The organism is Pseudomonas sp. S3_A09 (assembly GCF_054668065.1).
This window is the reverse complement of sequence record NZ_CP162752.1, coordinates 2,810,344-3,041,029: the sequence shown is the minus strand read 5'-3', so window position 1 is coordinate 3,041,029 and position 230,686 is coordinate 2,810,344. Positions and strand designations below refer to the sequence as shown.

The following is a 230,686-nucleotide window of genomic DNA, read 5'->3' as shown; positions in this document are numbered from 1 at the left end:
GCGTGCAACTGGTGGACCGCCTGGGTGACTTGAACCGGGTGTTCGCCGACACACAGATCAGCGCGGCAGAACTGAAGTTGATGTCCTGCGTGTTGATCGTACTGTTGCTGATCCTGCCGTTCGGCTTCGGCGGTGCCTTGCGCATCGTCGCGCTGCCGCTGCTTGCTGCGCTGTGCAGCCTGGCCAGCCTCGGTTGGCTGGGCCAGCCGCTGACGCTGTTCAGCCTGTTTGGCCTGCTGTTGGTCACGGCGATCAGCGTCGACTACGCGATCCTGATGCGCGAGCAGATTGGCGGCCCTGCGGTCAGTCTATTGGGAACATTGTTGGCAGCGCTGACAACCTGGTTGTCGTTTGGTCTGCTGGCCGTATCCAGTACACCGGCAGTGAGTAATTTCGGCTTATCGGTCAGCCTGGGACTGGCATTCAGCTTTATGCTGGCACCCTGGGCCGGGCAACAGAAACACGCCTTATGAATGTGATTATCGCCAATGTGGCAAGGAGCCCTCGTGCCCATAGTTGAAATGGAACGTCGCCAGGTGGTGGTGATCGGTGCCGGTCCGTCCGGGGCCATCGCCGCCGCGCTGTTAAAGCGCAAAGGGCATGATGTATTGATCATCGAGCGCCAGCATTTCCCGCGGTTCTCGATCGGCGAAAGCCTGCTGTCCCACTGCATCGACTTCATCGAAGAAGCGGGCATGCTCGAAGCGGTACAGGCCGCAGGGTTTCAGGTGAAAACGGGTGCAGCGTTCGCCTGGGGCGAGCGCTACAGCGCCTTTGATTTCAGTGACACCTTCAGCAACGGCAAGCCCACCACCTTCCAGGTGCAGCGCGGCGAGTTCGACAAGCTGCTGGCCGATCAAGCCGCGCTGCAAGGCGTGGAGATTCGCTACGGCGAGACCCTCGTCGGCGTGGACTTCAAGGGCGAATCCCGTTACCTGCATGTACGCCGTGAGAACGGTAGCGAGTACCACCTCAAGGCCAAGTTCGTGCTCGATGCCAGCGGCTATGGCCGCGTGCTGCCGCGTCTGCTGGACCTGGATCTGCCGTCCGACTTTCCTGTGCGCCAGGCCGTGTTCACCCACGTCGAAGACCGCATCGAACATCCTGGCTTCGACCGTAACAAGATTCTGGTGACCACACATCCGACCCAGCGTGACATCTGGTTCTGGACCATCCCGTTCAGCAACGGCCGCTGCTCGGTGGGCGTGGTCGCGGCCAAGGAAAATTTCGACGGCCGCGATGGTGACCTCGATGCCTGCCTGCGCGGCTTTATCGAAGAAACCCCAAGCCTGTCCGGCGTGCTGCAAAACGCCGTGTGGGATACGCCCGCGCGCACCATCGGCGGCTACGCGGCCAACGTCAAAACCCTGCACGGGCCGGGCTTTGCATTGCTGGGCAATGCGGCGGAATTCCTCGACCCGGTGTTTTCCTCCGGGGTGACCATCGCCATGCGCTCGGCGAGCATGGCCGCTGGCGTACTGCATCGTCAGCTCAAAGGCGAAACCGTGGACTGGGAGGGCGAATTTGCAGCGCCGTTGAAACGTGGCGTGGACACCTTCCGCTGCTACGTCGAGGGTTGGTACGCCGGGACCTTCCAGGATGTGATCTTCCATCCGGACAGTTCGCCGGAGATTCGCCGGATGATCTGTTCGATCCTCGCCGGTTACGCGTGGGATGAGCGCAACCCGTTTGTGAGCGAGCCCAAGCGCCGGTTGCGGATGTTATCGGAGATTTGTGCGAGTGAGCCGGTATGAGCAGTCAGTACCTGAGTAAAAACTACGTCGAAGAGACCAAGTTCGGCTTTTGGTTCCTGCGCAGCCACACCTGGCAGCACCATGTGCTGCGCGTGGCGATCAACGACCTGCGTAGCCTGTTTACCGACTCCTTGCCAGAAGCGCCGGTACTGCTGGACGCCGGTTGTGGCCAGGGCAAATCGTTCCAGTACTTGCAGCAGGTGTTCGCCCCCGCGCGCCTGATCGGCCTGGATGCCGACCCGCACAGCCTGGAACTGAGCCGTGAAGAAGCCAAGCGCCAAGGCTTGGCCATCGAGCTGATCGGCAGCGACTGCGCCACCTTGCAAGTGCCGGACGAAAGCGTCGATATCCTGTTCTGCCACCAGACCTTCCACCACCTGGTGGAACAGCACCGCGCACTCAAGGAGTTCTACCGCGTGCTCAAGCCGGGTGGTTATCTGCTGTTTGCCGAATCCACCGAAGCCTATATCGACACCTGGGTGATCCGCTGGCTGTTCCGCCACCCGATGCATGTGCAGAAAAGCGCCGAAGAGTACCTGGAGATGATCCGCGAGCAGGGTTTTGAATTCGGCCCGCAACACGTCTCGTATCCATACCTGTGGTGGAGCCGTTCCCGCGATTTCGGCCTGCTGGAACGCTGGGGCCTGCGCAAGGCGCCACCGGTAGGCCAGCGTGAGGAAACGTTGGTCAACTGTGTGGCACGCAAACCTCTGACGAGCGCTGCCCCATGATGCGCACTTGGTTGATCGCCTGCCTGTTGCTGCTGAGCGCCTGCGCCAGCCAACCGCCGCTGCCCGAGAAAACCCCAACCCTGGTCTTGCCGGTGCAACTGCATGTGCAGCGCCTGGCCGACGGCCAGAGCCAGGACTGGCTGCTGGTGATCCAGCGCGAAGGCGGCGGCATTCGGTGGTCGATGATGGACCCGCTGGGCATCCCCCAGGCCCGCCAAAAACTGATCGATGGCAAATGGCAGGCCGATGGCTTGCTGCCGCCCAACCCCCAGGCGCGTGAGCTGTTTGCCGCGTTGCTGTTTGCCTTGACCTCGGCGGATGACGTGCGCGCGCTCTACCCCAGCGCCCAGGCCATGGACCTGACGCGCACCCTGCCGGGGCATTGGCAGATTGTGTATCAATCGTCCGAGGTCTTCAGCGTGAACATCACCGGCCAGCCCTTGAGCTACCGCATCACGCCGCTCGGAGCCGCCCGATGAGCGCCTACCTCAACGCGCTGGGCGTGATCTGCGCCCTTGGCCGTGGCCAGGATGAAGTCAGCCGTAACCTGTTTGCCGGTGACTGCAGCGGGATGCGCGCCGAAAGCGGCTGGGTGCCGGAGCGCGTATTGCCGGTGGCCGGTGTACACGGCGAGCTGGCAACCATCCCCGCCGAGCTGGGCCAGCAAAGCAGCCGCAATAACCAGTTGCTACTGGAAGCCGCGTTGCAGATCGAGGGCGCGATCCGCCAGGCGATCCACACCTACGGCGCTTCGCGGGTCGGCATTGTGCTCGGCACCAGCACCTCGGGCATCGACGAGGCCAGTCGTGGCATCGCCCACTTCCTGCGGGAACAGCAATTCCCCGGCGACTACGACTACCAGCAACAGGAACTCAGCGCGCCGGCAAATTTCCTCGCCGACTGGCTGCAACTGAGCGGCCCGGCTTATGTGATTTCCACCGCCTGCACCTCCAGCGCCCGCGCCTTGATGAGTGCACATCGCTTGCTGGACCTGGGCGTGTGCGATGCGGTGATCTGCGGCGGCGTCGACAGCCTGTGCAAGCTGACTCTCAATGGCTTCAGCTCATTGGACGCGGTGTCGAACGAACGCTGCAATCCGTTCTCGGTGAACCGCAACGGCATCAACATCGGCGAAGCGGCCGTGCTGTTTCTGATGAGCAAGGAGCGCGCGCCCATCGCCCTGCTGGGCAGCGGCGCCAGTTGCGATGCACACCATATCTCGGCGCCCGAGCCCACCGGCAAAGGCGCATTGCAGTCGATGCGCAAGGCCTTGGCCAGCGCCCAACTGCAGCCCGAGCAGATTGGTTACCTGAACCTTCACGGCACGGCGACCCAACATAACGACGCCATGGAAAGCCTGGCCGTCGCCAGCCTGTTCCCGGACGGCGTGGCCTGTTCGTCGACCAAACCCATGAGCGGCCACACCCTGGGCGCAGCCGGGGCGCTGGAAGCTGCGTTCTGCTGGTTGAGCCTGGCTCACAACCGCGTCCCTCCCCATGTGTGGGACGGCCAGGCCGACCCGGCACTCCCCGCTTTACAATGGGCGCAAGCTGCAGAACCCCTGGGAAAGCGCTGCCTGATGAGCAATTCGTTTGCCTTCGGCGGTAACAATGTCAGCCTGATAATCGGAGAGGCCCCATGATCGATTGGCCACTCGCCGAACTGCTGCCCCACGCGGGCGACATGATCCTGATCGACCAGGTGCTGTCGTTCGATGAAGAGCAGATCCACACCCGCATGACCGTCAAACCCGGCGGCCTGTTCAACCGCCCGGACGGCAGCCTGCCGGCCTGGGTCGGCATCGAGTTGATGGCGCAAAGCGTCGCCGCCTACGCCGGTTGCCGCGCGCGTCAGAAAGGCGAAGCCGTGGAGCTGGGCTTCCTGCTCGGCACACGTAAATTCGAGTGCAACGTGGATTGCTTCCCGACAGGCGCTGAGCTGGCGATCCACGGCCTGCGCTCCCTGGAAGACGACAACGGCATGGGTGTGTTCGAATGCCACCTGACCGGTGATGGAATCCAGGCCAGCGCCCGCTTGAATGTATTTCGACCGCCCCAGGCGGCTAACTATTTAGATGAATCGAAGGACGTAACGCCATGACTGAATCCGTACTGGTCACCGGCTCCAGCCGTGGCATCGGCCGCGCTATCGCCCTGCGCCTGGCCCAGGCCGGGCATGACATCGTGCTGCATTGCCGCAGTGGTCGTGCGGAAGCCGATGCAGTGCTGGCCGAGGTTGAAGCCCTGGGCCGCAAGGCGCGGGTGCTGCAGTTCGATGTGGCGGACCGTGCTGTGTGCAAAGCCATCCTGGAAGCCGATGTCGAGCAACATGGCGCCTATTACGGCGTGGTGCTCAACGCCGGACTGACCCGTGACGGCGCCTTCCCGGCCTTGTCGGAAGACGACTGGGACGTGGTGATGCGCACCAACCTCGACGGTTTCTACAACGTGCTGCACCCGGTGATGATGCCGATGATTCGTCGTCGCGCGGCCGGGCGTATCGTCTGCATCACCTCGGTTTCCGGTCTGATCGGCAACCGCGGCCAGGTCAATTACAGCGCCTCCAAAGCCGGCTTGATCGGTGCGGCCAAGGCCCTGGCCATCGAGCTGGGCAAACGCAAGATCACCGTCAACTGCGTCGCCCCCGGCTTGATCGACACCGCCATGCTGGATGAGAACGTGCCGGTGGAAGAACTGATGAAGATGATCCCGGCGCAGCGCATGGGTACGCCGGAAGAAGTGGCCGGCGCGGTGAATTTCCTGATGTCGGCCGAGGCAGGCTACATCACGCGCCAGGTCCTGGCCGTGAATGGAGGCCTGTGCTGATGAAGCGCGTTGTCGTCACCGGCATGGCCGGCATGACCTCCCTGGGCAGCGATTGGGACACCATCGCCGCCAACTTCCGCGCCAACCGCAGCGGCATTCGGCGCATGGACGAGTGGGACCGCTTTACCGAATTGAACACGCGCCTGGCCGGGCCGATCGACGATTTTGTCGTGCCCGCTCACTGGACACGCAAGCAACTGCGCAGCATGGGCCGGGTGTCACGCCTGGCGGTGTGGGCGGCGGAACAGGCGTTGCAGGACGCCGGCTTGCTCGGCGACGAGTCGATCAAGGACGGGCGCATGGGTGTGGCCTGCGGCTCGTCCACCGGCAGCACCGACGAGATCAAGGCGTTCGGCAACATGCTGCTGAACTCGGTGGCCGAGGGGCTGAATGCCAACTCCTATGTGCGCATGATGCCGCACACCACGGCGGCGAATATCAGCATCTTTTTTGGCCTGACCGGGCGGCTGATCCCCACCTCCAGCGCCTGCACCAGCGGCAGCCAGGGCATCGGCTATGCCTATGAAGCGATCAAGTTCGGCCGCTTGCCATTGATGCTCGCCGGCGGCGCGGAAGAGCTGTGCCCCACCGAAGCCATGGTGTTCGACGCGCTCTACGCCACCAGCCTGAAAAATGATGCGCCGCAGACCAGCCCGCGCCCCTACGACAGCGGCCGCGACGGGCTGGTGATCGGCGAAGGCGGCGGCATGCTGGTGCTCGAAGAACTGGAACATGCGTTGGCCCGTGGTGCGCATATCCACGCCGAACTGGTGGGCTTCGGCAGCAACGCCGATGGCCAGCACACTACCCGCCCGGAACAGAAAACCATGCGTCGTGCGATGGAACTGGCCCTGGAAGATGCCGGGCTTGAGCCTTCCGCGATCGGCTACGTAAACGGTCACGGCACAGCGACCGACCAGGGCGATATCGCCGAGACGTTGGCCACCAGCAGTCTGTTCGGCAGTCGCATGCCCATCAGCTCGCAGAAGAGTTTCCTCGGCCACACCTTGGGTGCATGCGGCGCGCTGGAGTCATGGTTCAGCATCGAGATGATGAACCGCGACCAGTACGTGCACACCTTCAACCTGGAGTCGGTAGACCCGCAATGCGGAGAGCTGGATTACCTGCAAGGTGAGTTCCGCGAGATGCACCACGACTACGTGATGAACAACAACTTTGCCTTTGGCGGCGTCAATACGTCGCTGATCTTCCGCCGCTGGTCCTGACTTTTTAATCGATTGGAGAATACGGAATGTCTTCCTTGCTGCGCGTCACCCTGATCACCCTGACCCTGCTGGTCACCGCCGGCTGCACCAGCAAGCCGATCCTCAACACCCAGCACGACCTGCCGGCCAACGCCCAGGTCAGCGAAGAAAAAATGAAAGCGGTGATCGTCAACGCCCTGCAAAAACGTGAATGGACGGTTCAACGCCTGAGCCCACAACTGGTGCAGGCCGAGATCACGGTGCGCAACCAGTATTACGCGGCCATCGACATTCGCTACACCCGCAACAGCTACGCGATCACCTACCGTGACAGCCGCGACCTCGGTTACAAGGACGGCAAGATCCATCGCAACTACAACCGTTGGGTGAACAACCTGGACAGCGACATCATGGCGGGGTTGCGCAGCAATGGCGTGAGTGGTGAGGCAGGGTCGGCGGCGCAGTTGTTTGAGCAGACGGGCAGTACCAAGCAGAACTGAGGTAGTCGCGCCCTCAGAAACGACAAAGGGCGCCTTTCGGGAACTCGGGCATATGCCTGAAGCAACCACAGTTGGAAAACTGCGACGATCAAAGGTGGGAGCTGTCGAGCTTTAGCGAGGCTGCGATGCAGGCGCTGCGGTCTTGCAGACACGGCGCGGTGATCCTTTCGCAGCCTCGCTGAAGCTCGACAGCTCCCACCTCGATCTGCTTCGCGTTCAAGTACGCGTTCTTACTGAGCGGATTTACGCGTTAACAACTCCACAAATGCCGCAGCCATCGGCGTCTCACAAGCCCCTTTCGGGAACTCGGGCATATGCCTGAAGCAACCACAGCTGGAAAACTGCGACGATCAAAGGTGGGAGCTGTCGAGCTTTAGCGAGGCTGCGATGCAGGCGCTGCGGTCTTGCAGATACGGCGCGGTGATCCTTTCGCAGCCTCGCTAAAGCTCGACAGCTCCCACCTCGATCTGCTTCGCGTTGAAGTACGCGTTCTTACTGAGCGGATTTACGCGTTAACAACTCCACAAACGCCGCAGCCATCGGCGTCTCACAAGCCCCTTTCGGGAACTCGGGCATATGCCTGAAGCAACCACAGTTGGAAAATTGCGACGATCAAAGGTGGGAGCTGTCGAGCTTTAGCGAGGCTGCGATGCAGGCGCTGCGGTCTTGCAGACACGGCGCGGTGATCCTTTCGCAGCCTCGCTGAAGCTCGACAGCTCCCACCTCGATCTGCTTCGCGTTGAAGTACGCGTTCCTACTGAGCGGATTTACGCGTTAACAACTCCACAAATGCCGCAGCCATCGGCGTCTCACAAGCCCCTTTCGGGAACTCGGGCATATGCCTGAAGCAACCACAGCTGGAAAACTGCGACGATCAAAGGTGGGAGCTGTCGAGCTTTAGCGAGGCTGCGATGCAGGCGCTGCAGTCTTGCAGACACGGCGCGGTGATCCTTTCGCAGCCTCGCTGAAGCTCGACAGCTCCCACCTCGATCTGCTTCGCGTTGAAGTTCGCGTTCTTACTGAGCGGATTTACGCGTCAACAACTCCACAAACGCCGCAGCCATCGGCGTCTCACAAGCCCCTTTCGGGAACTCGGGCATATGCCTGAAGCAACCACAGTTGGAAAACTGCGACGATCAAAGGTGGGAGCTGTCGAGCTTTAGCGAGGCTGCGATGCAGGCTCTGCGGTCTTGCAGACACGGCGCGGTGATCCTTTCGCAGCCTCGCTGAAGCTCGACAGCTCCCACCTCGATCTGCTTCGCGTTGAAGTACGCGTTCCTACTGAGCGGATTTACGCGTCAACAACTCCACAAACGCCGCAGCCATCGGCGTCTCACAAGCCCCTTTCGGGAACTCGGGCATATGCCTGAAGCAACCACAGTTGGAAAACTGCGACGATCAAAGGTGGGAGCTGTCGAGCTTTAGCGAGGCTGCGATGCAGGCGCTGCGGTCTTGCAGATACGGCGCTTTCGCAGCCTCGCTGAAGCTCGACAGCTCCCACCTCGATCTGCTTCGCGTTGAAGTACGCGTTCTTACTGAGCGGATTTACGCGTTAACAACTCCACAAACGCCGCAGCCATCGGCGTCTGCGCGCCTTTTCGCTGCACCAGCCATACCGACGTCACCGCCTCCGGGTCCAGCAAGGTGCGATACACCACTCCGTCAATCCGTATGCGCTGGTAAGACGCGGGCAGCACCGACACGCCCAACCCCGCCGCGACCAGACCGATGATGGTCATCGCCTCCCCCGCTTCCTGGGCAAAATGCGGGCTGAAACCGGCGTCTCGGCACAGGCTGAGCAACTGCGCGTAGAGTCCACTGCCGTAGCTGCGCGGGAAAAACACGAATGGTTCTTCCGCCAACTGCGCCAGGTGCAGGCCACGCTCACTGCCTGCTACCAACGGGTGGCCAGCGTTCATGACGGCCACCAGCGGTTCGCGCATCAACTCGACCACACTCAGTGAGTCCGGCAACGGCAGGGGGCGCATCAAGCCCACCTGAATCGACTCGTCCACCAGCGACTCGGCCACCTCGGTGCTGCTCATCTCTTGCAGATTGAGATGCACCGCCGGGAACGCCTGGCGAAATGCAAAGATCGCCTGGGGAATGCTGGAGTTAAACGGTGCCGATGACGTGAAGCCGATCTTCAATTCACCCAGCTCACCCAACTGCGCCCGGCGCGCTACATCCGCCGCCTTGCCCACCTGCGCCAGCACCAACCGCGCCTCGTGCAGGAACAAACGCCCCGCCTCGCTCAGCTCGACCCGACGATTGGTACGCTCGAACAACCGCCCGCCCACCTCCTGCTCCAGCGCCTGTATCTGCTGACTCAGCGGCGGCTGCGAGATGCCTAGCACCTGCGCAGCCCGGCCAAAGTGCAGTTCTTCGGCGACGGCAATGAAGTACCGCAAGTGACGCAATTCCATGCAAACCTCATTAGGTCGTAAAAACTATCAAACAGGTCGAACAATATATTGGAAAGAATCATTAGCCAGCTATATTCTTTTTTGCATGGCCGGTCCTGGCACACTCTTCCTCCCCCGAGGTCCCCGTGAATTCTGCTGTCGCTCCACTTGCTCAAGAAGTCCCGCCCACTGCCCTCGATGAGGTAGTGGCCCAGCTCAATGACGCGTACATCGAAAAAGGCACGCCGATGTTCATGCGCACGGTGCTGGCGCTGTTCTCCGGGGGGTTCGCCACCTTTGCCCTGCTGTATTGCGTGCAGCCGATGATGCCGGCGCTGTCCCACGAGTTTTCCATCAATGCCGCGCAGAGTAGTCTGATCCTGTCCGTGTCCACCGCGATGCTCGCGCTGGGCCTGCTGATTACCGGGCCGATTTCCGACACCCTGGGACGTAAACCGGTGATGGTCGCCGCGTTGTTCTGCGCGGCGTTCGCGACGATTGCCAGTGGTTTGATGCCGTCCTGGGAAGGGATTCTATTCATGCGCGCACTGGTGGGCCTGTCGCTGAGCGGCCTGGCCGCCGTGGCCATGACCTACCTGAGCGAAGAGATCCACCCGCAGCACATCGGCCTGGCCATGGGCCTGTACATTGGTGGCAACGCGATTGGCGGCATGAGCGGGCGCCTGATCATCGGCGTGTTGATCGACTTCGTCAGCTGGCACACCGCAATGTTGATCATCGGCGCCCTGGCGCTGATCGCCGCCACGGTGTTCTGGAAAATCCTCCCCGAATCGCGCAACTTCCGCGCCAGCAGTCTCAAGCCGCGTAGCCTGGTGGACAGCTTTGTCATGCACTTCAAGGATGCGGGCCTGCCGTGGCTGTTCCTCGAAGCCTTCCTGCTGATGGGCGCGTTCGTGACGATGTTCAATTACATCGGCTATCGCCTGCTGGCCGATCCCTACGACCTGAGCCAAGCCGTGGTCGGCCTGCTGTCGCTGGTGTACCTCTCGGGTATCTACAGTTCGGCGAAAATCGGCTCCCTGGCCGACCGCCTCGGTCGCCGCCGCGTGCTGTGGGCCACCATTGTGCTGATGCTCGCCGGCATGCTCCTGACCCTGTTCAGCCCACTGTGGCTGGTGGTGCCGGGCATGCTGATCTTTACCTTCGGCTTCTTCGGCGCCCACTCGGTGGCCAGCAGCTGGATCGGCCGCCGCGCGGTCAAGGCGAAGGGGCAGGCATCGTCGCTGTACCTGTTCTGCTACTACGTGGGGTCGAGTATTGCCGGAACAGCGGGCGGGTTCTTCTGGCACTTTGCCGGGTGGAACGGCATCGGCGCGTTTATCGTGGCGCTGTTGATGGGTGCGTTGCTGGTGGCGTTGAAGTTGGCGAAGTTGCCGCCGTTGGGGAATGTGAAGGCCTGATACGGTGCTGCTTTAAATGTGGGAGCGGGCTTGCTCGCGAATGCAGTGTATCAGGCATGACTGTATCAACTGACACTCCGCATTCGCGAGCAAGCCCGCTCCTCCCACATTTGTTTTGCGTGTTATTCGTGGTATTGCGCGGACAGTTCATGCACCGCGCGCAGGAACGCGCCGGCATGCTCCGGATTCACTTCCGGCGTAATGCCATGGCCCAGGTTGAATACATGCCCGGTACCCTTGCCGTAGCTGGCGAGGATGCGGCCAACTTCGGTGCGGATCGCTTCCGGCTTGGCATACAGCACGGTCGGGTCCATGTTGCCTTGCAGCGCGACCTGACCGCCAACGCGACGGCGGGCTTCGCCAATGTCGCAGGTCCAGTCCAGGCCAAGGGCGTCAGCACCGGCGTCGGCAATGCTTTCCAGCCACAGGCCACCGCCTTTGGTGAACAGGATGACCGGCACTTTACGGCCTTCGTGTTCACGGATCAGGCCGCTGACGATCTTGCGCATGTAGGCCAGGGAGAACTCCTGGTAGGCCGCCGCCGACAGGTTGCCACCCCAGGTGTCGAAGATCTGCACCGCTTGCGCGCCGGCCATGATCTGTCCGTTGAGGTAGGAAGTGACCGACTGCGCCAGCTTGTCCAGCAGCAGGTGCATGGCTTGCGGGTTGTCGTAGAGCATGGCCTTGGTCTTGCGGAAGTCTTTCGACGAGCCGCCTTCGACCATGTAGGTGGCCAGGGTCCAAGGGCTGCCGGAGAAGCCGATCAGCGGCACGCGGCCGTTAAGCTCGCGGCGGATAGTGCTCACGGCGTCCATCACGTAACCGAGGTCTTTGTGCGGATCAGGGATCGGCAGCGCTTCGATATCGGCCAGGGTGCTGACGACTTTCTTGAAACGCGGACCTTCGCCGGTTTCAAAGTACAGGCCTTGGCCCATGGCGTCAGGGATGGTGAGGATGTCGGAAAAGAGGATGGCCGCGTCCAGTTGTGGGTAGCGGTCCAGCGGCTGCATCGTGACTTCGCAGGCGAACTCCGGGTTCATGCACAGGCTCATGAAGTCGCCGGCATGGGCGCGACTGGCGCGGTACTCCGGCAGGTAGCGACCGGCTTGGCGCATCATCCACACAGGGGTGACGTCCACAGGTTGCTTGAGCAGGGCACGAAGGAAACGGTCGTTCTTGAGGGCAGTCATGTCGGCATCCGCAAAAAAAGTACGGGCATTTTCTCAGAGCCGGACGCAAAAGGCACGGAGTGAGCCGTGCCTTTTGTCTATCGGGTCAATTTGTCGCAATGACTGGCGACGCAAACCCCACTGTGGAACGGGGTTTGTGTGGGAGCTGGCTTGCTCGCGAACGCGGTGGGTCAGTCGATACATCTGGTGACTGATAAACCGCATTCGCGAGCAAGTCGAACCGCCGCTCCCACATTTGATCCCATTTCAACCTGGAATCAGGGTCAGACTTGCAGGTAGTCCAGGATCCCTTCGGCGGCATTGCGGCCTTCGAAGATCGCCGTCACCACCAGGTCAGACCCGCGCACCATGTCGCCACCGGCGAAGATTTTCGGGTTGCTGGTCTGGTGCTTGTACTGGCCTTGTTCCGGGGCGACGACGCGGCCCTGGCTGTCGGTCTGGATCTGGAACTGCTCGAACCACGGCGCCGGGCTTGGGCGGAAACCGAAAGCGATGACCACGGCGTCGGCCGGGATGATCTCTTCGGAACCCGGGATCGGCTCGGGGCTGCGACGGCCACGGGCGTCCGGTTCGCCGAGACGGGTCTCGACCACCTTCACGCCTTCGACGCGGTCTTCACCGACAATCGCAATCGGCTGGCGGTTGTAAAGGAATTTCACGCCTTCTTCCTTGGCGTTCTTCACCTCTTTGCGCGAGCCCGGCATGTTCGCTTCGTCACGACGATACGCACAGGTCACCGACTTGGCGCCCTGGCGAATCGACGTCCGGTTGCAGTCCATCGCGGTGTCGCCACCGCCCAGCACCACAACCTTCTTGCCCTTCATGTCGACGAAGTCTTCCGGCGACTTTTCGAAGCCCAGGTTGCGATTCACGTTGGCGATCAGGAAGTCGAGCGCGTCATACACGCCTGGCAGGTCCTCACCGGCAAAGCCGCCCTTCATGTAGGTGTAGGTGCCCATGCCCATGAACACGGCATCGTATTCTTCGAGCAGTTGCTCCATGGTCACGTCTTTGCCGATCTCGGTGTTCAGGCGGAACTCGATGCCCATGCCGGTGAACACTTCTCGACGGTTGCTCAGTACGGTTTTTTCCAGCTTGAACTCGGGGATGCCGAAGGTCAGCAGGCCGCCGATTTCCGGGTTCTTGTCGAACACCACCGGGGTCACGCCACCCCGCACCAGCACGTCGGCACAGCCCAGGCCCGCCGGGCCCGCGCCAATGATCGCGACACGCTTGCCGGTCGGCTTGACCTTGGACATGTCCGGACGCCAGCCCATGGCGAACGCGGTATCGGTGATGTACTTCTCCACCGAACCGATGGTCACCGCGCCGAAGCCGTCGTTGAGGGTGCACGCACCCTCGCACAGACGGTCCTGCGGGCACACCCGGCCGCACACTTCCGGCAGGGTGTTGGTCTGGTGCGACAGCTCGGCGGCGGCGAGGATGTTGCCCTCGGCCACCAGCTTGAGCCAGTTGGGAATGAAGTTGTGCACCGGGCACTTCCATTCGCAATACGGGTTACCGCAACCCAGGCAGCGGTGGGCCTGGTCGGCCGAGTGCTGGGGTTTGAAGGGTTCGTAGATCTCCACGAACTCTTTCTTGCGTTGACGCAACAGTTTCTTCTTCGGATCTTTGCGCCCGACATCGATGAACTGGAAGTCGTTATTCAGACGTTCAGCCATGTTAAAACCTCATCAAACTCTTCAGGCGCATATCACTGCGGGTTGGCACGGATGCTGGAAAGCAACGATTTCAGGTTGGCAGCCTTGGGCTTGACCAGCCAGAAACGACGCAGGTAATCATCGAGGTTCTCGGCGAGGTTACGACCCCATTCGCTGCCGGTCTCCTCGACGTACTCGTCCAGCACGTGCTGCAAGTGGTTCCGGTAGGATTCCATGGCTTCGCCGCTGATCCGCTGGATCTCGACCAACTCGTGGTTGACCTTGTCGACGAAGGTGTTGTCCTGGTCGAGCACGTAGGCGAAACCGCCGGTCATGCCCGAACCGAAGTTGTAACCGGTCTTGCCCAGTACCGCGACGAAGCCCCCGGTCATGTACTCGCAGCAGTGATCGCCCGTGCCTTCCACCACGGTGTGGGCACCGGAGTTACGCACGGCGAAACGTTCACCAGCAGTGCCGGCGGCGAACAGCTTGCCACCGGTGGCGCCGTACAAGCAGGTGTTGCCGATGATGGCACTGTCCTGGGTCTTGTAGACGCTGCCTTGAGGCGGAACGATCACCAGCTTGCCACCGGTCATGCCCTTGCCCACGTAGTCGTTGGCATCGCCTTCCAGGTACATGTGCAGGCCGCCGGCGTTCCACACGCCGAAGCTCTGGCCCGCCGTGCCCTTGAAGCGGAAGGTGATCGGCGCTTTCGCCATACCCTGGTTGCCATGCTTGCGTGCGATTTCGCCGGAGATGCGTGCGCCGATGGAGCGGTCGCAGTTGCAGATATCCAGGGCGAATTCGCCACCGCTGGCGTCGTTGATCGAGGAAGAAGCCATCTCGACCATCTTCTCGGCCAACAGGCCTTTGTCGAACGGTGGGTTGCGGTCCACCTGGCAGAATTGTGGCTTGTCTGCCGGGATGTGGTCGCTGCCCAACAGCGGCGTCAGGTCCAGGTGATTCTGCTTGGCGGTCTGGCCTTCAAGGATGTCCAGCAGGTCGGTACGCCCGATCAGTTCTTCGAGGGAACGCACACCCAGCTTGGCCAGCCACTCACGGGTCTCTTCGGCGACGTAGGTGAAGAAATTCACCACCATGTCGACGGTGCCGATGTAGTGATCCTTGCGCAGCTTCTCGTTCTGAGTCGCAACGCCAGTGGCGCAGTTGTTCAGGTGGCAGATGCGCAGGTATTTGCAGCCCAGGGCGATCATCGGCGCAGTACCGAAGCCGAAGCTTTCGGCACCGAGGATCGCTGCCTTGATCACGTCGAGGCCGGTTTTCAGGCCACCGTCGGTCTGCACACGCACCTTGCCGCGCAGGTCGTTGCCGCGCAGGGTCTGGTGGGTCTCAGCCAGGCCGAGTTCCCACGGAGCGCCCGCGTACTTGATGGAGGTCAGCGGCGAAGCGCCGGTGCCGCCGTCGTAACCGGAGATGGTGATCAGGTCGGCATAGGCTTTGGCCACACCGGCGGCGATGGTGCCCACGCCGGCTTCTGCCACCAGTTTCACCGAGACCAAGGCCTGCGGGTTGACTTGTTTCAGGTCGAAAATCAGCTGCGACAAGTCTTCAATCGAGTAGATGTCGTGGTGCGGCGGAGGCGAGATCAGCGTCACGCCCGGTACCGCATAACGCAGCTTGGCGATCAGGCCGTTGACCTTGCCGCCTGGCAGCTGGCCGCCTTCACCGGGCTTGGCGCCCTGGGCCACCTTGATCTGCAGCACTTCAGCGTTGACCAGGTATTCCGGGGTTACGCCGAAACGGCCGGTCGCGACCTGCTTGATTTTCGAGCTCTTGATAGTGCCGTAGCGCGCCGGGTCTTCACCACCTTCGCCGGAGTTGGAACGCGCACCCAGGCGGTTCATGGCTTCGGCCAAGGCTTCGTGGGCCTCAGGCGACAAGGCGCCCAAGGAGATACCGGCGGAGTCGAAGCGCTTGAGGATCGATTCCAGCGGCTCGATTTCGCTGATGGCCAGCGGCGTGTCCAGGGTTTTTACCTTGAACAGGTCGCGGATCATCGACACCGGACGGTTGTCCACCAACGCGGTGTATTCCTTGAACTTGGCGTAGTCGCCCTGCTGCACGGCGGCTTGCAGGGTGCTGACCACGTCCGGGTTGTACGCGTGGTATTCACCACCGTGCACGAACTTGAGCAGACCGCCTTGCTGGATCGGCTTGCGCGCGCTCCAGGCTTCGGCCGCGAGGGCTTTCTGTTCGGCTTCGATGTCGACGAAACGCGCGCCTTTGATACGGCTTGGCACGCCACGGAAGCTCAGGTCGCAGACTTCTTCGGACAGGCCGATCGCTTCGAACAATTGAGCACCGCGGTAAGACGTGACGGTGGAAATGCCCATCTTCGACAGGATCTTCAGCAGGCCCTTGGTGATGCCTTTACGGTAGTTCTTGAACACCTCATAGAGGTCGCCCAGCACTTCACCGGTGCGGATCAGGTCACCCAGCACTTCGTACGCGAGGAACGGGTACACCGCCGAAGCGCCGAAGCCGATCAGCACCGCAAAATGATGCGGGTCGCGGGCAGTGGCGGTTTCCACGAGGATGTTGGAGTCGCAGCGCAGGCCTTTTTCGGTCAGGCGGTGGTGCACTGCGCCGGTGGCCAGGGACGCGTGGATCGGCAGTTTGCCCGGCGCGATGTGACGGTCAGTCAGCACGATCTGGGTACGACCGGCGCGCACGGCCTCTTCGGCCTGGTCGGCGACGTTGCGCACAGCGGCTTCAAGGCCGAGGCTCTCGTCGTAGTTCAGGTCGATGATCTGGCGGTCGAACCCTGGACGCTCCAGGGTCATCAGCGAGCGCCACTTGGCCGGCGAGACCACTGGCGAGCTGAGGATCACGCGGGAGGCGTGCTCAGGCGATTCCTGGAAGATGTTGCGCTCGGCACCGAGGCACACTTCCAGCGACATCACGATGGCTTCACGCAGCGGGTCGATCGGTGGGTTGGTCACCTGGGCGAACTGCTGACGGAAATAGTCGTACGGCGTGCGCACGCGCTGGGACAGCACAGCCATCGGCGTGTCGTCGCCCATGGAGCCGACCGCCTCGTAGCCTTGCTCGCCAAGCGGGCGCAGCACCTGGTCACGCTCTTCGAACGTGACTTGGTACATCTTCATGTACTGCTTGAGCTGATCGACGTCGTAGAACGCCGAACCGTGGTCATTGTCTTCCATGGTCGCCTGGATGCGCAGGGCGTTCTTGCGCAGCCATTGCTTGTACGGGTGACGGGACTTCAGGCGATTGTCGATAGCGTCGGTGTCGAGGATCTGACCGGTTTCGGTGTCCACGGCAAGGATCTGGCCAGGACCGACACGGCCTTTGGCGATGACGTCTTCCGGCTTGTAGTTCCACACGCCGATTTCCGACGCGAGGGTGATGAAGCCGTTGGTCGTGGTGACCCAACGCGCCGGGCGCAGACCGTTACGGTCGAGCAGGCACACCGCGTAGCGACCGTCGGTCATGACCACGCCGGCCGGGCCGTCCCACGGCTCCATGTGCATCGAGTTGTACTCGTAGAATGCACGCAGGTCCGGGTCCATGGTCTCGACGTTCTGCCACGCCGGCGGAATGATCATGCGCACGCCACGGAACAGGTCGATGCCACCGGTGACCATCAGTTCGAGCATGTTGTCCATGCTGGACGAGTCAGAACCCACACGGTTGACCAATGGGCCGAGCTCTTCCAGGTCCATCAGGTCGTTGGCGAACTTGGTGCGACGGGCCACGGCCCAGTTGCGGTTGCCGGTGATGGTGTTGATCTCGCCATTGTGGGCGAGGAAGCGGAATGGCTGGGCCAGCGGCCATTTCGGCAGGGTGTTGGTGGAGAAGCGCTGGTGGAACACGCAGATTGCGGTTTGCAGGCGCTCATCGCTCAGGTCTGGATAGAAGGCGGTGAGGTCCGCCGGCATCATCAGGCCTTTATAAATGATGGTCTTGTGGGAAAAGCTGCAGATGTAGTGGTCGGTGTCGGCCGCGTTGGCCACGGACGAGCGACGACGCGAGGTAAACAGCTTGATCGCCATGTCCTGGTCGCTCAGGCCTTCGCCCGCGATGAACACTTGTTCGATCTGCGGCAGGCGCTCATTGGCCAGGCGGCCGAGCACGCTGGTATCGATCGGCACTTTGCGCCAGCCGACGAGCTGCAGGCCGGCGGCCAGGATCTCGCGGTTCATGTTCTCGCGAGCGGCTTCGGCTTTGACCGGGTCCTGGTTGAAAAACACCATGCCCACGGCGTACTGCTTGGGCAGGTCGACCGCAAATTGCTCTTTTGCGACAGCACGCAGGAACTGGTCGGGCTTTTGAATCAGCAAGCCGCAACCGTCACCGGTCTTGCCGTCGGCGTTGATCCCACCGCGGTGGGTCATGCAGGTCAGGGCCTCGATGGCCGTTTGCAAAAGGGTATGACTGGGTTCGCCCTGCATATGGGCTATCAGGCCGAAACCACAGTTATCCTTGAATTCATCGGGTTGGTACAGACCTGCTTTCATAGACACTTTCTCACCAGGCTGCCTCTTATATCGAGGCAAATTTCTTTTCAATTCAACCGGTTACCTTCCACGCCGAACGTACGCCGGCTTAGCGGGGGCAAAAGGGAGGTCATTGTACACACCGACACAGACGCTCACAAATTTAGCGACGAAATGTCGCAAATCTATGTCGCATTTATGAAAGGTTTAAAGCGATATGCTGTGCTAGTCAAAACTTTTTTAATTCTGACCGCTACGACTCAAAAGCTACTGTGACGCAGACACCACAAAGCGCGCGGTCTCTAGAGACTGCACGCACTTGCGGTTATTTTTTGAGGTGCCGGGAGGGCGGCCTGGGTAAGGCCGCCGGATCTTCAGCGAGTTGTTGCGAGTTCTTGTTGAACGCTGGCAACAGTGCGAGGCCAAGGTTTACCAGCCTGAACCTTCGCTGGCAAGGCTTTGATCGCAGAATCGGCTGCTGCACGGCTGGAGAAGTTGCCGTAGGTGATCACGTAGAGAGGCTTGCCGTTGAGCACTTTCTTGAAATAACGGTACTCGCCGCCCTGCTCTTTCACGAACGCCTGGGCGTTGGCCTCGGAGCTGGTACCCAGGATCTGCACCACGAAGTTGCCGGAAGGCTGACTGGCGTACCAGCTGCTGCCAGCGGCACCCGCTTTGGCAACAGTGGCGGCCGGTTTTTCAGCCGGCTTGGCCGCTGGAGCCGGGGTAGGCTTGACGGTTGGCGCAGGCGCAACCGGCTTGGTCACAGGCGCAGGCTTGGCGGTGGCGACGGTCGGCGCAGGGGTAGGCGCGGGGGTCGGCTTGGCGGCCGGCTGACCCGCTGGCACGCCCGCAGGCGGTGCAGTGGTGGTCACGGTTGGCGGTGTCGCGCTGGAGCCTTCCACCGGCACGCCGTCGTCGCCTTCGGAGATGCCACCGGCTTCTTCTGCAAGGGGGCCACGCATCACAGGCTGGCCGACCATCGGCAGGTTGGTCGGTTGACCGGAGTTGGCGAATTCAACATTTGGTGTGGGCTTGCCCAGTGGCAACTGCGCCTGTTCGGTTGGCGCGCCGGCGGTGGTCGGTGCCTTGCTGCGACCCGGGATCAACCAGGCGGCGGCGACAGCGACCACAACAACGGCGGAAATAGCCAATACGTGTTTCTTAGGCATTGTGAACCCCATCTTTGGACGCTTGACCGCAGTGCGGCTGGCAATCATGGCTTCGATCATGGCATCGCGGGCAACCTGGTTGATGGTGCCAGGCCAGCCGTCGGAGCTTTCGTGAATATCAGAGATCTGCTGAGCGGAGAAAAGTTCGATACCCGCCCCTGCGCCTTCCAGGCGTTGAGCCAGGTATTCGCGGGTTTCTTCCTCTTCGTACGGCTGCAATTCGATGACGTGGAACAGCTCCTGATCACCGCTGATCTGCTCCAGATCGGCGATCAGCGACGACTCGCCAAACAGGAATACGTGCGGGCGACCTTCCGGCGTACCCGCCGCCAGCGCCAGCAGCGCTTCCAGGGCGGATTCGTCGAGCTGCTCGGCGTCATCCACCAGCAGGTAGACTTCCTGGCCCGTCAGGCCCAGTTGTACCACCTGCTTGAGGATCGCGTTTGGCTCGGCAGTGGCCACGTCCAGGGACTGGGCAACCTGACGCAGCACGCCCGCCGCATCCCCGGCACCACGGGCCGATACCACCACGCTCTGTACCGACTGCTTGTTGGTACTGGCCACCAGGGCCTGGCGCAGCAGGGTCTTGCCGCTGCCCAACGGGCCGGTCACGACCAGCAGCAGTTGGCTGTATCGCGCGAGGTGGTGCAGTTGGCCGAGCACTGGCTTGCGCTGGGCCGGGAAAAATTTGAAGCCAGGCACCCGTGGAGCAAAAGGGTCGTGGCTTAACTGGTAATGGCCGAGGAACGCCTCGTCGGCATGCAAACTAGTCATCGGGATCTTATTAACCTTTAAGCTGGGCCAGGGCGCGGTAATCCGCTCCCAGCGTGGCCTGTAAAATCTCTTTCGGATAATCGTCGGTCACCACTGCTTCGCCCATGTGGCGCAGCAGCACCAGTCGCAGTCGACCGTCGATCACTTTCTTGTCTATTGCCATATGTTCGAGGAAATCCGCCTCAGTCATCTCCTCCGGCGGAATGACCGGCAAACCGGCGCGCTGGAACAGGCGGATGCCACGATCACGCTCCTGGGCGCTGATCCAGCCCAGACGCTGCGACATCTCCAACGCCATCACCGTGCCAGCCGCTACAGCCTCTCCATGCAACCACACACCATAGCCCATGTGCGTTTCGATCGCATGGCCGAAGGTGTGACCCAGGTTCAAGGTGGCCCGCACACCGGACTCCCGTTCGTCGGCATTCACCACCAGCGCCTTGGCGGCGCAGGAGCGCGAAATCGCTTCAGTGAGTGCCGCCTGGTCCAGGTTGCGCAGGGCATCCACATGTTCTTCCAGCCAGGTCAGGAAGGGCTCGTCGCAGATCAACCCGTACTTGATGACTTCCGCCAAGCCCGCCGACAGCTCGCGCGGCGGCAAGGTGTTGAGGGTCGTGGTGTCGATCAGCACGGCTTGAGGCTGGTAGAACGCGCCCACCATGTTTTTGCCCAGCGGGTGGTTGATGCCGGTCTTGCCGCCCACCGACGAATCGACCTGGGACAGCAAGGTGGTCGGCACCTGGATAAAGTCCACGCCGCGCTGGTAGCAGGCCGCCGCAAAACCGGCCATATCGCCGATTACACCGCCGCCCAGGGCGATCACAGTAGTACGGCGATCATGGCGCGCAGTCAGCAGGCCATCAAAAATCAGTTGCAGGGTTTCCCAGTTCTTATGGGCTTCGCCGTCGGGCAGGATCACGGAGATCACCGAATACGCCGCCAGGCTGCGGCTCAGACGCTCAAGATACAGCGGCGCGACCGTTTCGTTGGAGATGATCGCCACTTGCCGCCCGGCAATATGCGGTGCGAGCAACTCGGGCTGGTCCAGCAGACCTTCGCCAATATGGATCGGGTAGCTGCGCTCGCCTAGATCGACCTTAAGTGTCTGCATGTGTCCCCGCGTTAGAGATGGAGTGACGACCGACGACGTCAAGATCTGACGTCACCTGATGGCTCTACGCCACACCCCACAGGGTGATAGCGCGCCGCCGAGAATAGCGCATTTCGAGCCGGGCTTTAACGGGGTGGCAGCCGTTGCAGGCGCTCAAGAATGTCGAGGACCACCATCCGGGGTGGCCGCTCATCGGTTTCCACCACCAGATCGGCGATTTCCCGATACAGCGGATCGCGCAGCGTGAGCAGGTCCCGCAGGGTTTTCTCCGGGTTGGCCGTGCGCAGCAACGGGCGATTGCGATCGCGGGCGGTGCGGCCCACCTGCTGCTCGACCGAGGCATGCAGATAGACCACCCGACCACCGGCATGCAACGCGCGGCGGTTTTCATCGCGCATCACCGCACCGCCGCCGGTCGCCAATACCACGCCATCGCAGCCGCACAGCTCGGCAATCATCGCCTGCTCGCGGTCACGAAAGCCCAGTTCGCCTTCCTTATCGAAGATCCATGGGATATTGGCACCCGTGCGCAATTCAATTTCCTTGTCGGAATCTTTGAACGGCAGGCGCAGCTCTTTGGCCAGCAAACGGCCGATGGTGCTTTTTCCAGCCCCCATCGGTCCTACAAGAATCAAATTTCGCACAGAATCAACGACTCACAGCAATCGCCTGGTTATTCATAATACGCGGAGTCAGGAATACCAGCAGCTCGGATTTTTTCTCCGCCAGCACATCGCGCCGGAAAAGGCGGCCAAGATACGGCACATCGCCCAAAAATGGCACTTTATCTACCACTTTGCTCTGGGTATTGGAGAAAACTCCGCCGATCACGATGGTCTCGCCATCCTTGACCAATACCTTGGCGTTGACCTCGTTCTTCTTGATCGGCGGCACGTCGTTGAGTTTGTTCAGGTAGTCGGGCTCATCCTTGGTGACCTTGACCTCCATGATCACGCGGTCATCGGGGGTGATCTGCGGGGTGACTTCCAACGACAGCGAGGCCTCCTTGAACGACACTGACGTAGCGCCGCTGGAGCTGGATTCCTGGTAGGGAATCTCGGTGCCCTTGAGGATGCGTGCGGTTTCTTTGTCGGAAGTGACCACCTTGGGTTGCGAGACGATTTCGCCGTTGCCGGTTTTCTCCATGGCGGTGAGCTCCAGGTCCAGCAACAGGTTGTCGGTGATATAGGCAATGCCCAGGCCCGAGGTGCCGGTGAGTGATCCCAAGTCCACAAAAGGTGATGGGGGTGGGTTTTCCGGCGGTGCGGCGCCCTCAGGCGGAGGTTTCGCAATGCCACCCGCGCCCCAGTTACCCCGATTGAGCCGCCCACCCCAGCGCGCGCCCAGGCTTTTGTCGTAATCGACATTGGCCTCGACAATCCGCGCCTCGATCATCACCTGGCGCACGGGAATATCCAGCTGCGCCACGATCCGTCGCAGTTCCTCCAGTCGCTCGACAGTCTGATAGGCGATGATGTTGTTGGTGCGATCATCCACCGCCACCGAACCACGCTCATCGGTCACGCCCTCAAGGCCGGTGACCGACTGGAACAACTTGGCCAGGTCTGCCGCCTTGGCGTAATTGACTTGCAGCAGCTCGCGGCGCAACGGCGCCAGCTCGGCCATCTGCTTTCGCGATTCCAGCGTGAGCAGCTCGCGCGCAGCCAGTTCCTCGGCCGGCGCCACCAACAACACGCCGGCCTTCACCCGCTTGTCCAGGCCCTTGGCTTGCAGCACCAGGTCCAGCGCCTGATCCCAGGACACATCCTTGAGGCGCAGGGTGATCGAACCCTGCACATCGTCACTGGCAACCAGATTGAGGCCCGCCACATCGGCAATTTGTTGCAACGCCGTGCGCAACTCGATGCTCTGGAAGTTGAGGCTGAGCTTGTCGCCTGTGTAGGCGCTCAGCGTGGTGCCGCCGGGAGGCGGCAACTGGATCAGATCTACACGATTGGGCACAGCAGCAGCCATCGGTGCCGTGAACGCTATCCATAGCGCCACACCGAAGGACGAGAAAGTCCTTTTCATTGTTTGATTCCGTTATGAGTTGATGTTTAGCACCAGGGTTCGCGGGCGTTCCAGCCATGCCCCCTGACCATCGGGAAACAGCTCGACCAGTTCTATGGAGCGCTCATGAATGGCTGTGACTCGGCCATGGTCCGGCCCCAGGTAGTCCCCGACCGTCAGGCGATGCACCTTGGACGAGGCACGTAGCAGAGCAAAAACCTGCCCCCCACGAGACAGCGTGCCAACCATTTCAAACTGGTCCACTGCAAGGTTTTCCAGCACGCCACGTGGCCGGGCAAAGTCCGGCGCACGGGCCGGTCGCCCCATCAAATGATCGACCCGCACCGCAAGCCGGTGAAATGGATCACGCAACGCGGACGAGTCGTAGGCAAAGGGCTGCCGCTGTACAAGCCGCCCACCGCCCTGCGCATGCCAGTAAGTCTTGGCCAGCACGTCAAGGCGCAACCGCTTGCCGTCACGCCGAAGCACCACATCGTGCACCGTGGCGATGCGCGACAGGCCACCCAGGCCCGCCAGGAACATCGCCAGGTCGTGATAAGCCCCCGCGACGCCGACCTGCACGGGTTGTTCGTGAAAGAACGACCTGGACAACGCATCCAAAGGCGTGACGCTCTCGACCACCAACCCGTTGGCCAGCGCCAGACGCGCGATGTCTTCCAGCAAACCAGGCATCTCGGACTCGCCAGGCAACGCCTGCAAACGTTCGTCGACCTTCGCTTGCATCAGTTGGAGCTGCTGCGTACGCGCTGCAAGGCTGGCGGCCAGCCCAGTCTTTTGTGCGACTTGCTGCTGCAGGGCCACTTCCCGCGCCTCGACCTGGTGCAACCGTTCCCGCGAAGGGCTCAGGTACACAAGGTCGCCCACCACAAACACCACGCCCGCCAGCGCACAACCCAACAGGGCCTTGCCAGGTAGGGACCATTTTGCAGCGTTGTAAGTGAGTGCAGAAAGATTGAGCCTTGGCAGGCTCAAGGTTGAGCCTCGGAGGACTCTCCCTGACGCACCATCAGCTGGAATTGATTGTTGCCGCGCGCGCCATCCGTTCGCACATGCTGCAACCGAGTGGAATGGGCGCCTTCCGCGGCTTCCAGGCGGCGCATCAATTGAGCGATGTCCTGGCTGGATTCAGCGCTGCCGCTGATACTGACCGTATCCCCCTTGGCCACCACCTCATGCAGGTGCACGCCGTCGGGGACCGCGCGCGCCAGTTGGTCCAACAGTTGAGCACCGGACGAGCGGGCATCATGCAGGTCTTGAACGACTTTCATGCGTTGCGCCAACTGCTGGCTTTGCTCCTGCAGATCGTCGATGGTCTTGATGCGTGAATCCAGGCCGACGATCTCCTTGCCCAGATGGTCATTGCGGGTCACTTGACGATCGATGGCCCGGTCGATCACCTGGTCCGCCAGCCAAACGGCCGCGAGCGCCGCACAGGCGAACGCCAGCAAGCACGCCAGTAGATACTTGCGTCGCCGCTCTGCCAGCGCCTGGCGCCAAGGCAGTAGGTTGATTCGTGTCTTCAAGCGAAACTCCTCAGGGCCAACCCGCAAGCAATTCCCATCCCCTGGGCATCCACGGCCCATTGTGCACCATCGACGCGATGACTCGGCGTGAAGCTGGCGAAATCCTGACTGCAAGCGCGCGCCAATGCAAACGCTTCGACATCGATCACCTTCGGCACCAGCCCCGCCAAGGCCAAAACCGCCTCGCGGGCTTCCACTTGTTCCTTCAAGCAGGCGGCCAGCAATACCTCGACCCGGTTCGGGTCCAGGGCCGTCGGCCCACGCACTTGAAAGTCGATAGCCACGTCATCCAGCGGATAAGGAATGTACTGGTCTGCCTCCATCTGGATCATCCAGGCCATCTCATCGTCGGTGAGGCCGGCTTCCAGATCAATCATCCGCGTGATCACCGAGGGCCCGGCCACGGCAGCGGCAGCGCCACGAACCGATGTCGACAACCGCGACCACGCGCTGCGCAAAGCGCGCCCTACGCCTTCAAGATCAAGGAGTGTGCCGTCGACCACCGTTTGCGCCGGCAACGCCTGCGTGACGTAGCCTTGAATGTTGAAACCTGAAGGTGAACGGCCCAGCTCGATCAAGCGGATGGCCGTGTCATTGATGTCGACACCCAGCAAGGTGCGAGCTTTTCCCGTGAAAAATCCTTTTCCCATAAAACTCCCTAAAGCTTTGTCTGTCATACCGCCTGATTGCCGCTGGGCGCCATGCATTCGGTCGACTTGTTGAACAGGTGCGAATGACGCCCCAAGTCGAAAAATGCTTTAATGCCCAGCGTTTTTTCCCGCTTTTTATCTGCAGCTCGGGTCGATCCATCGTTTGCCATGCATGCCCCGAGGCCTAACTCATTCTTTTCTCTGGAAATCCAAAAGCCTTGATTCGTCTGCTGAAGTTTTTCGGGTACTCCATTGTCGCCATCGTTTGCGGGCTGCTGCTCGTATTCAGCGGGGCCTACCTCTACCTTAGTCCGGGTTTGCCCTCGGTAGAGGCCCTCAGAAGTATCCAGTTGCAGATTCCTTTGCGGGTCTACAGCAGCGATGAAAAACTGATCGCGGAGTTCGGCGAAATGCGCCGCACACCGATCCGTTTTGCCGATATTCCGCCCAATTTCATCAGCGCCCTGCTGTCGGCCGAAGACGATAATTTTGCCAACCACTATGGCGTCGACCCCAGCAGCCTGGTGCGCGCGGCCACGCAATTGGTAAAAAGCGGACACATTCAGTCCGGCGGCAGCACCATCACCATGCAGGTGGCGAAGAACTTCTTCCTCACTAGCGAGCGCAGCTTTTCACGTAAAGCTACCGAGATCCTCCTGGCACTGCAGATCGAACGCCAGTTGACCAAGGACGAGATCCTCGAGCTGTACGTCAACAAGATCTACCTGGGCAACCGTGCCTACGGGATCGAGGCGGCTTCCCAGGTTTACTATGGCAAGTCCATCCGTGACGCCAGCCTGGCGCAGATGGCCATGATCGCCGGCCTGCCCAAGGCCCCGTCACGCTTCAACCCGCTGGCCAACCCGGCGCGAAGCAAAGAACGCCGCGACTGGATCCTGGGCCGCATGTACAAGCTGGGCAAGATCGACCAGGCCGCTTACGAAAGCGCCATCGCCGAACCGTTGAACGCCAGCTACCACGTGCCGACGCCGGAAGTGAACGCCCCGTATATCGCCGAAATGGCGCGCGCCGAGATGGTCGGCCGCTATGGCAGCGAGGCGTACACCGAAGGTTTCCGGGTGACCACCACGGTGCCGAGCAACCTGCAGGAAATCGCCAATGACTCGGTGCACTCAGGCCTGATCACCTACGACCAGCGCCACGGCTACCGGGGCCCTGAGTCGCGCCTGCCGGGCAAGACCCTGAGCGCCTGGACCACCGAACTGGGCAAACAACGCGCCATCAGCGGCCTGGAGCCGGCCATCGTCACCCAGGTGAAGAAAGATGGCCTGCAGGTGCTGACCCGCACTGGCGAAGCCCATGTGGCGTGGGACAGCATGAAATGGGCACGCCCATTCCTGAACACCAACAGCATGGGCGCGCTGCCCAAGCAGCCGTCTGACGTGGCCCAGGTGGGTGATTTGATCCGCGTGCAGCGCCAGAAGGACGACAGCCTCAAGTTCAGCCAAGTGCCGTTGGCCCAAGGCGCCCTGGTCTCCCTGGACCCGCAGAACGGTGCGATTCGCGCCCTGGTCGGCGGCTTCGCGTTCGAACAGAGCAACTACAACCGTGCGACCCAGGCCAAGCGCCAGCCGGGCTCGAGCTTCAAACCGTTTATCTACAGTGCCGCGCTGGACAACGGCTACACCGCCGCCAGCCTGGTCAATGATGCACCGATCGTGTTTGTCGACGAGTACCTGGACAAGGTCTGGCGTCCGAAGAACGATACCAACACCTTCCTCGGCCCGATCCGTATCCGCGAGGCGCTGTACAAGTCGCGCAACCTGGTGTCGATCCGCTTGCTGCAGGCGATGGGCGTCGGCAAGACCATCGATTACATGACGCGCTTTGGCTTCTCCAAGTCAGACCTGCCGCCGAACCTGTCCCTGGCCCTGGGCACTGCGACCCTGACGCCGATGGAAATCGCCACGGGCTGGAGCACCTTTGCCAACGGCGGCTACAAGATCGCGCCGTACCTGATCGACAAGATTGAAAGCCGCAACGGCGACACCCTGTTCACCGCCAACCCGCCACGCGTGCCGGGTGATGTGGTCAACGGTGTAGCGGCGACTGATGGCCTGGCGGCGCCGAGCAATGGCGGCATCACCATCGAGCCGGCCCCTGGCACCACGCCGGCCACCAACGCTGCTGCAACCGAACCGCAGACGCCCGCCGTGGCCGAGCGCATCGTGGATGGCCGTACCACCTACATCCTCAACAGCATCCTTGAAGACGTGATCAAGAAGGGCACCGGCCGCCGCGCCCTGGCCCTGGGGCGTCCGGACATTGCGGGCAAGACCGGTACCACCAACGAGTCCAAGGACGCCTGGTTCTCCGGTTATAACGCCGATTACGTGACCACCGTGTGGACCGGCTATGACCAACCGGAAAGCTTGGGTCGCCGCGAGTTCGGTGGCACCGTCGCGCTGCCGATCTGGATGAGTTATATGGGCGCAGCCTTGAAGGACAAGCCGCCCCACACCCAACCGGAGCCGGAGGGTATCCTCAGCCTGCGCATCGACCCGGTGAGTGGCCGCGCGGCCTCGCCAAGCACGCCGAATGCGTACTTCGAACTGTTCAAGAGCGAAGACACACCGCCGTCGGTCAACGAGCTGGGCAATGGCGTTGTACCGGGCAGCCCGTTGCCGGCGGATGAGGCGGCGCCGATCGATCTGTTCTAGTGAGATTTATGGCCTGAAACAGGCCGAATGTGGGAGCGGGCTTGCCCGCGATTGCGGTGTGTCAGGCACCACATGAGCGGATTGATCCACCGCTATCGCGGGCAAGCCTGCTCCCACCTTTAGATCTAATCGACCACAAAAAAGCCCCGACTCGCGAGAGCCGGGGCTTTTTGTTGGTGCGCTACAACGGCTTAGCCGTTGAACACATCATCCACGCTTTGCAGCGGGTAGTTTTTCGGATACGGCAGGGTGGCCACGCCGGTCTCGATAGCGGCTTTGGCCACAGCGTCGGAGATCAGGGTGATCAGGCGCTTGTCCATTGGTTTCGGGATGATGTACTCACGACCGAATTCCAGCTTGGCGCCGCCATAGGCATCGCACACATCCTGAGGCACCGGCAGCTTGGCCAGTTCACGCAGGGCGTTGGCGGCAGCCACTTTCATTTCTTCGTTGATGCGCTTGGCGCGAACGTCCAGGGCACCACGGAAGATGAACGGGAAGCCCAACACGTTGTTGACCTGGTTCGGGTAGTCCGAACGGCCGGTCGCCATGATCACGTCGTCGCGGGTGGCGTGTGCCAGTTCCGGCGCGATTTCCGGGTCCGGGTTGGAGCAGGCGAACACGATCGGGTTGGCCGCCATGGATTTGAGGCCTTCGGCGCTCAGCAGGTTCGGGCCGGACAGGCCGACGAACACGTCTGCACCGTCGAGGGCGTCAGCCAGGGTGCGCTTGGAAGACGGATGCGCAAACATCGCCTTGTACTGGTTCAGGTCGGTACGCTCGGACTGGATCACGCCCTTGCTGTCGACCATGTAGATGTTTTCCAGCTTGGCGCCCATGCTGACGATCAGCTTCATGCACGAGATAGCTGCAGCACCGGCGCCCAGGCAGACGATCTTGGCGTCAGCCAGGGTTTTGCCAGCGATTTCCAGGGCGTTGATCATGCCGGCGGCGGTAACGATCGCGGTGCCGTGCTGGTCATCGTGGAATACCGGAATGTCGCACTGTTCGATCAAGGCCTTTTCGATCTCGAAGCACTCAGGTGCCTTGATGTCTTCCAGGTTGATGCCACCGAAGGTGATGGAAATGCGCTTGACCGTGTCGATGAAAGCCTGCGGGCTTTCGGAATCGACTTCGATATCGAAAACGTCGATGCCGGCAAAGCGCTTGAACAACACGCCTTTACCTTCCATGACTGGCTTGGATGCCAATGGGCCGAGGTTGCCCAGGCCGAGGATCGCGGTGCCATCGGAAATCACTGCAACCAGGTTGCCTTTGCCGGTGTACTTGTACGCCAGTTCAGGGTCGCGGGCGATTTCACGTACGGGCTCGGCAACACCAGGGCTGTAGGCCAGCGACAGGTCGCGAGCAGTGGCAGTGGCTTTGGTGAGCTCTACACTCAGCTTTCCTGGACGAGGATGGGCATGATATTCGAGAGCGGCAGTTTTCAAATCAGACATATCGGCATTCCGCTTTTACTGTTGGTCGACGGACCGCCGAGGATACGCGTGTCGTAAAGTCCCCACAAGACTGGGCAGTCACAGGTGTCAAGGCCCTAAAGCGACGTACTTTGGTCTAAGGCCACGGGATACAAGGGCTCAACTGTTCACAATCGATTAAAAAAATGTCTACAATTTTTTCTTAATCGGTCGATTTGAGCATGCCAGGGTCGGTCAATGGCAACAACCAACGTACCTGGCCGTTTTTCAGGCCGCCGCGCTTGGCGCGATCCTGTACCCAGCCACGGGCCTCGACGAGCTTGCCTTGCAGACCACTGAGCCCTGCGGCGTCGAACTGACGGACGAAGTCGGGTGCAATGCGCAATACCAGTGCCCCCTGCAATTCGATCCAGATTCCGCCGCGATTGCGTTCGATCTTGCTCACTCGGCCACTGACCAGAGCGAAGCCGGACTGTTTGAGCTGCGCCACGCTTTGCACCGGCGATTGCCGCCAAAGGCCCAATCGCGCGTCACGGGCGCTGTTTTCGGCGGCCTGTTGACAGGTAACAAGATCAACGTTGGGCGCGACACCGACCTGAAACCCCAGGCCTTCGGCCAGCAGCCGCGCCTCAAGATTCTCACCATTCGCGCCGTAGAGGTGGGCGAGCGTGCGACCGTAGCGGTCCTTGCTCTCGCGCCCAGCCACCAAGCCGAGGCGGCCGTCGCTGGAGTCGACCAATGCCTGTAAACGCTGGCGGGCGGCAACCGCGTAAGGCTCGTCGGGGCGGCCCTTCTTGCCGGTTTCCGGGGCATTGAGGCCGATCATCCGCACACTGCGGCCGTCCTTGAGGCGCACCGTGTCGCCATCCACCACGCGCTGCACTTCCACCTGGGCCAGGGAAGTCGGTGCGCGGCAAAACACCTCGGCCTGGGCGACTGAGAGCCAAATCCCAGGCACAAAAAAGGCGCCCACAAGGGACGCCTTTTTCATCAGCATGGAAAAACCGTAACGGCTTCCCAAGTTGATCGGCCTTAGGCCTTTTTGGCACCGAAAGCACCGAAACGGTCAGCAAAGCGCTGTACACGGCCGCCGGTGTCCAGAGTTTTCTGCTTACCGGTGTAGAACGGGTGGCACTCGTTGCATACGTCAGTACCCAGTGGCTTGCACAGGTTCGAACGGGTTTCGAACTTGTTGCCGCAGCTGCAGGTGACTTCGATGGTTTCGTACGCTGGATGGATATCGGCTTTCATGGCACTTCCTCGGGCTAGCGTGCCGCCACTCGACACTATTGTCGAATACCGCACGTAATTAGGCCGCGGATTCTACCAGACCTTTTTAATCACGCAAGCCGCGTATTCGACTGAAAACCTCCTTTCATCAGAAAACCGTGGCATACCCAAGCCCTCCCCTGTCTGCTAGGCTCCCGCCCCTGCGCCACCGCCTGCCTTTTATAAGAGACCCCCCGCGTGCCCGACGCCATTTTGCGCCTAGCCCTGCCCTCGCCCCTGCGCCGCCTGTTCGATTATCGGGCCCCGGCCGGCGTGCTGCGGGCACAGCTGCAGCCGGGCATGCGTGTGCGTGTGCCGTTTGGCCGACGGGAAATGATCGGCATCCTGGTGGAAGTCGCGGACCACAGCGAAGTGCCTGCGGAAAAACTCAAGCCCGCGCTGGCCATGCTCGACGCCACCCCACCGCTGCCGCCCGCCCTGTTCAAGCTGTGCCTGTGGACCGCCCAGTATTACCAGCACAGCCTCGGCGATACCCTCAGTTGGGCGTTGCCGGTACTGCTGCGCCAGGGCGAATTGGCCGAAGCGCGCCAGGAACGCTTCTGGTCGATGGTGCCCGGTGCGCGCCTCGACGACCCGCGCATCGCCCGCGCCCCGCGCCAACGTGAAGCCCTGGCGACCCTGGCCCAACACCCACATGGCGTGGCCCATCAACTGTTAAGCAAATTGATGCTGAGCAAAGACAGCCTCGACCTGTTGCTCGCCAAGGGCCTGGTGCAGGTGGAAATCCGCAAGCACGCCCCCGACGCCCGCCACGAACACTGGCTGGCCCAACCGGAATTGCCGCTGAACCCGGAGCAACGTGCGGCCTACGAAGCGATTCGCGCAGGTTTTGACAGTTTCCACGCCTTCCTGCTGGCCGGCGTCACCGGCAGTGGCAAGACCGAAGTCTATTTGCAGTTGATTCGCGAAACCCTGCAAGCCGGCAAACAGGCCCTGGTGCTGATTCCCGAGATCAACCTGGGCCCGCAGACCCTGGCGCGCTTCGAACAGCGTTTCAACGCCCGCATCGCTCTGGTGCACTCGGCCGTCAACGACCGTGAGCGCCTCGAATCCTGGCTGGCCGCACGGGACGGCGAGGCCGACATTATTATCGGCACCCGGTCGGCGCTGTTCACCCCGATGAAAAACCCCGGGCTGATCATCATCGACGAGGAGCACGACGGCTCTTATAAACAACAGGAAGGCCTGCGCTACCACGCCCGCGACCTGGCGCTAGTGCGCGCACGCCAGGAAGACATCCCGATTGTGCTGGGCTCGGCCACGCCATCTTTAGAGAGTTTGCACAACGCCTACACCGGGCGGTACGGCCTCCTACGCCTTAATGAGCGTGCCGGCGGCGCCAAGCAGCCACGCTTCCTGCGCCTTGACGTCAAAAGCCGCCCACTCGACAGCGGCATTTCCGGACCGATGCAACAAGCCATCGGCCAGACCCTCGCCGCCGGCCAACAGGTCTTGGTGTTTCTCAACCGGCGCGGCTTTGCACCGACCTTGCTGTGCCACGACTGCGGCTGGATGTCCGAATGCGAACGCTGCGACGCGCGCATGACCGTGCACCAGCGCTACGGTGAACTGCGCTGCCATCACTGCGGCCATGTGGAACGCGTACCGCGCCACTGCCCGCAATGCGGCAAAGTCGACCTGCGACCCGTCGGTGCCGGCACAGAACGGGCCGAAGAACGCCTGGGCATTCTGTGCCCTGACTACCCGGTGCTGCGAGTCGACCGCGACAGCACCTCGCGCAAAGATGCAATGAACCAGCTGTTCGCCACCATCCAGAAAGGCCATCCGTGCATCCTGATCGGCACGCAGATGCTTGCCAAAGGGCACCATTTTCCACGGGTGACCCTGGTGTCGATCCTGGATGCCGACGGCGGGCTGTTCTCCGGGGATTTCCGCGCCAGCGAGCGCATGGCGCAGTTGATCGTGCAGGTCGCCGGCCGCGCGGGCCGCGCCGAAGAGCCAGGCCGGGTGATCATCCAGACCCACCTGGCCGACCATCCGCTGCTGATCCAACTGACCGAACAGGGCTACTTTGCCTTCGCCGAGCAGGCGCTGAGCGAGCGTCGCGCCGCGGGCCTGCCACCTTTTTCCCATTTGGCCCTGTTGCGCGCCGAAGCCCACAAACCCGGGCAAGCCGAAGGTTTCCTCGATGAAGCTTGCAGCGCCGCCGAACGTTTACTTGGCGAACTGGGCCTGAACGGCATCGAACTGCTCGGCCCGGTGCCCGCGCCCATGGAGCGCCGTGCCGGGCGTTATCGCGCTCAACTACTCTTGCAGGCAACCTCGCGCGCGCCCCTGCATCGACTATTAAGTAGCTGGTTGCTTGCCCTGGAGCAAATGCCCAGCGGTCGCCAAGTGCGATGGTCGTTGGACGTAGACCCGGTAGATTTGTATTAAGCCTGGCCATAGGTCCCGCGAAGGTTGGCAAGCCCGCCCTCGCCACGGATAATGCTCAGTTTTTCCACCTGCGCATCGCGCGCCGCCGCTTGCGGTCGAAAGAGAACACCATGAAAGACACCATTCGCCAGCTGATCCAACAAGCCCTCACCCAACTCGTCAACGAAGGTGTGTTGCCTGAAGGCCTGACGCCGGCGATCCAGGTGGAAAACACCCGCGACAAGACCCACGGTGACTTCGCCAGCAACATCGCGATGATGCTGTCCAAGCCCGCGGGCATGAAGCCGCGCGACCTGGCAGAGAAAATCATCGCTGCGCTGCCTGTCGACGAAAGCGTGAGCAAGGCTGAAATCGCCGGCCCTGGCTTCATCAACTTCTTCCAGAACACCCAGGCCCTGGCGTCGCGCCTGGATGCGGCCCTGGCCGACGCCAAGATCGGCGTGCACAAGGCCGGCCCGCTGCAACGCGTGGTAATTGACCTGTCGGCACCGAACCTGGCTAAAGAGATGCACGTGGGCCACCTGCGCTCCACCATCATCGGTGACGGCGTGGCACGCGTATTGGAATACCTCGGCGACAACGTGATCCGTCAGAACCATGTGGGCGACTGGGGCACCCAGTTCGGCATGTTGATGGCCTACCTGCAGGAAAACCCGATCACCAGCAACGAGTTGTCGGACCTGGAAAACTTCTACCGCGCCGCCAAGAAGCGCTTCGACGAATCCGAAGAGTTCGCCGAGCGCGCCCGTGGCCTGGTGGTCAAGCTGCAAGCCGGCGACAAGGAATGCCTGGCGCTGTGGAACCGCTTCCGTGAGATTTCACTGTCCCACTGCCAGGAAATCTACGAGCTGCTCAACGTCAAGCTGACCATGGCCGACGTGATGGGCGAAAGCGCCTACAACGACGACCTGATCAACGTGGTCAACGACCTCAAGGCCAAGGGCCTGCTGGTGGAAAGCAACGGCGCGCAGTGCGTGTTCCTGGAAGAATTCAAGACGGCGGACGGCGAGCCGCTGCCGGTGATCATCGTCAAGGCCGATGGCGGCTACCTCTACGCCACCACCGACCTGGCAGCCGTGCGCTACCGCAGCGGCGTACTCAAGGCCGATCGCGCGCTGTATTTCGTCGACCAGCGTCAGGCCCTGCACTTTCAGCAGGTGTTCGAAGTGGCGCGTCGCGCCGGTTTCGTCACCCACCCGATGCACATGGAACACATGGGGTTCGGCACCATGAACGGCGCCGACGGCCGTCCGTTCAAGACCCGCGACGGCGGCACCGTGAAGCTGATCGACCTGCTTACCGAAGCCCAGGAGCGTGCCTACAACCTGGTGAAAGAGAAAAACCCGGAGCTGGCCGAGGCCGACCTGCGCAACATTGCCCGCGTGGTGGGCATTGGCGCAGTGAAATACGCCGACCTGTCCAAGCACCGCACCAGCGACTACAGCTTCAACTTCGAGCTGATGCTCAACTTCGAAGGCAACACCGCGCCTTACCTGCTGTACGCCTACACCCGTGTGGCCGGCGTGTTCCGCAAGCTGGGCAAGGACTTCAGCGAAGTCGAAGGCCAGATCAACCTCGAGGCAACCCATGAACAGGAGCTGGCCGCCAAGCTGGCGCAATTCGGCGAAGTGCTGAACAGCGTCGGCGAGAAAGGCACGCCACACATCCTGTGCACCTACCTGTACGAAGTCGCCGGCCTGTTCTCCAGCTTCTACGAGAACTGCCCGATCCTGACCGCCGACGACGAAGCCCAGAAGCAGAGCCGCCTGCGCCTCGCCGCTCTGGCTGGACGGACCCTCAAGCAAGGCCTGGAACTGTTGGGCCTGGAAACTCTGGAGCGTATGTAAGTTGGCTGCCAAGAAAAAACCTGCACCCAAGCGCGGCGCCAGCCGCTACCAGGCCCCGGCGAAGAAGCCGATTCCGGGCTGGCTGTGGCTGGCGATCGGCCTCACCGTCGGCGCGTTTATCGTGTTCCTGATGAAACTGGATCCGGGCAAGGGCGATGACGTCAAACGGGTCAAGCAGGAACAACAGAAGGCCACGAAAATGGCCGAAGCCAACAAGACTGCGCCGAGCCCGACGGCACCGGTGAAGCCTAAGTACGATTTCTACACGTTGCTGCCGGAGTCGGAAGTGATCGTGCCGCCTGACGCCGTGCCGGAGAAAACCCTGCCGACGCCACAGGTGCCGACCACACCGGTCACGCCTGCTGAGGCGGCGAAAATCGACACGGCGCGTGCCCAGGCCGCACTGGCCGGGATCACCCCACCGCCAGCACCGCCGGTTGCCGAGACCAAGGCCGCGCCGGTGACCAAGTTCTTCCTGCAAGCGGGCTCGTTCCCGAAACAGGCGGATGCAGATCGCGTACGGGCGCAGATCATTCTGCTGGGCCAGTCGGTGACGGTAGAGTCCGGCACCGTGAAGGATGCGACTTGGTATCGCGTGCTGGTGGGGCCGTTCAGCAACCGTGAACAGCTGACCGTGGCACAGAAACAATTGGCCGGCGCGGGCTTTAGCAACCTGTTGTTACAACAACGCCAGAGCCGCTGATACACAGTCAACGCTAATCAAAATGTGGGAGCGGGCTTGCTCGCGAATACGGTGTATCAGTCACCCGGTGTATCGACTGATCTAGCGCATTCGCGAGCAAGCCCGCGCCCACAGTTGATTTAAAGCGGCCTCAGGACCGAGTCCGGCACATAAACACCACTCGTCCGCCCTCCCGTCCTACAGTTGAAATCCCCCTCACCACCCCCATATCAGTTTCCATCAGGGCATTTTCGCCCCGCTGCGTGGAGACTCTCCCCTTGACCACCATCGTTTCAGTACGTCGCCACGGCAAAGTCGTCATGGGCGGCGACGGCCAGGTTTCCCTGGGTAATACCGTAATGAAAGGCAACGCCAAGAAAGTGCGTCGCCTGTACCACGGCCAGGTTCTCGCAGGCTTTGCCGGCGCTACCGCCGACGCCTTCACCCTCTTCGAACGTTTCGAAGGCCAGCTGGAAAAACACCAGGGCCATCTCGTGCGCGCAGCCGTCGAACTCGCCAAAGAATGGCGTACCGACCGCTCCCTCAGCCGTCTGGAAGCCATGCTGGCCGTCGCCAACAAAGACGCTTCTCTGATCATCACCGGCAACGGCGATGTGGTTGAGCCTGAACATGGCTTGATCGCCATGGGTTCCGGCGGTGGCTACGCCCAGGCGGCAGCCAGCGCACTGCTGAAGAAGACCGACCTGTCGGCTCGCGAAATCGTCGAGACAGCCCTGGGCATTGCCGGCGATATCTGCGTGTTCACCAACCACAACCAGACCATTGAGGAGCAGGACCTCGCCGAGTAAGCCGTAGGCTTATTCCGCTTGAGGCCGCCAAACACTATGTCCATGACTCCCCGCGAAATCGTCCATGAACTCAACCGCCATATCATCGGCCAGGACGATGCCAAGCGCGCCGTTGCCATCGCGCTGCGTAACCGCTGGCGCCGGATGCAACTGCCCGAAGAACTGCGCGTTGAAGTAACGCCAAAGAACATCCTGATGATCGGTCCTACCGGCGTCGGTAAAACCGAAATCGCCCGTCGCCTGGCCAAGTTGGCCAACGCGCCGTTCATCAAGGTCGAAGCCACCAAGTTCACCGAAGTGGGCTACGTGGGCCGCGACGTCGAGTCGATCATCCGTGACCTGGCCGACGCCGCCCTGAAGCTGCTGCGCGAACAGGAAATGACCAAGGTCAGCCATCGCGCCGAAGACGCCGCCGAAGAACGCATCCTCGACGCCCTGCTGCCACCGGCACGCATGGGTTTCAACGAGGACGCCGCGCCGGCCTCGGACTCCAACACCCGCCAGCTGTTCCGCAAGCGACTGCGTGAAGGCCAGCTGGACGACAAGGAAATCGAGATCGAAGTCGCCGAAGTCTCCGGCGTCGACATCTCCGCCCCGCCTGGCATGGAAGAAATGACCAGCCAGTTGCAGAACCTGTTCGCCAACATGGGCAAGGGCAAGAAGAAAAGCCGCAAGCTCAAGGTGAAGGAAGCCCTGAAACTGGTGCGTGACGAAGAAGCCGGGCGCCTGGTCAATGAGGAAGAACTCAAGGCCAAGGCCCTGGAAGCGGTCGAGCAGCACGGCATCGTGTTTATCGACGAGATCGACAAGGTGGCCAAGCGCGGCAACTCCGGCGGCGTGGATGTGTCCCGTGAAGGCGTACAGCGCGACCTGCTGCCGCTGATCGAAGGCTGCACCGTGAACACCAAGCTGGGCATGGTCAAGACCGACCACATCCTGTTTATCGCCTCCGGTGCATTCCACCTGAGCAAGCCAAGCGACCTGGTGCCGGAGCTGCAAGGCCGCCTGCCGATCCGCGTGGAACTCAAGGCGCTGACCCCTGGCGACTTTGAGCGCATCCTCAGTGAGCCGCACGCGTCGCTCACCGAGCAATACCGTGAGCTGTTGAAAACCGAAGGCTTGGGTATCGAGTTCCAGGCGGACGGTATCAAGCGCCTGGCGGAGATTGCTTGGCAGGTCAACGAGAAGACCGAGAACATCGGTGCCCGTCGTTTGCACACGCTGCTGGAGCGTTTGCTGGAGGAAGTATCCTTCAGCGCCGGCGACCTGGCCGGTGCGCAGAATGGCGAAGTGATCAAGATTGATGCTGAGTACGTCAACAGCCACTTGGGCGAGTTGGCGCAGAACGAAGATCTGTCTCGTTATATCCTGTAAGCCTCACGCAGAGCCGCTTTGCTTTAAGGTGGGAGCGGGCTTGCTCGCGAATGCGGTGTATCAGTCACACCTGTACTGACTGACACTGCGCATTCGCGAGCATGCCCGCTCCCACATTTTCGAGCCGGTTCCTTCAGGATCATCTCCAATGTCCAAATTTCCTACAGCTGTAAACCTGCACAAAACCTCCAACACCCTCGGCCTTACCTACGGGCCCGACGAGGTGTACCAACTCCCTGCCGAACTGCTGCGCACCCACTCGCCTTCCGCCGAGGTCCAGGGTCACGGCAAACCCATCCTGCAATTCGGCAAGCTCAACGTCCGGTTGACCAAGGTCGAACCAGCCGGTCAGTACGCACTGAAATTGTCCTTCGACGACGGCCATGACAGCGGACTGTTCACCTGGGACTACCTCTACCAACTGGCCGTGCGTCAGGACGCGCTGTGGGCTGATTACCTCGCCGAACTCAAAGCAGCCGGCAAAACCCGCGATCCGGATCAGTCGGTCGTGCGGCTGATGCTCTAGCCCAGGGGTCTTGCTCTTTAGAGGGCATTTTCTAATTTCATCTGCTTGAATGCCCTGTCGCGTGACCAACGATTGGTCCGCTTGCGAAAAAAATTAAACTCGGGTAACCAATGGAACTGGCAAGTTCCCTGCATTTGACGATGCGGTATCAACGGTCACCCGAGTCGCAGTACCAGGCTTGTGTTGTGTATCGAAACTGGGTGCGCAGCGGTCCCCGGTACTCGTCTTTCGGACAATGGAGCGTCGTAGATGAGTAACAAGAACAACGATGACTTGAAACGCCAGGCCTCGGAAAACACCCTGGGGCTCAATCCGATCATCGCGTTACGTAAAAAGGATTTACTCGCATCAGCGAAGATGGTGCTGACCCAAGCCATCAAACAACCGTTACACAGCGTCAAGCACGTCGCGCATTTTGGCGTTGAGTTGAAGAACGTGATGTTCGGCAAGTCCGCGTTGGTGCCCGAGAACGACGACCGTCGCTTCCAGGACCCGGCCTGGAGCCAGAACCCGCTGTACAAACGCTATCTGCAAACCTACCTGGCGTGGCGCAAGGAACTGCACGACTGGATCGGCGACAGTAACCTGTCGGAACAGGACATCAGCCGCGGCCACTTCGTGATCAACCTGATGACCGAAGCCATGGCCCCCACCAACAGCGCGGCCAATCCGGCAGCGGTCAAACGCTTCTTTGAAACCGGCGGCAAGAGCCTGCTCGATGGCTTGTCCCACCTGGCCAAGGACATGGTGCACAACGGCGGCATGCCGAGCCAGGTGAACATGGGCGCCTTTGAAGTGGGCAAGACCCTGGGCACGACCGAAGGCTCGGTGGTGTTTCGCAACGACGTGCTGGAGCTGATCCAGTACAAGCCGATCACCGAACAGGTGCACGAACGCCCGCTGCTGGTGGTGCCGCCGCAGATCAACAAATTCTATGTATTCGACCTGAGCCCGGAAAAGAGCCTGGCGCGTTTCTGCCTGCGCAATAACCAGCAAACCTTCATTGTCAGCTGGCGCAACCCCACCAAGGCCCAGCGCGAGTGGGGGCTGTCGACCTATATCGATGCGCTCAAGGAAGCCGTGGATGTGGTCACCGCGATTACCGGCAGCAAGGACATCAACATGCTCGGCGCCTGTTCCGGCGGTATCACCTGCACCGCGTTGCTCGGCCACTATGCGGCGCTGGGGGAGAAAAAGGTCAATGCCCTGACACTGCTGGTGAGCGTGCTGGACACCACGCTGGACACCCAGGTGGCACTGTTCGTCGACGAGCAGACCCTGGAGGCGGCCAAGCGCCACTCCTACCAGGCCGGTGTGCTGGAAGGCCGCGACATGGCCAAGGTGTTTGCGTGGATGCGCCCCAACGACCTGATCTGGAACTACTGGGTCAACAACTACCTGCTGGGCAATGAGCCGCCGGTGTTCGACATCCTGTTCTGGAACAACGACACCACGCGTTTGCCGGCGGCATTCCACGGCGACCTGATCGAGCTGTTCAAGAACAACCCTTTGGTGCGGGCGAATGCCCTGGAAGTGTGCGGCACGCCTATCGACCTCAAGCAAGTCACTGCCGATATTTATTCACTGGCCGGCACCAATGACCACATCACGCCGTGGCAATCCTGCTACAAATCAGCACAGTTGTTCGGTGGCAAGGTGGAGTTTGTACTGTCCAGCAGCGGGCATATCCAGAGCATCCTCAACCCGCCAGGCAACCCCAAGGCGCGTTACCAGACCAACGACAGCCTGGCCGGCAAGCCGCTGGAGTGGCAGGAAAACGCGACCAAGCATACGGATTCCTGGTGGCTGCATTGGCAGGCCTGGCAGGCGGAACGGGCGGGCAAATTAAAGAAAGCACCGACGGTATTAGGTAATAAAACGTACGCCGCAGCCGAAGCTGCGCCGGGAACATATGTGCATGAACGCTAACCCGACCTTGTGGTTGAAATGAGACCGATGTGGGAGCTGGCTTGCCTGCGGAAGCGGTGTTGCATTCACCGCCGGCATCGCAGGCAAGCCAGCTGCCACAAGGTCCGCACCGCCCATTAGACCTATGCACCACCTCACAGGGCTTGAGCATGCCGCAACCGTTCATCTTTCGTACCATCGACCTGGATGGCCAGGCCCTCCGCACGGCGGTGCGCCCGGGCAAGCCTCACTTGACGCCGTTGCTGATCTTCAATGGCATCGGCGCCAACCTTGAGTTGGTGTTTCCATTTGTCCAGGCGCTGGACCCGGACCTGGAAGTGATCGCCTTCGATGTGCCTGGCGTGGGCGGCTCCTCGACGCCCAAACGACCCTATCGCTTTCCCGGCCTGGCCAAACTCACCGCGCGCATGCTCGATTACCTGGACTATGGCCAAGTGAACGCCGTGGGTGTGTCCTGGGGCGGTGCGCTGGCGCAACAGTTCGCCTATGACTATCCGGAACGCTGCAAAAAACTGATTCTCGCCGCCACCGCTGCCGGGGCCTTTATGGTGCCCGGCAAGCCCAAGGTGCTGTGGCTGATGGCCAGTCCCCGGCGCTACATCCAACCGTCCCACGTGGTGCGCATCGCACCGATGATTTATGGCGGCTCGTTCCGCCGCGATTCGAACCTGGCCGCCGAGCACGCGAGCAAAGTGCGCTCGGCCGGCAAGCTCGGTTACTACTGGCAGCTGTTCGCCGGACTGGGCTGGACCAGCATCCACTGGCTGCACAAGATCCGCCAACCCACCCTGGTGCTGGCGGGGGACGACGACCCGCTGATCCCGCTGATCAATATGCGCATGCTGGCCTGGCGCATTCCCAATGCACAGCTGCACATCATCGATGACGGCCACCTGTTCCTGATCACCCGAGCAGAAGCCGTGGCGCCGATCATCATGAAATTTCTTGAAGAGGAGCGTATGCGTGCGGTGATTCATCCGCGACCGGCCGTGTAAGGACACACCGCCGCGCAACTTGCCAGGAACCGACTATGGTTCTGAATTGGCGTGCCTGTTTGATGGCTTGACGAAGGAGTGTTGGCTCATGCGAGAAAGACCCGTGACGAACCCGGCGCCCACCCCGGCGGCGTTCATCAATGCGCAAAATGCGATCACCGGCCTGCGGGGTCGGGACCTGCTGTCGACCCTGCGCAGCGTGGCCGCCCACGGCTTGCGCAACCCGGTGCATACCGTTCGCCATGCCTGGGCGTTGAGCGGACAACTGGGGCGCGTATTGCTCGGTGAAACCGTGCACGAACCCAACCCCAACGACGGCCGCTTCACCGACCCCACCTGGACACTCAACCCACTGTACCGGCGTAGCCTGCAAGCTTATCTGAGCTGGCAGAAGCAGACCCGGCACTGGATCGATGACAGCACCCTGAGCGCCGATGACCGCACTCGCGCACACTTCGCCTTCTCGCTGATCAACGATGCGGTCTCCCCTTCCAACACCCTGCTCAACCCGCTGGCGATCAAGGAGCTGCTCAACTCCGGCGGCAACAGCGTGGTGCGCGGAGTGACCCATCTGTTCGAAGACCTGCTGCACAACAATGGCCTGCCGCGCCAGGTGAGCAAGCATGCCTTCGAAGTGGGCAAGACGGTCGCCACCACGCCCGGCTCGGTGGTGTTTCGCAATGAACTGCTGGAACTGATCCAGTACAAGCCGATGAGCGAAAAGCAGTACGCCAAGCCACTGCTGATCGTGCCGCCGCAAATCAACAAGTACTATATTTTCGACCTGAGCCCGGCCAACAGCTTTGTGCAGTACGCCCTGAAAAACGGCTTGCAGACCTTCATGGTCAGCTGGCGCAACCCGGATGTACGGCATCGCGAATGGGGCCTGTCCACCTACGTTGCGGCGCTGGAGGAAGCGCTCAACGTGTGCCGCGCGATCACTGGCGCCCGCGAGGTCAACCTGATGGGCGCCTGTGCCGGCGGGCTGACCATCGCCGCGCTGCAAGGCCACTTGCAAGCCAAACGCCAGCTGCGCCGCATCTCAAGCGCCAGCTACCTGGTAAGCCTGCTGGACAGCCAGATCGACAGCCCCGCCACGTTGTTCGCCGACGAGCAGACCCTGGAAGCCGCCAAGCGTCGGTCTTATCAACAAGGCGTGCTGGACGGCCGCGACATGGCCAAGGTGTTCGCCTGGATGCGTCCGAATGACCTGATCTGGAACTACTGGATCAACAACTACTTGCTGGGCAAGGAACCGCCGGCCTTCGACATTCTGTATTGGAACAACGACAACACGCGCCTGCCCGCCGCGCTGCACGGCGACCTGCTGGACTTCTTCAAGCACAACCCGCTGAGTCATCCCGGTGGCCTGGAGGTGTGCGGTACACCGATCGATTTGCAGAAGGTCACGGTGGACAGCTTCAGCGTGGCAGGCATCAACGACCACATCACGCCATGGGACGCGGTGTATCGCTCGACCCAATTGCTGGGCGGCGAGCGGCGCTTCGTGCTGTCCAACAGCGGGCATATCCAGAGCATTCTCAACCCGCCGGGCAATCCCAAGGCCAATTATGTCGAGAACCCCAAGCTGAGCAGTGACCCGCGCGCCTGGTACTACGACGCCAACCACGTCGAAGGCAGTTGGTGGCCGCAATGGCTGGAGTGGATCCAGCAGCGCTCCGGCGTGCAACGGGAAACCCTTACCGCCCTGGGCAACCAGAATTACCCACCGATGGAAGCAGCGCCCGGCACCTATGTGCGGGTGCGCTGAGCTCAGCGATCACATTAAGAAGACTGGATGAAGACCCGCGACCGTATCCTTGAATGTGCCCTGCAGTTATTCAACCAGAAGGGCGAGCCAAACGTGTCGACCATGGAGGTGGCTAATGAAATGGGGATCAGCCCCGGCAACCTCTACTACCACTTCCATGGCAAGGAGCCACTGGTACTCGGATTGTTCGAACGCTTCCAGAATGAGCTGGCGCCCCTGCTCGACCCACCGGCGGACGCACAACTGGAGGCCGAAGATTACTGGCTGTTCCTGCACCTGATTGTCGAGCGCATGGCGCATTACCGGTTCTTGTTCCAGGACTTGTCGAACCTGGCGGGGCGTTTGCCGAAGCTGGCCAAAGGCATTCGCAACCTGCTGACTGCGCTCAAGCGGACCCTGGCGTCATTGCTGGCGCGACTGAAGGCGGCAGGTCAGTTGGTCAGTAGCACCCAGGCCCTGGGGCAACTGGTGGAGCAGATCACGTTGACCCTGCTGTTCTCGTTGGATTACCAGCGGATTATTGATCGTGAAGGTGAGGTACGGGTGGTGGTGTACCAGGTCATGATGCTGGTAGCGCCGCATCTATTGCTGCCGGCACGCCTGGCAACCGAGAAGTTCGCGCTGAAATACCTGGATGACAGCGTCTAAACATGTCGGAGCAAGCCCACACACCTAAAAAAATGCCCGACCTTTGCAGGCCGGGCATTTTTTGTGTCCTGGGAAAAATCAGGACTGACTGGATGGCGTCGGGGTTGCCGGCGTTGCAGTCGGGGTCACAGCAGCAGGGGTCGGCGCGGACACCGAGTTGGCTGTGGAAGCGGTTGGCGCAGTAGCAGGCTTGGCCGCAACCGCAGGCTTCGGTGCTGCTGACTTTTTCGCTACCGCTGGCTTCTTCGCGGCGGCGGGTTTTGCCGCTGGCTTGGCTGCAGCAGGTTTGGCGGCGGGTTTCGCGGCGACCGGCTTGGCTGCAGGTTTCGCAGCGGCGGGTTTGGCAGCGGGTTTTGCGGCTGCGGTTTTAGCCGCAGGCTTGGCGGCAGGTTTTGCGGCTGCCTTGGCTGCTGGCTTAGCGGCAGGCTTGGCAGCAGCTTTCGCGGCTACCGGCTTAGCTGCCGACTTGGCGGCGGGCTTGGCAGCTGCCGTTTTTGCCGCCGGCTTGGCGGCGGGTTTAGCGGTTGCCTTGGCAGCGGGTTTGGCAGCCGGTTTCGCGGCAGCTTTCACCAGAGGCTTGGCGGCAGTTTTCGCAGCCGGTTTGGCCGCTGCGGTTTTCGCCGCTGGCTTGGCAGCCGGTTTGGCCGCCGCCGTTTTCACGGGAGCCACTTTAGCGCCGGTCAGTTTCTCGATTTGCTTGGTCAGGGTATCGACCTTGCTGTGCAGCGTCTTCAGCTCTGCCTTGCTCGGCACGCCCAGTCGCGAAATGGCACTGTTGAGGCGCTTGTCGAAAGTTTCTTCCAACTTGCCCCAAGTGTCCGAAAGGCTCGACTTGGCGGAACCGGCAGTTGCCTTGGCCGCTTCAACTTTTTTACCAACCGTGGTTTTGGTCAACTTCTCGGCCTTCTCGCCGTCCTTGACCAAAGTCTCGAAGTATTTGCCGCCGTCACTGCTAACCTTCGAGTACACGCCTAAACCAGCAAGCCAGATCTTACGGGAATATTTTTCAACTTCCCCGACCCACGAGCTGCCTTCTTTCTGAGTAGTCTTTTTAACAGCCATCCCGATGTCTCCTTAGTGTTTACGCGCGACACGTTCTAGCAATGTCGTCAGCTCTTCGAGCTTAGCAGAGAGTGTCTCAACGTCATGTTTAGACGCAATGCCGATTCGATTCAAGGCACTGGCAACACGAGTGTCAAAAGCTTTTTCAACTTTATCAAGCTGAACTTCTACCAGACCTTTGACGGAGGAGACATTACTCTTTACTTGGTCAATCTGACTGTTGGCGGCTTCAAGTTGTTCAACTGCAACTTTTTTACCTTTACTTTCAACATGTTGACCGGCTTTAACCAACTCTTTGAAGTAATCGCCGCCCTCGCTTCCGACCTTGGCATAAGCACCAAGTCCTGCCAGCCAGATCTTGCGGGCGTAGGATTTAACCTCGCTCAAGGTAGTGGTCTGGGCGTCGATTTTTTTCTTCAGGATAACTTTGGCCATGGTGCACCTCACGCAGAATAGGGTGGAGGAACGGCCCACAGGAGTTGAGGGCTTGGGCACAAAGTAGGCTGGAAAATTAGAATCGGCACCCTAAGAACAGGTTGATCACGCCAACGCTTTATCCAGGGCCTTTTCGATTTCGGACTTGATGGTGCCACTCATGGCCGACATCAACAGGCCCAGTTCCACATCAATGCGCAACGAATCATCGGCGACGACTACAGTGCCCTTAACCCCCGAACGCTTGAGGTTCAAGGTATCGCCGGACCACGACGGCTCCAGGCCATAGTGCTCCTTGAGTTTGTGCGCCAACTTGTCGGCCTTTGCACGTGCGCCTTCTTTACCCAGGGAATGTGCACGCTCAACGGTTATACGGGCCATTGCAATGACTCCTCTTTATGGGGAAGTGGATACCTTCGATGCGGCAAAAGGTCTCGGTGACCACCCATCTTACCTGCAGCCTTGCCAAGACAAAGTAGGCCTTGGGGATTATCATGTCCCGCATTCTCTTTTGGTGACAGCGATATGACTGATCAGCGCAAAGGCAGCGATGCCGAACCCACCACTCACTTCGGCTTCAAGAACGTCCCGGAAAGCCAGAAAGCGGAAAAAGTCGCTGAGGTGTTCCATTCCGTAGCGGCCAAGTATGACCTGATGAACGACGTGCTCTCCGGTGGCATGCACCGCCTGTGGAAGCGGTTCACCATCGAGCTGTCGGGTGTTCGCACCGGCAACCGCGTACTGGACATCGCCGGTGGTACGGGCGACCTGGCGGCCAAGTTCTCCAAGCTCGTTGGCCCGACCGGCCAGGTGGTCTTGGCGGACATCAACGGTTCGATGCTCAAGGTCGGCCGTGACCGCCTGCTCGACAAGGGCGTGGCGGGCAATATCGAGTTCGTCCAGGCCGACGCTGAAAAGTTGCCGTTCCCCGACAACCATTTCGACTGCGTGACCATCGCCTTCGGCCTGCGCAACGTGACCCACAAGGAAGACGCGATCCGCTCGATGCTGCGCGTCCTCAAGCCGGGCGGCCGCCTGTTGGTGCTGGAGTTCTCCAAGCCGACCAACGCGCTGATGTCCAAGGTCTATGACACCTACTCCTTCGCCTTCATGCCATTGATGGGCAAGCTGATCACCAATGACGCCGAAAGCTATCGCTACCTGGCCGAATCGATCCGCATGCACCCCGATCAGGAAACCCTGAAGTCAATGATGGTAGAAGCCGGTTTCGACCGCGTGACCTACCACAACATGACCTCGGGCATCGTCGCCCTGCATCGCGGCATCAAGCCCTGATGCTGTTCGCCGGCCTTCTCGCCAGCGTTGAACACGGCCTCAACCGTGTGCTGCGCCTGGACAGTACCGCCCTGGCGCGGCTTGCGCACCTCAGCGGCAAAGTCATTGCCGTCGACTGCCGCAGCCCCGCCTTGCAGCTGTTTATCCTGCCCTGCGATGAAGGCCTGATGCTCGCGAGCCAATGGGCCGCAGAAGCCGACTGTACCCTGCGTGCGCCGGCATCGAGCCTGCTGCACCTGGCCCTGAGCCGCAATAAGACGGCCATCCTGCACAGCGCCGAGGTGGAGCTGGAAGGCGACAGTTCGGTGCTGATGGACCTGGCCGCCGTGCTGCAGGACCTGGAACTGGACTGGGAATACGAGCTGTCGCGCTGGATCGGTCCAGTGGCCACCCAGTTGATCAGCGGGCACCTGCGCAGCCGCTCGCGCTGGTACCAGCAAGGGTTCGCCAGCCTTAACCAGAACCTCGCCGAATACCTGAGCGAAGAATCGCGCACCCTGGTCGGAGAACGGGAAGCGCAAGCGCGCTTTCGTGAACTCGACAAGGCCAAAATCGACCTGGAACGCCTTGAGGCGCGCTTCGAGCGCCTAAGCCGTTCCCTTGATCCAAGCGATAACGCATGAAGCTGCTCGCCGTCCGCCGTTTGTTTCGTATCCAGCGCGTCGTAATCCGCTACCGCCTCGATGACCTGCTGTTCGCCCTGCCTTTGCCGTGGTTCCTGCTGGCGGTGCGCTATGTGCTGCCGTGGCGCTGGTTCCCGCGCAAACAACTGGCACTGAGCCGTGGCGCACGCCTGCGCCTGGCACTGCAGGACCTGGGGCCGATCTTCATCAAGTTCGGGCAGATCCTCTCGACCCGCCGCGACTTGCTGCCCGAGGACATCGCCGACGAGTTGATGCTGCTGCAGGACCGCGTGCCGCCGTTCGACTCCCAACAGTCAATGGCGTTGATCGAAGAGCAACTGGGCAAGAAGATCAGCGAAGTCTTCAGCCGCTTCGACGTCGAGCCCCTCGCCTCGGCCTCCGTGGCCCAAGTGCACGCGGCACAGCTCAAGACCGGCGAAGAAGTGGTGGTAAAGGTAATCCGCCCTGGCCTCAAGCCGATCATCGGCCAGGATCTGGCATGGCTGTTCATCCTCGCCCGTGCCGCCGAGCGTTTCTCGGCCGATGCACGCCTGCTGCACCCGGTGGACGTGGTCGCCGACTACGAAAAAACCATCTACGACGAACTCGACCTGCTGCGCGAAGCCGCCAACGCCAGCCAGCTCAAGCGCAACTTCGAAGGCTCGCCACTGCTGTACGTGCCACAAGTGTATTGGGACTGGTGCCGCCCTAAAGTGCTGGTGATGGAGCGCATCTACGGCGTGCAGGTCACCGACCTCGCGACCCTGGCCGACCAGCGCACCGACATGAAGATGCTCGCCGAGCGCGGCGTGGAGATCTTCTTCACCCAAGTGTTCCGCGACAGCTTCTTCCACGCCGACATGCACCCCGGCAACATCTTTGTCAGCACCGTGAACCCGTGGAGCCCGCAGTACATCGCGATCGACTGCGGCATCGTCGGCAGCCTGACCCCGGAAGACCAGGACTACCTGGCCCGCAACCTGTTCGCCTTCTTCAAACGCGACTACCGGCGTGTGGCGCAGTTGCACATCGATTCGGGCTGGGTGCCGGCGGAAACCAAGCTCAACGAATTCGAAGCGGCGATCCGCACCGTGTGCGAGCCGATCTTCGAAAAACCATTAAAAGATATTTCCTTCGGCCAGGTGCTGATGCGCCTGTTCCAGACCGCGCGGCGCTTCAACATGGAAGTGCAGCCACAGTTGGTATTGCTGCAAAAAACCCTGCTGAACATCGAAGGCCTGGGCCGCCAGCTGTACCCGGACCTCGACCTGTGGAACACCGCCCAGCCGTTCCTGGAACGCTGGATGCGCGAGCGCATGAGCCCGAAAACCGTGCTGGGCAACCTGCACAGCCAGATGGAACAACTGCCGCACCTGGCCAACATGACCCGCGACCTGCTGGAGCGCATGTCCCAGCCCCACGCCAAGGACCCGGCGCCGCCTTGGAAGAAGCGCAAGGACGACTGGTTCCTGCGCCTGCTGGGCGCTGCTCACCTGGTCGGTGGGGTGATGCTGGCCATCGGTGGCCCGCTGAACCAACTGGGCCACTGGCCGGCTGGCATCATGGTCGCCGTGGGTATTTATCTGATCGTGCGTCGATAGCCAATCCGGTTATACACTGTCGCAAATTGCCGGAGCCGAACATGAAAGACTGGCTGGACGAGATCAAGTGGGACAGTGACGGCCTGGTGCCGGCCATTGCCCAGGACTACAAGACCGGGCGCGTGCTGATGATGGCCTGGATGAACCGTGAGGCCTTGAGCCTCACCGCCGCTGAGCAGCGTGCCATCTACTGGTCACGCTCGCGTGGCAAACTGTGGCGCAAGGGCGAAGAGTCCGGGCACGTGCAGACCCTGCACGAGATGCGTATCGACTGCGACGCCGACGTGGTGATCCTCATGGTCGAGCAGATTGGCGACATCGCCTGCCACACCGGCCGCCACAGCTGCTTCTATCGCGTTTTCGAAAATGGCGAATGGAAGACCGTCGAGCCGGTGCTCAAAGACCCCGACGCCATTTACTCGGCAGGACACTAAGACATGAGCGATACCCTGAACCGCGTGGCCCAGGTGCTGGAAGACCGCAAAGGCGCGGATGCCGACAGCTCCTACGTCGCCAGCCTGTACCACAAGGGCTTGAACAAGATTCTGGAAAAACTCGGCGAAGAATCCGTCGAAACCATCATCGCCGCCAAGGACGCGCAAATCAGCGGCGACTGCAGCGATGTCATCTACGAAACCGCCGACCTATGGTTCCATAGCCTGGTCATGCTCGCCCAACTGGGGCAGCATCCGCAGGCAGTGCTGGATGAACTGGACCGTCGCTTCGGCTTGTCCGGGCATGCCGAGAAGGCCTCGCGCCCGTCCGCCTGAATAACCAAGACTAGAGGATTTGCAGCATGGGCATTTTTGACTGGAAACACTGGATCGTCATCCTGGTGGTGGTGGTACTGGTGTTCGGCACCAAGAAACTGAAGAACCTGGGCACCGACGTGGGCGAGTCGATCAAGGGCTTTCGCAAAGCCATGAACGACGACGAAAAGCCGGCCGATCCCGCCGCCAACCCGGTCCCCCCGGCGCAGCCTGTGCACCCGCAGGCCACTCAGCCGATCACCGAGCGTCGCACCTTCGACGTACAGGCTGAGAAAGTCGAAGAGCCGACCCGCAAAGACTCGTGAGCACTGACTAATGTTTGGTATCAGCTTCTCTGAACTGCTGCTCGTCGGCCTCGTGGCCCTGCTGGTACTGGGGCCGGAACGCCTGCCCGGTGCAGCACGCACGGCCGGCCTGTGGATCGGGCGCCTGAAACGCAGTTTCAACGCCATCAAACAGGAAGTTGAACGGGAAATCGGCGCCGACGAGATCCGTCGGCAACTGCACAACGAGCATATTCTGTCGTTGGAACAGGAAGCCCGGAAGATTCTGTCGCCCGTGCATGAGCCCGCCAAGCCGGCGGAGCCCGCTGTCGAAAACAGCATCGCGCCTGCGGTTGAGGCCGCACCCGTGGCACCGACCGCGCCAACCGAGCCTGCGCCGACGCCCACCGCGTCGCCCGCGCCCCATGACCCTACATTGCCGCCGCGAGCCCCATGAGCGCTGATAAACCGGAAAACGACCAGCATATGCCGCTGGTCTCGCACCTCACCGAGCTGCGTACCCGCCTGCTGCGTTGCGTAGCGGCCATCTTCATCATCTTTGCCGGGTTGTTCGCCTTTACCCAGCAGATCTACACCTTCGTCTCCACACCACTGCGCCAGTACCTGCCGGCCGGTGCGACGATGATCGCCACCGATGTGTCGTCGCCGTTCCTCACGCCGTTGAAGCTGACCATGATGGTGTCGCTGTTCCTGGCGATCCCGGTGATCCTGCACCAGATCTGGGGCTTTATCGCACCGGGCCTGTACAAGCATGAGAAGCGCATCGCCGTGCCGTTGCTGGTGTCGAGCATCCTGCTGTTCTACACCGGCATGGCGTTCGCCTACTTCCTGGTGTTCCCGCTGATCTTCAAATTCTTCGCCGCCGCCACCCCGGCCGGCGTGGAAATGATGACGGACATCACCAGCTACCTCGACTTCGTGATGACGCTGTTCTTCGCTTTTGGCGTGGCCTTCGAAATTCCGGTGGCCGTGGTACTGCTGGTGTGGATCGGCGTGGTCAACGTGGCGTACCTGAAGAAAATCCGCCCGTACGTGATCATCGGCTGCTTCGTGGTCGGCATGATCCTCACGCCGCCGGACATCTTCTCCCAGACCTTGCTGGCCGTACCGATGTGGATGCTGTTCGAGATCGGCATCCTGTTCAGCGGCTTGATCAGCAAGCGCGGCGAACACCCGGATGATCAGCCCGACGACGACCAGCCGCCAGCGACCCAGCCGTGAACCTGCTGCTACTGGAAGAGGCCGACTTCATCGCGGCCGACCGCGTGGTACTGCGTGATCGGCGCCTGGTGCACATGCAGGAAGTCCATCGCGCCGTTGTCGGCGACAGCCTGCGCGTCGGCCGCATCGGCGGGCTGATGGGCAATGCGCAACTGCTGCGCCTGGAAGCCACCGAAGCCGAGCTGCAAGTGAGCGTCGACCAACCACCACCGGCCAAGCTGCCGCTGACCCTGCTGCTGGCCCTTCCCCGCCCAAAGATGCTGCGTCGGGTATTGCAAACCGTGGCGGCGATGGGCGTGCCCAAGGTGGTGCTGGTCAACAGCTACCGGGTCGAAAAGAGCTTCTGGCAAACCCCATTCCTGGAACCTGAGGCGATTCGCGAGCAATTGATCCTCGGCCTTGAACAGGCGCGGGACACGGTATTGCCCGAGATCATCATCGAAAAACGCTTCAAGCCCTTCGTCGAAGACCGCCTGCCGGCAATGGCCGCAGGCAGCCTGGGGCTGATTGGCCATCCCGGTGATTACCCGGCCTGCCCACGCGGACTGGACGAGCCGGTGACCCTGGCGATCGGCCCAGAAGGTGGCTGGATTCCCTACGAAGTGGACCTGCTCACCCAAGCTGGCTTGCAGCCCGTGCAGTTGGGCGCGCGCATCCTGCGCGTCGAAACCGCCGTCACCGCCCTGCTCGCCCGTCTCTTCTAATCTCACTCGCCGCCCTCCTACAGAAAAGTCTGTCACCGCCGATACCCTTTGAATAAGTCCAAGCCTTGTTCCAGGGGAGTTCGCAGCATGCATCGTTGGTTAGCCGAAAAGCTGGGGAATATCAGCGTCAAGACCAAACTCGGCGTGGGCTTCGGCCTGGTGTTACTGCTGACATTATTGATCATGTTCACTGGCTGGACCGGCCTGGGCGATGTCACCAGTCGCGGTGACAAGCTGGGCCATATCTCCAGCCTCAACGGGCTGACCAAGGACTTGCGCCTGGCGCGCCTGGACTTCGAAATGCGGCGCGGCGAACAAGGCACCGACGCGGTCAACAACCTGATCGCCAAGCTGGACAGTGGTCTGCAAACCGCCGCAGACTTGATCGAACAACCCGACGACAAGGCCCTTGTCGAACAGCAACAGGACGCCCTGAGCCAGTATAAAAAGGCCTTTGCCACCATGGTTCAGGCCGGGCTCAAGCGTGAAGGTGCCCGCAGTAAACTGGGCGATACCGCCGACAACGCCGTAGCGAAGGTCAGCGAGGTCGAAAAAAGCCTGCTGCAAGGCGACAGCGTCACGCAGTTCAACAGCGTGGTCGACCTGAGCAAACTGATCCAGCAGGCGCGCTTCCAGGTGCGCGGCTACACCTACAGCGCCAAGGTCGAGGCTGAACAACCGGCCCTCGACGCCATTGATAACGCGGTGAAAAAGATCACCGAGCTGCAGGGCCAACTGCCCGCGCAGTACCAGGCCAACCTGGAGGAAGCCAGCACCTCGCTGCAAGCCTACCGCGCAGCGGTCAGCCAGTACCGTGACTCTCAGACCGCCGCCGCCGCTGCGTTGAAGATCATGAGTGCCCAGGGTGACACGCTGTTGGGCCACAGCGACAAACTCACCCTCTCGCAAACCGTGGTGCGCGACGCCGACGCCGCGCACGCCAAACAACTCTTGCTGCTGGCTACCGTACTGGCGCTGATCTTCGGTCTGGTGGCCGCCTGGGCGATCACGCGTCAGATCGTGATTCCGCTGAACCAGACCCTCCAGGTTGCCCAGCGCGTGGCATCGGGCGACCTGAGCCACAACCTCACCTCCATGCGCCAGGATGAGCTGGGCCAGCTGCAACGTGCCATGCAAAGCATGACCGTCGGTTTGCGCGAACTGATCGGCGGCATCAGCGACGGCGTCACCCAGATCGCCAGCGCCGCCGAGCAACTGTCGGCCGTGACCGAACAGACCAGCGCCGGGGTCAACAGCCAGAAGGTCGAAACGGACCAGGTGGCCACCGCCATGAATGAAATGGCCGCTACCGTGCAAGAAGTCGCGCGAAACGCCGAGGAAGCCTCCGAAGCGGCCGTAGCGGCTGACCAGCAGGCCCGTGAAGGCGACAAGGTGGTCGGCGAAGCCATCGCCCAGATCGAGCGCCTGGCCACCGAAGTGGGCAACTCCACGGTTGCCATGGGCGACCTGAAGCGCGAAAGCGACAAGATCGGCAGCGTGCTCGACGTGATCAAGTCCGTGGCCCAGCAAACCAACCTGCTGGCCCTCAACGCTGCGATTGAAGCCGCGCGTGCCGGGGAAGCCGGTCGTGGCTTCGCTGTGGTAGCGGACGAGGTGCGCAGCCTGGCCCAACGCACTCAGAAGTCCACCGAAGAGATCGAAGAACTGATCGTCGGCCTGCAAAGCGGCACTCAGCAAGTGGCGACCATCATGGACAACAGCCGCGGCCTGACCGACAGCAGCGTCGAACTGACCCGCCGTGCCGGCAGTGCCCTGGCGAGCATCACTCGGACAGTCTCGACCATCCAGGCGATGAATTCGCAGATCGCCACCGCTGCCGAACAACAAAGCGCGGTGGCCGAGGAGATCAACCGCAGCGTGCTGAATGTGCGCGATGTGTCGGAGCAGACGGCTGCGGCCAGTGAAGAGACCGCAGCGTCGAGTACCGAACTGGCGCGCCTGGGCACCCATTTGCAAGCACTGGTCGGCCGCTTCAGGGTCTGACGCACCTCACCGCGTGGCGACCTGCCCAGGGTCGCCGCCTTCAGTCTGTGAAATTTCCTACACGTTTATCAGGCTCACCCGACCGCCAAGAGAGCTAGCGTTCAAGTCACGTCAATGTGTGCGCGCACCTGCGGTGCCCGACACGACGATAACGCCCGCTACTCACTTGTCGGAGGTTGATCATGCTTCGTCGAATGACTCACCTGTTGGGTGACGCCAGTGTCACCCTCAAACTGGCCTTGGGCTTTTCCCTGGTACTGGCCCTGAGCCTCATCATTGCCGTAACAGGCTGGCAAGCCCTGGCGGCCTCCCTCTACCGTTCGCAAACGCTGACCGTGCTCGCGCAACTGGCGGTGGCAGGTGAGGAATTACGCGCTGACAGAATCCTCTACCGCACCCTTGACGATGCCAATAGCCTCAATAGGTTGAGCGCGAGCATGGAGAAAATCGATGGGCACCTTAAGGCGCTTTCCAACCGACTGATAGCGCCAAAACCCATTGAGTATCTGCAAGAGATGGCGCGTATTGGCGCAACGTTCAACACCACACTCAAGGACGTGCCTTCGCTGGTTAAAACACGCGAAAACACCCGCGAAGAATTGAAACAAAGCTCCACGCGGACCGGCGACGTGCTGGCGCAACTGGCCAGTGACTTGCCTGATCAAGAAGACGAAAAAGCCCTCGACGCCGTCGAAAACCTGCGCCAGGCCATAGAGCAGGCGGAAGATCGAGCCCAAAGCCCCGCCTGGGCTGCCAGTTCCCTGGATGCTTATGCCCAGGCCGTGAACGACGCAGAGCGCAACCTCGAACTCGCCCAGGCGGCCGTCGCGAAGCTGCCGGTCGATAGCACCGCACTGAAAAATGCCGTACTCGAGATCCGCACCCGCCTGACACGCCTCAAGGAAGCCCAGCTTACGACCGAAAAATCGCAAAACCAGTTGGAGCAGCAGTTGGATCAGTTACTCGGGCAGAGTGATTTGTTGAGCCAGGATCAGACCCAGCGACGCGACCACGAAGCCGAGCAAGCCCGCACCCAAACCCTCGGCGTGACCGCTGCCGCATTGCTTTTGGGCATCCTGGCCGCCTGGGTGATTGCCGGACAAATAGTGACACCGCTGCGCAAAGCCCTGTCAGTGGCCAATCGCATTGCCGAAGGCGATCTGAGCCACGAAGTGCAGACCCGTCGCAAGGATGAGTTGGGCCAGCTGCAACACAGCATGACTCAGATGACGCTGAACCTGCGCGGGCTGATTGGCAATATCAGCGATAACGCGCAGCAAATCGCCAGCGCTGCCGAGGAGCTTTCCACCATCACCGAACAAACCCGTGCGGGGGTGAGTAATCAGCGAGAGGAAACCGAGCAGGTGGCAGCCGCCATGAATCAGATGCTGGCCACCGCCCAGGAGGTTGCGCGCCATGCCGAGCAGGCTTCGATTGCCGCCGGCCAGGCCAATCACCAGACTGACCTGGGCGATCAGGTCGTGACGGATGTCGTGGCGCAAATTGAGCACCTCGCCCATGAGATGGCACGCTCAAGCCAGGCCATGCTGGCGTTGCAACGGGAGAGCCAGAAGATCGGCAGCGTGCTGGATGTGATCAAGTCCGTGTCGCAGCAGACCAATCTGCTGGCGCTCAACGCCGCGATAGAAGCCGCACGGGCCGGCGAGGCTGGCCAAGGGTTTGCGGTAGTCGCCGATGAGGTACGCAGCCTCGCTCAAAGGACCCAGCAGTCCGCCGAGGAAATCGAAGAGTTGATTGGTGGCTTGCACAGTGGCACGCAGCAAGTCGCCGATATCCTGGACTACAGCCGCACGCTGACCGACAACAGCGTCGGCCTGGCACGCAATGCCGGGGACGCCCTGAGCGAAATCGCCCGTACAGTCCTGGTCATCCAGGAAATGAACCCACAGATTGCGGCAGCCGCCGAAGAGCAAAGCGCGGTCGCCGAAGAGATCAATCGCAGTGTATTGAAAGTTCGCGATGCCTCGGAGCAAACCGCCGCCGCCAGCGAACAGACGGCAGCGGCGAGCATCGAACTGGCGCGACTGGGAACGGATTTGCAGCAGTGCGTGGGGCAGTTCAAGGTCTGACCGCCCTGACCAAGTCCTACAGAACTTGACGCAGAAACGCCTGGGCCCGGGGGTCTTTCGGCGCATCGAAGAACTCGGCCGGGGCCGCATCTTCCAGCAATTTGCCGTGATCGAAGAACAGCACCCGGTCTGCCACTTCACGGGCAAAGCCCATTTCGTGGGTGACGCAGACCATGGTCATGCCTTCCAGGGCCAAGGTCTTCATCACATCCAGCACTTCGCCGACCATCTCCGGGTCCAGCGCCGAGGTGGGCTCGTCGAACAGCATGACCTTGGGATCCATCGCCAAGGCCCGGGCAATCGCGACCCGCTGCTGCTGGCCGCCGGACAAGCGTGATGGAAACTCGTTGGCCTTCTGCGCAATCCCGACCTTTTCCAGCAAGGCCAGGGCCTTGGCCTCACTCTCCTTCTTGCTGCGCTTGCGTACGACCTTCTGCGCCAGGCACAGGTTTTCCAGCACGGTCATATGCGGGAACAGGTTGAAGTGCTGGAACACCATGCCGACTTCGCGGCGATAGGCGTTCACGTCGGTCTTCGGGTCAGCCAGTTGCAGGCCGTCGATGCTCACCGATCCCGAGTCGAATTCTTCCAGGCCGTTGAGGCAACGCAGGAAGGTGGACTTGCCGGAGCCGGACGGGCCGATCACCACCAGCACTTCGCCCTTGGCCACCTGGGTGGTCACGTTGTCGACCGCGCGGACCACATGGCCACGGGTGTCGAAGACTTTTACCAGATCGCGGACTTCAATCACTTTGCGCGAGCCTCCGCTCTAGCCGGCTGGCCATTTTCGACAGCGGCAGGTTGATCAGCAGGTACAGGCCTGCGACGCAGAACAGGATTTCAAACGGCGAAAACGAGGTGGTGATCACTTCGCGGCCGCTCTTGAGCAGTTCGGTAATGGCAATCACCGAGACCAGTGATGTGTCCTTCACCAGGCTTATAAATTGCCCGGCCAACGGCGGCAGCACGCGTTTGAACGCTTGCGGCAACACCACATGACGCATCGACTGGCTGGCGCTCAGGCCCAAGGACCGCGCGGCTTCGTTCTGGCCACGGGTAATGGACTGCACGCCGGCGCGGACGATTTCCGCCACATACGCGCCGGTGAACAACGACAGCGCGGCGATCCCGGCGAATTCGCGGGACAGGTTGAGCACCGTACCGATAAAGAAATAGAAAATGAAGATCTGCACCAATAGTGGCGTACCACGCACCAGTTCGACGTAGATCGTCGACAGATCCCGCAGGGTCGGGTTGCTGGACAAACGGCACAGGCCGGTTGCCAGACCGATGATCAACCCAAGGATGCCGGACACCACCGACAGCCACAGCGTGGTCCACAACCCCCACATCAGCGGGCCCAATGCCCAATGGCGGGTCACGCCCACCACATCGCCTTCGGCAACGTCGTCGCCACGCGCGACTTGCAGGCTGTTGTCGGCAACGGTCAGCTTTTGCTCGGCGCCCGCGTCGTTGCGCAGGGTCACTTCGGCGACGTCGCCTTTGCGCACCAACTCAACGACGGTGGAGATGTCCTCGGCGCGCTGGGACACTTCGGCCTGATAGGCGAAGTATTGCGGCACGCGGTTCCAGCGCCACTCGTAGGACATCAGCGAGGTGGCGTAGTACAGGGCGCCAGCCAGGCCGACCAGCACGACCACGGTCAGCAGGTGCCAGGGCCATTGGGCTTTTTTCTGTTTCATTTCTGGTTCCAGGGTGTGTGTCGCCTGTGAGGCTGCCTTCGCGACTCGGTCTTAAGCCTTATTCCATGTCCTTGAGCCACTCGGAGCTCTTGAACCACTTGTCATGGATGCGATCGTAGGTGCCGTCGTTGCGGATCTGGTGCAGGAAGTTGTTGATGAAGTTGATGCTGTCGTAGTCGCCTTTTTTCAGGCCGAATGCCAGGGGTTCGAAGGTGAAGGGTTCTTCGAGGTACACCAGCTTGCCATTACCGACCTTTTTCTCCGCCACTACGTTGTACGGCGCGTCATACACAAAGGCGTCGGCCTTGCCGTTGACTACGTCCAGCACGCCTTCCTGCTCGTTGTCGTAGCCATGGTATTTGGCCTTGGAGATCAGCTTCTTGGCCACGATCTCACCGGTAGTGCCGAGCTTTGAGGTCAGGCGGTATTTCTCGTCATTCAGGTCTTTATAGGACTTGATGGTGCCTTCCAACTCCTTGCGGATCAGCAGGGTCTGGCCGACCACGATGAAGGGTTCGCTGAAGTTCAGGCGCAGGTTGCGTTCCTGGGTCAGCGTCATGCCGCTGCCGATCATGTCGAACTTGTCGGTCAGCAGGGCCGGGATGATACCGTCGTAGCCGGTGGAGATCGGCTCGAACTTGACGCCCATGGACTTGGCCATGGCCTTGAGGATGTCCACTTCGAAACCGATGATTTCGCCACGCTTGTTGGTCATCTGGAACGGCATGTAGGTCGGGTCCATGCCGACTTTCAGCGTACCGCGCTTGACCGCATCGTCGATGGCGCCGGCCTGGGCCGCATTGACCGCGACCAGCGCGGTGACGCCAAGCAGCAGCATCGAAAGATACTTTTTCATCATCAAGTCCCCTGAACGATTCTTATAAGGTCGGCGCGCGAAAGGGCTGCACCATTTCGGGGTGCGATCCTAACCCACTCCCCTGCTGTCACAAAGGTTTCACGGCTATTTGTTATCGGCGTATGTCGGAAAGGCCCCACAACAGGGCAGCAAAGAGCAGGCGTAGACACGTGCGTGAGCGATTGAGGCAACGACTTGATGTGTAAGCAGTTATGACTTTCACTCGATCTCCGCCAGCCAGGCAGTGTCGTTGAACCACTTGTCATGCAGACGATCGTAGGTCCCGTCCTGGGCAATCTGGTTGAGGAAATGATTGATCCAGTTAAGGCTGTCGACATCACCTTTTTTCACGCCAAACGCCAGCGGCTCGAACGTGAACGGCTGCTCAAGTGCCAGCAGCGTGGCGTTTTCCGGGCGGCTCAGGGCGATCAGGTTGTAGGGCGCGTCATGAATAAAAGCATCCGCCTTGCCCTGCACCACTTGGCGTACCCCTTCCTCCGGTGTCGAAAAACTGCTGATTCGGGCCGCCCCAAGGAACCGTCGCGCCGCCGCCTCGCCGGTAGTGCCTTCGGTGGTGGCGATCTGGTAGCTGGCGTCGTCCAGGTCCTCGACACTGGCGACCTTGCCCGCAAGGCGTGGATGCAACAACACGGACTGGCCGACCACAATGAACGAGTCGCTGAAGTTCAGCTTGAGGTTGCGCTCCTGAGTGACGGTCATGCCGCTGCCGATCAGGTCGAAACTCTTCGCCTGCAACCCCGTCACCAGCTCGGTATAAGGCATCGAGACCATTTCAAGCTCTACCCCCAGAGCCTGGCTCATCACGTTAAGCAGGTCGATTTCAAAACCGACGATACGGCCCTGTTTATCGGTCATTTCAAAGGGCACATAGGTGGGCGTTGTGCCGACTTTCAGCACGCCGCGTCGAACGGCGTCATCAATCGCGCCTGCCTGCGCCAACCCCATGTGAATCAACGCGACAGCACTTAGCAACAGCGCCGAACAATAGCTTTTGCTCATGGATTATCCCTGTGGCGAGTCAAATACGGGGGCGATGCTAACTCAGCGACGGGCACGGCAATACGCCTCAAACGAGGGTCTTTTGTTTCGAAAAAACAAGGGGTTGGCGCAGAAGGGGAAGAAGTGGAAGACGCTGTAGGAACAGCGCTTAAAACACCCCCGAGGTGAGCCCTCGGGGGCGTCTGAATCAGGCCGGCTGGGCCTGGGACAACAGCGGTTGCAACGGCAGCAACGGCGCGTGCGGGTCAGCCTTGATCGAATCCCGCCAGGCGGCGAGCCACTCGGCATGGCCTTCGCTCCAGACCTGCTCGTGCAGGCGGGCCAGGGCCACCGGGTCACTGAGCAAGGCCAGGCGTTCAGCGTTGTTGAGGCCGGCAGGGCCGACTTTCAACGCGTGACGCACACGCTCGGCACGCAGGTACTCGATCGGCTCGGCCTGGGCATGACGCGAGGTTGCCAGGGCACAGGCCAGGGCGTTCTGCTGCGGGTCGACCACCGAACGCACGAAGCCGTCGTTCAGCGCGTGCCAACGGTTTTCGTGGGTGTACTTGTCGGTGGACAACAGCGCTTGCGGCGGATTGTATTCCTCAGGGATCAGGAACAGGCTCTCGTCACGGGACTTGAGGCCCAAACCGACACGGCTGGAGATCACCGACACCGGGATCGACAGCATCAGCGAACCCACGATCGGTACCAACCACCACAGGAAACTCGGGTTCAACCACACCACCAGCAGCGCCCACAGGAAGCCCAGCAGGGTTTGCGGACCGTGGCGCTTGACCGCTTCGCTCCATGGGGTGGAGTCGTCGTCACGCTGCGGCGAGTTCCAGGTCGCAGCCCAGCCGAGAAACGCGGCAAGTACGAAGCGAGTGTGGAAAATCATCCGCACCGGCGCCAGCAGCATGGAGAACAACATCTCCAGCAGCATCGACAAGGTCACCTTGAACTTGCCACCGAACTCTTTCGCGCCCTTGGCCCAGATCAGGATGATGCTCAGCAGTTTCGGCAGGAACAGCAGCACGATAGTCGTGGAGAACAGCGCCACCGCCTTGTCCGGGTGCCATTGCGGCCACAGTGGGTACAACTGGCGTGGCGCCATGAAGTACTGCGGCTCCATCAGGGTGTTTACCGCCAGCAGCGCCGTGGACAGCACCAGGAACAGGAACCACAACGGCGCCGACAGGTAGGACATCACGCCGGTCAGGAACACCGCACGGTGCACCGGGTGCATGCCCTTGACGAGGAACAGGCGGAAGTTCATCAGGTTGCCGTGGCACCAGCGACGGTCACGCTTGAGCTCATCCAGCAGGTTCGGTGGCAGTTCTTCGTAGCTGCCTGGCAGGTCGTAGGCAATCCACACGCCCCAGCCAGCACGACGCATCAGCGCAGCTTCAACGAAGTCGTGGGACAGAATGGAACCGGCGAACGCGCCTTTGCCCGGCAACGGCGCCAGGGCGCAGTGCTCGATAAACGGTTTCATGCGGATGATCGCGTTGTGACCCCAGTAGTGGGATTCACCCAGCTGCCAGAAGTGCAAGCCGGCGGTGAACAGCGGGCCGTACACACGGGTAGCGAACTGCTGCATGCGCGCATACAGCGTGTCCATACCCGACGCACGCGGCGCAGTCTGGATAATCCCCGCGTCCGGCGTGGCTTCCATCAGGCGTACCAGGCTGGTCAGGCATTCGCCGCTCATCACGCTGTCCGCGTCGAGCACGACCATGTACTTGTAGTCACCGCCCCAACGACGGCAGAAGTCGTCGAGGTTGCCGCTCTTGCGCTTTACGCGACGGCGACGACGGCGATAGAAGATCTTGCCGAAACCACCGGCTTCACGGCACACGTCGAGCCAGGCTTGCTGCTCGGCGATGCAGATGTCGGCGTCATTACTGTCGCTGAGCACGAAGAAGTCGAAGCGATCCAGGTCACCGGTGGCGGCCACCGACTCAAACGTCGCGCGCAAACCGGCAAATACCCGAGGCACGTCTTCGTTGCAGATCGGCATCACCAGCGCGGTACGGGCGTCTTTGGGAATAGGCTCGTCACCGGCACTTTTACCGGAGATGCGGTATTTATCGTGGCCAGTCAGCAACTCCAGAAAGCCCATCAGCGCAGTCCAGAAACCGGCCGACACCCAGCAGAACAAGATCCCGAACATGATCAAGATGCTGGTTTGCAGGGCGTATGGCAGTACCTGGGTAGCGGTTTGCAGCAGGGTCTGGTTGCGGATTTCATCGAAGTCCACCAGCGACCAGCCTTGGTACGGCATGATGCCTTTCATGTACCAACCGGCGACGAGGGTCTGGCCGATCATCAGCACCAGCAGGATGTAGCGGCGGATGGATCCGACGGTACGCCAGCGCGCAGCCGGCAATACACGCTCATCCTTTGGCGGAGCAGGCGGGTTGCTGCGCCCGGTGATACGACGCCAACCGCGCACCAGGATATTGGTGCGCCATGGCTCCGGGACCACGCGGGTACGACGGATCGGCGGCGTGGCCTTCAGGCACACGCGGCCAGCGGCGTCGAGCGCCAGCATTTCGGCGTCTTGCAGCTCTTCGGCCGTGCTCAGGGTCAACCGCGTGCCGACCGACGCCTGTGCGGCATCGCCAGGCGCGTCAAAGGTCGACGACGACAAGCGTTCGTGCAACTCGGTGAAGGATGTGCAGCCCGCCAGTTCGGCGCGCTGCTCAGCGGTCATCGGTAGATGCGCAAGATACTCCTGCAGAGTTTCTGGCTGGACTTGAGAGTTACTCATCGGCAGGCAACTGATAGCTCCAGGTTTCGGTCAGGACTTGTTCGGTCTTGATCGGCTCCGGTGTGGCTGGGGCAGCTTCTAGCTGCTTGGCTTCCTTGTCTTTCGCGTCTTTCTTGGCCTGTTTTTCGTGCTGCTTGGCCAGGACCTTGTCGGCCTTGAGCACGTGGCTCGAGTCCTGCTCAGGGGCAGGTGGCGGAACGTCCTGCACCAGCGCTGCGCGCATTTCGGTCGGCTTGCCTGCGTCCTTGATCTTCATGCGCAGGGTCAGGCGCCAGCCTTTGGTGTGCTCGTTGTAGCGCACGCTGTTTTCAACCAGTTCGGCGTTGTCGCTGACACTGACTTGGCTACGCACCGCGGCATCCGACGGCAAAGCCTTGAGGGACGGGCCCTCGAAGTCCACCAGGTAGGCCACGCTGCCATCCGGCTGACGGATCAGGTTGGATTGCTTCACGTCACCGGTGGAGCGCAGGGTCTGCTTGACCCAGGCGCTGTCGCTCGGGTGCAGGGCCTTTTCGTCCATGGTCCAGTGCAGGCGATAGGAAACGTCCAGTGGCTTGCCGATTTCAGGCAGCTCTGCCGGGCTCCAGAACGCAACGATGTTGTCGTTGGTTTCATCGGCGGTCGGGATTTCCACCAGGTTGACGGTGCCTTTGCCCCAGTCGCCCTCAGGCTCGATCCAGGCGCTTGGGCGCTTGTCGTAGTTGTCGTCCAGGTCTTCGTAGTGGCTGAAGTCGCGACCGCGTTGCAGCAGGCCGAAACCTTTCGGGTTCTCTACGGTGAAGTTGCTGACCGACAGGTGTTTAGGGTTGTTCAGGGGGCGCCAGATCCACTCGCCGTTGCCGGCATGGATCGACAGACCGCTGGAGTCGTGCAGTTCACGGCGATAGTTCAGCACTTTGGAAGGCTGGTTCGCGCCGAACAGGTACATGCTGGTCAACGGGGCAACGCCCAGTTTGCTGACTTTGTCGCGCAGGAACATCTGGGATTTCACGTCGACAATGGTGTCGGTGCCCGGACGCAGGATCAGGCGATAAGCACCCGTAGCCCGTGGAGAGTCCAGCAGGGCAAAGATCACCAGTTGTTTCTCACCCGGCTTTGGACGCTCGATCCAGAACTCGGTGAAACGCGGGAATTCTTCGCCGGACGGCAATGCCGTGTCGATCGCCATGCCGCGGGCGGACAGGCCATACGCCTGGCCCTTGCCGACCACGCGGAAGTAGCTCGCGCCCAGCATGGTCATGATTTCGTCTTGCTTGTCGGCCTTGTTGATCGGGTACAGCACACGGAAGCCGGCATAACCCAGCTGTTCGGTGGCTTTGGGATCAAACTTCACGTCGCCGAAATCGAAGCGCGTCGGGTCGTATTTGATTTCCTGAACGCTGTCGGCGGTGACTTCGTTGATTTTCACCGGTGTATCAAAGTGCATACCCTGGTGATAGAAGGACAGCTTGAACGGGGTGTTCTGATCGGCCCACTCGGCTTTTTCGTTGCGGAAACGAATCTTCTGGTAGTCCGCGAACTTCATTTCGCGGAATTCGTTCGGCAGATTGCTGCGCGGAGCTTCGTATTTCTGCCCGGCCAGCTCTTTTGCCTTGGCCGACACATCATCCAGACTGAATGCCCACAGTTGACCCGCGCCGAACAGGCAAAACAGGGCGGAGCCCGTCACCAGTGCGTTTCGTAACCGTTTGGCAGACAATTTTGGTGCATTACAGGGACTAACAATCACGAGCAACCCTCGCCGAAAACAGATCAAAAAACCAACGGCCAGCTATCTATATGCCAGGTTGGCGAGCATTGTTCCGACTCCCGTGGGGCAAAATGATTCCCCAGTGGTTGTCGGACAAGTCTCTACCTAAGTCAAAATGGACCAAACAACGCTGATCCCCGTAGCGCGCGATTATCTAGTAGCCCGCGAAACAACGCATCAGGGATAACGAAGTATTTGTAGCGAAATCCTGCGTTTTTAGGCATTAAAAGTCGTTTTTAATACATTCACGTCTGCAAGAGAAAGGTCACAGGGCCATCATTGACCAAATGCACCTGCATATCGGCGCCAAAACGCCCTGACGCCACCTTGCCATGCAATTGTTGCGCTTGTATCAGCAAGTGATCAAAAAGCGCCGCTCCCAAGGCTGGCGGGGCCGCGGTGGAGAAGCTTGGCCGCAGCCCGCTCTTGGTATCCGCCGCCAGCGTGAACTGCGACACCAGCAGCAACCCCCCGTCGATATCCTTCAACGACAGGTTCATCTTGCCTTCGTCGTCGCTGAACACCCGATAGTTCAACAGCTTGTGTAACAGCTTATCGGCACTCTCCGGCGTATCCGCAGGCTCAACGGCCACCAGGACCAGCAAACCCTGGTCGATGGCGCCGACGATTTCGCCCGCGACCTCGACCCGGGCGCCTCGCACCCGTTGCAACAGGCCCTTCATGCTTCTTCAGGCGGCAAGTCGAGCAAGCGACGTGCCATCTGGCTGGTCGCACGCACCAGGGCATCCGTGATGCCGGGTTCGGAGGCGGCATGGCCGGCCTCGCGAATCACCTGCAGCTCACTGTTGGGCCACGCCTGGTGCAACTCCCAAGCGTTATCCAATGGGCAGATCATATCGTAGCGCCCGTGGATGATTACGCCAGGCAGATGGGCGATCTTGTGCATATCGCGGATCAGTTGGTTGGGCTCCAGGAAGGAGTTGTTAGTGAAGTAGTGGCACTCGATTCGCGCGATGGACAAGGCACGTTGCGGCTCGGAAAACCGCTCCACATGCTGCGGGCTCGGGCACAGGCCGAGCATGCGCCCTTCCCAGCCGGACCAGGCCTTGGCCGCGTGCATCTGGGCAATCTGATCGTTGCCGGTGAGGCGCTTGTGGTAGGCCGCGATCATGTCATGGCGCTCTTCCGGCGGAATCGGCGCGATGTAGTCCTGCCAGTAATCCGGGAACAGGCGGCTGGCCCCTTCCTGGTAGAACCAATGAATGTCCTGCGGACGTGCCAGGAAAATACCGCGCACGATCAGGCCGTGAACGCGCTCCGGATGGGTTTGCGCGTAGGCCAGGGCCAGCGTCGAACCCCAGGAACCACCGAACAGCACCCATTTGTCGATGCCCAGGTGCTCGCGGATGCGCTCAAGGTCAGCGACCAGGTCCCAGGTGGTGTTGTTTTCCAGGCTGGCGCGCGGGGTGGAGCGGCCGCAGCCACGCTGGTCGAAGGTGACAATGCGGTACAGGTTCGGGTCGAAATAGCAGCGGCTCTGGGCATCACAACCGGCACCAGGACCACCATGGATGAATACGACGGGCAAGCCTTCGGGGGAGCCACTTTCATCGACGTACAGCGTGTGGGTGTCATCGACGGCCAGATCGTGCCGGGCGTGGGGTTTGATCTGCGGGTACCAAGTCTGCATTGCGCGCTCCGTAGGGGGTCGGGTTCATCCCTGGGGGGACGTCTTTTATTTTGCCGTCTGGCACTATAAACCCGAATTGTGCAATGAGCATGTCCTAGAGCGCTTAGACCTGTGTCAGCCCTTCGCTGCCCAGGTAATCCAGCAGGTAATCGTAGAGCCGGTCCACTTCCGGCACCTGCCGCCGCGCGCGCAGGCAACCATGCACCAGGCCTTTGCCTGGATACAGCACGGCGGTCACACCCGCCGCTTGCAGGCGCTCGGCGTACAAAATGCCGTCGTCGCGCAAGGGGTCGAACTGGGCCACTGCGATGAACGCCTTGGGCAAACCGCTGAAGTCTGCAGCCAGCAGCGGCATGGCGTAGGGCGACGGTTTGCAACTGCCCTGCAGGTACAGCGCCAGGTAGCTGTCGGTGTCGGCGCTGCTGAGCAGGGGCGCGTCCCTGCAATCGCGGCGCGAGGGTAAATCCGCCGGGCCGCCCAGGCCTGGGTAAATCAGTACTTGGGCCCGAGGTTGCGGCTCGCCGTCGTCGCGCAGGCCCAGGCACAAGGCCGCAGCCAGATTGCCGCCAGCGCTGTCGCCCATCACCACCAGACGTTGCCGGTTGATCGCATGCGGCCCCTGCCCCGCCTGGATCGCCCGCCACACGGCACGACAATCTTCGTAAGCGGCAGGGAAAGGGTGCTCCGGCGCCAGGCGGTAATCGATGGCGATCACCAGCACTTGCAGAGCGCTGGCGAGTTCGACGCAGATGAAGTCGTGGGAATCCAGCCCGCCCACCACCCAACCGCCGCCGTGTATATAAAGAAGGCACGGCCAACCATCGGCAGGGCCGAGCATGGTCGGCAGGTAACTGCGCACACCTCTGCCTGCGAGGGAAAAGTCTGTGACCGCCAAGCCCTCAGGCGTGGGCGAGGTGAAGGCCCGGCACATGTGGTTGTAGGCCTGGCGCAACCCGGCGAGCGACGAGTCGTCGCCAGTGAAGGACGCGGTTTTGGCAACGAAAGCGGCCAACTCTGGAGAAATCGGATACATGCTCGAATATCCCTGACGCTGGAGATCAATGTGGGAGCTGGCTTGCCTGCGATAGCGGTGTACCTGCCAAGCATTCATTGCCTGATACACCGCTATCGCGGGCAAGCCTAGCTCCCACACTTGTTCGGTGCTGCCTGGTCTGGCAGGTTCGGCTCAGAGCTCCAGGCTGGCTTGTACGGCCGCCACTCCGTCCGTGCCATCAAACGCCGTGACCCCGGCCAGCCAGCGCTGCAAATCCTCAGGATGATCACGCAGCCATTGCCGGGCCACGTCCTGGGGCGACTCGCGCTCCATGATCGGCACCATCAACTGGCTTTCCTGGGCGGCGGTGAAAGTGAGGTTTTCCAACAAGCGATTGGCGTTGGGGCAGCGCTCGGCAAAATCCGGGGCGGTGACGGTGGAAACGGTAGCGCGGCCTTCGTCGGGGCCGAATACGTCTTCACTGCCGGTGAGGTAAGCCATCTTCATGTTGATGTTCATCGGGTGCGGGGTCCAACCGACGAACACCACGAATTCCTTGCGGTTCACCGCACGCTGCACCGCCGCCAGCATCCCCGCTTCACCGGAGGCGACCAACTTGAAGCCGCCAAGGCCGAAGCGGTTGGTGTCGATCATTTTCTGGATGTCGGTGTTGGCGCCGCTGCCTGGCTCGATGCCATAGATCTTGCCGCCGAGCTTGTCCTTGAAACGGGCGATATCGGCGAAGGTCTTCAAGCCGGCATCGGCCACGTATTGCGGCACGGCCAGGGTGGCCTGGGCATCGGCGAGGCTCGGGGTGTCGAACACCTTGACCTGCTTGGCCGCGAGGAAGGGCGCGATGTTGTTGTCCATCGCGGGCTTCCAGTAGCCGAGGAAGATATCCAGGCGCTTGTCGCGGATGCCGGCAAAGATGATCTGCTGCACGGCGCTGGTCTGTTTGCTGTCGTAGCCGAGGCCATTGAGCAGCACATCGGCCATCCCGGAGGTGGCGACCACGTCAGTCCAGCTGACCACGCCCATGCGGATGTTCTTGCAGGAAGCCGGTTCGGCGGCCATGGCATGGGCGCTGAGCAACGCGGCGGCGGTGAGGGTCAACAACAGTCGTTTCATGGAGGAGGTCTCACTCGGCAGCTTTATTGTAGGAGTGGCGTCTGACGCGCCGTATCCACAACCTTACTCAGCGAGACCTCGACAAAAGCGACCTGTGGCGACCGGGTTTTGCACCCAGGCGACAGACGGTCAGCCGTAGCGTTTCTGCCCCCACGCCAACAGCCCCTGCAACAACTGCTTCAACACCACCCGAGTCGGCTCGGCCAGATCCGGGCGATAACGGAACGGTTCGAACTCCTCCATATAGGCGCTCTGGCACAACTCCAACTGCACCGCGTGAATATCCTGCGCCGGGTCGCCGTAGTGACGGGTGATGTGGCCACCCTTGAAGCGCCCGTTAAGCACATGGGTGTACTGCGGATGCGCGGCACAAATGGCCTCTAACTGGTTGGCCAGCTCAGGATCACAGGCGGCTCCGTTGAACGTACCGAGGTTGAAGTCCGGCAGTTTGCCGTCGAACAGGTGCGGGATGACCGAGCGGATCGAATGCGCATCGAACAGCAAGGCGTAGCCGAATTCGGCCTTGAGCCGCGCCAGTTCCTCCTGCAACGTGCGGTGATACGGGCCCCAGACCTTTTGCAAGTAACTGGCGCGCTCGGCCTCGCTCGGTTCCAACCCTTCGCGGAACAATGGCACGCCATCAAACAATGTCGCCGGATACAGACCGGTGGTGGCGCCCGCGTACAGCGGCTTGTCGTCGGATGGACGGTTAAGGTCGATCACGAACCGCGAGTACTCGGCCGCCAGGGTGCTGGCGCCCAGTTCTTCGGCAAAGTCATAGAGCGTGGGGATGTGCCAGTCGGTGTCCGGCAAGCTTTGCGCTTCAGGGATCAACCCCGCCTCCACAGCAGGCGTCAGGCGCAGGCCGGCGTGGGGCATGCTGATCAACAGCGGCACACGGCCTTGTTTGAAATTCAGAACCTTATCCACAAGCAGCACTCCTCAAACAGTGACATCGACGCCGTGGCGTACGACGCGTTTATCCAGCTCGCCGCCCAGCCAATAGGCCAGGTCGGCGGGGCGATCAATCTGCCAGGCGACAAAGTCCGCGACCTTGCCCGCTTCCAGCGAGCCGTGGGTGTCGCCCATGCCCAATGCGGTGGCCGCATGTTGGGTGGCGCCCGCCAAGGCTTCTTCCGGGGTCATGCGGAACAGCGTGCAGGCCATGTTCAGCATCAGGCGCACCGACAGTGCCGGCGAGGTGCCGGGGTTGAGGTCGCTGGCAATGGCGATCTTCACGCCGTGCTTGCGCAGGGCATCCATCGGCGGTAGCTGGGTTTCGCGCAGGAAGTAGAAGGCGCCCGGCAGCAGCACCGCAACGGTGCCGGAGGCGGCCATGGCGATGGCATCGTCTTCGGTCATGAATTCCAGGTGATCCGCCGACAGCGCCTGGTAACGCGCAGCCAGGCTGGAGCCGTGCAGCGACGACAGTTGCTCGGCGTGCAGCTTCACCGGCAGGCCCAACTGCTGGGCGACTTTGAACACGCGCTCCACCTGCTCGGTGGAAAACGCCAGGTATTCGCAGAACGCATCCACCGCGTCCACCAGACCTTCTGCCGCCAGTGCCGGCAGCATCTCGACGCAGATGTGGTCGATGTAATCGTCGGCGCGGTCTTTGTATTCGGGTGGCAAGGCATGGGCCGCCAGGCACGTAGCACGCACACTGACCGGCAGTGCTTCACCGAGGCGACGGGCCACCCGCAGCATTTTGCGTTCGTTGACCAGATCCAGCCCGTAGCCGGACTTGATCTCTACTGTGGTGACGCCGTCGCGCAGCAAACTGCGCAGGCGCTTGTGGGCGCTGGCGAACAGTTCATCCTCGGTCGCGGCACGGGTGGCGCGCACGGTGCTGGCAATACCGCCGCCCTTGGCCGCGATCTCGGCGTAGCTCACGCCTTCGAGGCGCTGCTCGAATTCGCCGCTGCGGTTGCCGCCGAACACCGTGTGGGTGTGGCAGTCGATCAGCCCGGGGGTGACCCACGCGCCTTGCAGGTCATGCATCTGGGCGTAATCTGCCGTGGGTACCTGGCTGCGGGGGCCGATCCACTCAATGAGCGAACCGGCAGTCACCATGGCGGCATCCTCGATGATCGAGTAGTTGCCCTGTGCCATGGTTGCGACGTGGCAGTGTTGCCAAAGCGTTTTCATCAACGCCTCCCTAAGTTATCGATGAGACAAAGCCGCGTCGTAATGGACCTTGGCCGCTTGCCCTGCCGAAGGTTTGACCCACAGCAGGTACGCGACGACCAGCAACACGATCCACACGGCACCGACCAGCAAGGCGGCCTGGGTGTCCGGGAAATAACCCAGCACACCAAACACGAACAGCATGAAGACGATGGCGGCCGCTGGCGCGTAGGGCCAGAACGGCACGGGGAATTTCAGTTCGGCGACCTGTTCCTTGGTCATCGAGCGGCGCATGGCGACCTGGGTGAACAAGATCATCAGCCACACCCAAACAGTGGCGAAGGTCGCAATCGAGGCAATCACCAGAAACACGTTTTCCGGGATCAGGTAGTTGAGCACCACGCCGCCAAGCAGCGCCGCACCCATTACCACGACAGTCATCCAGGGCACGCCCTGTTTGGACAGTTGTGCAAAACCCTTGGGCGCCTGCCCTTGCTGGGCCAGGCCGTACATCATGCGACCCGCGCCGAAGATGTCACTGTTGATGGCCGAGACGGCCGCCGAGATCACGACGATATTGAGAATGGTCGCCGCCGAGCCGATGCCGAGGTTGCTGAAGATCTGCACGAACGGGCTGCCCTGGCTGCCGATCTGCGGCCACGGATAGATAGCCATCAGCACAAACAGGGTCAGCACGTAGAACAACAGAATGCGCAGCGGCACCGCGTTGATCGCCTTGGGGATCACCCGCTGTGGGTCCTTGGCTTCACCGGCGGTGATGCCGATGATTTCGATGCCGCCAAAAGCGAACATCACCACTGCAAAGGAGGCGATCAGGCCGCCGATGCCGTTGGGTATGAAGCCGCCGTGGGCCCACAGGTTGCTGAGGCCGCTGGCCTGGGTTTCACCGGCCGAATGAATGCCGAACAGCATGATGCCAAAACCGCCGAGGATCATCGCCACAATGGCGCCGACCTTGAGCAACGACAGCCAGAACTCCATTTCGCCAAACACTTTGACGTTGCACAGGTTCAGGCCGCCAATCAAAAGCACAATGCCGAGCACCCAGACCCAACGCGCGACGTCGGGAAACCAGAAGCCCATGTAGATACCGAAGGCCGTCACGTCGGCGAGGCAGACGATGATCATTTCAAAGGCGTAGGTCCAGCCAAGAATGAACCCTGCCATAGGGCCCAGGTAAGTGCTGGCGTACTGGCCGAAAGAACCGGCCACCGGGTTGTGCACAGCCATTTCGCCGAGGGCGCGCATCACCATGAATACGGCGGCGCCACCGATCAGGTAGGCCAGCAGCACGGCAGGGCCAGCCATCTGGATGGCGGAGGCGGAGCCATAGAACAGCCCGGTGCCGATCGCGGAACCGAGTGCCATGAAGCGAATATGTCGGGCGCTGAGCCCGCGTTTCAAACCCTTTTCTTGCTGTTGCATTTCTCTTCCCTAGTTATTGTTATCCCGAGAAAATCTGAATCTGCAAAAGATCAAATGTGGGAGCTGGCTTGCCTGCGATGGCGGTGTATCAATCACACATGCCTCAACTGACAGATAGCTATCGCAGGCAAGCCAGCGCCCTCAATGGTCCGCTGTCGCGCTTAAAGGCTCGGCAGGAGATTGGCCGGCACCAACTCGTTCAGGCAGCGGCTGGCCAACAGCTCGCTGGCGGCGTTGATGTCCGGCGCGAAGAAACGGTCCTTCTCATAGAACGCCACTTTGTCGCGCAGAATCCCGCGCGCCTTTTCAAGCGCAGGTGACGTTTTCAGGCCTTCACGCAGGTCCAGGCCCTGACACGCGGCAAGCCATTCCACGGCGAGAACGCCACGGGTGTTCTCGGCCATTTCCCACAGGCGCTTGCCCGCAGCTGGGGCCATGGACACGTGGTCTTCCTGGTTGGCCGAGGTCGGCAGGCTGTCGACGCTATGGGGGTGGGCCAGCGCCTTGTTTTCGCTGGCGAGCGCAGCGGCGGTCACCTGGGCGATCATGAAGCCGGAGTTCACGCCGCCATTGCCCACCAGAAACGGCGGCAGTTGCGACATGTGCTTGTCCATCATCAGCGAGATACGACGCTCGCTGAGGGAGCCGATTTCAGCGATGGCCAGCGCCATGTTATCGGCCGCCATGGCAACCGGTTCGGCGTGGAAGTTACCGCCGGAAATCACGTCGCCTTGTGCGGCAAATACCAGCGGGTTATCCGACACGGCATTGGCTTCTACCACCAGTACCTCGGCGGCCTGGCGGAACTGGGTCAGGCAGGCGCCCATGACTTGTGGTTGGCAGCGCAGGGAGTACGGGTCCTGCACTTTGTCGCAGTTCTGGTGCGACTGGGACACCTGGCTGCTTTCACCCAGCAGATGACGATAGGCCGCAGCCGAATCGATCTGCCCACGCTGGCCGCGCGCGGCGTGAATACGTGCGTCGAACGGCGAGCGCGAGCCCAGCACCGCTTCCACGGTGAGCGCGCCGCACGCCAGGGCACCGGCGAACAGGTCTTCGCCTTCAAACAGGCCACGCAACGCATAGGCGGTGGACACTTGGGTACCGTTAAGCAGCGCCAGGCCTTCTTTGGCGGCAAGGGTCAGCGGGGTCAAACCGGCGACTTTCAGCGCCTCGGTCGCGTCCAGCCACTCGCCCTTGTAGCGCGCCTTGCCTTCGCCCAGCAGCACCAGGGACATGTGCGCCAATGGCGCCAGGTCACCGGAGGCACCGACCGAACCTTTCAAAGGAATATGCGGGTACACCTCGGCGTTGATCAGCGCGATCAGCGCGTCGATCACCTGGCGGCGGATTCCGGAGAACCCACGGCTCAGACTGTTGACCTTGAGCACCATGACCAGCCGCACCAGTGCGTCGCTGATCGGCTCACCCACGCCGGCGGCATGGGACAACACCAGGGAACGCTGGAGGTTTTCCAGGTCTTCGCTGGCGATGCGGGTCGAAGCCAGCAGGCCGAAACCCGTGTTGATGCCATAGGCGGTGCGGTTCTCGGCGAGAATCTGCTCCACGCAGGCAACACTGGCTTCGATCTGCGCCGTGGCGCTGTCATCCAGGCTAAGGGTTACCGGCTGCTGGTAGATAGCTCGCAGTTGGGCAAGGCTCAGTTGTCCTGGAATCAGGTTTAGCGCAGTCACATTCATACTCCTTTTGAATTGTTCTTTTGAATTGGTTTTCAGTGGAAATTCGGTAAATCGGTGTCTTTGAGCAGCTTGGCGGCGGCCGCAATGTCTGGCGCCAGCCAGCGGTCCTGCTCATAGGCCGGCACCACTTCACGCAACAGGCGCCAGGCGCGGTCAGTGCCGGCGCCGAAGCGTTGCTCTTTGAGGAACTCAAACGCCTGGGCCGCCAGCAGGTACTCGATAGCGAGGATCTGCGTCACGTTGGCCAGCACCTGGTGCAGCTTGAGCGCGGCATTGGTGCCCATGCTCAGGTGGTCTTCCTGCAGGCCCGAGGTGACGAAGTTGTCGAGCACCGCCGGTTGTGCCAATTGGCGGTTTTGCCCACACAGCGAAGCGGCGACGTACTGCACGATCATCATCCCGGAGTTGACCCCTGGGTTGCTCACCAGGAACGCCGGCAAGCCGCTGACGTGCGGGTTGATCAGACGGTCCAGGCGACGTTCGGCCACCGCGCCGATTTCGGCCATGGCAATCGCCAGCATGTCCGCCGCCAGCGCCACAGACTGCCCATGCGGGTTGGCCTGGGACACCACGCGGTAGTGGTCCGGCGTGCCGAGCACCAACGGGTTGTCGGTGGCGCTGTTGAGTTCGGTCTCGATCTGGCGGGTGGCGTGCTCTACCTGATCGCGCGCCGCACCATGGATCTGCGGGATCGAGCGGATACTCAGGGCGTCCTGGGTGCGAATGCCTTGGCTGCTGGCGATCACTTCGCTGCCATCAAGCAAGGCGCGCAGGTTGATGCCCACTTGTTGCATGCCTGGGTGGGGTTTGAGGGCGATGATTTCTTCGTCAAACGCGTCGATCTGGCCGCGCTGGGCTTCGAAGCTCATGGCGCCGATCACGTCGGCCCATTGCAACAAGTGATGGGCGTCGGCCAGGGCCAGGCAGCTCAGGCCGGTCATGCACGGCGTGCCATTGACCAGGCACAGGCCGTCCTTGGCGCCCAGCACTACCGGGTGCAAACCTTCCGCGCTTAATGCTTCTTGAGCCGGGACGATCCGGCCTTGATAACTCACAGTGCCCACACCCAGCAGGGCCACTCCGACATGGGCCATATGGGTCAAATAACCCACCGACCCCTGGGACGGCACTTGCGGTGTGATGCCATGGTTGAGCAACGCCAGCAACGAGTGCACCACCTGCGGATGCAGGCCGGATTTGCCGTGGCTGTAGTTGATGATTGCCGCGCAGATGATCGCGCGGGTCTGCTCGTCACTCAGTACCGGGCCGACGCCGCAGGCATGGCTCAGCAAGGTGTTACGCGACAACTGGCTGAGTTGTTCACCCTTGAGCGACACATTGCACAACGCGCCCAGGCCGGTGTTCACGCCATAGGCGCGCTCGCCGCTGGTGACAATGCGCTGCACGATCGCCTGGGCATTGTCGATGCGCGCCCAGGCCTGGCCCGAGAGCTCCAGGACAGCGCCATGACGGGCGACGGCGGCTACGTCCTGCCAGCGCAATGGCGCATCGGCGATGGTGATTTTTGTTGCCTGGGACATCTTCATACCTTCTTTAATTCTTGTGCAGCTTTGCCGGCCTCTTCGCGAGCAAGCCCGGCTCCCACAGCTGAACTGTGTGAACCGATTAACTTGTGGGAGCTGGCTTGTCGAATCGTCGCACCGCTGCGATAGCGCCAGCCGGCTCACCACAAGGTCGAAATCAGACCACCGCGGCCCGCCGCTGGACAAACCGATCCACATACTCATCCGCCGGCGAATGCAGGATCTCCCGAGGCGTGCCGACCTGGATAAGCTTGCCGTCCTTGAGGATCGCAATGCGGTTGCCGATACGCACGGCCTCATCGAGGTCATGGGTGATGAACACGATGGTTTTGTGCAGGGTCTTTTGCAGCTCCAGTAATTGGTCCTGCATCTCGGCGCGGATCAGCGGGTCGAGGGCGCTGAAGGCCTCGTCCATCAGGATGATGTCGGTATCCGCCGCCAATGCACGGGCCAGGCCGACGCGCTGGCGCATGCCGCCAGAGAGCTGGTGCGGATATTTGTTTTCGTAGCCCTTGAGGCCGACGGTTCCGATCCAGTGCAGGGCGCGTTCAGCGCACACCTGTTTGGTTTCACCCCGTACCTTCAGGCCGTAGGCGACGTTGTCGAGCACGCTCTTGTGGGGCAGCAGGCCGAAGCTCTGGAACACCATGCTGATCTTGTGCCGACGGAATTGGCGCAGGGCTTCCATGTCCAGTTGCAGGATGTCTTCGCCGTCCACCAGGATCGCGCCGCTGGTGGGATCGATCAGGCGGTTGAAGTGGCGCACCAACGTGGACTTGCCGGAACCCGACAAGCCCATGATCACGAAGATCTCACCCGTGCCGATGCTCAGGGACAGATCGTTCACGCCGACCACGCAGCCGGTCTCGGCGAGCACCTGATCCTTGGTCTTGCCCTGGCCGATCAGCGACAGCGCATCCTTGGAGCGAGCGCCGAAGATCTTGAAGACGTTTTTAACTTCGATTTTGCTGACAGTAGTCATTTGCTCGCCTCATGCCGGGGACGACCATAGGCCTGGGTAATGCGGTCGATGACCACTGCGAGAATCACGATCGCCAAGCCGGCCTCAAGGCCACGCCCGACGTTGAGGGTCTGGATGCCGACAAGGACATCTTCACCCAAGCCTCGGGCGCCGATCATCGAGGCGATCACCACCATCGACAGCGCCATCATGGTGGTCTGGTTGATACCGGCCATGATGCTCGGCAACGCCAGCGGCAGCTGCACGCCGAACAGTTGCTGCCAACGGTTGGCACCGAAGGCGTTGATCGCTTCCATGACTTCGCCGTCGACTTGGCGAATCCCCAAATCTGTCAGGCGAATCAGCGGCGGTGCGGCGTAGATCACCGTGGCGAAAATCGCCGGGACCTTGCCCAGGCCGAACAGCATCAACACCGGGATCAGGTACACGAAGCTCGGCATGGTCTGCATGATGTCGAGCAGCGGCATCAGCACCGAGCGCAGGCGATTGCTGCGTGCGGACAGGATACCCAGCGGCACGCCGATCAACACCGAGATCACCGTGGCGACCATCATCAAGGCCAGGGTCTGCATCAGCTTGTCCCACAGGCCAACCGCACCTACGAGGAACAGCAAACCGACGATCACCGCCGTGGTCACCACCTTGCGGGTGGCGTGCCAGGCGACACCGCCGACGATAGCCAGCATCAGCCACCAGGGCGCTGCGCGCAGCAACCCTTCCAGGTTGACGATGGCCCACAGCAGGGTGTCGGAAATGTGCCGGAACACATCACCGTAGTTGGTGACCAATGAGTCCACCCAACCGTTGACCCAGTCGGCGATGGAAAACGTAAAACTCTCAGGAAACATATCGTGCTCTCGATCCAGTGGGTTGTGGCCAGGCGCCCGGCTGCCCCTCAGGGTAGCCGGGCACGCTTGACCTACAAGGCCGCGTCGATTTTCTTGGCTGCGTCGTCGCTCACCCAGGCGTGCCAGACTTCAGGATGTTCCTTGAGGAAAATTTTCGCCAGTTTTGGCGACTCAATGCGCTCCTTGGCCATGCGACCCAGGTTCTGGTTCAGCAGGTCGATAGGCAGGTTGACCTTTTCCAGCACAGCCACCAGTTCAGGCGCCTGCTCGTGGAAGGTCTTGGACAGGCCGACCTTGATGCTCACGCTTTTATCCACACCGGGCTTTTCTTCCAGCTTGACCAGGTCGACCTGGCCCATCAGCGGCGTTGGCGACCAGTAGTAGAACAGGATCGGCTCGCCACGCTTGTAGCTCGACAGCACGGCGGCATCCAGCGCCGGGCCGGTGCCTGGACGGAAGTTGGTATAGGTGCTTTCCAGGCCATAGCTTTTCAGCATCTCGCTGTTGTCCAGCTCGCAGGTCCACCCAGCCGGGCAGTTGTAGAAACGGCCCTTGGACGGCTCTTCCTGATCCTTGAACACCGAGGCGTACTTGGCCAGGTCGGCAATATTTTTCAGGTCCGGTGCCTTGGCTTCCAGCTTACGTTTGGCATCACCTTCGATCACATAACGCGGCACGTACCAGCCTTCGATAGCGCCGACAACCGGGGCGCCGACGCCGACGACTTTGCCGGCCTTCTCGGCCTTGTTCCAGACTTCACTGCGGCCCACCCATTCTTCGGCGAAGACCTGAATGTCGTTGCTGCTCAGGGCGTTTTCCATGGTGATGGAGTTGCCTGGCAGGCTGTCGGTTTTGCAGTCGTAGCCTTTTTCCAGCACGGTTTGCAGGATGTCGGTGAGCAACATGCCGCTTTCCCAGTTCAGGCCCGCGAACTTCACCGGCTTGCCGGATTCGCACCAACCTGCCGCCTGGGCGCCAGCGCTTGCCAACACACCTGCAGAGAGCAAGGTGGCCATCAGGGTCTTATGCATTTTCATTGTTGTGACGCTCCCAATCTTGAAATGGATTACGGCAGTCAGTAGGCGTCCTGCCCTGTCCACGTCCCATCAGGCTTGTGCAGCCAGCCCGTTTGTTCTTGGTATAGCGCCCTGCTCTGTTGGCAGGATCAGTTGATCGGGCACCGTGCCGTGCCATTTTTTCGCACACAGGTAATACAGCGCTGCCGGCAGCACCAGTCCGATGATCCAGGAAATATCCACATCACCCAGCGCGGCCACCAAAGGGCCGGTGTAGAACTTGGTGGAGATGAACGGCAACTGCACCAGCACGCCGAACACGTACACGCTGATACCCAGCAGGTTCCAGCGACCGTAGCGACCGTTTGGGTCGGCCAGCGCCGGCACGTCATAGCGTTCACGGGTGATGCAGTAGTAGTCCACCAGGTTGATCGCGCTCCAGGGCGTGAAGAACGCCAACAGGAACAGGATGAAAGACTTGAATGCCCCGAGGAACGAATGCTGGCCGAGCAACGCGATCAAGGTCGCCGTGCCGACAATCGCCAGCACGAACACCAGACGCTGCAAGCGCGTGACCTCCAGGCGACCGCGAAAGCCGCTGATGATGGTCGCGATGCACATGAAGCTGCCATAGGAGTTCAGCGTCGAGATGGTGACCTTGCCGAAGGCGATGCTGAAGTACAGCAGCGCAGCGGTGGCACCCGTACCACTCAAGCCCACGATGTAGGCGACTTCGTGACCGGCGAATTGCCCGTTGGACATCGCCGCGGCAAACACGCCGAGGATCATTGCCACCTGCGCGCCAATCACCGAACCCGCACCCGCGGCGAGAAAGGTTTTCAGCGAGGAGGTGTTGCTCGGCAAATAGCGTGAGTAGTCCGCCACGTAGGGGCCGAAGGCGATCTGCCAGGAGGCCGCGAGCGACACCGCCAGCAGGAAGCTGCTCCAGCTGAAATGGCGAATCTGCAAGAGTGCGCCAACGTCGGTCTGGCTCATCAGACGGCTGAACAGGTAGACAAAGGCAATCACGCCAATGACGCTGGCGACACGGCCGATGAAATGGATCACCCGATAACCGAGCACCGTGACCAGCACGATGACACTGGCGAAAATCAGGATACCGACGCTGTCGCTGACCCCGAATAACTGACCCAGCGCCTGACCGGAAAGTACCGTTCCGGTGGCGGTGAAGCCGAGGTACATCAGGCACACCAGCACAATCGGGATCGCCGCGCCATACACCCCAAACTGCACCCGGCTGGAGATCATCTGCGGCAGGCCGAGCTTGGGCCCTTGCGCCGCATGCAACGCCATGACGCCACCGCCGATCAATTGACCGACCAACAGGCCGATCAACGACCAGAACACATCACCGCCCAGCACCACGGCCAAGGCCCCGGTGACAATCGCGGTGATCTGCAGGTTGGCACCCATCCACAGGGTGAACTGGCTAAATAGACGACCGTGTCTTTCCGCTTCCGGGATGTAGTCGATCGAACGCCTTTCGATCAACGGGGTGGTGCTTGCACGTGCGTCATTTGCAGCCATGTGTGTTCAACCTCTGATGGATTGTTTCCTGGTTCACTGCAGATCAAATGTGGGAGCGGGCGTGCTCGCGAAAGCGGACGTCCAGTCAATCTTTCTGTAGCTGACCCACCGCATTCGCGAGCCAGCCCGCTTCCACATTAGCTATTTGATCATCGGGAGATTGAGGCCCTGCTCTTTGGCGCAATCGATGGCGATCTGGTAACCGGCGTCCGCGTGACGCATCACACCGGTGGCCGGGTCGTTGTGCAGTACACGGGCAATGCGCTCGGCCGCTTCATCGGTACCGTCGCAGACGATGACCATGCCGGAGTGCTGGGAGAAGCCCATGCCCACGCCGCCACCGTGGTGCAGCGACACCCATGTCGCGCCGCTGGCAGTGTTGAGCAAGGCGTTGAGCAGTGGCCAATCGGACACGGCGTCGGAGCCGTCCTGCATGGCTTCGGTTTCGCGGTTCGGGCTTGCGACCGAGCCGGAGTCCAGGTGATCACGGCCGATCACGACCGGTGCCGACAGCTCGCCGCTGCGTACCATTTCGTTGAACGCCAGGCCCAGCTTGGCGCGCTGGCCCAGGCCAACCCAGCAGATTCGCGCCGGCAGGCCCTGGAAGCTGATGCGCTCACGCGCCATGTCCAGCCAGTTGTGCAGGTGGGCGTCGTCTGGGATCAGCTCTTTGACCTTGGCGTCGGTCTTGTAGATGTCCTGCGGGTCACCGGACAGCGCCGCCCAACGGAACGGGCCGATGCCACGGCAGAACAGTGGGCGGATGTAGGCCGGGACGAAACCTGGGAAGTCGAATGCGTTTTCCACGCCTTCTTCTTGCGCCATCTGACGAATGTTGTTGCCGTAGTCGAAGGTCGGGATGCCTTGTTTCTGGAATTCCAGCATGGCTTTGACGTGTACGGCCATCGACTGCTTGGCGGCCTTGATCACGGCAGCAGGCTCGGTCTTGGCGCGGGCGCGGTATTCGTCCCAGGTCCAACCGGCCGGCAGGTAGCCGTTGAGGGGGTCGTGGGCGCTGGTCTGGTCGGTGACCATGTCCGGACGCACGCCGCGCTTGACCAGTTCCGGCAGGATTTCCGCCGCGTTGCCCAGCAGGGCGACAGAGATGGCCTTGCCTTCCTTGGTGTACTTGGCGATACGCGCCAGGGCGTCGTCGAGATCGGTGGCTTGCTCATCGACGTAGCGGCTGTTGAGACGGAAGTCGATGCTAACCTGCTGGCACTCAATGTTCAGCGAGCAGGCACCGGCCAGGGTTGCCGCCAAAGGCTGCGCGCCGCCCATGCCGCCGAGACCGGCGGTGAGTACCCAACGGCCGGTAAGGTCGCTGTTGTAGTGCTGGCGGCCGGCTTCAACGAAGGTTTCGTAAGTGCCCTGGACGATGCCTTGGCTGCCGATGTAGATCCAGCTGCCGGCGGTCATCTGGCCATACATGGCCAGGCCCTTGGCATCCAGTTCGTTGAAGTGTTCCCAGCTGGCCCAGTGTGGCACCAGGTTGGAGTTCGCGATCAGCACGCGCGGGGCATTGCTGTGGGTCTTGAATACGCCGACCGGCTTGCCGGATTGCACCAGCAGGGTTTCGTCGTCATTCAGATGAGTGAGGCTCTCGACGATCTGGTCGTAGCACTCCCAGTTACGCGCTGCACGGCCGATACCGCCGTACACCACCAATTCTTTCGGGTTCTCGGCCACTTGCGGGTCAAGGTTGTTCATCAGCATGCGCAGCGGCGCTTCAGTCAGCCAGCTTTTGGCGGTGAGCTTGTTACCGTGGGCGGCACGGATTTCGACGTCACGGTACTTTGTAGGCTTGGTCACAGCTAGGACTCCTCGGCGATCGATGCGCGAACATGGATGGTGCGAAGCAGAGTCTTACGCACACATCTTTACTTGTACATACAAGCATATGCAATCAAGCGGCCAACTTCCCGAGGGCGCCGTGCGGATCTTTTTCGAAGTCGAGCTCAAGCCTTGGAAAATAAGGCTTTGAGACTTTATGAAATTTCTTGCGGAGGCGTTTTGCTACGCGAAAGGTTTGTCACGACAGCGGGGTTTTGCGCCACGCTGGGGCATTTGGTAACAAATTGGTGCGAGGGGCAGGAAACAGAATTTGTGCTTACCACAAAACAAATGTGGGAGCGGGCTCGCTCGCAAATGCAGTGGGTCAGCCAGCCTATCTGGCGCTGATACACCGCATTCGCGAGCAAGCCCGCTCCCACAGTTTTAACCGCGCGGAGTCAGCTCGATGATGCAGCTGCGGCCACTGACGGAGATGTCCAACACGCCAGTGTTACCGTCCACTTGCAGGCAATCGTGATGACCCAGCTTCTGGTCCAACACCTTCACTTCATCAGCCACGCTGAACACCAGCACCGTCTGCGCGGTACTGAAAAAACGCTGCACACCGTCGATCCACTGTAGGCGGGCGTGGTAACGCTGTGGCGAATAGATCAGGTTGAAATCGCGGATCGGGCCAGTGATGAGCCGGCACGACACCTGGCTGTCACCTTTGAACGCGAACGGTTGCAGCGGTAACAACCCGCGCTGTTCCTCACCATCCACGGTCAACACCATGCCCGCGCCTTTGATCACAGTGATCACGCGCTGGTAGCCGGCGAATGTGGAGAACCCGCCCGACTCACCGATATCGGCAATCGACAGGCGCCAGCCAAAACCATCCAGGCCAGTACCGGCATCGCGGGTAATTTCTTCGGTGCTGCCGCCGCCGTTTTTCCACGGCATGCGTACGTAATCGGCGGCGCGCCAGACTTTTACCGAACTCATTTACTGAAACGTCCTTCCAGGCTGTGACGGGAACCGGGGTGGATCAAACGCGCGGCGGTCACCGGCTGGCGGCCCGACCAGGTGCGTCGGCGAATCAACAGGCACGGTTCGGTGGGTTCGATCTGCAGCAGCTTGCACTCGGCCGCGTCGGCGAGGATGGCTTCGACCACGTGCTCGCCTTCGGTCAGTGGCGCCACCTGGTTCAGGTAGGCGTAGGGCGTTTGCTGGGTGAAATCCTGCTGCAGGTATTCCGGCGCGACCAGGGCGTTGACGAAACGGTCTTCGATTTGCACGGGAATATCGTTTTCGAAGTGCACGATCAACGAGTGGAATACCCGTCCACCTTCGCGCATCTCCAGGGCGACGGCGCGCTCGGAACCGGCGGCCTCTTCGCCCAGGTGGATGACCTGGCAGGTATGCCGATGACCGCGGGAGGCGATCTCATCGGCAATGTTGTGCACTTCGAACAGGGCAGACTGGCTCTTGGGCTCAGCGACAAAGGTGCCGACACCCTGCATGCGCACCAACAACCCTTCGGCGGTGAGCTCGCGCAGGGCGCGGTTGATGGTCATGCGGCTGAAACCCAGCTGGCTGACCAGTTCGCTCTCCGACGGCACGCGGTAATGAGGCGGCCAGTTGCCGTTGAGAATCTGCTGACTGATCATCTGTTTGACGCGGGCATACAAGGGCGCCGGACTTTCGTCCATGTGGGCAGCCAGCGAAGACTTGGCAGGCGGAGTCGGCACAGGGAATCCTTGCAGGGGGAAAAGATGCATAGATTGCCGGAGTTTACCGAGCAGGCAAACGTCTGTATATGTATATACAAATAAACACACGACCGGGGTGCCTTGATCATGTCCGCTTTCTTTGCCGAACGCGCGCTGCTGCCTAATGGATGGGCCAATAATGTACGTCTTGAAGTCAGCGCCGATGGCCTGCTGATCAAAGTAGAGGCCAATGCCAGGGCAGACGGTGCAGAACGGCTGAGAGGCCCTGTGTTGGCGGGCATGCCGAACCTGCACTCCCATGCATTCCAGCGTGCCATGGCCGGTTTGGCGGAAGTTGCCGGTAACCCGAATGACAGTTTCTGGACCTGGCGCGACCTGATGTATCGCATGGTGGGCAAGATCAACCCGGATCAATTGCAGGTGATCGCACGCCAGCTGTACATCGAAATGCTCAAGGCCGGCTACACGTCGGTGGCCGAATTCCACTATGTGCACCATGACATCAGCGGCCAGCCGTATGCCGATCGTACGGAGCTGTCGCGGCAGATCAGCCAGGCGGCAGCCAGCAGCGGGATTGGCCTGACACTGGTGCCAGTGCTTTACACCCACTCCGGGTTTGGCGGCCAGGCGCCAAATGAAGGCCAGCGACGGTTTATCAACAGCACCGAACACTACCTGGACCTGCAGGCGCAGTTGAAACCCATCCTCGCCGCACAACCGGCGCAACAGTTGGGGTTGTGTTTCCACTCGTTGCGTGCGGTGACGCCCGAACAAATCAATGCAGTGCTGGCCGCCAGCGACAAAGCGTGCCCGGTGCATATCCACATCGCCGAACAGCAAAAAGAAGTCGATGACTGCCTGGCCTGGAGCGGCAAACGCCCGCTGCAATGGCTGTATGACAACGTAGAAGTGGATGAGCGCTGGTGCCTGGTGCATGCCACCCATGCCGATGCGGATGAAGTCGCGCGCATGGCCAAGAGCCGTGCGATTGCCGGCTTGTGCCTGACCACCGAGGCCAACCTGGGTGACGGGATTTTCCCGGCGGTGGATTTTCTCGCCCAGGGCGGACGCATGGGCATCGGGTCCGACAGCCATGTATCACTGAGCGTGGTGGAAGAGTTGCGTTGGCTGGAATACGGCCAGCGCTTGCGCGATCAGCGGCGTAACCGGCTGTATCGCAGTGATCAGCCGATGGTCGGCCGCACGCTGTTTGATGCCGCGCTGGACGGTGGTGCCCAAGCGCTGGGGCAGCCAATTGGTCGATTGGAAGTGGGTAAGCGAGCGGATTGGATTGTGCTGGACGGTAATGATCCGTACCTGGCGACGGCAACGGAGGACGGGATTCTCAATCGCTGGCTGTTCGCAGGCGGAGATCGGCAGGTGCGGGATGTGCTGGTCAATGGGAAGTGGGTGGTGCGCGATGGGCACCACGCCGGTGAAGAGGACAGCAATCGCGCCTTCACACAGGTATTAAAGGACTTACTCGATTAAAACTGTGGGAGCGGGGTTGCTGGCGAATGCGGTGTGCCAGTCATTGCATCTGTCGACTGACACGCCGCATTCGTGAGCAAGCCCGCTCCCACATTTTGATCCGCATTCATTCAGGGTTATTGCGAGGTTTTCGCCATCTGCTTGTCCGACGTGCGCCAGATCAAACGTGTGGTGTCATACCCCTGTTGCCGCGCCCTGCTCAGCAGGTCTTCGCGGGTGTCCGCATTGACCGTCGGCGTGCGCGACAAGATCCACATGTAGCGCCGGCTAGGACTGCCGACGATCGCAGTCTTGTAGTCATCGCTGACATACAGCACCCAGTAGTCGCCCTTGGCGACGCCGGGTAACAGCGCGGTAAACCAGTTATTGAATTCCACCCAGAGCTTGTCGGTCTTGCCTGGCACTTGCGGGGTGGCGGTGCCCTTGGCTTCTTCCCACTTCCATTCGGTCGTCAAGCAACGGTTGAACACCGACATATCGCCATCGGGCAACAGGGTGTAGCGAGCTTCGGACTGGGCGCAATTGCGCTGGAAATACATCGGCAATCGGGCCAACTCATACCAGGTGCCCTGGTAACGCTTGAGGTTGACGCTGCCGGCTGTCTTGGGTTGCAGATCATCGCCAGAATGGCTGGCGCAGCCCGCCAAAAACAGGCTGGCACAAAGGAACAAAACAAAACGCATCATTCTTCTTCTCCCGCAGGCTCTCGCCCCGGTTTACTTCAGGCCTTGCCCGGAAAACATCAGAACTTTGTCACCGGCATATTGAACGCTGATAAAGCTGGTTTTATCGCCCCAGGTGCAACTGGACATGCCCAGCGCGCCGGAACAATCGGTCGGCTTACCCAGCAACGACTCCACTTCAGCCTTGGCCATGCCAGCCGACAACTTCGCGTAGTTTTCTTGGTTGACCTTGCTGCAAGCGCCCAACAACACGCAAAAAGCCAGCAAAGCGAGACGGCGTAACGACATGGAAAAACTCCTGGAGGGACGAAGCAGCGTGGGTATCTGCCAGAAGCTTAGAAGGGAAAAGAGGTGTCTGGTTCCCGATGAACGAAAACAAAAAAACCCCGAAAACGCTGAAACGTTTCGGGGCTTCTTCAAGGGTGAACCGGCTCACAACAACGCCGGTCACTTATCGCATCAACTTACTTCTTGTGATAGGCCGTCACACGCTCAACTTCTTCCTTTGAACCCAGGAACACCGCCACACGCTGGTGCAGGCCTTCAGGCTGGATGTCGAGGATGCGCTGGTGGCCGTCGGTGGACGCGCCGCCCGCTTGCTCGACCAGGAAGGACATCGGGTTGGCTTCGTACATCAGGCGCAGCTTACCTGGCTTGGACGGCTCGCGGCTGTCGCGTGGGTACATGAACAAGCCACCACGGGTCAGGATGCGGTGCACGTCGGCGACCATCGCGGCGACCCAGCGCATGTTGAAGTTTTTCTTCAACGGGCCTTCTTCGCCTTCCATCAGTTCGTTGACGTAGCGCTTCACCGGCTCTTCCCAGTGACGCTGGTTGGACATGTTGATCGCGAATTCCTGGGTGGAAGCCGGGATGGAGATGTCTTCGTGGGTCAGTACGAAGCTGCCCATTTCGCGGTCCAGTGTGAAGCCTTTGACGCCGTCGCCCAGGGTCAGTACCAGCATGGTCTGCGGGCCGTAGATGGCGTAGCCGGCAGCGACCTGCTCGGTGCCTGGCTGCAGGAAGGCCTTTTCGTTCAGGGCTTCGTTCTGGCTCAGGTATTCGTTCGGGCAACGCAATACCGAGAAGATGGTGCCGACCGGGGCGTTGATGTCGATGTTGGACGAGCCGTCCAGTGGGTCGAACACCAGCAGGTAGGCGCCTTTCGGGTATTTGCCGGGGATCTGGTAGGCATTGTCCATTTCTTCGGACGCCATGCCGGCCAGGTGACCGCCCCACTCGTTGGCTTCGAGCAGAATCTCGTTGGAGAGCACGTCGAGCTTCTTCTGCACTTCGCCCTGCACGTTTTCGGTGCCCATGCTGCCCAGGACACCACCCAGTGCGCCTTTGGACACGGCGTGGCTGATTTCCTTGCAAGCACGCGCCACCACTTCGATAAGGAAGCGCAGATCGGCAGGCGTGTTGTTGCTGCGGGTCTGCTCAATCAAATAGCGACTCAAGGTAACGCGGGACATGTAAGGCTCCGGAAAATGGGGGGCTTGAAAACCCGCGCAGTTTAACGCGAGTCGGGGCGTATTTCCTCCTATCAGAGGATTTAAACCCAATAGAGTTCATGGACTTTATTTAACGTGCCACCGGCGGCTTGCGCAGCAAACTGTAGGCCATGGCGCCCAGTGCCGCCACGCCGAGCAGCAGCACGGCCCAGAGGCCGAGCTTCTTCAGGTCGGGGCCAGTGTCGGGTAACGCAGCAATCGCAGCCGGTTTGACCGCGATCTCCCCCGCCAACGTGGCCTGGCCCAAGGTTTTCAGGCGCTCGTCACGGTAATCGGGGATCAGCGTCGACAGCGGCAAGTTCGCCCCTTTCACGGACACATTCCCCAACGCCAGGGTGAACGGCGGCTCACCCCGTGCCAGGAACACCAACTGCGTGGCCCGTACGGCAACGCGCAACACGGGCGCTTCGACGCCCAGGCCGCCGCCCCGCTCGTCCACCTGCAATCTCAACTGAGCAACCGCCTGGCCCGGCAACTGCAATTCATCCTGCACCACCTCCTTGCCGTTCTGGCTCAGGCGGTACAGCAGGCCATTGCTCAACGGCTGCCACGCTTGCTTGACCTCACTTCGCCCCGACAACGTCACGGGCGCCAGCGTGTTGGGCTGCTTCAACTCGACCCGCAAGCGCTCCACATTCAGCCCCGTGGGCAATTGCCAGCTGTACTCGCCCGCCTTGAGGCGACCCCCGGCAACGCTTGCGACCACACCAACGGCATCGGCAGGTTACTGCGAGTGGAGCTCTCCAGGCGGGCCGACGTCAGCAACGGCGCCGCCTGGCCCTGCCACACCAACCGCAAGTAACGCGCCGATTGACCGGGCAGGCTCACGTCATGCTGCTCGACCCGCTCATCGGCAAATGACAAACGCGCCACTTGCCCATCACCCCAGGCTTGCCAGTGCTGCAAATCATCACTGGCTTCAATGCTGAAACGCTGGAAGCCCTCTTGCTCATGGCTCCAGTCCAGGCTCAATTGCTGCAACGGCGCCTTGATCGCACTGGCGTCCAACACCCAGCCACGCAGTACCTGCTTGCCGGGCTTAGCGGCAGTGGACGGTGTGATTTCCACCAGGGCGCCGGTGGTGGTGGCCTTCATCACCACGTCAGGCAAGGCTTGCTCGGTGTCGGCAGCGTACAGCGGGAACCACTTCACGTCGGTGACGTTGCGGCTCTCGGTGCGCTGCGCGGACGGGCGCGACAACGCATACGCCTGAGGCTCACCGGCAGCGTCGAAAACCCGAACATCGCTGAGATTTGCCTGGCGCGCGCTCATTTGAACCGCCAATGGCAGCTCCAGGCTATACCAGGGACCAGCGCCGCTTACGGCCAGCGGCGCCTGGGTGGCGAAATCAGCCGGACGTTCTTGAGCAAACGTCGCCGAACACAGCATCCATATCGTCAACCCACTCAGACTCAGCCTGCCCATCAAGAAGATGCTCCCTCAGGTTCAACGCGCTTAGGCGGCAGCGGCGCAAAGTAGCCAACCACCAGCAACAAACCGCCCACGCCGATAAACGACACGATCCGCGCCAAACCGCCACGGTTGCTCAGCTCGACAAAGAACAACTTGGCCACCACCACGGCAATCAGTGCCGCGCCGATCAGCCACACTTCGCGACGATGGCGCAAATGGCCGCCGATCATCAGTCCGAGGGCAATAAGGGTCCAGACGATCGACAGGCCGGCCTGCACCAGCATGGACTCCAGCAACGCATCCAGATGAAACGGCACGCCGCCCCAATGGTGGGCGGTACGCATCACCAGCGCTGTGAAGAATGCGAACAGCGAAATGCCGGCCACGCCCTGGGCGATCAACTCAACGCGCGGCCCACGTTCCGGCGCCGCACTGCGCGACCACAGGTAAATGCCCAGCAGCGCGAACAGCAGGCCCAGGTCCAATGGGTTGAGCAGTGGCACATAGGGCAGCGGCTTGGCCGTGCCGTCACTAAAGATGTTCGCCAGCCAGAACCAACCCAGCATCAGCACCGCCAGCGGTAATGCAGCGAGCACGCGGTATTCCCTGGGGTAGGCCGACACCGGCCATGGCCAATGGCGCGGTGCGGCAGCCAGCACGAGATAGAGACTTGGCAGAATCGCCCAGCCCAACCAGCGCCAGGCGTTGTATTCGCTCGACAGCACCAGCAGGCCATAGCGCAGTTCCAGCGCCAGCACACCGATCAGCATCCAACAGCCCAGTACGTGAGCCGCGCTCAGCACTTTGCCGGGCACCACCGCCGACAAATGCCGCAGCGAGATGAAATGCACCACGAACACCACCCACCAGGCCAGCCAGCCGAACTGCGCGGCCGGGTGGTAATACTCGGTCCACGCGCCCAACAACACGAGCCCCACCGCAGGCATCAACAACGTGCTGGCGATACCCAACGCCGCCCAGCGCAAACGCAGCGCCAGTGCCGTCCAGATCACCACGCTCAGCGCGGCCGCCAGCACCAACAGCGAAGCGTGCAAGGCCGCAGGTGCCAAGCGCCAGACTTCAATGATCACCGCCAACGCCCACCACGCCACGCCCCAGGCCAGCAGACCGGCGGACAAGCGCCCACAGGGCAAGCACCAGGCGCCGAGCATGGCCGCCAAGGCAATGATCAGCGGTGTCCAGGCATTGTTCACGGGGTCGAGCGCAAACAGCGCGCCCGCAAGCACTTGCACGGCAACGCCACAGCGCACGACCCCTGGCGAGCCGATACGCAGGCCCGCCCACACGGTCGCAAGGCCCGCAACCGACCAACTGACGATGCTGCCTTGGGTCGAAAACACCAGCGGCGCCAGCAGGTAAGCGCAGCCCAGGCCGAGGACGGCGAGCCCTGGAGCGCCGAGGCGCTCCCAACGCCGGGTCTGTTGCGGCGCGGCGTTGTGTATTTGATAAAAGCTGAACAGCAGTGCCGCACCCAGCAGCAACGCTCCCAATGGCGGCCCCTGCAGCAAGGTGTCCTGGCCATCGCGCAGTTCGCCGAGGAAGGCGAGCAGCGAACCCAGTTGCAGCAATAGGGCGAACGCCCGCGCGACGGGTCGATGCTGGCGTAGACCGAGCCAGAAGATCCCGGCGCCTTCGACGGCCCACGCCGCAGCAGTCCAGCGCGCATCAAGGCCCAAGGGAATGGCCAGGCTGGCGAAGATCACGCCAAGGGCCAGGCAGGTTTCCGTCAGGAGCAAGGCGCGCCCGCCACTGAGCACGCGGGCCAGGACAATGTAAATGATGCCCAGGCCCAGCGCACTGAACGCAGCAGCGAACTCAAGGTGTTGTACCAGCGCGAACTGCAGACCGAAGCCCACCAGCGGCGGGCCGAATAACAACGTGCCATCGACATAATCCCCCTTGGCCGCCGACCAGCGCAGTTGCGCGCCCCGGCTGGCATCTTCGGGGGCGTCCTGGGTTTCCAGCAATTTACGCCGCGCGAACAACAGGCCGATAGCCAGGTACATCAGGAAAAACAGGATCAGGAACGGCTCGGTGCTCCACAACAGCTCCGGCGTGTAGGCGCGCATGCCCCAGGCGAAACCAATACCAAAGGTGCCAACAAAACCGATCACGTTCAGCAGGCGCCAGGCTTTGAACCAGGCAATCGTGAGGATGCCGGCGTTGAGCAACGCAAAGTAGCTGAACAGCGCCACATGGCTTCCAGCGCCGGTCGACACCAGGATCGGTGCCGCAAAACCACCCAACGCCGCCGCACAGGCCAGGCCGATGGCATCCTGGGTGATTGCCAGGATCGCCGAACAGACCGTGACGGCTACCAGCAACCCCATTGCCGCGCCGGGATCGATCAGGGGATGCAAACGCATTGCCGCAAATACCGTGAGGTACAACACGGCAATCCCCGCGCCTTGCAGCATCAAGCCGTAGTTGCCGTTGCGCAGCCGCAGCCACCAGCCCAGGCCCAGCAGGCCCAACGCGGCAGCGGCAACGCCGGCGTAGCGCAGCTCGATCGGCACCACCATGCCTTCAGTGGCATAACGCAGCAGGAAAGCCAGGCCGAGGAACAACAGCACCACGCCGACCCGCAGCACGGTGTTGCCGCCAAACAGCCAATTGCGCGCACCTTCAATGGCGCGCTCGATCAGGTTGGGGCCGCGAGGGATTACAGGTTCTTTAGGCGTCGGCGCCGGAGCCCACACGTCATCCGGCAGCGGCTGGCTCGGTTCGGCGCCCCTGGTAACGGGGGCCAACTCGGCAGGCAGCTCCCACACCAGCTCGGGCGGTTTGGCGACAGGTGCCGATTCGGGAACAGAGGGCTCGACCTTCACGCTGCTTGCAGGCGCGGGCACTTCCAGTTGCCGCAAGCGCTCGCCCAGCGCGATCAGCGACTTCTGCGTGGTGTCCAACTGACGCGCCTGCTTGTCCGCCTGGGCCGACAGCTGCGCCAGGCGAATCGCCTGGCCAATGCCCAGCCCCAGCAGCGCACCGATACCCGCATCACTGAACGACTCGTCGAGCGTCCAGCCGAGCACCAGGCCAATCAGCATGAAAATCCATTGCATGGTCGATATCCCTAAGCAGCCCGAGGCAGGCAAACCGAGGCCTAGTATATCGACGCTGCACCCATGTGGAAGCAGGCGTGTGTGGGAGCCGGGCTTGCCCGCGACCCAGACACCTCGGTGTATCTGTCACACCGAGGTGATGCTATCGCAGGCAAGCCAGCTCCCACACAAGCCCGCGCACATATTCAGGTCAGCCGTGTTCAGTCGAGGGCTTTCCAGATCTCGGTCGCGTACTCCCTGATGGTCCGATCCGAGCTGAACCAACCCATCCGCGCCGTATTCAGCACCGCCGAACGCCACCACGCCTTGGAATCATGCCAATGCGCCTCAACCCGCGCCTGGGCGTCCCAGTACGAATCGAAGTCGGCACACACCAGGAAGCGGTCGTAGTCGATCAGCCCGTCGATCAGCCCCGCGTAGCGGCCCGGATCGTCCGGCGAGAACACCCCGCCACGGATTGCTTGCAGCACGTCATTCAACCGATGAGACGCCGCGATGTCAGCACCTGCATTGAATTCACCAGCGTGCTTGCGGGCTTCCACCTGCTGCGCGCTGAGGCCGAAGATAAACATGTGCTCGGCCCCCACACGCTCGTGCATTTCCACGTTGGCGCCGTCCATCGTGCCGATGGTCAGCGCACCGTTGAGACCGAACTTCATGTTGCTGGTGCCCGAGGCCTCGAAACCGGCGGTGGAAATCTGCTCCGACAAATCCGCCGCCGGAATGATGCTTTCCGCCAGGCTGACGTTGTAGTTGGGCAGGAACACCACCTTGAGCAAACCGCGTACGGTCGGGTCGTTATTGACCGTGCGGGCGATGTCGTTGGTCAACTTGATGATCAACTTGGCCTGGTGATAACTGGCCGCCGCCTTGCCCGAGAAGATTTTCACGCGCGGCACCCAGTCGGTGCCCGGCTCGGCACGGATGGCCTGGTACAGCGCCACGGTGTGCAGCAGGTTGAGCAACTGGCGCTTGTATTCGTGGATACGCTTGACCTGCACGTCGAACATCGCCGCCGGGTTGACCGCAATGCCCAGGCGCTCGTGAATGATGTCCGCCAGCGCGCGCTTACTGTGCAGGCGCTGCTCGGCAAATGCCTTGCGGAACGTCTGTTTTTCGGCAAATGGCTCAAGCTCCACCAACCGCTCTTCGGGCTTGTCGAGAATGTCCGGGCCGAGCGCTTCCACCAGCATGGACGTGAGCTTGGGGTTGGCCTGGTACAACCAGCGACGGAAGGTAATGCCGTTGGTTTTGTTGTTGATGCGTTCCGGGTACAGCTTGTGCAGCTCGGAGAACACCGTGCTGCGCATTAATTGGGTGTGCAGGCCGGACACGCCGTTGACGCTGTGGGAGCCCAGGAATGCCAGGTTGCCCATGCGCACGCGGCGGCCGTTGTCTTCTTCGATCAATGACACCGCGCGCAGTACGTCAAAGTCGTGGATGCCCTTGGCGCGCAGCGAGTCGATGTGCTGGGCGTTGATCAGGTAGATGATCTGCATGTGCCGGGGCAGCATGCGTTCCATCAGGCCGACCGGCCAGGTTTCCAGCGCTTCAGGCAGCAGCGTGTGGTTGGTGTACGACAGGGTTTCAACCGTCACATCCCACGCCGCTTCCCACGGAATGTGGTGCACGTCGACCAATTGACGCATCAGCTCGGCCACGGCGATGGACGGGTGGGTGTCGTTGAGCTGGATCGCGGCGTGTTCGCCCAGGCTCAGCACCGAGCCGTGCATGTTCTTGTGGCGGCGCAGCAGGTCTTGCAGGGAGGCGGCGACAAAGAAGTATTCCTGGCGCAGGCGCAGTTCCTGCCCTGCTTCGGTGCTGTCGGCCGGGTAAAGCACTCGGGAGATGCTTTCGGCGCGTGCCACTTCGGCGACCGCGCCAAGGTGGTCACCGGCGTTGAAGCGCTCCAGGTGCAGGTCTTCCACCGCCCGGGCACGCCACAGCCGCAGCGTGTTGACGCTGGCACCGCGCCAGCCGACAACCGGCGTGTCATAAGCAATGGCGCGCACGGTTTCGTTCGGCGTCCATCGCTGGATCATTTTCCCGGAGGCATCTTCCAGTGTTTCGACGCTGCCACCAAAGCCGATCGGGTACGCCACTTCAGGGCGTTCGAATTCCCATGGGTTGCCGAAGTCCAGCCAGCGCTCGGTCTGCTCCTGCTGCCAGCCATCGACAATCGCCTGGCGAAACAAGCCGTGCTCATAACGGATGCCATACCCATGGCCGGCAATGCCCAGGGTCGACATGCTTTCCATGAAGCACGCCGCCAAGCGACCCAGGCCGCCGTTGCCCAGTGCGGCATCGGGCTCCAGCAGGCGGATGCGCTCAAGGTCGACACCCAGCTCCGAGAGCGCTTCACGAGCGATTTCCAGCACGCCGAGGTTGCTCAGGCTGTCGTAGAGCAAGCGGCCGATGAGGAATTCCAGGGAAAGGTAGTAAACCCGCTTCTGGCCCTTGCGGTAGATGCGCCGGGTGTGGTCCATCCAGTGATCGACCATCTGGTCGCGCGCGGCCAGGGCAATGGCTTCGAACCAGTCGTGGTCGAAGGCGTGATCCGGGTCCTTGCCCACCGCGTAGGTAAGTTTGGTCAAGACGGCATCGCGGAATGCGGCTACCTCTGCTTCTCGTGCAAGTGGTTCCTGAGACATCAATTGCGACCTCGGGCGAGATAGAAGGAGTTGCTAGAGCCTAGACGGTCTGACAGACGGTAGACGCTCTGGTTCGGCACTTTTTTAACGCATTTACCTTTACAGGGTTTTGATGCATTGGCCGTGCCTGCTTTTGATACAAGCGCGCCTTCTGGCCGAAACCCATAAAAAATTGTTCAAAAAATCATCAATCCCGGTATGATCGCGCGCCCGGACACCGCCCCACCTTGGAACCCTGATGAAGCCTCAACTGATCGCCGCCGCGGAACTCGACCGTCTTGAAACGTGGCAGAAATATTCCGCGCATATGTGCGGTGGTTGCGTGTCCAGCTGCTGCACGCTGCCGGTCGAAGTGAAGATCAAGGACCTGATCCGCATTGGTATCGTCGATGAATTCGAGCGCGGCGACCCGCCGAAGAACATCGCCAAGCGCTTGCAGAAGGAAGGCATCGTCGAGCGCTTCAACGCCAAATCCGAGATTTTTACCCTGCAGCGCATGAGCAACAACGATTGCCTGTACCTGGATCGTAAGACGCGCTTCTGCACTATTTATGACAAGCGCCCGGATACCTGCCGCAACCACCCGAAGATCGGTCCACGCCCTGGGTATTGCGCGTACAAGCCGAAGGAAGTGGTGCGCGAGACCAAGTTTCGGACACTCGATAAGTTCTGATCCAAGTTCTTTATTGCCTGGGCTACCGCGTTCGCGAGCAAGCCCGCCCCCACACTTGACCTCATTCATCCTGAAAAAACGCGGTCAAATGTGGGAGCGGGCTTGCTCGCGAAGAGGCCGGCACAATCACTGCACATTTTGCAGGCATAAAAAAAAACGCCCCCGGCCTTTCGACCGGGGGCGTTTTTCATTCAGCCTGAGTTAACTCAGTTCTTGGCTTTCTTGGCAGCGCGGGTACGCTCGCCTTCGTCCAGGATCTTCTTACGCAGGCGGATCGACTTAGGCGTGACTTCGCACAGCTCGTCGTCCTGGATGAATTCCAGGGCCTGTTCCAGGGTGAAGCGAACAGGTGGAACCAGAGCGATGGTTTCGTCTTTACCCGAAGCACGCATGTTGTCGAGCTTCTTGCCTTTGGTTGGGTTGACGCCCATGTCGTTGTCACGGCTGTTCAGACCAACGATCTGACCGTTGTAGATCTCTTGACCGTGTTCAACGAACAGCTTGCCACGCGCCTGGAGGGTTTCCAGGGAGTAGGTCAGTGCCTTGCCGGTTTCTACCGATACCAGAACACCGTTCTGACGGCCGGACATGTCGCCGGACTTCATGGTGTCGTAGCGATCGAAGATCGAGGTCAGGATGCCAGCACCGTTGGTCAGGGTCAGGAACTGGTTACGGAAACCGATCAGACCACGAGCAGGGATGTTGTATTCCAGACGCACACGGCCTTTGCCATCCGGCACCATGTTGGTCAGGTCGCCTTTACGCAGACCCATCTCTTCCATCACCTTGCCCTGGGATTCTTCCGGGGTGTCGATGGTGACGTTTTCGAACGGTTCCTGCTTCACGCCGTCAACCTGACGGATGATCACTTCTGGACGACCAACGCCCATTTCGAAGCCTTCGCGACGCATGGTTTCGATCAGTACCGAGAGGTGCAGCTCACCACGGCCGGAAACCTTGAACTTGTCAGCCGAGTCGCCTTCTTCAACGCGCAGTGCAACGTTGTACAGCAGCTCTTTGTCCAGACGCTCCTTGATGTTACGGGAGGTCACGAACTTGCCTTCTTTACCGCAGAAAGGCGAGTCGTTTACCTGGAAGGTCATGGAAACGGTTGGCTCGTCAACGGTCAGAGGCTTCATCGCCTCGACGGTGTCCGGGTGGCACAGGGTGTCGGAGATGAACAGCGAGTCCATACCGCTGATGCACACGATGTCGCCAGCGGCCGCTTCTTCAACGTCGATGCGGTGCAGACCGTGGTGACCCATCAGCTTCAGGATACGACCGTTGCGCTTCTTGCCGTCGGCGCCGATAGCGACAACCGGGGTGTTCGGCTTGACGCGACCACGGGCGATACGGCCAACGCCGATAACACCCAGGAAGCTGTTGTAGTCCAGAGCGGAGATCTGCATCTGGAACGCGCCGTCACGGTCAACAGCCGGGGCTGGTACGTTGTCGACGATCGACTGGTACAGCGGGGTCATGTCTTCAGCCATGTCGGTGTGGTCCAGACCGGCAATACCGTTCAGGGCCGAGGCGTAGACGACTTTGAAGTCCAGCTGTTCTTCGGTGGCACCCAGGTTGTCGAACAGGTCGAAGATCTGGTCCAGAACCCAGTCCGGACGCGCGCCTGGACGGTCAACCTTGTTGATGCACACGATCGGACGCAGGCCGGCTTCGAACGCCTTCTTGGTCACGAAACGGGTTTGCGGCATAGGGCCGTCTTGAGCGTCAACCAGCAGCAGAACGGAGTCAACCATCGACATTACGCGTTCTACTTCGCCGCCGAAGTCGGCGTGGCCCGGGGTATCCACGATGTTGATGTGGTAGCCGTTCCAGTTGATAGCGGTGTTTTTAGCCAGGATGGTAATACCGCGCTCTTTTTCCTGGTCGTTGGAGTCCATCACGCGCTCGTCGTTGAGCTCGTTGCGCTCCAGGGTGCCGGATTGACGCAGGAGTTTGTCTACCAGGGTGGTTTTACCATGGTCAACGTGAGCAATGATGGCGATGTTACGTAGATTTTCGATCACTTGTGTATCTCGATCAGAGGATTCGGTGTGCTGACAGGTCGTGGCAGCGATTAACAGTAGAGTCAGGCCTTGCCGTTACAGCTTGACGGCAGAGTCGGGGGGCCGGTGACGCAGGCCACAGGCAAACAGCCCCGGGCTCTTAGCTCGGTCGATAAACGCGCACATTGGCATGTCCCTCACTGAGCAAATGGTGGGCATGCAGGCGACTCATCACGCCTTTGTCGCAATACAGCAGGTACTGACGGCTGTTATCCAGTTCCTTGAAACGCGCATTCAATGCATAGAACGGCAGCGTTTGTACGTCGATGCCGGCGATTTCCAGCGGCTCATCCTCAGCGGCATCCGGGTGACGGATGTCGATGACGATCTGGCCGGCCAGGGCTTCGCTGACTTCTTCGATCTTGATGTCCTGGCCCAATTCGTCGATCACGCGATCGATCGGGACCAGCTTGGCGTTCTCGAGCGCACGCTCCAGAATCGCCATGTCGAATTCTTTCTCCTCATGCTCCACGCGATGGCGCTTGGCGTGGGTCTTGGGGTTCACCGAAATGACCCCGCAGTACTCGGGCATGTGCTTGGCAAAGTCGGCGGTGCCGATCTGCTCTGCCAGGTCGATGATGTCCTGCTTGTGGCTGGCGATCAGCGGGCGCAAGACCAGCTTCTCGGTGACGCAATCGATGATCGACAGGTTCGGCAGCGTTTGGCTGGAGACCTGGGAGATCGCCTCACCGGTTACCAGTGCATCGATCTGCAACTTGTCGGCGATTCGCGAGGCCGCGCGCAACATCATACGCTTCAATACCACGCCCATATGACCGTTATCGACTTTACCGAGAATTTCGCCCAGCACTTCCTCGAACGGTACGCTCACAAATAGCACGCGTTGGGAGCTGCCGTACTTCTTCCAGATAAAATGCGCGACTTCCATCACGCCCAATTCGTGTGCACGTCCGCCCAGGTTAAAGAAGCAGAAGTGGCTCATCAGGCCGCGGCGCATGATCTGGTAGGCCGCCACCGTGGAATCGAAACCGCCGGACATCAGCACCAGGGTCTGTTCCAGGGCGCCCAGCGGGTAGCCGCCGATGCTGTTGTGCTGGCTGTGGATCACAAACAACCGTTGGTCGCGAATTTCCATGCGCACTTCAATTTGCGGCGCTTTCAGGGAAATTCCGGATGCGCCGCACTCGCGACGCAGCTTGCTGCCGACGTATTTCTCGACGTCCATGGAGCTGAAGGTGTGCTTGCCGGCACGCTTGCAGCGCACCGAAAAGATCTTGCCTTCAAGCTCACTGCCGTAGTGCTGTTTGCACTTCTCGGTGATGTCATCGAAGTCGCCCAGCGGGTACTCATCCACCTGCAGGAAATGCGCGATGCCCGGCATGCAGCTCAGGCGCTCGGTCATGTCCTTCAAGGCTTTGGGCTCGGTGACACGGGTTTCCAGCTCGAGGTTGTCCCACACGCCGTTCACCACCACAGCCGGGTCCAGATCGCGGAGCACGGCACGGATGTTCTTGGCCAACTGACGGATGAAACGCGTCCGTACCGGTCGGCTTTTGATGGTGATCTCGGGGAAGACTTTAACGATTAATTTCATGGAAACAGCGCGCGCCGGGCCTGCTGAAAAAGGGGGGCGCGGATTATAGCGGAAATCGCTCAAGGTTTAACCAGTTAATATGCATCGCACGTATCACGCACTAAATAGGTGCATTTGTGCGCCTTTGCGCTACATTGCGGTGCGCCATTTTTGGTCTTTTGTCGTAATGCACCTTTATAGGGTCGTTTTTTGAGCAGAAAACCCATGTTGGCGCACTGGCATGCAATTTGCTCTCTTGTGAGGCAGGTTGCCATGGCGGACTATCCGCGCCGGCATCACCCACATTCTAAGGGCTAACTCCACTACCCCAGCCCGAAGCCACCCGGAGGACACTATGTCGAAGTCGGTTCAACTCATCAAAGATCATGACGTTAAATGGATTGATCTGCGCTTCACGGACACCAAAGGCACTCAGCACCACGTGACCATGCCGGCTCGCGACGCGCTGGATGAAGCTTTCTTCGAAGAAGGCAAAATGTTCGACGGTTCCTCCATCGCTGGCTGGAAAGGCATCGAAGCCTCCGACATGATCCTGATGCCGGACGACAGCACTGCCGTACTCGACCCGTTCACCGAAGAGCCGACCCTGATCCTGGTCTGCGACGTGATCGAGCCTTCGACCATGCAAGGCTACGACCGCGACCCACGTGCGATCGCCAAGCGTGCCGAGGAATACCTGAAGTCGACCGGTATCGGTGACACTGTATTCGTAGGCCCAGAGCCAGAATTCTTCATCTTCGACCAAGTGAAGTTCAAGTCCGACATCTCCGGCTCCATGTTCAAGATCTACTCCGAACAAGGCTCCTGGATGTCCGATCAAGACGTGGAAGGCGGCAACCATGGCCACCGTCCAGGCATCAAAGGTGGCTACTTCCCAGTTCCGCCGTTCGACCACGACCACGAAATCCGTACCTCCATGTGCAACGCCATGGAAGACATGGGCCTGACCATCGAAGTGCACCACCACGAAGTGGCCACTGCCGGCCAGAACGAAATCGGTGTGAAGTTCAACACCCTGGTGGCCAAGGCTGACGAAGTACAGACCCTGAAGTACTGCGTACACAACACTGCCGTTGCCTACGGCCGTACCGCTACCTTCATGCCTAAGCCTCTGTACGGCGATAACGGTTCGGGTATGCACGTTCACCTGTCCATCGCCAAAGAGGGCAAGAACACCTTCGCTGGCGAAGGTTATGCCGGCCTGTCCGACACTGCCCTGTATTTCATCGGCGGTATCATCAAGCACGGTAAGGCCTTGAACGGCTTCACCAACCCGTCGACCAACTCCTACAAGCGTCTGGTCCCAGGTTTCGAAGCACCGGTAATGCTGGCCTACTCGGCGCGCAACCGTTCCGCTTCGATCCGTATTCCATACGTGTCCAGCCCTCGCGCTCGCCGTATCGAAGCACGCTTCCCGGATCCAGCAGCCAACCCGTACCTGGCCTTCGCTGCCCTGGTAATGGCTGGCCTGGACGGTATCCAGAACAAGATCCACCCTGGCGACGCCGCCGACAAAAACTTGTACGACCTGCCGCCTGAAGAGGCCAAAGAGATCCCACAAGTGTGCGGCAGCCTGAAAGAAGCCCTGGAAGAGCTGGACAAGGGCCGTGCGTTCCTGACCAAAGGCGGCGTGTTCAGCGACGACTTCATCGACGCTTACATCGGCCTGAAGAGCGAAGAAGAAATCAAGGTTCGCACCTTCGTACACCCACTGGAATACGAGCTGTACTACAGCTGCTGATCCGGTAGCGCTGCTTAATGTAGCGTGATGAAAAAAGACCTCCTTCGGGAGGTCTTTTTTTTGGCCCGCGATTGCGCCGCATCGAGCACCTGTTGTATTGACTGATACTCCGCCATCGCGGGCAAGCCCCGCTCCCACAGGAGATCATCCTTGAAACGTCGACTTGTGTTCGCTCTGTTGTTCGTCAGTGCCAGTGCGAGTGCTGCGCCGCCCACTCTGGAGCCGCTGCTCAACAGCATTGCCGAACGCCTGGAGATCGCCGACCAGGTAGCCCTGAGCAAATGGGACAGCAAAAAGCCCGTGGAAGATAAAAAGCGCGAACAAGAGGTGATCGCCAGCGTTAGCGCCCAGGCACCGACCTACAAGCTGGACGCGGCCGCCGCCGAGCAGTTTTTTTCGGCGCAGATCGAGGCCAACAAGCTGGTGCAATACACCCACCTTTCCGACTGGCAGTTCCAAGGCAAGGCGCCGGACGACCCACGCCCGGACCTGATCAAACAGATACGCCCGCAGCTGGATGAACTGCAAAAACGCCTGCTGCAGCAGCTGGCCGACTTTACCCCGCAGCGCACCGACCCGCAGTGCCCACAGTGGCTGGCCGAAGCCGTGCATGAGCCGCTGAACGATCCACTGCGGCAACTGGCGATGATCCGTGCCACGGCCGAGCTGTGCGTTCGACCTACTTGATTTGAGGAACCGTCCTGCATCTTCACCTGGGCCGACAGCCATAGCCTGAGCGTTCACTGACCGAATAGGATGGAACCATGGACACCCTCAAGTGCTTGACTGCAGCAGCGACAGTTTTGTCGTTGCTGGGCTGCGGCACGCAGGCAAAAGATGCGGCGCAGATCGAGAAAGAGGTCTTGCTTGAACGTAGCGAGTCTTGGGACGGCACGCCCTACAAAGCCTACCCGTCCGGCACGCCGCAGCTCACGCTGATACGCCTGAAGATCCCGGCACGCACGCAACTGCCTTGGCACACCCACCCGATGCCGAACGCTGCCTACATCGTTTCAGGGGAGTTGACCGTTGACACCCGCGCAAGCGGCGCCTCGCGGACCTTGAGGCAAGGGCAAACCCTGGCCGAGATGATGGGCACCGAACATCGCGGCATTACCGGAAGCACACCCGTTGAGCTTCTGGTCTTTTATGCGGGCACTCCAGGCATGCCACTGTCAGAGCAACGCTGACCGTCCCGAACCGTTTTCACCCCGCATTGAAAACGGTCCGCCCAGCACTTCCTGAACAACCTTCACAAAACCGCACTATATTGGTGCGATAGGCTGCACCCTACCCACCTGCCCAGCCCATTTTGGTTCGAAACTTCCCGAGCAAGCTGGCAGAACGCCACAGTTTCGCGCCTAAAACCCCCATTTCAGGGCTTGCACGCTTCTTTTCGGAGCCTTGGTTTGGTTTTTGCATTTTCCTTGTATCAGCGTGTGCCTCAAGCCCGCGCGTTGCTCCAAAAGAGGTCCTGATGACCATCAGCGATGCACTGCACCGTTTGCTACTCGACAACCTGACCACCGCGACCATCCTACTCAACGACGACTTGCGTCTTGAGTACATGAACCCGGCGGCGGAGATGCTCCTGGCCATCAGCGGCCAGCGCAGCCATGGGCAGTTCATCAGCGAATTGTTCACCGAGTCAGCCGAAGCCTTGAGCTCATTGCGCCAGGCCGTGGAGCAGGCACACCCCTTCACCAAGCGCGAAGCGATGCTCACGGCCCTGACCGGCCAGACCCTGACCGTCGACTACGCCGTGACCCCGATCCTCAGCAACGGCGCCACCCTGCTGCTGCTGGAAGTGCACCCGCGCGACCGCCTGCTGCGCATCACCAAGGAAGAAGCGCAGCTGTCCAAGCAGGAGACCAGCAAGATGCTGGTGCGCGGCCTGGCCCATGAGATCAAGAATCCGCTGGGCGGTATCCGTGGCGCAGCGCAACTGCTGGCCCGCGAGCTGCCGGACGATAACCTCAAGGACTACACCAACGTCATCATCGAAGAGGCCGACCGCCTGCGTAACCTGGTGGACCGCATGCTCGGCTCCAACAAGCTGCCGTCGCTGGCGATGACCAACGTGCACGAAGTGCTGGAGCGTGTCTGTCAGCTGGTTGAGGCCGAAAGCCAGGGCTGCATCACCTTGGTGCGCGACTATGACCCAAGCATTCCCGACGTTTTGATCGACCGCGAACAGATGATTCAGGCGGTGCTCAATATCGTACGTAACGCCATGCAGGCCATCAGCAGCCAGAACGAGCTGCGCCTGGGCCGCATCAGCCTGCGCACCCGCGCCCTGCGTCAGTTCACAATTGGCCATGTGCGCCATCGCCTGGTGACCAAGGTCGAGATCATCGACAACGGCCCGGGGATTCCTGCGGAACTGCAGGAAACCATTTTCTTTCCCATGGTCAGTGGCCGCCCGGACGGTACCGGGCTGGGCCTGGCCATTACCCAGAACATCATCAGCCAGCACCAGGGTCTGATCGAGTGTGAGAGCCATCCTGGCCACACCACGTTCTCGATCTTTCTGCCACTGGAACAAGGAGCCCCATCGACATGAGCCGTAGTGAAACTGTCTGGATCGTCGATGACGACCGTTCTATCCGCTGGGTCCTCGAGAAAGCCTTGCAACAGGAAGGCATGACCACCCAGAGCTTCGACAGCGCCGACGGTGTAATGAGCCGCCTGGCGCGCCAGCAGCCCGACGTGATCATCTCGGACATCCGCATGCCCGGCGCCAGTGGCCTGGACCTGCTGGCGCGGATTCGCGAGCAGCACCCGCGCTTGCCGGTGATCATCATGACGGCGCACTCGGACCTGGACAGCGCTGTCGCGTCCTATCAGGGCGGCGCCTTTGAATACCTGCCCAAGCCGTTCGACGTGGACGAAGCGGTGGCATTGGTCAAACGCGCCAACCAGCACGCCCAGGAACAACAGAACCAGGAAGCTCCACCCGCCCTGACCCGCACCCCGGAAATCATCGGCGAAGCGCCGGCGATGCAGGAAGTGTTTCGCGCCATCGGGCGCTTGAGCCATTCCAACATCACCGTGCTGATCAACGGCGAGTCGGGGACCGGTAAAGAGCTGGTCGCCCATGCCCTGCACCGTCACAGCCCACGCGCAGCCTCGCCGTTCATTGCGTTGAACATGGCGGCGATTCCAAAGGATTTGATGGAATCCGAGCTGTTCGGCCACGAAAAAGGCGCATTCACTGGCGCAGCCAACCTGCGTCGCGGGCGCTTTGAACAGGCTGACGGCGGCACGCTGTTCCTCGATGAAATCGGCGATATGCCGGCCGACACCCAGACCCGCCTGCTGCGCGTGCTGGCGGACGGTGAGTTCTATCGGGTGGGCGGACACACACCGGTCAAGGTCGACGTACGCATCATCGCGGCGACCCACCAGAACCTGGAAACCCTGGTGCACGCGGGCAAATTCCGTGAGGACTTGTTCCACCGCCTCAACGTGATCCGCATCCATATCCCGCGCATGTCGGACCGTCGCGAAGACATCCCGACCCTGGCCCGCCACTTCCTCAGCCGCGCCGCTCAGGAGCTGGCCGTCGAGCCGAAGCTGCTGAAAAGCGAGACCGAGGAATACCTGAAGAACCTGCCGTGGCCCGGCAACGTGCGTCAGTTGGAGAACACCTGCCGCTGGATCACGGTGATGGCCTCCGGACGCGAAGTGCACATCAGCGACCTGCCTCCGGAGCTGTTGAGCCTTCCGCAGGATTCCGCGCCGGTGACCAACTGGGAACAAGCGCTGCGCCAATGGGCCGACCAGGCCCTGGCGCGCGGCCAGTCGAACCTGCTGGACAGCGCCGTGCCGGCGTTCGAGCGCATCATGATCGAGACCGCCCTCAAGCACACCGCCGGTCGCCGCCGCGATGCCGCCGTGTTGCTGGGTTGGGGCCGCAATACCCTGACGCGCAAGATCAAGGAGTTGGGGATGAAGGTGGATGGTGGGGATGATGATGAGGGTGATGAGGGCTAACCCCCCTCTTAAATCCACCGGACATCTAATGTGGGAGCGGGCTTGCTCGCGAAGGCAGTGTGTCATTCGACATATTCGGTGACTGACACTCCGCCTTCGCGAGCAAGCCCGCTCCCACATTTGGATCTTCACACTGTTCCAGACCGTGCACCGCTTCAATGCACCATGAACCGGCATCGGGCATGAATCTAACGCATCAAGCCTCAGGCTCGTTGATGACAATCTGAATACCAAAAACACCAAAGCCCCGTATTCCGGGGCTTTGCGCTTTTTTTAGGATTTTTTTGGCACAACGTCGCCACTCTGGCACGCGCCCTGCAATAACCCTTGTACTACCCAGTTTCGGGGACCTTGGTACAGGCAGGCCGAGAATCCCCTCTTTACACCCGGGGTGCTTGACGCGAGCAGCGTCGCGCTCCACACCGCTTTGGGGAACCTCGGTACAGGCAGGCCGGGGATTCCCTCTTTAACACCGAAGCTTTGCAAGCTTCACCCTGTTTTGGGAGCCCTGGTACAGGCAGGCCGGGAACTCCCTCTTTTATTGCTCTTGGAGATGGATCTCCAGCCGCCAGCGGCCGTCAGCCTCCTCCCCTTTCCATTCCCCGCGCAACGGCCGAGCCGCCACCAGGTTCAGCAGCAGGCCGCCATCGGTCTTGCGCACGCGCCAGTTCACATCCTTGTCATTGACCTTGAGCTGCCCACCGGCGGCCTGGCCCTGTGCGTCGAACAGCAGCGCCACGGTGCCGTCGATATGCTCGCCGTGCAGCTTGGGTTCGCTGTTGAACCACACCACCACGCCGTCCGCCGCGGTCTCGACCTGCTGCAGTTCGACCGGGTCCGGTGTGGTCAGGCGACCGATCATCAGGCCCACCATCATGCCAACAATCGCCAATGAGCCCATGACCCGAGGCATAAGCTTCGGTCTTGGGTCCTCTTCAGGGGTAGAATGCAGCGCATCTTTGCCTTCGGAGCCGTGCATGTTTCACGTCATCCTTTTTCAACCAGAAATTCCGCCGAATACCGGCAACGTTATCAGGCTGTGCGCCAACAGTGGCTGCCACCTGCATTTGATCGAGCCCCTGGGCTTCGACATGGACGACAAGCGCCTGCGCCGTGCCGGGCTCGACTACCACGAGTACGCCACGCTCAAGCGCCACGCCGACCTGGCCAGTTGCCTGGAAAGCCTGGGGCATCCGCGACTGTTCGCGTTCACCACCAAGGGCTCGCAACCGTTCCACGATGTCAGCTTTGCCGAAGGTGACGCCTTCCTGTTCGGTCCGGAAAGCCGTGGCCTGCCGGCCGAGGTACTCGACGCCCTGCCCGATGGCCATCGCCTGCGCTTGCCGATGCGCGAGGGGTGCCGCAGCTTGAACCTGTCCAACACCGTGGCCGTCGCGGTTTACGAAGGCTGGCGCCAGCTCGGTTTCAAGTAACACCGTAAAACAAGTGTGGGAGGGGGCTTGCCCCCGATGACGGAGTGCCAGTCGACATCTATGTGACTGACACTCCGCTATCGGGGGCAAGCCCCCTCCCACATTTTTACCGCATCGACTTATTGAACGGTCGACGAACCTTCCTGTTGCATGCGCTGCAGCTCTTGAGCGTACAGGGCATCGAAGTTCACCGGAGCCAGCATCAGCGCAGGGAACGAGCCACGGGTGACCAGGCTGTCCAGGGTCTCACGGGCATACGGGAACAGGATGTTCGGGCAGAACGCGCCCAAGGTGTGGCTCATGGACGCTTCGTCCAGGCCCTGGATCAGGAAGATACCGGCCTGTTGCACTTCAGCGATGAAGGCCACTTCTTCGCCGTTCTTGACGGTCACGGACAGGGTCAGCACGACTTCGTGGAAGTCGCCTTCCAGGGCCTTCTGGCGAGTGTTCAGGTCCAGTGCAACGCTTGGGGTCCATTCCTGGCGGAAGATGGCCGGGCTTTTCGGCGCTTCGAACGACAGGTCACGCACGTAGATGCGCTGCAGCGAAAACTGTGGCGCTTGGGCTTCTGCAGCTTCGGTGTTCTGTTGGTCAGTCATCGCAGATCCTTGTGATCTTGGGGTCTTTTAGGGTTTAGGCATCAGACGAGCAGCAGCGCATCGAGTTTACCCGCGCGCTCCAGGGCGAACAGGTCATCGCAACCACCGATATGCTTGGCGCCGATCCAGATCTGCGGCACGGACGTGCGCCCCGCCTTCTGGGCCATTTCGGCGCGCACCTGGGGTTTGCCGTCGACCTTGATTTCTTCGAAGGCAACGCCCTTTTTCTCCAGCAGAGCCTTGGCCCGCATGCAGTAAGGGCACCAATCGCTGGAATACACGACAACCTGGCTCATATCACTTCACCAGCGGCAGGTTATCGGCGCGCCAGCTGCTGATGCCACCGGACAGCTTGGCGGCGGTGAAACCGGTCTTGAGCATTTCGCGGGCGTGGGTGCCGGCGTGCTGGCCTTGGGCGTCGACCAGGATGATGGTCTTGGCCTTGTGCTTTTCCAACTCGACCAGGCGCGCGATCAGCTTGTCCTGCGGAATGTTCAGGGCACCGACGATGTGGCCGGTGGCAAAATCCTTGGCCGGGCGGATGTCCACGACAACGGCCTCATCCTTGTTGACCAGTGCGGTCAGCTCCGCCGTGCTCAGGCTGCGGCCACCGCGGCTCAATTCGTGAGCGATCAGCAGCGCCAGCAGGATGACGAAGGCACCCACGAGCAGGTAGTGGGCAGTGGCAAATGCAATCAGGTGATCAACCATCAAGGAGGTTCCAGGGCGTTAAAATGGCGGTAAGTATACACAGCCGTCAGGGGGGGCCAACCCCCGTAAAGCGGTGACGTGGTCGGAACTTCGCTTTAAACTGCCACTCCCTTTTCAATTGTCTTCCTTTATTACCGCCGCGAGAGGATCTATGACTACTACGCCTAAACCTTTGGTCCTGATAATTCTCGATGGCTTCGGACACAGTGAAAGCCACCACGACAACGCGGTATACGCGGCCAAGAAGCCTGTACTCGACCGCCTGACCGCCAGCGTACCCAACGGCCTCATCTCTGGTTCAGGTATGGACGTAGGCTTGCCGGACGGTCAGATGGGCAACTCGGAAGTCGGCCACATGAACCTCGGCGCCGGACGAGTGGTATACCAGGACTTCACCCGTGTGACCAAAGCGATCCGCGATGGTGAGTTCTTCGAGAACCCGACCATCTGCGCCGCGGTAGATAAAGCAGTGGCTGCCGGCAAGGCCGTGCACTTCATGGGCCTGCTGTCCGATGGCGGCGTCCACAGCCACCAGGACCACCTGGTCGCCATGGCCGAACTGGCCTTTAAGCGCGGCGCCGACAAGATTTACCTGCACGCTTTCCTCGACGGCCGGGACACCCCGCCGAAAAGCGCGCAATCCTCCATCGAACTGCTCGACACCACCTTCGCCGCCCTCGGCAAAGGCCGTATCGCCAGTTTGGTCGGCCGTTACTTCGCCATGGACCGCGACAACCGTTGGGACCGCGTCTCCCAGGCCTACAACCTGATCGTCGACGGCCAGGCCGAATTCCACGCCGCCACCGCCCAGGAAGGCCTGGAGGCCGCCTACGCCCGTGGCGAGAGCGACGAATTCGTCAAGGCCACCACCATCGGCGAGCCGGTGAAGGTAGAAGACGGCGACGCGGTGGTGTTCATGAACTTCCGTGCCGACCGCGCCCGCGAGCTGAGCCGCGTGTTTGTCGAAGACGGTTTCAAGGAATTCGAGCGTGCCCGCCAGCCCAAAGTGCAGTACGTGGGCCTGACCCAATACGCCGCCAGCATCCCGGCCCCCGCGGCCTTTGCTCCGGGCAGCCTGGACAACGTGCTGGGCGACTACCTGGCAAAAAACGGCAAGACCCAGCTGCGCATTGCCGAAACCGAGAAATACGCCCACGTGACCTTCTTCTTCTCCGGCGGTCGTGAAGAGCCGTTCCCAGGCGAAGAACGCATTCTGATCCCATCGCCAAAGGTTGCGACCTACGACCTGCAGCCGGAAATGAGCGCGCCGGAAGTCACCGACAAGATCGTCGACGCCATCGAACACCAGCGTTACGACGTGATCGTGGTCAACTACGCCAACGGCGACATGGTCGGCCATAGCGGTAACCTGGAAGCCGCGACCAAGGCCGTGGAATGCCTGGACCTTTGCGTCGGTCGCATCGTCGATGCCCTGGAGAAAGTCGGCGGCGAAGCACTGATCACGGCCGACCACGGCAACTGCGAACAGATGTCCGATGAATCCACCGGCCAGGCCCACACAGCCCACACGACTGAGCCAGTGCCGTTTATCTATGTCGGCAAGCGTGATTTGAAAGTGCGCGAAGGCGGCGTGCTGGCAGATGTGGCGCCGACCATGCTGATGCTGATGGGGCTGGAGAAGCCGGTGGAGATGACCGGGACTTCGATTCTGGTCTGATCCCAGCCTCACCGAAAAATAATGTGGGAGGGGGCTTGCCCCCGATTACGGTAGATCGGCTGAAACATAGGTGGCTGATACACCGCTATCGGGGGCAAGCCCCCTCCCACATTGGATCTTCTGTGTTTGGTAGATATCTTTTCGCCATTCCAGCGCCACTCGGCACATAACTTGCCCCCAGCCCGAATTGGGCGTTTTTTTTGCCGCGCTTGGCGGGCATACTAGAGCGTCCCTTTCCCTGGTGTCGCCCGCCTCTATGCTTCGCGCCTTGATTACCCTCGCTCTTGTCTGCCTGCTCCAACCGGCGTTTGCCGATGAGCGCGCACAAACCCAACAACAGTTGGACGCTACGCGTCAGGACATTACCGAGCTGAAAAAACTGCTCGGCAAGCTCCAGGAAGAAAAATCCGGCGTGCAGAAAGATCTGCGCGGCACGGAAACCGAGATGGGCAAGCTGGAGAAGCAGGTCCAGGAGTTACAAAAAGAACTAAAGAAGAGCGAGTCGGAACTGGAGCGACTCGACGCTGAGAAAAAAAAACTCCAGAGCGCACGCGTTGAACAGCAACGCTTGATCGCGATCCAGGCTCGTGCCGCCTATCAGAATGGCCGCCAGGAATACCTCAAGCTGCTGCTCAACCAGCAGAACCCGGAAAAATTCGCGCGCACCCTGACCTACTACGACTACCTGAGCAAGGCTCGCCTGGAGCAATTGAAAAGCTTCAACGAGACCTTGCGCCAGTTGGTCAACGTCGAACAGGAAATCGCTAACCAGCAGTCGCAGCTTGAGGACCAGAAAAGCAGCCTCAACGCTCAGCGCGACGAGCTGGACAAGGTTCGCAAAGAGCGCCAGCTGGCCCTGGCCAAGCTGAATGACGACGTGAAGGCCCGCGACGCCAAGCTGCAAGCCCGCGAGCAGGACCAGGCCGACTTGGCCAAAGTCCTCAAAACGATTGAAGAAACCCTGGCCCGCCAGGCACGTGAGGCCGAAGAAGCGCGGCAAAAAGCGCTGATCGCCCAGCAGGAAGCCGAAAAAAAGCGCCAGCGTGAGGCCGAGCTGGCTGCCACCTCGGACGCCCCGGCACCGCGTAAACCGGCGCGTGCAGCGCCTGGCCCGCTGGTTTCCAGCGCCGGCGAATCCTTCGGCGGCCCTTTTGCTTCAGCGCGCGGCAAACTTCCATGGCCCGTTGATGGTCGATTACTGGCACGCTTCGGTGAAACCCGTGGCGATGACACCCGCGCGAAGTGGGATGGCGTGATGATCAGCGCCTCCGCTGGCAGCCAGGTGCACGCCGTCCACGGTGGGCGCGTGGTGTTTGCCGATTGGCTGCGGGGTGCCGGTTTGTTGGTGATTCTTGACCACGGTAATGGCTATTTGAGTCTTTACGGCCACAATCAGACTTTACTCAAGTCGGCAGGTGATGTTGTAAAAGCCGGTGAATCCATTTCCACTGTCGGTAACAGTGGTGGCCAGGACACCCCGGCGCTGTACTTCGCTATTCGTCAGCAGGGCCGCCCGAGCGACCCTGCACAATGGTGCCGTTCCCAAGGATAGGGCTGCATCTACATTAGGAGTTCGTTCGACATGCTGCATTTGTCCCGCCTCACTTCGCTGGCCCTGACGATCGCCCTGGTGATCGGCGCGCCCCTGGCTTTCGCCGACCAGGCCGCTCCGGCTGCACCCGCCGCCACGGCCGCGACCACCAAGGCGCCGTTGCCGCTGGATGAGCTGCGCACGTTCGCCGAGGTCATGGACCGCATCAAGGCAGCCTATGTCGAACCCGTAGACGACAAGACCCTGCTGGAAAATGCCATCAAGGGCATGCTCAGCAACCTCGATCCGCACTCCGCCTACCTGGGCCCGGAAGATTTCGCCGAGCTGCAGGAAAGCACCAGCGGTGAATTCGGCGGCCTGGGCATTGAAGTCGGCTCCGAAGACGGCAACATCAAGGTGGTCTCGCCGATCGATGACACCCCGGCGTCCAAGGCAGGCATCCAGGCTGGCGACTTTATCGTCAAGATCAATGGTCAGCCGACCCGTGGCCAGACCATGACCGAAGCCGTCGACAAGATGCGCGGCAAGATCGGCCAGAAAATCACCCTGACCCTGGTACGCGACGGCGGCAACCCGTTCGACGTGACGCTGACCCGCGCGACCATTGTGGTCAAGAGCGTGAAGAGTCAGCTGTTGGAGTCGGGCTACGGCTACATCCGCATCACCCAGTTCCAGGTCAAGACCGGCGACGAAGTGGCCAAGGCCCTGGCCAAGCTGCGCAAGGACAACGGCAAAAAACTCAACGGTATCGTGCTCGACCTGCGTAATAACCCAGGCGGCGTGCTGCAGTCGGCGGTGGAAGTGGTCGACCACTTCATCACCAAAGGCCTGATCGTCTACACCAAGGGCCGTATCGCCAACTCCGAGCTGCGCTTCTCGGCCACCGGCAACGATCTCAGCGAAAACGTGCCACTGGCCGTGCTGATCAACGGCGGCAGCGCCTCGGCCTCGGAGATCGTCGCCGGCGCGCTGCAAGACCAGAAGCGCGGCGTGCTGATGGGCACCACCAGCTTCGGCAAAGGCTCGGTGCAAACCGTATTGCCGCTGAACAACGAGCGGGCGCTGAAGATCACCACTGCGCTGTACTACACACCGAATGGCCGCTCGATCCAGGCCCAGGGCATCGTGCCGGACATCGAGGTGCGCAAGGCCAAGATCACCAACGAGATCGACAGCGAGTACTACAAAGAGGCTGACCTGCAAGGTCACTTGGGCAATGGCAACGGCGGCGCTGACCAGCCAACCGACAGCAGCAAGAAAGCCAAACCGATGCCGCAGGACGACGATTACCAGCTGGCCCAGGCGCTGAGCCTGCTCAAGGGCCTGAGCATCACCCGCAGCCGTTGATATGCGTTTTGCCCTGATCATTGCTGTGCTGTGCAGCCTGGCAGGCGTCGCCCACGCGACACCTGCCGGTGAGCCGCACAAAGCCTACCTGACCCTCATCATCGACGACCTCGGGCAAAACCTGCCCCGCGATCGTCGCGTGCTGGCCCTGCCTGGGCCGGTCACCACGGCGATCATGCCCGACACGCCCCACGCCGCCGAATTCGCCCGCGAAGCGCACAAGGCCGGCAAGATCGTGATCCTGCACATGCCCATGGACCCGGCTACCGGACCGTTTGCCTGGCACCCCGAGTTGTCCATCGAAGAACTCGGCAAGCGCCTGGACGCCGCGTTCCAGGCCGTGCCCTACACCGCCGGTATCAACAACCACATGGGCAGCCGCATGACTGCCCAGCCGGCCGCCATGGCCTGGTTGATGGCCGAGCTGCAACGGCGCAACAAGTTCTTTGTCGACAGCCGCACCAGTGCGCAAACCGTGGCGGCCGCCGAGGCGCAGAAGATTGGCCTGGCCCATGTGTCGCGGGATGTGTTTCTGGATGACGAGCGCACTGAAGCGGCGATCACCACGCAATTGCAGACGGCAATCAAGCTGGCGCACAAGCAGGGTTCAGTGGTGATGATCGGCCACCCTTACCCACAAACCCTGGCGGTGTTGGAGCGCGAATTGCCCAAGCTCAAGGCCCAGGGCGTCGACTGGATCAATATCAAGTTGATGATTAGCGTGCGCAGCAACCAGGCCATGGCCGGGCACGGCAAGGATGGCATTTACCGCTGACGATCCGTTGTAGGCGCCGACTTGCCAGCGCCTACAGGGAATTCGTCCGGTTACAGATAGTTCGCCATGATCTCGTCGACGACGCCATCTTTTCGCAGTTGGTCCAGCGCGGCCTGAAGCTTGGCTACCAGCTCATCCGGCACGTCCTTGTTCAGTGCAAGGTAGAGCTGGGCGCTGTTAAAGCGCAGGACCGTCTTGAGCCCCGTCACGCCGACTTGGCGCGCCAGGTAACGTCCGGCAGGATCGCCGGTGGCCCACAGATCGATCTGGCCATCCATCAGTTTCTGCGCGTTGTCCTGGTCCCGCAGCACGACTATCGGCTTTAAACCCTGTTTTTCCAGGGACTCGGCAATCGCATCACCCTTGTAGGCACCGATCCTGTAGGGGCGGGCGTGCTCAAGGTGGGCCAGTTGGATTTTGCTGTCAGCCTTGGCCAGCAGCACCCAATCGTCGGGGCCAATGGGGCCGACCCATTTGAACAGCGCTTCACGGTCCGGCAGCCGGGCCATCACGAACACACCATAACCAGGTTTTTCCAGGGCGAGCTTGTAGATGCGTTCCCAAGGAAATCGCAGGGTGAGGTTGTAGGCAATACCGGCGCGCTTGAAGGTCTCGCGCACGATGTCCACGGCAATGCCTTCGATGTTCTCTTCCTTGGCGAAGTTCTTGCCGTTTTTCGCCATGTTGTAGGGCGGGAAGTTTTCCGTCAGCAGCACCAGGGAGGCGTCGGACGGTTCTTCGGCGCGGGCCGAACCTGCCAACAGGAGGGACGTACTGGCGAAGGCGAGCAGCAGGTGCTTGAACATGTAAGTTACCGGAATCCATGGCAAGCGCAGAGAGTGCCGCGCACTTGCCATGGTGTCCAGCAGCATTCAGCGAACGACGATACCGCGCGCCGCCATGTAGGCCTTGGCCTCAGGAACGGTGTACTCGCCAAAGTGAAAAATACTCGCCGCCAGCACCGCGCTGGCGTGGCCTTCGGTCACACCGTCGGCCAGGTGCTGCAGGTTGCCGACGCCGCCGGAAGCAATCACCGGAATGCCCAGCGCATCGCTGATGGCGCGGGTCACGCCCAGGTCGAAGCCGTTTTTCATGCCGTCCTGGTCCATGCTGGTCAGCAGGATTTCACCGGCGCCCAGACCTTCCATCTTCATTGCCCACTCCACCGCGTCCAGGCCGGTGGGCTTGCGCCCGCCATGGGTGAAGATCTCCCAGCGCGGGGTTTCACCCGGGCCGGAGACTTTCTTGGCGTCGATGGCAACGACGATGCATTGCGAGCCGAAATGCTGCGCCGCTTCGCCGACAAACTCCGGGTTGAACACGGCTGCGGTGTTGATCGAAACCTTGTCCGCGCCGGCATTGAGCAGGTTGCGGATGTCTTGCACGGTACGCACGCCGCCGCCCACGGTCAGGGGGATGAAGACCTGGCTGGCCATGCGCTCGACGGTATGCAGCGTGGTGTCGCGGCCATCGACGCTGGCGGTGATGTCGAGAAAGGTAATCTCGTCGGCACCTTGCTCATCGTAGCGACGAGCGATTTCCACCGGGTCGCCGGCGTCGCGGATGTTCTCGAACTTGACGCCCTTGACCACGCGACCGTTGTCGACGTCCAGGCAAGGGATGATGCGTTTGGCCAGCGCCATGGTCAGTCCTCAGCCGTTGTAGGCGTCGCAGTAAGCCTGGGCTTCGGCGACGTCCAGGGTACCTTCGTAGATCGCACGGCCGGTGATGGCGCCGATGATGCCGGGCGCCTTGGCGTCCAACAGCGACTTGATGTCGCCCAGGTTGTGGATGCCGCCAGAAGCGATCACCGGGATCTTGGTCGCAGCCGCCAGCGCGGCGGTGAAGGGTACGTTGCAGCCCTGCATCATGCCGTCTTTGGCGATGTCGGTATAAACGATGGCGGACACGCCGTCGGCTTCGAACTGCTTGGCCAGGTCGATCACCTGCACGGTGCTGATTTCAGCCCAGCCGTCGGTGGCGACGAAGCCGTCTTTGGCATCCAGACCCACGATCACTTTGCCGGGGAACGCGCGGCAGGCTTCGGCGACGAACGCCGGGTCTTTCACGGCCTTGGTGCCGATGATCACGTAGCTCACGCCGGCTTTAACGTAATGCTCGATGGTTTCCAGGGAGCGGATACCGCCGCCGATCTGGATCGGCAGGTTCGGATAGCGCTTGGCAATGGCGGTAACCACTTCGCCGTTGACCGGCTGGCCCTCGAAGGCGCCGTTCAAGTCCACCAGATGCAGACGACGGCAGCCCCCTTCTACCCATTTGGCAGCCATGCTCACCGGGTCATCGGAGAACACAGTGGAATCTTCCATGCGGCCTTGGCGCAGACGTACGCAGGCGCCGTCCTTGAGATCGATAGCGGGGATAATCAGCATCTGGCAAACCTTATTCGATATTCAGCAATGCTTGGGAAATCAGGGTTTCTCAAGCGACCACAGGTCGCTTTCGATGCTTTCGAACCTTTCTTTAAGGAGCGTCTGCGTGTCGAAAATCGCCCTGTTGTAATAATGCGGAGCCACTTCAGTGGTGAACAGCTCAAGAATCTCGGCGACCTCGAACGAGCCCAATTTAAGCTCGAATCGGTCCTCCATGAAGCGCTTGATCTTGAGGGTAGCCTCACTCTCCTGTTCGGGCGTGAGGTTCAAGATCGGCTGCTTCGGCTTCCTGGCCATTTACCAGCGCCCGTCCCAGGCGGCGAAGTTCTGCAGCAATTGCAGGCCGTGGGTATGGCTCTTCTCCGGGTGGAACTGCACGGCAAAGCGCGAACCCTCGGCCAGCGCGGCGGCGAAATCGACGCCGTAGTGACCGCCACCCACCACCTGGCCCGGTTTACCGGCGGCGATGTAGTAGCTGTGCACGAAGTAGAAACGCGCCATGTCCGGCACGTCGTGCCAGAGCGGGTGATCCACGGGCTGGCGGACTTCGTTCCAGCCCATGTGCGGGACTTTCAGGTGTTCGCCGTCTTCGTGCAGGTCCTTGCCGAAGAACTTCACCTGGCCTGGGAACAGGCCGATGCAGTCGACGCCGTCGTTCTCCTCACTGCTGTCGAGCAAGGCTTGCATGCCCACGCAGATACCGAGAAACGGCCGATCCTGGCTGACTTCGCGCACCAGGCTGTCAAAGCCCAGGCGGCGGATTTCGGCCATGCAGTCGCGAATCGCACCGACGCCGGGAAACACCACCCGGTCGGCTTCGCGAATCACGTTGGCATCGCTGGTGATCAGCACCTTGCCGGCCCCTACGTGTTCGAGGGCCTTGGCCACCGAGTGCAGGTTACCCATGCCGTAATCGATAACCGCGACCGTCTGCATTACAAGACGCCCTTGGTCGATGGCATTTGCCCGGCCATGCGGTCATCCAGCTCGACGGCCATGCGCAGCGCGCGGCCGAAGGCCTTGAACACGGTTTCGATCTGGTGGTGGGTGTTGGTGCCGCGCAGGTTGTCGATGTGCAGGCTGACCAGTGCGTGGTTGACGAAACCCTGGAAGAATTCCTGGAACAGATCAACGTCAAAGCCGCCCACAGTGGCGCGGGTGTAGGGCACGTGCATCTGCAGGCCTGGGCGGCCAGAGAAGTCGATGACAACGCGCGACAGCGCTTCGTCGAGCGGGACGTAGGCGTGGCCGTAGCGACGGATGCCTTTTTTGTCGCCAATAGCCTTGGCAAACGCCTGGCCGAGGGTGATGCCAACGTCTTCCACCGTGTGGTGGTCATCGATATGCAGGTCGCCTTTGCTGACGATATCCAGGTCGATCAGCCCGTGACGGGCGATCTGGTCCAGCATGTGCTCAAGAAAAGGGACACCGATATCAAATCGGGCCTTTCCGGTGCCATCCAGGTTGATCGAGGCTTTGATCTGGGTTTCCAGAGTGTCGCGCTCGACGGACGCCTTACGTTCGGCCATCACCAACTCCGCAAAATCATTGGGCGAAAAAGGCAGCCATTATAGGGGCGCGGGCGCCAAACAGAAACATCGGAGGGGATAAGACTGATGGAGTGTCGGCGATAGACATGTGCATACAAGCAGGCGCTCCAGGATGGTGCGCCGACCCGATCGCTTCAGGCGGGTGAAGATAAAGTGCGGGAGCAGGCAAGCCCGGCTCCCATAGGAACCGGGCCCACCGTTATTGCGGTGTTAGTGGAACAGTACTGCGGTTTTCTGCAGGGTTACCCACACACCCCACGCCAACGGAATCCCCACTACCAGCCAGGCTGCAATCGCCAACGGCACAGTGCCAGGGGCGGCTTTCCACTCCAGCGAAGTGGTGGCATCGGCGCCTTTGTCGTGACCCAGCGCCTGTTCGGCGGCCAGTTCGGCGTCGGTCATGAAGTACTTGTCGGCCACCGGGCGTACCAGCAGGTTGCAGATGAAACCCAGCACCAGCAGGCCGGCCAGGATGTACAACGTGATGTCGTAGGCAGCGGCGCGTTCAACGCCGATGCTCAACTGATACTCACGCAGGTAGTTCACCAGCACCGGGCCCAGCACGCCAGCCGCCGCCCACGCAGTCAGCAGGCGACCGTGGATCGCACCGACCATTTGCGTACCGAACAGGTCGGCCAGGTAGGCCGGAACGGTCGCAAAACCACCGCCGTACATCGACAGGATGATGCAGAACGCGGCGACGAACAGCGCCACGTTGCCCAGGTGACCCAGGTTCGGGATCAACGCGTACAGGGCAAAGCCCAGGGCGAAGAACACGAAGTAGGTATTTTTACGGCCCAGATAGTCGGAGAACGACGCCCAGAAGAACCGGCCACCGATGTTGAACAGGCTCAACAGACCGGTGAAACCTGCCGCGATCGCCGCGATGGAAGCCAGTTGACCGGCATCCAGTTGGCCAAACGGCACATCCACACCCAGCAGCTTGCCGCCGAACACTTCCTGCAGCAGTGGCGAAGCCATGCCGAGGATGCCGATACCGGCAGAGACGTTCAGGCACAGTACCAGCCACACCAGGCGGAATTGCGGGGTTTTCCACGCCACGTTCACGTGCACGTGACGGTGAGTGATCATCGCGTTGCTGGCTTTTTTCGCCGGCGCGGTCCAGCCCTCAGGCTTCCAGCCGGTCGGCGGAACGCGGTAGGACAAGGCGCCGCCGATCATGAACACGAAGTAGATCGCGGCCATTACCAGGAAGCTCTGCCATACGCCCACACTGTCGGGCGTTGCGAAGTGGCCCATCAATGCTGCTGCCAGCGGAGCACCCACCATCGCACCGCCACCGAAGCCCATGATCGCCATGCCGGTCGCCATGCCGCGCTTGTCCGGGAACCACTTGATCAGGGTCGACACGGGCGAGATATAGCCCAGGCCCAGGCCAATACCACCAATGACCCCGGAGCCGATCCACATCAGCCAGATCTGGTGGGTGTAGATACCCAACGCCGAGATCAGCAGGCCACCGCACCAGCACAATGCCGATACAACACCGGCCTTACGTGGCCCGGCATGTTCCAGCCAGCCGCCCCAGATCGCTGCCGAGCAGCCCAGGAAGATGAAGAACAGGGTATAGATCCAGCCCAGCATCGAGATGGGCCAGTCGCATTGCGACGAGAAGACTTGGGCGATGAAACTCATGTCCGGCGCACAGGCGACCGGCTTGGTGATACCCAGCGCCTTGGACAGTGGCAGCCAGAACACCGAGAAGCCGTAGGCCATGCCGATGCACAGGTGGATGGCCAGGGCGGCCGGTGGAACCAGCCAGCGGTTGAAGCCGGGCTTGGCGATGATGCGTTCCTTGGACAGGAACGCAGGCTGTGCGGCAGTTGAACCTGCCGCAGTGCTTGTGCTCATTGGTGTTTCCCCCAGTTGTTAGTATGTGTTCGTCAGGCGCTCTCTCCCTCGGCCTTGCACGCAAAGCGTGGCCGTTTTGTTGAGTGAAGCTCCCTTTTAGGCGCGACGTTAAGCCGCAGAAGGCGGACGAACTCGCAGAGATTAGCATCTGTGGATGACAGAAAAACCAAACTGATATCACCTTTTTCAGGAAATCTGTTTTGTTTGACGCCAAAAACCCGTTTCCCCGGCCCTGGATACAATGTAACGATCGTGGCACTGACGCAGGCCGTCGGGCGTTATACTCTGCGGCTAAATTTTGAAATCGACATACAAGGACTCGCCCATGAAAGCGTTCGGCAAAATCCTGGGTCTGGTACTTCTCGGGCTGTTGCTGATCATTGTGGCTCTAGGCTTTGCCCTGACCCATCTCTTCGATCCCAACGACTATAAAGACGAGATTCGCCAGATTGCCCGCGACAAGGCCCACATCGAGCTGACGCTCAATGGCGATATCGGCTGGAGCCTATTCCCCTGGCTCGGGCTTGAACTGCACGAAGCCAGCGTGGCGACACTGACCGCGCCGACCCAGCCGTTCGCCGACCTGCAGATGCTTGGCCTGTCGGTGCGCGTGCTGCCGCTGCTGCGCCGCGAAGTGCAGATGAGCGATGTACGCGTCGAAGGCCTCAACCTGCGCCTCAACCGTGACAAACAAGGCCACGGCAACTGGGAAGACATCGGCAAGAACGTGACCGAGGCGACCGTCGGCAGCCCAGGCTCGGTTGAGCAGCCTGCCGAGACCGAACCGGAAAAGCCCTCGAAGCCCATCCGCCTGGACATCGACAGCCTGACGATCAACAACGCGCGCGTCGAATACAACGACGAGCAGACCGGCAAGCAGTTCAGCGCCGAAAGCATCCAACTGAGCGCCGGTGCCGTGCACGAAGGCGCCAGCATCCCGGTGAAACTCACTGCCTTCTTCGGCAGCAACCAGCCGGTGATGCGCGTCAAGACCGAGCTCAACGGCAACCTGCGTATCCAGCGTGCGCTCAAGCGCTATCAGTTTGAAGACATGAAGATCACCGGCGAAGCCACGGGCGAGCCGCTGCAAGGCAAGACCGTGACGTTCTCGACCCAGGGCCAATTGCTGGTGGATCAGGCGGCCAATATCGCCGAATGGACCAACGTGAAGCTCTCGGCCAACCAGTTACGCGCCTTGGGCGAGCTGAAGGTCAACGACCTGGACAAGACTCCGCAGTTGAGCGGCGCGCTGTCCATCGCCCAGTTTGACCTGGCCAAATTCCTCGACGGCGTCGGCCACCCGCTGCCGCCCATGGCCGAGGGCAGCCTGAGCAAAGTCGAACTGGTCAGCCGTCTCAAGGGCACGCCGACCAGCCTGGCCCTGGAAGACCTGAACCTGAAACTCGACGGCAGCACCTTCACCGGTCGCCTCGCCGTGGAAGACTTTGCCAAGCAATCCCTGCGCGTCCAACTCAAAAGCGATACCTTCAACGCCGACAATTACCTGCCGGCCAAGTCTGAATCCGCCAAAGGCGCAGCCGCAGCCCGCCAGGCCGAAGTGCAGAACAGCGAAGCCGGTGCCATGGCTGCCGGCGGCACCACGCCACTGCCCGACGCGCCGACCAAAGGTGCCTGGAGCACCGACAAACTGTTGCCGCTGACACGCCTGCGCACGCTGGATGTGAACGCCGACCTGGCCTTCGGCCAACTGACCCTGAGCAAGCTGCCCATCCAGAATGCGGTGCTCAAGGCGTCCGGCGTCGATGGCCAGCTCAAGCTCGACACCCTGAGCGGCGGTCTCTACAACGGCTCGTTCCAGGCCAATGGCACGCTCGACGTGCGCCAGGACATCCCGGTACTCGCGCTGCAAAGCCACATCAAGCAAGTGCCGGTCGAACGCATCCTGCAAGCTCAGGGGCAAAACCCGCCGGTGAAGGGCCAAGTCACCCTCGACAGCAACCTCACGGGCCGCGGCAATAGCCAGAAAGCCCTGATCGACAGCCTCAACGGCACCGCCAGCTTTGTGATCAACAACGGCGTATTGCTCAACGCCAACCTTGAACAGCAGCTGTGCACCGGTATCGCCTTGCTCAACCGCAAGACCTTGAGCAGCACACCACAAGGCAAGGACACGCCATTCCAGGAATTGAAGGGCAACCTGACCTTCCGTAACGGCGTGGCCAGCAACCCCGACCTGAAAGTGCGCATCCCGGGCCTGACCGTCAACGGCAATGGCGACGTCGACCTGCGCGTGCTGGGCATGGACTACCGCGTCGGTATCATCGTCGAAGGCGACCAGCGTGAAACGCCGGATCCCGCCTGCCAGGTGGGCTCGAACTTCCAGGGCATCGAAGTGCCGTTGCGCTGCCGTGGCCCGCTGGAACTCGGCGCCAAGGCCTGCCGCCTGGACAAGGACGGCCTGGGCCAGGTCGCCATCAAGGCCGCCGGCAACCGCCTGAACGAGAAGCTGGAAGAGAAGCTCGACAAGGTTAATCCGCAGCTCAAAGATGCTTTGAAAGGCCTGTTCAAACGATGAGAGACGAGCAGTTTTCAACGGCGGTGCTTGACTGGTACGACCGCCACGGTCGCCATGACCTGCCCTGGCAACAGGGCATCACGCCTTACCGGGTGTGGGTCTCGGAGATCATGCTGCAACAGACCCAGGTGAGCACCGTGCTCAATTACTTCGACCGTTTCATGGCTTCGCTGCCAACGGTCGAGGCCCTGGCCGCGGCACCGGAAGATGAAGTACTGCATTTGTGGACCGGCCTGGGTTACTACACCCGCGCGCGCAACCTGCAGAAGACCGCAAAGATTGTCGTGGCCGAGTACGGCGGCGAGTTTCCCAAGGATGTCGAGAAGCTCACCGAGCTGCCCGGCATCGGCTTGTCCACCGCTGGCGCGATCGCCAGCCTGAGCATGGGCCTGCGCGCGCCGATCCTCGACGGCAACGTCAAGCGCGTGCTGGCGCGCTTTACCGCGCAAGAGGGCTACCCAGGCGAGCCCAAGGTGGCCAAGCAGTTGTGGGCCACCGCAGAACGCTTCACGCCCCATGACCGTGTCAACGCCTACACCCAGGCGATGATGGACATGGGCGCCACGCTTTGCACCCGCAGTAAACCCAGCTGCCTGCTGTGCCCACTGGAAAAAGGCTGCGAAGCCCACATGCTCGGCCTGGAGACACGTTATCCAATCCCCAAGCCACGCAAGACCATCCCGCAAAAGCGCACGCTGATGCCGCTGCTGGCCAATGCCGAGGGCGCAATCCTGCTTTACCGCCGCCCTTCGACGGGCCTGTGGGGCGGTCTCTGGAGTCTGCCGGAGCTGGATGACCTGCAAGACCTGGAACACCTGGCCAACCAGCACGCGCTGGCGCTGGGCAAGCACCAGGAACTGCCGGGGCTGATCCACACCTTCAGCCACTTCCAGCTCGCCATCGAACCCTGGCTGGTCCAGGTCGAGGAATCCGCCCATCACGTGGCCGAGGCCGACTGGCTCTGGTATAACCTCGCCACCCCGCCGCGCCTGGGCCTTGCCGCCCCGGTAAAAAAACTGCTGAAACGCGCGGCCGACGTATTGAATGCAGGAGTTTCGTCATGACCCGCACCATCATGTGCCGCAAGTACAAAGAAGAACTGCCAGGCCTCGAACGCCCTCCTTACCCGGGCGCCAAAGGCCAGGACATTTTCGAGCACGTCTCGGCCAAGGCCTGGGGCGACTGGCTGAAACACCAGACCCTGCTGATCAACGAAAAGCGCCTGAACATGATGAACGCCGAAGACCGTAAATACCTGGCGGGCGAAATGGACAAGTTCTTTTCCGGCGAGGATTACGCCAAGGCCGACGGCTACGTGCCACCTGCTCAATAATTGATCAAAAACCGGGGTCTGCACGTAAGCGACGGTAATAATTAAATATTTTTTGAAAACTTGCTTGACGACCCCCTGAAAAACCCGTTTAATGCGCCCCGTTGCCCAGATAGCTCAGTCGGTAGAGCAGGGGATTGAAAATCCCCGTGTCGGCGGTTCGATTCCGTCTCTGGGCACCAAAATACCGAAACCCCTGATTCCGAAAGGTCTCAGGGGTTTTTTCGTTTACGGCCCTCGCCACCCTTCAAAATACAAATCTTATAGACGCTTTTCCGGCAAGCACCGCCGGCGAATCGATCGGTGCTGTGCGTTCAACGGCATTACGGCCGATACAGCGGGAACGCCTCTATCAGCGGCACTATTTCCCGGCCTGCTTCTATTGCGCTTTGCGAGGGCTCGTTCGGTCTTGGAATGTTCCTGGCAAAGTGAAAGATGATGGTCTGCCCGGTAGTGCCATCCCTGTAATACTTGAAATAACTGATTTCCGAGAATTGCCCGTCTTTACGCAATGAGGTGGGATAAAACATCATCGAATAATCGATTCCGGTTTTATTGTCGGTCAGCAGGATCGCAGGCATGTTCGGGTTTTCTTGCTGGTGAAGCTGGATGGCGCGCTTGGCGAGGTCGAGGGGTTTGAAGCGGTTCATCTCCCGAGGCACGACGGTGAAGTCCAGCATTTCATTCCAGGCATCGATGCTTTCCTCTGCCGGGAAATACTCCCACAAGCCCGGTTTCTGAAATTTGAGAACGAACGTTTTACCACCGAACACCACGGTTTTGGTGTCGGCAATCGACGGGCTAGACATGTCGGACGTGAGCGGCGTGGTGCAGCCGTACAGCAGGGCGACGGTGGATAACACAAGCAATAGGGCTTTCATTTCAATCCTTGAAAAAGTGCGTCAGTGTATTTTGCGCAGGTCACAGTAGCCGAACGCATCACTGAATACTGTCTTTATCGGGACCGAAGATGAAGTGACAGTACGCAACCCACCGCCTTTCAGTTGAGCAAAAACACCATCAATGGATTGTCATTCAACCGCCCACTGAATACCGCATGCTGATGCTCCAGCGCCGTCCCTTTGAGCAATGCCGTTTCCTTGCGCGCCACAATCACCCACGCAGGCCGGGGCACGCCCTCTAGCTGATCAAGCTCTGCCCTGCCGATAAATACCGGCTGCTCATCGTGATTCAGGTTCATCATGTAGCGCACCGCCCAAGTGTCCCGGCCCAGGTTGATAAACACCAGCGGCCCAGGCGCCGTGGCACGCATCGCTTCGACCTGACCCACAAACTTACGGGTATCGAATTGCAGGTCCTTGGCCGGCTCCACTACCGTCACCAATAGCAACCATTGCGCCATCAATGCGATCAGGCTGAGCCACACCAACCGCCCCACTCGCCGCCAGGCGATCAGCGCTGCGACTTGCAACACCGCCAACACGCCAATCAGCAACGGCAGCGAAACGTCGGGCCAGTAACCCTGCTTTTGCCACCCATGCCGACAGACAAAGACTACAACCACGCACAACGCCGGCAGCGCCACGATCAGCCCTTCGTAGCATCGGCGCACGCCCGAGAGCCAACCTGGCGCCTGAAGCAACCCATAGGCCGCGACAGCCGCAAACATCGGCACCATGGGCAGGACGTAATACGCACGCTTGAAGTGCGGCACCGACAGCCCGAGCAAGATCATCAAGCCGCAGGCGCCGAGTCGTGCCACCCATTGCAGGTCACCTTCGAACCGCTCGGACCAGCGATGACGCAGCGCAATCATTGTGGCCAGCGCCAATGGCACCACCGGGAAATAGCGGTACAGGCTCAATTGGAAGTAGAAATAGAACGGCTCGCCGGTTTCATCGAGACGGCCGCCTACCTGCATCCTGAAGACCTCGTCGGCAAAGGCGTCGCCCCCACTGATGCGCGCCAACTTCATCAGCAACCACCAACAGATTGCCAGCAGCACTAGGCCAAAAGCGCCGTGAATCAGCACCTGTTTCACACGCTCCCCAGGCTTGCCCAACGCCCAGTACACACAGACCACGCCACAGACTTCGATCAACCCCAGCGGCCCGCGTATCGCAAAGCCCAGGATGAACAACGGAAACACCGCAAGCCGCCTCCAACGCCCGCCACTGTGCAACAGATAAAAACTTCCTACACACAACAACGCCACCATCTGATCCAGGCAGACCGAGCGGGATTTTTCGAGCAGTTGAGTGGTAAGCAGGGTCAACAGCACAGTGAGCAGCGCCCACTGGCGATTCGCCGGGACCAGCAACCGATAAATCAAGGTAACCACGCCCGCGGAAGCCAGGGCGGTGGGCAGCACATTGGCCAGATGGTTGGGCGCGCCAAAGAGTCGGGCAACCACAAAGCTGAGGAAAGTCGCGGTGCCTGGGTAATCCGCGTAGGGCTGGCCGTAGGTGGTCGGGAAAAGGCTCGCGCCATGGCGAAACATTTCTTGCAGGAACAGCGCCCAGCGTCCGTCAAATCCCTGGGGCTGCTGATCCCAGATACCCAGGGTAAAAAGCAGCATTGCAAACAGGAAGATGCCTAGGGACTCCAGGCGAAAACGGTTGCGGTGATCCATCGGTTGACCTGTCAGGTAAGGGGCGCCGACTTATGGTGCCGACTGCCCTGCTGAATAGCGCCTGAACGGACCTGAACATTCCCGTTTTTACCGACCCGCGGGCCACACCCATTTCGGAATCAGTCGTACATAAATCAACTCGCCCACCAATTCGACCAAGGTTTGCAGGATCACGGCCGTCGCTGCCAACCCACGCACGTCCTCCGGCAGCGCCAGCGCCAAGGGCAACACCACCAGCGAATTGCGCGTCGACGCGCTGAACGTCACCGCCCTGGCCGTCACCGCAGGCAGCGCAAACAGCCTCGATGCCAGCGCACCCATCAATGGCGCCAGCAACAGGAAACCGATGTACACCGGGATCACCGGCAGCAGCAGGTTGATATCCCGCACCACCGAGATGATTTGCGAGCCGATCACTACAAACAGCACCAGCGCCATCGCCGGCACCGGCATCCACGCCCAGGCGACGTTCCAAGCACTGACGAGCGATGATTGCCGTGCCAGAGAAGTCGTGAGTACGGCCAGAACCATCGGCACCACGATCAGCAGGAAGAACGCCTCGATAAACGGACCCACCTCCACCACCACGGCGGACTGTGTCCCGAGCATCACGCTCAAATAGATCGGCAACAGCGCCAACTGAAGCAACAACAACACCGGCGTCGCCGCCAGCATCAGCCGTGAATCGCCCTTGCCGATATGGGTAAACACCACCACGTAGTCGATGCACGGGGTCAGTAATACCAGCAACGCCCCAACCAGCAGAGCCGGGCGTCCTGCCAGGCTTTGAGTCAATGCCCATACCAGTAACGGAATGAGGATGAAGTTGGCGAGCAGCAATGCCGACAAAAAGCGTTTGTTGCTCAGGCTTTGGCGCACGTCCAGAAAGGGGATTTGCAGGAACATTGCGTACATCAGCACCGCGATGGCAGGGGTGACAAACGCGTTGAGGCCCTGGGCGAATGAGGGTGCGAACAGACCGAAGCCGACCGCCAGCAGAACGGCTGCGAAGTAGACCGGAATTTGGTTGTGTTCGAGGACGTCGCGAGTCATGAGGCTGGCCCAGATAGATCGAAAGGCCGTCAGCCTAAGCATCTGGAGGGGGAAAGGTCGAGCACCCCGACAATCTTCGCAATCACAATGCCCGAAATTTGTTAAGTTCGGCGTCTTATAAAAAAGCGCGTGAGCCAGCATGCCCTTACCCAAGGCGCAAGGACCCGACAGTCCCATGAACCGCCCAACCCGCCCCACTCCGGAAGCTTTCCAGGAACCTGCCGCCGACGGCTACGTCCTGGGCGGCTTCACCTGGCACCACCCGCGCACCGACCTTGAGCGCCCGGTCGTCATCATCAACGCCGCCACCTCCGTCCGCTGCCGCCACTACGCGCGCTTTGCCGACTACCTGTTCGCCAACGGCGTTGACGTCATCACCTACGACTACCGTGGCATCGGCGAATCCCGCAATGGCTCATTGCGTGGCTTCAAGGCCTCATGGTCGGATTGGGGCGCGCTGGATTTCGAGGCAATGCTGAAGCGCGCGCAACGGGAGTTTCCGGGACAGCCGATTGATGTCGTCGGCCATAGCTTCGGTGGCTGCGCGGCAGGGCTCGGGGCATCGGGTGCGGTCATTCGGCGAATGGTGACCGTAGGCGCGCAGTTTGCGTACTGGCGCGATTACGCGGCGGACGTGCGCTGGCGAATGTTCGCCAAGTGGCATGTGGTGATGCCGTTATTGACCAAGCTGTGCGGGCACTTTCCCGGCAAGCGCCTGGGCTGGCTGGAAGACACTCCAGCGGGCGTGGTGCGGGACTGGAGCACCCCGACGCCCAGGTACGAAACACGCCCCAGCGGACGAGCCTTGGGTAAGTTGCCATTCAGTCGTGTGAAGGCGCAGATACTGGCTATCAGTATCACCGACGACCCCTTCGGAACAGTAGCTGCCATCGAGCGACTATTGGATTACTTCGACAGCAGTGCGCGCACTCATCTGCGGATCGCGCCTGAAGACATAGGCGAAAAGGAAGTCGGACATTTCGCATTTTTTCGCAGCGAGTATCAGGATCGGCTGTGGCCGATTGCATTGGCGTGGCTTCAAACCGGCCAATTGGCTGCAGATACCCTTGGGATTTCCCTCAACCTGCGCTTCAATACCCCATCCCGATCCGAAACCTAGGACGCTGAGCCCATGGCCTCGCCGAACAAGCAACAAAAACGTGCCCACCGGGCAAAGGCCAAGGCCAAGCAGAACCGTACCCAGCGTGCCGTAGCGACCAAGCCGGACGCATTTGCCGGCGACGACAGTCGCATTGACCTTGAGTCAGTGGATTTGACCGAGCTGTTCGTAGAGATGCGCACCGCTGGCGAAACCAGCCAACAGGCCTTGTGCGCCGTGTTCTTGGCCCACCCGTTGCTGGCACTGGTGCTGGAACAGGAAGGCGAAGAAGAAGCCACCGATTTTATCCTGGCGGCGCTGATCGAGTATCGGCAGTGGGCTACAGATACCGATGATGAAGCCGCGGCCCTGGCGTGGATCGAGTCGCCGCAGTTCCAGGCGGATTACGTCGCGGCGTCCCAAGCGCTGACCAACTCCCAGGACTGATACAAAACCAAATGTGGGAGCGGGCTTGCTCGCGAATTCGGTGTTTCAGTCGCCAGAAATAGTGACTGATCTACCACTTTCGCGAGCAAGCCCGCTCCCACATTTTTAATGCCGGCGCCCTCAAGCACCGGCTTATATCACATCAGTTAAGTGCCGCAGCACCTACCCTCTGTGTCTTGCGACGGCTCGACACAAACAGCCCCGCCGCCACCACCAGCAAGCTCAGCACCCCAGTCGCAATGATCTCGATACGGTGCGCTTCCTGGAACAGCATGATGGTCAGCGTACCCACGATGAACACCATCACCGCGTAGGTCAGGCCTGGGAACAGCCACATCTTGAAGACAATCTTCTCGCCCGCCGCCGTGCGTTTCTGGCGCATGCGCAGTTGCGACACGGCGATCACCAGGTACACCAGCAGCGCAATGGCGCCGGAGCTGGCCAGCAGGAATTCGAACACTGCCGCCGGGGCCACGTAGTTGGCGAATACCGCCAGGAATGCCGCGCCAGTCGACAACAGCACAGCCCAGTAAGGCGTGCCGCTCTTGTTGGTGCGCTTGGCCACCGCTGGCGCATCACCGCGACGACCCAGGGAGAACAGCATGCGCGAAGCGGTGTACAGCGCCGAGTTCAAGCAGCTGGTCACGGCAACCAATACCACCAGGTCGACGATCAGCTTGGCGTTCGGGATGCCCATGCGTTCCAGCACGGTCTGGTAGGAACCTACGGCTGCCAGGGTCGGATCGTTCCACGGCACCAGGGACACCACGATGAAGATCGACAACAGGTAGAACAAACCAATCCGCCAGATCACCGAGTTGGTTGCCTTGGTAATTTGCTGGCCTGGGTTCTTCGACTCAGCGGCGGCGATGGTGACAATCTCAGTGCCCATGAACGAAAACATGGTGGTCAGGATTGCAGCCAACACAGCGCCCATGCCGTTGGGCATGAAGCCTTGGGTGTCGAACAGGTGGGAAACACCGCTGACCTGGCTGGTCGGCAGGAACCCGAAAATAGCGGCCAGGCCGAGGATCACGAAGCCCACGATCGCCACGACCTTGATCAACGCAAACCAGAACTCGAACTCGCCGTAGTTCTTCACGCTGAACAGGTTGGTTGCTGTCAGCAGCAGAGTGATGACCAGGGTAAAGACCCAGATCGCAATATCAGGGAACCAGGCATGAAGGATGGTCGCGGCAGCGTTGGCTTCCAACGGAATCACCAACACCCAGAACCACCAGTACAACCAGCCAATGGTGAAACCGGCCCAGTGGCCGATCGCCCGGTCAGCGTAGGTGGAGAACGAACCGGTGTCCGGCGACGCCACGGCCATTTCGGCCAGCATTCGCATCACCAACACCACCAGCGTCCCCGCAGCGGCATACGCCAACAGTACGGCCGGGCCGGCGGCAGCAATCGCGTGGCCGGAGCCGACAAACAAACCGGCACCGATAACGCCGGCAATCGACAGCATGGTGACGTGACGCGGTTTGAGCCCCTGTTCGAGGTCATTGGAGCTTTGCGTACTACTCATTGACACACCTTTACGAGGAATTGCGAAAACGGTCGGCCCGGCTCGGAATCTTTGTCGTGAAAAGAAACCAACAGGGCGTTCTTTATTTTTTACGCAAGATTTGCGCCAAAATGTTACAGCGCCGCGATTGACGCGGGCTGTAGGAAGTTTCAACACGCCTCGCAAGTCATTGAGAACAATGGCATTCCGCTATAGCGTTACCGTGCGACTCACATTCAAGACGAATAAACGCACCATAAACACACACAAAAAGTACGTGACGCCCCACAAAAGGGCTGATATGCACCGTTTGCCCGGTTAACCCTTCCAACACCCGACCAAAGCTGGCACCATCGCGCCCTTTTTTACGCGAAGCCTGCAGTTTTTCAGGTTCAAACGGATGTTCGGTTGTTGATGGCGCGACACGCTGCTGTGCCGATGCGACACCCTGCCGCACACCACCTGTTTACCGCCGGCCACGCTGTTGGCTGCCATCAAGACGCTATGCTAGCTTGGCGCCTCGCCAGGAAGGCGGCCCAACAGCAGGATTGCAATGAACACAATGAGGACCCCACATGGCCGAGGCCACGCCCGCGCTTGAAATCCGCAACTTGCATAAACGCTATGGTGAGCTGGAGGTACTCAAAGGTATCTCGCTGACCGCTCGCGACGGCGATGTGATCTCGATCCTGGGTTCCTCCGGTTCCGGCAAGTCCACCTTCCTGCGCTGCATCAACCTGCTGGAAAACCCGCACCAGGGCCAGATCCTGGTGGCCGGTGAAGAACTCAAGCTCAAGGCCGCGAAAAACGGCGAATTGATGGCCGCCGACGGCAAGCAGATCAACCGCCTGCGCAGCGAAATCGGTTTTGTGTTTCAAAACTTTAACCTGTGGCCGCACATGAGCATCCTCGACAACATCATCGAGGCCCCTCGCCGTGTGCTCGGCCAAAGCAAAGCCGAAGCCATCGAAGTCGCCGAAGCCCTGCTGGCCAAGGTCGGCATTGCCGACAAACGCCACGCGTACCCCGCGCAACTGTCCGGCGGCCAGCAGCAACGGGCGGCCATTGCGCGCACTCTGGCGATGCAGCCTAAAGTCATCCTGTTCGATGAGCCCACTTCGGCGCTTGACCCGGAAATGGTTCAGGAAGTACTTAATGTGATCCGCGCACTGGCCGAAGAAGGCCGCACCATGCTGCTGGTCACCCATGAAATGGGCTTCGCCCGTCAGGTGTCCAGTGAAGTGGTGTTCCTGCACCAGGGCCTGGTCGAAGAGCAAGGATCGCCACAGCAGGTGTTTGAAAACCCGCTTTCGGCGCGCTGCAAACAATTCATGTCCAGCAACCGCTAACGGAGCAACATGCATGCAGAACTATAAAAAATTCCTTCTGGCTGCGGCCGTCTCGATGGCGTTCAGCGCCACGGCCATGGCAGAAACCTTGAAAATGGGGATCGAAGCGGCCTACCCGCCGTTTAATAATAAAGACGCCAGCGGCAACGTCGTGGGCTTCGACAAAGACATCGGCGACGCCCTGTGCGCCAAGATGAAAGTCGAGAAGTGCGAAGTGTATGTGTCAGATTGGGACGGCATCATCCCGGCCCTGAACGCCAAGAAGTTCGACTTCCTGGTGTCCTCGCTGTCGATCACCGAGGAGCGCAAGGCGGCCGTCGACTTCACCGACCCGTACTACTCCAACAAGCTGCAGTTCATCGCGCCTAAAGCCACCGCCGACTTCAAGACCGACGCCGCTTACCTCAAAGGCAAAGTGATCGGTGCACAACGCGCCACGTTGGCCGGTACTTACCTGGAAGACAAGCTGCCGGATACCGAAGCCAAGCTGTACGACACCCAGGAAAACGCCTACCTCGACCTGACCTCCGGTCGCCTGGACGGCATCCTGGCTGACAAGTACGTGCAGTACGAATGGCTCAAGAGCAAAGACGGTTCGGCCTACGAGTTCAAAGGCGACCCGGTGGTAGAAAGCGACAAGATCGGTATCGCCGTACGCAAGGGCGACCCACTGCGCGAGCGCCTGAACAAAGCCCTGGCAGAGATCAAGGCAGACGGCACCTACAAGAAGATCAACGACAAGTACTTCCCTTTCAGCATCGAATGATCTGAACGGTATGCCCGGCGCGCTCAGTTGAGCGCGTCGGCTTTTTGCAATGCCTGCCGCGATATGAAAACACCATGAATTTCGATCTCTACGGATTCGGCCCGGCGCTCGCCGCTGGCGCGCTGATGACCGTCAAACTGGCGCTCACGGCCTTGTGCCTGGGGCTGGTGCTAGGCCTTGCCGGCGCCTTGGCCAAGACTTCGCCGTACAAGCCGCTGCAATGGCTTGGCGGCGCTTACTCGACCATTGTTCGCGGTATTCCAGAGCTGTTGTGGGTGCTGCTGATTTACTTCGGCACGGTCAACCTGATGCGTGCCCTCGGGGAGTTCTTTGGCAACCCCGACCTTTCCCTCAGTGCCTTTGCCGCCGGGGTGATCGCCCTGGGCCTGTGCTTTGGTGCCTACGCAACGGAAGTGTTCCGTGGCGCGATCCTCGCCATTCCCAAAGGCCACCGTGAAGCCGGTATCGCCTTGGGGCTGTCGAAGTTCCGGATCTTCACTCGGCTGATCATGCCGCAGATGTGGCGCATCGCCCTACCGGGCCTTGGCAACCTGTTCATGATCCTGATGAAAGACACCGCGCTGGTATCGGTGATCGGCCTGGAAGAAATCATGCGCCATGCGCAGATCGGCGTGACCGTCACCAAGCAGCCATTCACCTTCTTCATGGTCGCCGCCTTCATGTACCTGGGCCTGACCGTGCTGGCCATGACCGGCATGCACTTCCTGGAAAAACGCGCCGCCCGCGGCTTTGCAAGGAGCACCCAATGAGCGGCGACTACAGCTGGCTGGCGCATTTCGACCTGGGCCTGAACTGGGCCGTGATCATCAAATGGCTGCCCAAGCTGGCCCAGGGTGCCATCCTCACCCTGGAGCTGGTGGCCATTGCGGTCATCGCCGGCCTGTTGCTGGCAATTCCGCTGGGTATCGCGCGCTCCTCGCGCCGCTGGTATGTCAGCGCCCTGCCCTATGCCTACATTTTCTTCTTCCGTGGCACGCCGTTGCTGGTGCAGTTGTTCCTGGTCTACTACGGCCTGGCGCAGTTCGACTCGGTGCGCGAGAGCTTCATGTGGCCCTACCTGCGCGATCCGTTCTGGTGCGCCACTGCCACCATGACCCTGCACACCGCCGCCTACATCGCCGAGATCCTGCGCGGCGCGATCCAGGCCATCCCGCCGGGCGAGATTGAAGCCGCGCGCGCCCTGGGCATGTCCAAGCCGAAGACACTGTTCTACATCATCCTGCCGCGCGCCTCGCGCATCGGCCTGCCGGCGTACAGCAACGAAGTGATCCTGATGCTCAAGGCCAGCGCCCTGGCCAGCACCGTCACCCTGCTGGAATTGACCGGCATGGCGCGGACCATCATTGCCCGTACGTACCTGCCGGTAGAGATCTTCTTCGCCGCCGGCCTGTTCTACCTGTTGATGGCGTACGTGCTGGTACGCGGCTTCAAGCTGCTGGAACGCTGGCTGCGCGTCGATGCTTGCCAAGGACGTTGAGGCCCGCTTCCACGCGCTGGATGCGTTCCTGATCGAGCACCAAGGGCTGTGGAAACCACGGCCCTTTACGCATCGCCAGTTACCTTGGGAAGCCGAGCATCCCGACCTCGCCCAGTGGCTTCGCCAACGCTCGTTGGCCGAAGCCGAAGCCCGTCACAACCATCCCCATGACCTCGCCGCGCCTGCACCTTTTCCACAGCTTGCTGCGCAAGCCCTGCAGCTCAGTGCTGTGGATAAGTTACCGATGCACCCGCTGCAAGCCGCTCGCCATCGCCTGAATGTGGATGTTCCGGGTCGCAAGTGGGAACAGATTGAAGCCTTTGGCGCGGCACTGCAGTTTGCACAGACACCCACACACTGGCTGGACTGGTGCGCGGGCAAGGGCCACCTCGGTCGTCGTCTGTTACAAACCGGGCAGGCACTGACCTGCCTGGAATACGACCCTGCGCTGATCGCTGCAGGCCAGGCCTTGAGCAACCATCATGGCTTGCCGGTGACCCATCGCCTGCAAGACGTGATGGCCGATGTGGCGATCACCCCCGAACACACGCCCGTCGCCCTGCATGCCTGTGGCGACCTGCATGTGCGCCTGCTGCACCTGGCCAGCGCGGCCGGCTGCAAACAGCTGGCGCTGGCGCCGTGCTGCTATAACCGCATCCATGCTGACGCCTACCAGCCACTGTCCAATGCAGGCCGGGCGTCACGCCTGCAACTGTCGATCGATGACCTCGGCCTGCCGCTGAGCGAAACCGTCACCGCAGGCAAACGCGTGCGCCTGCAACGGGACACGTCCATGGCGCGACGCCTGGGGTTCGATCAACTGCAACGCGACCTTCGTGGCGTCGACCAATACCTGCCAACGCCCTCCCTGCCTGCCAGTTGGCTGGACAAACCCTTTGCCGACTATTGCCGGGAACTGGCAGGCCTCAAAGGGTTATCCACAGCTGAACAGGATTGGGCGGCGCTGGAAGCGTACGGCTGGCGCCGCCTGGCCGAGGTCAGGAATTTGGAACTGGTGCGTGGTCTGTTTCGGCGCCCACTGGAAATGTGGCTGGTACTGGATCGGGCATTGTTTCTCGACGAAAACGGCTACAACGTCCAAGTAGGCACCTTTTGCGAACCCGCACTGACGCCGCGCAACTTGATGGTGCTTGCCGAGCGCGATTAAGGGGCGAAATTGTCGCAGGCAGCCTGTGGATAACTCTGTTGATGATTTCTTTACGGGGCCTGTAACCATCTGCACTACAGCTCATAAACGGCGCTGGTCATTTTTTGTTCACAAAATAAAACGCACGCAAAACAGGCAGTTGCGGCGTGATGAGAACGGCTCCACAAAATGGCTTTTTCGTGACACCGCCATCCAACCGATTGTGCATAAGCATCTGGCGTTAAGCGTATAAACCGCGCTCTAGACGTATTTTTTCGACACCCTCAACAACCGGCACAGGTCATTGATATCGTCAGCGGCCAGGCGCATCGACTGGCTGTCCAGTGGGTCGGTGCTGAAAGCCAGGGATTCGCTGATGACCACATCACGGTGAACCTCGTACAGGGTGCTGCCCAAACGCTGCTTGAATGCTTCGACCATGTCCAGGCTGAACGCATTGCACTCGTCCACTTGATTGACCACAAAATGCACGCGCGGCGGGCGCTCGCGCTTCAGATGGGGCGCCAACAGCGCATCCAGTTGATCCAGGGTGGCCAGCGACGCTGCATCGGCCTGGGTGACGACCAGCACTACATCAGCCACGCTCAGCGCCTGCTGGAAGTAAACGTTGTTACCGGCAGGGGTATCGATGATCAGCGTATGGCGCGCGCCCAAGCTCAAGTCTTCCAGGCGCCGTGCGAGCCAATCCGGCTCATGGGTGAGCCAGCGCTGCAGGCTTTCTTGCTGCCGGGTACTGGTGCTACCGAAGGTGATCACCTTGCAGCCAGCGAAACCAGGCTGCTGGATCGCCGCCCATTGCGCGTTCTGCAAGCTGGCAGGGCCGAGTCCCTCTGCATCCGGGCTGACCCCGAAGTGATGACGCAGGGCATTTTGCGGGTCAAGGTCCAAGGCCACCACCGACTCGCCCTGGCGCTGCAAGCCGCTGCTCAAGGCCGTAGCCAGAGTGCTGCGACCCACGCCGCCATTGACGGAGACCAAAGCCACCACGGTGGGCCGCGCCGCGCGGACATTCATTGACGGCACGTCTTCGCGGGTGCTCGAAACGGGGCTGCCATCCTCGACGGGAATGCTGCCGAAAAAATGCAGCCGTGCGTTGAGCCCTTGGGCATCTCGCGTGACATTTTTACCGAACAACACGAAAAACTCGTTAGCAAGGCTCATGGCCCGAACTCCCCACGACGCGGCTTAAAGACGTGAAGGGTCGGCAAGTAGAAGGCTCACCGCAGGTCTTATTATCGGCGTCTCTGTTGTCGCATTCTGTGACAGCACTGACAAAGTGTCATTATTTTGATGATAAACCTGCTCATTTTTTAGATAAGCGGCAAATCGTCAATTTAATGGCCTGCAATGCTTCAACCATCGACGCGCTTAATTGATTCGCTTGAGCAATTCGCGACATAGACTACTCAGATCCCGGCACGCGGCACTGTTGCTTACCGGATCGAGGGGGTCGCGCCCGTAAGCCTGAGCTTCGATAAACGCGGGATCGCGCTGGAGGGTTCCAAGCACGGCCTCCCCCAGGCGAAGCTTGAATACGTCGACCATGTCCTGGCTGAACCGATGAGCAGGGTCAACCTGGTTGATCACGTAGAAGCGGTACGGTGACTTCGCGTGGTCCAGGTAAGGGGCGAGCACACGGTCCATTTGAGTCAGGCTGCGAAATGATGCGACATCCGCTTGCACCACCACCAACACCACGTCGGCAACCGACATAGCCTGGCTCAGGTATACGGTATTGCCTGCCGGCACATCAATGATCAGCGTGTCCCGGCCACTCAATTTCATCCCATCCAGACGCTTGGCCAAAAACTCCAGATCCTGGCCCAGCCAACGATTCAAGCTTTGCTGTTGCACCGGGTCGGTTTCACCGAACGCCACTACCCGGCATCCGGCAAAACCACGAACCGGTAACGCTTCCCAGGTTTTGTTGAGCAGGCTGGTTGCGCCAACGCCCGCCATATTCACACCGGGCGCCAGGTGATGGCGCAGTCCGTCTTGCGGGTCCAGGTCCAGCGCAAGCGCAGGATGGCCCTGTCGCTGCAGGCTGCTGGCGAGTGCCGCCGTGAGCGTGGTGCGGCCAACCCCACCCTTGGCGGAGACCACCACCACAACCTTGGGCGCCGCTGCCTCCGAATACACGTCGCACAGCGTCCCCTCACCCAGTTCAAGCGGATAAAGATGCGGGGCTGCGCCCTGATTCAGCTGATCGAGCAAGCTTTTCAAGCCAGGCGAAACTGGCTCATCGACCTGGGGCTGATCAACACGGAGGGTGCCAGTCAGTGCGTCGTATAGTTTGGAAATGTCATCTGCGCGACTCACTGCCTTTGCTCCCCCCTTTAAATGGTTGAATAAAATAAGGCGCGCATTGTGTGATATCACCTTGATAGTGTCAGTATTTTGATGATTTCAGCTAACTTGTTTCAGATGAGCGGCTTGGCGCCATTTATATGACTTATATTTTTTCTTATAATAATCAAATGCTTAGATTTATTTAGCGCAATTTTTGATCAACTTATCAATCATTTCGCCCGACGCGTATTGGCATGTACCTCGGCACACGCCCCATACAAAACGAAACAAAACCCGAGTTTTGCGACACACCCCATATACCTCCCCGGCATTCAATAGGACCCACACCCACTATTGACCTGCACCGAGGACGCACCCATGAACCCCAACAACTGGAACATCTTCATCGCCGCCAGCCTGCTCGCCTTCACCTTCAACGCCCACGCCGACACAAAGCCGAAGCCAGACATCCAACGCATCGTCGCCACCGTGGAGGACAACGCCGCCTCCTGCGGCGTGGTCAATACCCACATGACCTACCTGGACTCCCACGGCCAAAAACACGTACTGAACTACAGCAAATTCGCCGACAACTGCGCAGACGGAAGCTGAAGAAAGAAGCCCCGCCACACCCCGTAAACCGCACAAGACGAAAAAACCTGCAGGTTTGCAAAAATAGTCATAATTCAGGGGTTTACAGAACCTCGCCAATCGCTATAATCGTCGCCCTAACACGCCGGTATAGCTCAGTTGGTAGAGCAACTGACTTGTAATCAGTAGGTCCCGGGTTCGACTCCTGGTGCCGGCACCATACAAGGTTCCAGAGAAGGCTTTCAAAATCTCTGGAACCCCCGAAAAACCCGCCTTCTGGCGGGTTTTTTCGTTTTGGCGTTCCATCGGATTCCGTCAGAAACCGGTGGATACCAACCGTTTTAAGGGTAGAGTTTGGGATACAGGACACTTCGATAAAAGGGAGTACCCTTATGTCGCGTACTACTGCTCCGCTCTCCGACGCAGCTTGCCGCTTGGCAAAACCTACAGACCGCGCCTACAAGCTTTTCGACGGCGATGGCCTCTATCTCCTAGTCCAACCCAACGGCCGCAAAGGCTGGCGGCTCCGTTACGTCAAACCTGACGGACGGGAAGGACTGACCTCGTTCGGCAACTACCCCGTCATCGGCCTCGCCGATGCGCGCCGCAAGCGCTTGGAGGTCAAGCGAATGCTGGCGGATGGCATTGATCCCATAAAGACCAAGCACCAAGCCAAGGCGGAAGCCGTGATCAAAGGCAGAACCTTTGAAAGCGTTGCGCTGGACTGGCACACGGAAATGTCGGCCAAGTGGGCACCAGGCCACTCCAAGACTGTGATGAGCCGCCTCAAAACCCACGTATTCCCGCTGATTGGCGCACGCGCCATTGTTGATCTCGACACCCATGACCTTATGCAGCCCTTGGAAGCGATCAAGAAGCGCGGAACGATAGACGTAGCTTTAAGGGTACAAAACTACCTGCAGAGCATCATGCGCGAGGCAAAGCGCCTCCGGCTTATCACCGTAAACCCTGCTTACGACCTCGAAGGCTTGATCAAAGCCCCGCGAGTGGTACATCGCCCTGCTTTACCCTTATCGCGACTGCCGGAACTGCAGGAGCGGATCGACACCTATAAAGGCCGGGCACTTACCCGTCTGACGGTGATGCTGTCGCTGCATGTGTTTGTACGATCCAGCGAGCTGCGTTTCGCACGCTGGAGCGAGTTCGACCTCAAGCGCGGCACCTGGGAGATACCGGACACTCGACCCGCGCTGGAGGGAGTACCCTTTTCCACAAGGGGTACGAAGATGGCAGGGGATATCCATTTAGTACCCTTATCGCCGCAAGCAGTGGCGCTACTCGAAAAAATCCATGCACTCACAGGCAAATTCGCATTGGTCTTCGCAGGGGATGCCAAACCCTGGAAGCCCATGTCCGAAAATACCGTGAACAACGCGCTTCGGACGATGGGATACGACACCAAAACCGATATCTGCGGACATGGGTTTCGTTCGATGGCCTGCAGCGCACTGATCGAGTCAGGGCTGTGGTCCGAGACCGCCATTGAAAGGCAAATGAGCCACAAGGAGCGCAACAACGTCCGCGCCGCTTACATCCACAAGGCCGAGTTCATCGAGGAGCGCAGACTGATCATGAACTGGTGGAGCCGGTATCTGGAGGCCAACCGGCAGGAGCATGTTACTCCACACGAATTTGCCAACCAGATTGGAGATAACGTTACTCGGATAAAGGCGAAGCCTGGCATTGGCGCAGAGAGGAGGAATTGATATGGATATCTCAACCGCACAAAGCATCAAGCTCGCCATTGTGTCGGCAACCGGACTGTCAAAAGACGCGCTGCATATTTATTTGGGCATGGCGATCTATTTAACGTTGATCGTCGGCACCCGACGATTCAGGCCATACCTTGGCTGGCTGGTTGTTTTCATCATTGCGTGTGCTGGCGAGTGGGTAGATCGGCGAGACGATATTGGAAGCTTCGGATACTGGCGCTGGCAGGCAAGCGCTCACGACATTCTTAACACGTTGTTTTGGCCGACGGTGCTTACACTGCTTTGGCTTTTAAAGTGCCGCAGTAAAGCAAGCGTACATCCGTAAGACTCTCGCAATCTGCTCTGCCACGCGGGTCCATCCAAACAGGGCTGCAAAGCCGCCCTGTTTGGATGGACCTCACTTAAAAAATCTAAAGCCCACGCAACTGTCTGTGGAAAACCACGGATTTCCACCGGTGGATAATTTCATCCACAGCCGCAGAGTTTCCGAAAATTCGAGCCTTGACCCAAATTATCCACAGGCGTAGAAAATATCGGGCAAAGCGCTGTCGTTGACAGCAACCCAGGTAGCCAGAACCTTTAAGGCTACGCCACACGGTGGTGGTTCTCCCAAAGTGCGATTAGCGTCCGGTGGCTCGCACGGTCACAGCGATGTGATGGATGCCTACTTCTACCAGAGTGCCCACTGCGGCAACTCATACCCCTTTATAGTTGCCCTGCAGCAACCTATCCGCTTGGCCATTTCCTTGCGCCAACCTGCGCCCGTCTCTTTCTCCCGGAAAGAGACGGGCGCTCCTACCGCTGCTGCAGCCCAACTCGTACAAGGCTTTGCGGCATTCCCCCTCGTGACAATCGGCGTGACAAACACCGAAGTCACCAGCAACAGCGATGCAGATGATGGTGCCGCAGCCCAGGGAATGGACTGCACCTGACTGACAGTCAGGCATGCCCCGGTCATCGCCTCACTGCCTTCACCCGACTCAGGATCTCGCGGCGCTGGTCTCGTCAGCCAGCGCAGCCTCCACCCGCCCACTTCTTCGGAAGTGCTCAGGAGGCCAGATCATGAGATGCCCAAGCTCCCGGTCGTAAGGAGCCGCCAGTCCCGCGTTAGTGGACAACCCTCACAGGTCGCAGGGGCCTTGATCCCTGATAACACTCAACATTCTTGGCGGGATGACGTGGGGAAGGTTTTACAAGTGTGGCTTCGAGAGGAGTTTGGTCATGGGATTGGTCGGTAGACGGGATGGGCGTAATTTTGGGTATGGTCGGCAACTGAGTTATGCCGGACCGCAGGCGTTAAAAGACATGTTCGGCGGAGGGCATTACGGCACGGTCAAAGCGCACCGCGATCGCTGGCAGGCGTTTGCGCGCTGGTGCCGCTCAGACGATGGACCAGGGCTCAACGATGCACGGCAGATAGATCGCCAGATCTTGTCGGATTACGCGGCGCATCTGAGTCACTTAGTCGAGCGCGGCGACCTCGCTATCGCCACCGCACAAAATCGATTATCCAGCGTGAACCGGACCATGGCAGCGCTTCGCGGTGATCAGTACGTGAAAGTACCGAGTCCGAGCAAGGCGTTGGAAATGCAGCGCACCAATGTTCGTCGCTCGGTGCCGCGAGGCCAAGACCGCGAACACGTGAAGCGGCTCGTCGCCGTGCTCTGCGAACGCAAAATGCCGCGCGCTGCGGCCATCGCGCAGTTGGCGCGAGCCACCGGCATGCGCTTGCGCGAGGCGATTTTAGCCGACCTTCCGCGCCTGAAGCGCGAGTCTGAACAATACGGGAAGATCAACATCCAGGATGGCACCAAAGGTGGTCGCGCAGGTGCTTCGGCACCTCGCTGGCTCGGGGTAGATAATCATATTCGTGATGCCCTGAGGTTTGCCGAACAGGCCTCGCCTGACACTAGCCGCAACGTATTAGCTCCGCACGAAAGCTACCAGGATTTCTTACAGGGCACTGTTCGCCCCGCTCGAGACATCCTCCACACGCACAACCTCAAAGGCTTCCACGAACTGCGGGCGGCCTATGCATGCGAACGCTACGAGCAAATCACCCTTCATCCCGCCCCCTTCAATGGAGGCAATTGTTACCACCTCGATCAGAAGGCTCGAGCACAAATCAGCTATGAGCTGGGGCACGGTCGAATCGACGTTGTATCGGCGTACATTGGCGCTCGAGCATGAGCAAGCCATTCGATATGGAGATTTTTCTGGCGGGCGTTCTCACCGGGTCGCATGCCACTCGCGAACGTCACCTACGCCAAGCAAAAGCCATTCAAGCGGCGATCTCTGATCGCTGGCACCGAGAGAACCCATGGGCCTGGCAGAGAAAGCATCTCGCATGGTTTCTAAAAAACCACCTCAATCAACACGCCGAATCAACGCGCTATTACTATCTACTGACCATGCAGTTGATCACTGCTCGTCTAGGGAAGCCTTGGCAATTCAAAGTGATAGGTGCAGTTGCACCATCCATAGAGGACGTAAAGACCGACCATCGCAAAAAAAATAGGAGTTCGGCAGAAACGACCCAATAGCGGACATTCGTCTCGGCAGGCGACGTATATCAGCACTGGGTCAGCTTTAGACTCACAGAATATGACTGTACATATCTCAGAGCTAGAACTCAGGGATGACCTGCCTACCCTTGTTTTTTTTGGGAATGCGGCTTAGGATCTCTTCATGTCAGTGACTAGGAGCATCTCCAGTCTCAAGCTGACCTCTAAAGGCCTGTATCCGAGTTACTTTTGTGTGACTTCCCCAATCTGCTGATTGAGGGAAGCCGCACGAACAGTAAAATTTGCGTTACCCGTAACCCCCTTCCTGCCTGCACCTAAAGATCACTTTCAACTGTTCAATTAGCTATGCACTTATGGTGCATTCTGGCTTAATATCTGCTTATGCGCCTTTTTTTTGTCACAGTGACCCCAGCCTGAATCCATAGTCTGCTGTACATATATAGACTGAGGCAAACACCACAACAGTATTAGTTTTGCTGTCACGAATAAAAAATTCGCGTAACACATAGTGAGTCGAAGGTTTGAGGGGCTGTTATGGCAAAGAAAGAATTAAGCTCGATATTTGACGCCATGTATCATGGAAAACATGATTTCCAGGATTTTTTGGCGGGAGATATAACAACACGCTATAAAGTAACCACCCTCAAAGGCATGGAACTATACAAGACCGACGAAAAACTGAAGGCCTACCATAAATTTCTAAATTTATTTGTCTTTGAATTTTTAAAAGTAAATGAAAATGTTGTTTATTCCTACAGAAAAGGAGTGAACGTTGCAAGTGCAGTACAAAAACATGCCGGCAGCCGTCATTTTTTTCAAACAGACCTGAAAAGCTTTTTTAACAGTATTGATAGCGCCTTAGTAAGAGAAACAGTAAAAAACAATTTCGACTCTATACCTGTCTCCGACATAGACAGATATTTAGATAGAATTATAGAAATGTCAACCGTAAATGACATGCTGCCCATTGGGTTTTCAACATCCCCTATCATTAGCAATGCGTGCCTTCAAAAATTTGACAGCATACTTGAAGATTACTGTATCGCTCAAAATCTAATTTACACTAGATATTCTGACGACATTATCTTGTCTAGCAGTGGGGACACCCGACTATATGGGATCGATACTACAGTTGGAGAAATGCTGAAAGAGTGTTTCGGCGAGAAGCTAAACCTAAACTTCAGCAAAACCAAATTTTCCTCTGTAGGAAATAAAATAAAAATTTTGGGGATGGTTATTTTGCCCAATGGGGCCGTCACCATTGATTCAAAACTAAAAAATACAATTGAGGTTCTACTTCACTTCTACGCGAGTGATAAAACCAAATTCAATGATAGACTAGAATCAGAAAGTTCAAAACTAAAAGGAGACAACAGTGTTGGCCTTTTACAGATATCGGGTTATTTGAACTACGTAAACACTACCGACCCCCACTACTTAAATAAACTACGGAAAAAATATGGAACTTCAGTTGTTGACGCGTTTATTCGCGGCACGGTGAAGTAGCCATGAAGTTGAGAATCCAGATCTCCAACATTCAACACATTCGAAACATGCTTGTAGATTTAGACCTGAGTTCGTGCAAGTTAACCTGTATCGTAGGAAGAAACGGCGCAGGCAAAACCACGTTAGTCAAGGCTATTCAAAACCTCCAGTTTGCTGACACATTTGCACGGACATCCCCGGCTAGCATCTTCAATACAGACAGCGCCGTAACTTATACTGCAGAAGATGATAAATATAGCTTTTATTATGATCCGGAGATCAGGACACTCAACTCAAAAGATATAATACCAGACGAAATCAAGGCAAGCATTGATGCCGAATTGCCTATGCCATATGGCCAGAGGTTTAACTTTTTCCAAAATATCATCTCAGCTGACCTAGATATTCGACGATCTATCGTATTGGATAATCATGAGCGTCCGTTAGAGCTTATAAAAATGCTGAATGAGATTTACTCTACTTCAAGATTTGACACCTTAGTAGAGATAAAAATCAAAAAAACAAACTATTATTGCGTTTTGTTAGACGATAGCAAATATATCCGAGAAGACTACTTGAGCTCCGGAGAGTTTTTTCTCATCAGCCTTTATCGAAAAATAAAGGCCGGGGCAAAACTCATTGCTATTGACGAAATAGATATTTCACTGGATGCTGCCGCACAAACAAAACTAGCTGGAAAGCTACGAGAGTTCTGTGAAAAGTATAAGGTTAACATTTTTTTCACCACGCACTCCCTCCCGTTAATGAAGACACTGCTGTACGGCGAGCTATTTCATTTGGAGGAGGTAGACGGAATTGTAAGCCCACTTCCAGTCTCTTACAACTTCATCAAAAGTTTGTTATTTGGATTCGAGGGATGGGACAAATACATCTTAACTGAAGACAAAGTACTGCAGCGCTTTTTAGAATTCATTATTAATAAATTTTGCGCAGAAACTTTTTATCGATTCAAAATTATTTACATTGGCGGAGCGCCCAATGTAGTTAATTTAATGCAAAGAAATGCTGACGAAGAATTTCTGTCGACAAAAGATAACGTAATTTCGATACTGGATGGAGACCAAGCAGACCAAAAGCACACTCTTAATTTTAAGAATGTTCATTGCATCCCTCTTAGCAGCGTGGAGAAGAAAATTTACGAGGATTATCTGTCAGGTGCAGAAGAACTAGTACGCGTGTCCGCCGGTCTTACGTTTCATGACGACAAAGACATGTTCAGCAAGTTAACTGGTAGACGGCTAATGTCAGAAGCTCAAATCTTTGAGTACTTGTGCCGTATCTACATTGACGAAATAACGAAATTCTCGGAAATACTAAAGTCCTTTTTATACGACCCCGTAGACCCAAAGGTCTGAAACGAATTCTATAAATGATAGGGGACTGCTCGTTCTGGCCCGGAATATCGCCAACAGATAGCCCCATCAAAAAGGATACATTTAGAGATAGAATAAAAAACACATATAACAAATATGTTTTTTTACAATGGGTTGTAGCGCTGTTCGACTCCTGGTGCCGCACCATACAAAACGAAGCCCTCGCAGAAATGCGAGGGCTTTGTTGTTTCTGGGGTTTGGAAACTCCCCCTAGAACCTGTCACATTGCTGCGCGGACATTCGTCAACGTCCGCCAGGGTCGAAAGCTGCTTGCTCCGCTATTGCAGCGGAACATACACATCAGTTTGCCATTGATCCTGCGGTGTCTCGGGATAGGCGCTCAGGTAATGAAAGAACAGCGGCTGGTCACGAAGTTCCTCTCCACTGGCCGGAAGCCAATCGCGGTAAATCGGATAGATCGTTTCGCCGATGTGATCCGGTGACCCCGCGTGTCGCACCACGACGCAGCGACCGCCAGGAATGACGATCTCGTGCACACCGAACTCATTCGACGCCACGGCCTCGTGAATCTCGCCGCAGATTGCGAAGCGGAATTCTTGTGGAGGTGTCGTATCGGGGTTGCCATAGGGAATGCCAAAGGTGCGACTCGACGCCACCGGCGACTGTCCGCTCTGCATACGCCACTCGATGAACTTGCGTACGCTCTCATTGACGAGCCCGGCGGGTCCGCAGTGCTCAAGGGTTGCTACCCTGACTTCAGGGAATTCCACGATTCGTACTTGCATGATGATAGTCCTGGAAAAGTGAGGGATTGCGAATACCGTACTCCAGACCTGCCAGTTCGGTTCTTTCCCGAACGCACTCGGCGTCATACCGAACGCCCGCCTGAACGCCCTGCAAAATGCCTCGGGACTTTCAAAGCCGGCACCGAGTGCGGCGTCCAGTACCGAGTGATCAGCGAGGGAGGCCAAGCGATGGGCCGCGCGTCGTAGCCGCATCAGTTGCACATAACGCGAGACAGTCACTCCTACGAACGCGGTGAATTGCCGATGGAAGTGAAACGCCGAAAAGTTCGCCACATGGCTCAACGTCTTCACCGACAGGTCACCTTCGAGATTGGCATCAATGTAGGCGAGTACGGTGTTGAAGCGTTTTGTGTAAGCGAAGTTGGTCGGCATGTCAGACACTGGGAAAAGGCTCCGGGACGTACGGTCGGCAATAGAGTCGACTATAACGGCGTGAACGCGCCTAGCCGCGTTTGCTCAAGGTGCGTTTTGGGTTGGCCAATGTGATCTCTTCCAAGGCGATGCAAAGGTCGGGGGCATCCAGGTGTCCACTTCTGACCATCTGCTGGCTGTCGCCACGGCAGCCTTTGGCGAATTCCTGCCTATTCTCGACGGAAGAGATGATCATCAACGTTCGAATTCGGGAGGTTTACCATTCCGTATGCGGCTCTGAATGACTTGCAGACCGACAATGTGCTGGCATCTAAAAAATCCCGAGTTCGATTCCACCGAACGCCATAAGTAACTGATTTTTCAGTTACTAGTTCAGCGCCAAACCGCCCCACCATTCCCACAACAAAAAAGGCACTTGCCGCGAACGCCAAGTGCCTTTCTCACATCACCAAACCCAATTAACGCGCCAACATAAACGTCTCATACTCCAGATCTTCCAGCGCCGACGACAGCCGCGCCAGCCCCAGCAGTACACACACCAGCAACGACAGCGTGAACCCATACCCAAAGAAGCTAGGCCCCAGGTGCATGCTCAGTAGCGTCAAAGCGGCGTTTAGCACGGCGAACAGTACGCACAGCTCCAACACTACGCGGCGTTTGTCGAGGTAGAAGAACACGTTGAGCAACGCCATGAACACCACCTGGATGCTCACGCCGATCAAGTCGATGTAGAACAGGGGCAGGTAGTAGCTGGAGATGCCGATCCACTCCAGTAGGCGGGGTGCGAAGAGGAACAGCAGCACCACGGTCAGGCCCTGGACTTTGCAGATTTCCAGCAGGCCCTGGCGGATGGAGAGGGTCATTTCGGTTTTCAGCGAGCCGATGTGCTGCAAGGTCTCGCCGTCTCGGATGGCGCGGAACAGACGGTCGTACCATTCGGCGAAGTCGGTTTCGATGCGCACCAGGAACACCGCCATGCCGGGGATGATCGCCAGGTAGGCGATGAAGATCGGCATGTCGTACAGGATCGAGGCACGCAGCGGGCCGATGACCGAGTTGGAGGTGCCTGGGTTGAACCAGAACAGGATCTTGTCGACCCAAATGCCGAAGTTGTAGAAGAACCCCGTCACCAGCAGGCTGAGGAATACGTTGCGACGATTGAGGAAATCGAAGGCAATCATTTTCTCGGCGCGGTACTCGCGCAGGATGTCGTACAGGTACAAGAACAGCAGGCTGCCGTGCCCGATCAACAACGCCAGCAACAGGCCAGGCATTTTCAGGAAGCTCAGCAGGTAGGCGCTCGCCACCATCAGCGAGTAACCCACCACCATCACCATCAGGATGCGGTTGTACTTTTTCATCCCCGAGAGAAAGATGATCACCAGCCACAGGTTGCACAGCACCACGAAGTTCGACAGCACCAGCACGCGGTAGATCAGCGGCTGATCGAACAGCACCGCCAGCACGATAATCCCCAGCACCCCGGCGCCGACCGTGACCATCAACAGGATGCCCAGCAGGTTGGGCAGGATCTGTTCATAGTTGTGCTCGAACAGCTGGTCGGACACAAAGCGGGTGAAGAACAACTGCAGGCCGCCCGTGAGGATCAACGAGCTGGCCATCAGGTAGGTCACCGTGACCAGGAACTGCCCCACCAACGAGTTGGGCAACAGCAGGCCCAGGCTGATGATCCCCACCAGCATCACGCTGATGATCGACAGCACCCACGGGCCGGAGCTGATCAGGCCCGCATACACATACGCGTGCAAGGTGGCGGTGTATGAGTCGCGCGAGAGGATCTTGCGCAGTTCGAAGCCAATACCGGCCATTTAACTGTTCTCCATGGCTGCCTGGTACAGGTCGCGGTAGCGCTGCAGCATCAAGGCTTCGGTGTAGTAACGGTTGACCCGCAGCAAGCCGGCGGCCTGCGCAGCCTTCCAGCGCGCGGGGCTACGCAGCAGTTCCAGGATGGCGGCGGACGTGGCTTGTGGATCGGCAATCGCCACCACCTTGCCCGCCATGCCCAGGTCACGGTCTTCGGCGCTGCCACCTTCGATCAGCTCGCGGCATGAGCCGACGTCGCTGCTGATCACTGGCGTACCGGCGGCCCAGGCTTCGAGGATCACCAAGGGTTGCGCTTCGCTGATCGAGGTCAGCACCATCAGGCCCAGCTTGGGCAAGATGTCCTGGATGCGCTGGAAGCCCAGGAAGTGCACCTTGCCTTCAAGCCCAAGGCTCGCCATCAAGCTGCGGCATTCACTGACGTATTCCGGGTCTTCCTCTTCGGGGCCGATAATCCAGCCTTCGGCATTCGGCATGGCGCTGATCACGCCACGCATGGCACGCAGGAAGGTTTTCACGTCTTTGATCGGCACCACGCGGCCGATCAACCCCACCACGGGGGCGATGCCCGGCTCGCGGGTTTCCATGGCGCGGGACCATTGCGACAGGTCGATGCCATTGGCGATCAACTGTGTACGGCTCGGATCGGCACCGTCCTTGATTTGGCGCTGACGGTTGCCGTCGTACAAGGCAATGATCTTGTCGGCGCTGTTGTACGCCAGTTGGCCGATCCGTTCGAAGTAGCGTACCCACAGGGTGCGGATATACCCCGAGCCCCCGTCGAGGCTGCGGTTGAGCGCCTGCCCGGAGCTTTCGGCAATCCACGTGGCCTGGGCCAGATCGATCTTGCGCTCCTTGGTGTAGATACCGTGTTCGCTCAGCAGGTAAGTGCATTTCCAGCGGTGCTTGAGGATGCAGCCCAGCAGCCCGGCGTAACCGGTGGAAATCGAATGCAGCACCCGCGCAGGCGGCATCTTGCGCGAGGCTTCGGCGAGCATCAGCAAGGGTGACTGCAACGAGCGCAGGGTCCAGAAATAGTTGACGAACGAGGGGTCGGCGCAATGCTGACGGTAGCCTTCGCTGAGGGTTTCCCAGCTGGCACGGCTGCGCAGTACATCATCCAGGGTCATATGGCCCTCGGCGATGCAATTGAGCATGCGCTCACCGAGTTCCCGCTCCGGCGGGTCCGGGTGATGCAAAAAGCGATAGAGGTCAGCCAGTTGCTGCGGGTCGGCATCGCGTGGCTTGCCACGGGTGTCGGCGGGGTGCGTTGCGTCTTCGAGGAACACTTCTTCGATGTGCACCACGTTCGCCGGCACTTCATAACGCCGCGAGGTATACGCCGAACGCTGGCCACCGATGAACATCACCGAAAAAGTCAGTTCCGGCAGGCCCAGGATCATCTGGTGAATCCAGCTTGATACACCGCCGCGCACGTACGGCCAGGTGCCTTCCAGCAGCAGGCAGATGTCGGCCGTCGGGGTGGGTTCCTTATGATTCATTCCAGCTCCTCACCAACTCAACGAAGGGTGGCCGCTGACGGGTTTTTTCCGGCAGGCTGGCAAGCAGCCCGGGGATTTCGTGATAGCGACCCGTCTCGAACGCCAGCTCGGCATGGAAAGGCAGTAACTGAGCCGCACCCAGGCCGTTTCGCTCAGCTTCGTGCAAGAGGGCCTCAGCCCGCTCATTTTCACCGCGCTCCAGGGCAATACGGCCGGCCAGCAAAAACAGCTCACCGCCCTCACCTGCCGCCAGACCTTGCTCGGCATGTTCACTCGCCTGGTTCAGCACGTGCTCAAGCACACTGCCTTGGGCCAGGCCGAGGTAGGCCAACTCCCAATACCAGCGCGCCAACATGCTGTGCACCGGGCCGGCCATTCGGGGACTGACGCCCGCCAACTGTTCCAACGCCATCTGGATGTGCAGGTTGATGTCGCTTTCCTGCTTGTCGAGCATCGAGTACGCCAGGAGACGGACGTCATCACTGGGGTCACCCAAGGCCAGCTTGAGGATAGGAACCGCGTCCTTGCCCGGCATGCGGCGAGTCGCCAATAGAGCGGCCAGTCGCTGATCGGGGTTGGGCGCGTGACGCAGCACGTCCTGCAAACCACCGTCGGCGAAGATCGGCGTGCGCGTCTGGGCCTGCGCGCGGAACGGCAGGCCAGGAATGCCGACCGATTGCCACGCTTGCTGGTCGCGTTTACGCGGCAGGTACAGCGCCGGGAAGATCGACGCCACCACGCCCAGGGTGCCGATCACCGGCACAAAAAATGCCAGGCTGAAAATGAACAACGGGCTCCACGGCAAAGGTGCCCGGTAGCGTGCCGGCAACAGCAACCATACGGCGCCGCACAGCATCAGACAGGCAAGGCCATGGCTGACGATAAACACCAACAGTTGGTGCAACTGCGGCGCATCGAGCCACAAACTGGCCCAACTGCCCGCCTCCAACAACACGGCGCCGCTAAACAGCCACTTGCTGATCATTCAGGCCACACTCGTTGTAAAGGAAGTTACGCAGCCCGTTGCGATCACAGCCAGGCTCCAGATTGAAAGGCATGACCCGTACACCCAGGCTGTCCAGATCCGTGTCGATGCCAAAGTGTTCGTGCAGCAACAGGCCGATACGCGCGAGGTAGCCTTGGGTGCCTTCCGGGCTGGTCAACGGCAACAGCACCAGCAGCAGTGCGTGATCGCGGTTGTTGCGCACTGGCAAGTGCAGGTCCAGGCCACGTTGGCTGCGCGCCATCAAGCGTGTCAGCTCGTCGTTGACGCGTGTCATCTCGAACGCGAACAACCCGGCAGGCAAGGTGTGCTGTTCAACATCCACCAGCGACCGCTTGAGCTGCAACGAAAATTGCTGGGCGTCCGCATCGGGCAGGCGCAGCACCTGCGAATCGCGGCGCAACAGGTCGGCAATGTGACCGGCCAGCAGCGACAAGAGGCTCAAGGTGCGATCCTGGAACGCAAAGAACGGCATCTGCCGAACCGCTAGGATCGCCAGCAGGCGGCCTTCGGCATCGATCAACGGAATGCACGCCTGCAGCGAGGAAAACTGCGCAGCGTTACCGGCATCAATCAGTTCCTGACGCACGCTCACCAGCTCGCCGCGTTCCAGGCAGAGCTTGATCAAACCGTCATCGGTTTCCAGCGGCCCCATCACGCCGATCATTGCCAAGGCTTGGGGCAGTACGTTTCTCTCGCTTTCGTCGACGCGGTACAGGCCCGCCACGCGCAATGCACCGTATTGGCCGAGCATCGCCACGATCGGCTCGGCCAACTCGCTCAATGCGTCGCCTTCAACCGGCATGCCACGCAGTTTTTCACGCAGGCCCAGCAACGAGCTGCGCAGGCTCTGGTCACTGCCGGCCACACGCTGCTCCAGCAGGTCATGGGACACCCGCAGGATCTGGTGGGCACGGGTGAATTCGTCGAGACGGTACTGACGGTATTCGTTGGCCATCTGCAGACGCTCCAGACGGCGCACCCACAGGTCGCGAACCTCGCCCACCAGCATCCCGCAAACCAGCACACCGACGATGAACGACGGCTCAAGCTGGGTATAACCTTCATGCCCGGTGTAGCGCAGGGCAAACAGCGCCGCCACCAGCAGTACGGCGCTGAATAGGCCGCGCACAAAACCGTAACGCACACCCAACAGCAGCGGCGCCAGGATTGGCCAGGGGAAACCACCGTGCATTTGCAACGGGTCTTCGGGAGTCAGCCAGAAGCCGAGGCCAATGGCCAAGCCCGTCACCAATAGCGTTTCCAGCCAAGACACCGGCCCGCTGGCGCGAGGCGCCAGGCTGTAATCCATGTGTGGAGAATTCATTGCGTTCACTCGAATCGAAGGGCGCCAACCAATTTGTCGATTACCGTCTGAGCATTGCCCGCCAGGCTTTCACGGGACCAACCGGCGCGCGCGCCGCTTTTGCTCCAGAGCACGCGACCGCTGTTGGCTTCCAGCACGCGCAGGCTGATGCCCACCGCTGGCTCGCCGTCGAGGCCGTTCTTGTACTGCCACTCTTCGACGCTGCCGGCGACGACGTAATCGAGCTTCTGCTCACGCGCCCATTCCAGGGCACCGGTGAGGCGCTCATTGTCATCCATCAGCGCCTGTTCGCCCTGGGTGCTGGTTGGGTAGACCCGAGGTTGCAGGCCGTGGCTGCTGAGCACGCTGAGCAGGATCTGCTCGCTGCGCTCACCCGCCTGCGGGGTCTGCGAATAGTTGACCATCGGCACGATGCCCCACTGCGCATTGCGCGGCAGGTTCGGGCTGCTTTCACTGGTGAAGCTGGAGCAGCCGGCGACGAACAGTACTGTCAGAGCCAGGCTCAGGTTACGAATTGCTTGCATAGGTTTTTCTCCCGTAGATTCTGTAATCAGCGCCCGAAACGCACGCCGTAGCTCATACCCAGTGTGCCGCCGGACTTGCCATCCCCGCCCTGTGGCGCAGATTGGTAGCCGAAGGTGAGGGCCAGTTCGTCGTCACCCAGGACTTCGAAACCAATGCCCGTATTGATGCCGTAGTTGAAGGTTTGGTCGGTCCATTGCCACCCCGCCGTCATGTCCACCAGCCAGGTGTACTGCGGCTTGCTGCGCACCAGGGCACCAGGGATGCCGCGGCGCCAGGACGTGCCGACGTAGAGTTGGCCGTAGCGACTTTGCAGCAGGTCGCCCGACGCAATGGTCTGCAACTCGATCGGATCACCCGGCTCAGGCGGCGCGACATCAGGCACTCGAATCGGCCCATTGAAATCGCTGGAGAGGTAATCCAGGTTGCGATCCTTCACGTTGTTCTTCTGGTAATCCACACCGCTGCGCACCGTCCAGTTAGGCCCGGCGAATTCCAGTGTGTGATTCAGCTCCAGCTTCAGCGCATGACCATTACCCAACGATTTGTCGGTACGTGTCGAGAATGAGCGCTGTGCCACTTCCCAGCTCAACTGGTCCCGCGCGGTCAGGCCGTGACGGCCGCCGACCCAGGCGCGGTCCTGCTGGCCGAAAGCACGCATCAGGCCGCTGTCGTCGCTCTTGCGATGCCAGTCCAGGCCGGTCTCGATCTGGTGGCTGTCGCCCAACTGCCACATGCGCGACAGGCCCAGGCCGTTACGGTCGTCGTCCTTGCGCTGGCTGGTGTCGGCGAACAACTTCCAGCTGCCGTTTTCCACGGAGCGCACCAAGGTCAGGGCCGCGTTGCTCTCGTCGCCAATGCGCGAGGAGATGACGTCGTCGCCTTTATAGTTGCCGTGTTCCATCTCGACATCGGCGTACCAGTTATCACCCAGGTTGTGGGCGATTTCCAGGCGCGGCGAGTCAAACGACAAGCCACCGAAATCCTGTTTCTGATACGACAGCAATGCGCCTTGCGGAGTGGCTTCGTGGATCTCCACCGCCTGGCGACGCAGTTGCTCGTTCACCGAATCCGGCTGGTCGTCGCCCAGTGCAGACAGGCTTGTTTCCAGTGCCTCGTTGGTGCGCCCCAAACGGCTGAGCGCCTGTGCGCGCTGCGCCGGGTTCAGGTCGCTGCTGGCCAACAGGGTTTCGACCTGGGCTTTATTACGGCTGCGCAAGGCTTCCTGGATCTGCTCGTAACGGTCAACCTTGAGGCCCTGGGTGCGCGCCCAGGCCAGCCAGTCGTCTTTCTGCGCTTGCTGGTTGGTCGCATCCAGACGAGCCAGCAGACGCTCGAACCACAGCTGTTTCATCGACGGCGAACCGTCTTTCCACTTCAGGAGTGCTTGCTGGGCCTTTTGCGGTGAATAGCTGCTCGACATCAAACGCAACCAGATCGCGTAGCGCTGGGACGACGGTTGCAGGTTCTCGGCCTCAGGGCTGCGCAGCAACTTCAGGCGCAGGCGCTGGGCGGCGTCCTGGTAGCCAGACGTTTCCAGTGCGTCGGCATACGCCGCCTGCACCAGCCAATCGTTCGGGCTGAGCTTGAGGTACAGGCGATACCAGGCCAATGCTTCGGCATCGCGCCCCAATAGCTGGCTGGCACTGGCGAACGGCAGCCAGAGCAGACGGTCGTGCCGTGCATTTGCACGCCATTTGGTCAGCAAGGGTTTGAGTTTTGCCGTGTCGGCCTGGTCGACATACAGCCAGGTCAAGCGCTCGCGGAACAGGTTGTCATCGGGGTAGCGCGACAAGCCCAGCATATAGAGACGCTCAGCCTCGGTGGCATCGCCCTGCTCCGCTGCCAGGGCACCGCGTACCGCCAGAACCTGGGCTTGCTCGTAGGCTTCCGGGTATTTTTTGGCGTCTTCCAACAGGGCAACCACCTGATCCCACTCCTGGAGCTCCTGGGCCAGTTGCAGTGCCTCGACCAACCGCTGCGGGTCTTGGGCACGGTGCCAACTGTCGACCATCAACTTCAAGGCACGCTGCGGATCGCTGGTGCGATACAGGGTGATCAACTGGCTCTCGTCGCCACTGGTCAGCTTGCCTTTGAGGGACAGCAGCTTTTCCAGGGAGACGCGTAAGTCTTCGTCGCGCTCCAGGTCCCAAGCGAGCGCCGCACGGGTGTGCCAGTATTCAGGATCATCGATGGACGCATCGTCCGACTTCACCACTTCCCAGGCCGCTTGCTCGTCGAACAACTTCATTTCCGTGCTGGCCCAATCGACCAATTCGGCGGTGGTCAGCTTGTAGCGTTTTGCATAGTCCTTGTAGAGCTTGCCTTTGGCCGCGAACTGCCCGGTGTTTTCCAGGTTCTGCAGCAAGCGTGTCCAGGCCAGGCGATGGGCCGGGTACTTGCGCAGGTAAGTACGCAACCAGGACTCGGCCTCAGCGGGAGTGCCGCGGGACTCATGCCCGTAGATCAACGCATCCAGTTCGATGTCCGTGAGCGGACGCTGCTGCATGATCTCTGCAAGCAATGGGATCGAACGGGCAAAGTCGAATTGCAGGCTAGCGAGACGCCAGGCGTGCTCGCGGATCTTCGGATCTTCCTTGAGTTTGAGCAGGTGAATCCAGTAGTCCAGCGCGGCTTCGTTATCGCCGCGCCACTCACCGAGCTTGGCCATTTGCTCCAGCAACTCGCTGTCATCCGGGTAATCGATGACCAGCTCCTGACCGGTTTCCCACGCACCTGCCAGATCATTGATAGACAGGCGTACATGGAATTCTTTGACCAGGATGTTGCGATTGTCAGGCTCCAGGTCATGCCACTGCTGGAGCACACGCTGGGCCAGTTCGAACTGCTTGGTCGCAACGGCGACATCCACGCCTTGCTCCAGCCACGCCACGTCGGTTTGCGGGTTTTTCAGCTGGGGCAACTCGTCAGCCAGCACTTGCGCGGCCTGCTCGTCACGGCCGGCCGACAGCAGGCTGTTGAACGCGAGTTGCGCGTATTCCCGTCGCTCACCCGGTTGCTGGGCGTCACGCTTAAGTTGCAGATAGATGTCTGCCGCGCGCGCAGGTTGCTCCCCCGCCAGGTACCACTGCGCGGCTGATTTGAGCGCATCGGTACGTTGCGCCGGGTCACGCCCTGCGATCTCTTCGAACACCGTGGCGGCAAACGCCGGAGCCTGCAGGGTCAGCGCCAGCTTCGCCAGGCTCTGCAGCTGGGCCACCGGCAGCTTGCGATGATCGAAGCTTTGCAAACGCTCGACCAACGCCTGTTGCACGATCAGATCATTGCCACCGGCCGCGATCAGCGCGTCCAGTTCCAGGCGATAGTAGGCCTGGAGTTCGGGTTGCGGCTTGGGCCAGGCATCCACGTGTTGGCGCGCCTTGGTGTAGTCACCGAGGCGAATCAGCAAGTCGACCAGTTGCAAACGCAAGTGGTCGTCGTCCGGATGCGCCGTCAGCAATAGCTCGGCATAGTTGGCCGACACGGCGTCGGGCTCACGCCCGTCGGGCTGGAACACTTCTTCACGCTGGAAGGTTGCCCACAGCAGGCCACCCACGGCCACCGCGACCACCGCCAGTGCCCATGGGTTGAGCAGGCGGCTGCTTTTAGTTGCAGAGGAGTTGACCATTACTCACCTGCTTCATAGGAAGTTGAAAAGTCCAAAGGCCGGCCGAAGCCTTGCCCGCGAATCGTTGCCCATCGACTTCCACGCGGCAGGCAGTTGCCGAGCGCACGGAGAAGGTCAAGTCGAACTGACCGGCAAAGGAAAAGCTCACGCGACGATCATCCAGGTAACGCCAATCGAGTAACGGCACGTTGGCTTCCTCCAGCGCAGGTCGAGGGTCTCTGTCGGCACGCAATGCCAGCAACGCCCGGTCGCTGCTCAAGGCCACGTAGCGCCCTTGCGGCAGGTCGCGTACGCCAGCAATGCCTTGTGATTTGAGCAAGTCCGGCCAGCCCATTTGCGCGTCGAGGCGCATGGTACGCAGTGCGTCCATCCCGCGAATCTGCCAAGCGCCGTCGGCAGTACGCGCCAGGCTTGACTGATACAGGCCGTGCAGACGATCGATGTAGTCAGTCATCCACAACGACATCGGTTGCTGCTCGCGCATGTAGCCGTAGATCTCGTGCATGGCCTTGATCGAGGCCTGCTTGGTGCTGGAATAGAAGTGGTAGTAGAGGTGCAGGCCACGCAGGCGGCGCGGGCTGTCAGTCAGCTCGAAGGTCTCGATCAACTCGCGGAACCCGTAGTACGGGCCTTTCCACAGGTTGGTGTACAGGTTCTCGTTGATGATCGGCGCGTAGTACTGCAACCCGCCAGGTGTCGGGCGCAGCAAGGGGTTGAGGCCGGTCAGCGACGGGTTGGCCTTGGTCATGATGGTTTCAGCGCCGTTGACGTTCTTCAGGCCAGCGTCATACGCCAGCTTGATGGTGTCCGAGGACGGCAGTGCATCACCTGGCCAGAACACCATCTTCACCGGCTTCTGCGGGGTGGTCAGGTTCTGGTTGATGTAGTCGCGCGAGCCAAAGATCTCGCGGCGAAAGTCGATTTTATCGTAGCCAGCGATTTTCATATTCAAGCCGTATTCCGGGCTGAAATTCTCGCGCTTCTGGGCTTTTTCCGGCTGCATGAAAAACGGGTGGCTGAAGGTGTGCGTGGCCACTTCGACCTTAGGGTTGGCGAAGATCTCACGGGCAATCGGCTCAAGCTCACGCGCCAGGAACGGGAACGCGCCACGCGGCGAGATCTCGCCTTCGATGATCGACACTGATGTCAGGAACGGGTTGGGCTTGATGTAGTCGTCCAGGGTGTGGCGGCCGGCGTAGGGCGTACCCCGCACTTCGGCACGGGAGGGGAAACCGTCGCCATCGATGTGCACGGTCGCAATGCGCCGGCCATTTTCGGTGGTGGTGTCCGGCCGCGGTTGCGCCGGCAGCTGCAGGCTGGCCTGGAGGAACGCAAACGGATCGAGAATCCAGCGGCTGCGCTCGTTGTTGCTTTCAAGCAGGTAAGGCGCGAGCGCAATGCCGCCCCATTTGCCAACCACCACCGGGTTGAAAACGGCGCCATTGGCACCGCTCAAGGACAACGCCGGGGTGGGGCCGTTGGGCAATACCGAGACCGCTGCCAGGTCACGGGAGCGAGGCACCACCGGTGCCTCGAATGCGCCCAGCAGGGTCTTGTCCTGGTGGGTGACGGTCAACACTTGAGTGGCGGGCGGCGCATCCCGCTTGAGGCCCAGGCGCTTGAGCAGCAGCTTGTCCTCAACCGGCAGGCCACTGAAAAACACCACCGGGACCTGTTCGTCCAGGCGTGCGTTGATAAAGCGATTGAACGCCGGTGCATCCTGCGACGGGCCGCTGGTCATCCAGGTGACCACGCCTGCGTACAAGCCACTGAAACCGTAAAGCGGCAGGTTACTGTCGGCAGGCAGATAATCGACACGGTAGCCAAGATACTCCAGCAAACCACCCAGGTTGCTATGGCCGGCGGCATCTTCCAGCGCGCCTTCACGCGGATCGAAGATCATCGCAATACGGCGCGGCTGGACCTCGATGCTGCTGATACCCAAGGTGTTGAGGTCCGGGGTACTGATGTAGGGAATGAAACCTTCATCGCGCAGACGCTTGGCGAGCTTGCGCGCTTCTTCACGGCGCTCCGGTGGCAAGTAGTCGATGGCCACCAGCGGCACGCCCTTGGCGCGCAGCGGTTGCAGATGGGTTTCGAGCCACTGGCGATCGGACTCGGACACCGGGCGATAGCGTTTGGCGGAAGCATCCCAACCGGCATGAATCGACTCGACCGCCACGGCGGCGGCAACGCCGTCCAGCTCAGGCAACACTTCGAAACCACGGTTGAAAAACAGCTTCAGGTTCGGCTGACGCTTGTGCAGTTCACGCAGCAAGCTGGCCAGGCCGACGCGTTGGCTTTCGCGCGAGGCCTGGGGCATCAGTTGGAAGCTGTCGAGCGTATCGAGGAACAGGCCCGCATAGCCTTGCGCTTCAAGCGCTTTGGCGCGCCCGAAGAGATGCTCACGCCAGGCCGTCGAGGTGAGGTCCATCACCTGACTGTCCCAGGCGTCGTTACGCACCGGGGAAACCGCTTTGCTCAACCCGGCTTTCTCGACCTCCGCCTTGTTGCCATCGAACTCACCGATGGACAGGTACGCAAACGGCTGGCTACCCAGCGCCCGCAAGGTCTTCACATCGCCGGGCGTCATGTGGCCCGGCTCGACCACGGCCCAGTCGAACTGCGACAGTTCCGGCAGCGGAGGTTGCTCGGCGTACCAGAAAGCCACGCTGCTCGGTTGAGATAAAGCAGCAGCGTGCACAGCCGGCCCACCGACGAATAAGGCAAAAGCGGCGAATAGCCGCTCAGCGATCGCGCGGATACGCGTCCTGCGGAAAACGATTTCCATAATTTACTCTTGAAGATGACTGAGCCAATACTGCGTAAACGTCGGGCGAAGTGACCGGCGAACTACAAACTGCGCAACAGCTGCGCCAAACCCTGGCCAATCGACGTCGGTTGCGGGAGTGCAAAGCGCTCCAGCAGACGGGTGTTATTGGCGCGCGAATGGCGGATGTCGCCTTGGCGCGGTGCCTGGTACGTCACGTTCAACGCGGTGCCGGTGGCATTGCCCAGTTCAGCGATCAGGTCATTGAGACTGGTCGAGCGGCTGAGCCCTACGTTGATTGCTTCAGGTGCCGGTTCGCGGGTCTCGACTGCCTGGACGAGAATGCTCACCAGATCCTGCACGTAAACGAAATCGCGGGTTTGCTCGCCGTCACCAAAGACGGTAATTGGCTGACCCGCCAACGCGCGCTCGGTGAAGATGCTGATCACGCCGGAGTACGGCGAAGACGGATCCTGGCGTGGGCCGAAGATATTGAAGAAGCGGAATATCACCGGCTCCAGGCCGTGCTCGCGACGGTAGAAGTCCAGGTAGTACTCACTGGCCAGCTTGTCGCTGGCATAAGGCGTCAGTGGGGACTTGGGGGTGTCTTCGGCGATGGCCGTGCCTTCGCCGTTGTTGCCGTAGGTGGCTGCGCTGGAGGCAAACACTACCCGCGTCACGCCGGCCTTGAGCATGCTTTGGCACACATTGAGCGTGCCGACGAAATTGGCCTGGTGGGTGGCGACGGGGTCGTCTACCGAAGCCTGCACCGACGCCACCGCAGCCAGATGCACGACTGCGCTGCAGTCAGCCATGGCCTGCTCGACCACGGCACTGTCTGCGACATCGCCAATCATCAGCTCCAGGTCAGGATGTGCGACGGGCAGGTTAGCCACCTTACCGGTCGACAAGTTGTCCAGTACGCGAATCTTGTAGCCTTTACCCAGCAAAGCTTCTACCAGATGTGACCCAATAAAACCTGCACCGCCGGTAACCAGAATTCGTCCTACAGCCATGAAGTTTGCTTCCTAAGACTCGAGCGCAGGCACGCAGCAGCGAACCCGCTAATTAAAGGTGACAGTGTTTAAGGGCTACCCTGACCAACGTCGCCTGGCCATCCGAGTCCAAGCCGCCTTATCCCTGAATCTTGAAGAACCACAGCCTGGGACGAATGCGCGTCACTAATGTCATTTTAATGGCTTAGAGCCATCAAAATCGTCGCGAATAATGTTGGATCCGAAAGGGACTGTCAACGTATTGTCTAACTTGCCGCCAAACGGCAGTTTCAGCCATAAATAAGTCATTTAATTGACGGCGCTTATTGATCATTACGTTGTCTTCGCGATTGGCTATGCGTCCGAGGCGGCGTTCAGTCGCGCCTGTAAACCCATGCTGGACGCTCGCCACGCACGAACATTGCTGAGAGCCCGCGCGTGCGACACCTATATGGCACTTAGCCACCTTTTTTCATTGACACCCCCTCCCCGCTCCGTTAAAAACCCTGCCTTGCTTGTGCTTCTAATCGAGACATGGATTTGTCGACCCCACCGCTTTTTAATCACCGCCGCTACTGGCTCGCGGCAATCATCGTGCTACTGGCGGTCCTGGACCCTTTCGGCCTGGCCAGTTCCAGCGACAAGGCGTCAGCGCAGTGGCTTAACCGCATGTTCGCCAGTCACTATTCCAACGAAGGTCAACAACGCGTGGCGGTGGTGGTGATCGATGACGCCTACCTGATGCGCAACGGCACCTCTTGGCCGATGCCCTACGGCGAGCAGAGCAAATTGTTCAAACGTTTGCTGGCGTACAAGCCCAAGGCTGTTTTCGTGGACTTGCTGTACAGCCATGACCATTCTTTTGGCGACCCGGCGCGGGGCAGCCAGCTACTGGCAAATGTGTTCGAGCGTTATCAGCGCCAGGGTATCCCGCTGTGGCTGGCGAATACCGGCGTCGTGCGAGGAGAGGCGGGCCAGGCCAACACACTGCAACCCTTCGCCGAGGTCAGCCGCCCAGGCCTGGTGGCCTGGGAAGGCGTGGACGACCAGTACCCGTTGGCAGTTCAGACGCCACTAGGGCTTATGGAAACACCAGCCATGGTGCTCTACCGCGAACTCTGCAGAACGCAGAAGTGCCAGTCGCCGCCGGTGGATGCCCAAACCGCCGCACAGCGGCAGCCGATCGCGGTGCAGTGGGGGCTGAAGCTGGCGCCAGAGCAAGCGCGTATTGCTGATGTGCGCCACTGCGCGCCGGCGCGGCATTTTGTCCTGGATGGACTCGCACAGTTTTTCCAGGCGGTGTTCTGGAAACTCGACGACTCGGCCCTGGCCCGCTGCCCTTATACCCTGACGGTGTCAGCCAGCGACTTGGAAGTCAGCGACCCGCAAGACCAGGCATTGCTCACCGAGTTATTGCGCGATCGCCTGGTCCTGGTCGGCGCCAATATCACCTCCACGGGAGACTTGGTGGACTCGCCGGTTCACGGCCAGCTACCGGGCGTGTACCTGCACGCCATGGCCTTGGATAACCTGATCAATGCAGGCATGGACTACGCCCATGAGCCCGCCAACTTTCCCGGCCTGCCCTTCAATTGGCTGGACCTGCTGGAGCTCGCCCTATTGGCGTTGATCGCCGTGCTCAAGGCGCTGCATGCGCGACGGCTGGCGGGTCACCGCCCCTGGAGCCGTTGGCGCCGCCGCGAGATCCGGTTTTTTTCTTCGCCGTGCCCGTCGTGGTTGTTAGTGATGTCGGTGCTTGCCCTGATGAGTGTGTTGTTGAGCGTCAACAACATCACCCCGGTCAACGTGCTGGGCATCGTATTGCTGTCATTGGTGCTGTTCAGCGAGCGGATCGAAGCCTTCTTCGACCGAGATCGCTGAGTGTGCCGCTCAGATGTCTGACTCAAGGAACCCAAGGATGAACAGAAGCCTCATTGTCTTGCTTGCCACCCTCTTTACCCAGGGCGCCTGGGCGGAAACCCACAGCATCAAGGCATTCCTCGCCGACCCGGTAGCGGTGCTCGATGAGCAAGGTAAACAACAGCGCGAGTTATCGAAGCAGGAAACGCCTACGCAGCCCTTGCCGGTGTTGCAGTACAACAAGGCGCTGGACTTGGTGCAGGTGGAACTGGCCGGCCAGAAGGTCTGGTTGGACACGATGGACCTGCGCATCGAGCCGCCGCTGAACGTGGTGGACCTACCCTGCCAAGGCCTGACCAAAAGCCAGACCAAAGACAGCCGCAACAACTCCACCATTGGTTTTGGTGCCGGCTGCAATCAATAAAAAGGAGCGCTGCGGTGAAAGGATCTCTATGGGCGGCCAGCCTGCTGGCAAGCACGCTACTCAGTGGCTGCGCCACGTTGAAGGGCGCCGATCAGGCGTTCATGAATCTGGTGGGACCTTCGACCCAATCCCGGGTGCAGGGCCATTATGTGGATAACACAGACGTGCGCCCGTATTACAAACTCGACCCGCAACGCCAGAGCCAACAACGCTTGAGCTATGACGGACGCACAGTACCCGCAGCCGAGGCTCGCCAGCAGAACCTGGTGGATATTCCGATGCTGCAGGTGTATCTGCAGGGTATTGTCACGCGCTTATCCAAGGGCTGGCCGGGCGAGTTGCCGGCCTTGCAGGTAAAAATCACCGACAGTTACAGCTTCGGCCCTTCGGCTGACCCTTACGGAAATGTGTTCGTGCCCCTGGGCATGCTGGATAACGTAGGGAGCGAAGACGAAATCGCGGCGATGCTCGGTCATGAGATGAGCCACGTATTGCTGCACCACCACGATCGCATGGCCGCCTTCCAGCAGCAGAAAGAGATGTTCACCACGGTCGCCTCCACGGTCGCGTTGGCCACCATGGCTGCCGACACGGGCGTGGATCGCAGTTCCGGCACGATGAAATTGTTCAGCAAAGACCCCGCCGGCACCCAGAAGACCATCGGGAATACCGTGCTGTATACCGCGCTGGCCAACACGTTTTCCGACCATGTCTGGAGCACCGCCTGGGGCCGCACCCAGGAAGACCAGGCCGACTTGCTTGGCACTGACTTGATGATCCGCGCCGGTTATGCACCGCGTGCCGCGACCCACAGCCTTGAACGCCTCAGTGATTTTCAGGGCAAGCAAAAACCGTTGCTCACGGGCTTTCTGACCGCGCGTAAAAACGCCATGCAGGATTCGCTGCAGCAGTTCAACCTGAACCGGTTTACCCAGGAACTGGATGTGCTGGTCAAAGACGGCCTGACCACCAGCATCACCGCGACCGCCCAGTACTTCAATCGCTCCCATATGTCGGCAACTGATCGCGACACCGAGTTACGCCAGTACCTGCAACGCGAGTATCGCCAGGAGCGCCGTGCACGGATCAACACGCAAAGCTGGACGAAAATGAAGAGCACGCCGCAAGTGGCGAAAGCCATGCAAGGTTACAAGGATGCCTACTTCGCCAACGACGCCCTGGAGAAAAACAAAGTCCCAGACGCTGATGGGTTCATCCGCAAAGCCTTGGCCTCTCCCGTCAAAGACCAACCCGGTATCCGCCGCACCGCCTACACCGTGCGACTGGCCCAGGGCCGGAGCGGCGAAGCGCTGAAAGAGCTGCAAGCGATCAAGGACTGGAGCCTGGCGGGCCCCTCCACCTTCGACCTGATGATCAGCTATCACCTCAAACGCGGAGATGGGCAGTCGGCGCTGGCGATGATCGACAAGGCGGAACGTCACCTCGGCTCTGAAGAACTGTTCATTACCGAGAAATTATTGGCTAACCAGCAAGTGCAAAATGCGCAGCAGGTGCAAACCGTGCTGCGCAAGTGTGAGCAATATCCGGCACGTAAAGAGAACTGCAAAAAACTCGTGCCGGCCAAAGCCTGACGTTTAGTGACCGGCGCTTTGCCCACCGTCTACATGCAGAATTTCGCCGGTCACAAACCCGGCGTTCTCCAGGTAGACAATCGCCTGGGCGATGTCACTCACCTCGCCCATGTGCCCGACCGGATGCAATTGCCCGAGCGCCGCGTGGGTTTCCGCGCCGTGCATCGGCGTCTTGATGATCCCCGGGCTCACCGCGTTCACCCGGATGCCACGTTTGGCGTACTCGATCGCCAGGGACTTGGTGGCCGAATTCAGTCCGCCCTTGGTGAGGTTCGCGAGTACCGACGGCACGCCGTCAATCGCGTGATCCGCCAGGCTGGTGGTGACGTTGACGATGTGGCCGGCGTTGTTTTTTTCCATTTCGGCAATGGCGAGTTGGGTGATGTAAAAGAAGCCGTTGAGGTTCACCGCGAGGACGTTGGCGTAGTCCTCTTGCGTGTAGGCCGTGAACGGTTTGGCGACGAAGATACCGGCGTTGTTGATCAGGCTGTCGATGCGCCCGAAGGTGGCCAGGGTTTCGTGGATGACGCGCTGGGCGGTGGCCCGGTCAGCAATGTCGCCGGCGACGGTGAGGATGTCCGGGTCGGTGGATGGCTGGATCGAGCGCGAAGTAGCGACCACGCGGTAGTCGAGGGCACGGTAGGCCTGGACCACGGCAGCACCGATACCTTGGGATGCGCCGGTGATGATGACGACTTTCTTCATGAGGATTCTCCAGTAGGGATTCAGGCTTGGGATTTGCGGTATTCGGTGGTGGTGATACCCGCATAGCCCCAGTTGTCGGTGTCGACTTCTTCGATGACGATGTGGGTCAGATCGGGGCGTTTGTGCAGGACGCGTTCGAGGGTTTCGGTGAACTCGGCGATGACCTGGGCTTTTTGCTCCGAGGTAACGCCGTCACGGGTGATGCGCAGGCTGACAAAGGGCATGGCAGGGACTCCAGTGGCCGGCCATCGGGGTGATGGGCGGGCAGTGAGGTCAATTTAGGCTTGCGTCGGGGAGGGATAAAGGTGGGGCCGAGTACTTCATTCGTACTGCGGTGTAACAAGACCGCAGCGCACTAGCGCGCATAAAAAAACCCCGAACCAGTCGGGGTTTTTTTCGCCTGGAATCAGGCGCGACGCCGGATCATTAGAAGACGTTGATCGGGTAGTCGGCGAACAGACGGATTTCGTTACCGCCCACGTTGTACTGGTCGGCGTTATTGGACACGCGCAACCACGACGCACGCGCACGCAGGCTCAGGTCTTTGGCTGGACCGCTCTGTACGACGTATTTGAACTGGTTCCAGATTTCACGCTCGGTGCCATCGCCACGGTTGGTACCGTCGTCAATGTTGGTACCGCGCACGTAGGCAACGTTGTAGGTCAGGCCCGGTACGCCGAAGGTGGCGAAGTCGATGCCGTAGCCAAGCTGCCAGGAACGCTCGTCCTTGCCGTTGAAGTCGGACCAGTAGGAGTTCGCCAGCAAGATGGTGTTACCACCGTCACCGATGCCGCCAGCGTTGCGGTAGCCGCCGTAGAGGTAGCCGGTGTCGCCGGTGCTGCGCTGGTGAGCGACGGTGAAGCTGTGCGGGCCGACAGCCCACGTAGCGCCCAGGCTCCAGATCTTGTTGTCACGGGCGTCAGCGTCTTTCTGGTTTTCCAGGGCGAAGCTGCGGTCCAGCTTGGTTTTGTAGCCGTTGAAGTCAAACGTCAGCGACTGCTTTTCTGGCAGGGCCAGCACGTAGTTGACGTTGACGTATTGCTTCTTCAGCACGTCCTGCATATCGGAGGCGTACAGGGCAGCCGACAGGCTTTCGGTGAATTTGTAGCTACCACCGATGTAGTCGATGCTTTTCAGGCGACCGCTGTCGGTGCCTTCCATGCTCTTGCGGGCTTCTTTGGTGAAGTGACCTGCGTCCAGTTGCAGACCGGCGATCTCTTTGGAAACGATCGACGTACCGGTGTAGGTTTCCGACAACAGACGGGAGTTGTCGTACTGCAGCACAGGCACGGCCGGGAACTGATCACCGTACTTGAGCACGGTGTTGGAAACGCGGAACTTCACGGCAGCGCCGCCCTTGGCCAGGTCGTGTGGGGCCGAGCCAGGGTTGTTCGAGCCATCAGGGTTGGTAGTGCCATTGCCCTGTTTGAAGAAGTCGATACCGCCAGCGCCGGCACGGCCTTTACCACCGTCCAGACGGATAGCGTATTGGCCAATCACGTCCACACCCACACCAACGGTGCCTTGGGTGAAACCGGATTCGAGCTTGCCGATGAAGCCTTGGCCCCACTCGGCTTTGTCTTGCTTGCCGTTCTTGTAGTCACGGCTGATGTAGGCGTTACGTGCGGCGATGTTCAGGTGGCTGTCTTCGATAAAACCCTTCGACTGGTCCTGATCGTTTGCCATGGCTGTCGATGCGCTCAAAATCCCCAGAGCGATCAGACTCATCCGTTGCTTCAACATTTTCTTATATTCCTTATTCCTGGTTGAGTACGCGCTGTGACACCAGGCTCCATGTCGCTTTTTCTGGTGTCGACTGATTCCGGAAAAAAGAAGGCCCGCGGACGACTTAACAGGCCGCGGGCCTTTTTTTATTGGATGAGTCATGGCGGTTAGCCACAGGCGTTGGGCGCAATCCTAGTCGCGCCCGGAACTATGTGTCAATTTCGCGAATCGTCTGTATTTAGGCGAAATAATTCTAAGGAGGGACCTACAGCCGTTCTGAAAGCGACATAAAACCGCAGCAAAACAGGCAGGAAACACATCTAGTAACATATTTCAGGCCCGATACGTTTGGGAATGGATAACGCACGTAAATGCAAAGCATTACCATTAACGCAGTTTGCCTCCCTAACAATTCGGATACATTTCTCCATGCCTGCCCTTCGCCTGACGCCCATCACCCTTGGGCTCTCCGTTCTGCTGTCTGTCGGTTTTGCTTGTGCGGCCACTACCTTGCCTGAAACCTCGATCAGCGCCGAAGTTGACGAAGACGACCCACGCGTCAAAGAAACCAGCACCGCCACCCGCACCGCCACACCCGTGCGTTATGTGCCTCAGGCCATCGACTCAGTGAAGACCGAAAGCCTGCGTTCCTATGGCACTAATGACCTGGGCCAGGCATTGAGCGGCATCCCCAACGTCAGCAGCGGCGCCGACACGCGCTTCGACAGCGTGCGCATCCGAGGTTTCGACGCGAGCAATGACTTCTATCTGGATGGCATTCGCGACGACAGCCAATATGTGCGCGACCTGCACAACATCGAGCGCATCGAAGTGCTCAAGGGGCCGGCAGCCGTACTCTACGGGCGAGGCGGTCAGGGAGGAATCGTCAACCGCGTGAGCAAACTGCCTATGGCCGGGCACAAATCAAGCATCGAAGCCCAGGGTGGCAGCAACGATCTGCGCAGTGTGTACGCCGACCTCAGCACCGACCCCACGGATAACATCAGCCTGCGCCTGAACATGGGTAATCAAGACAACAACAGCTTCCGCGATGGCGTCAGCGGCAATCGCCAGTTGTTCGCTCCGTCCATGAGCTGGCAGCTCACGCCGGACCTGAACTGGCTGGTGCAATACGAATACAGCCGTTACAACCGCACGCCTGACCGTGGCATTCCCGGCGTCAACGGCCGACCCGCGGATGTCAGTCGCAGCACCACCTACTTTGATAACCGCGATTACATCGACGACAAAACCCAGTCGCTACGCTCCAAGCTGGCTTATCAACTCAATGACAACTGGCAACTGCGCCAGACCCTGGGCGTGTTCAAGCTCGACAGCGATTTCGACAATACCTATCAAACCGCCTATGTGCCGGCGACCCACAGCGTGACACGCCAACGCTGGCAGCAAGACCTCACCACCCTCAATGTCTTCAACAACGTCGAGCTGGAAGGTGGCTTCAGTACCTACGGCCTGGAACATCGCGTGCTCACCGGCCTCGAACTGGGCAGTCAGCGCCGCGATCCGAAGCTGTACACCGCCACCGCCGTCAACCGAGGCGGCCAGGCGGTGCCGAGCCTGGACCTCAGCCAGCCCAACCGCAACCTCAGCCACACCGGCCGTATGAGCCTGTCGAGCAACAACCACACCGAAGTCGAAAGCCGTGCCCTTTACGTGCAGGACCAACTGCGCCTGAATGACCAATGGCAAGTCCTGGCCGGTCTGCGTTACGACCGGTTCGAAGTGGACACCCAAAACAAACTGCTCAATACCCAGCAGGACGTCAAAAGCCACAGCACCAGCCCGCGCTTCGGCCTGGTCTGGACGCCACTGGAACATCACACCTTCTATGCTTCGTGGAGCAAGACGTTTTCTCCCGCAGGCGGTGGCTTGATCGGTATCACCCCCAACGCTGCCGGCAGCGTCAACGACCTGAGCCCCGAGCTGACCAAGCAGAAGGAGATCGGGGTCAAGAGCGACTGGCTCGACGACCGCCTGAGCACCACCCTGGCGGTGTACGAGTTGGAACTCTACAACCGCCGCACCAGCGACCCCCTGGATCGCACAATCACGCTGCTCAGCGGTTTGCAGCGCTCACGCGGCGTGGAGCTGACCGCCACCGGCAAGATCGTCGGCAACTGGTACGTGCGTGGTGGTGTCGGCCTGCAAGAGGCCACGGTCGAGAAGGATAACAACGGCTTTGAAGGCAAGCGCGTCAGCGATGTGGCCAAACGCAATGCCAGCCTGTTCATTACCTGGAAACCGGAGATGGGCTGGTACGCGGAAACCGGCTTGACCCTGGTCGGCGATCGCTATGCCGACAACCTCAACACCGTGGTGCTGCCGGGCTATGGTCGCTGGGATGCGTTGGCTGGGTTCCGCCAGAAGGAATGGGACGTCAGGGCGGCGCTGAACAATATCGCGGATAAAACCTACTACGCGTCGGCGACCAGTGTGGCGCAAATTCAGCCGGGAGAACCGCGTAGCGTGGTAGTGACGGGGACTTACAGCTTCTAATGCAGCGCCTCTCCCTGTAGGAGCCGGCAAGCCGGCGCCTACAGGCTCTTCAACAAATCGCACAACACGTGCACTTCATCCTCACTGAACAACCCCGCCGGATAACGTTCACTCATCACGCTGCGCCAGTCAGGCTGTTGCCTGATCTGCCGCGGGCCGTTTTCCCTCAACCAGAGCGCCAGCACATGGATCGCGTCGCCGTTGACCCGCAAAGGGTGGGACGTGCGCGTGTACATCAGGTTGATATCGGCATTCATTTCAGCGCTCTCTCCTACTGCGTGAGCGGCTAACTTACTCAAGGTTTATGACAGAACTGCGCAGTCATCGCCTTGGGCCACTGTCACACCGGCGATACAAGAGCTATGCCAATGTCTCGTGTTCATAGGCGTTTGGCCACAAAAAAGCCCGCGACCTGTCTGGGTCGCGGGCTGGTTGTGGACGCCTGAACCGATCAGCGCCGGTTCGTCGTCATGGTGCTGTTACAACTGCACTCAGTTTTTGTGCGGCGCTGGCTGTTGTTGGGTCAGGCAGTGGATATTGCCGCCACCCAGTAACAGTTCGCGGCCCGGCACCATCACTACTTCATGCTGCGGGAACAGGTCCTGCAGGATAGCCTTGGCCTGGCTGTCCAGCGGGTCGTCGAAGCTCGGCGCGATGATGCCACCGTTGACGATCAGGAAGTTGACGTAGGAACCCGCCAACCGCACCGTCGGATTACGTTCCTGGGTGCCGTCAACCGGGTCGACACCCTCACATTCTTCCTCGGTCGCGTACAGCGGGCCCGGAATCGGCATTTTATGCACTGTGAACGAGCGGCCCTGGGCGTCGGTGCTGCTTTGCAGCACGTCCATGGCGGCGTGACAGCGCGCGTAGTTCGGGTCTTGCGGGTCGTCAGTCCAGGCCAGCAGCACTTCGCCCGGGCGCACGTAGCAGCAGAAGTTATCCACATGGCCGTCAGTTTCGTCGTTGAACAGGCCGTCCGGCAACCAGATGATCTTATCCACAGCCAGATTGGCGCTCAGCACCGCTTCGATCTCGGCACGGTCGAGGTGCGGGTTGCGATTGCGGTTGAGCAGGCATTCTTCGGTGGTGATCAGGGTGCCTTCGCCGTCGACATGGATCGACCCACCTTCCAGCACAAAGCCTTCGGTGCGATAGCGTGGCGTGCGTTCGATTTCGAGGATCTTGCCGCCGACTTGCGAATCGCGGTTCCACGGCGAATACAGGCCGCCGTCGAAACCGCCCCAGGCGTTGAAGTCCCAGTTCACGCCGCGCACCTCACCGCTGTCGTTGATCACGAAGGTCGGGCCAGTGTCCCGTACCCAGGCGTCATCGCTGGACATTTCCACCACGCGGATGTTCGGCACATCCAGGCGCGCGCGGGCGTTTTCGTATTGACCGGCGGAAACCGCCACCGTGACCGGTTCAAAACGTGCAATGGCCTTGGCCACCGCCACATGAGCCGCCTGCGCCGGTTTGCCGCCCAGGCGCCAGTTGTCCGGGCGCTCAGGCCAGATCATCCAGACCTGAGTCTGTGGTGCCCATTCGGCAGGCATGCGGAAGCCATCGGCGCGTGGGGTGCTGTGCAGGGTGGTCATGGCGATCAGGACTCCGAATGGGGGTAAAGCCGACTTTATAACGGATAAAAATCGGCTTTAGAAGCGACAAAACATCATGGCTGATAACCATGAGATTATTTAGCCGATAAGAATCGACTATCTATAACTGTTCATCCAGCACTTTCGACAGCATGTCGACGAAGAAATCCACACTGTGTCGAGACGTGACCATCGGCGGCTTGATCTTGAGGATGTTCAAATAATCCCCCGTCGGTTGCATGAAAATCCCCAATTCCCGCAGGCGATCACACAGCAACGTGGTCTCTTCAGTAGCGGGTTCCAGGGTTTGCCGATCGCGGACCAACTCCAGTCCAAGATAAAAACCTGAGCCGTGGACAGCCCCCACTAACGGATGACGATCAATCAGTTCTTCCAACCGGGCCTTGAAATGCCCACCAACCACCCGGGCGTTTTCCCACAACTTTTCCTCTTCCATCACATCCAGCACGGCCATTCCGATCCGGCAACTCACCGGACTGCCTCCCGACGACGAGAAGAAATACCCCTCAGCTTCCAGCGCCTCGGCGATTTCCCGCCGAGTAATGACCGCGCCCAGCGGCTGGCCATTCCCCATGCCCTTGGCCATTGTAATGATGTCAGGCACCACGCCTTGCTCTTCAAAGCCCCAGAAAAAATGCCCCATACGGCCGTAACCCACCTGCACTTCATCGGCGATGCACACGCCACCCTGGGCGCGGACGAGTCCGTACACCTGCTGCAAATAGCCCGGCGGCAACGAGATGCCACCTGCATTGCCATACACCGGCTCGCAGATGAAACCCGCCAGTTGGCGTTGGCTCGCGGCAATTTTCGCCAGGTTGTGCTCCACGCTTCGGACGTAATCCGGCGCACTGTCCTGCCCGCGGAACTCACCGCGATACGTATTGGGCGCGGTCACCGGGTGCACCCAGTCCGGGCGGCTGCTCAACGCCTGGGGATTGTCGGCAATCGACGTGGACACCGCATCCGCCGCCACCGACCAGCCGTGGTACGCCTCCAGCACGCTGAGCATGTCGCGTCCGCCGCTGTAGGCCCAGGCCAGGCGGATCGCCAAATCATTGGCCTCGGTGCCGCTGTTGACCAGGAACACCCGGTCCATGCCCTCAGGCGCCAGCGCCAGCAAACGCTCGGAAAATTCGGCAACGGCCGCGTAATGGAAACGCGAGTTGGTATTGAGCAACGACCACTGCCGCGCTGCCACTGCCGCCATGCGCGGGTGACCATGGCCCAGCACGGCGACGTTGTTGAGCATGTCCAGGTAGGAACGGCCCTGCATGTCGATCAGGTGGTTGCGCCAGCCACGTTCGATGCGTGGCGGGTCGGCATAATAGTGCTTTTGCGAACGGGCGAAACTGGCGTCGCGGCGGGCCAGCAAGGCCTCAGGGTCCAACTCTGGTTCGGCGTCGCAGGCCAGGCCCAACAGCGCGGCCGGCGATGGGCACAGCGATTGCCATGCCTGTGCCCGTGACGGCGTGCAAAACAACGGTGCGGGCACGTCAGCACGGCACAGTTGCACAATGAGCGGGCCTTCGACTTCACCGATCACCTGGCCCTTGAGCACTGCGGCACCTGGCTGCAACAGTGCTTTCATGCCCCATAGCCACACGCTTGCCTCACTGCTGTGCACCTGAAGCCCACCGTTGGCGCCCGGTCGTACAACACCTGCAAACGGCGCTTCAACCGATGTCCCCAACGGCACGTGCAGTTCGACATGCAACGGGAACGTCTCTGGCTCAATCGCGCTGTCAGGCTGGGTCTGCGACAAACGGTATTGCCCATAGCGACTTGCCGCCAGGCCATGCACCGCCGCCGCCTCCTGCAACAGCCGTTGATCGACCCCCGGTTGTTCCCAGTTACCCGCTTCGAAATGCGGGCTGAGCACGCCCAGGTCGATCAACGCAAACTCACGCCCAACCAACCCCGGCAGCAACGGCGCAAAGCCTTGACTGGCGAGGGGTGCCGGCGCCTGACCGACGCAGCCCAGAATGGCCGCCTCCATCAATGCAAATGGCACTGACGTGGCTACATGGAAAATTTCCCACTCATGCTCGGCGTTTTTCAGCAGGTAGCGGTTATCCGGATCCAGGCGTTGCTGCTGCTCGCTGCTCAGCACCAGCACCGCCGCACGGGCGACGATCAGCGGCCACAGCGCCAGCAGTTCTTCGTGCTGCAACGGCGTGACCGCGTGGCAGGCCTGGATCGCCGGCAGGATCGCAAAGGGATCGCCGTCAGCATGATGCAGCAACGCCGCGCAAGTCACCGACAGATCGGCAATGCGCCAGGTGTGCACAAGGTCGCCGAAATCGATCACGCCCTGAATCTGCCAGTGCCGTTGCGCATCGCGCTGCCACACCACGTTGTCGTCGGTGATGTCCATGTGCACCGCCTGCCACGGCAAGTGATCGGCCAAGGGGCGGATACGCGTTTCGACCTGCTCGGCCACTTGCTCCAGTGCCAGGCGATGCGGCAGGTTTTCCAAGGTCGCCAACAGATGCTTGATCAATGCCTGGGCATGGCGCGGGTCCCACTGCAGCGTGCGTTGCAGGCCCGGATGCTCGAACCGCGCCAGCGCCTGGCTCATCCGCCCACACAGGTCACCAAACCCTGCGATCACCCCGCGCCCCAGGTGGGGCAGATGGGTCAACGGCTGGCCATCGATGTACTCCAGCACGCGCACGTGCAGGGCTTGACCGTCGAGGTTCAGGGTCAACAGCGCTTCCCCGGTCAAAGACTTGATGACCTTGGGTACGCGTACCGTCTGCAGCCTATCAAGCGCAGCGTGCTGGGCGTGCAGTTCAACAGCGTCGTAGTCGCCCCGACAGATTTTCAGAACAAACCGGCCGCGGGGGCTGTCGACTCTGTAGTTGAGGTCTTGCTGACTGCCCAATGATTGCAAGGTGCCAGCTAGGCCGTAATGTTGCGCGAGCAGTTGAGCCACCTGATCGGTGCCCACTTGCGGGCAGGGTAGACTGGCACGATGGATCAGGGTGGCGAGCGGCATTGTGACGACCTCGGTTTTTTTAGGCGTCTATATCGCCATTGTTCTGGTGGATAAGGCAACCCCTAGTCACACCGCGCTTGCGCCACCTCGCCACACAACTCAAGCTATGCTCCATTCGCTTAATGTCCGTCTAAGGAAAAGGCCCTCCGACATGCGCATTCTCATCACCGGTGGTGCCGGTTTTATTGGCTCTGCCCTGATCCGTCACCTGATTCAACACACCGAGCACGAAGTCCTCAACCTGGACAAACTCACCTATGCGGGCAATCTGGAGTCGCTGGCCAGCATCGCGTCCAACAGCCGCTATGAGTTCGTCCAGGCCGATATCATCGACCAGGCCACTGTCAGCGCCATACTGGAGCGCTTCGAGCCCCAGGCGATCATGCACTTGGCGGCAGAGTCCCATGTCGACCGCTCGATTGATGGCCCATCGGATTTCATTCAAACCAATATCGTCGGCACCTACAGCCTGCTGGAGGCCGCCCGCGCCTATTGGCAGACGTTGGCCGAGCCCGCCAAGGGTAACTTCCGTTTCCATCACATTTCCACTGACGAAGTGTACGGTGACCTGCACGGCGTGGATGACCTGTTCACTGAAACCACGCCCTATGCGCCCAGCTCGCCGTACTCTGCGAGCAAGGCGGCGTCCGACCACCTGGTACGCGCATGGCAACGCACCTATGGCCTGCCGGTGCTGCTCACGAACTGTTCGAACAACTACGGGCCGTTCCACTTCCCCGAGAAGCTGATCCCCTTGGTGATCCTCAACGCACTCGCGGGCAAACCATTGCCGGTCTATGGCAATGGCTTACAAGTACGTGACTGGCTGTTTGTCGAGGACCATGCCCGCGCGCTGCTGAAAGTAGTGACCGAGGGTATCGTCGGCGAAACCTATAATATCGGCGGTCACAATGAGCAAAAAAACATCGATGTCGTGCGTGGCATCTGCCAATTGCTGGAAGAGTTGGCACCCCAACGCCCCAGCGGCGTCGAAAAATTCGCCGACCTGATCACGTTCGTCAAAGACCGCCCCGGCCACGATCAGCGTTATGCAATCGATGCCAGCAAGATTGAACGCGAGCTAGGCTGGGTTCCTGAAGAAACCTTCGAATCCGGTTTGCGCAAGACCGTGCAGTGGTACCTCGATAACCTGGAATGGTGCCGCAGGGTCCAGGATGGCAGCTATCAGGGCGAACGTTTAGGCAACACTGACTTTAAGGATTTGATCGCATGATGAAGGGAATCGTATTGGCCGGCGGGTCCGGCACACGTTTGCACCCCATTACCCTGGGTGTGTCCAAGCAGTTGTTGCCGGTGTACGACAAGCCGATGATCTACTACCCGATCTCCGTGCTGATGCTGGCGGGTATCAAGGACATCCTGGTGATTTCCACCCCCGTGGACTTGCCGCAATACCGCAACTTGCTGGGCGATGGCAGCCAGTTTGGCGTGCGTTTCAGCTACGCCGAGCAGCCAACCCCGGATGGCCTGGCCCAGGCGTTCATCATTGGTGAAGAGTTCATCGGCGATGATCCTGTGTGCCTGATCCTGGGCGACAATATCTTCCATGGTCAGCATTTCGGCGAACAACTGCTTGGTGCGGCCAAGCGAGCGTCTGGCGCTACTGTTTTCGGCTACTGGGTCAAGGACCCGGAGCGCTTTGGCGTGATCGACTTCGACAGCGAGGGCCGTGCCCTCTCCATCGAAGAAAAGCCGGCGAAGCCAAAATCCAGCTATGCCGTGACCGGCCTGTACTTCTACGACAACGACGTGATCAAGATCGCCAAGGCGGTCAAGCCTTCGCCCCGTGGCGAGTATGAGATTACCGACGTCAACAACGCCTACCTCAAGCGCGGCGACCTGCATGTAGAGCGTTTCGGCCGTGGTTTTGCCTGGCTGGACACGGGCACCCATGACAGCTTGCTGGAAGCCTCGCAGTACGTGCAGACCATCGAGCACCGCCAAGGCCTGAAAGTAGCTTGCCTAGAAGAAGTCGCCTATGAAAACGGCTGGATCAACCGCGAGCACCTGCTGGAGCGTGCCAAATACTTCGGCAAGACCGGCTATGGCCAATACCTGTACTCGCTGGCTGGAGAGAATCAGTGAACGTCATTGAAACCTCGCTGCCCGACGTGCTGATCATCGAACCCAAGGTGTTCGGTGATGAACGTGGCTTCTTCTACGAAAGCTTCAACGCCCGGGCTTTTGAAGAGGCAACGGGTCTCAAACGTCAGTTTGTTCAGGACAACCACTCACGCTCCCAGAAGGGCGTGCTGCGTGGCCTGCATTACCAACTCGAACACACCCAAGGCAAACTGGTGCGTGTCACCGCCGGTGAAGTATTGGACGTAGCCGTCGATATCCGCCGCAGCTCGCCGAATTTCGGCCAGTGGGTGGGTGTACGCTTATCGGCCCAGAATCACCGCCAACTATGGGTGCCGGAAGGTTTTGCCCATGGATTCGTGGTACTGAGCGAACACGCCGAGTTCCTGTACAAAACCACTGACTACTACCAGCCCAGTGCCGAACGCTGCATCTTGTGGAATGACCCGACACTGGCAATCGACTGGGAGCTGAGCGAGGCGCCACAGCTGTCCGCCAAGGACCAGGCAGGTAAACCCTTGATGGAAGCTGACGTGTTCCCATGAAAATCTTGATCACCGGCCAACATGGCCAAGTCTCCCGCGAGCTGCAACTGCGGCTCCAAGGCCTGGGCGAACTCGTCGTCCTGGGACGCGACCAGCTTGACCTGGCCAAAGCGGAGCACATTCGCCAGCAGGTGCGGGCCCATCGCCCTCACCTGATCATCAACGCAGCGGCCCACACGGCCGTCGATCTGGCCGAGAGCGAGCCGGACGCGGCCTTCGCCATCAATGCCATCGCCCCGGGCATCCTTGCCGAAGAGGCCAAGGCGCTGGGCATCCCGCTGATCCACTATTCCACCGACTACGTGTTCGACGGCAGCAAACCTGCCCCCTACCGCGAAACCGACACGCCGAACCCGCTGGGCGTCTACGGCCAGAGCAAACTGGCGGGCGAGCAGGCGATTGCGGCCGTCGGCGGCGAATACCTCATTCTGCGCACCAGTTGGGTCTACTCCAACCACGGCAAGAACTTCCTGCTGACCATGCAGCGGCTGCTGCAGGAGAAGCCGCAAATGCGCATCGTCGCCGACCAGATCGGCGCGCCGACCTGGGCCGGCAGCATTGCCAACAGCACGCGCGCGTTGATCGAGCGCTGGCAAGCAGGCGAACCGGGGGAATGGGGCATTTATCACCTGAGTGCTCAAGGCGAAACCTCCTGGTTCGGTTTTGCCGAAGCCATTGGCGACCACCTGCGTCAGCAAGGCAAAGCCTGCGCCGAACTGGAGCCCATCCCGTCCAGCGCTTATCCGACGCCCGCCAAGCGCCCGCTGAACTCGCGCCTCGATTGCAGCCGCCTGCAGCAGCAATGGCACGTCAGCCAGCCACACTGGCAAGACGCATTGCGCGAGTGTCTTGCACTGCAGCACTAGGCATAATGCGCCTGTACCCACAGGCGCATGACTCTCATGACTCCACCCCTTCCGCGTAGACCCCGCTGGCGCAGCCTCGCCTTGTTGGCGTTGTGCCTGGCACCGCTGCTGTGGCCGCTGGAGCACCTGGCCGAGCGCTATTACCGCAGCGAGTTGGCCGGGCAGAACCGCCAGACCCTCGACCTGTACGTGGCCAACCTGCTCGGGACCCTGCACCGCTACGAGGTGCTGCCGCAGATCCTTGGCGACTTGCCGGCTTTGCGCATCGCGCTGGATGCGCCTGGGGTGAGCACCAACCTGGTCAACGCCAACCTGCTGCTCAAGGACGTCGCCGCCCAGGCCGGGGTGGAGGTGATGTACCTGATGGACACCACCGGCAAGACACTGGCTGCATCCAACTGGGATAAACAGGACAGCTTCGTCGGGCGTAATTTCTCGTTCCGGCCGTATTTCAGCGAAGCCATGGCCGGGCGCCTGGGGCGGTTCTTCGGCTTGGGCACCACCTCCGCCAAGCGCGGTTACTTCTTTGCCGCCGCCGTGCGCGATGGCGATACGATCATCGGCGTGCTGGTGGTCAAGGTCGACCTGGACCACACCGAAAGCCTGTGGGGTAACACCCCGGAGCAACTGCTGGTCACCGACCATAACGGTGTGGTGATCCTGACGTCGCGCCCACAATGGCGATTCCGCGCCACCCGGCCGCTGACCGCCGAAGAACGCCGGGCCATCATCGCCATCCAGCCCTACCCGACCCGCGACCCGCAACCACTGAGCCTGAGCAACACCGCCTGGTTGCGCCAATCCACAGCCATCGCCGAGACCGGCTGGAACGTGGAAATCCTCGCACCACGCTCGCTGATCAGCCGTCCGGTGCGCACGGTGGTGGCAGTCGGCGGCGCGACGCTGCTGGTGTTGATGCTGCTGCTGGGCTTGATGATGCAACGTCGCCGCCATTACCTGGAACGCATTGCGTTCGAAGCCAAGGCCCGTCGCGAGCTGGAAGCGCGAGTGGTCGAGCGGACCAGTGACCTCGAAGGCCTCAACCGGCGCCTGAAGCAGGAAGTGCTGGAGCGCGAACACGCGCAGCAGGAACTGGTGCGTGCCCAGGATGACCTGGTGCAGGCGGGCAAATTGTCGGCGCTGGGCACCATGTCGGCAAGCATCAGCCATGAACTCAACCAGCCCCTGGCGGCGATTCGCAGCTATGCAGAGAACGCTGAAATCCTGCTCGACCATGAGCGCACCACGGATGCGCGGGGCAACCTCAAGCTGATCAGCGAACTGACCGGGCGCATGGCCTCGATCATCGCCCACCTGCGCGCCTTTGCCCGTCGCGACCGCCATGCGCCCGAGAGCGTCGCCCTGCAACCGGCGCTGGACGATGCCCTGGCGCTGCTGGCCAAGCGGCGGCGGTCGATGGAGGTGGAACTGGTCCGTGACTTGCCCGAAGCCACCCTCTGGGTACAGGCGGGCGAAACCCGTTTGCGCCAGGTTCTGGGCAACCTGCTGGCCAACGCCCTCGACGCCCTCACCGAAAAAGGTCCGCCGCGCAAACTGTGGCTGAGTGCCGAAACCACCGATCAGGGCGTCAACCTGTACATTCGCGACAACGGCCCGGGCTTTTGCATGGAAGCCCTGGGCCGCGCCAGCGAGCCGTTCTACACCACCAAGACGCGCACCCAGGGCCTGGGGTTGGGGCTGGCGATCTGCGACACTCTGATGCGTGCCTTTGGCGGCGAACTGCTGTTTGCCAACCACAAGGAAGGCGGTGCGCTGTTAACCTTGAAATTGCGTGCCGGTGCGCCGGGCGTCAGTCTGCAACCGTCCGAGGACCGCAGTGTATGAGTATCGATAACCAGATTCAGGTGGTGTTGATCGACGATGATCCACACCTGCGTCAGGCGCTGTGCCAGACCCTGGACCTGGCCGGGCTGAACGTCCTGACCCTGGGCGAAGCCACCGGCCTCACTGCGCGCCTGTCGCGGGACTGGCCGGGCGTGGTGGTCAGCGACATCCGCATGCCCGGCATGGACGGCCTGGAGCTGCTCGCCGAGCTGCACGGCCAGGACCCGGAGTTGCCGGTGCTGCTGATCACCGGCCACGGCGATGTGCCGCTGGCGGTGCAGGCCATGCGCGCCGGGGCCTATGACTTCCTGGAAAAACCTTTCGCCAGCGACGCCCTGCTCGACAGTGTGCGCCGCGCCCTGGCCCTGCGCCGCCTGGTGCTGGACAACCGCAGCCTGCGCCTGGCCCTTAGCGACCGTCAGCAGTTGAGCACGCGACTGGTGGGCCACTCGCCGCAAATGCTGCGCCTGCGCGAGCAGATCGGCGCGCTGGCCGCGACCCGGGCTGACGTGCTGATCCTCGGCGAAACCGGCGCCGGCAAAGAGGTGGTCGCCCGCGCGCTGCACGATTTGTCGAGCCGCCGTAGCGGGCCTTTTGTGGCAATCAACGCCGGGGCACTGGCCGAGTCGGTCGTGGAGAGCGAACTGTTCGGCCATGAGCCGGGCGCCTTTACCGGCGCGCAGAAACGCCGTATCGGCAAGTTCGAATTCGCCAACGGCGGCACCTTGTTCCTCGATGAAATCGAAAGCATGAGCCTGGATGTTCAGGTCAAACTCTTGCGTCTGTTGCAGGAGCGCGTGGTGGAACGCCTGGGCGGCAATCAGCTGATCCCACTGGATATCCGCATCATCGCCGCCACCAAGGAAGACCTGCGCCAGTCCGCCGACCAGGGCCGCTTCCGTGCCGACCTGTATTACCGCCTCAACGTGGCGCCGCTGCGCATTCCACCCCTGCGCGAGCGCGGCGAAGATGCGTTGATGCTGTTCCAGCACTTCGCCGACGAAGCCAGCAGCCGCCACGGCCTGCCGCTGCATGAACTGCAACCGGGGCAGCGCGCGCTGTTATTGCGCCATAGCTGGCCGGGCAATGTGCGCGAATTGCAGAACGCGGCAGAGCGCTTTGCCCTGGGCCTGGAACTGGCGCTGGATAACACGCCGGACAATCCATCAGCTGGCACCCTGACCTCTACGCCCGGTGGCTTGAGCGAGCAAGTCGAGCAGTTCGAAAAAAGCCTGATTGCCGCCGAGCTGACCCGCCCCCACAGCTCCATGCGCAGCCTCGCGGAAGCCCTGGGCGTCCCGCGCAAGACCCTGCACGACAAGCTACGCAAGCATGGCCTGAACTTCGCCAACCAAAGCAGCGACGACGAATGACAGCCCCCACCCGCCAAGAGGCCCCCATGAGCCGCGACAGCCGTTACCTGGAATCCATCCTTCACCACGACATCCCCCTCACACGGGACATGGGCCTCAAGGTGCTCGACTGGACACAGGGGCAGTTGGAACTGCATCTGCCCTTGCAAGCCAACATCAATCACAAGAGCACCATGTTCGGCGGTAGCCTGTATTGCGGCGCGGTACTGGCGGGCTGGGGCTGGCTGCACTTGCAGTTGCGTGAAGAAGGGATTGAAGACGGGCATATCGTGATCCAGGAAGGCCAGATCAGTTACCCGTTGCCGGTTACGCGGGATGCGACGGTGGTGTGCCCGTCGCCGGAGGAAAAGGTGTGGAAGCGGTTCGTGGCGACGTACAAGCGCTATGGCCGCGCGCGGCTGACGCTGCAGACGTGGGTTGTGAATGAGGGCAGTGAAGCGCGAGCAGTCGTTTTCACCGGCCAATACGTCCTGCACCGCTAAAAGCTCCGGCACCGCCCACTGTAGGAGCGAGCTTGCTCGCGAAAAACCTGAGAGCGCCGCGATCAACCAGGGTCACTGCGTTATCGTTGACGATTTTCGCGAGCAAGCTCGCGCCTACACAAGGCGTCAGGAACGGGCGAGGGTCAGCAATCGCTCGCGCCATGCGGCTTTGGCCGGCAACGCTAAAAAGAACGGGTTCAACAACGATGCCCGCGCCGGGTAGCTGAACGGCTCACCGCTCAATTCCAGCACTTCCCCTCCTGCGCCTTCCAGCACACCCTGAGCCGCGGCCGTGTCCCACTGCGAGGTCGGCGCCAGGCGCGGATAGCAATCCGCACTGCCCTCGGCCAACAGGCAGAACTTCAGCGAGCTGCCGATATTCGCCAACTTCAACGCGCCCAGGCCTTCACTCAAGCCGTCCAACAGACGCTCCTGCTCCGGGCTGGTATGCCGGCGACTCGCGACCACGGTAAACGACTCGCCCGCTGCTGGCGCCTCGCGCACTTGAATCTGCTTGGGTGCTTCATTCACATCGGAGCGCCAGGCGCCCAGGCCCGCACCCCCGAAGTAGCAACGCCCATTGGTGGGCATCGACACCACGCCAAACACCACGCGCCCTTGTTCGATCAACGCGATGTTCACGGTAAATTCTTCGCTGCCGGAGATAAACTCCTTGGTACCGTCCAACGGGTCCACCAGCCACCAGCGCTGCCAGCCGGCGCGCACGTTCTGGTCAATGTCGGCGTCTTCCTCGGACAGCACCGGAATGCTGGGGTCCAGTGCGGTCAGGCCCGCCAGGATCAAGTGATGGGCGGCCAAATCCGCTGCCGTCACCGGCGAATCATCGGCTTTGGAGGTGACGGCCACGTCGGCACGCCAGAACGGCAATATCACTTCACCAGCCTGACGAGCCAGTTCGATCACAGGGGCAATAAACGGGTGGCCTAAAAAAGTTCGCTCATGCGGTAAACGCTCCACGCTGGGTCAACAGGTCTCGTACCAGGTACAGCGCGGCCAGGGCACGGCCTTCGCTGAATTGCTCGTTCTGCGCGAGCATCGACAGCTCGCGCAGATTGACCCGGTCCACACGCATCGGCTCAGGTTCATCACCTTCCAGGCGCTCTTCATAAAGATCGGTGGCCAATACCACCTGGATTTTCTGGCTCATGTAGCCAGGCGACAGCGACAGTTCGGTGAGGTGTTCCAACTGACGTGCGCCGTAACCAGCCTCTTCCTTGAGTTCCCGGTCTGCCGCCGCCAGTACGTCTTCGCCGGGTTCGATCAAGCCCTTGGGCAAGGACAATTCATATTCGTCGGTGCCGCCGCAGTACTCTTCCACCAGCAACGCATGGTCTGCGTCGATCATTGCTACGATCATCACTGCGCCGTAACCGGCACCGCGACCCACCAGGCGCTCGTAGGTCCGCTCGACGCCATTGGAAAAGCGCAGTTGCACTTCCTCCACGCGGAACAAACGGCTACTGGCGACTATTTCGCGGGCGAGGACGGTGGGTTTCTGGCGCATAAGCGGCTCCTTGGCGTGATCGGGTTACTATACCTTGGCTTTTCCGATTGTCTGTGTCGGATATCTTTACTTACATGAGAACGCCCCATGCCCTCTTTGCCCTGGCACGCCATCGACACTGTCCTGCTGGACATGGACGGCACCCTGCTCGACCTGCATTACGACAACCACTTCTGGATGGAACACCTGCCCCAGCGATACGCCGAACTGCACGGGGTAAGCCGGGCGATGGCCGAGATGGAGCTGCAGCCGCTGTTCGAGCGTAACGCCGGACAGTTGCAATGGTATTGCCTGGATTTCTGGAGCGCAGAACTGAAGATCCCGGTGCGCGAACTCAAACTGGAAACCGCCCACCTCATCGCCCTGCGCCCGGATGCCGACACCTTCCTGGCGGCAATCAAACAGGCCGGCAAGCGTGTGATTCTGATCACCAACGCTCATCGTGATTCGCTGTCATTGAAGTTGGAACGCATTGAACTGGCGCCGCATTTCGAACGGTTGATCAGCTCCCACGATTACGGTTTCGCCAAGGAACACCCGCAGTTCTGGGACGCCCTGCAAGCCGACCTCCGCTTCGACCCGGCCCGCACCCTGTTTATCGACGATACCCTGCCCATCCTGCGCAGTGCCCAGGCATTTGGCGTGGGGCATTTGCTGGCGGTGAAAGAACCGGATAGCAAGAAGGGGCCTAAAGACACCGCAGAATTCGCGGCAGTCGGGGATTACAGAGAACTCATCGCCGGACTCTGAACGCCAAGTGGGAGAAGATCTCTGTGGGAGCCGGGCTTGCCCGCGATGCAGGCACCGCGGTGTTTAGCTCAAACCGAGGCGATGCTATCGCGGGCAAGCCCGGCTCCCACACAAACCCGCGCCCACATTGACGCCTTCGTATTACTTGGGAATACGCAGCGTCTGGCCTGGATAGATCTTGTCCGGATGGGACAAAAGCGGCTTGTTCGCCTCAAAAATCTTGTTATACAGATTAGCGTTACCGTACACCGAGAGAGAAATAGCGCTCAGCGTGTCACCCTTTTTCACGACGACAAAAGTCGCAGCCTCGACAGCCGGCCCCGTTACAGTGATCTGATCATCCACACTGGCCACACCGGCAATATTGCCCAGCGCCAGCAAAATCTTCTCTTTCTCCTCCTGAGTGGCGACTTCACCGGTCACGATCACCTTGTCGCCATCCACTGTGGTCTGCACGTTCGGATTACCCAGACCCACCTTGGACACGTGATCTTTCAACTGCTCACTGGCGTTCGCATTACCCGGCGTCAACAGGTCGACAATCTTTTCGCCGGCTTCCTTGATAAAGCTGAAAATACTCATAGTGCGCTCTCCTTGGTTTTTGATTTCCAGATGCCCAAGACTAGACCAGTCCTGTGGATTTGGGTTCCGACCCGGCCAAAGATCCAAACGCGCTAGAATCCCCCCGCCATTGGAATAAGACCTGGAGCGAAGATGGACATCAAACAGCTGAAATTCCTCATCGCCCTCGACGATACCCGTCACTTCGGCCAGGCGGCGGCGCGTTGCCACATTACCCAACCGACCCTGTCGATGCGCTTGCGTAACCTTGAGGAGGAGCTTGATCTGCCACTGGTCAATCGCGGCCAGCGCTTCGAAGGCTTTACCGCACCCGGTGAGCGGGTGCTGGCGTGGGCACGCACAGTGCTGGCGGCGTATGACGGCCTGCAGGCCGAAGCCGCGGCTTGTCGCGGCAACCTGGTGGGGACGTTGCGCCTGGGCGTGGTGCCGCTGTCGAGTTTCGATCCCTTGGCATTAATGCAGCAGTTGCATAAAGAACACCCAAGCCTGCGCTTTGAGCTCTCGGCGCTCAGCTCGGAGCAGATCCTTGAACAACTGGCGAGTAACCGGCTGGACCTGGGCGTGTCTTACCTGGAACGGCTGGATAACGAACGCTTCGACTCACTGGCCTTGGGCGAAACCCGCATGGGCCTGCTCTACGACCAGCGCTTCTTCTCTTTCGGCGACACGCCGTTGAGCTGGGAAGCGTTGATCAAGCTGCCGCTGGGCATGCTCACCAGTGGCATGCACTTTCGCCAGTCCATCGATCACAACTTCCACAGCCGTGGGCTCATCCCGCAACCGTTGTTACAGACCGATGCCGTCCATCAGTTGCTACAAGCGGTACACGGCGGACTGTGTTGCGCGGTAATGCCGCTGGATGGGGGCCTGGATGCACTCACCGAGCACTTGCGCCTGCAACCGATCGAAGACGCCCATACCCTCGCGCGCCTGGGGCTGATCATGCGTCGCAGCGCCCCGCGCTCAGCACTGGCCGAGGCGTGTTTCGCGCTGTATCAGAAATCGCTAACTCAATCTTGATCGACGTCATCTATCGGTAGATCAATACTGGCAATTAGACGCGACGCTTTGTCGCGCCTAGTCTAACCACTGATCAATCCGCCGGTGGTACTGCCCCATGAACGCCAAGCGTCCTGTCTGCGCGGCGCCCGCTCTCGAAACGCCAGCGCCCGTCGCCAGCCACAGCTACCAGTATTGCAATCTCGAACACACTGAATCTGCCAGCACAGCCTTGGCGGAAGAAGTGGCGTTGGCGATCGCCTACAACGACATCAGCCAAGCGGTGATGTTGGTGACGCCGACGGACTTGGAAGACTTCATTGTTGGCTTCAGCATCGGTAGCGGTATTATCGCCGACGTTAGCGACATTTATGACCTGAAACTCAGCGGCTCGGGCTCTGCCCAATATGCTCAGGTGCAAATCTCCAGCCGCGCCTTCTGGAACCTCAAGCAGCAGCGCCGCCAGTTAGCCGGCACCAGTGGCTGTGGCTTGTGCGGCGTGGAAGCCGTTGAGCAGGCCCTGCCAGACCTTCAGGTATTGCCCGGTGCGCCCTTGCCGCCCGCCGAGTGGCTCGATGGCCTGCGCCAACGCATCAGCGCCTTTCAACCCCTGGGCCAATACAGCGGCGCTGTGCATGCGGCGCTGTTCATGAACGGCCAGGGCGAATTGCTGATGGGCCGCGAAGATATCGGCCGACACAACGCGCTGGACAAGTTGATCGGCGCGTTGATCCGCCAAAAAATTCCGACCGAAGGCGGCCTGGCGATTGTGACAAGTCGTTGCAGCCTGGAGTTGATCCAGAAAGTCCTGCGCGCTGGCATCCAGACGCTGGTCAGCCTGTCGTCGCCCACCGGCCTGGCCCTGCAATGGGCCCGCCGGCATAACCTCAATCTCATCCACCTGCCGCAGAAAAGTGCGCCGCGGGTCTACAGCCCTGCGATGGAGAACCAGCCATGAGCCAGCACCACCAAGCCGACCAAACCCCGACCCCGCGCTACAAGCCCTACAAGGGCCCGGCCGGCGGCTGGGGCGCACTGATCAGCGTGGCGCAGGCCTGGCTGACCAGCGACAACGCGCTGAAAAACCTGCGCATGATGCTCAAGACCAACCAGAACGGCGGCTTTGACTGCCCGGGCTGCGCCTGGGGTGACTCGCCGGAAAGCGGCATGGTCAAGTTCTGCGAAAACGGCGCCAAGGCGGTCAACTGGGAAGCCACCAAACGCCGCGTGGATGGTGCATTCTTCGCCAAGCACAGCGTCACCGCCTTGCTGGAGCAGAGCGACTACTGGCTGGAATATCAGGGCCGCCTGACCGAGCCGATGCGCTACGACGCCGAAACCGACCGCTACAAGCCCATCAGTTGGGAGGCAGCCTTCGACCTGGTCGGCAAACATCTCAACGCCCTGCCCAGCCCGGACATGGCCGAGTTCTACACATCGGGCCGTGCCAGCAACGAAGCAGCGTACTTGTACCAGCTGTTCGTGCGCGCCTACGGCACCAACAACTTCCCGGACTGCTCGAACATGTGCCACGAAGCCAGCGGCGTTGCCCTGGCGCAAAGCGTGGGCGTCGGCAAAGGCACCGTGACCTTTGATGACTTCGAACACGCCGATGCGATTTTCGTCTGGGGCCAGAACCCCGGCACCAACCACCCGCGCATGCTCGAACCGTTGCGTGAAGCGGTCAAGCGTGGCGCCCAGGTGGTGTGCATCAACCCGCTGAAAGAGCGCGGCCTGGAGCGCTTCCAGCACCCGCAACACCCGCTGGAAATGCTCACCAACGGCGACAAACCGACCAACACCGCCTACTTCCGCCCGGCGCTGGGTGGCGACATGGCGATCCTGCGCGGCATGGCCAAGTTCCTGCTGCTGTGGGAACGCCAGGCCCAGGCCGAAGGCAAAGAGGCCGTGTTCGATCACGACTTCCTCAACGAACACACCACCAACGTGCTGGATTACCTGGGCAAGATCGACGACACCTCTTGGGAAGAAATCGTCGAGCAGTCCGGTTTGACCCTGGTCGAGATCGAGCAAGCGGCGCGCATGTACGCCAAAGGCAAGAACGTGATCATGTGCTGGGCGATGGGCATCACCCAGCACCGCCACTCGGTGCCAACCATCCAGGAAATCGCCAACCTGATGCTGCTGCGCGGCAACATCGGCCGCCCAGGCGCCGGCTTGTGCCCAGTGCGTGGCCACAGCAACGTACAGGGCGACCGCACCATGGGCATCAACGAACGTCCGCCCGTAGCGTTTCTTGACGCCCTGGAGCGCCGCTTCCAGTTCCAGGTGCCACGTGTCAACGGCCACAACGTGGTCGAAGCGATTCACGCCATGCTCGAAGGCCGCGCTAAAGTATTTATCGGCCTGGGCGGCAACTTCGCCCAAGCCACGCCGGACAGCCCGCGCACCTTCGAAGCACTGCGCAATTGCGACCTGACGGTGCAGATCAGCACCAAACTCAACCGCAGCCACCTGATGCACGGCAAAGACGCGCTGATCCTGCCGTGCCTGGGCCGTACCGACATCGACATCCAGGCCGAAGGCCCGCAAGCGGTGACGGTGGAAGACTCGTTCAGCATGGTCCACGGTTCCAACGGCCAGTTGCAGCCGCTGTCGAAGCTGATGAAATCCGAGCCGGCTATCCTGGCCGGTATCGCTGCCGCCACCCTGGGCACTAAGCCAGTGGATTGGAACTGGCTGGTGGCCGACTACAGCCGCATCCGCGACCTGATCGCCGACACCATCCCCGGCTTCAAGGATTTCAACGAGAAGATCAAGCATCCGGGCGGCTTCTACCTGGGCAACTCCGCCGGTGCACGCCGCTGGAACACGCCATCGGGTCGCGCCAGCTTCCGCCCGAACATCCTGCCCAAGGACTTGATCCACGAACGCACCCACGCGACGGGCAAGGTACCGGACCTGATCATGCAATCGATGCGCTCCCACGATCAGTACAACACCACCATCTATGGCCTGGACGACCGCTACCGTGGGGTCAAGGGTCAGCGTGACGTGCTGTTCGTCAACGAAGCCGACATCATCCGCCTAGGTTTCAAGCCGGGGCAGAAGGCCGACATCGTGTCGCTGTGGGAAGACGGTCGCGAGCGCCGCGTGAAGGGCTTTACCTTGCTGGCGTTTGATATTCCGGCTGGGCAGGCTGCAGCCTACTACCCGGAAGTGAACCCGCTGGTGCCGCTGGAAAGCACGGGGGATGGCAGCCATACGCCGACGTCGAAGTTCGTGGCGATCCGCTTGGAAGCGGCGAGCGACAATGGGCTGATCATGGCGCGCTCTGCATAAATCTCCGGGCACAAAAAAGGCCGCTTTTGCATAAAAAGCGGCCTTTCCGAAGTAGTTAAAGACTCACTAAATCGACTTAAGTTCCCTAGCCAAAACAGTAACTTAGAGAATTGTGTACAACTCGTGTTACTGGTCGGATTTCTATTGTCACCTTCTCGATACAGCCTCAGGATCGCGCCGTCATCCTCTTGAGGTCTCCCCTAATGAAGTTCTCCTCGATTCTCTTGTTGTCCCTTGGCCTGGTCAGTGGCGCAGCCATGGCCGGTGGCACCACCGAAGCCGGTGTGGGCGGCGCATTGGGCGGGGTTCTAGGCTCGGTTGTCGGCCAGCAGATCGGCGGCAACACCGGCTCGACCATCGGCGCCGCCCTGGGCGGCGCAGGCGGCAGCGCGGTGGGTGCGGACAAACGCAGCCGTGGTGAAGCAGCCATTGGCGGCGCTCTGGGCGCGGCGGGCGGCAACGTGGTAGGCCGCAGTGTCGGCGGCAGCACCGGTGCACTGATCGGTTCAGCGGCCGGCGGTGGTGCAGGTGGCGCGCTGGGTAACTACATGGGCAACAAGAGCGATGACGATGATCGTCGTTCGCGTGGCCGTGATGGTCGTCGTTACGACCGTGATGACCATCCGGGCCGCGGCCATGCCTATGGTCATCGCAAGAACAAGCATCACTACCGTCACCGGTAAGGGCTGAGGGTGTAGGCGTTCGCGCCTACACCACTAACCGCTGCAACGCCTCGCGCAACATCCCCGGAATCGTCACCGGCTGGTTCGAACCCCGATCCACAAACACATGCACGAAGCGCCCCGCCGCACAGGCCTCGTCTTCGCCAGCCTTGAACACTGCCAATTCGTACTGCACTGAACTATTACCCAGTTTGCCCACCCGCAAGCCGATTTCAATGCGTTCGGGAAAGGCGATCGACGCGAAATAATCACACGCCGAACTCACCACGAATCCCACCACCTCACCGTCATGAATATCCAGACCACCTTGCTCGATCAGGTAGGTATTCACCGCCGTGTCGAAGAAACTGTAGTAGGTCACGTTGTTCACATGACCATACACATCGTTGTCGTGCCAGCGCGTAATGATCGGCTGGAAGTGCAGGTAATCGGCGCGTTGAGGCACTGAGTCGGGCATCGGGTCATCTCGCTAAAGTGAGTTACAGGTCATTCAAATGGGCCTGGGCCCACTCGCGCACCTCGGCATACGGATAATCTTCCAGTGCAGCAAAGCCTGGAATGCCTCGCGCCTTCAACTTGGTAAACAACGGCACACTGATGCCGCCGAGGAAACGCGTCAGGCGTTCCGCCCCAGGCAAATGGCCGGTGTGTTCATGATGCCTGTGGATAAAATCACCGCACAGTCCCATGAAATTTTTATCCACAAGCGCTGGCAAACCGGGTGGTGGCGCAAGGTGCGCAACATGGCCGTGGCACACCGAGCAATGCCCACAACGTTGGGGTGCGTTCTCATCGCCAAAATACTGTGCCAGGCGTTGGCCCAGGCAGCGCTCTGTGGCGAACAGATCCAACATGGCGTGAATCCGCGCGACTTCGCCCACCTCATGCTGCTTGAAGCCTGTGTATAACTGTTTGCTCAATACATCAGCGTCAAAATCGGCATCAAGCAGACTGTAAACCTCAGTCATCTGCTTGCTCTCAAGCTCGATCAGGCCTTGCTCCTGGAAGTAATCCAGCGCCTTCACCACTCGACCGCGCTCGGCATTGTGCTGTTGATAAAGCGCGTCGAAATCCACCGTCGCCCAGGTTTTCGCCCGCTTGCACACGTCGATGATCGCCGCGACAAACTGCTGCCGCTCACCGGAGAAGCGCGCGAGCAAAGCCTCAGGTTCAACCAAGTACTTGAAGCGGTACTCGGCATAAAAAGCGTAGCGCGGCGCAATGACGCCCTTGAGTTCCAATTGCACCAGCAGCGTCTTCAACGGCAGCTCGCGGATGTTGCTGTGGTCCGACAGGGATCGGAGCAAAAACTCCCACTGCCCATCGGCCCGAGCAGCCTGCAACTCTTCCAGCACCCGCCGAATGCCCTCCTGCTCCGGCGTATCGCCGTACACAAAGTTTTCCAGCACGTTGAGGCTGTCGCGGTTGGCCAGCACCAGGCAATCGGAAGGTTGCCCATCACGCCCCGCGCGGCCGATTTCCTGGCTGTAGTTCTCAATGGATTTGGGCAGGTCGAAGTGCACCACATTGCGGATGTCACTCTTGTCGATGCCCATGCCGAACGCGATGGTGGCGACGATGCAATGGGAGCGCCCACTCATGAAGCGCTGCTGGATACCCTCGCGTTTATCGTGGGGCAAACCCGCGTGATAGGCCTCGGCCTGGATGCCGTTGCGGTTCAGGTGCTCGGCAATCTGCTCGGCGGTTTTCTGCAACGTGACGTAGACGATGCTCGGCTGGCCGGCACGCTCGCTCATCCACTGCACCAGCCGACGACGCTTGTCCGCACCACTGACCGGCTCCACCAACAGGTTGAGATTGGGCCGGTAGAAGCCCGTGGTGACCACATCGTCCGGAGCAATGGCGAACTTCGCCTGCATGTCGGCAATCACCTTGGGCGTCGCTGTAGCCGTCAACAACAGCGCTTGTGGGATATTGAACTGACGCTGGTAGTCCGGCAGTTTCAAATAATCAGGACGGAAGTTGTGGCCCCACTCGGAAATACAGTGCGCCTCGTCCACCACCAACAGCGAGATCTGCACGCTTTGCAGGAAGTTACGAAAGCGCTCGTTCTTCAAACGCTCCACGGAAATCATCAGGATCTTCAACTCGCCCGAACGCGCGCGGGCCATCACATCATTCGCCTCATCGCGACTCTGTGCCGAATCAATACTGCCCGCCGAAATACCATGGCGCTGCAGGAAGCCCAATTGGTCCTGCATCAATGCCAACAATGGCGAAACCACCAGCGTCAGGTGCGGCAGCAACACCGCCGACAGCTGATAGCACAGGGACTTGCCCGACCCCGTAGGAAAAATGGCCGCAGCCGAACGGCCGGCCAGTACGGCGCTGACCGTTTCTTCCTGGCCCAGACGAAACTGTGAAAAACCGAAGACCTGCTGGAGGGTGTCGTGCATAAGCTGTCACTCCATTGACCGCTGAGTAGGCTCAAAAACATAGCCTGGGAATCTCAGCGAATCGAGAAAGGTCGCAAGGAAAAAAGAGACAGGATGATACACAGGGTGCAGCAATGGCCTTGGGCCAAATTCGACAAGTTCGACTGTGGCTGTAGGAACACCACAAACCAAATGTGGGAGGGGGCTTGCCCCCGATTGCGATGGATCAGACACACATATCTGACTGATCCAACGCTATCGGGAGCAACCCCCTCCCACATTTCAGAACTGCACTACAGCTGAATCAGCGATTCTGCACCCGCTCAATCGCCGTGTCATACACCGGGTTGGCCTTCTGTTCCTTGGCCAACTGGTAGTGACGCAACGCATCCGGGAACTGCCCCGCCGCTTCGTAGATCCGCGCAATGTTGTAATAAGCACCTGCACGCACGGTGGCAGCATTGGCGCCGGTGGCAAGGGCGATAGCCTTGCGGTTAGCCCAGATCGACTCGGCAGTGTTGCCGGCTTTCTGATACGCCAGGCCGAGGTTGCCGTAGGCCTTGCCAAAGCCATTGTCCAGTTCGATGGCCTGGCGGAACAGGTCGATCGCCTCGTCCAACTTGCCCGCCTGGTAGGCCGCTTCACCCTGCAGGTTCAGGCGCTTCGCATCGGTTTGTACGGAAGAGCTGACGGTGACCGCGGTGACCGCCACGCTGTCATCCAGCAGCGGTTTGACTTCGTTCAGAACATTCGCGGCATTCACTGTCACGCCACTGAAGGTGTTGATGTCCTGGAAGTCGCCGCTGCCGGTCATGCGGAACACCGTCCACAGGTTGCCGCTGCGGTTTTTAGGCACGTAGTAGGTACGCACCAGCGATTGCCCCATGTACACGAACACCTTGGCTTCGCTGTCGGACAACTGGCGCGAGCCTGGGTTGCCGCCATTGCTGTAGTCGTGCACGGCATAGACGTAGCTTTCGCCGTAGTGTTTTTTCTGCAGGGTGATGGTTTCCGGGCCGTAGCTGTCGGTGTCATCCACATCCAACTCGGCGTCGGTACCCTTCTGGTTCTCGAAATAGATGTTATTGCCGGGGAAAATCATGTGGGAGTCGAGGTCGCTCGGCGTCTTGCCCCACGTCAGCACCACACGCAGGCCGTCGAGGTTCTCCATCACCGGGCTGATAGCGTAGGTCATGCCTTTGCACGGGCATTTCACCACGAGGTTGGAATAGCCGGGCTTCTTGATGATCAGCAGGTTTGAGGCGTCGTCAGCGGCTTCGCTGTTCAGCGTGACCTGACCCTGGCCGTTGGTGCGGCCCACCACGTTCTGCGTGCCGTTACGTTGCAGCAACACTTCGGCGTCGGCAATTTTCTGGTCCTTGACCACCGCACTGAGTACTTCAATCGGCAATTGCTCGGCCTGGACCGAAAACGCCACCGCACACAATGACATCGCCGAGGCGACACGCAGCAAACCCATGCTTAACTCCCTTTAAGTAGTGGGCGGAATCGCCCTACAAGATTTTGCGGTGAAACATACGCTGAAATCGGGCGACTGGCAGACTTTTTGTACAGAATGTGACGTGGTTTTTATCCCGCCTGCCCACTGAAGCATTGCGCTACAATCAAGCCTTGCTAACCAGGAGTACGCTGCCATGAGCGAACCGACGTTTGAGCAAAAACAGGATCACTATCACAAGATCCGCCGTTCCAATTACCTGGCCAGCCTGCGCCTGGAAGGGTTCGACACCCAACCGGCCGACGTCGACAAACCCTTGCCGACCCGCGAAGCCGTTCTTGCCAAGTACCGCAACAGCCCACGCTGATGCTCGACAAATACGGGGTGGGCCAGGATCCGTACTGCTATCCCGGTAGCAGCGTCCTGCGCAACCGCCTCGATTTGCTCGACGAAGCCCGCTTGCATCAAGCCGAGCGGGAATTATCCGAAATTGCCGTAGGCAACCTCCCTCTCTTCCCTCCACCCTACGACCTCGACCGTCTGCAACATATCCACCGCACCCTGTTCGGCGACCTCTACGACTGGGCCGGCGAACTGCGCAGCGTCAACATCCAGAAGGGCGACACGCTGTTCTGCACCCCGGAACGCATCCCACCGGAAGCGGCGAAGGTCATCCGGCGCATGCAAGACGCGCACTGGTATGTCGGTGTGAGTCAGGCTGAGCTGGTAACGCGCATTGCCGAAGCCTACGGCGACCTCAACGTCATCCACCCCTTCCGCGAAGGCAATGGCCGGGCGCAGCGGATCTTGTTCGAGCAGATCATCGTGAATGCAGGGTTTTCGGTGAATTGGTGGCTGGTGAAACACGCCGCGTGGATACCGGCGAATATTGACGCGGTGGGGTGTGATTATCGGGGGTTGGAGGCGATTTTTGAGCGGTGTATCAGCAGGCCTGCCAGCGCCTGATCGAACCACGAACGATTAAACCATCTGTTTATTGCCCGAGCGCACAGTCCGCCGCCCACCAACGCATCCGCGCTGCCACTGACTTACTGGAAACCTTCTCCTGCCTGACCTTCGAACACTCGGACCTCAAAGACATCTCCCACATCACCAACGATGACGCGGTAAGCCAAAAGAAACGCGACGTCATTGACGTTTTTCGCGAGCAAGCTCGCGCCTAAAACTGACCCGCTTGCCTGTTAAATCACAGCCAAGCCACAAACGCCGGAAACGCCTGTAGGAAACCTCCAAACAAAGCGACATCCCCTTCCCAAACTGCTCCAAACGCCCGCTTGACCCTCTACAGAAGTTACCCGTAGCTGAATGAAAATAGCGCGGTTTCAACTTTCTCGGCAGAAACCTGTGAACATCGAAAGGACTCAACACATCGGCCCGGCAAGCTTCGTAGATATCACGCTGGAGACATCAGCATCGATCTGGATGCCAGTGTGAGAGGAGGTATAGGGCCTCGGCGGTCAACACTCTCAATGCATGTCTACTCGGACGAGTCTTAGTGACATGGCCCTTTACCTTCAATCCGCTTCCTTTCTCATTATCTATTTGGTGCTGCACCACCAAATCACAGACCCAATGCTCAGAAAGCACTTCGCAGTCACATGTCTTACAACAGGCCTTATTTTGACGTTCCTACTACCCTATGTAGCGGTGATCCTCAGAATGCCCCTCCTGCCTGTCTTTGTATTCCTGATAGGCTTGGCGCTCTTCATCACTCGAAACAAATACCGCCGCCAACGCAACCAGCCCCTTCATCCACTCCTGCGCGCACCCACCATGAACCTCGCCCCCAACTTCCCCGAAGACTCCGTCATGCAACAACTCCTGCAGCTGCTGCACGAAGAAATCGGCCTGCCGAAACACAAGACGATCCGCCTGCAAACCTCAATCAACTTCGACCTCGGCTGCGACGGCAGTGAGGCCAAGCAACTGATGGATGCACTGGAGCAGGAATTTGCGCTCGACCTGGGCGACTTCGACACTTATCGTTACTTCAACCCGCCGGGGTTCGACGTGTTTCTCAAGCGTCGCGCCAAGGGGCGCGGTGAAAAAGTGCCGCTGACCATCGGCATGCTCTACCTGGCCATCAAGACCCACAGATGGGACACGCAGACGCTGGAAAACCTGAGCTGAAACACAAGGACCTTACATGGACGTCACGATGGGCCTGCTGGCCGCCCTGCTCTGGGGCGGCACCGATTTTCTCGTGGGTCTCAATGCCCGAGCCGTGGGCGTTAAACGCGCGGTGTATTTCGGCCAAGCCCTGGGCTTCCTGATCATGACCCTGTTACTGGTCATTCTCCCAAGCCTCCTGTTCAAATCCCTGGAAGCTGCGCTGAGCGTCTGGCTCCTGGGCATCGCCGCCGCCCTGCTCACTGTCTCCGGCGCCCTGGCGCTGTCCAAGGCCTTCGTCCTCGGCAAAGCAGCCATTGTCGCGCCGCTCGTGACGTCCTACGGCGTGGTGACCACCTTGCTGTCCTGGGCCAGCGGTGAGCACATCAGCCTGACGCAACTGGGTTGCATCGCCTTGTGCGTGATCGGCGTGATCCTCTCCAGCCTGCACAAGGACAATGGTGTTCCCCACAACAACCCACGCCTGTCCATCGCCTACGCCATGCTCGCCGCTTTGCTGTATGGCACCAGCTTCTGGCTGCAAGGCCGCTACACCCTGCCAGCGCTTGGGCCGATCACCATGCTCTGGCTCGGCTACCTGGTGGGGCTGTGCGTGCTGGTGATGATGGTGCTGAAGATCACAGACGGCCTGAAAATCCCACCGCTGAAAAACTGCGCGACGCTGACCGGGGCAAGCTTGATGAACCTGGGTGGGTTCTCGGCGTTTTCGTGGGGAGCGATGGCAGGTTCGGTGTCGGTGGTGACGGTGATCAGTACATTGTCGGGCGGGATCGCGGCGATTCTGGGGTTTGTGTTTTTCAAGGAGCGGTTGTCGGCGGTGCAAGTGTTGGGCGTTGTGCTGGTGCTGGTCGGCGCGGTGGTTTTGCACATCGTCGACTAAGTGTTCGCGCACAAAAAAGCCGCCTCAAGAGGCGGCTTTTTCACAACGCTCGAATCTTACAACTTAGGACCCGCAGCCTTGATCGCATCGCTCACTTCAAACTTCTTGAAGTTTTCGATGAACAGACCCGCCAGCGCCTTCGCCGCTTCGTCATACGCAGCCTTGTCAGCCCAGGTATTACGTGGGTTCAACAGGCCGGTCTCAACGCCTGGCACAGCCAGTGGCACGTCGAGGTTGATGGTGTCGAGGTGTTCGGTTTCTGCACCGATCAACGCACCGCTCTGGATCGCTGCGATGACGCCGCGAGTAGTCGGGATGTTGAAGCGCTTGCCGACGCCGTAGCCGCCGCCGGTCCAGCCGGTGTTGACCAGGTAGACCTTGGAGCCGAAGCCACGGATGCGCTTGATCAGCAGCTCAGCGTATTCGCCAGCCGGACGCGGGAAGAACGGTGCGCCGAAGCAGGTGGAGAAGGTCGACTTGATGCCACCGCCGGAACCCATTTCGGTCGAACCCACCAGTGCGGTGTAGCCGGAGAGGAAATGGTAGGCCGCTTGTTCTTCGCTGAGGATGGACACAGGTGGCAATACGCCGGTCAGGTCGCAGGTCAGGAAGATCACTGCGTTTGGCTCGCCGCCCAGGTTCTTCTCGGAACGCTTGGCAACGTGCTCCAGCGGGTAGGCGGCACGGCTGTTCTGGGTCAGGCTGACGTTGGTGTAGTCGGCGTGCTTGGCATCGTCGATCACCACGTTTTCCAGCACGGCGCCGTGCTTGATGGCTTTCCAGATGACGGGCTCGTTCTTCTCGGACAGGTCGATGCACTTGGCATAGCAACCGCCTTCGATGTTGAACACCACGCCTTCGCCCCAGCCGTGTTCGTCGTCACCGATCAGGTAACGGCTTTCGTCGGCGGACAGGGTGGTTTTACCGGTGCCCGACAGACCGAAGAACAGGGTCACGTCGCCTGCTTCGCCAATGTTGGCAGCGCAGTGCATCGGCAGCACGTCGGAAGCCGGCAGCAGGAAGTTCTGCACCGAGAACATGGCTTTTTTCATTTCACCGGCGTAACGCATGCCGGCGATCAGCACTTTCTTCTGGGCGAAGTTGAGGATCACGCAACCGTCGGAGTTGGTGCCGTCACGCTCAGGCACGCACTCGAAGTTGGCCACGTTAAGCACTTGCCACTCTTCACGACCGGCCGGGTTGTACTGGGCCGGGTTGATGAACAGGCAACGACCGAACAGGTTCTGCCAGGCAGTCTGGGTGGTCATTTTCACAGCCAGGTAGTGGTCTTCGGAAGCCCCTACGTGAACGTGGGAAACGAAGTGCTCTTGCGCGTTGTTGAACGCCTCGACGCGAGCCCACAGGGCATCGAACTTGTCGGCCGGGAACTTGCGGTTGATCGGGCCCCAGGCGATAGCGTCCTGGGTAGTAGGCTCTTCAACGATGAAACGGTCGACCGGCGAACGGCCAGTACGGTGACCGGTTTCGACGACCAGCGCGCCAGTATCGGCGAGCACGCCTTCACCACGCTGCAGGGCTTCTTTAACCAGATCGTCAACACTCAGATCGGTGTATACGGCGTTGTTGGCTTGCGTCATGAGGTTCCCCGTCGGCCTATGGCCGAGTGCTCCAAACGTTTTGTAGTAGAAAGTTGCGCACTACTACCGCGAAAAAAGTGGGCCGGATTATGCCAGAAAAGCCCAAAAAGAGTAGGGCCCTCCCGTCAGAACTGCGCTAATCCGGCGTTTGTCAGGTGATTTACCTGTGCTTAAACGTTTTAGTGGCGGGTGTCGGAAGGGGTGTCGATGCCTGCACCGGCGAACAATTGGGCGACGTCGGCGGCATCGAACAGGTAGCGCTGGTTGCAGAACTGGCAGTCAATCTCGATATGCCCGCCGTGCTCCACTACCAAATCCTGCGCATCTTCCAGGCCCAGGCTGACCAAGGCGTTGGCCGAGCGCTCGCGCGAGCAGCTGCAATGGAAACGCAGGCCCTGTTCGTCGAACAGCCGCACGGCCTCTTCGTGGTACAGGCGATGGAGAATGGTTTCGTTGTCCAGGCCCAGCAGTTCTTCAGCTTTCAGGGTGTCGGCCAGGGCGATGATGTGGCGCCAGCTTTCAGCACGATCATCGTCGTCCTTGATGCGGTCAGCCGGCAACTGCTGCAGCAACAGGCCACGGGCACGCTTGCCGTCAGCGTTAAGCCAGAACTTGGTGCCGACTTGCTGGGACATTACGAAATAGTTGGTGAAGCAATCCGACAGGGTTTCGCCGTCCAGGTCGACGATGCCTTGATAGCGCTGGCCCTCGGTCGGATCGACGGTGATGGCCAACACGCCGTTGGCCATCAGGTCAGACAAGGTGGCGTCCGGGGCAATCTGGTCGGCTTCGTAACGGGCCAAACCACGGATTTCACGCTCGCTTGAGCATTCGATCATCAGCATCGGCACCGGACCCTCGGAACGCGCCTGCAGGATCAGCAACCCATCGAATTTCATGGTGCCCACCAGCAGCGCCGCCGCCGCCATCAGCTCACCGAGCAATTGCGCGACCGGCTCCGGATAGGGGTGCTTGGCGAGGACTTCGGCGTAGCTGCGCTCCAGCGAGACCAGTTCGCCGCGGGCGTCGTTCTCGTCGAAGATGAAGCGTTGGGTGAAGTCGGTATCCGGTAGATCAGTCATAGGTCTGGGTATCTGAATTGATGACAAATTGATTACAAGGTTTATAGAATTAAACGCTTTAGCACCATTTTGGTGCGATTTTCTAGAGCCGTGGGGGACAGTTTATGAACAATCCGGGTTTGTTCCAAGCCAAGTGGAACCTCGGGCGATGGGCCTTTTGCAATCTACTCGCTATCGGACTGCTGTGTTTTTGGCTGTGGCCCACGGGGCAGATGCTGTGTGTGCTTTTCGACGAGTGGCTGTTTCATCTGCTCAATGACCCGCTGGCAAGCAACTCGACCTGGCTGCACGTATGGGCTGTCGCCAGTTTGCGACCGTTCGACGCGGTGGTTGGAGTGATTCTGCTGTCGCTGTTGATTCGCGGCGACTGGGTATTCAAGGCCGTGCAGGTGCGCCAGGCACTGCTAGGTTTTATTGGCATTCTGCTGCTCTTGCTGTTTATCCGCATGCTGTTTTCCAAATTCGCTGCGCATATGGGCTGGCAACACAGTAGCCCGTCAATGGTGATCAGCGGAGCGATCCAGATGAGCGACTTCTTCCCGGGGCTGGAGAAAACCTGGGAGTTGAAGGACCGTTCGAGCCAGAGTTTTCCAGGCGATCACGCTTCGGTGCTGTTGATCTGGGGGATGTTCATGACGGTGTTCGCCAAGCGCATCGGCCAGGTGCTGGTGATCTGGGGCCTGGCACTGTTGTTCATGATGCCGCGCCTGGTGGCGGGCGCGCATTGGGGCCAGGATGACTACATTGGCGGTGTATTGCTGGCGCTGTTGGCGTTGGGGTGGGGGTACTACACGCCGTTTGCGGCGAAGGTATCGAGTGGGTTGTTGCGGGTGACGGCGCCGGTGTTTGGGCTGCTTCAACACCTGCCGCTGATTGGTCGATTGAGTGTGGTTCGCCCAGCATGATGGCCAAGGGTGAGGGAGCTTGCTCCCTCACTGTCGCAGTCAGTCATCATTGCCACTGCCGCGAAACTTGAACAGATCACGACGCTGCTTCTTGCTCGGCTTGCCATCCGTGGTCATGCCTGTGGCGCCCGCCTTGCGCATTGCCGCCGCATTTTCACGCTTGGCAATGCTGGCTTCGGTCTCGGTGTACAACGCCTGCGCTTCAGGCGCGCCACGGCGCACGATGGAAAGCGCCTGAACCACGACTGTCTTTTCATCAAACCCGACACGAATCTGGAATTCATCGCCGATGCGCGGTTCCTTGCCTGGCTTGCAGCGCTCGCCGCGATGGTGCACCTTGCCACTCTCGATAGCAGCTTTGGCCAGGGCGCGGGTTTTATAGAACCGTGCCGCCCATAACCACTTGTCCAATCGGACCTTTTCTTCCTCTTCCTGCTTTTGAGCCACTTGAATTCCTCGCTCTGAAAAATGTCGCAACTTTACCGTTGAAACCCTTCGACGCATAAACCCCAAGGCTCACCTAAGATACGCCAGGTACACCCTGTTTTCGCGAGGATACGCCGTGACCGACTTTCCCATTTCACTCACCTCGCCCGACCAGCGGTGCGTGGGCTGCCAGCAAAGCGAGCCCTTGGGCTTTGATTTCGCTTTCGCTTACCAGCCTATCGTAGACCTTCGGGATCATTCTATTTTCGCCCACGAAGCCTTGGTGCGGGGTACGCACGGTGAAGGCGCGTTGTCGGTACTTGAACAGGTCAATGAACACAACCGTTACCGCTTCGACCAGCGTTGCCGTACACAGGCCATTGCCGGGGCTGCTGCATTGGGGATGCAAACCCGCTTATCCATCAACTTCATGCCCAATGCCGTATATCGGCCTGAGCTCTGTATTCGCAGCACCCTGGAAGCGGCGCAGGCACATAACTTTCCGCTGGACCGCTTGATTTTCGAGACTCTGGAACACGAGCACATAGATAACTATCGCCATTTGACGAATATTCTGCGTGAATACCGCGAATTCGGCTTCATGACCGCCATCGACGATTTCGGCGCGGGTTATTCGGGGCTGAATCTGCTGGCCGATTTCCAACCTGACTTGATCAAACTCGACATGGCGCTGATCCGCGATGTCGACCAGGACCGTGTCCGCCAGGTGATCGTCCAGGGGATTGTCACAATCTGTGAGCAGTTGGGGGTTACTGTCATCGCCGAAGGCATCGAAAGTGCCGGCGAGCGCGACTTCCTGTTCGATTGCGGAATATTTCTGATGCAGGGCTACTGGTTCGCCAGGCCCGCATTCAAAGCGTTGGCCGAGGTTTCTCCTCAGGCCTGGGCGAATTAACCGGTTACCCATATTGAAGACATTTGACCATTTGACCGTTGTGGGTCTGCGTGAGTGGGTGGCACTTCCCGACTTGGGAGTGGCAGGCCTGCGCGCGAAGATCGACACCGGCGCCAGCACCTCAAGCCTGCACGCTACCGATATCGAGCCGTTTGAGCGCGACGGTGAGAAGTGGGTGCGTTTTACCGCGCACCTGGGCAGCGTTGTGCAACTGCGTCACCGCCGCTGCGAAGCACCCTTGGTGACGATGAAAACCATCAAAAGCTCCAACGGCCACGCCCAGGTGCGTTATGTCATCAGCACCACGCTGGCGCTGGGTGACAGGGTGTGGCGGGTGGAGTTCACCCTGGCCTGCCGCAAAGCCATGCGTTACCGGCTGTTGCTGGGCTCCAAAGCCTTGATTGACGGCCAACTGGTGGTCAACCCCGGCATCAAGTACGTTCAAGACAAGCCGGTGTTCCCGGTCTCTACTCTTTCTGTCCCAGGTGCTGCATGAAGATTGCTGTGCTGTCGCGAAACCCGCGTCTGTATTCCACCCGCCGCCTGGTTGAGGCCGGCACCGAGCGTGGCCACGAAATGGTGGTGATCGACACGTTGCGTGCCTATATGAACATTGCCAGCCACAAGCCGCAGATCCACTACCGGGGCAAGCCGCTGGAGGGGTTTGATGCCGTGATCCCTCGCATTGGTGCCTCAGTAACGTTTTATGGCTGCGCGGTCTTGCGTCAGTTTGAAATGATGGGGGTGTTTCCCCTTAATGAATCGGTCGCCATAGCCCGTTCACGGGACAAGTTGCGTTCGCTACAGTTGTTGTCGCGCCGAGGTATCGGCCTGCCGGTGACTGGCTTTGCCCACTCCCCCGATGACATCCCCGACCTGATCGACATGGTCAACGGAGCCCCCCTGGTGATCAAGGTGCTGGAAGGCACCCAGGGTATCGGCGTGGTGCTCTGTGAAACCGCGACGGCGGCCGAATCCGTGATCGAGGCGTTCATGGGTCTCAAGCAGAACATCATGGTTCAGGAGTACATCAAGGAAGCCGGCGGTGCGGATATCCGCTGCTTTGTGGTGGGCGACAAGGTGATTGCGGCGATGAAACGCCAGGCCAAGCCGGGGAGTTCCGCTCCAACCTGCACCGTGGCGGCAGCGCCAGCCTGATCAAGATCACCCCGGAAGAACGCATGACCGCGCTGCGGGCAGCCAAGGTGATGGGGTTGAGCGTGGCGGGCGTGGATATCCTGCGCTCCAATCACGGGCCATTGGTGATGGAGGTGAATTCGTCACCGGGCTTGGAAGGCATTGAAACCACCACCGGCAAGGACGTGGCAGGGATCATCATTCAGCATCTGGAGAAGAATGGCGGGCCGAATATGACCAGGACCAAGGGCAAGGGCTGATAAGAAACGGCGTTTGAAACAACGCAAACCAATGTGGAAGCGGGGTTGCTCGCGAAGGCGTAGTGTCAGTCAGACCATCTGTGACTGATACACCGCTTTCGCGAACAACCCCGCTCCCACCTATGGGCTGCGTTGTTGCTTAGACCGCGTCTCGGGGTAGCATCAGGCCAAGCGGCAAGCGTACCCGCGCTTCCAGGCCACCCTCTTCTCGATTGCGCAGCTCAACATTGCCGCCATGCATCGATGCAATCCGCCGCACAATCGCCAGCCCCAAGCCGGTTCCCTTGCCACCTCGTGCACGGTCGCCGCGGGTGAAGGGGTTGAAGATACCTTCCAACTCGTCCGGGTCGATGCCTGCGCCCCGGTCCATCACGCTCAGCACCACATAAGGTGCAGCACTGTCGCCGGACACATACGCCGCCACTTCTACATCGGAACCGGCGTGATGCAAGGCGTTGCCGATCAGGTTGTTCAACAGACGCTTCATCGATACCCGACGCAAGGCAAACGGCTGGATCGGCTCCAGGCGCATGCGCACCTGCTCACCATTCTGGTTGTAGGGCGCGACCACCTCACGCACCAGGTCCGTCAGGTCGACTTCTTCCACCACTTCATCACGGCCATCCCGGATAAACGCCAGGAACTGGTCGAGAATCGCATCCATGTCCTCGATGTCGCGGACCATGTCATCGGTGAGGTCCGTATGGTTGCCCATCAACTCCAGAGACAAGCGCAGTCGCGTCAACGGTGTGCGCAAGTCATGGGACACCCCCGCCAGCATCAACTCGCGCTCGCGCCCGGCCTGTTCGACGTCTTCCGCCATCTGGTTGAACGCGCCGTACACCTCGGTCATCTCGCTGGGCGTGTCGCTGACCGGCAAGCGCACGCTGCGCCCCTGGCCCAATTGACGGGCGGCGAACACAAGGCGTTTAAGCGGCTGGTTGAGCTGGCGCACGAAAATCCACGCCGACGCCGTTGACAGCAAGCCGATCGCCAGGAACCAACCCAACACGTTCCAAATCTTCTGCCCCCGAAGCGGATGCGGGTACAGCGGCACTTTCAGCCAGTCCTCGCCCAGGCTTGGCGCACGCACCCACAATGCCGGCGACACATGCATGCGCAGCCGTACCTCGGTGTCTTCACCCAGTTCGGCCTGCATCTGGCGTTGGTAGATTTCACTGTAGGGCCAATGCTGCTCGCCCTCCGGCACACCCGCACCGGCGACACGTACCAGGGTCGCGGCCTTGGCGATCTTCTCGCGGTTCTCAGGGTCTGCCGCCCAATAGGCGCGCAGCGTCAGGGCGACACCGTGACTGTATTGTCGATCCACCAGCACGTCCTCGTTCATCAACAGATAAACCAGTGTGAGTGCCTTGGAAAACAGAACGACGATCAGCACCAGCCAGAGGGTGCGGGAGAAGAAACTTTGGGGGAACCACAGCGGGGTTTTCATAGAAGACTGCTAGATACCTTGCAGAAACGAGCGGCGCTCGCAGAATTGCAGACGCCGGGCATCCCGTCGACCCTCATGGAGTCAAACGCCAGGATGCCCGCCCCTGCAAATCACCGGTCAACTGGTTTTATTGCCGTCCGGAACAAACACATAACCGACGCCCCACACCGTCTGGATATACCGCGGCTTGGACGGGTCCGGCTCGATCATCCGACGCAGACGGGAGATCTGTACGTCGATGGACCGCTCCAGCGCATCCCATTCCCGGCCACGGGCGAGGTTCATCAGCTTGTCGCGAGTCAGCGGCTGGCGAGCGTTCATCACCAGGGCCTTGAGCACGGCGAATTCGCCGGTGGTCAGCATGTGCACTTCATCGCCACGCTTTAGCTCACGGGTCGCCAGCGACAGTTCGTAGTCGCCAAAGGTGACGCTTTCGTCTTCGCTGCCTGGTGCACCCGGTACCGGGGCTGCCTGGCGACGCAACACGGCCTTCACCCGCGCCATCAGCTCGTCAGGGTTGAAAGGCTTGGCCAGGTAGTCATCGGCGCCCAGTTCGAGGCCCTTGATGCGACTCAGCTCATCACCCTTGGCGGTGAGCATGATGATTGGAATCTGGTTGTTTGCGCCGCGCAGGCGTTTGCAGGCGGTCAGGCCGTCTTCGCCGGGCAGCATCAGATCGAGTACGACCAGGTTGAAGACTTCACGCCCCAACAGGCGGTCCATCTGCTCGGTGTTCGGCACCGCACGGGCGCGATAGCCCTTGGAGTTGAAGAAACGCTCCAGCAGGCTGCTCAGCCCCGGATCGTCGTCAACGATGAGAATTTTTTCGCCTTCAGCAGTTTGTGCAGTGCTGCTCATTAGATGCTCCTCTTATCTCGGCGCGCATTATGGCCTAGCTGCCGTTATACGCACCGTGTGCATTGTTAGCAGATTTTTCCTCAACTGCCAGCGAACCCGCGCCCTACAACCGTTGGCGCAATCCCCCCCAAGGGCAGAACGCTGGTTATAATGCGGCGCCGTCGCGCAGGGCAACGTCCGATCGTTACCGTTTGATGCCGAGGCTTTTTTCACCCCGCTTGTGTGATTTTTTCGATTTCGAGGGTCAATAGGCTGCCTCTTGACCCAGGCAGCGGCGCCAGTCGGGCCGCTCAACCAGCCTCCCAGGGCCTTGTTTTCCGGGCCTGCGAGCTGCTTTTCAGAATTTCAGGTGGTTTTATGGACAGCATCAACAGCCGCATCGCCGAGGAACTCGGTGTACGCCCACAACAGGTCGAAGCGGCCGTCGCTCTACTGGATGAAGGCTCCACCGTGCCCTTCATCGCCCGTTACCGTAAAGAAGTGACCGGCAGCCTCGACGACACCCAACTGCGTCACCTGGAAGAGCGCCTGCGCTACCTGCGAGAACTCGACGAACGGCGCATCAGCATCCTCGCCAGCATCGAGGAACAAGGCAAGCTGACCCCGCAGTTGGAACGCGATATCAAACTCGCCGACACCAAGACCCGCCTCGAAGACCTCTACCTGCCGTACAAGCAGAAGCGTCGCACCAAGGGCCAGATCGCCCTGGAAGCCGGCCTGGGCGACCTCGCCGACGGCCTGTTCAACGACCCGTCGCTGACCCCGGAAACCGAAGCCGCGCGCTTTATCGATGCCGAAAAAGGCGTTGCCGACGTCAAGGCCGCCCTCGAAGGCGCCAAGTACATCCTCATGGAGCGTTTCGCCGAAGACGCCAGTTTGCTGGAAAAACTGCGTAACTATTTGAAGCAAGAAGCCATCCTCAGCGCCCGCGTCATCGCTGGTAAAGAGGAGGAAGGCGCCAAGTTCCGCGATTACTTCGAACACGACGAACCGCTGAAAAGCATGCCGTCCCACCGTGCGCTCGCCATTTTCCGTGGCCGCAACGAAGGTATTCTCAGCTCCGCGCTGAAGGTCGGCGACGAATTGCCGGGCACCATGCACCCGTGCGAAGGCATGATCGGTCAACAATTCGGCATCCAGAATCAGAACCGTCCTGCGGACAAGTGGCTCGGTGAAGTGGTGCGCTGGACCTGGAAGGTCAAGCTCTACACCCACCTGGAAACCGACCTGCTCGGTGAGCTGCGCGACGGCGCCGAGACAGAGGCGATCAACGTGTTCGCCCACAACCTGCACGACCTGCTGCTGGCCGCCCCGGCCGGCCCGCGCGCCACCCTGGGCCTCGACCCGGGCCTGCGTACCGGCTGCAAGGTCGCCGTGGTCGACTCCACCGGCAAGTTGCTGGACCACGCCACGGTGTATCCGCATGTACCGCACAACAAATGGGACCAGACCCTCGCGATCCTGGCTGCCCTGTGCGCCAAGCACGCGGTGGACCTGATCGCCATCGGCAACGGCACCGCCAGCCGTGAAACCGACAAACTGGCCGCCGAGCTGATCAAGAAATACCCCGCCATGAAGATGACCAAGGTCATGGTCTCCGAGGCCGGCGCTTCGGTGTACTCGGCGTCGGAACTGGCCTCCAAGGAATTCCCGGACCTCGACGTGTCGATCCGTGGCGCGGTGTCCATCGCCCGTCGCCTGCAGGATCCACTGGCCGAACTGGTCAAGATCGACCCTAAATCCATCGGCGTCGGCCAGTACCAGCACGACGTGTCGCAGCTGAAACTGGCACGTGGCCTGGACGCAGTGGTGGAAGACTGCGTAAACGCCGTCGGCGTGGATGTGAACACCGCCTCCGTCGCCTTGTTGGCGCGTATTTCCGGCCTCAACGCCACCCTGGCGCAAAATATCGTGAACCACCGCGACGAAAACGGCGCGTTCAAAACCCGTGCAGCGTTGAAAAAAGTCGCACGCCTGGGTGAAAAAACCTTCGAACAGGCCGCCGGTTTCCTACGCGTAATGAACGGCGACAACCCGCTGGATTCCTCCGCGGTTCACCCAGAAGCGTACCCACTGGTGCAACGCATCGCCGCCGAGACCGACCGCGATATCCGTTCGCTGATCGGCGACGCCGCGTTTCTCAAGCGCCTGGATCCCAAGAAGTACACCGACGAAACCTTCGGTGTACCGACCATCACCGACATCCTGCAAGAGCTGGAAAAGCCGGGCCGCGACCCCCGTCCCGAGTTCAAGACCGCCGAGTTCCAGGACGGCGTCGAAGACCTCAAGGACCTGGAGCTGGGCATGATCCTCGAAGGCGTGGTCACCAACGTGACCAACTTCGGCGCCTTTGTGGACATCGGTGTTCATCAGGACGGTTTGGTGCATATCTCCGCGCTTTCGGAGAAGTTCATCAAGGATCCGCGTGAAGCGGTAAAAGCCGGTGACGTGGTCAAGGTCAAGGTCATGGAAGTCGACATCCCGCGCAAACGCGTTGGCCTGTCGATGCGCATGAGCGACACCCCTGGCGAGAAAATCGACGGTGCCCGCGGCGCACGTCCTGGTTCGGCGCCGCGCCAGTCGCAAAACAACGCGCCGCGCAAGGAAACGGCCACCACCGCGCCAAGCAACAACGCCATGGCCTCGCTGTTTGCCAACGCTAAACAGTTGAAGAAACGCTGATGGAAATCCCGGCCGGTTTGACCCAGAGCGCGTTCAGCGAACTGATCGGCTGCCGCCTGCAACGCCTTGAGGAAGGCGTTGCCGAGGTGGCCCTGACCCTGGAGCCGCACCTGCGCAACCGCGCGGGCAAGCTCCATGGCGGGGCGATTTTCAGCCTGGTGGACATTACGATGGGGCTGGCCTGCTCCAGCGCCCATGGTTTCGACCAACAAAGCGCGACCATCGAGTGCAAGATCAACTATATCCGAGCCGTGTCTGACGGTGACGTGCTGTGCACCAGTCGGGTGATCCATGCCGGTCGTCGCACGTTGGTGGTCGAAGCGGACGTGTACCAGGACGAAAGACTTGTCGCAAAAGCACAGGGCACCTTCGCTGTCCTATAGCTCCCCACCCCCGATTTGAGTTAATTTCGGCGCTGCAATCACGGCGTCGGAATTTTCTCGCCGCGCTGTAGCCAAATTCATGGAGTGAAGTCGGCATTTTCAGAGCGGGTTAAATCGACTCTAAACCAGGCGATCACGCCAGTTTTAACTTCACCCTTGTAGACCGTCCTGCCCACCCCCATATTGGGGCGACTGACGCGTGAAGGAATCCAACTTGAGCGAACTTCTCAACCGCCGCCTGGCCCTGCTCGGCAAGCGCGAACACCTCTCCCTGCTAGAGCAGTGCTTGCACGGCATCGAGCGCGAATGCCTGCGTGTCACCGGTGAGGGTCGACTGGCGCAAACGCCGCACCCTGAAGCCCTGGGCGCCGCGTTGACCCACGAACAGATCACCACCGACTACTCGGAATCGCTGCTGGAGTTCATCACTCCCGCCCTGCCCAACCCGGCCGATACCCTGAGCAGCCTGGACAAGATCCATCGTTTTGCCTACACCAAGCTCGGCAGCGAATACCTGTGGAGCCCTTCGATGCCATGCCCGTTGCCGGCCGAGGAAGACATTCCGATTGCCTACTACGGCACGTCCAACATCGGGCAGCTCAAGTACGTGTACCGCAAGGGCCTGGCGCTGCGTTACGGTAAGACCATGCAGTGCATCGCCGGCATCCACTACAACTTTTCCCTGCCGGAACAGTTGTGGCCGCTGTTGAAGGAAACTGAAGGATTTGTCGGCACTGACCGCGACTACCAGTCCAATGCCTATATCGCGCTGATCCGCAATTTCCGTCGCTACAGCTGGTTGCTGATGTACCTGTTCGGTGCTTCGCCTGCGCTGGACGCCGGTTTTCTGCGCGGTCGCTCGCACCAGTTGGAGGTGTTGGACGCCGATACGCTGTACCTGCCCTACGCCACCAGCCTGCGCATGAGCGACCTGGGTTACCAGAGCAACGCCCAAGCGGGCCTGACGCCGTGCTACAACGATCTGAGCAGCTACACCGACAGCCTGCGTGAAGCGGTGGCAACGCCCTACGCGCCGTACGTCGAAGTCGGCACGCATAAGGACGGTGAGTGGGTTCAGCTCAACACCAACATCCTGCAGATCGAGAACGAATACTACTCCAACATTCGCCCCAAACGCGTGACCTACACCGGCGAACGGCCGATCCAGGCGCTGATGGCCCGTGGCATTCAGTACATCGAAGTGCGTTGCCTGGACATCAACCCGTTCCTGCCGATGGGCATCGACCTGCCGGAATCGCGCTTCCTTGACGCGTTCCTGCTGTACTGCGCGTTGAACGACAGCCCGCTGTTCGCCAACAACGAGTGCGGCAATGCGACCTCCAACTTCCTCAGTGTGGTCAAGGAAGGTCGCCGCCCCGGCCTGCAATTGCAGCGTCAGGGCCAGGCAGTGGACATGAAGGAATGGGCCGCCGAGCTGCTGGAGCAGATTGCTCCGTTGGCTGCTTTGCTCGATGAAGCCCACGGCATCACCGAACACAGCCAGGCGCTGGACGCTCAGTTGGCCAAGGTCGAGGACCCGTCCCTGACGCCATCGGCACAGGTGCTGGCGGCCATGGCCGAGCGCAAAGAGAGTTTTGCGCAGTTCTCCCTGCACCAGAGCCAACTGCATGCCGAGCACTTCCGCAAGGAGCCCTTGCCGGCTGAAGAGCAGGCACGCTTTGAAGAGCTGGCGCGTCAGTCGCTGGTGCAGCAGGCGGAGCTGGAACAGAACGAGGTGGGCGATTTTGATGTGTTTGTCGGGTCATACCAGGCGAGCATTCTGGCGATCAGCAACTAAATCCTTACGCGGTCCGCTGTGGGAGCTGGCTTGCCTGCGATAGCATCAACTCGGTCTATCTCGAATACCGAGTTGTCTGCATCGCAGGCAAGCCAGCGCCCACATTTGCCCCTCAGCCTGAAGACCGGGTCCCACTTTTCTGCTCATAAGCTAATTCGAAAACGTTATTTATTTTCGGATTCTTAGATCATTTAGTCTCCTCGCATGCCGACCCTCGGCCGCCTGATTGAGGAGCTTCCCCTTGAAACTGCTTACCCCTTTGCGCCTCTTGGCCGCATTGTCCCTGGCCGGTGCCAGCCTGTTTGCCCAGGCGGCGGATGTGACCATTGCTTACCAGACCACCGTAGACCCGGCCAAAGTCGCCCAGGCCGACGGCGCCTACGAAAAAGCCACCAACGCCAAGATCAACTGGCGAAAATTCGACAACGGCGCCGACATCATCGCCGCCATTGCGTCCGGCGACGTGCAGATCGGCTACCTCGGTTCCAGCCCGCTGACCGCGGCGATCACCCGCAAAGTGCCGGTGGAAACCTTCCTCGTCGCCACCCAGATCGGTGGTGCCGAAGCCTTGGTGGCGCGCGACGGGTCGGGGATCAACGGCCCGCAGGACCTGATCGGTAAAAAGGTCGCGGTGCCCTTCGTGTCCACCGGGCACTACAGCTTGTTGGCCGCGCTGAAGCACTGGAACATCGACCCGTCCAAAGTAACCATCCTCAACCTCGCACCACCGGCGATCATCGCCGCCTGGAAGCGCGGTGATATCGACGCGACTTACGTGTGGGACCCCGCCCTGGGCGTGGCCAAGGAAAACGGCAAGGTGCTGATCACCTCCGGCGAACTGGCCAAGTTCGGCGCGCCGACCTTCGATGCCTGGATCGTGCGTAAGGATTTTGCCGAGAAGCACCCGCAAATCGTCACGGCTTTTGCCAAAGTCACCCTGGATGCCTACGCCGCCTACCGCAAAGACCCGCAAGCCTGGCTCGCCGACAAAGGCAACGTCGACAAACTGGTGAAACTCTCCGGCGCCAAGGCCAGCGACATCCCGCTGCTGCTGCAAGGCAACGTCTACCCGCTGGCCGCCGACCAGGTGACCCTGCTGGGCGCACCGACTACCCAGGCCGTGACCGACACCGCTGCGTTCCTCAAGGAACAAGGCAAGGTCGCCCGAGCGCCGAGCGCGGCGTGGTGTTTCAGGATGACGCCCTGCTGCCCTGGCAGGACGTGCTGGCCAACGTGGGTTTCGGCCTGGAGCTGGCCGGCGTGTCCAAGGCACAACGTGAAGTGCGCGCTCGGGAAATGCTGGCCCTGGTGGACCTGGCCGGCTTCGACAGTCGTCGTATCTGGCAGCTCTCCGGTGGGCAGAAGCAACGCGTCGGCCTGGCCCGCGCGCTGGCTGCCGATCCTCGCGTACTGCTGATGGACGAACCCTTCGGCGCCCTCGATGCCTTCACTCGCGAACAGATGCAGGAGCTGCTGCTGCAAGTCTGGCGGCGCACGGCCAAGCCAGTGTTCCTGATTACCCACGACATCGAAGAGGCGGTATTCCTCGCCACTGACCTGATCCTGCTGGCGCCCAATCCCGGCCAGATCGTCGAGCGTCTGAGCCTGGACTTCGGCCAACGCTACGCTGCCGGAGAGTCGGCACGGGCGATCAAGTCCGACCCGCGTTTTATCGAAACCCGCGAACACGTGTTGGGCAAAGTGTTCTCCCAACGGCAGGTGTCCGCATGAGCAGCTACGAACTTCCCGTCATGACCGCCAAGCCGGCGGCGCACGCGCCTATCCCCGTGCGTCGCAGCTTGAGCACGCGCTGGATCAGCCTGCTGACCCTGGTCGCCTTGCTGATCATTTGGTGGGCCGTGACCGCTACCGGTGTGATCGAACCACTGTTCCTGCCGCCGCCGTCCGCCGTACTGCAAAAAGGCTGGCTGCTGGCGACCACGGGCTACATGGACTCCACCTTGTGGCAACACTTGAGTGCAAGCCTCAGCCGCATCGGCCTGGGCCTGGGGTTTGCGGTGCTGACCGCCGTGCCGGTGGGGATCGCCATCGGCTCCAGCCGTATCGCCCGTGGCATCCTCGACCCGCTGATCGAGTTCTATCGACCGATCCCGCCGCTGGCCTATCTGCCGCTGATCGTGATCTGGTGCGGCATTGGCGAGCTGTCCAAGGTGCTGCTGATTTACCTGGCGATCTTCGCGCCGATTGCCATCGCCACCGCCACCGGTGTGCGCACTGTCGACCCGGCCAAGCTGCGCGCGGCGCAGTCATTGGGCGCCACCCGTGCCCAGTTGATTCGCCATGTGATCCTGCCGAGTGCCCTGCCCGACATCCTCACCGGCGTCCGCATCGGCCTGGGGGTGGGCTGGTCGACATTGGTCGCCGCCGAGTTGATCGCCGCCACCAGCGGCCTGGGCTTCATGGTGCAATCGGCGGCGCAGTTCCTGGTGACCGATGTGGTGGTGCTGGGCATCCTGGTCATCGCCCTGATCGCCTTCGCCATGGAAATGGGCCTGCGTGCCCTGCAGCGTAAATTAGTGCCCTGGCATGGCCAGGCACATTGAGTGATGAGAACAGTATGAGCAGCCTCACCATTACCCCCTTGAGCACCGCCTTGGGCGCCCAGATCAGTGGCGTCGATATCACCCGACCGCTGAGCCTCGAACAGCGCGACGCCATCGAGCAGGCGTTGCTCACCCACTCGGTGCTGTTCTTCCGCGGCCAGGAAATCAACCCGCAACAACAGGCACGGTTCGCGGCGAATTTCGGTGACCTGCACATCCACCCGATCTACCCCAACGTGCCGGAACAGCCTGAAGTACTGATCCTCGATACCGCCGTCACCGACGTGCGCGACAACGCCGTATGGCACACCGACGTGACCTTCCTGCCCACTCCGGCACTCGGTGCGGTCCTCAGCGCCAAGCAGCTGCCAGCATTTGGCGGCGATACGCTGTGGGCCAGCGGGATTGCGGCGTATGAGGCGTTGTCCAAGCCGTTGCAGCGGTTGCTCGATGGGCTGACGGCGACCCATGACTTCACCAAGTCCTTCCCACTGGAGCGCTTTGGCAACACCGCCGAAGACCTGGCGCGCTGGGAAGAAACCCGCCAGAAGAACCCGCCGCTGTCACATCCGGTGGTGCGCACGCATCCGGTGAGCGGCCGCAAGTCGCTGTTTGTGAGTGATGGGTTTACCACCAGGATCAATGAGCTGGAGCCGGCGGAAAGCGAGGCGATCCTGAAGCTGTTGTTTGCCCACGCAACACGCCCGGAGTTCACCATCCGCTGGCGCTGGCAGGAAAATGACGTGGCGTTCTGGGATAACCGCGTGACGCAGCATTACGCGGTGGACGACTACCGGCCGCAGCGGCGGGTGATGCATCGCGCGACCATTCTTGGGGATGTACCTTTCTAGAGACAACCAGCGATCAAAAGGTAGGAGCGGGCTTGCTCGCGAAGGCAGAGTGTCAGTCAACAGATTCAGCGACTGATCCACTGCATTCGCGAGCAAGCCCGCTCCCACATTGACCGTGTTACGCCAGGTTATTCAGCAGTAGATGGCTTTTCCCACAAGTTGATCCCACCTTCCTGCGCAAACCGATCAATCTCCGCCAGTTCTTCCGCGCTGAAGCTCAGGTTCTTCAACGCACCGACGTTCTCGATAATCTGCTCCGGCCGGCTCGCACCAATCAGCGCACTGGTGACCCGTGGATCACGCAGGGTCCAGGCCAACGCCAGTTGCGCCAGGCTCTGGCCACGACGCTGGGCGATTTCATTCAGCGCCCGCACGTGGGCGATGTTGGCTTCGGACAGGTGCTTGGCCTGCAGCGAACCACCGCCGGGACGGTTCACCCGCGCATCCGCCGGTACGCCGTTGAGGTACTTATCGGTCAGCAGCCCCTGGGCCAACGGCGTGAACGCGATCACGCCAGCGCCGAGTTCTTCGGTGGTGTCCAGCAGGTCTTTTTCCACCCAGCGGTTGAGCAAGTTGTAGGCTGGCTGGTGAATCAACAGCGGCACTTTCCACTCTTTCAGCAGCGCGGCGATTTCGCGGGTTTTGACACCCGAGTAGGACGAGATGCCGATGTACAACGCCTTGCCTTGTTGCACGGCGGTGGCGAGGGCGCTGGCGGTTTCTTCCAGAGGGGTGTCGGCGTCAAAACGGTGGGAGTAGAAAATATCCACGTAGTCGACACCCAGGCGTTGCAGGCTCTGGTCGAGGCTGGCCAGCACGTATTTGCGCGAACCACCGCCCTGGCCGTAGGGGCCGGGCCACATGTCCCAGCCGGCTTTGCTGGAGATGATCAGTTCATCGCGGTAATGCTTGAAGTCTTCGCGCAGCAAACGGCCGAAGTTGATCTCGGCGCTGCCGTAGGGCGGGCCGTAGTTGTTGGCCAGGTCGAAGTGGTTGATGCCCAGGTCAAACGCGGTGCGCAGCAGGGCGCGCTGGGTGTCGATCGGGGTGCTGTCGCCAAAGTTGTGCCACAGGCCCAGGGACAGCGCCGGCAGCACTAATCCACTGCGACCTACGCGGCGGTACGGGATAGATTCATAGCGGTTTTCGGCAGCAATGTAAGTCATCGAATCCTCTCTTGGACGTCGGCAAATAAGGCCTGGGAATAAGGCTATTCCCGGGCCTTTCAACCAGCTGAATCGCTTAAGTCTGCCCGTCCTTTTTACAGCAATTTCCTACCAGAGTGGAACGACATAGCTGACATAGAAGCGGTTTTCATCTTGCACGGTCGCGCCGCTGATGTCCGGGCTGGCGTGGGCGTTTTTCCAGGTAACGCCCAGGCCCTTGAGAGAGCCGGTGGGCACTTGATACGCCACGGCGACGTTGCGTTCCCATTCGCTGGTGGTGCCTTGCGCCGTTCGGATGTCATCGCCGTGGGCGTAGGCGGCTGAGAACGTCAGGCCGGTGAGGCCGAGTTTGCCGAAGTCATATTTGTACTGCGCCAGCCAAGTGCGCTCGCCGGCGTGCTGGAACTTGTTCAATTGCAGGTTGGTGAGTGCCGGAGTGTCAGCGCCTGAGCCTGGCCCCTGGCGGTTGTCGCCACTGTTCAGGCCGGAATCCAGGTACGGGAAGTCGCTGTCACCGCTGTTCTTCTGGATACCCAGACCGACGGTATGGCCGTCCAGGCTGTAGCTCTCAAGCAAACTGGCGGTGGTCTGGTTGATGCGTCCCTTGCTCGCGCCGTCGCCGTAGAGGCCAGAGGCTGCGTAGTCATTGTCGCCAGCCGCGTTGCCGCCCACACCCAAACTGCGGAACACACGCAGATCGGTGTCGATCGCGCCCACGGACAAGGCGTCATGCCGCTTGGCGCCCAGGAAGAACTGCTGGTAGTAATCCTCAAGGTTGGAGTACCACAGACTGACCGTGGTGTTCTGGATGCCGGTGTAATCCGCACCGCCAAACAGGAAGCGATCGCTCTGTTGGGTGCCCCCGGCGGTGATCATGCCTTGGTCGCCGGTTTCGTTGCGGATCTTGGTCTTGAAGATATCGCCGCCGGTGAAAGTGAAGTCGCTGAGGTCCTTGGACACCAGTTGCACACCGGTGTTGGTCTGCTGGTACAGGCGCCCGTCCGTGTTGGCGAGTATCGGATTGTTGCCGTAGAGCGTGCCGACACGCAGTTCATCCTGGGCGAAACGCATCTTGAACGTCGGGCTCAACACACCGAACTGGTCAGCAGACTTGCCGTTGTCCAGCGGAAACATGCTGCCGGGGTAGCGGCCCTGGTGATCCTTGTCGTTGAGGTCGCCACCGGAGTCCAGCTTCAATCCATAGAACGCCTGCAGGTCCAGGCCAAAACCCACCGGGCCTTCGGTGTAGCCGGACTTGAAGTTGAACTCGAACCCCTGGCCCCAATCACGAATGCTGTGGGCCTTGGCGTTGCTGTTCACCACATCACGCCCCTGCTGGTTCAGGTAGCGATTGAGCAAGGTCACATCGGCGTGGCTGTCATCGATAAAGTCGGCGTGGGCGGACAGCATAAAGCTCGCCATGGCGGCACCCACCATAGGGCTTATCAACGTCTTCATTGTTACCGGTCTCCGTCACTGTGCTGAAATGAAAGCGTCAAACGCTTCACACAATTACGCAGTGGCCAGATGACAGTTCCGCGTCAAAACAGCGCCTTGACGGATGAAATTAAGTTTAAAAAAGCCCCGTAGAACGGGGCTTTGCGGGGAGTTGAGCGTCAGCGCACCAAGTGCAGGAACTGCAGGTGCCGCTCGTACTGGTCGAGGATGTCGTTGATGATCTGCTCCTTGGTGTAGCCCACCAGGTCATAGTCCTGGCTGCCCTCGGCCAAGTGCACTTCCGCACGGTAGTAGCGGCGGTTGTTGATCTCTTTGGAGCCCATGCCACCACGGGCAAATGACGGCGTGAAGTAGCCGCGCATCTGCACCTGGTAGACGAATGGACGCTCCTCGCCATGGCCGATTTCCAGGCTGACGCTGTCGTTGGACGGGTCAGGCTGAGTGACCACGTTCAGGCCTTTCTCGACGAACACCGCCGTCACCTCTTCAATCGCCGGGCGAACCGTCGATTCAAGGAAGCGATACACCTCATCCCGCGAAGGGAAGTGCACCGCCTGGCTCAAGCGCTGACGCCAGCCACCACGCCCCTTGCGTGCAGCAGAGACCGGTGCCAGCGAATGCAGCTGGGCGATCTGCTTCTGCGACTCCAGGTAGAACGCCTTGTGCAGCCCCCACATCATCAGCAGCAGGATCATCGAAAACGGTAACGAGGTCAGCACCACCGCTGACTTGAGCGAATCAATACTGCCCGCAAACAGCAAGGCACTGGTGACCAGCGCGGTCATCGCACCCCAGAACACCCGCAGCCATTTCGGCCCGTCTTCATCGGCGTTGCCACCTTTGGACGACAAGGTAGACAGCACCACGGTGCCCGAGTCGGCGGAGGTCACGAAGAACACGAAGCTGATGAACACCGTGACCGCGATAACCGTCTTGCTCCACGGGTAGGTTTCCAGCAGCAGGTACAGACTCATCGACGGGTCATCAATGGCCGACTGGCCGAGTGCGACCAGCCCGTGGTTGAGCACCTGGTCGATGGCGCTGTTGCCGAAAATCGACATCCACGCCAGGGTGAAACCCAGCGGGATCAGCAGCACGCCGAACACGAACTCGCGGATGGTACGCCCCCGGGAAATACGCGCGATAAACAGGCCCACAAACGGCGACCATGCGATCCACCAGGCCCAGTAGAACACCGTCCAACCGCCGAGCCAGTCGCTGGGCTTGTCATAGGCGTACACGTCGAAACTCTTGGTCGGCAAGGCGCCCAGGTAGTCACCGATGTTCTGGATCAGGGTGTTGAGCAAATGCTGGGTGGGCCCGGCGAACAACACGAACAGCAGCAGCGCACAGGCCAGCAGCATGTTGATGTCGGACATCACCCGCACGCCTTTGTCGACGCCGGCCACGGCGACGATGATCGCGGCGCCCATCATCAGCGTGATCAAACCGACCTGGATCCACTGGGTATGGGCGATGCCAAACAGGTAGTCGAGGCCGGAGTTGAGGTGCAACACGCCGAAGCCCATGTCGGCGCCAAGCCCGAACACCGTAGCGATGATGCCAAAGCCATCCACCGCGTAACCGATCGGACCGTTGATGCGCTTGCCGATCAGCGGGTACAGCGCCGAACGCAGCGCCAGCGGCAAGTTATGCCGGTAGGCGAAATACGCCAGGGCCATGCCGACAAACGCGAACACCCCCCAACCGTGCAGGCCCCAGTGCAGAAACAGGATCTGCATGGCCTGGCGGGCGGCATCGGCGTTCATCGGTGCGCCTTGCGGCGGTTGCACCAGGTGTGTCAGCGGCTCGGACACGCAGAAGAAAAACAGCGTGATGCTGATCCCGGCGGCGAACAACATGCCGGCCCAGGACAGGTAACTGAATTCGGGCTCGTCGTGGTCGGCACCGAGTTTTATCTTGCCGTAGCCCGATAGCGCGGTGACCACCACGAAGACCAGATACAGGGTCATCGCCAGCATGTAGTACCAGCCGACCGTATTGGCCGCCCAGTTTTGCGCCGCCAGCAGCCAGGCACCGGCCTGTTGCGGGATAGCGATGACAGTGATACCGAACAGCAGGATAAACGTCGCGGCAAAGTAGAAAACCGGCGCATTCATGCGCACTTGGCCGCTGGTAGGGGTGGACGATGCACTCATGAACGATGCACCCCGAGGGTATGAGATGTGGCTGTAAATAACGGACTCAGCAAAGGTAAGCCTCCTGTTGTGAGCGGGCAGCGAACCACCGGGTTTAACTTGAACGAGCATTCAAGTTAAACATAGGAAGGCGGTCTGGGACTAATCGCAGGGCCGAGTGGTAGATAATTCCTACACTAGCTCAAGGACTGGTATGACGGGTGCGGGAGGCAAATCGTTCAGCGATTACTGGCACAAATACGCGCTCCCACAGAGGATTGTGCGGGTTCGTTACTTTTGCGCGCCATCCTCATGCTGCAGGTTCGCCTGGGTGATATTCGCCCCCGCCGGCACGCTGCGGGTCAGCCACACGTTGCCGCCAATGGTCGACCCCTTGCCGATGGTGATGCGCCCCAGAATCGTCGCGCCGGCGTAGATCACCACGTCATCCTCGACAATCGGGTGACGTGGGTGGCCTTTCTGCAGCTGTCCGTCCTCATCCGCCGGGAAGCGCTTGGCGCCCAAAGTCACGGCCTGGTAGATGCGCACACGCTCGCCGATGATCGCGGTCTCGCCGATCACCACGCCGGTCCCGTGGTCGATAAAGAAGCTCGGGCCGATCTGTGCGCCGGGATGGATATCGATCCCCGTGGCCGAATGGGCGATCTCGGCGCTGATCCGCGCCAACAGCGGCAAGCCGGCGCGGTACAGGTGGTGAGCCAGGCGGTGGTGAATCACCGCCAGGACGCCGGGGTAGCACAACAGCACTTCATCCACACTGCGCGCGGCCGGGTCGCCGTGGTAGGCAGCCAGCACGTCGGTGTCCAACAAGCTCCGCAGGGACGGCAAGGCCAGGGCGAAATCCTGGATCAGGCGAATGGCGAGCGCATCGACCTCGCTGTCATCCTTGGCGCCCTGCCGTGCGGCGTAGCGCAGCTCCAGACGGGCCTGGCCGAGCAAGGCATTCAACGCTACATCAAGGGTATGGCCGACGTAGAAATCTTCACTCTCTTCACGCAAGTCCACCGGCCCCAGGCGCATGGGAAACAGTGCACCGCACAACGACTCTAGAATCTGCGCGACCGCCTCGCGGGACGGCAACTCGCGGCCGCCATGCTCGCCGCTCAAACGCCCATTGCGCGTTCGCCACTGGTCCCGGGCGCTGCGCAGTTGGCTGACGATGGTCTGTAATTGCCAATGACTGGAACGCTCACTCACGGTACTCACTCCTGAGGAAATGGCCATCACTTTACGGTATGCACCCTGGCCGCCCTTAAGAACCAATGGTGTGGTATCAAGAACCATCAGGAATAAGCGATTGACGGTTGCCCGATGAAAAGTGCCTGCCTATAGTCGCCCCATACTTATCAACCGTGCGTAGCCATGATCAAACAACAGCTCGACCGTTTTAACCGCCTGGAACTGCTGGGCGGCGCCACTGCCCTGGAAAAACTGGAGCGGCTGTCGGCCTGGTTGGGCAGGGACATCTACGTCAAGCGCGACGACACCACACCGCTGGCCATGGGCGGCAACAAGCTGCGCAAACTTGAATACCTCGCCGCAGATGCCATCGCCCAAGGCGCCGACACCCTTGTAACCGCTGGCGCTATCCAATCCAACCACGTGCGCCAGACCGCCGCGCTGGCCGCCAAACTCGGCCTGGGCTGCGTGGCCCTGCTGGAAAACCCCACCGGCACCGAAGACCCCAATTACCTGGGCAACGGCAACCGTCTGCTGCTTGAGCTGTTCGACGCCAAAGTGGAACTGGTGGAGAACCTCGACAACGTCGACGACCAACTCAACGCCCTCGCCGACCGCCTGCGCAACAACGGCAAGAAGCCATACCTGGTGCCGATCGGCGGCTCCAATGCCCTCGGTGCATTGGGTTATGTACGCGCCGGGCTGGAACTGGCCGGGCAAATCGAAGACAGCGGCATCGAGTTCGCCGCGGTCGTCTTGGCCTCCGGCAGCGCGGGGACGCACAGTGGCTTGGCGTTGGCGTTGAGCGAAGTGCTGCCGAACCTGCCCGTGATCGGTGTGACCGTCTCGCGCACCGACGAAGCCCAGCGCCCGAAAGTAGCAGGCCTGGCCGAACGCACCGCCGAGTTGCTGGGGGTGGAGATTCCCGAGGCGTTCAAGGTGATTCTGTGGGACGAATACTTCGGCCCGCGCTACGGTGAACCGAACGCCGGCACCTTGGCAGCGATCAAGCTGCTGGCGAGCCAGGAAGGCCTGCTCCTGGACCCGGTCTACACTGGCAAGGCCATGGCCGGCTTGCTGGATGGCATCGGGCGTCAGCGATTTGAAGACGGGCCGATCATTTTCCTGCATACCGGTGGCGCGCCAGCGTTGTTCGCTTATGACTCGGCATTCTAAAAAAACGGACCCGGTTATTCTTAAAGCGAATAACTGATTTATTTTATATTATTTTCAAGTCTTAAAAACCGGCCTTATAGTCGCGCCGTAGGCGAAGACGCGCTACGCGCTTTAAGGCAGGATACGACCACTGCGTCACCTGCTTCGCTCAACATAAAAAACACAGGGGCTCTTCATGACTATTTCTGTATTCCGTCGCACGTTGTTGGTTGGCACTTTGGGCCTGGCACTCGGGGCTGGCCTGCTGGGCCAGGCAGTGGCTGGCGAGCAGTTGGATAACATCAAGAAAGCGGGCGAGATCAAGATCGGCCTGGAAGGCACCTACCCACCGTTCAGCTTCGTCGATGAAAGCGGCAAACTCAGCGGTTTCGAAGTGGAGCTGTCCGAAGCGCTGGCCAAGGAGCTGGGCGTGAAGGTCAAGCTGCAGGCCACCCCATGGGATGGCATCCTCGCCGCCCTGGAATCCAAGCGTCTGGATGCGGTCGTCAACCAAGTGACCATCTCTGAAGAGCGCAAGAAAAAGTACGATTTCTCCAAGCCTTACACCGTCTCCGGTATTCAGGCGCTGGTCCTGACCAAGAACGTCGGCACCATCAAGACCGCTGACGACCTGGCTGGCAAGAAAGTCGGTGTGGGCCTGGGTACCAACTACGAGCAATGGCTCAAGGACAATCAGCCTAAAGCCATCATCAAGACTTACAACGACGACCCGACCAAGTTCCAGGACCTGCGTATCGGCCGTATCGACACCATCCTGATCGACCGCCTGGCCGCCCTGGAATACGCCAAGAAAGCCAAGGACACCTCGGTGACCGGCGACGCCTTCTCCCGTCAGGAAGCCGGTATTGCCCTGCGCAAAGGCGAGCCAGAACTGCTCGACGCCGTGAACAAGGCCCTCGACAAACTGCGCGCCGACGGGACCTTGAAGAAGCTGTCCGAGAAGTACTTCAACGCTGACGTCACTCAATAATGGAAGCAGGTTTCCAACTCGCGCTGGACTCCGCGCCCTTTCTGCTCAAGGGCGCGTATTACACGGTGATCCTCAGCCTCGGCGGGATGTTTTTCGGTTTGCTGCTGGGCTTCGGCCTGGCCTTGATGCGCCTGTCGCGCTTCAAGCTGGTGAGCTGGCTCGCCCGAGTCTACGTGTCGTTCTTTCGCGGCACGCCCTTGCTGGTGCAGCTGTTCTTGATCTACTACGGCTTGCCGCAAGTGGGCATCGAGCTGGATCCGATCCCCGCCGCCATGATCGGCTTTTCGCTGAACATGGCCGCCTACGCCTGTGAAATCCTGCGCGCCGCCATCGGTTCCATCGAGCGCGGCCAATGGGAAGCTGCGGCCAGTATCGGCATGACCCGCGCGCAGACCCTGCGCCGGGCCATCCTGCCGCAGGCCATGCGCACGGCCTTGCCGCCGCTGGGCAACAGCTTCATTTCGCTGGTCAAGGACACGGCGCTGGCGGCCACTATCCAGGTGCCCGAGCTGTTCCGCCAGGCGCAATTGGTGTCGGCACGGACCTTCGAAATCTTCACCATGTATCTCTCCGCAGCCCTGATCTACTGGATTTTGGCGAGCATCCTGGCGCATTTGCAGAATCGCCTGGAAGACCGGGTCAACCGGCATGACCTGGAGTCCTGAAGCATGATCGTGGTTGAAAAACTGACCAAACAATTCAAGGGCCAGGTGGTGCTCAACGGCATCGACCTGGAGGTCAAGGAAGGCGAAGTCGTCGCCATCATCGGCCCCAGCGGTTCTGGCAAGACCACCTTTCTGCGCTGCCTGAATTTCCTCGAACAACCCACCAGCGGGCGTATCAAGGTGGGCGACATCGAGATCGACAGCAGCAAGCCAGCCAACCAGCAGGCAAGCCTGGTGCGGCGCCTGCGCCAGCACGTGGGTTTTGTGTTCCAGAGCTTCAACCTGTTCCCCCACCGCACCGCGCTGGAAAACGTCATCGAAGGCCCCACCGTGGTCAAGAAGATGCCGCGTGAAGCCGCTGACGCCTTGGGGCGCAAGTTGCTGGCGAGGGTGGGCCTGGCGGGCAAGGAAGACGCCTACCCACGGCGCCTGTCGGGCGGCCAGCAACAGCGCGTGGCGATTGCCCGTGCGCTGGCGATGGAGCCGGAGGTGATTCTGTTCGACGAACCCACCTCGGCCCTCGACCCGGAACTGGTGGGTGAAGTGCTGGCAACCATCCGCAGCCTCGCCGAAGAAAACCGCACCATGGTCATCGTCACCCACGAGATGAGCTTTGCCCGGGATGTAGCCAACCGGGTGATCTTCTTCGACAAGGGGGTGATCGTGGAACAAGGCGAAGCCAAGGCATTGTTTGCCAACCCCAAGGAAGAGCGCACCAAGCAGTTCCTGAGCAAATTCCTGGCTCACTGACCGACCCTGGGGGAGCTGGCTTGCCTGCGATGCAGAGACCTCGGTATGACGGATAAACCGAGGTATCTGCATCGCAGGCAAGCCAGCTCCCACACAAGCGTGTTCCTACAGAAACGCCTCATTGCACGTTGTAAAACACCTCGTCGTATCCATCTGAAACGCCCGCTCCCAGTCAGACCCTTCTGAATCTGCTCCAACCCGCCGTTTAGCCCTTTGCCGCCATTGACGCTCCTTGCCCAACCCTCTTATCTAGCGCCCAGAGGATTGGATCCTATCCCGGCTATTCACTGAATCGTTCTGTTCGGCCCACTGCGCTTACCTGCGCCAAAGGTCCGGAGCGAATGCTGCTGGCTGCATCAAGGAGATTACTTATGACGCACCCCCTGCTCACCGCGCCGACACTGCCTCAGGCCATCGGCAATGGCATCAATGCCCTGGCTGCCACCCACCTGCAGGTCGACATCGCACCCTATCCCGGCATGGACGAAGGCGACTTGATCGAGCTGTTCTGGAATAACTGTTTCGCCGCTTCACGTCGGATAACCGCCTGCAAGGTCGGTGCGTTCACGCACCTGCGGGTGCCGGAGAGTTTCGTGCTGGATGGCCCGGCCCGGGTGCATTACCAGGTGATGCAAGTCGGCCAGTGCCCGGCCCGCTCTGCCGTCAGGCGAGTACGTGTGAAGACCTGTTGTCCGGGCGGCCAACCGTCGCCACAGTACCTCGACGAAAACCAGAACCTCGCCCCCGTGGGCTTGCCCGACACCATCCGCCGCTTTGGCGTCAACGCCAGTCAGGTACGGCGCGGTATTCCCCTGACCATCGCGCCCTACCTGAACATGGACACTGGCGATGCGATCACCCTGCGCTGGGGCGATGTGCGCCTGGACCTGCCGAAGATCCAGGCCGTTGAAGTCGGTCTGGCGGTGCAGGTATGGGTGCCTTCATCAGTGATCACCGAAGCCGGCGACGACTGCCGACTGGAGGTGACGTACTGCGTTCTGGATCGCGTCGGCAACAATTCTCGCTGGGCGCCCTCGCGCACCCTACGCATTGCCGCCGGGGTGCCGCCCGCTGTGGCCGGGACGGTGCTGATCTATCAACCGCGGACACCGGGATCGCCCTGCGAGCCGGGGTAACAGACCTTCTATGCATATTCCCAAAAGTTAGTTTATTTATATATTTAACAAGCTTAGGGTATATGCACCGGACCACCGGACATCGCTGATTTTTCTTTTTTATTTCATTGAATGCGAGGTCGGTATGGTCAGGATCACCCCGGTGCACAACGCCAGGGCATTACGTGCAGCCAAGGAGCGGCGCTGATGTCTAACTTGGCTCAAACACCCCCCCAGAGCGATCAGGATGTTGCTCCCCTGCTGTTGCCGGCCACCGTGCTGCGCAACGATGCTGAGGCACTGAAAGCTGCCCATGAACTGGCCCAGGCTGCGCGCCTGCAAGCCTCCAAGCGCGACCAGCAACGCAAGCTGCCATGGGCACAGATCGAACAGTTCACCCGCAGTGGGCTCGGCAGTATTTCCATTCCCCGTGAGTACGGCGGCCCGCAGGTGTCTTTCGTGACCCTGGCCGACGTGTTCGCAATCATCAGCGCGGCAGACCCAGCCCTCGGGCAGATCCCGCAGAACCACTTCGGCATCCTGCACCTGCTGCAGGGTGCCGCCACCGAACGCCAGAAAAAGCTGCTGTTCCAGAGCGTCCTCGACGGCTGGCGCATCGGCAATGGCGGCCCGGAACGCGGCACCAAAAACACCCTGGAACTCAAGGCGCGCATCACCGCCGAGGGTGATGGTTATGTGCTCAGCGGTCAGAAGTTCTACTCAACCGGAGCGCTGTTTGCGCACTGGGTGGCCGTCAAAGCATTAAACGATGACGGCAAGCAGGTCATGGCGTTTGTGCGTCGTGGCACCGAAGGGCTGCGCATCGTTGACGACTGGTCAGGCTTCGGTCAGCGCACCACCGCCAGCGGCACCGTGTTACTGGACCAGGTGCCAGTGGACGCCGAACAGGTCGTGGAAAACTGGCGTATCGGCGAGACACCGAATATCCAGGGCGCCGTCTCCCAATTGATCCAGGCGGCCATCGACGCCGGCATCGCACGCGGCGCGCTCGACGACACCATCGCGTTCGTACGTGAACACTCGCGCCCGTGGATCGATGCCAAGGTCGAACGCGCCAGCGATGACCTGTATGTGATCGCCGACGTCGGCAAATTGAAGATTGAATTGCACGCCGCCGAGGCCCTGCTGCGCAAGGCCGGCCAGGTGCTTGACCAGGTCAGCGCCGCGCCGATCACTGCGCAGTCCGCCGCCCGTGCCTCGATTGCCGTGGCCGAGGCCAAGGTGCTGACCACCGAAGTGTCGCTGCTGGTCAGCGAAAAACTCTTCGAGCTGGCCGGCAGCCGCGCAACGCTCGCGGAGTTCAACCTCGACCGTCATTGGCGCAACGCCCGCGTACACACCCTGCACGACCCGGTGCGCTGGAAGTATCACGCGGTGGGCGCTTATCGCCTGAACGGCACCTTGCCGGCTCGTCATTCCTGGATCTGACCGACCAGACATCTGGAGAACACCATGACTTTCTCTCACCCCGTCGCGGTCATCACCAGCGACGAACAAGCCCTTATTGTCGCCAGCGACCTGGCCGAAGACTTGCGCCGCGACAGTGCCCAGCGTGACCGCGAGCGCCGCCTGCCCCTGCCCGAACTGGAGGTGTTTTCGCGCTCCGGCCTGTGGGGTATCAGCGTACCCAAGGCATTCGGCGGAGCGGGCGTTTCCAACGTCACCCTGGCCAAGGTCATTGCCCTGATCGCCCAGGCGGATGCGTCCCTGGGCCAGATCCCGCAGAACCATTTTTATGCACTGGAAGTGCTGCGCGTGAACGGCAGCCCGGCGCAGCAAAAGCGCCTGTACGCCGAAGTCCTCGCTGGCCAACGCTTCGGCAACGCCCTGGCGGAACTGGGCACCAAGACTGCCCACGACCGCGTCACCAAGATCACCCGCGACGGTGACGGTTTCCGTATCAGCGGCCGCAAGTTCTACGCCACCGGCGCGATCTACGCCCAGCGCATCCCCACCTCGGTGGTGGATGAACAGGGCGTGCAGCAACTGGCTTTTGTCCCGCGTGACAGTGAAGGGTTGAGCGTGATCGACGACTGGAGCGGCTTCGGCCAGCGCACCACCGGCAGCGGCTCGGTGGTGTTCGATAACGTGTGGGTCGCCGCACAGGACGTGATCCCATTCCAGAGCGCCTTCGAGCGCCCTACAACCGTCGGCCCGCTGGCGCAGATCCTCCACGCCGCAATCGACACCGGTATCGCCCGCGCGGCCTTTGAAGACGCACTGCACTTTGTGCGCACCAAGACCCGCCCGTGGATCGATTCCGGCAACGACAAAGCCACTGACGACCCACTGACCCTGAAAAGCTTCGGGCACCTGAGCATCCGCCTGCATGCCACCGAGGCACTGCTGGAGCGTTCGGGCGAATTCCTCGACCGCGCCCAGGCCGACAGCAACGCCGAGACTGTTGCAGCAGCCTCCATCGCCGTCGCCGAAGTACGCGCCTTGAGCACCGAAATCTCCCTGGCCGCCGGCAGCACCTTGTTCGAACTCGCAGGCAGCCAGGCGACCCTGGCCGAACATGGCCTGGACCGCCACTGGCGCAACGCCCGCGTGCACACCCTGCACGACCCGGTGCGCTGGAAGTATCACGCGGTGGGCAACTATTACCTCAACGATGAGAACCCACCACTGCGGGGGACCATCTGATGAGCAAAAAGAAGATCCTGCTCAATGCGTTCAACATGAACTGCATCGGGCATATCAATCATGGCCTGTGGACCCATCCACGGGACACGTCCACCGAATACAAGACGATCGAGTACTGGACCGAACTGGCCAAGACGCTGGAAAGGGGGCTGTTCGATGGCTTGTTCATCGCCGATATCGTCGGCGTGTACGACGTCTATCAGAATTCCATCGACGTGCCGCTCAAAGAGTCGATCCAGCTTCCGGTGAATGACCCGCTGCTGCTGGTCTCGGCCATGGCGGCCGTCACCCGAAACCTCGGCTTTGGCCTTACGGCCAACCTCACCTACGAGCCGCCTTATCTGTTCGCCCGCCGCATGTCGACGCTGGATCACCTGAGCCGTGGCCGAGTCGGCTGGAACATCGTCACCGGCTACCTCGACAGTGCCGCCAAGGCCATGGGCCTGACCGAGCAGGTCGAGCATGACCGCCGTTACGACCAGGCCGATGAATACCTGGAGGTGCTGTACAAACTCTGGGAAGGCAGCTGGGAAGACGGCGCGGTACTCAATGATCCGCAGACGCGGGTGTATGCGCAGCCGGGCAAGGTGCACAAAATCGAGCATCACGGCGAGTTCTACCAGGTGGAGGGTTATCACCTGTGCGAACCGTCGCCACAACGTACGCCGGTACTCTTCCAGGCCGGCAGTTCGGACCGTGGTTTGCTGTTCGCCGGCCGGCATGCCGAATGTGTGTTTATCAGCGGGCAGAACAAGGCCGCGACCAAGGTCCAGGTGGACAAGGTACGCGCCAGCGCCGTGGAGGCCGGGCGCAACCCGGATGACATCAAGGTGTTCATGGGCCTCAACGTAATCGTGGGCGCCACTGAAGCGCTGGCCTGGGAAAAGCACGCCGAATACCTGAGCTACGCCAGCGCGGAGGCCGGCGTGGCACATTTCTCGGCGTCCACCGCGATTGATTTCGCCCAGTACGAGCTGGACGAGCCGATCCAGTACGTAAAGAGCAACGCGATCCAGTCGGCCACCAAGAACCTGCAAAACAACGACTGGACCCGGCGCAAGTTACTGGAACAGCACGCCTTGGGCGGACGCTACATCACCTTGGTCGGCTCACCGGAACAGGTCGCCGATGAGCTGGAATCCTGGATCAGCGAAACCGGCCTGGATGGCTTCAACCTCACGCGCATCGTCACGCCGGAAAGCTACGTGGACTTCATCGACCTGGTGGTGCCGGAGTTGCAAAAGCGTGGGTCGTACAAGACCGCCTATGAGCACGGCACGCTGCGCGAAAAGGTCTTCCATGGCAGCGCCCGCTTACCCGAACAGCACACCGGCTCCACCTACAGACACTAATCAAAAATAGATCCTCATTGCTCGTACCTACACCTTATGACTGGAAATCGACTATGAAAAAGACACTGCTTACCCACCCAGTCAAAGCACTGGCACTGGCCTTGGGTTTGTTCAGCTCGGTGGTGTTCGCCGCCGAGGCACCGTTGAAGATCGGCACCACCGCAGCCTTCGCCATTCCCCTTGAGGCCGCCGTTGCCGAAGCCGGCAAGCAAGGCCTTAAGGTTGAACTGGTGGAGTTCACCGACTGGATTGCCCCCAACGTCAGCCTGGCGGCGGGGGATATCGACGTGAACTACTTCCAGCACATCCCGTTCCTGGAAAACGCCAAGGCCGCCGCCGGCTTTGACCTGGTGCCGTACGCGCCGGGCATCATCAACAACGTCGGCCTGTATTCGAAGCAGTACAAGAGCATCAACGACCTGCCCCAGGGCGCCAGCGTGGCGATTGCCAATGACCCGATCAACAGCGGCCGCGGCCTGCAACTGCTGGCCAAGGCCGGGCTGATCACCCTTAAACCGGGCGTAGGCTACAAGGCCACCGAAGAGGACATCGTTTCCAACCCGAAGAAGATCAAGATCCTGCAAGTCGAGGCCGTGCAACTGGTACGCGCCTATGACGACGCCGACCTGGTGCAGGGTTACCCGGCGTATATCCGCCTGTCCAAGACCTTCGATGCCGAGTCGGCACTGCTGTTCGATGGCCTTGACCACCCGGAGTACGTGATCCAGTTTGTGATCCAGCCCAAGAGCAAGACCGACCCGCGCGTGATCAAGTTCGTCGACATCTACCAGCATTCGCCCGCCGTCCGTGCGGCGTTGGACAAGTCACTGGGCAAGCTCTACCAGGTCGGCTGGGAAGATAAAAAATGACCGCCGCCAACGCCCAAGTGCGCGACCTGGGCTTGCCGCCCAGGGACGCCGAGCAGACAGAACTGCACCCTGACTTGAACCGTGCCCATGTGCGCTTTATCAACCTGGGCAAGACCTACGACGGCACCGTGCATGCCCTGCAAGGCATCGACCTGGCGATCCAGCGCGGTGAAGTGTTCGGCATTATCGGCCGCAGCGGCGCCGGCAAGTCGTCGCTGATCCGCACCATCAACCGCCTGGAACAACCCAGCAGCGGGCGCGTGCTGATCGATCAGGTCGACATCGGCGCGTTCGACGAAGACCGCCTGGTGGCGCTGCGGCGGCGCATCGGCATGATCTTCCAGCACTTCAACCTGATGTCGGCCAAGACCGTGTGGCAGAACGTCGAATTGCCGCTCAAAGTCGCCGGCATCCCCAAGCTGCAGCGCGAGCAGAAGGTGCGTGAACTGCTGGAACTGGTGGGCCTCAAGGACAAGCACAAGGCCTACCCGGCGCAACTCTCCGGCGGGCAGAAACAGCGCGTGGGCATTGCCCGTTCGCTGGTCCATGACCCGGAGATTCTGCTGTGCGACGAGGCCACCTCGGCCCTCGACCCGGAGACCACCCAATCGATCCTCGGCCTGCTGCGCGAGATCAACCAACGCCTGGGCCTGACCATCGTGTTGATCACCCATGAGATGGCGGTGATTCGCGAAATCTGCGACCGCGTGGTGGTGCTCGAACACGGGCGCATCGTCGAGCAAGGCCCGGTGTGGCAGGTGTTTGGCGATCCGCAGCACGCGGTCAGCAAAACCCTGCTGGCACCGCTGCAACATGGGCTGCCGGAGGAGTTGCAAAGCCGTTTGCAGGCCAGACCGGCGACCGCCGATGCCGCAGTGGTGCTGCGCCTGCAATTCACCGGCAGTGATACCGACGAGCCGGACCTGGCCGCGTTGTTCAGCGCCCTCGGCGGGCGCGTGCGCTTGCTGCAAGGCGGTGTGGAACGTATCCAGGGGCATGCCCTCGGGCAACTGCTGCTGGCGGTGAACGGCTCGCCGCACACGGCTGAAGAACTGCGCAACCGCGCTGGGAATTGGGCGCAACAGGTGGAGGTGCTGGGCCATGTGGTTTGATCGTTTAGTGCAGGGCGCCATCGACACCTTGTTGATGGTCGGTGTGTCGTCGCTGATCGCGTTGCTGGTGGGGATTCCGCTGGCGGTGTTCCTGGTCACCAGCGACAAGGGTGGTATCTACCAAGCCCCAGCGCTGAACCGCGTACTGGGAGCGTTCGTCAATCTGTTCCGCTCGATTCCGTTTCTGATCCTGATGGTGGCGCTCATACCGTTCACCCGGCTGATCGTCGGCACCACTTACGGCGTGTGGGCGGCGGTGGTGCCGCTGACCATCGCCGCGACGCCGTTCTTTGCGCGTATCGCCGAAGTGAGCCTGCGCGAAGTCGACCACGGCTTGATCGAAGCCGCACAAGCCATGGGGTGCCGGCGCTGGCACATCATCTGGCATGTGCTGCTGCCCGAAGCGCTGCCGGGGATCGTCGGCGGCTTCACCATCACCCTGGTGACCATGATCAACTCCTCGGCCATGGCCGGGGCGATTGGCGCGGGTGGGTTGGGGGATATCGCTTACCGCTATGGCTATCAGCGCTTTGATACGCAGATCATGCTCACGGTGATTGTGCTGCTGGTGCTGCTGGTGGCGGTGATTCAGCTGGGCGGGGACCGCTTGGCGCGGGGGCTGAACAAGCGCTGAGCACTCGTTTGTACCTGTTAAGGCTGACAGTTGTTGGGTGACGTTTTCGCGTATCTAATCGGTTTGACACCGTCTGCGACGGATCAGGGAGCGAATACCATGTTCAATATCACGCGTTGTGGCAGGTGCGCGATGCTGGTGGGGGGGTTGGCTGCGGCCACGCTTGGCGATGCAGCGGCAATGCCGCTCCACTCCTCAAATTCAACCATTATCTTTAACGGTTCTCTCACCACCTTCTACAGTTATACGCACCCAGTATGGGGTGGAAATAACATACAGTTCCTATCCCATGGGCGTATCACCCGATAAATTTCATAGATTGATTCAAACACAAACAGATGAAGGAGCCCCCACGGGCTCACCGTCAGGCGCAATCGACTGGACATGGGATATAGTCAGCATTTGGCCCTCGAAGCATCCCCCATGAAACTCGCCCCCGACGACCTCAACCAGATCACCGCCACCACCCTCGGCCACTACAACAGCGTGGCCGAGGACTTCCGTGAAGGCACCCGCGACCACGACGTGAGCCAGAACATCGACGCGCTGCTGCGGCATATCCAGGGTACAGCGCCGTTTACCGTGCTGGATTTCGGCTGCGGGCCGGGCCGGGATTTGCAGACCTTTAGGCGCAGGGGGCATATCGCCGTGGGGCTCGACGGCTCCGAGCGGTTTGCGCAGATGGCGCGGGAAGACAGTGGCTGTGAAGTGTTGCAGCAAGACTTTCTGAAGCTGGATTTGCCTGCCGAGCGCTTCGACGGGGTGTTTGCCAACGCGGTGCTGTTTCATATTCCCAAACAGGAGTTGCCGCGTGTGCTCAAGCAACTGCATGGAACGCTGAAACCTGGTGGCGTGTTGTTCAGTTCCAATCCACGCGGAGAAAACCAGGAAGGCTGGAATGGGCCGCGGTATGGGTCTTATCACGACTTGGCGGCGTGGCAAGCACTGCTGACGGCGGCGGGTTTTGTGGAGCTGGAGCATTACTATCGCCCGGCTGGGCTGCCTTTGGAGCAGCAGCCTTGGCTAGCCAGCGTCTGGCGTAAACCGTAGAGCCGACCTGGCAATACATTCCAAATGTGGGAGCGGGCTTGCTCGCGAATGCGGTGTGTCCGTCGCCAGATGTAGTGGTTGAACCACCGCTTTCGCGAGCAAGCCCGCTCCCACTTTTTAACCGCGTTTTTCCTGCTGCTCTTGCTTGGGCTCGCGGATTTTGTACCAGGCCACGTAGAGCGCCGGCAGGAACAACAGCGTCAACAAGGTGGCGATGATAATCCCACCAATCATTGCGTAGGCCATCGGGCCCCAGAACACTTCACGCGCGATCGGGATCATGCCCAGGCTCGCCGCTGCGGCCGTGAGCAGGATCGGCCGACGCCGGTGCTCGGTGGCTTCCACCACGGCATCCCACGGCGTATAGCCAGCCACTTCATATTCATGAATCTGCGTCACCAGGATCACCGAGTTGCGGATGATGATGCCGATCAACGCGAGAATGCCGAGGATCGCCACAAAGCCCATGGGCGTGCCCGTGGGGATCAACGCCAGCACCACACCGATCAGCCCCAACGGCGCGACACTCGCCACCAGGAACATCTTCTGCACGCTGTGCAGCTGGATCATCAGGAAGGTCGCCATCAGGAACAGCATCAGCGGCACCACCTTGGCAATCGGTCCCTGGGCCTTGCCGCTTTCTTCCACGGTGCCGCCGGTGGCGACCTTGTAGCCCACCGGCAAACCGGCGCTGAACTTGTCGATCTCAGGCTTGAGCTGTTTCACCAGGTCCGTAGGTTGCATCTCATCACGCACCGACGCCTTGATGGTGATCGTCGGGTTGCGGTCGCGGCGCCACACCAACGGCTGCTCCAACTCGTAGCGCACGGTGGCGAAGGCCAACAGCGGAATCGAGGTGCCGTTGGGCGTGACGATCTGCAGGTTCTGTAAGGTCTCCGGCGTACCGCGTTCGGCGTCCTCGGCGCGGCCGACCACATTGATCAGGTAGATATCGTCATGCACCTGGGTCACCGAGGCGCCGCTGACCACGCTGTTCATCAACTGCGCCACGTCTTCCGACGACAGCCCCAATTGCCGCGCCTTGTCCTGGGCGATGTCGATGCGCAGCACTTTGCCCGGCTCGTTCCAGTCGTAGATGATCTCGCCCAGGTGGCTGTTCTTATCCAGCAGGGTTGCCAGTTCGATGGCGTGTTTGCGCACCTGGTCAGTGTCTTTGCCCGACACGCGATACTGAATCGGCCTACCCACCGGCGGGCCCATTTCCAGCGGCTGCACGTAGCTGCCGATGCCGACGAAATCATCGCGCAGGCGCTTCTGCAGGCGGGCGATCAATTCACCGCGCTCTTCCAGGCCCTTGCTCACGATGACCAACTGCGCGTAGTAGGGGTTTTCCAGTTGCTGGTCGAGGGGCAGGTAGAAACGGATCGCGCCCTGGCCGATATAGGTGCTCCAGCGCGCAATGTCCGGGTCGTCCTTGATGATCGCTTCCAGGCGATCGACGGCCTTGCGCGTCTCGTTGATCGAGGCGTTTTGCGGCAGGTTCAGGTCAACCAGGAGCTCCGGGCGGTCCGACGATGGGAAGAACTGGTTCTGCACAAACTGCATGGAGAACACCGACGCCACGAACAGCGCCACGGTAATGCCGATCGCCCACCAGCGATTACGCATGGCCCACAGCATGCCGCCGTTGAACGCACGGCCAATCCGCCCCGGCTCGGCATTGTGGGGCTTCACGTTGGCACTGAGGATATGCACGCCGATCACCGGCGCAAACAGCACCGCCACCACCCACGACACCAGCATCGCCACGGCAATCACCGCAAACAGGGTGAAGGTGTACTCGCCCGCCGAACTGGCGTTGAGGCCGATCGGCACAAAACCCGCCACGGTCACCAGCGTACCGGTGAGCATCGGGAATGCCGTGGAGGTGTAGGCGTAAGTCGCCGCCTGCTCCTTGGTTTCGCCTTTTTCCAGGCGCGTGATCATCATCTCGACGGTGATCATCGCATCGTCCACCAACAGGCCAAGGGCGATGATCAGCGCGCCCAGCGACACCCGTTGCATGGTAATGCCGCTGTATTCCATGAACACAAACACCAGCGCCAGCACCAACGGAATCGAGCACGCCACCACCAACCCGGCGCGCATGCCCAGGCTGATAAAGCTCACCACCAGCACGATGATCACCGCTTCGAACAGCGCGCTGGTAAAGCCGCCGACGGCCTCTTCCACCACTTCTGCCTGGTCGGACACCTTGTGCACACCCACGCCCACCGGCAGGTCGGCGGTCAACTCGTCCATGCGCTCATGCAGGGCTTTGCCGAACGACTGGATATTGCCACCCTTCTGCATGGCGATCGCCAACCCGATCGCCGGCTTGCCGTTGAAACGGAACATGGGCCGTGCTGGGTCGACATAGCCTCGGCTGATGTCGGCAATGTCCGCCAGACGATAAAAGCGATCATTGAGCCGCAGGTTGACGTTGGCCAAGTCCTTCTCCGACGCGAACTGCCCCGAGGTGCGCACCGAAATCCGCTCGGGACCTGCCTCGATCACCCCGGCCGGCGTCACCGCGTTCTGCGATTGCAGGCTTTGCACCACTTGGCGCTGGTCAATCCCCAGGGCTGCCAATTTGCGCGTGGAGAAATTCAGGTAAATCACTTCGTCCTGCTGGCCGATCATCTCGACCTTGCCCAACCCCGGCACCGAGCGGATCTCGGCGCGCACCTGCTCGACATAATCGCGCAGC

At 60.4% G+C, this 230,686-nt stretch carries 196 protein-coding genes, 2 tRNA genes and 7 pseudogenes (2 of these 205 running past the window's edge); 108 read left to right on the top strand and 97 right to left on the bottom strand.

Annotation, left to right across the window (positions count from 1 at the left end; all coding sequences use genetic code 11):
• The 9 genes in view from AB4N92_RS14280 to AB4N92_RS14240 are tightly spaced (at most 33 nt apart) and all read left to right on the top strand, a layout consistent with a single transcriptional unit that may run on beyond the window.
• On the top strand, window positions 1–473 hold the 3' end of the coding sequence (locus AB4N92_RS14280) for an MMPL family transporter (protein ID WP_010213728.1). Its footprint begins 1,840 nt before the window's first position; 473 of the gene's 2,313 nt are visible here — the last part of the coding sequence; the start codon falls outside the window, past its left edge; its stop codon occupies window positions 471–473.
• Between the two features lie 33 nt (window positions 474–506).
• The gene (locus AB4N92_RS14275; protein ID WP_021493275.1) at window positions 507–1,754 is read left to right on the top strand and encodes an NAD(P)/FAD-dependent oxidoreductase; all 1,248 of its coding nucleotides are present in this window, start codon (window positions 507–509) and stop codon (window positions 1,752–1,754) included.
• Window positions 1,751–2,485, top strand: coding sequence for a class I SAM-dependent methyltransferase (locus AB4N92_RS14270; RefSeq protein ID WP_042571360.1), 735 nt, complete (start codon window positions 1,751–1,753; stop codon window positions 2,483–2,485). Before AB4N92_RS14275 ends, AB4N92_RS14270 begins: the two co-directional genes overlap by 4 nt.
• Window positions 2,482–2,964: a hypothetical protein gene (locus tag AB4N92_RS14265; protein WP_042571359.1), complete on the top strand. Its 483-nt coding sequence runs from the start codon at window positions 2,482–2,484 to the stop codon at window positions 2,962–2,964. The genes AB4N92_RS14270 and AB4N92_RS14265 overlap by 4 nt, the downstream gene beginning before the upstream one ends.
• A complete protein-coding gene (locus tag AB4N92_RS14260) occupies window positions 2,961–4,127 on the top strand; it encodes a beta-ketoacyl-[acyl-carrier-protein] synthase family protein (protein ID WP_187516662.1) in 1,167 nt (388 codons plus the stop codon). Before AB4N92_RS14265 ends, AB4N92_RS14260 begins: the two co-directional genes overlap by 4 nt.
• Complete coding sequence (locus tag AB4N92_RS14255; RefSeq protein ID WP_010213738.1) at window positions 4,124–4,585, top strand: ApeP family dehydratase; 462 nt, start codon at window positions 4,124–4,126, stop codon at window positions 4,583–4,585. The genes AB4N92_RS14260 and AB4N92_RS14255 overlap by 4 nt, the downstream gene beginning before the upstream one ends.
• On the top strand, window positions 4,582–5,310 hold the full coding sequence (gene fabG, locus AB4N92_RS14250) for a 3-oxoacyl-ACP reductase FabG (RefSeq protein ID WP_010213740.1): 729 nt from the start codon (window positions 4,582–4,584) through the stop codon (window positions 5,308–5,310). The genes AB4N92_RS14255 and fabG overlap by 4 nt, the downstream gene beginning before the upstream one ends.
• On the top strand, window positions 5,310–6,536 hold the full coding sequence (locus AB4N92_RS14245; protein ID WP_010213741.1) for a beta-ketoacyl-ACP synthase: 1,227 nt from the start codon (window positions 5,310–5,312) through the stop codon (window positions 6,534–6,536). Before fabG ends, AB4N92_RS14245 begins: the two co-directional genes overlap by 1 nt.
• A gap of 26 nt (window positions 6,537–6,562) precedes the next feature.
• Entirely contained in the window at window positions 6,563–7,015 is a 453-nt protein-coding gene (locus AB4N92_RS14240) for a hypothetical protein (protein WP_021493278.1), read from the top strand.
• A 1,532-nt stretch (window positions 7,016–8,547) separates the two neighbouring features.
• On the opposite strand, the gene AB4N92_RS14235 is transcribed toward AB4N92_RS14240, so the two are convergent.
• The gene (locus tag AB4N92_RS14235) at window positions 8,548–9,441 is read right to left on the bottom strand and encodes a LysR family transcriptional regulator (RefSeq protein WP_236267420.1); all 894 of its coding nucleotides are present in this window, start codon (window positions 9,439–9,441) and stop codon (window positions 8,548–8,550) included.
• A gap of 125 nt (window positions 9,442–9,566) precedes the next feature.
• Between AB4N92_RS14235 and AB4N92_RS14230 the strand changes: the two genes are divergently transcribed.
• A complete protein-coding gene (locus tag AB4N92_RS14230) occupies window positions 9,567–10,841 on the top strand; it encodes an MFS transporter (protein ID WP_236267422.1) in 1,275 nt (424 codons plus the stop codon).
• Between the two features lie 122 nt (window positions 10,842–10,963).
• Here the strand turns inward: AB4N92_RS14230 and hemE are convergent, their stop codons facing one another.
• The 11 genes and pseudogenes from hemE to AB4N92_RS14175 all read right to left on the bottom strand — a co-directional run bounded on the left by hemE (window position 10,964) and on the right by AB4N92_RS14175 (window position 25,601).
• Window positions 10,964–12,031, bottom strand: coding sequence for a uroporphyrinogen decarboxylase (gene hemE, locus AB4N92_RS14225; protein ID WP_010213749.1), 1,068 nt, complete (start codon window positions 12,029–12,031; stop codon window positions 10,964–10,966).
• A gap of 263 nt (window positions 12,032–12,294) precedes the next feature.
• A complete protein-coding gene (locus AB4N92_RS14220; RefSeq protein ID WP_010213750.1) occupies window positions 12,295–13,713 on the bottom strand; it encodes an FAD-dependent oxidoreductase in 1,419 nt (472 codons plus the stop codon).
• A gap of 32 nt (window positions 13,714–13,745) precedes the next feature.
• Window positions 13,746–18,191: a glutamate synthase large subunit gene (gltB, locus tag AB4N92_RS14215; RefSeq protein WP_021492320.1), complete on the bottom strand. Its 4,446-nt coding sequence runs from the start codon at window positions 18,189–18,191 to the stop codon at window positions 13,746–13,748.
• 353 nt (window positions 18,192–18,544) lie between these two features.
• Entirely contained in the window at window positions 18,545–20,116 is a 1,572-nt protein-coding gene (locus AB4N92_RS14210; RefSeq protein ID WP_010213754.1) for an SPOR domain-containing protein, read from the bottom strand.
• 10 nt (window positions 20,117–20,126) lie between these two features.
• Entirely contained in the window at window positions 20,127–21,227 is a 1,101-nt protein-coding gene (gene aroB / locus AB4N92_RS14205) for a 3-dehydroquinate synthase (protein WP_029529260.1), read from the bottom strand.
• 125 nt (window positions 21,228–21,352) lie between these two features.
• On the bottom strand, window positions 21,353–21,871 hold the full coding sequence (gene aroK / locus AB4N92_RS14200; protein ID WP_010213757.1) for a shikimate kinase AroK: 519 nt from the start codon (window positions 21,869–21,871) through the stop codon (window positions 21,353–21,355).
• A 4-nt stretch (window positions 21,872–21,875) separates the two neighbouring features.
• Window positions 21,876–23,132, bottom strand: a pseudogene (locus AB4N92_RS14195) (type IV pilus secretin PilQ); the annotation flags it as partial.
• 138 nt (window positions 23,133–23,270) lie between these two features.
• The gene (locus AB4N92_RS14190) at window positions 23,271–24,230 is read right to left on the bottom strand and encodes a pilus assembly protein PilP (protein ID WP_047544118.1); all 960 of its coding nucleotides are present in this window, start codon (window positions 24,228–24,230) and stop codon (window positions 23,271–23,273) included.
• A complete protein-coding gene (locus tag AB4N92_RS14185; protein ID WP_010213760.1) occupies window positions 24,227–24,781 on the bottom strand; it encodes a PilN domain-containing protein in 555 nt (184 codons plus the stop codon). The genes AB4N92_RS14190 and AB4N92_RS14185 overlap by 4 nt, the downstream gene beginning before the upstream one ends.
• The gene (gene pilM / locus AB4N92_RS14180) at window positions 24,778–25,431 is read right to left on the bottom strand and encodes a type IV pilus biogenesis protein PilM (RefSeq protein ID WP_021492323.1); all 654 of its coding nucleotides are present in this window, start codon (window positions 25,429–25,431) and stop codon (window positions 24,778–24,780) included. Before pilM ends, AB4N92_RS14185 begins: the two co-directional genes overlap by 4 nt.
• 23 nt (window positions 25,432–25,454) lie before the next feature.
• The gene (locus AB4N92_RS14175; protein WP_021492324.1) at window positions 25,455–25,601 is read right to left on the bottom strand and encodes a hypothetical protein; all 147 of its coding nucleotides are present in this window, start codon (window positions 25,599–25,601) and stop codon (window positions 25,455–25,457) included.
• A gap of 51 nt (window positions 25,602–25,652) precedes the next feature.
• Here AB4N92_RS14175 and AB4N92_RS14170 point away from each other — a divergent pair, with 51 nt between their 5' ends.
• A complete protein-coding gene (locus tag AB4N92_RS14170) occupies window positions 25,653–28,112 on the top strand; it encodes a penicillin-binding protein 1A (protein ID WP_370737443.1) in 2,460 nt (819 codons plus the stop codon).
• A 191-nt stretch (window positions 28,113–28,303) separates the two neighbouring features.
• Here the strand turns inward: AB4N92_RS14170 and AB4N92_RS14165 are convergent, their stop codons facing one another.
• The 3 genes from AB4N92_RS14165 to rpmE form a co-directional block, all read right to left on the bottom strand.
• The gene (locus AB4N92_RS14165) at window positions 28,304–29,572 is read right to left on the bottom strand and encodes a malic enzyme-like NAD(P)-binding protein (protein ID WP_010213763.1); all 1,269 of its coding nucleotides are present in this window, start codon (window positions 29,570–29,572) and stop codon (window positions 28,304–28,306) included.
• Window positions 29,573–29,753: 181 nt separating this feature from the next.
• On the bottom strand, window positions 29,754–30,548 hold the full coding sequence (locus tag AB4N92_RS14160; RefSeq protein WP_236267424.1) for a thermonuclease family protein: 795 nt from the start codon (window positions 30,546–30,548) through the stop codon (window positions 29,754–29,756).
• A gap of 35 nt (window positions 30,549–30,583) precedes the next feature.
• On the bottom strand, window positions 30,584–30,802 hold the full coding sequence (gene rpmE, locus AB4N92_RS14155; RefSeq protein WP_010213765.1) for a 50S ribosomal protein L31: 219 nt from the start codon (window positions 30,800–30,802) through the stop codon (window positions 30,584–30,586).
• Window positions 30,803–31,018: 216 nt separating this feature from the next.
• Here rpmE and AB4N92_RS14150 point away from each other — a divergent pair, with 216 nt between their 5' ends.
• The 10 genes from AB4N92_RS14150 (at window position 31,019) to AB4N92_RS14105 (ending at window position 43,819) form a co-directional block, all read left to right on the top strand.
• Window positions 31,019–33,238 carry a primosomal protein N' gene (locus AB4N92_RS14150; protein WP_236267426.1) on the top strand — a complete coding sequence of 740 codons (2,220 nt, stop codon included), beginning with the start codon at window positions 31,019–31,021 and terminating at the stop codon, window positions 33,236–33,238.
• Between the two features lie 110 nt (window positions 33,239–33,348).
• A complete protein-coding gene (argS, locus tag AB4N92_RS14145; RefSeq protein WP_021492327.1) occupies window positions 33,349–35,085 on the top strand; it encodes an arginine--tRNA ligase in 1,737 nt (578 codons plus the stop codon).
• A 1-nt stretch (window position 35,086) separates the two neighbouring features.
• On the top strand, window positions 35,087–35,788 hold the full coding sequence (locus AB4N92_RS14140; protein WP_010213772.1) for an SPOR domain-containing protein: 702 nt from the start codon (window positions 35,087–35,089) through the stop codon (window positions 35,786–35,788).
• A 257-nt stretch (window positions 35,789–36,045) separates the two neighbouring features.
• On the top strand, window positions 36,046–36,576 hold the full coding sequence (hslV, locus tag AB4N92_RS14135; protein ID WP_003171209.1) for an ATP-dependent protease subunit HslV: 531 nt from the start codon (window positions 36,046–36,048) through the stop codon (window positions 36,574–36,576).
• 36 nt (window positions 36,577–36,612) lie between these two features.
• Window positions 36,613–37,950 carry an ATP-dependent protease ATPase subunit HslU gene (hslU, locus tag AB4N92_RS14130; RefSeq protein ID WP_010213775.1) on the top strand — a complete coding sequence of 446 codons (1,338 nt, stop codon included), beginning with the start codon at window positions 36,613–36,615 and terminating at the stop codon, window positions 37,948–37,950.
• A gap of 148 nt (window positions 37,951–38,098) precedes the next feature.
• Window positions 38,099–38,476 (top strand): gamma-butyrobetaine hydroxylase family protein, encoded by a 378-nt coding sequence (locus AB4N92_RS14125; protein WP_236267427.1) that lies wholly within the window; start codon window positions 38,099–38,101, stop codon window positions 38,474–38,476.
• A 249-nt stretch (window positions 38,477–38,725) separates the two neighbouring features.
• Window positions 38,726–40,405, top strand: coding sequence for a class II poly(R)-hydroxyalkanoic acid synthase (phaC, locus tag AB4N92_RS14120; RefSeq protein ID WP_010213779.1), 1,680 nt, complete (start codon window positions 38,726–38,728; stop codon window positions 40,403–40,405).
• Between the two features lie 149 nt (window positions 40,406–40,554).
• Window positions 40,555–41,400: a poly(3-hydroxyalkanoate) depolymerase gene (gene phaZ, locus AB4N92_RS14115; protein WP_010213781.1), complete on the top strand. Its 846-nt coding sequence runs from the start codon at window positions 40,555–40,557 to the stop codon at window positions 41,398–41,400.
• Window positions 41,401–41,488: 88 nt separating this feature from the next.
• Window positions 41,489–43,171 carry a class II poly(R)-hydroxyalkanoic acid synthase gene (gene phaC, locus AB4N92_RS14110; protein ID WP_045791390.1) on the top strand — a complete coding sequence of 561 codons (1,683 nt, stop codon included), beginning with the start codon at window positions 41,489–41,491 and terminating at the stop codon, window positions 43,169–43,171.
• A gap of 27 nt (window positions 43,172–43,198) precedes the next feature.
• Complete coding sequence (locus tag AB4N92_RS14105; protein ID WP_010213783.1) at window positions 43,199–43,819, top strand: TetR/AcrR family transcriptional regulator; 621 nt, start codon at window positions 43,199–43,201, stop codon at window positions 43,817–43,819.
• A 78-nt stretch (window positions 43,820–43,897) separates the two neighbouring features.
• On the opposite strand, the gene AB4N92_RS14100 is transcribed toward AB4N92_RS14105, so the two are convergent.
• The 3 genes from AB4N92_RS14100 to AB4N92_RS14090 form a co-directional block, all read right to left on the bottom strand.
• Entirely contained in the window at window positions 43,898–44,881 is a 984-nt protein-coding gene (locus tag AB4N92_RS14100; protein WP_236298234.1) for a phasin family protein, read from the bottom strand.
• Between the two features lie 12 nt (window positions 44,882–44,893).
• Complete coding sequence (locus tag AB4N92_RS14095; RefSeq protein ID WP_010213785.1) at window positions 44,894–45,316, bottom strand: phasin family protein; 423 nt, start codon at window positions 45,314–45,316, stop codon at window positions 44,894–44,896.
• Between the two features lie 105 nt (window positions 45,317–45,421).
• Window positions 45,422–45,697, bottom strand: a complete 276-nt coding sequence (locus AB4N92_RS14090; protein ID WP_021492330.1) for a polyhydroxyalkanoic acid system family protein — start codon at window positions 45,695–45,697, stop codon at window positions 45,422–45,424.
• 144 nt (window positions 45,698–45,841) lie between these two features.
• Here AB4N92_RS14090 and ubiE point away from each other — a divergent pair, with 144 nt between their 5' ends.
• The 12 genes and pseudogenes from ubiE (at window position 45,842) to AB4N92_RS14030 (ending at window position 55,909) form a co-directional block, all read left to right on the top strand.
• Window positions 45,842–46,612 (top strand): bifunctional demethylmenaquinone methyltransferase/2-methoxy-6-polyprenyl-1,4-benzoquinol methylase UbiE, encoded by a 771-nt coding sequence (gene ubiE, locus AB4N92_RS14085; protein WP_003171186.1) that lies wholly within the window; start codon window positions 45,842–45,844, stop codon window positions 46,610–46,612.
• Window positions 46,612–47,235: a ubiquinone biosynthesis accessory factor UbiJ gene (locus AB4N92_RS14080; protein WP_236267100.1), complete on the top strand. Its 624-nt coding sequence runs from the start codon at window positions 46,612–46,614 to the stop codon at window positions 47,233–47,235. The genes ubiE and AB4N92_RS14080 overlap by 1 nt, the downstream gene beginning before the upstream one ends.
• Window positions 47,232–48,836, top strand: coding sequence for a ubiquinone biosynthesis regulatory protein kinase UbiB (gene ubiB / locus AB4N92_RS14075; RefSeq protein WP_010213796.1), 1,605 nt, complete (start codon window positions 47,232–47,234; stop codon window positions 48,834–48,836). The genes AB4N92_RS14080 and ubiB overlap by 4 nt, the downstream gene beginning before the upstream one ends.
• Window positions 48,837–48,877: 41 nt before the next feature.
• Window positions 48,878–49,270, top strand: coding sequence for a phosphoribosyl-AMP cyclohydrolase (gene hisI, locus AB4N92_RS14070; RefSeq protein ID WP_010213799.1), 393 nt, complete (start codon window positions 48,878–48,880; stop codon window positions 49,268–49,270).
• Between the two features lie 3 nt (window positions 49,271–49,273).
• Window positions 49,274–49,606, top strand: coding sequence for a phosphoribosyl-ATP diphosphatase (locus AB4N92_RS14065; RefSeq protein WP_003209299.1), 333 nt, complete (start codon window positions 49,274–49,276; stop codon window positions 49,604–49,606).
• Between the two features lie 26 nt (window positions 49,607–49,632).
• Window positions 49,633–49,911 (top strand): twin-arginine translocase TatA/TatE family subunit, encoded by a 279-nt coding sequence (locus tag AB4N92_RS14060; RefSeq protein WP_003171180.1) that lies wholly within the window; start codon window positions 49,633–49,635, stop codon window positions 49,909–49,911.
• A 10-nt stretch (window positions 49,912–49,921) separates the two neighbouring features.
• On the top strand, window positions 49,922–50,326 hold the full coding sequence (gene tatB / locus AB4N92_RS14055) for a Sec-independent protein translocase protein TatB (protein WP_010213803.1): 405 nt from the start codon (window positions 49,922–49,924) through the stop codon (window positions 50,324–50,326).
• Window positions 50,323–51,111: a twin-arginine translocase subunit TatC gene (gene tatC, locus AB4N92_RS14050; protein WP_010213805.1), complete on the top strand. Its 789-nt coding sequence runs from the start codon at window positions 50,323–50,325 to the stop codon at window positions 51,109–51,111. Before tatB ends, tatC begins: the two co-directional genes overlap by 4 nt.
• Window positions 51,108–51,815 (top strand): 16S rRNA (uracil(1498)-N(3))-methyltransferase, encoded by a 708-nt coding sequence (locus AB4N92_RS14045; protein ID WP_010213807.1) that lies wholly within the window; start codon window positions 51,108–51,110, stop codon window positions 51,813–51,815. The genes tatC and AB4N92_RS14045 overlap by 4 nt, the downstream gene beginning before the upstream one ends.
• An 87-nt stretch (window positions 51,816–51,902) precedes the next feature.
• A pseudogene (locus AB4N92_RS14040) lies at window positions 51,903–52,913 on the top strand (methyl-accepting chemotaxis protein); the annotation flags it as partial.
• The gene (locus AB4N92_RS14035) at window positions 52,911–53,819 is read left to right on the top strand and encodes a methyl-accepting chemotaxis protein (protein ID WP_439653479.1); all 909 of its coding nucleotides are present in this window, start codon (window positions 52,911–52,913) and stop codon (window positions 53,817–53,819) included. The pseudogene AB4N92_RS14040 and the gene AB4N92_RS14035, both read left to right, overlap by 3 nt.
• A gap of 182 nt (window positions 53,820–54,001) precedes the next feature.
• Window positions 54,002–55,909 carry a methyl-accepting chemotaxis protein gene (locus tag AB4N92_RS14030; protein ID WP_031290884.1) on the top strand — a complete coding sequence of 636 codons (1,908 nt, stop codon included), beginning with the start codon at window positions 54,002–54,004 and terminating at the stop codon, window positions 55,907–55,909.
• A 16-nt stretch (window positions 55,910–55,925) separates the two neighbouring features.
• Here AB4N92_RS14030 and AB4N92_RS14025 read toward each other — a convergent pair whose 3' ends face one another.
• The 22 genes and pseudogenes from AB4N92_RS14025 to hutC all read right to left on the bottom strand — a co-directional run bounded on the left by AB4N92_RS14025 (window position 55,926) and on the right by hutC (window position 82,465).
• On the bottom strand, window positions 55,926–56,660 hold the full coding sequence (locus AB4N92_RS14025; RefSeq protein WP_010213814.1) for an amino acid ABC transporter ATP-binding protein: 735 nt from the start codon (window positions 56,658–56,660) through the stop codon (window positions 55,926–55,928).
• Window positions 56,653–57,612 carry an amino acid ABC transporter permease gene (locus AB4N92_RS14020; RefSeq protein ID WP_010213816.1) on the bottom strand — a complete coding sequence of 320 codons (960 nt, stop codon included), beginning with the start codon at window positions 57,610–57,612 and terminating at the stop codon, window positions 56,653–56,655. The genes AB4N92_RS14025 and AB4N92_RS14020 overlap by 8 nt, the downstream gene beginning before the upstream one ends.
• A 58-nt stretch (window positions 57,613–57,670) precedes the next feature.
• Window positions 57,671–58,468 (bottom strand): transporter substrate-binding domain-containing protein, encoded by a 798-nt coding sequence (locus AB4N92_RS14015; protein ID WP_236267101.1) that lies wholly within the window; start codon window positions 58,466–58,468, stop codon window positions 57,671–57,673.
• 219 nt (window positions 58,469–58,687) lie between these two features.
• Window positions 58,688–59,488: a transporter substrate-binding domain-containing protein gene (locus AB4N92_RS14010; RefSeq protein WP_042571346.1), complete on the bottom strand. Its 801-nt coding sequence runs from the start codon at window positions 59,486–59,488 to the stop codon at window positions 58,688–58,690.
• 185 nt (window positions 59,489–59,673) lie between these two features.
• A pseudogene (mdoH, locus tag AB4N92_RS14005) lies at window positions 59,674–62,246 on the bottom strand (glucans biosynthesis glucosyltransferase MdoH); the annotation flags it as partial.
• Window positions 62,239–63,975 (bottom strand): glucan biosynthesis protein G, encoded by a 1,737-nt coding sequence (locus AB4N92_RS14000; RefSeq protein WP_329605892.1) that lies wholly within the window; start codon window positions 63,973–63,975, stop codon window positions 62,239–62,241. The pseudogene mdoH and the gene AB4N92_RS14000, both read right to left, overlap by 8 nt.
• Before the next feature lie 266 nt (window positions 63,976–64,241).
• Window positions 64,242–64,679, bottom strand: a complete 438-nt coding sequence (gene dtd, locus AB4N92_RS13995) for a D-aminoacyl-tRNA deacylase (RefSeq protein WP_021492176.1) — start codon at window positions 64,677–64,679, stop codon at window positions 64,242–64,244.
• Window positions 64,676–65,647 carry a prolyl aminopeptidase gene (pip, locus tag AB4N92_RS13990; RefSeq protein WP_010213829.1) on the bottom strand — a complete coding sequence of 324 codons (972 nt, stop codon included), beginning with the start codon at window positions 65,645–65,647 and terminating at the stop codon, window positions 64,676–64,678. Before pip ends, dtd begins: the two co-directional genes overlap by 4 nt.
• A gap of 103 nt (window positions 65,648–65,750) precedes the next feature.
• On the bottom strand, window positions 65,751–66,680 hold the full coding sequence (locus AB4N92_RS13985; RefSeq protein ID WP_236267102.1) for an alpha/beta hydrolase: 930 nt from the start codon (window positions 66,678–66,680) through the stop codon (window positions 65,751–65,753).
• Between the two features lie 153 nt (window positions 66,681–66,833).
• The gene (locus AB4N92_RS13980; protein ID WP_021492178.1) at window positions 66,834–67,769 is read right to left on the bottom strand and encodes a choline ABC transporter substrate-binding protein; all 936 of its coding nucleotides are present in this window, start codon (window positions 67,767–67,769) and stop codon (window positions 66,834–66,836) included.
• A 129-nt stretch (window positions 67,770–67,898) separates the two neighbouring features.
• The gene (gene hutG, locus AB4N92_RS13975) at window positions 67,899–68,699 is read right to left on the bottom strand and encodes an N-formylglutamate deformylase (RefSeq protein ID WP_021492179.1); all 801 of its coding nucleotides are present in this window, start codon (window positions 68,697–68,699) and stop codon (window positions 67,899–67,901) included.
• Window positions 68,700–68,711: 12 nt separating this feature from the next.
• On the bottom strand, window positions 68,712–69,917 hold the full coding sequence (gene hutI / locus AB4N92_RS13970) for an imidazolonepropionase (RefSeq protein WP_096143953.1): 1,206 nt from the start codon (window positions 69,915–69,917) through the stop codon (window positions 68,712–68,714).
• Window positions 69,918–69,932: 15 nt separating this feature from the next.
• Window positions 69,933–71,342 carry an amino acid permease gene (locus tag AB4N92_RS13965; protein WP_096143952.1) on the bottom strand — a complete coding sequence of 470 codons (1,410 nt, stop codon included), beginning with the start codon at window positions 71,340–71,342 and terminating at the stop codon, window positions 69,933–69,935.
• Between the two features lie 161 nt (window positions 71,343–71,503).
• The gene (gene hutH / locus AB4N92_RS13960) at window positions 71,504–73,042 is read right to left on the bottom strand and encodes a histidine ammonia-lyase (protein WP_236267103.1); all 1,539 of its coding nucleotides are present in this window, start codon (window positions 73,040–73,042) and stop codon (window positions 71,504–71,506) included.
• Window positions 73,043–73,074: 32 nt separating this feature from the next.
• Window positions 73,075–74,583 carry a histidine ammonia-lyase gene (gene hutH / locus AB4N92_RS13955; RefSeq protein ID WP_029529263.1) on the bottom strand — a complete coding sequence of 503 codons (1,509 nt, stop codon included), beginning with the start codon at window positions 74,581–74,583 and terminating at the stop codon, window positions 73,075–73,077.
• A 160-nt stretch (window positions 74,584–74,743) separates the two neighbouring features.
• Window positions 74,744–75,568: a quaternary amine ABC transporter ATP-binding protein gene (locus AB4N92_RS13950; protein ID WP_010213841.1), complete on the bottom strand. Its 825-nt coding sequence runs from the start codon at window positions 75,566–75,568 to the stop codon at window positions 74,744–74,746.
• Entirely contained in the window at window positions 75,565–76,416 is an 852-nt protein-coding gene (locus AB4N92_RS13945; protein WP_010213842.1) for an ABC transporter permease, read from the bottom strand. Before AB4N92_RS13945 ends, AB4N92_RS13950 begins: the two co-directional genes overlap by 4 nt.
• Before the next feature lie 71 nt (window positions 76,417–76,487).
• Window positions 76,488–77,453, bottom strand: coding sequence for an ABC transporter substrate-binding protein (locus AB4N92_RS13940; protein ID WP_010213844.1), 966 nt, complete (start codon window positions 77,451–77,453; stop codon window positions 76,488–76,490).
• A gap of 69 nt (window positions 77,454–77,522) precedes the next feature.
• On the bottom strand, window positions 77,523–78,980 hold the full coding sequence (locus tag AB4N92_RS13935) for a purine-cytosine permease family protein (RefSeq protein ID WP_010213845.1): 1,458 nt from the start codon (window positions 78,978–78,980) through the stop codon (window positions 77,523–77,525).
• A gap of 141 nt (window positions 78,981–79,121) precedes the next feature.
• Window positions 79,122–80,792, bottom strand: coding sequence for a urocanate hydratase (gene hutU, locus AB4N92_RS13930; RefSeq protein WP_010213847.1), 1,671 nt, complete (start codon window positions 80,790–80,792; stop codon window positions 79,122–79,124).
• 405 nt (window positions 80,793–81,197) lie between these two features.
• Window positions 81,198–81,758: a HutD/Ves family protein gene (locus tag AB4N92_RS13925; protein WP_044286506.1), complete on the bottom strand. Its 561-nt coding sequence runs from the start codon at window positions 81,756–81,758 to the stop codon at window positions 81,198–81,200.
• Window positions 81,755–82,465: a histidine utilization repressor gene (gene hutC, locus AB4N92_RS13920; RefSeq protein ID WP_232920667.1), complete on the bottom strand. Its 711-nt coding sequence runs from the start codon at window positions 82,463–82,465 to the stop codon at window positions 81,755–81,757. Before hutC ends, AB4N92_RS13925 begins: the two co-directional genes overlap by 4 nt.
• Before the next feature lie 147 nt (window positions 82,466–82,612).
• On the opposite strand from hutC, the gene AB4N92_RS13915 reads away from it, so the two are divergent.
• Window positions 82,613–83,977, top strand: coding sequence for a formimidoylglutamate deiminase (locus AB4N92_RS13915; protein ID WP_236267104.1), 1,365 nt, complete (start codon window positions 82,613–82,615; stop codon window positions 83,975–83,977).
• Between the two features lie 116 nt (window positions 83,978–84,093).
• On the opposite strand, the gene AB4N92_RS13910 is transcribed toward AB4N92_RS13915, so the two are convergent.
• The 6 genes and pseudogenes from AB4N92_RS13910 to AB4N92_RS13885 all read right to left on the bottom strand — a co-directional run bounded on the left by AB4N92_RS13910 (window position 84,094) and on the right by AB4N92_RS13885 (window position 93,321).
• Entirely contained in the window at window positions 84,094–84,663 is a 570-nt protein-coding gene (locus AB4N92_RS13910) for a lipocalin family protein (protein ID WP_010213852.1), read from the bottom strand.
• A gap of 30 nt (window positions 84,664–84,693) precedes the next feature.
• Window positions 84,694–84,948 carry a hypothetical protein gene (locus AB4N92_RS13905; protein WP_010213853.1) on the bottom strand — a complete coding sequence of 85 codons (255 nt, stop codon included), beginning with the start codon at window positions 84,946–84,948 and terminating at the stop codon, window positions 84,694–84,696.
• A gap of 176 nt (window positions 84,949–85,124) precedes the next feature.
• On the bottom strand, window positions 85,125–86,135 hold the full coding sequence (locus tag AB4N92_RS13900; RefSeq protein WP_003187818.1) for a class 1 fructose-bisphosphatase: 1,011 nt from the start codon (window positions 86,133–86,135) through the stop codon (window positions 85,125–85,127).
• A gap of 109 nt (window positions 86,136–86,244) precedes the next feature.
• Window positions 86,245–87,599 (bottom strand): annotated as a pseudogene (locus AB4N92_RS13895) (DUF3999 domain-containing protein).
• Window positions 87,599–90,670 (bottom strand): DUF2339 domain-containing protein, encoded by a 3,072-nt coding sequence (locus tag AB4N92_RS13890; protein WP_236267106.1) that lies wholly within the window; start codon window positions 90,668–90,670, stop codon window positions 87,599–87,601. Before AB4N92_RS13890 ends, AB4N92_RS13895 begins: the two are co-directional and overlap by 1 nt.
• Window positions 90,671–90,870: 200 nt before the next feature.
• Window positions 90,871–93,321 carry a glycogen/starch/alpha-glucan phosphorylase gene (locus tag AB4N92_RS13885; protein WP_460130328.1) on the bottom strand — a complete coding sequence of 817 codons (2,451 nt, stop codon included), beginning with the start codon at window positions 93,319–93,321 and terminating at the stop codon, window positions 90,871–90,873.
• A gap of 238 nt (window positions 93,322–93,559) precedes the next feature.
• Here AB4N92_RS13885 and AB4N92_RS13880 point away from each other — a divergent pair, with 238 nt between their 5' ends.
• Window positions 93,560–93,994 (top strand): YkgJ family cysteine cluster protein, encoded by a 435-nt coding sequence (locus AB4N92_RS13880; RefSeq protein WP_010213857.1) that lies wholly within the window; start codon window positions 93,560–93,562, stop codon window positions 93,992–93,994.
• A 206-nt stretch (window positions 93,995–94,200) separates the two neighbouring features.
• On the opposite strand, the gene typA is transcribed toward AB4N92_RS13880, so the two are convergent.
• Both typA and thiI read right to left on the bottom strand, forming a co-directional pair.
• Window positions 94,201–96,021, bottom strand: a complete 1,821-nt coding sequence (typA, locus tag AB4N92_RS13875) for a translational GTPase TypA (RefSeq protein WP_010213863.1) — start codon at window positions 96,019–96,021, stop codon at window positions 94,201–94,203.
• Window positions 96,022–96,160: 139 nt separating this feature from the next.
• Window positions 96,161–97,615 carry a tRNA uracil 4-sulfurtransferase ThiI gene (gene thiI / locus AB4N92_RS13870; RefSeq protein WP_010213865.1) on the bottom strand — a complete coding sequence of 485 codons (1,455 nt, stop codon included), beginning with the start codon at window positions 97,613–97,615 and terminating at the stop codon, window positions 96,161–96,163.
• Between the two features lie 334 nt (window positions 97,616–97,949).
• On the opposite strand from thiI, the gene glnA reads away from it, so the two are divergent.
• From glnA to ntrC, 5 genes are all read left to right on the top strand, one after another.
• Window positions 97,950–99,356 (top strand): type I glutamate--ammonia ligase, encoded by a 1,407-nt coding sequence (gene glnA / locus AB4N92_RS13865; protein ID WP_010213867.1) that lies wholly within the window; start codon window positions 97,950–97,952, stop codon window positions 99,354–99,356.
• 150 nt (window positions 99,357–99,506) lie between these two features.
• On the top strand, window positions 99,507–100,043 hold the full coding sequence (locus AB4N92_RS13860; protein WP_021492187.1) for a chorismate mutase: 537 nt from the start codon (window positions 99,507–99,509) through the stop codon (window positions 100,041–100,043).
• Between the two features lie 77 nt (window positions 100,044–100,120).
• On the top strand, window positions 100,121–100,546 hold the full coding sequence (locus AB4N92_RS13855) for a cupin domain-containing protein (protein WP_154847466.1): 426 nt from the start codon (window positions 100,121–100,123) through the stop codon (window positions 100,544–100,546).
• Between the two features lie 287 nt (window positions 100,547–100,833).
• Entirely contained in the window at window positions 100,834–101,919 is a 1,086-nt protein-coding gene (gene glnL / locus AB4N92_RS13850; RefSeq protein WP_010213871.1) for a nitrogen regulation protein NR(II), read from the top strand.
• The gene (gene ntrC / locus AB4N92_RS13845; RefSeq protein WP_003218003.1) at window positions 101,916–103,352 is read left to right on the top strand and encodes a nitrogen regulation protein NR(I); all 1,437 of its coding nucleotides are present in this window, start codon (window positions 101,916–101,918) and stop codon (window positions 103,350–103,352) included. Before glnL ends, ntrC begins: the two co-directional genes overlap by 4 nt.
• Before the next feature lie 538 nt (window positions 103,353–103,890).
• On the opposite strand, the gene AB4N92_RS13840 is transcribed toward ntrC, so the two are convergent.
• Window positions 103,891–104,331: a hypothetical protein gene (locus AB4N92_RS13840; RefSeq protein ID WP_021492189.1), complete on the bottom strand. Its 441-nt coding sequence runs from the start codon at window positions 104,329–104,331 to the stop codon at window positions 103,891–103,893.
• Here AB4N92_RS13840 and AB4N92_RS13835 point away from each other — a divergent pair.
• Window positions 104,330–104,785, top strand: coding sequence for a tRNA (cytidine(34)-2'-O)-methyltransferase (locus AB4N92_RS13835; RefSeq protein WP_010213874.1), 456 nt, complete (start codon window positions 104,330–104,332; stop codon window positions 104,783–104,785). The two genes, AB4N92_RS13840 and AB4N92_RS13835, sit on opposite strands and share 2 nt — an antisense overlap.
• 119 nt (window positions 104,786–104,904) lie before the next feature.
• On the opposite strand, the gene secB is transcribed toward AB4N92_RS13835, so the two are convergent.
• The 3 genes from secB to AB4N92_RS13820 are packed head-to-tail and all read right to left on the bottom strand — an operon-like array spanning window position 104,905 to window position 106,095.
• The gene (gene secB, locus AB4N92_RS13830; RefSeq protein WP_010213875.1) at window positions 104,905–105,384 is read right to left on the bottom strand and encodes a protein-export chaperone SecB; all 480 of its coding nucleotides are present in this window, start codon (window positions 105,382–105,384) and stop codon (window positions 104,905–104,907) included.
• A 41-nt stretch (window positions 105,385–105,425) separates the two neighbouring features.
• Window positions 105,426–105,680: a glutaredoxin 3 gene (gene grxC, locus AB4N92_RS13825; protein ID WP_010213876.1), complete on the bottom strand. Its 255-nt coding sequence runs from the start codon at window positions 105,678–105,680 to the stop codon at window positions 105,426–105,428.
• Between the two features lies 1 nt (window position 105,681).
• On the bottom strand, window positions 105,682–106,095 hold the full coding sequence (locus AB4N92_RS13820) for a rhodanese-like domain-containing protein (RefSeq protein ID WP_236267107.1): 414 nt from the start codon (window positions 106,093–106,095) through the stop codon (window positions 105,682–105,684).
• A 151-nt stretch (window positions 106,096–106,246) separates the two neighbouring features.
• Here AB4N92_RS13820 and gpmI point away from each other — a divergent pair, with 151 nt between their 5' ends.
• The 4 genes from gpmI (at window position 106,247) to AB4N92_RS13800 (ending at window position 111,447) form a co-directional block, all read left to right on the top strand.
• A complete protein-coding gene (gpmI, locus tag AB4N92_RS13815) occupies window positions 106,247–107,773 on the top strand; it encodes a 2,3-bisphosphoglycerate-independent phosphoglycerate mutase (protein ID WP_010213878.1) in 1,527 nt (508 codons plus the stop codon).
• A 256-nt stretch (window positions 107,774–108,029) separates the two neighbouring features.
• Window positions 108,030–109,325, top strand: coding sequence for a murein hydrolase activator EnvC family protein (locus tag AB4N92_RS13810; RefSeq protein ID WP_010213881.1), 1,296 nt, complete (start codon window positions 108,030–108,032; stop codon window positions 109,323–109,325).
• A 30-nt stretch (window positions 109,326–109,355) separates the two neighbouring features.
• Window positions 109,356–110,672, top strand: coding sequence for a S41 family peptidase (locus AB4N92_RS13805; protein WP_021492191.1), 1,317 nt, complete (start codon window positions 109,356–109,358; stop codon window positions 110,670–110,672).
• A 1-nt stretch (window position 110,673) separates the two neighbouring features.
• Entirely contained in the window at window positions 110,674–111,447 is a 774-nt protein-coding gene (locus tag AB4N92_RS13800) for a divergent polysaccharide deacetylase family protein (protein ID WP_010213884.1), read from the top strand.
• A gap of 50 nt (window positions 111,448–111,497) precedes the next feature.
• Here the strand turns inward: AB4N92_RS13800 and AB4N92_RS13795 are convergent, their stop codons facing one another.
• The 7 genes from AB4N92_RS13795 to AB4N92_RS13765 form a co-directional block, all read right to left on the bottom strand.
• Window positions 111,498–112,253 carry a substrate-binding periplasmic protein gene (locus tag AB4N92_RS13795; protein ID WP_010213885.1) on the bottom strand — a complete coding sequence of 252 codons (756 nt, stop codon included), beginning with the start codon at window positions 112,251–112,253 and terminating at the stop codon, window positions 111,498–111,500.
• Between the two features lie 66 nt (window positions 112,254–112,319).
• Complete coding sequence (hisF, locus tag AB4N92_RS13790; protein ID WP_016972251.1) at window positions 112,320–113,090, bottom strand: imidazole glycerol phosphate synthase subunit HisF; 771 nt, start codon at window positions 113,088–113,090, stop codon at window positions 112,320–112,322.
• Window positions 113,091–113,099: 9 nt separating this feature from the next.
• Complete coding sequence (gene hisA / locus AB4N92_RS13785) at window positions 113,100–113,837, bottom strand: 1-(5-phosphoribosyl)-5-[(5-phosphoribosylamino)methylideneamino]imidazole-4-carboxamide isomerase (protein WP_003187784.1); 738 nt, start codon at window positions 113,835–113,837, stop codon at window positions 113,100–113,102.
• Between the two features lie 39 nt (window positions 113,838–113,876).
• A complete protein-coding gene (locus tag AB4N92_RS13780) occupies window positions 113,877–114,134 on the bottom strand; it encodes a DUF2164 domain-containing protein (protein WP_010213888.1) in 258 nt (85 codons plus the stop codon).
• Window positions 114,135–114,773, bottom strand: coding sequence for an imidazole glycerol phosphate synthase subunit HisH (gene hisH / locus AB4N92_RS13775; protein ID WP_106119054.1), 639 nt, complete (start codon window positions 114,771–114,773; stop codon window positions 114,135–114,137).
• Window positions 114,773–115,366, bottom strand: coding sequence for an imidazoleglycerol-phosphate dehydratase HisB (hisB, locus tag AB4N92_RS13770; protein WP_003218037.1), 594 nt, complete (start codon window positions 115,364–115,366; stop codon window positions 114,773–114,775). The genes hisH and hisB overlap by 1 nt, the downstream gene beginning before the upstream one ends.
• Before the next feature lie 231 nt (window positions 115,367–115,597).
• Window positions 115,598–117,259, bottom strand: coding sequence for an OFA family MFS transporter (locus tag AB4N92_RS13765; RefSeq protein WP_021492193.1), 1,662 nt, complete (start codon window positions 117,257–117,259; stop codon window positions 115,598–115,600).
• Between the two features lie 325 nt (window positions 117,260–117,584).
• Here AB4N92_RS13765 and AB4N92_RS13760 point away from each other — a divergent pair, with 325 nt between their 5' ends.
• From AB4N92_RS13760 to AB4N92_RS13745, 4 genes are all read left to right on the top strand, one after another.
• Window positions 117,585–119,795: an AsmA family protein gene (locus tag AB4N92_RS13760; RefSeq protein WP_460130319.1), complete on the top strand. Its 2,211-nt coding sequence runs from the start codon at window positions 117,585–117,587 to the stop codon at window positions 119,793–119,795.
• Window positions 119,792–120,859: an A/G-specific adenine glycosylase gene (mutY, locus tag AB4N92_RS13755; RefSeq protein WP_010213893.1), complete on the top strand. Its 1,068-nt coding sequence runs from the start codon at window positions 119,792–119,794 to the stop codon at window positions 120,857–120,859. Before AB4N92_RS13760 ends, mutY begins: the two co-directional genes overlap by 4 nt.
• Window positions 120,856–121,128, top strand: coding sequence for an oxidative damage protection protein (locus AB4N92_RS13750; protein ID WP_010213895.1), 273 nt, complete (start codon window positions 120,856–120,858; stop codon window positions 121,126–121,128). Before mutY ends, AB4N92_RS13750 begins: the two co-directional genes overlap by 4 nt.
• A gap of 103 nt (window positions 121,129–121,231) precedes the next feature.
• Window positions 121,232–121,307 (top strand) — tRNA-Phe (locus AB4N92_RS13745).
• Window positions 121,308–121,448: 141 nt separating this feature from the next.
• Here AB4N92_RS13745 and AB4N92_RS13740 read toward each other — a convergent pair.
• The 3 genes from AB4N92_RS13740 to AB4N92_RS13730 form a co-directional block, all read right to left on the bottom strand.
• Window positions 121,449–122,006 carry a hypothetical protein gene (locus AB4N92_RS13740; protein ID WP_010213896.1) on the bottom strand — a complete coding sequence of 186 codons (558 nt, stop codon included), beginning with the start codon at window positions 122,004–122,006 and terminating at the stop codon, window positions 121,449–121,451.
• Window positions 122,007–122,125: 119 nt separating this feature from the next.
• Window positions 122,126–123,718, bottom strand: a complete 1,593-nt coding sequence (locus tag AB4N92_RS13735) for an ArnT family glycosyltransferase (RefSeq protein ID WP_236267108.1) — start codon at window positions 123,716–123,718, stop codon at window positions 122,126–122,128.
• Between the two features lie 87 nt (window positions 123,719–123,805).
• Window positions 123,806–124,771, bottom strand: a complete 966-nt coding sequence (locus tag AB4N92_RS13730) for an arsenic resistance protein (protein WP_137205719.1) — start codon at window positions 124,769–124,771, stop codon at window positions 123,806–123,808.
• 175 nt (window positions 124,772–124,946) lie between these two features.
• On the opposite strand from AB4N92_RS13730, the gene AB4N92_RS13725 reads away from it, so the two are divergent.
• Together AB4N92_RS13725 and AB4N92_RS13720 are read left to right on the top strand one after the other, a co-directional pair.
• The gene (locus AB4N92_RS13725) at window positions 124,947–125,891 is read left to right on the top strand and encodes an alpha/beta hydrolase family protein (RefSeq protein WP_021492197.1); all 945 of its coding nucleotides are present in this window, start codon (window positions 124,947–124,949) and stop codon (window positions 125,889–125,891) included.
• A gap of 12 nt (window positions 125,892–125,903) precedes the next feature.
• Window positions 125,904–126,317 (top strand): hypothetical protein, encoded by a 414-nt coding sequence (locus tag AB4N92_RS13720; protein ID WP_042571326.1) that lies wholly within the window; start codon window positions 125,904–125,906, stop codon window positions 126,315–126,317.
• Window positions 126,318–126,459: 142 nt separating this feature from the next.
• On the opposite strand, the gene gabP is transcribed toward AB4N92_RS13720, so the two are convergent.
• Window positions 126,460–127,851: a GABA permease gene (gabP, locus tag AB4N92_RS13715; protein ID WP_042571325.1), complete on the bottom strand. Its 1,392-nt coding sequence runs from the start codon at window positions 127,849–127,851 to the stop codon at window positions 126,460–126,462.
• Between the two features lie 554 nt (window positions 127,852–128,405).
• Here gabP and AB4N92_RS13710 point away from each other — a divergent pair.
• From AB4N92_RS13710 to AB4N92_RS13690, 5 genes are all read left to right on the top strand, one after another.
• The gene (locus tag AB4N92_RS13710) at window positions 128,406–129,179 is read left to right on the top strand and encodes an ABC transporter ATP-binding protein (protein ID WP_010213906.1); all 774 of its coding nucleotides are present in this window, start codon (window positions 128,406–128,408) and stop codon (window positions 129,177–129,179) included.
• 13 nt (window positions 129,180–129,192) lie between these two features.
• A complete protein-coding gene (locus AB4N92_RS13705) occupies window positions 129,193–129,945 on the top strand; it encodes an ABC transporter substrate-binding protein (protein ID WP_010213907.1) in 753 nt (250 codons plus the stop codon).
• A 74-nt stretch (window positions 129,946–130,019) separates the two neighbouring features.
• Window positions 130,020–130,715, top strand: a complete 696-nt coding sequence (locus AB4N92_RS13700) for an ABC transporter permease (protein WP_010213911.1) — start codon at window positions 130,020–130,022, stop codon at window positions 130,713–130,715.
• A gap of 38 nt (window positions 130,716–130,753) precedes the next feature.
• Window positions 130,754–131,443: an ABC transporter permease gene (locus AB4N92_RS13695; RefSeq protein ID WP_029529264.1), complete on the top strand. Its 690-nt coding sequence runs from the start codon at window positions 130,754–130,756 to the stop codon at window positions 131,441–131,443.
• Window positions 131,424–132,611, top strand: a complete 1,188-nt coding sequence (locus AB4N92_RS13690; protein ID WP_236267109.1) for a methyltransferase — start codon at window positions 131,424–131,426, stop codon at window positions 132,609–132,611. Before AB4N92_RS13695 ends, AB4N92_RS13690 begins: the two co-directional genes overlap by 20 nt.
• Before the next feature lie 240 nt (window positions 132,612–132,851).
• Here AB4N92_RS13690 and bcsQ (AB4N92_RS13685) read toward each other — a convergent pair whose 3' ends face one another.
• Window positions 132,852–133,772, bottom strand: coding sequence for a cellulose biosynthesis protein BcsQ (gene bcsQ, locus AB4N92_RS13685; protein WP_021492201.1), 921 nt, complete (start codon window positions 133,770–133,772; stop codon window positions 132,852–132,854).
• Between the two features lie 207 nt (window positions 133,773–133,979).
• Window positions 133,980–134,930: a cellulose biosynthesis protein BcsQ gene (gene bcsQ, locus AB4N92_RS13680; RefSeq protein WP_198581298.1), complete on the bottom strand. Its 951-nt coding sequence runs from the start codon at window positions 134,928–134,930 to the stop codon at window positions 133,980–133,982.
• A gap of 348 nt (window positions 134,931–135,278) precedes the next feature.
• Between bcsQ (AB4N92_RS13680) and AB4N92_RS13675 the strand changes: the two genes are divergently transcribed.
• The 8 genes from AB4N92_RS13675 to AB4N92_RS13640 all read left to right on the top strand — a co-directional run bounded on the left by AB4N92_RS13675 (window position 135,279) and on the right by AB4N92_RS13640 (window position 142,610).
• Window positions 135,279–135,512: a DUF2790 domain-containing protein gene (locus tag AB4N92_RS13675; protein WP_045791400.1), complete on the top strand. Its 234-nt coding sequence runs from the start codon at window positions 135,279–135,281 to the stop codon at window positions 135,510–135,512.
• 123 nt (window positions 135,513–135,635) lie between these two features.
• Window positions 135,636–135,711 (top strand) — tRNA-Thr (locus tag AB4N92_RS13670).
• Between the two features lie 172 nt (window positions 135,712–135,883).
• Window positions 135,884–137,218 carry a tyrosine-type recombinase/integrase gene (locus AB4N92_RS13665; RefSeq protein ID WP_460130314.1) on the top strand — a complete coding sequence of 445 codons (1,335 nt, stop codon included), beginning with the start codon at window positions 135,884–135,886 and terminating at the stop codon, window positions 137,216–137,218.
• A 1-nt stretch (window position 137,219) separates the two neighbouring features.
• The gene (locus AB4N92_RS13660; protein WP_460130312.1) at window positions 137,220–137,549 is read left to right on the top strand and encodes a hypothetical protein; all 330 of its coding nucleotides are present in this window, start codon (window positions 137,220–137,222) and stop codon (window positions 137,547–137,549) included.
• An 896-nt stretch (window positions 137,550–138,445) separates the two neighbouring features.
• Complete coding sequence (locus AB4N92_RS13655) at window positions 138,446–139,414, top strand: integrase domain-containing protein (RefSeq protein ID WP_460130311.1); 969 nt, start codon at window positions 138,446–138,448, stop codon at window positions 139,412–139,414.
• Window positions 139,411–139,767 carry a hypothetical protein gene (locus AB4N92_RS13650; protein ID WP_460130310.1) on the top strand — a complete coding sequence of 119 codons (357 nt, stop codon included), beginning with the start codon at window positions 139,411–139,413 and terminating at the stop codon, window positions 139,765–139,767. Before AB4N92_RS13655 ends, AB4N92_RS13650 begins: the two co-directional genes overlap by 4 nt.
• Window positions 139,768–140,283: 516 nt before the next feature.
• Window positions 140,284–141,255, top strand: coding sequence for a reverse transcriptase domain-containing protein (locus AB4N92_RS13645; protein ID WP_169372074.1), 972 nt, complete (start codon window positions 140,284–140,286; stop codon window positions 141,253–141,255).
• Between the two features lie 2 nt (window positions 141,256–141,257).
• Window positions 141,258–142,610 carry an ATP-dependent nuclease gene (locus tag AB4N92_RS13640; RefSeq protein ID WP_092358691.1) on the top strand — a complete coding sequence of 451 codons (1,353 nt, stop codon included), beginning with the start codon at window positions 141,258–141,260 and terminating at the stop codon, window positions 142,608–142,610.
• A gap of 296 nt (window positions 142,611–142,906) precedes the next feature.
• On the opposite strand, the gene AB4N92_RS13635 is transcribed toward AB4N92_RS13640, so the two are convergent.
• The 10 genes from AB4N92_RS13635 to AB4N92_RS13590 all read right to left on the bottom strand — a co-directional run bounded on the left by AB4N92_RS13635 (window position 142,907) and on the right by AB4N92_RS13590 (window position 157,377).
• Window positions 142,907–143,776, bottom strand: coding sequence for an AraC family transcriptional regulator (locus AB4N92_RS13635; protein WP_236298231.1), 870 nt, complete (start codon window positions 143,774–143,776; stop codon window positions 142,907–142,909).
• Between the two features lie 61 nt (window positions 143,777–143,837).
• Window positions 143,838–144,002, bottom strand: a complete 165-nt coding sequence (locus tag AB4N92_RS13630; RefSeq protein WP_236266986.1) for a hypothetical protein — start codon at window positions 144,000–144,002, stop codon at window positions 143,838–143,840.
• Between the two features lie 223 nt (window positions 144,003–144,225).
• Window positions 144,226–145,596, bottom strand: coding sequence for an exopolysaccharide Pel transporter PelG (gene pelG / locus AB4N92_RS13625; RefSeq protein WP_010214016.1), 1,371 nt, complete (start codon window positions 145,594–145,596; stop codon window positions 144,226–144,228).
• Complete coding sequence (pelF, locus tag AB4N92_RS13620; RefSeq protein WP_236266985.1) at window positions 145,597–147,111, bottom strand: GT4 family glycosyltransferase PelF; 1,515 nt, start codon at window positions 147,109–147,111, stop codon at window positions 145,597–145,599.
• The gene (locus tag AB4N92_RS13615) at window positions 147,101–148,096 is read right to left on the bottom strand and encodes a HEAT repeat domain-containing protein (RefSeq protein WP_010214018.1); all 996 of its coding nucleotides are present in this window, start codon (window positions 148,094–148,096) and stop codon (window positions 147,101–147,103) included. Before AB4N92_RS13615 ends, pelF begins: the two co-directional genes overlap by 11 nt.
• The gene (locus AB4N92_RS13610; protein ID WP_047544174.1) at window positions 148,074–149,441 is read right to left on the bottom strand and encodes a PelD GGDEF domain-containing protein; all 1,368 of its coding nucleotides are present in this window, start codon (window positions 149,439–149,441) and stop codon (window positions 148,074–148,076) included. Before AB4N92_RS13610 ends, AB4N92_RS13615 begins: the two co-directional genes overlap by 23 nt.
• Window positions 149,442–149,446: 5 nt before the next feature.
• Window positions 149,447–149,965: a hypothetical protein gene (locus AB4N92_RS13605; protein ID WP_010214021.1), complete on the bottom strand. Its 519-nt coding sequence runs from the start codon at window positions 149,963–149,965 to the stop codon at window positions 149,447–149,449.
• A 26-nt stretch (window positions 149,966–149,991) separates the two neighbouring features.
• The gene (locus AB4N92_RS13600; protein ID WP_236266984.1) at window positions 149,992–153,591 is read right to left on the bottom strand and encodes a tetratricopeptide repeat protein; all 3,600 of its coding nucleotides are present in this window, start codon (window positions 153,589–153,591) and stop codon (window positions 149,992–149,994) included.
• Window positions 153,569–156,382: a bifunctional glycoside hydrolase 114/ polysaccharide deacetylase family protein gene (locus tag AB4N92_RS13595; protein ID WP_236266983.1), complete on the bottom strand. Its 2,814-nt coding sequence runs from the start codon at window positions 156,380–156,382 to the stop codon at window positions 153,569–153,571. The genes AB4N92_RS13600 and AB4N92_RS13595 overlap by 23 nt, the downstream gene beginning before the upstream one ends.
• Before the next feature lie 62 nt (window positions 156,383–156,444).
• Entirely contained in the window at window positions 156,445–157,377 is a 933-nt protein-coding gene (locus AB4N92_RS13590) for an NAD-dependent epimerase/dehydratase family protein (protein ID WP_069672841.1), read from the bottom strand.
• A 513-nt stretch (window positions 157,378–157,890) separates the two neighbouring features.
• Between AB4N92_RS13590 and AB4N92_RS13585 the strand changes: the two genes are divergently transcribed.
• The 3 genes from AB4N92_RS13585 to AB4N92_RS13575 are packed head-to-tail and all read left to right on the top strand — an operon-like array spanning window position 157,891 to window position 161,232.
• The gene (locus AB4N92_RS13585; RefSeq protein ID WP_044286475.1) at window positions 157,891–159,237 is read left to right on the top strand and encodes a CHASE2 domain-containing protein; all 1,347 of its coding nucleotides are present in this window, start codon (window positions 157,891–157,893) and stop codon (window positions 159,235–159,237) included.
• Window positions 159,238–159,274: 37 nt separating this feature from the next.
• On the top strand, window positions 159,275–159,640 hold the full coding sequence (locus AB4N92_RS13580) for a hypothetical protein (RefSeq protein ID WP_010214029.1): 366 nt from the start codon (window positions 159,275–159,277) through the stop codon (window positions 159,638–159,640).
• A 14-nt stretch (window positions 159,641–159,654) separates the two neighbouring features.
• Window positions 159,655–161,232 carry a M48 family metallopeptidase gene (locus tag AB4N92_RS13575; RefSeq protein ID WP_044286474.1) on the top strand — a complete coding sequence of 526 codons (1,578 nt, stop codon included), beginning with the start codon at window positions 159,655–159,657 and terminating at the stop codon, window positions 161,230–161,232.
• A 3-nt stretch (window positions 161,233–161,235) separates the two neighbouring features.
• On the opposite strand, the gene AB4N92_RS13570 is transcribed toward AB4N92_RS13575, so the two are convergent.
• The 3 genes from AB4N92_RS13570 to AB4N92_RS13560 all read right to left on the bottom strand — a co-directional run bounded on the left by AB4N92_RS13570 (window position 161,236) and on the right by AB4N92_RS13560 (window position 163,680).
• Window positions 161,236–161,937 (bottom strand): SDR family NAD(P)-dependent oxidoreductase, encoded by a 702-nt coding sequence (locus AB4N92_RS13570; RefSeq protein WP_010214032.1) that lies wholly within the window; start codon window positions 161,935–161,937, stop codon window positions 161,236–161,238.
• A 20-nt stretch (window positions 161,938–161,957) separates the two neighbouring features.
• On the bottom strand, window positions 161,958–162,161 hold the full coding sequence (locus tag AB4N92_RS13565) for a tautomerase family protein (protein WP_010214033.1): 204 nt from the start codon (window positions 162,159–162,161) through the stop codon (window positions 161,958–161,960).
• A 202-nt stretch (window positions 162,162–162,363) separates the two neighbouring features.
• Window positions 162,364–163,680, bottom strand: coding sequence for an OprD family porin (locus AB4N92_RS13560; RefSeq protein WP_010214034.1), 1,317 nt, complete (start codon window positions 163,678–163,680; stop codon window positions 162,364–162,366).
• Between the two features lie 411 nt (window positions 163,681–164,091).
• Between AB4N92_RS13560 and AB4N92_RS13555 the strand changes: the two genes are divergently transcribed.
• Window positions 164,092–166,179, top strand: coding sequence for a TonB-dependent receptor (locus tag AB4N92_RS13555; RefSeq protein ID WP_236266982.1), 2,088 nt, complete (start codon window positions 164,092–164,094; stop codon window positions 166,177–166,179).
• Between the two features lie 38 nt (window positions 166,180–166,217).
• Here AB4N92_RS13555 and AB4N92_RS13550 read toward each other — a convergent pair whose 3' ends face one another.
• The 3 genes from AB4N92_RS13550 to AB4N92_RS13540 all read right to left on the bottom strand — a co-directional run bounded on the left by AB4N92_RS13550 (window position 166,218) and on the right by AB4N92_RS13540 (window position 170,799).
• Window positions 166,218–166,436 (bottom strand): hypothetical protein, encoded by a 219-nt coding sequence (locus tag AB4N92_RS13550; RefSeq protein WP_010214036.1) that lies wholly within the window; start codon window positions 166,434–166,436, stop codon window positions 166,218–166,220.
• 234 nt (window positions 166,437–166,670) lie between these two features.
• The gene (gene aguA / locus AB4N92_RS13545) at window positions 166,671–167,777 is read right to left on the bottom strand and encodes an agmatine deiminase (protein ID WP_010214037.1); all 1,107 of its coding nucleotides are present in this window, start codon (window positions 167,775–167,777) and stop codon (window positions 166,671–166,673) included.
• A gap of 121 nt (window positions 167,778–167,898) precedes the next feature.
• Window positions 167,899–170,799 carry an aminotransferase gene (locus AB4N92_RS13540; RefSeq protein WP_183703033.1) on the bottom strand — a complete coding sequence of 967 codons (2,901 nt, stop codon included), beginning with the start codon at window positions 170,797–170,799 and terminating at the stop codon, window positions 167,899–167,901.
• Between the two features lie 151 nt (window positions 170,800–170,950).
• On the opposite strand from AB4N92_RS13540, the gene rfbB reads away from it, so the two are divergent.
• The 7 genes from rfbB to AB4N92_RS13505 are packed head-to-tail and all read left to right on the top strand — an operon-like array spanning window position 170,951 to window position 178,013.
• The gene (gene rfbB / locus AB4N92_RS13535; RefSeq protein WP_021492338.1) at window positions 170,951–172,033 is read left to right on the top strand and encodes a dTDP-glucose 4,6-dehydratase; all 1,083 of its coding nucleotides are present in this window, start codon (window positions 170,951–170,953) and stop codon (window positions 172,031–172,033) included.
• A complete protein-coding gene (rfbA, locus tag AB4N92_RS13530) occupies window positions 172,030–172,905 on the top strand; it encodes a glucose-1-phosphate thymidylyltransferase RfbA (RefSeq protein WP_021492339.1) in 876 nt (291 codons plus the stop codon). Before rfbB ends, rfbA begins: the two co-directional genes overlap by 4 nt.
• Window positions 172,902–173,447 (top strand): dTDP-4-dehydrorhamnose 3,5-epimerase, encoded by a 546-nt coding sequence (gene rfbC, locus AB4N92_RS13525; protein ID WP_010214044.1) that lies wholly within the window; start codon window positions 172,902–172,904, stop codon window positions 173,445–173,447. The genes rfbA and rfbC overlap by 4 nt, the downstream gene beginning before the upstream one ends.
• The gene (gene rfbD / locus AB4N92_RS13520; RefSeq protein WP_236266981.1) at window positions 173,444–174,313 is read left to right on the top strand and encodes a dTDP-4-dehydrorhamnose reductase; all 870 of its coding nucleotides are present in this window, start codon (window positions 173,444–173,446) and stop codon (window positions 174,311–174,313) included. Before rfbC ends, rfbD begins: the two co-directional genes overlap by 4 nt.
• 36 nt (window positions 174,314–174,349) lie before the next feature.
• Window positions 174,350–176,158 carry a sensor histidine kinase gene (locus tag AB4N92_RS13515; RefSeq protein ID WP_236266980.1) on the top strand — a complete coding sequence of 603 codons (1,809 nt, stop codon included), beginning with the start codon at window positions 174,350–174,352 and terminating at the stop codon, window positions 176,156–176,158.
• Window positions 176,155–177,531 (top strand): sigma-54-dependent transcriptional regulator, encoded by a 1,377-nt coding sequence (locus AB4N92_RS13510; RefSeq protein ID WP_010214047.1) that lies wholly within the window; start codon window positions 176,155–176,157, stop codon window positions 177,529–177,531. Before AB4N92_RS13515 ends, AB4N92_RS13510 begins: the two co-directional genes overlap by 4 nt.
• Before the next feature lie 26 nt (window positions 177,532–177,557).
• Window positions 177,558–178,013 carry a YiiD C-terminal domain-containing protein gene (locus AB4N92_RS13505; protein WP_021492342.1) on the top strand — a complete coding sequence of 152 codons (456 nt, stop codon included), beginning with the start codon at window positions 177,558–177,560 and terminating at the stop codon, window positions 178,011–178,013.
• Window positions 178,014–178,139: 126 nt separating this feature from the next.
• On the opposite strand, the gene cysQ is transcribed toward AB4N92_RS13505, so the two are convergent.
• Together cysQ and nudE are read right to left on the bottom strand one after the other, a co-directional pair.
• Window positions 178,140–178,991: a 3'(2'),5'-bisphosphate nucleotidase CysQ gene (cysQ, locus tag AB4N92_RS13500; RefSeq protein WP_205517919.1), complete on the bottom strand. Its 852-nt coding sequence runs from the start codon at window positions 178,989–178,991 to the stop codon at window positions 178,140–178,142.
• Window positions 178,972–179,538 carry an ADP compounds hydrolase NudE gene (nudE, locus tag AB4N92_RS13495; protein ID WP_010214054.1) on the bottom strand — a complete coding sequence of 189 codons (567 nt, stop codon included), beginning with the start codon at window positions 179,536–179,538 and terminating at the stop codon, window positions 178,972–178,974. Before nudE ends, cysQ begins: the two co-directional genes overlap by 20 nt.
• Before the next feature lie 87 nt (window positions 179,539–179,625).
• Here nudE and yrfG point away from each other — a divergent pair, with 87 nt between their 5' ends.
• Window positions 179,626–180,288 (top strand): GMP/IMP nucleotidase, encoded by a 663-nt coding sequence (gene yrfG / locus AB4N92_RS13490; protein ID WP_010214058.1) that lies wholly within the window; start codon window positions 179,626–179,628, stop codon window positions 180,286–180,288.
• A gap of 141 nt (window positions 180,289–180,429) precedes the next feature.
• On the opposite strand, the gene lysM is transcribed toward yrfG, so the two are convergent.
• Window positions 180,430–180,870 carry a peptidoglycan-binding protein LysM gene (lysM, locus tag AB4N92_RS13485; RefSeq protein ID WP_047544194.1) on the bottom strand — a complete coding sequence of 147 codons (441 nt, stop codon included), beginning with the start codon at window positions 180,868–180,870 and terminating at the stop codon, window positions 180,430–180,432.
• 132 nt (window positions 180,871–181,002) lie between these two features.
• Here lysM and AB4N92_RS13480 point away from each other — a divergent pair, with 132 nt between their 5' ends.
• The 4 genes from AB4N92_RS13480 to AB4N92_RS13465 all read left to right on the top strand — a co-directional run bounded on the left by AB4N92_RS13480 (window position 181,003) and on the right by AB4N92_RS13465 (window position 185,855).
• A complete protein-coding gene (locus AB4N92_RS13480; RefSeq protein WP_042571314.1) occupies window positions 181,003–181,890 on the top strand; it encodes a LysR family transcriptional regulator in 888 nt (295 codons plus the stop codon).
• Between the two features lie 97 nt (window positions 181,891–181,987).
• The gene (gene fdhD / locus AB4N92_RS13475) at window positions 181,988–182,827 is read left to right on the top strand and encodes a formate dehydrogenase accessory sulfurtransferase FdhD (protein WP_010214062.1); all 840 of its coding nucleotides are present in this window, start codon (window positions 181,988–181,990) and stop codon (window positions 182,825–182,827) included.
• On the top strand, window positions 182,824–185,172 hold the full coding sequence (locus tag AB4N92_RS13470; RefSeq protein WP_021492346.1) for an FdhF/YdeP family oxidoreductase: 2,349 nt from the start codon (window positions 182,824–182,826) through the stop codon (window positions 185,170–185,172). Before fdhD ends, AB4N92_RS13470 begins: the two co-directional genes overlap by 4 nt.
• Window positions 185,173–185,375: 203 nt before the next feature.
• Entirely contained in the window at window positions 185,376–185,855 is a 480-nt protein-coding gene (locus AB4N92_RS13465) for a glycine zipper domain-containing protein (protein WP_010214066.1), read from the top strand.
• Between the two features lie 25 nt (window positions 185,856–185,880).
• On the opposite strand, the gene AB4N92_RS13460 is transcribed toward AB4N92_RS13465, so the two are convergent.
• The 3 genes from AB4N92_RS13460 to AB4N92_RS13450 form a co-directional block, all read right to left on the bottom strand.
• Window positions 185,881–186,312, bottom strand: a complete 432-nt coding sequence (locus AB4N92_RS13460) for an acyl-CoA thioesterase (protein ID WP_010214067.1) — start codon at window positions 186,310–186,312, stop codon at window positions 185,881–185,883.
• A 22-nt stretch (window positions 186,313–186,334) separates the two neighbouring features.
• Window positions 186,335–188,272: a RecQ family ATP-dependent DNA helicase gene (locus tag AB4N92_RS13455; protein WP_198832193.1), complete on the bottom strand. Its 1,938-nt coding sequence runs from the start codon at window positions 188,270–188,272 to the stop codon at window positions 186,335–186,337.
• 283 nt (window positions 188,273–188,555) lie between these two features.
• Window positions 188,556–189,731, bottom strand: coding sequence for a tetratricopeptide repeat protein (locus tag AB4N92_RS13450; protein WP_047544203.1), 1,176 nt, complete (start codon window positions 189,729–189,731; stop codon window positions 188,556–188,558).
• A 175-nt stretch (window positions 189,732–189,906) separates the two neighbouring features.
• Here AB4N92_RS13450 and AB4N92_RS13445 point away from each other — a divergent pair, with 175 nt between their 5' ends.
• The 5 genes from AB4N92_RS13445 (at window position 189,907) to AB4N92_RS13425 (ending at window position 192,741) form a co-directional block, all read left to right on the top strand.
• Window positions 189,907–190,077, top strand: a complete 171-nt coding sequence (locus AB4N92_RS13445; RefSeq protein ID WP_010214072.1) for a YhfG family protein — start codon at window positions 189,907–189,909, stop codon at window positions 190,075–190,077.
• Complete coding sequence (locus AB4N92_RS13440; RefSeq protein WP_010214073.1) at window positions 190,077–190,676, top strand: putative adenosine monophosphate-protein transferase Fic; 600 nt, start codon at window positions 190,077–190,079, stop codon at window positions 190,674–190,676. Before AB4N92_RS13445 ends, AB4N92_RS13440 begins: the two co-directional genes overlap by 1 nt.
• Entirely contained in the window at window positions 190,649–190,894 is a 246-nt protein-coding gene (locus tag AB4N92_RS13435; RefSeq protein WP_021492349.1) for a hypothetical protein, read from the top strand. The genes AB4N92_RS13440 and AB4N92_RS13435 overlap by 28 nt, the downstream gene beginning before the upstream one ends.
• 610 nt (window positions 190,895–191,504) lie before the next feature.
• Window positions 191,505–191,861 (top strand): DUF1493 family protein, encoded by a 357-nt coding sequence (locus AB4N92_RS13430; RefSeq protein WP_029529275.1) that lies wholly within the window; start codon window positions 191,505–191,507, stop codon window positions 191,859–191,861.
• Window positions 191,862–191,877: 16 nt separating this feature from the next.
• Entirely contained in the window at window positions 191,878–192,741 is an 864-nt protein-coding gene (locus AB4N92_RS13425; protein WP_236266979.1) for a DMT family transporter, read from the top strand.
• A gap of 56 nt (window positions 192,742–192,797) precedes the next feature.
• Here the strand turns inward: AB4N92_RS13425 and AB4N92_RS13420 are convergent, their stop codons facing one another.
• Both AB4N92_RS13420 and hslO read right to left on the bottom strand, forming a co-directional pair.
• A complete protein-coding gene (locus tag AB4N92_RS13420) occupies window positions 192,798–194,339 on the bottom strand; it encodes a phosphoenolpyruvate carboxykinase (protein ID WP_045791411.1) in 1,542 nt (513 codons plus the stop codon).
• A gap of 179 nt (window positions 194,340–194,518) precedes the next feature.
• Window positions 194,519–195,421 carry an Hsp33 family molecular chaperone HslO gene (gene hslO, locus AB4N92_RS13415; protein ID WP_010214086.1) on the bottom strand — a complete coding sequence of 301 codons (903 nt, stop codon included), beginning with the start codon at window positions 195,419–195,421 and terminating at the stop codon, window positions 194,519–194,521.
• 104 nt (window positions 195,422–195,525) lie between these two features.
• Here hslO and AB4N92_RS13410 point away from each other — a divergent pair, with 104 nt between their 5' ends.
• The gene (locus AB4N92_RS13410; RefSeq protein ID WP_010214087.1) at window positions 195,526–196,326 is read left to right on the top strand and encodes a phosphatase PAP2 family protein; all 801 of its coding nucleotides are present in this window, start codon (window positions 195,526–195,528) and stop codon (window positions 196,324–196,326) included.
• 39 nt (window positions 196,327–196,365) lie between these two features.
• On the opposite strand, the gene AB4N92_RS13405 is transcribed toward AB4N92_RS13410, so the two are convergent.
• Window positions 196,366–196,773: an RNA-binding S4 domain-containing protein gene (locus tag AB4N92_RS13405; protein WP_010214088.1), complete on the bottom strand. Its 408-nt coding sequence runs from the start codon at window positions 196,771–196,773 to the stop codon at window positions 196,366–196,368.
• 115 nt (window positions 196,774–196,888) lie between these two features.
• On the opposite strand from AB4N92_RS13405, the gene rimA reads away from it, so the two are divergent.
• The 3 genes and pseudogenes from rimA (at window position 196,889) to rimK (ending at window position 199,065) form a co-directional block, all read left to right on the top strand.
• Complete coding sequence (rimA, locus tag AB4N92_RS13400) at window positions 196,889–197,668, top strand: S6 modification regulatory phosphodiesterase RimA (RefSeq protein WP_042571309.1); 780 nt, start codon at window positions 196,889–196,891, stop codon at window positions 197,666–197,668.
• A gap of 13 nt (window positions 197,669–197,681) precedes the next feature.
• A complete protein-coding gene (gene rimB, locus AB4N92_RS13395) occupies window positions 197,682–198,164 on the top strand; it encodes a retropepsin-like aspartic endopeptidase RimB (RefSeq protein ID WP_016979043.1) in 483 nt (160 codons plus the stop codon).
• Window positions 198,161–199,065: pseudogene (gene rimK, locus AB4N92_RS13390) on the top strand (30S ribosomal protein S6--L-glutamate ligase). Before rimB ends, rimK begins: the two are co-directional and overlap by 4 nt.
• Before the next feature lie 139 nt (window positions 199,066–199,204).
• On the opposite strand, the gene AB4N92_RS13385 reads toward rimK, so the two are convergent.
• Window positions 199,205–200,518 carry an ATP-binding protein gene (locus AB4N92_RS13385; RefSeq protein ID WP_021491614.1) on the bottom strand — a complete coding sequence of 438 codons (1,314 nt, stop codon included), beginning with the start codon at window positions 200,516–200,518 and terminating at the stop codon, window positions 199,205–199,207.
• Between the two features lie 117 nt (window positions 200,519–200,635).
• Window positions 200,636–201,376 (bottom strand): osmolarity response regulator transcription factor OmpR, encoded by a 741-nt coding sequence (gene ompR, locus AB4N92_RS13380; protein WP_010214095.1) that lies wholly within the window; start codon window positions 201,374–201,376, stop codon window positions 200,636–200,638.
• A 357-nt stretch (window positions 201,377–201,733) separates the two neighbouring features.
• On the opposite strand from ompR, the gene AB4N92_RS13375 reads away from it, so the two are divergent.
• The 7 genes and pseudogenes from AB4N92_RS13375 (at window position 201,734) to tauD (ending at window position 209,654) form a co-directional block, all read left to right on the top strand.
• Complete coding sequence (locus tag AB4N92_RS13375) at window positions 201,734–204,058, top strand: Tex family protein (RefSeq protein WP_042571308.1); 2,325 nt, start codon at window positions 201,734–201,736, stop codon at window positions 204,056–204,058.
• Window positions 204,058–204,441: a PaaI family thioesterase gene (locus AB4N92_RS13370; RefSeq protein WP_021491616.1), complete on the top strand. Its 384-nt coding sequence runs from the start codon at window positions 204,058–204,060 to the stop codon at window positions 204,439–204,441. Before AB4N92_RS13375 ends, AB4N92_RS13370 begins: the two co-directional genes overlap by 1 nt.
• Before the next feature lie 214 nt (window positions 204,442–204,655).
• Window positions 204,656–206,239, top strand: a complete 1,584-nt coding sequence (gshA, locus tag AB4N92_RS13365) for a glutamate--cysteine ligase (protein WP_010214098.1) — start codon at window positions 204,656–204,658, stop codon at window positions 206,237–206,239.
• A 319-nt stretch (window positions 206,240–206,558) separates the two neighbouring features.
• Window positions 206,559–207,344 (top strand): annotated as a pseudogene (gene tauA, locus AB4N92_RS13360) (taurine ABC transporter substrate-binding protein); the annotation flags it as partial.
• Window positions 207,345–207,403: 59 nt separating this feature from the next.
• Window positions 207,404–207,970 (top strand): annotated as a pseudogene (locus AB4N92_RS13355) (ATP-binding cassette domain-containing protein); the annotation flags it as partial.
• A complete protein-coding gene (gene tauC, locus AB4N92_RS13350) occupies window positions 207,967–208,803 on the top strand; it encodes a taurine ABC transporter permease TauC (protein WP_045791412.1) in 837 nt (278 codons plus the stop codon). The pseudogene AB4N92_RS13355 and the gene tauC, both read left to right, overlap by 4 nt.
• Window positions 208,804–208,817: 14 nt before the next feature.
• Complete coding sequence (tauD, locus tag AB4N92_RS13345) at window positions 208,818–209,654, top strand: taurine dioxygenase (RefSeq protein WP_236266977.1); 837 nt, start codon at window positions 208,818–208,820, stop codon at window positions 209,652–209,654.
• Between the two features lie 128 nt (window positions 209,655–209,782).
• On the opposite strand, the gene mgrA is transcribed toward tauD, so the two are convergent.
• From mgrA to epsC, 4 genes are all read right to left on the bottom strand, one after another.
• The gene (mgrA, locus tag AB4N92_RS13340; RefSeq protein ID WP_010214105.1) at window positions 209,783–210,820 is read right to left on the bottom strand and encodes an L-glyceraldehyde 3-phosphate reductase; all 1,038 of its coding nucleotides are present in this window, start codon (window positions 210,818–210,820) and stop codon (window positions 209,783–209,785) included.
• Window positions 210,821–210,928: 108 nt separating this feature from the next.
• Window positions 210,929–212,257: an OprD family outer membrane porin gene (locus AB4N92_RS13335; RefSeq protein WP_021491620.1), complete on the bottom strand. Its 1,329-nt coding sequence runs from the start codon at window positions 212,255–212,257 to the stop codon at window positions 210,929–210,931.
• A 179-nt stretch (window positions 212,258–212,436) separates the two neighbouring features.
• A complete protein-coding gene (gene betT, locus AB4N92_RS13330; RefSeq protein WP_206759194.1) occupies window positions 212,437–214,398 on the bottom strand; it encodes a choline BCCT transporter BetT in 1,962 nt (653 codons plus the stop codon).
• Window positions 214,399–214,707: 309 nt separating this feature from the next.
• A complete protein-coding gene (gene epsC / locus AB4N92_RS13325) occupies window positions 214,708–215,634 on the bottom strand; it encodes a serine O-acetyltransferase EpsC (protein ID WP_021491621.1) in 927 nt (308 codons plus the stop codon).
• A gap of 165 nt (window positions 215,635–215,799) precedes the next feature.
• Between epsC and AB4N92_RS13320 the strand changes: the two genes are divergently transcribed.
• The 12 genes from AB4N92_RS13320 (at window position 215,800) to AB4N92_RS13265 (ending at window position 227,976) form a co-directional block, all read left to right on the top strand.
• On the top strand, window positions 215,800–216,792 hold the full coding sequence (locus tag AB4N92_RS13320) for a D-cysteine desulfhydrase (RefSeq protein ID WP_010214110.1): 993 nt from the start codon (window positions 215,800–215,802) through the stop codon (window positions 216,790–216,792).
• 175 nt (window positions 216,793–216,967) lie between these two features.
• Window positions 216,968–217,762 carry a cystine ABC transporter substrate-binding protein gene (gene tcyJ, locus AB4N92_RS13315; RefSeq protein ID WP_010214111.1) on the top strand — a complete coding sequence of 265 codons (795 nt, stop codon included), beginning with the start codon at window positions 216,968–216,970 and terminating at the stop codon, window positions 217,760–217,762.
• A complete protein-coding gene (gene tcyL, locus AB4N92_RS13310; protein WP_010214112.1) occupies window positions 217,762–218,427 on the top strand; it encodes a cystine ABC transporter permease in 666 nt (221 codons plus the stop codon). Before tcyJ ends, tcyL begins: the two co-directional genes overlap by 1 nt.
• A gap of 3 nt (window positions 218,428–218,430) precedes the next feature.
• Window positions 218,431–219,177: an L-cystine ABC transporter ATP-binding protein TcyN gene (tcyN, locus tag AB4N92_RS13305; protein WP_154847480.1), complete on the top strand. Its 747-nt coding sequence runs from the start codon at window positions 218,431–218,433 to the stop codon at window positions 219,175–219,177.
• Between the two features lie 371 nt (window positions 219,178–219,548).
• Window positions 219,549–220,313: a hypothetical protein gene (locus AB4N92_RS13300; protein WP_010214115.1), complete on the top strand. Its 765-nt coding sequence runs from the start codon at window positions 219,549–219,551 to the stop codon at window positions 220,311–220,313.
• A 186-nt stretch (window positions 220,314–220,499) separates the two neighbouring features.
• Complete coding sequence (locus tag AB4N92_RS13295; RefSeq protein WP_010214117.1) at window positions 220,500–221,741, top strand: SfnB family sulfur acquisition oxidoreductase; 1,242 nt, start codon at window positions 220,500–220,502, stop codon at window positions 221,739–221,741.
• Between the two features lie 24 nt (window positions 221,742–221,765).
• Window positions 221,766–222,959 (top strand): SfnB family sulfur acquisition oxidoreductase, encoded by a 1,194-nt coding sequence (locus AB4N92_RS13290; RefSeq protein WP_236266976.1) that lies wholly within the window; start codon window positions 221,766–221,768, stop codon window positions 222,957–222,959.
• A complete protein-coding gene (locus AB4N92_RS13285) occupies window positions 222,959–224,311 on the top strand; it encodes an LLM class flavin-dependent oxidoreductase (protein WP_010214121.1) in 1,353 nt (450 codons plus the stop codon). Before AB4N92_RS13290 ends, AB4N92_RS13285 begins: the two co-directional genes overlap by 1 nt.
• Before the next feature lie 53 nt (window positions 224,312–224,364).
• The gene (locus tag AB4N92_RS13280; RefSeq protein ID WP_010214122.1) at window positions 224,365–225,180 is read left to right on the top strand and encodes a MetQ/NlpA family ABC transporter substrate-binding protein; all 816 of its coding nucleotides are present in this window, start codon (window positions 224,365–224,367) and stop codon (window positions 225,178–225,180) included.
• The gene (locus tag AB4N92_RS13275; RefSeq protein WP_010214124.1) at window positions 225,177–226,292 is read left to right on the top strand and encodes a methionine ABC transporter ATP-binding protein; all 1,116 of its coding nucleotides are present in this window, start codon (window positions 225,177–225,179) and stop codon (window positions 226,290–226,292) included. Before AB4N92_RS13280 ends, AB4N92_RS13275 begins: the two co-directional genes overlap by 4 nt.
• Window positions 226,282–226,926: a methionine ABC transporter permease gene (locus AB4N92_RS13270; RefSeq protein WP_010214125.1), complete on the top strand. Its 645-nt coding sequence runs from the start codon at window positions 226,282–226,284 to the stop codon at window positions 226,924–226,926. Before AB4N92_RS13275 ends, AB4N92_RS13270 begins: the two co-directional genes overlap by 11 nt.
• A 423-nt stretch (window positions 226,927–227,349) precedes the next feature.
• The gene (locus tag AB4N92_RS13265; RefSeq protein WP_236266975.1) at window positions 227,350–227,976 is read left to right on the top strand and encodes a class I SAM-dependent methyltransferase; all 627 of its coding nucleotides are present in this window, start codon (window positions 227,350–227,352) and stop codon (window positions 227,974–227,976) included.
• 117 nt (window positions 227,977–228,093) lie between these two features.
• Here AB4N92_RS13265 and AB4N92_RS13260 read toward each other — a convergent pair whose 3' ends face one another.
• Window positions 228,094–230,686: the 3' portion of an efflux RND transporter permease subunit gene (locus AB4N92_RS13260; RefSeq protein WP_010214129.1), read on the bottom strand. The gene runs 473 nt beyond the window's last position; the window shows 2,593 of its 3,066 coding nt (coding positions 474–3,066); its start codon lies beyond the right edge, outside the window; the stop codon is at window positions 228,094–228,096.

Coding starts and splice junctions, on each gene's coding strand:
- AB4N92_RS13515 (WP_236266980.1), top strand. CDS start 174,350: ATGACTCCACCCCTTCCGCGTAGACCCCGCTGGCGCAGCCTCGCCTTG.
- AB4N92_RS14270 (WP_042571360.1), top strand. CDS start 1,751: ATGAGCAGTCAGTACCTGAGTAAAAACTACGTCGAAGAGACCAAGTTC.
- mgrA (WP_010214105.1), bottom strand. CDS start 210,820: ATGACTTACATTGCTGCCGAAAACCGCTATGAATCTATCCCGTACCGC.
- AB4N92_RS13700 (WP_010213911.1), top strand. CDS start 130,020: ATGAATTTCGATCTCTACGGATTCGGCCCGGCGCTCGCCGCTGGCGCG.
- bcsQ (WP_021492201.1), bottom strand. CDS start 133,772: ATGAGCCTTGCTAACGAGTTTTTCGTGTTGTTCGGTAAAAATGTCACG.
- AB4N92_RS13410 (WP_010214087.1), top strand. CDS start 195,526: ATGAACAATCCGGGTTTGTTCCAAGCCAAGTGGAACCTCGGGCGATGG.
- AB4N92_RS13335 (WP_021491620.1), bottom strand. CDS start 212,257: ATGGTGGGTGCCGCCATGGCGAGCTTTATGCTGTCCGCCCACGCCGAC.
- AB4N92_RS13275 (WP_010214124.1), top strand. CDS start 225,177: ATGACCGCCGCCAACGCCCAAGTGCGCGACCTGGGCTTGCCGCCCAGG.
- AB4N92_RS13280 (WP_010214122.1), top strand. CDS start 224,365: ATGAAAAAGACACTGCTTACCCACCCAGTCAAAGCACTGGCACTGGCC.
- AB4N92_RS13300 (WP_010214115.1), top strand. CDS start 219,549: ATGACGCACCCCCTGCTCACCGCGCCGACACTGCCTCAGGCCATCGGC.
- hisB (WP_003218037.1), bottom strand. CDS start 115,366: ATGGCCGAACGTAAGGCGTCCGTCGAGCGCGACACTCTGGAAACCCAG.
- tatB (WP_010213803.1), top strand. CDS start 49,922: ATGTTTGGTATCAGCTTCTCTGAACTGCTGCTCGTCGGCCTCGTGGCC.
- AB4N92_RS13800 (WP_010213884.1), top strand. CDS start 110,674: ATGCGTTTTGCCCTGATCATTGCTGTGCTGTGCAGCCTGGCAGGCGTC.
- betT (WP_206759194.1), bottom strand. CDS start 214,398: ATGAATGCGCCGGTTTTCTACTTTGCCGCGACGTTTATCCTGCTGTTC.
- AB4N92_RS14065 (WP_003209299.1), top strand. CDS start 49,274: ATGAGCGATACCCTGAACCGCGTGGCCCAGGTGCTGGAAGACCGCAAA.
- AB4N92_RS13985 (WP_236267102.1), bottom strand. CDS start 66,680: ATGTATCCGATTTCTCCAGAGTTGGCCGCTTTCGTTGCCAAAACCGCG.
- AB4N92_RS13590 (WP_069672841.1), bottom strand. CDS start 157,377: ATGGCTGTAGGACGAATTCTGGTTACCGGCGGTGCAGGTTTTATTGGG.
- AB4N92_RS13900 (WP_003187818.1), bottom strand. CDS start 86,135: ATGTCCCGCGTTACCTTGAGTCGCTATTTGATTGAGCAGACCCGCAGC.
- hslO (WP_010214086.1), bottom strand. CDS start 195,421: ATGACTGATCTACCGGATACCGACTTCACCCAACGCTTCATCTTCGAC.
- ubiB (WP_010213796.1), top strand. CDS start 47,232: ATGAAGCTGCTCGCCGTCCGCCGTTTGTTTCGTATCCAGCGCGTCGTA.
- AB4N92_RS14260 (WP_187516662.1), top strand. CDS start 2,961: ATGAGCGCCTACCTCAACGCGCTGGGCGTGATCTGCGCCCTTGGCCGT.
- AB4N92_RS13885 (WP_460130328.1), bottom strand. CDS start 93,321: ATGTCTCAGGAACCACTTGCACGAGAAGCAGAGGTAGCCGCATTCCGC.
- AB4N92_RS13375 (WP_042571308.1), top strand. CDS start 201,734: ATGGACAGCATCAACAGCCGCATCGCCGAGGAACTCGGTGTACGCCCA.
- AB4N92_RS13820 (WP_236267107.1), bottom strand. CDS start 106,095: ATGGTTGATCACCTGATTGCATTTGCCACTGCCCACTACCTGCTCGTG.
- AB4N92_RS14125 (WP_236267427.1), top strand. CDS start 38,099: ATGTCCAAATTTCCTACAGCTGTAAACCTGCACAAAACCTCCAACACC.
- AB4N92_RS14255 (WP_010213738.1), top strand. CDS start 4,124: ATGATCGATTGGCCACTCGCCGAACTGCTGCCCCACGCGGGCGACATG.
- nudE (WP_010214054.1), bottom strand. CDS start 179,538: ATGCGCCAGAAACCCACCGTCCTCGCCCGCGAAATAGTCGCCAGTAGC.
- fabG (WP_010213740.1), top strand. CDS start 4,582: ATGACTGAATCCGTACTGGTCACCGGCTCCAGCCGTGGCATCGGCCGC.
- AB4N92_RS14030 (WP_031290884.1), top strand. CDS start 54,002: ATGCTTCGTCGAATGACTCACCTGTTGGGTGACGCCAGTGTCACCCTC.
- AB4N92_RS13265 (WP_236266975.1), top strand. CDS start 227,350: ATGAAACTCGCCCCCGACGACCTCAACCAGATCACCGCCACCACCCTC.
- AB4N92_RS13890 (WP_236267106.1), bottom strand. CDS start 90,670: ATGCAATGGATTTTCATGCTGATTGGCCTGGTGCTCGGCTGGACGCTC.
- AB4N92_RS13465 (WP_010214066.1), top strand. CDS start 185,376: ATGAAGTTCTCCTCGATTCTCTTGTTGTCCCTTGGCCTGGTCAGTGGC.
- AB4N92_RS14035 (WP_439653479.1), top strand. CDS start 52,911: ATGCGCCAGGATGAGCTGGGCCAGCTGCAACGTGCCATGCAAAGCATG.
- AB4N92_RS13505 (WP_021492342.1), top strand. CDS start 177,558: ATGAGCCGCGACAGCCGTTACCTGGAATCCATCCTTCACCACGACATC.
- AB4N92_RS14265 (WP_042571359.1), top strand. CDS start 2,482: ATGATGCGCACTTGGTTGATCGCCTGCCTGTTGCTGCTGAGCGCCTGC.
- AB4N92_RS13645 (WP_169372074.1), top strand. CDS start 140,284: ATGGCAAAGAAAGAATTAAGCTCGATATTTGACGCCATGTATCATGGA.
- grxC (WP_010213876.1), bottom strand. CDS start 105,680: ATGAGCCAGGTTGTCGTGTATTCCAGCGATTGGTGCCCTTACTGCATG.
- phaZ (WP_010213781.1), top strand. CDS start 40,555: ATGCCGCAACCGTTCATCTTTCGTACCATCGACCTGGATGGCCAGGCC.
- AB4N92_RS13705 (WP_010213907.1), top strand. CDS start 129,193: ATGCAGAACTATAAAAAATTCCTTCTGGCTGCGGCCGTCTCGATGGCG.
- hutI (WP_096143953.1), bottom strand. CDS start 69,917: ATGAAAACGCTTTGGCAACACTGCCACGTCGCAACCATGGCACAGGGC.
- AB4N92_RS13965 (WP_096143952.1), bottom strand. CDS start 71,342: ATGCAACAGCAAGAAAAGGGTTTGAAACGCGGGCTCAGCGCCCGACAT.
- AB4N92_RS14060 (WP_003171180.1), top strand. CDS start 49,633: ATGGGCATTTTTGACTGGAAACACTGGATCGTCATCCTGGTGGTGGTG.
- AB4N92_RS14245 (WP_010213741.1), top strand. CDS start 5,310: ATGAAGCGCGTTGTCGTCACCGGCATGGCCGGCATGACCTCCCTGGGC.
- hutH (WP_029529263.1), bottom strand. CDS start 74,583: ATGTCCCAGGCAACAAAAATCACCATCGCCGATGCGCCATTGCGCTGG.
- AB4N92_RS13805 (WP_021492191.1), top strand. CDS start 109,356: ATGCTGCATTTGTCCCGCCTCACTTCGCTGGCCCTGACGATCGCCCTG.
- AB4N92_RS13630 (WP_236266986.1), bottom strand. CDS start 144,002: ATGATCATCTCTTCCGTCGAGAATAGGCAGGAATTCGCCAAAGGCTGC.
- hemE (WP_010213749.1), bottom strand. CDS start 12,031: ATGACTGCCCTCAAGAACGACCGTTTCCTTCGTGCCCTGCTCAAGCAA.
- AB4N92_RS13840 (WP_021492189.1), bottom strand. CDS start 104,331: ATGCACGGCTCCGAAGGCAAAGATGCGCTGCATTCTACCCCTGAAGAG.
- AB4N92_RS14080 (WP_236267100.1), top strand. CDS start 46,612: ATGCTGTTCGCCGGCCTTCTCGCCAGCGTTGAACACGGCCTCAACCGT.
- AB4N92_RS13945 (WP_010213842.1), bottom strand. CDS start 76,416: ATGTTTCCTGAGAGTTTTACGTTTTCCATCGCCGACTGGGTCAACGGT.
- AB4N92_RS14210 (WP_010213754.1), bottom strand. CDS start 20,116: ATGACTAGTTTGCATGCCGACGAGGCGTTCCTCGGCCATTACCAGTTA.
- AB4N92_RS14100 (WP_236298234.1), bottom strand. CDS start 44,881: ATGGCTGTTAAAAAGACTACTCAGAAAGAAGGCAGCTCGTGGGTCGGG.
- hisH (WP_106119054.1), bottom strand. CDS start 114,773: ATGCAGACGGTCGCGGTTATCGATTACGGCATGGGTAACCTGCACTCG.
- AB4N92_RS13690 (WP_236267109.1), top strand. CDS start 131,424: ATGCTTGCCAAGGACGTTGAGGCCCGCTTCCACGCGCTGGATGCGTTC.
- AB4N92_RS13750 (WP_010213895.1), top strand. CDS start 120,856: ATGACCCGCACCATCATGTGCCGCAAGTACAAAGAAGAACTGCCAGGC.
- tcyL (WP_010214112.1), top strand. CDS start 217,762: ATGGAAGCAGGTTTCCAACTCGCGCTGGACTCCGCGCCCTTTCTGCTC.
- ubiE (WP_003171186.1), top strand. CDS start 45,842: ATGACTGATCAGCGCAAAGGCAGCGATGCCGAACCCACCACTCACTTC.
- AB4N92_RS13735 (WP_236267108.1), bottom strand. CDS start 123,718: ATGGATCACCGCAACCGTTTTCGCCTGGAGTCCCTAGGCATCTTCCTG.
- AB4N92_RS14095 (WP_010213785.1), bottom strand. CDS start 45,316: ATGGCCAAAGTTATCCTGAAGAAAAAAATCGACGCCCAGACCACTACC.
- AB4N92_RS13425 (WP_236266979.1), top strand. CDS start 191,878: ATGGACGTCACGATGGGCCTGCTGGCCGCCCTGCTCTGGGGCGGCACC.
- tcyJ (WP_010214111.1), top strand. CDS start 216,968: ATGACTATTTCTGTATTCCGTCGCACGTTGTTGGTTGGCACTTTGGGC.
- AB4N92_RS13600 (WP_236266984.1), bottom strand. CDS start 153,591: ATGGTCAACTCCTCTGCAACTAAAAGCAGCCGCCTGCTCAACCCATGG.
- fdhD (WP_010214062.1), top strand. CDS start 181,988: ATGAACGCCAAGCGTCCTGTCTGCGCGGCGCCCGCTCTCGAAACGCCA.
- pelG (WP_010214016.1), bottom strand. CDS start 145,596: ATGGCCGGTATTGGCTTCGAACTGCGCAAGATCCTCTCGCGCGACTCA.
- AB4N92_RS13555 (WP_236266982.1), top strand. CDS start 164,092: ATGCCTGCCCTTCGCCTGACGCCCATCACCCTTGGGCTCTCCGTTCTG.
- AB4N92_RS13720 (WP_042571326.1), top strand. CDS start 125,904: ATGGCCTCGCCGAACAAGCAACAAAAACGTGCCCACCGGGCAAAGGCC.
- AB4N92_RS13935 (WP_010213845.1), bottom strand. CDS start 78,980: ATGGCTGCAAATGACGCACGTGCAAGCACCACCCCGTTGATCGAAAGG.
- pelF (WP_236266985.1), bottom strand. CDS start 147,111: ATGAATCATAAGGAACCCACCCCGACGGCCGACATCTGCCTGCTGCTG.
- AB4N92_RS13660 (WP_460130312.1), top strand. CDS start 137,220: ATGGATATCTCAACCGCACAAAGCATCAAGCTCGCCATTGTGTCGGCA.
- AB4N92_RS13905 (WP_010213853.1), bottom strand. CDS start 84,948: ATGTCGTTACGCCGTCTCGCTTTGCTGGCTTTTTGCGTGTTGTTGGGC.
- AB4N92_RS13915 (WP_236267104.1), top strand. CDS start 82,613: ATGTCCGCTTTCTTTGCCGAACGCGCGCTGCTGCCTAATGGATGGGCC.
- AB4N92_RS13610 (WP_047544174.1), bottom strand. CDS start 149,441: ATGAATTCTCCACACATGGATTACAGCCTGGCGCCTCGCGCCAGCGGG.
- AB4N92_RS14105 (WP_010213783.1), top strand. CDS start 43,199: ATGAAGACCCGCGACCGTATCCTTGAATGTGCCCTGCAGTTATTCAAC.
- AB4N92_RS14220 (WP_010213750.1), bottom strand. CDS start 13,713: ATGGCTGAACGTCTGAATAACGACTTCCAGTTCATCGATGTCGGGCGC.
- AB4N92_RS13540 (WP_183703033.1), bottom strand. CDS start 170,799: ATGCCGCTCGCCACCCTGATCCATCGTGCCAGTCTACCCTGCCCGCAA.
- thiI (WP_010213865.1), bottom strand. CDS start 97,615: ATGAAATTAATCGTTAAAGTCTTCCCCGAGATCACCATCAAAAGCCGA.
- yrfG (WP_010214058.1), top strand. CDS start 179,626: ATGCCCTCTTTGCCCTGGCACGCCATCGACACTGTCCTGCTGGACATG.
- AB4N92_RS13510 (WP_010214047.1), top strand. CDS start 176,155: ATGAGTATCGATAACCAGATTCAGGTGGTGTTGATCGACGATGATCCA.
- AB4N92_RS13925 (WP_044286506.1), bottom strand. CDS start 81,758: ATGAGTTCGGTAAAAGTCTGGCGCGCCGCCGATTACGTACGCATGCCG.
- hutC (WP_232920667.1), bottom strand. CDS start 82,465: ATGGACGAAAGTCCGGCGCCCTTGTATGCCCGCGTCAAACAGATGATC.
- AB4N92_RS14165 (WP_010213763.1), bottom strand. CDS start 29,572: ATGTCTGATTTGAAAACTGCCGCTCTCGAATATCATGCCCATCCTCGT.
- AB4N92_RS13760 (WP_460130319.1), top strand. CDS start 117,585: ATGAAAGCGTTCGGCAAAATCCTGGGTCTGGTACTTCTCGGGCTGTTG.
- AB4N92_RS13290 (WP_236266976.1), top strand. CDS start 221,766: ATGACTTTCTCTCACCCCGTCGCGGTCATCACCAGCGACGAACAAGCC.
- AB4N92_RS14020 (WP_010213816.1), bottom strand. CDS start 57,612: ATGAAACAGAAAAAAGCCCAATGGCCCTGGCACCTGCTGACCGTGGTC.
- AB4N92_RS13440 (WP_010214073.1), top strand. CDS start 190,077: ATGCTCGACAAATACGGGGTGGGCCAGGATCCGTACTGCTATCCCGGT.
- AB4N92_RS13430 (WP_029529275.1), top strand. CDS start 191,505: ATGAACCTCGCCCCCAACTTCCCCGAAGACTCCGTCATGCAACAACTC.
- gltB (WP_021492320.1), bottom strand. CDS start 18,191: ATGAAAGCAGGTCTGTACCAACCCGATGAATTCAAGGATAACTGTGGT.
- argS (WP_021492327.1), top strand. CDS start 33,349: ATGAAAGACACCATTCGCCAGCTGATCCAACAAGCCCTCACCCAACTC.
- aguA (WP_010214037.1), bottom strand. CDS start 167,777: ATGACCACCCTGCACAGCACCCCACGCGCCGATGGCTTCCGCATGCCT.
- AB4N92_RS13880 (WP_010213857.1), top strand. CDS start 93,560: ATGAAGCCTCAACTGATCGCCGCCGCGGAACTCGACCGTCTTGAAACG.
- AB4N92_RS13460 (WP_010214067.1), bottom strand. CDS start 186,312: ATGCCCGACTCAGTGCCTCAACGCGCCGATTACCTGCACTTCCAGCCG.
- AB4N92_RS13450 (WP_047544203.1), bottom strand. CDS start 189,731: ATGGGTTTGCTGCGTGTCGCCTCGGCGATGTCATTGTGTGCGGTGGCG.
- AB4N92_RS13615 (WP_010214018.1), bottom strand. CDS start 148,096: ATGATCAGCAAGTGGCTGTTTAGCGGCGCCGTGTTGTTGGAGGCGGGC.
- dtd (WP_021492176.1), bottom strand. CDS start 64,679: ATGAAGGGCCTGTTGCAACGGGTGCGAGGCGCCCGGGTCGAGGTCGCG.
- AB4N92_RS13740 (WP_010213896.1), bottom strand. CDS start 122,006: ATGAAAGCCCTATTGCTTGTGTTATCCACCGTCGCCCTGCTGTACGGC.
- AB4N92_RS13295 (WP_010214117.1), top strand. CDS start 220,500: ATGTCTAACTTGGCTCAAACACCCCCCCAGAGCGATCAGGATGTTGCT.
- pip (WP_010213829.1), bottom strand. CDS start 65,647: ATGCAGACTTGGTACCCGCAGATCAAACCCCACGCCCGGCACGATCTG.
- AB4N92_RS13480 (WP_042571314.1), top strand. CDS start 181,003: ATGGACATCAAACAGCTGAAATTCCTCATCGCCCTCGACGATACCCGT.
- AB4N92_RS13940 (WP_010213844.1), bottom strand. CDS start 77,453: ATGAAAATGCATAAGACCCTGATGGCCACCTTGCTCTCTGCAGGTGTG.
- rfbD (WP_236266981.1), top strand. CDS start 173,444: ATGAAAATCTTGATCACCGGCCAACATGGCCAAGTCTCCCGCGAGCTG.
- AB4N92_RS13765 (WP_021492193.1), bottom strand. CDS start 117,259: ATGAGCACAAGCACTGCGGCAGGTTCAACTGCCGCACAGCCTGCGTTC.
- AB4N92_RS13655 (WP_460130311.1), top strand. CDS start 138,446: ATGGGATTGGTCGGTAGACGGGATGGGCGTAATTTTGGGTATGGTCGG.
- AB4N92_RS13455 (WP_198832193.1), bottom strand. CDS start 188,272: ATGCACGACACCCTCCAGCAGGTCTTCGGTTTTTCACAGTTTCGTCTG.
- AB4N92_RS13470 (WP_021492346.1), top strand. CDS start 182,824: ATGAGCCAGCACCACCAAGCCGACCAAACCCCGACCCCGCGCTACAAG.
- pilM (WP_021492323.1), bottom strand. CDS start 25,431: ATGGGAAAAGGATTTTTCACGGGAAAAGCTCGCACCTTGCTGGGTGTC.
- gabP (WP_042571325.1), bottom strand. CDS start 127,851: ATGAGTAGTACGCAAAGCTCCAATGACCTCGAACAGGGGCTCAAACCG.
- AB4N92_RS13780 (WP_010213888.1), bottom strand. CDS start 114,134: ATGGCCAGGAAGCCGAAGCAGCCGATCTTGAACCTCACGCCCGAACAG.
- mutY (WP_010213893.1), top strand. CDS start 119,792: ATGAGAGACGAGCAGTTTTCAACGGCGGTGCTTGACTGGTACGACCGC.
- AB4N92_RS14015 (WP_236267101.1), bottom strand. CDS start 58,468: ATGAAAAAGTATCTTTCGATGCTGCTGCTTGGCGTCACCGCGCTGGTC.
- tcyN (WP_154847480.1), top strand. CDS start 218,431: ATGATCGTGGTTGAAAAACTGACCAAACAATTCAAGGGCCAGGTGGTG.
- hutH (WP_236267103.1), bottom strand. CDS start 73,042: ATGAATGTGACTGCGCTAAACCTGATTCCAGGACAACTGAGCCTTGCC.
- phaC (WP_010213779.1), top strand. CDS start 38,726: ATGAGTAACAAGAACAACGATGACTTGAAACGCCAGGCCTCGGAAAAC.
- hisA (WP_003187784.1), bottom strand. CDS start 113,837: ATGCTGATTATCCCCGCTATCGATCTCAAGGACGGCGCCTGCGTACGT.
- hisI (WP_010213799.1), top strand. CDS start 48,878: ATGAAAGACTGGCTGGACGAGATCAAGTGGGACAGTGACGGCCTGGTG.
- AB4N92_RS13550 (WP_010214036.1), bottom strand. CDS start 166,436: ATGAATGCCGATATCAACCTGATGTACACGCGCACGTCCCACCCTTTG.
- AB4N92_RS13810 (WP_010213881.1), top strand. CDS start 108,030: ATGCTTCGCGCCTTGATTACCCTCGCTCTTGTCTGCCTGCTCCAACCG.
- AB4N92_RS13710 (WP_010213906.1), top strand. CDS start 128,406: ATGGCCGAGGCCACGCCCGCGCTTGAAATCCGCAACTTGCATAAACGC.
- AB4N92_RS14160 (WP_236267424.1), bottom strand. CDS start 30,548: ATGCTGATGAAAAAGGCGTCCCTTGTGGGCGCCTTTTTTGTGCCTGGG.
- AB4N92_RS13370 (WP_021491616.1), top strand. CDS start 204,058: ATGGAAATCCCGGCCGGTTTGACCCAGAGCGCGTTCAGCGAACTGATC.
- AB4N92_RS13580 (WP_010214029.1), top strand. CDS start 159,275: ATGAACAGAAGCCTCATTGTCTTGCTTGCCACCCTCTTTACCCAGGGC.
- AB4N92_RS13420 (WP_045791411.1), bottom strand. CDS start 194,339: ATGACGCAAGCCAACAACGCCGTATACACCGATCTGAGTGTTGACGAT.
- tauC (WP_045791412.1), top strand. CDS start 207,967: ATGAGCAGCTACGAACTTCCCGTCATGACCGCCAAGCCGGCGGCGCAC.
- AB4N92_RS13560 (WP_010214034.1), bottom strand. CDS start 163,680: ATGTTGAAGCAACGGATGAGTCTGATCGCTCTGGGGATTTTGAGCGCA.
- secB (WP_010213875.1), bottom strand. CDS start 105,384: ATGACTGACCAACAGAACACCGAAGCTGCAGAAGCCCAAGCGCCACAG.
- AB4N92_RS14010 (WP_042571346.1), bottom strand. CDS start 59,488: ATGAGCAAAAGCTATTGTTCGGCGCTGTTGCTAAGTGCTGTCGCGTTG.
- AB4N92_RS13855 (WP_154847466.1), top strand. CDS start 100,121: ATGGACACCCTCAAGTGCTTGACTGCAGCAGCGACAGTTTTGTCGTTG.
- AB4N92_RS13320 (WP_010214110.1), top strand. CDS start 215,800: ATGATCAAACAACAGCTCGACCGTTTTAACCGCCTGGAACTGCTGGGC.
- ntrC (WP_003218003.1), top strand. CDS start 101,916: ATGAGCCGTAGTGAAACTGTCTGGATCGTCGATGACGACCGTTCTATC.
- lysM (WP_047544194.1), bottom strand. CDS start 180,870: ATGAGTATTTTCAGCTTTATCAAGGAAGCCGGCGAAAAGATTGTCGAC.
- phaC (WP_045791390.1), top strand. CDS start 41,489: ATGCGAGAAAGACCCGTGACGAACCCGGCGCCCACCCCGGCGGCGTTC.
- AB4N92_RS13570 (WP_010214032.1), bottom strand. CDS start 161,937: ATGAAGAAAGTCGTCATCATCACCGGCGCATCCCAAGGTATCGGTGCT.
- aroB (WP_029529260.1), bottom strand. CDS start 21,227: ATGCAGACACTTAAGGTCGATCTAGGCGAGCGCAGCTACCCGATCCAT.
- AB4N92_RS13910 (WP_010213852.1), bottom strand. CDS start 84,663: ATGATGCGTTTTGTTTTGTTCCTTTGTGCCAGCCTGTTTTTGGCGGGC.
- AB4N92_RS13285 (WP_010214121.1), top strand. CDS start 222,959: ATGAGCAAAAAGAAGATCCTGCTCAATGCGTTCAACATGAACTGCATC.
- glnA (WP_010213867.1), top strand. CDS start 97,950: ATGTCGAAGTCGGTTCAACTCATCAAAGATCATGACGTTAAATGGATT.
- AB4N92_RS13595 (WP_236266983.1), bottom strand. CDS start 156,382: ATGGAAATCGTTTTCCGCAGGACGCGTATCCGCGCGATCGCTGAGCGG.
- AB4N92_RS13835 (WP_010213874.1), top strand. CDS start 104,330: ATGTTTCACGTCATCCTTTTTCAACCAGAAATTCCGCCGAATACCGGC.
- tauD (WP_236266977.1), top strand. CDS start 208,818: ATGAGCAGCCTCACCATTACCCCCTTGAGCACCGCCTTGGGCGCCCAG.
- AB4N92_RS13640 (WP_092358691.1), top strand. CDS start 141,258: ATGAAGTTGAGAATCCAGATCTCCAACATTCAACACATTCGAAACATG.
- AB4N92_RS13585 (WP_044286475.1), top strand. CDS start 157,891: ATGGATTTGTCGACCCCACCGCTTTTTAATCACCGCCGCTACTGGCTC.
- rfbA (WP_021492339.1), top strand. CDS start 172,030: ATGATGAAGGGAATCGTATTGGCCGGCGGGTCCGGCACACGTTTGCAC.
- AB4N92_RS13385 (WP_021491614.1), bottom strand. CDS start 200,518: ATGAAAACCCCGCTGTGGTTCCCCCAAAGTTTCTTCTCCCGCACCCTC.
- AB4N92_RS14240 (WP_021493278.1), top strand. CDS start 6,563: ATGTCTTCCTTGCTGCGCGTCACCCTGATCACCCTGACCCTGCTGGTC.
- tatC (WP_010213805.1), top strand. CDS start 50,323: ATGAGCGCTGATAAACCGGAAAACGACCAGCATATGCCGCTGGTCTCG.
- AB4N92_RS13950 (WP_010213841.1), bottom strand. CDS start 75,568: ATGACTACTGTCAGCAAAATCGAAGTTAAAAACGTCTTCAAGATCTTC.
- hisF (WP_016972251.1), bottom strand. CDS start 113,090: ATGGCGCTGGCCAAACGCATCATCCCTTGCCTGGACGTCGACAACGGT.
- AB4N92_RS13675 (WP_045791400.1), top strand. CDS start 135,279: ATGAACCCCAACAACTGGAACATCTTCATCGCCGCCAGCCTGCTCGCC.
- gpmI (WP_010213878.1), top strand. CDS start 106,247: ATGACTACTACGCCTAAACCTTTGGTCCTGATAATTCTCGATGGCTTC.
- AB4N92_RS13665 (WP_460130314.1), top strand. CDS start 135,884: ATGTCGCGTACTACTGCTCCGCTCTCCGACGCAGCTTGCCGCTTGGCA.
- AB4N92_RS14090 (WP_021492330.1), bottom strand. CDS start 45,697: ATGGCCCGTATAACCGTTGAGCGTGCACATTCCCTGGGTAAAGAAGGC.
- AB4N92_RS13730 (WP_137205719.1), bottom strand. CDS start 124,771: ATGACTCGCGACGTCCTCGAACACAACCAAATTCCGGTCTACTTCGCA.
- AB4N92_RS13650 (WP_460130310.1), top strand. CDS start 139,411: ATGAGCAAGCCATTCGATATGGAGATTTTTCTGGCGGGCGTTCTCACC.
- AB4N92_RS13725 (WP_021492197.1), top strand. CDS start 124,947: ATGAACCGCCCAACCCGCCCCACTCCGGAAGCTTTCCAGGAACCTGCC.
- AB4N92_RS14235 (WP_236267420.1), bottom strand. CDS start 9,441: ATGGAATTGCGTCACTTGCGGTACTTCATTGCCGTCGCCGAAGAACTG.
- AB4N92_RS14175 (WP_021492324.1), bottom strand. CDS start 25,601: ATGGCAAACGATGGATCGACCCGAGCTGCAGATAAAAAGCGGGAAAAA.
- hslU (WP_010213775.1), top strand. CDS start 36,613: ATGTCCATGACTCCCCGCGAAATCGTCCATGAACTCAACCGCCATATC.
- AB4N92_RS13795 (WP_010213885.1), bottom strand. CDS start 112,253: ATGTTCAAGCACCTGCTGCTCGCCTTCGCCAGTACGTCCCTCCTGTTG.
- AB4N92_RS13565 (WP_010214033.1), bottom strand. CDS start 162,161: ATGCCCTTTGTCAGCCTGCGCATCACCCGTGACGGCGTTACCTCGGAG.
- AB4N92_RS13445 (WP_010214072.1), top strand. CDS start 189,907: ATGAGCGAACCGACGTTTGAGCAAAAACAGGATCACTATCACAAGATC.
- AB4N92_RS13980 (WP_021492178.1), bottom strand. CDS start 67,769: ATGAAACGACTGTTGTTGACCCTCACCGCCGCCGCGTTGCTCAGCGCC.
- glnL (WP_010213871.1), top strand. CDS start 100,834: ATGACCATCAGCGATGCACTGCACCGTTTGCTACTCGACAACCTGACC.
- rfbB (WP_021492338.1), top strand. CDS start 170,951: ATGCGCATTCTCATCACCGGTGGTGCCGGTTTTATTGGCTCTGCCCTG.
- ompR (WP_010214095.1), bottom strand. CDS start 201,376: ATGAGCAGCACTGCACAAACTGCTGAAGGCGAAAAAATTCTCATCGTT.
- AB4N92_RS13270 (WP_010214125.1), top strand. CDS start 226,282: ATGTGGTTTGATCGTTTAGTGCAGGGCGCCATCGACACCTTGTTGATG.
- AB4N92_RS13605 (WP_010214021.1), bottom strand. CDS start 149,965: ATGCAAGCAATTCGTAACCTGAGCCTGGCTCTGACAGTACTGTTCGTC.
- rpmE (WP_010213765.1), bottom strand. CDS start 30,802: ATGAAAGCCGATATCCATCCAGCGTACGAAACCATCGAAGTCACCTGC.